This window comes from Pseudomonas sp. D4002, from assembly GCF_013385665.1.
GTDB lineage: Bacteria > Pseudomonadota > Gammaproteobacteria > Pseudomonadales > Pseudomonadaceae > Aquipseudomonas.
On record NZ_JACAPN010000024.1, the window covers coordinates 98,960 to 321,166 of the forward strand.

The following is a 222,207-nucleotide window of genomic DNA, read 5'->3' on the forward strand; positions in this document are numbered from 1 at the left end:
AACGATATTGGCTTCTGGGTGGGTGTCGGTCTGCTGACGTGCTCGCCGATCCTGCTGCTGGGCCGTTCCGGTGCGCCGACTGCCGAGTCTTTCAGCGTGACCTTTGGCGACCTGCTGCGCTTCTGCCAGGGCTTGCCGGCGATTGCCTGGGCGGTGGCGTTGTTCGCCGCATTCGAGGCGATGATTCTTACGTTGTTGCCGGTGTATTGCCTGCAACAGGGTTTCACCGCCGAGATTGCTCTGGCGATGGTCAGCACGGTGGTGGTCGGTGATGCGTTGCTGCAACTGCCGATTGGCGCGCTGGCGGACTACCTGCCTCGGCGCACGCTGTTTCTCGGCTGCGCGCTGATGCTGCTGGTGACGAGCCTGGCGATTCCGCTGTTGCTCGATACGCTGATGATCTGGCCGGTGTGGGTGCTGTTCGGGGCCAGCGCCGGCGGGTTATTCACCCTGTCGCTGATCCTGATTGGCGAGCGCTACCGCGACGACGCACTGGTGCGCGCCAATGCGCATATCGCGCAGCTGTGGGGCATTGGCTGCCTGATCGGCCCGCTGGTGGCCGGTGCCGGCAGCCAGTGGATCAGCGGGCATGCGTTGCCGTTGTTGATGGCGGCGGGGGCGTTGGGGTTGGTGATCCTGTTGCTGCGCCAAGGTGCGTTCGGCGCCGCACAAACCGCCTGAACTTGAAATGCGATCACCTGTGGGAGCCGGGCTTGCCCGCGATGGCGGAGTGTCAGCACCGGATACGTAAACTGACACTCCGCCATCGCAGGCAAGCCAGCTCCCACAGGTCCCGTCGCTGTTCTTAAAGCATGCGTTCCAGCCCGACGGATGTGGCAAACCAGGCATTGAACCGGCGCCACCAACTGCCGGGTTCTCGGGTCAGGGTGTGCAGTTGGCCGTTGTCTTCGGTCACCCATACCACCTGGCCATCCTGCAGCTTCGCCTGGTAGCTCAACGGGGGCGCCATGCCCTCCAGTGCCAGGTTGCGCACGTGTTCCGCCAGTTCGGGACTGTCCACCAGCACCCCGACTTCGGTGTTCCACAGCACCGAGCGCGGGTCGAAGTTGAATGAGCCGATGAAGGATTTCTCCCGATCAAAGATGATCGCCTTGCTGTGCAGGCTGGAATCCGAACCGTGGAATGTACCTTTGCGGAACAGATGAGGGCCGCTGCCGCCACCGTCTCCGGGCTGGCGACGCAACTCGTATAGCTTCACCCCGTGTTCCAGCAGCGCCTTGCGATAGGGCGCATAACCGCCGTGCACGGCCGGTACGTCGGTGGCTTCCAGGGAATTGGTCAGCAGGCTTACCGATACGCCGGCGTCCGCGCGACCGGTCAGGTACACCAGGCCAGGCTGGCCTGGAACGAAGTAAGCCGAAATCATCATCAGCTCATGGCTGACACCTTCCAGCTCGGGCGCCAGTTGGGTGGTCAGCAGCAGCCGTGGATCCGGATCGGCCTTGGCCAGCACCTTGCTCGGCGCATCCCACAGTGCCTGGTTCCAGGCCCAGATCAGCTCACGGCGCCAGATGTCCATGCGCGGCTGGGTCTTGTAGGTGCGCAGGCGGTTGTACAGGGCATGGTTTTGTTGGCGAGACTCGGCAAGGGAATCTTCCAGGCGTGCGCGGGCACTGGCCAGGTCGCCTTTGGAAGCGCTGCTGACGAAGTCACCAATGGGTTTGCTCAGGGCACTGTTCCAGTACTGATCGAAACTGTGGCCCAGTTGCTCGGCCACCGGGCCCACGCTGAGCATGTCGATATCGGTGAAGTTGAGGTTGGGCTCGGCGTCGAAATACTCATCCCCCAGGTTGCGCCCGCCAACGATGGCCACGCTGTTGTCTGCCAGCCACAGCTTGTTGTGCATGCGCCGGTGTTGCAGCGACAGGTCGAACAGCCGCGCCATGGCCCGCGTCACGCCGGTGCTGCGGCCCAGGTGCAGCGGGTTGAACAGGCGAATCTGGATCTGCGGGTGGGCGGCGAGGGTGGCGATGATCTGGTCCAGGCCGTCGCTGGTGGTGTCGTCCAGCAGGATGCGCACGCGCACGCCACGGTCGGCGGCCTTGAGCAGTTCATCCACGAGCATGCGGGTGCTGATGCCGTCGTGGACGATGTAGTACTGCAAGTCGAGGCTGGTCTGGGCGTTGCGGATCAGTTCGGCGCGGGCCATGAAGGCTTCGCTGCTGTTGGGCAGCAGGCGGAACCCGGAGCGGCCTTTGTAGGGTGCGGCCTGGGCCTGGATCGAGCGGCCGAAGGAAGATTCGCTGGCCGGCAGCGCCTCGCTGGGTGTGCGTGGCGCGTCGATGGTGGCGCAGCCGCCCAGGGCCAGGATGCCCAGCAGGAAAAATGGTAATAGCCGGTGGGTCATCAATGACATGGGTTCCGAATCAGGGCGATTGTCGGCATATGACGGCTATTTCCCGTAAAAGGTCAGTCCATCGCTTCGGCCAGCAACCGGATGGCGGTCGCGCCGACCTTGCGTACAGCCTCTTCAATCTGCGGCGTTGGTTTGGCAGCGTAGTTCATGCGCAGGCAGTTCCTGTACTTGCCGGAGGCGGAAAAGATACTTCCCACTGCAATCTGTACACCTTCATCCACCAGCAGCCGGTTGAGTTTCAGGGTATCGAAGCCTTCCGGCAGTTCCACCCACAGCATGAAACTGCCCTGGGGGCGGCTGGCGCGGGTGCCCGCCGGGAAATAGCGGCTGACCCAATCGAGCATCAGGTCGCGATTGCGCTGGTATTGCGTGCGCATCCGCCGCAAATGTGGCTCGAAATGTCCACCTTTCAGAAACTCGGCAATTGCGATCTGCGGCTGGGTCGCGGTGGAGCCGGTGCTGATGTATTTCATGTGCAGCACACGCTCCAGATAGCGACCGGGTGCGACCCAGCCAATCCGCAGGCCGGGTGCGAGGGTCTTCGAGAAAGAGCTGCACAGTACGACGCGGCCATCTTCGTCGAAGGACTTGATGGTGCGTGGCCGCGGGTAGCTGTAGGCCAGTTCGCCATACACGTCGTCTTCGATGATCGCCACGTCAAAGCGCTGGGCCAGGGTCAGCAGTGCGCGTTTGCGCGACTCCGGCATGATGTAGCCCAGTGGGTTGTTGCAGTTGGGGGTCAACTGTATGACTTTGATCGGCCATTGTTCCAGTGCCAGTTCCAGCGCTTCCAGGCTGATACCGGTGAGTGGGTCGGTGGGGATTTCCAGGGCTTTCATGCCCAGGCCCTTCAGTGTTTGCATGGCGCCGTGGAAGCTTGGCGAGTCGACGGCAACGATGTCGCCGGGCTCGCAAATGGCGTGGATGCTGGCAGACAGGGCCTCGTGGCAGCCGGTGGTGATCACCAGGTCCTGGGGCGTCAGTTGGCAGCCTGAATCGAGCATCAGGCGGGCAATCTGTTCACGCAGGTCCAGGTTGCCGTGGATAGTGTCGTAATACAGCCCCGGCATGTCCTGGCGCCGACTGATCCGAGCGAGGCTGCGTAGCAGGGGTTTCATGGTCGGCGACAATACATCCGGCATTCCCCGGCCCAACTGTATGGCATCTTTGCGTGGCACCGCGCGGATCAGCTCCAGCACCTGGTCCCACTGGGAAATTTCCACCGGGCGCTGGGCCGGGCGCCCTACGGCGGGCAATGCCGGCAAGTCGCGGCCCACCGGTACGAAGTAGCCGGATTTGGGTTTGGGCATCGCCAGGCCGTTGTCTTCCAGTACGCGGTAGGCCTGCTGCACGGTGCTCAGGCTGACCCCATGCTCCACACTCAAGGCCCGAACTGACGGCAATCTGTCGCCCGGGCGATAGAAGCCCTGCTCGATGCGCGTGCCCAACAGTTCGGCGAGGTTGACGTATAGCGTCATGACGGTGCTTCCCGGTTACCAGTACAGATAGGCTGAAAATACAGGATTCAGCGGCCGATAGGCAGTATCTGTATGGATTTAATACAGGGTGGTTGAATCTGTCATGGTTTTACGCGCCGGCTCATCCTACGTACTCATGGCAACACGTTAATGAGGGGCAGGAAAATGAGCGGTATGAGCGATGTGCGGTTGGCGTTACACAGTCAGGAACTGGAAGCCGGGCAGGAGCGGCGCATGGCGGCGCGTACCAAGGCCCCCACACTCAGTTCATGGGCGTTGTTCTGGCACCGCATGCATACGCGCAAAACCTTGCTGGAGCTGACCCCCGAGCAACTGCGAGACGTGGGCTTGAGTGCCGAGCAGGCGCGCCAGGAAGGCTTGAAGCCCTTCTGGCGCGGCTGATTCAGACCAGTTCTTTCAATCGGTGCCAGAGCATTCCCAGCGCCAGCAGCGGCGAGCGCAAATGCTTGCCGCCCGGGAAAGTGATGTGCGGCACCTTGGCAAACAGATCAAAGCGCCCGCTTTGCTGGCCGCTGATGGCTTCGCCCAACAGCTTGCCTGCCAGGTGGGTGGCATTGAGGCCGTGGCCGGCATAGGCCTGGGCGAAATACACATTGGGCTGGTCGGCCAGCCGGCCAATCTGCGGCAGGCGGTTGGCGCCAATGCCGATCATGCCGCCCCACTGGTAGTCGATTTTCACGTTGGCCAGTTGTGGGAACACTTGCAGCATTTTCGGACGCATATAGGCACCGATGTCCTTCGGATCCCGTCCGGAGTAATGGCAGGCACCGCCGAACAGCAAGCGTCGGTCGGCTGACAGCCGGAAGTAATCCACCGTCACCCGCTGGTCACACACCGCCATGTTTTGCGGCAGCAACTCGGCTGCCTGGGCTTCGCTCAAGGGCTCGGTGGCGATGATGTAGCTGCCGGCGGGCAGCACCTTGCCGCTCAGATGCGGGTTGAGGCCGTTCAAATAAGCATTGCAGCCCAGCACCAGGGTCTTGGCGCGCACATTGCCCTGGGCGGTGTGAACGTTGACCTCCGGGCCGTAATCGATCCGCACCGCCTCGGAATGCTCGAACAACTGGACGCCCAACTGCTGTGCAGCGGCTGCCTCGCCGAGAGCCAGGTTCAGCGGGTGCAGGTGGCCGGAGCCCATGTCGATCATGCCGCCAACATAGCGGTTGGAACCGATCACGCTGCGCATTTCGCCCGCTTGCAGCAGGCGCACTTCGTGGCGATAACCGAGGCTTCGCAGCTCTTCGGCGTCGGCGGCCAGGTGCTCCAGGTCGCGGGGTTTGTTGGCCAGGTCGCAGTAGCCCCAGATCAGGTCGCAGGCGATCTGCGAACGTTCGACCCGCTGCCGTACGATTTCCACGGCTTCCAGGCCCATCAGTTTCATCTGGCGCACGCCCTCGGTGCCGATGACGTTGGTGAACTGATCCAGGCCATGACCGACGCCACGAATCAGTTGCCCGCCATTGCGCCCGCTGGCGCCCCAGGCAATCTTGCGGGCTTCCAGCAGGACCACGCTGAAACCCCGTTCGGCCAGTTCCAGAGCGGTGTTGAGCCCCGAAAAGCCGCCGCCGACCACGCACACATCGGCCACGATTTCACCTGTCAGCACCGGATAATCAGGCTGCGGGAAACTGCTGGCGGCGTAGTAGGAATTGGCGTGCCGGGCGCTGGCGGTCATGGGGAGCATCCCTGTTTGGAAAATTTGACACAGGATACAGCGGTCGGGCGAAGCTGTCTCACCGGGGGCTTTTAGGGCAGAATCCACGCCTATTCGCCGTTCGGTCCCTGTGTCGATGAGTTGCAACAGTCAGAAAGTCAACGCGCTGCGCCGGCAGATTCCCTCGTTCGAGTGTGTCCCGGGTTGCCACGACTGCTGTGGGCCGGTGACCACGTCCCCCGAGGAAATGTCGCGCCTGCCGCGCAAGACCGCTGCCGAGCAGGAAGCGGCGATGGACGAACTCAACTGCGTGCACCTTGGCCCCAATGGCTGCACCGTGTACGACGAGCGCCCGCTGATTTGCCGCTTGTTCGGCACCACGCCGACCTTGCCATGCCCCAACGACCGCCGCCCGGTGGAGTTGATCCACCCACGGGTGGAAAAGCAGATTCATGCGTACATGGCGTCGACGCGTCAGGTATTGGTCTAGCGGATGTCCCCGCTCCCACATTGGCCTGTGGTGCTGTCTTAATCCGGGATCGGCAGGTTCAGGCTCTCTTTCACCTCTTCCATCACGATATAGCTCTTGGACTCCCGTACGTGGGGCAGCTTGAGCAGGATATCGCCGAGCAACTTGCGGTACGACGCCATCTCCGAAATGCGCGCCTTCACCAGATAGTCGAAATCCCCCGACACCAGGTGGCACTCCAGCACGTGGGGCAGTTTCAGCACGGCGCGTCGGAATTCTTCAAAGGTGTCGCCGGACTTGTAGTCGAGGCTGATCTCGACAAACACCAGCAGGCTGCCCTTCAAATGCTGCGGGTTGAGCCGGGCGTTGTAGCCCATGATGATCCCTTCGCGCTCCAGGCGCCGGACCCGCTCGGTGCAGGGCGTGGTCGATAGCCCGACCTTTTCCCCCAGCTCCGTAAACGAAATTCGCCCGTCGGCCTGCAGGATGCGCAGGATGTTGCGGTCGATCTTGTCCAGCTCCCGCTTGGTCTGAGTGTTGGTCCGCATAGGGGATGCTCCTCCGTGAAAAGGGTTTTTGCCGAGAATTGTCGCCAAATATAGGCAGTTATATAGTGAAATGCACTGGTGATTGCTTTTTATACTGCCCACATCTTTGTGCTGAACAACAAACGTCAGCGGTCAAGCCGTGATGAGGGAATAAAAATGCGCGTTCTGGTCTTGGGTAGCGGTGTCATTGGCGTGGCCAGTGCCTACTATTTGGCACGAGCTGGTTTTGAAGTGGTCGTGGTCGACCGTCAGCCGGCTGTGGCCATGGAGACCAGTTTCGCCAACGCCGGGCAGATCTCGCCAGGCTACGCCTCGCCATGGGCTGCGCCGGGTGTGCCGCTCAAGGCCATCAAGTGGCTGCTGGAGCGCCACGCGCCCCTGGCGATCAAGGCCACCGCCGATATCGACCAGTACCTGTGGATGGCGCAGATGCTGCGCAACTGCACCGCCAGCCGTTATGCGGTGAACAAGGAGCGTATGGTGCGCCTGTCCGAATACAGCCGCGATTGCATCGACGAGCTGCGTGCCGAGACCGGCATCGCCTACGAAGGGCGCACTTTGGGGACTACCCAACTGTTCCGTACGCAGGCTCAGCTGGACGGTGCTGCCAAGGACATCGCGGTATTGAAAGAGTCCGGTGTGCCTTACGAGCTGCTGGACCGCGCCGGGATTGCCCGCGTCGAGCCGGCCCTGGCGAGCGTCACCGATATTCTTGCCGGTGCCCTGCGCCTGCCGAACGACCAAACCGGCGACTGTCAGATGTTTACCACCCGCCTTGCCGACATGTGCAAGCAACTGGGTGTCGAATTCCGCTTCGAGCAAGATATCCAGCGCCTGGACTACGCCGGTGACCGGATCAACGGCGTGTGGATCGACGGCAAGCTGGAAACTGCCGACCGCTACGTGCTGGCCCTCGGCAGCTACTCGCCGAAATTGCTCAAGCCGCTGGGAATCAAGGCGCCGGTGTACCCGCTCAAGGGTTACTCGATGACCGTGCCGATCACCAACCCGGCGATGGCCCCGACCTCGACCATTCTCGATGAGACCTACAAGGTCGCGATCACCCGTTTCGACAACCGTATTCGCGTCGGTGGCATGGCTGAGATAGCCGGTTTTGACCTGTCGCTGAACCCGCGTCGGCGGGAAACCCTGGAGATGATCGTCAACGACCTTTATCCTCAGGGCGGTGATTTGAGCCAGGCCAGTTTCTGGACCGGCCTGCGCCCGACCACGCCAGACGGCACGCCGATTGTCGGTGCTACCCCGTTCAAAAACCTGTTCCTGAACACCGGCCACGGCACCCTCGGTTGGACCATGGCCTGTGGCTCTGGTCGTTTGCTGGCCGATTTGATGGCGAAGAAAACCCCGCAGATCAGTGCCGAAGGCCTCGATATTTCCCGTTATGGCAACCACCAGGAGTCCGCAAAACATGTCAATCCAGCGCCAGCTCACCAATGAGCGCATGAGCCAGATCGTTGTTCACAGCGGTACCGTGTATCTGGCAGGGCAGGTCGGCGACGACATGAGTGCCGGGATTGAACAGCAGACCCGCGAAACACTCGTCAATATCGAGCGTTTGCTGGACCTGGCCGGTACCGACAAGACCAAGCTGCTGTCGGTGACCATCTACCTGAAAGACATCGACGCCGATTTCGCCGGGATGAACGCGGTATGGGACAAGTGGCTGCCAAAAGGCGTCGCGCCGGCCCGTGCCACGGTTGAAGCGAAACTCTGCGAACCGGAAATCCTGGTGGAGCTGTCGGTTGTGGCCGCTCTGCCGTAAGCAAAAAATCCTCTCCCGGTGCCTGCGTTGTCAGCGGGTACCGGTTTTTTCTTCCCACCGCCGCCTAGAAGCCTGCCGCCATGCGTCCTGCCCGTGCCCTGATCGACCTCCAAGCCCTGCGCCATAACTACCAACTGGCCCGTGAAGTCACGGGTGGGGCCAAGGCCCTCGCCGTGATCAAGGCGGATGCCTACGGCCACGGTGCCGTGCGTGTTGCCCAGGCGCTGGAAGCCGAGGCGGACGGGTTTGCCGTGGCCTGCATCGAGGAAGCGCTGGAGCTGCGGGCCGCCGGGATTCGCGGGCCGGTGCTGTTGCTCGAAGGTTTTTTCGAAGCCGACGAGCTGCCGCTGATCATCGAGCATGATTTCTGGTGCGTGGTGCATTCGCTGTGGCAGCTGGACGCGATTGAACAGGCGCAACTCAGCAAGCCGCTGACCGTCTGGCTCAAGCTTGATTCGGGCATGCACCGCGTTGGCTTGCACCCCAAGGATTATCACGACGCTTACCAGCGCCTGCTGGCCAGCGGCAAAGTCGCGAAGATCGTGCTGATGAGCCACTTCGCCCGCGCCGATGAGCTGGACAGCACCAGCAGCGAAGAGCAAGTAGCGGTGTTTGAAGCGGCGCGCCAGGGCTTGTCGGCCCAGGTCAGCCTGCGCAACTCGCCGTCGGTGCTGGGCTGGCCGAACGTTTCCAGTGACTGGGTACGCCCGGGCATCATGCTCTACGGCGCCACGCCGTTTGGCGAAGGCCAGGCCATCGCCGCGCGTTTGCAGCCGGTGATGACCCTCGAATCGAAAGTCATCTGCGTACGTGAACTGCCGGCCGGCGAACCTGTGGGCTACGGCGCCAGGTTCATTACCCCGAAACCGATGCGCATCGGGGTAGTTGCCATGGGCTACGCCGACGGCTACCCGCGCCACGCACCCACCGGCACCCCGGTGCTGGTGGCCGGCCAGCGCAGCCAGTTGCTGGGCCGTGTGTCGATGGACATGCTGTGTGTCGACCTGACCGACGTGCCCCAGGCCGGGCTCGGTTCCACCGTCGAATTGTGGGGCAAAAACATCCTCGCCAGTGACGTTGCCACCGCCGCCGACACCATTCCGTACCAGATCTTCTGCAACCTGCGCCGAGTGCCACGGCTCTATTCCGGCGCTTGAGCGGCACCCACGAATGGCAGATCCCGGGATTTAGGCCAAAGTGTTGTAAATACTGAACGCTGTCGCCATGATAACGCTCAATTACAACAACGCCTGAATCCTAGGAGGCTCCTGCATTGGACGTCGGCGAACGACTGCAATCCATCCGTAAACTGAAAGGTCTTTCCCAGCGTGAGCTAGCCAAGCGCGCGGGCGTCACCAACAGCACCATTTCGATGATCGAAAAAAACAGTGTCAGCCCCTCCATCAGCTCCTTGCGCAAGGTGCTGGGCGGCATTCCCATGTCGATGGTGGAGTTCTTTTCCGAGGAGATCCTCCAGGAAAAACCGACCCAGATCGTCTATAAAGCCAATGAGCTGATCGATATCTCCGACGGCGCCGTCACCATGAAACTGGTGGGCCGCGCGCATCCGAGCCGGGCGATTGCGTTCCTCAACGAGATCTACCCGCCAGGTGCTGATACCGGCGAAGAGATGCTCACCCACGAGGGCGAGGAAACCGGGATCCTGGTGGAAGGTCGCCTGGAGCTGGTGGTCGGCCTTGAAACTTTTGTGCTCGAAGCCGGCGATAGCTACTACTTTGAAAGCACCAAGCCGCACCGTTTTCGCAATCCGTTCGAAGTGCCGGCGCGACTAATCAGCGCAGCCACACCCGCGAACTTTTAAGAAAAGAGGCGTCCTGCCTATGTCGCAGAGACGCCCGTAGCAGCATTCTGCCTTGCTGAATCTCCCCTTGGTTAATAGGGTTGTTTCGGCGGGGCGGGCTAACCGTTATACTTTCGCCGCCTGCGAAACCGTGGCCGCAGGCGTGAATAGCCACCATTGAGGGTGAACGCGTGAACCTAATTATGAAAATGCTGGCTGCACCAGCAACCGTACTGGCCCTATGGGCTGTCAGCGCTCAAGCTGCGACCAATGATGAAATTGCCAAGCGCCTGGAGCCTGTAGGCCAGGTGTGCGTCCAGGGGCAAGAGTGCAAGGGGATGGAAGTGGCAGTGGCTGCGGGCGGCGGCGGCGGTGCGAAATCGCCGGATGACGTAATCGCCAAGCACTGCAACGCTTGCCACGGTACCGGCCTGTTGGGCGCACCGAAAATCGGTGACACCGCCGCCTGGAAAGACCGCGCGGACCATCAGGGTGGCCTCGATGGCCTGCTGGCCAAGGCCATTACCGGTCTGAACGCCATGCCGCCAAAAGGCACCTGCGCCGATTGCTCGGATGCCGAGCTTAAAGGCGCGATCGAGAAGATGTCGGGGCTGAAATAAACCGATCTTCGCCAAAAGAGCCGCTGACCAGCGGCTTTTTTGTGCCCGCGATTTGCCTTTTGAGGCTGTTCTTTGCAGCAAAGACCCGGCAAGCTCGGTCCAACCCCAATTCATGGAATGTTCGGGAGAAGTCGGATGGTGCAGTTGTGTTCAATCGAGCAAGCAGTCGACGACGTACTGGCACGGCTGCCGGCGCATATTCACATGGGCATGCCCCTGGGCCTGGGCAAACCCAACCTGTTCGTCAACGCGCTGTACCGGCGTATCGCCAAGTTGCCGGACCGGGCGCTGACCATCTACACAGCCCTGGCCCTGGGTCGCCCTACCTTGGGCGATGGTTTGCAGAAGCGCTTTCTCGAGCCCTTTATCGAACGGGTCTTCGGTGACTATCCCGAGCTGGACTTCCTCGCCGCACTGCGCAAGGACAGCCTGCCGTCGAACATTCACGTGCAGCAGTTCTTCATGCAGCCCGGCAGTTTGCTTCACAGCCTTTCGGCGCAGCAGGATTACGTCAGCAGCAACTACAGCCACGCTGCCCGTGATATCAATGCCGCCGGCCTGAACCTCGTCGCGCAATTGGTGGCCAGCAGCGCCGAACATCCGGATCGCCTGAGCCTGAGCTGCAACCCCGACATCACCCTCGACCTGTTGCCGATGATCGCCAAGCGCCGCGAGGCCGGTGAAACCATCCTGGTGGTGGGCCAGGTTCACAGTGATTTGCCCTACATGCCCGGTGACGCCGAGCTGGGCATGGATGAGTTCGACTTCCTGATCGACGAGAAGGACAGCACCACGCTGTTCTCCACCCCGAACATGCCGGTGGGTTTCCAGGATCACTTTATCGGTTTGCACGCCAGCACCCTGGTGCGCGACGGCGGCACCCTGCAGATCGGCATCGGCTCCATGGGCGATGCACTGACTGCGGCCTTGCTGGCGCGCCAGGCCGATAACGAGGCGTATCGCCTGTTGCTTACCGACCTGGATGTGTACCAATGGGCACCGCTGATCAGCCACGAAGGCGGCGTCGCGCCTTTCGCCCGTGGGCTGTACGGTTGCAGCGAAATGTTCGTCAACGGCCTGCTGGTGCTGGCCGATGCCGGGATTGTGCGGCGCAAGGTATACCCGGACGTCGCGACCCAGGAGCGGGCCAACGCCGGCACCCTGGACGAAGCGGCACAGACCGACGGCATCTCGGTGCATGGCGGCTTCTTCCTCGGGCCTCGTAGCTTTTACGAGCGTTTGCGGGACTTGCCGCAGAGCAAGCGCCTGGAATTCAACATGACCCGCATCAGCTACATCAACGAGCTGTACGGCCAGGAAGAACTCAAGCGTTTGCAGCGCCTGGATGCGCGCTTCATCAACAGCGCGTTTACCGTGACCCTGTTGGGCGCGGGCGTGGCCGACCAGTTGGAAGACGGCCGCGTGCTCAGCGGTGTTGGCGGGCAATACAACTTTGTCGCCCAGGGCCATGCGCTGGAAGGCGCGCGCTCGATCCTGATCCTGCGCAGCTGGCGCGAATCGGGCGGCGAGGTCAGTTCCAATATCGTCTGGGAATACGGGCACTGCACGATTCCCCGGCACCTGCGAGACATCGTCATCACCGAATACGGCATCGCGGATTTACGCGGGCAGACTGATGCCAGGGTGATCGAGGCGCTGCTGAATATCACCGACTCACGGTTCCAGGAAGATTTGATCGAGCAGGCGCAAAAGGCCGGGAAGTTGCCGAAGGATTTCCAGCTGGATCCGCGGTTTGCCGACAACACGCCGGAGCGTCTGCAGGGGATTCAGGCGCGGCATCCACGGCTGTTCCCGGAGTATCCGCTGGGCAGTGACTTCACGGATGAAGAGCGGGATTTGTTGCGTGCGTTGAACTGGCTCAAGAGCAAATTCAAGCTGACGGAGATTCTGGAGCTGGGCAAGGCAGCGCTGGATGCACCGGAGCCGGAAGCGTTTCCCGAGCATTTGGTACGGATGCGACTGGATAAGCCGGAGGGGTTGAAGGAGGACTTGTATCAGCGCCTGTTGCTAGCGGGCCTACAAGCTACCGCGCACTAACAAACACAGGAGATCAAATGTGGGAGCGGGCTTGCTCGCGAAAGCGGTGGATCAGTCGACCTATCCGGTGACTGACACACCGCTTTCGCGAGCAAGCCCGCTCCCACATGTTTAACCGTGCCCGCACCGATTACTCGATAAAGGTCACAACCCCACCCGCCAACGACTGCACCCGCGCCAGCGACTCAACCCGGTAACCCTGGGCATCCAGCTCCGCACGGCCACCCTGGAACGACTTCTCGATCACAATCCCCAAACCTGCAACGGTCGCGCCGGCCTGTTTGATGATCGAGATCAGCGCCTGGGACGCCTTACCGTTGGCCAGGAAGTCGTCAATGATCAGCACGCGGTCGCTGCTGGTCAGGTGGCGCGGGGAAATCGCCACGGTGCTTTCGGTTTTCTTGGTGAAGGAATACACCGTCGCCGACAGCAGGTTTTCGGTCAGGGTCAGGGACTGTTGCTTGCGCGCGAAAATCACCGGTACGCCGAGGTTCAGGCCGGTCATGATCGCCGGTGCAATGCCCGAGGCTTCGATGGTGACGATCTTGGTGATCCCCGAATCCTTGAACAACGCAGCAAACTCGTCACCGATCAGTTTCATCAGCGCCGGGTCGATCTGGTGGTTCAGAAAGGCGTCGACCTTGAGTACCTGATCGGAAAGCACGATGCCTTCTTCGCGAATTTTCTTGTGCAGTGCTTCCACGAAAGCTTCCTCTGTTGGCGCAACACGCGCCGAAAGTAGATTAAAAAGTAGTCGATTCTAGCGCTTTAACATCGCGCGTATATCCGCCAGGGCGGTGTTGCCGCGAACGGCTTTGACTTCGGTCGGTGTGTCGTCGTTGCCTTCCCAGGCCAGGTCGTCCGGCGGCAGTTCGTCGAGGAACCGGCTGGGGGCACAATCGATGATCTCGCCGTACTGCTTGCGCTTGGCGGCAAAGGTGAAGGCCAATGTCTGACGCGCGCGGGTAATGCCCACGTAGGCCAGGCGCCGTTCTTCCTCGATGGTGTCGGCTTCGATGCTGGAGCGGTGCGGGAGGATTTCCTCTTCCATGCCCATGATGAACACGTAGGGGAATTCCAGGCCCTTGGACGCATGCAAGGTCATCATCTGCACGCCTTCGGCGCCGTCTTCCTCTTCCTGCTGGCGTTCAAGCATGTCCCGCAGCACAAGCTTGCCGATGGCGTCCTCGACGGTCATCTCGCCTTCTTCGTCCTTCTCCAGGGTGTTTTTCAACGCCTCGATCAGGAACCACACGTTGCCCATGCGGTAATCGGCAGCCTTGTCGCTGGAGCTGTTGGTGCGCAGCCAGTTCTCGTAGTCGATGTCCATGACCATGCTGCGCAGGGCGCTGATCGGGTCTTCGCCGGCGCACTGCTCGCGCACCTTGTCCATGAAGCGCTTGAAGCGCGCCAGGCGGTCGGTGAAACGAGTGTCGAGGTGCTCGCCCAGGCCGATTTCGTCGGTGGCGGCGTACATCGAGATCTTGCGTTCGGTGGCGTAGTTGCCGAGCTTTTCCAGGGTAGTCGAACCGATTTCCCGGCGTGGGACGTTGATCACCCGCAGGAAGGCGTTGTCGTCGTCCGGGTTCACGATCAGCCGGAAGTAGGCCATCAGGTCTTTCACTTCCTGGCGTCCGAAAAAGCTGTTGCCGCCCGACAGGCGATAAGGAATCTGGTGGTGCTGCAGCTTCAGCTCGATCAGCTTGGCCTGGTAGTTGCCGCGGTACAGGATCGCGAAATCGCTGTAGGGCCGGTCGGTGCGCAGGTGCAGCGTGAGCAGTTCGACGGCCACGCGCTCGGCTTCGGCGTCTTCGTTGCGGCAGCGGATCACGCGGATCTCGTCGCCGTGGCCCATCTCGCTCCACAGTTGCTTTTCAAACTCGTGGGGGTTGTTGGAGATCAGCACGTTGGCGCAACGCAGGATGCGGCTGGTGGAGCGGTAGTTCTGCTCCAGCATCACCACTTTCAGGGACGGGTAGTCGTCCTTGAGCAGCATCAGGTTTTCCGGGCGGGCGCCGCGCCAGGCGTAGATCGACTGGTCGTCATCGCCCACCACGGTGAACTGGTTGCGCTTGCCGATCAGCAGCTTCACCAGCAGGTATTGGCTGGCGTTGGTGTCCTGGTATTCGTCCACCAGCAGGTAGCGGACTTTGTTCTGCCACTTTTCGAGGATGTCGGCATGTTCCTGGAACAGCTTCACCGGCAGCAGGATCAGGTCGTCGAAGTCCACCGCGTTGAACGCCTTGAGCGTGCGCTGGTAGTGGGTGTAGACAATGGCGGCAGTCTGCTCCTTGGGGTTGCGCGCAGCTTCCAGGGCTTCGGCGGGCAGGATCAGGTCGTTTTTCCACGAGCCGATCATGTTCTTGATCTCGTCGACGCCGTCGTCGCCCGCGTATTCCTTCTGCATGATGTCGGTCATCAGCGCCTTGACGTCTGTCTCGTCAAAGATCGAGAAGCCCGGCTTGTAGCCCAACCGCACGTGTTCCTTGCGGATGATGTTCAGCCCCAGGTTGTGGAAGGTACACACGGTGAGGCCACGGCCTTCGCCACCCTTGAGCAGGGTGCCGACGCGCTCTTTCATTTCCCGCGCCGCCTTGTTGGTAAAGGTCATGGCGACGATGTACTGGGCACGGATGCCACAGCTCTGGATCAGGTGCGCGATCTTGCGGGTGATCACGCTGGTCTTGCCGGAACCGGCACCGGCGAGCACCAATAGAGGGCCGCCGACGTAGTTCACGGCTTCTTGCTGCCGGGGATTGAGTCGGGACATACGAAATTCAGGAGGTCATTGATCAAAAGGGCGGGCATTTTAACAGGCTGGCAAGATTCTGCTGCCTCTGAACGACAGTGTGACGTACCACTCGATCTAAATTTGCCGGTTTTGTTACTTTGCCGCAGGATGTGCAGGGTATTTAGGACTATTGTTCGGTCTAGAGCTGCACAGTGCGCATTTGATAACCCATATCATTGGTCATTATCGGGGCGCACGTCATAATGCCCGCCGCCAACGAAATTTTGCAGAGTCTAGGGAGCTAGCTTGTCTACGCCTGTCGAACCCTTGCGTTTGCTGCTACTGGCCGATGAGCCAGCGTGGGCAGCGTTATTGCGCGAGTGCCTGGCGCCGATGGGCGACGGAGCTGTGCTGATCAGCGCGCCAAACTGGGAGTCTGTGAGCAACCTGTTCGACGACGATCACAGCGCGGTGCTGTTGACCACGGCCAACCTTCAGCCCGGCCCCGGTCGCTGCAGCTTGCCAACGGTATTGCTGTTGGAAGAGGAACCCCTGGTTTCGCCCCTCGGCGTCAGCGACTGGCTGATCCTGAATGCATTGGATGTCGATACATTGCGCCGTTGCCTGCGGCATGTGCGCGAGCGCGGTGTGCTGGAAAACACCCTGCAACGCCTGGCCGAACAGGACCCGCTGACCGGTATCGCCAACCGCCAGGGCTTCCAGACCCTGCTGACCGCCCGCCTGGCGGAAAACGAAGGCCGTGGCGTTGCCCTCGGCCACCTCGACCTGGACAACTTCCGTCACGCCAACGACGCCCTCGGCCACCAGGCCGGCGACCGGCTGATCCTGCAAGTGGTCTCGCGGCTCAAGAGCCAGCTGGAGGCCGGCGATCAACTGGCGCGCCTGGGCAGCGACGAATTTGCCCTGCTGATCGACACCCGCCGTGCGCCCCAGCGCGCCGAATGGATGGCCGAGCGCATCGTCGAAGCCATGGCCGAACCCTATTGGGTCGATGGCGAAAGCCTGCTGATCGGTTGCAGCCTCGGCGTGGCCCATGCCCGCGCCAAGGCTGGCGCCGACCCGTTGATGTGGCACGCTCACATCGCCATGCAGCAAGCCAAAAGCACCCAGGGCTGCACCTTTCATATCTTCAACGAACGCATCAACCGCAATGCCCGCAGCCTCGCCGACCTTGAGAGCGAACTGCGCCGGGCGTTGCGCCGTGACGAACTGGAACTGCATTACCAGCCCCGCCTGGACCTCGACGATGGGCATATCGTCGGCCTGGAAGCACTGGTGCGCTGGCGCCACGGTGAGCGCGGCCTGTTGCCGCCGAGCGAGTTCGTGCCGCTGGCCGAGCAGAGCGGCTTGATCGTGCCGCTGGGCTACTGGGTGATTTCCCGGGCCCTGCGCGACATGCAGGACCTGCGCGAACGCGGGATTGCGCCGTTGCACATGGCGGTCAACCTGTCGTTCCGCCAGTTTCAGGACAGCCAACTGCTCAGCACCCTCAGCCGGCTGATTGCCGAGCGCGGCGTGGAAGCCCAGTGGCTGGAATTTGAGCTGACGGAAACCGCCGTGATGCGCCGCAGCGACCTGGTCAAGCAGACCATGGATGCGCTGGGCCGCCTGGGTGTGCGCTTTTCCCTGGATGACTTTGGCACCGGCTTTTCGTCGTTCGTGCACCTCAACAGCCTGCCGATTGCCTTGCTGAAGATCGACAAGAGCTTTGTCGGCGGCATGGAAGAGCGCGAAGAGAATCGCAAGCTGGTGCACGCCATGATCAACCTGGCTCATAACCTGAACCTGGAAGTGGTCGCCGAGGGCGTGGAAACCGCCGAGCAACTGGCGTTGCTGCGGTTGTTCGGCTGCGATCAGGCCCAGGGTTACCTGATCAGCAAGCCGTTGCCGTTGGCGGAACTGGTGGACTACCTGACGTTTGGTGACAGCCAGGAACTGGTGGGCGGCGTGATCTGATGTTGTGAACCCGATCAAAAATGTGGGAGCGGGCTTGCTCGCGAATGCGGTATTTCAGCCAACCAATTCATGGCTGACCCACCGCATTCGCGAGCAAGCCCGCTCCCACATTTGACCGAGTACAGCCGTTACTCCGGCTGCGCGGCTTGAAATCCTTGGTGGGTTTCAGGCTCCTGGCGAATCATCCGCTTCATCTTCCGTTCAAACGCCCAGGTCAGGCTGACTGCCGCGCACGCCAGGCCCAGGGCCAGGCCCCACCAAACGCCCGTCGGCCCCCAGCCGAGATTGAACGCCATCAACCATGCGGCCGGTGCGCCGATCAGCCAGTAGCAGCCCAGCCCGACCAGGAAGGTGGTCTTGGCATCCTTGAGTCCGCGAATGCAGCCCATGGCGATGGTCTGCACGCCGTCGAACAGCTCAAACCATGCGGCCACCGCCAGCAGGCTGACGGCGAGGTTGATCACGTCGCGAAACGCCGGGTCATGCTGGTCGAGGAACAGGCTGATCAGTTGGTGCGAGAACAACCACAGCACCGCTGCAAAGCCCAGCATCACCACTGCGCCAAAGCCTATGCCAACTCGCCCGGCCAGCCGCGCTTCCAGCAACTGCCCAGCACCATAATGCTGGCCGATACGCATGGTGATCGCGTACGACATGCCCGCCGGCACCATGAACGCCACCGACACGATCTGCAGGGCGATCTGGTGCGCAGCCAATTGCGTACTGCCCATGGTGCCCATGCACAGCGCGGCGAACGCAAACAGCCCGACTTCCACCGCATAGGTGCCACCAATCGGCAGGCCCAGGCGCCACAGTTCCCGCAGGTAATGCAGGTTGGGCCGCAGCAGACCCTTGCGCAGCGGATACGCGTCGTAGGCACGGTTGTATTTGATGTACCAGATCAGCGCCAGGGCCATGCAGTTGGCAACGATGGCGGTGACCAGGCCAATGCCCACCAGCCCGAGTTTCGGCAGGCCGAACATGCCTTCGATCAACGCGTGGTTGAGCAGGTAGTTGATCACCGTGCCGCCCAGGCTGATCACCATCACCGGCGTGGCCTTGCCGATAGCGCTGGTGAAGCCGCGTAGCGCCATGAACGTCAGGTAGCCGGGCAGGGCGAACGGCAGGATGGTCAGGAACTGGCCGGCGGACGCGACGTTGGTTTCGGTCTGGCCGAACATCAGCAGCACTGGCTTGAGGTTCCACAGCAGCAAACCAGCCACCAGCGCCATCAACCAGGCCAGCCACAGCCCGGCCTGGGTCAGGCGGGTGGCGCCTTCGATGTCGCCGGCGCCCTGGCGGATCGCGACCAGCGTGCCCACGGCAGCGATCACGCCGATGCAGAAAATCGACACGAACGAATAGCTCGCCGCCCCCAGGCCGCCGCCGGCCAGGGCCTCGGGGCTCAGGCGGGCCATCATCAGGGTGTCGGTCAGCACCATCAGCATGTGGGCCAACTGTGAGGCAATCAGCGGCCCTGACAGCCGCAGAATGGCCCAGAGTTCGGTACGTGCCGGATGCTGCATGATCATCACGCTCAAAAAGTCAGGGAAGGGTGGAAGGGTTGATTCTCGGCGCTCACAGCGCATTGCACAAAGGGATAAATCCGATGGTTCGCATGATTAAAACTCATGCCTGAATGATTCTGGTAGGGTTTCGATATTGCGCCGTCGGAGTTTTCGCCATGTCTCGTCGTCTTCCTCCTCTTTACGCCTTGCGCGCGTTTGAAGCTGCGTCCCGCTACAACTCGTTCACCCGGGCGGCGGAAGAGTTGTCGATCACCCAAAGTGCGGTGAGCCGGCACATTCGTACCCTGGAAGAGCATTTCGCCTGCCGCCTGTTCCAGCGCAGCGGCCGCACCTTGCAACTCACCGAGGCAGCGCGCCTGTTGCTGCCGGGCGTGCGTGAAGGCTTTGCGGCCCTGGAGCGCGCCTGCCATACCTTGAATGCCGAGGACGACATCCTGCGCATGAAGGCGCCGTCCACCCTGACCATGCGCTGGCTGCTGGCGCGGCTCAGTCGCTTCCGGCACCTGCAGCCGGGCAATGAAGTGCAACTGACCAGCGCCTGGATGAGCGTTGATGAGGTGGATTTCAACCAGGAACCATTCGATTGCGCGGTGTTGTTGAGCAACGGGCATTTCCCGCCGGACTGGGAAGCCAGCTACCTGTTTCCGGAGTTGCTGATTCCGGTGGGCGCGCCGAACCTGTTGAGCGACGGACCCTGGGACGTTGCACGCCTGGCCTCTGCCGAACTGCTGCACCCGACGCCGGACCGGCGTGACTGGCGCAACTGGCTGGAGCGCATGGGGCTGTCATCCCAGGTTTCGCTCAAGGGCGGGCAGGTGTTCGACACCTTGGAGTTGGGCATGATCGCCGCTGCCCGAGGGTACGGCGTGTCCATGGGCGACTTGCTGATGGTGGCCGAAGACGTGGCCCAGGGCCGCCTGAGCCTGCCATGGCCCACCGCTGTGGCCAGTGGGGAAAATTACTATCTGGTGTGGCCGAAGACCCGGCCGGGTGGCGAGCGTTTGCGACGGCTGGGTGACTTTCTCCAGGGCGAAGTGCAGGCCATGGAATTGCCCCAGGTCGAGCGCCTCGACTGAGTGGATTGCGCACCGGCCAGCAATCGTTTGCGCGATACCCCTGTGATTCGCTCAAGTATTGAGCCTGCCCGCCGAAGTAGGGTTGTTGGAACTACCGTTCTGCAACGTTTCCCCTATTAGAATTTTGCCGAGCAGCGCTATGAGATCAGGATGATCCTGGCCTCGGCCAGGAGCCTTCATGTCTCAACCTCGCGCCCGGATTGCCTCTCAACTGGGGCTTGCCCTCGCCGTGATACTGGCTGTCGTCATCAGCGGCAGCACGGTATTCGCGTTGCGTTCGCTGGATTCCGCCAACCTCGACACCCGCGAGGAGCACCTGGCCAGCGAGGCCCGCTTGCTGGCCGACCAACTCAATACCTTCCACAGCACCTTGCGCGAAAGTACCCAGCGTTTGAGCGGGCTGTTTGAAAAGCGCTTCAGCGCCGGCTTGAGTACGCGCCCTGAGCAACCGGTGACGGTGGCGGGCGTGCAGACGCCGGGCCTGTACCTGGGCGAGGAAGTGCTCAACAACAACTTCGGTGAAGTCGATGAGTTCAAGCAGATGTCCGGCGGCGTGGCGACCTTGTTCGTACGCAGCGGCGAGGACTTTATCCGCGTCAGCACCTCCCTGACCAAGCAGGATGGCAGCCGCGCCATCGGTACGGCGCTGGATCACCAGCATCCGGCCTATCAACGCTTGCTGGGCGGGCAGGGCTACGTTGGCCGTGCGGTATTGTTCGATCGCTCCTACATGACCCAGTACAGCCCGGTGCGGGACGCCAGCGGCAAAGTGATTGCGGTGCTGTTTGTCGGCTTCGACTACACCGATGCGCAGAACGCCCAGTTCGACAACCTCAAGCGTTTCCGCATCGGCCAGACCGGTTCCCTGGCGCTGCTGGACGAACAGAAGCACTGGCTGGTACCGCCCGCTGGCGTGCAGGCGCTGGATCAGTCGATTCCGGTGATGCTCGACCTGGCCGCCAAACCTGGAAAAGGCCGTTTCTGGAGCGACAAGAACGAAGACTTCTACAGCGTTGCCGTGCCGTTTGAAGGCGGCCCGTGGTCGGTGGTGGCGAGCATGCCGAAAGCCGAAATTCGCGCGGTGACCTGGTCGGTGGGGATTCGCCTGGCGATCGGCAGCTTGCTCGCGATGCTGCTGGCGGTGGGCGCGGCGGTCTGGTTGCTGCGCAGCAAGTTGCAGCCATTGGGCGACCTGGTGCGTCAGGCCGAAGCCCTGGGCGCCGGTGATTTGAGCGCACGGCTGAACGTTTCCAGCCATGATGAAATCGGCCAACTAGCCCGCAGTTTCAACCAGATGGGCGAAGCGCTGTCGACCATGGTGTCGCATATCCGCAAGGCGGCTGAAGACGTGAACAGCCGCGCCCAGGCACTGTCGGGGTTGTCCGGCGGTGCGTACGAAGGCATGGAGCAACAGTCCGGCGAGATCACCAGCATGGCCGGCGCGGTGGAAGAGTTCAGCGCCACCTCGCTGAATATTGCCGACAACATGGGCAACACCGAACGCCTGGCCCAGGACAACGCCCAGCAAACCAAGATTGGCCGCACCTCGATGCAGGAAGCGTCGTCGTCCCTGGAACACATCGCCACCGCGCTGAACAGCACGGCCACGGTGATCAATACCTTGGGCCAGCGCTCCCAGGAAATCGGCGGGATCGTCGGGGTGATCACCGCCATTGCCGAGCAGACCAACCTGTTGGCGCTCAACGCCGCCATCGAAGCCGCGCGGGCCGGTGAGCAAGGGCGTGGGTTTGCGGTGGTGGCGGATGAAGTGCGCAACCTCGCGTCGCGTACTCGTCAGGCCACGGATGAAATTTCCGGGATGATCCAGAGTATCCAGCAGGAAACCGGCAACGCCATCAGCACCATGGAGCAAGGCAACGTGCTGATGCAGGAAGGCCTGGCTCGCAACGCTGACGTCGCCTCTGCGCTGGCGCGGATCGACGAGCAAAGCCGCTCGGCGGGCCAGCAGTTTGCGGCCATTACCACGGCGACCCAGGAGCAGAGCAGCACGGCGACCCTGCTGAGCAGCAACTTGCAGAGCATCGCCCTGGCCAACAGCGAGCAGCGTGAAGTGGTGTCCAACCTTGCGATCACCGCCAAGGAACTGGAGACCCTGGCGGCGGGCTTGCGGCATGAGGTTGACCGGTTTCGTTGATTGACTGTTCGGGCCTCATCGCGGGCAAGCCCGCTCCCACAGTTGACCGTGTTGTTCTGGAGTACGCGGTCCACTGTGGGAGCCGGGCTTGCCCGCGATGACGGCCGACCCGACGCGTCAAACGTCGGATCGGTCGCCCAGCCCCGGGTCCACACGCTTGCCAATGTCCTTGAGTCGCGCCAGTTGGTCGACCATCCCTGGCGCTTCATCCAGGCTGCTGACAAAGGTCCACAGGTAAGTCATCACCGCATACACGTGGCCGGCCTTGACCGCTGGCGACAGCGCCAGCTGGCTGATGGCAACCACAAACAGCAGTGCCGCCAGCGTACCGATAAACAGGAACGCTGCGGCCTCGCGGTCCGACAGCCAGATGCGCAGGCGTGACAGCACCTGGTAGTGGCGCTGCAAGGTCTGTGCGCCGACCTTTTCCACCAGGCCGATTTCCTTTTCCAGGCGGTCATTCAAGCGCTCATGCAGTTCCTGATTGCGCCGGGCGAAACGTGGCAACAAAGTTGTGCACAGCACCAGCGCGGTCAGGCACGCCAGGCCTATCCACGGCTCGATCACCAACAGCATCACTGCCGCACCGACGATGGAAACCAGCGCCGTCGCGATGATCGGCACGTGTTTTTCGAAGAAGTCGACAAAGTCCCGCGCCAGCACCACCCGCGCTGCCGCCCGGGAAGTGCTGTGGTTTTGCAGACGCTGGTTGAGAATCACCGGCACCGCAAGGTCCGCGTAGATACGGGTGAAGGTGCGTGTATCCAGCGCCCGTCGCGCCGCCCCGACCACCCAGAACGCCAGCACCACGGCGGCGTAGAACAGCGCGCTGCCGGCATCGCCGCGGATGATCGAGTCCACCGCGAACCCCGCAAACAGTGGGTAGGCCAGCAGCAATGCGTTCTCCAGGGCCACCAGCGACAAGGTGCAGAACAACTTGCCGGGATAGGCCTTGGCGATCGCCTTAAGGGTTTGGCTGGCGGATTGTTGCCCGATCTTTTTGCTTTCTTCGATCAGGATCTGGGGTGTTACGGATGACATGGGGTGCACCGAGAGTGAGATAAACGCTATTATTGAGCGACTGCTCAAGTATCCTTGAGCGACCGCTCAAAAAGCAAGCGCCGTCGATCTGCCGGTGCCTGAAGGAAAAGCCTCATGTCGCGTATCGACCGTAAAGACCAGATCATCGCCGCCGCCCTGGAGCTGTTTCGCAGCAAAGGGTTTGCCGATGTTTCCACCCGCGACCTGGCGGAGCATGCCGGGCTGTCCCGCAGCCACGTCTATCACTACTTCAGCGACTGGAAAGAGCTGCGCCGCGAAGCGTTCGTGCGGTTCGCCAACGAGCAACTGGACGAGGTGAGGGCGCCGCTGGTGGATCTGCCACCATTGGAAGCCCTCGAAGGTTTCCTGCGTGACTGCCTGCCCTCCACGGCAGACGCCGGTTGGGCGCTATGGCTGGATGCCTGGGACGAAGCCATGCATGACGAGCCATTGGCCCAGGCCTACCTGGTGATCAACGCCCAATGGCAAGCCATGCTCGCCGAGATCATCGAGCAAGGTGTGGCGGCCAAAGTGTTCCGCTGTGAGTCGCCCAAGCGCGCTGCGCGACAACTCTTTGCCGTAGCGATGGGCTATGCCGATGACTTGTTGCTCAAACCCTCCGTTGAGTCAGCTGAAGCGGTGATGGATGAGGTGATGGAAGTGGCGGGGCTGCTTCTGGCGTTGCCTAGGACGCGCTAGCAGGGCGGTACTGCAAGGCCTCCGCCAGATGATGGCGTGCGATGGCTTCCACTTGTTCCAGGTCGGCCAGGGTGCGGGCGACCTTGAGCAGGCGATGGGCCGCCCGCAACGACAGCGTCAGCCGTTCGCAGGCGCTTTCCAGCCAGCCTTCATCAGCCTTTTCCAGTTTGCAGTGCTGGCGTAGCCCCGGCAGGTCGAGAAACGCATTGGCGCAGCCCTGGCGCCGTTGTTGGCGGTCCCGGGCATCGGCGACGAGGACGGAGGCGCTGGCGGTATCATCACCGGACTGTATGCCCGGGTTCAGCGCGGTGCTTTCCCGGGCGACGGTCACGTGCAGGTCAATCCGGTCCAGCAGCGGCCCCGAGAGTTTGTTGCGATAGCGCTGAATCTGCTCCGGCGTGCAGCGACAGCGCCCACTGGGCTCGCCCACATAGCCGCAAGGGCAGGGGTTCATTGCCGCCACCAACTGAAAGCGCGCCGGGAAACGCACCCGGTCGCGAGCGCGGGAAATCACGATATGCCCGGACTCCAGCGGCTCACGTAGCACCTCCAGGACCTTGCGATCAAACTCCGGCAACTCGTCGAGAAACAACACACCGTGATGGGCCAGGGTTATTTCCCCCGGCTGCGGTTTCGAGCCGCCGCCCACCAGCGCCGGGCCGGATGCCGAATGATGCGGCTGGCGAAATGGCCGGTGTGGCCAATGGCTCAGCGGCGCCAGGCTGACCACCGATTGAATCGCCGCCACCTCCAGCGCTTCCTGTTCACTCAAGGGCGGCAACAACCCTGGTAGACGGCTGGCGAGCAAGGTCTTGCCGGTGCCCGGTGGCCCGCTGAGCAACAGGTTGTGGGCGCCCGCCGCAGCGATCAACAGCGCACGCTTGGCTGCCAGTTGGCCCTGCACTTCACTCAGGTCCGGGTAGGGTTTGTTCAAGTACATCAGGCCACTGGAAACGAAGGGCTCGATCGGCACGTGACCGTTCAGGTGCGCCACCACTTGCAGCAGATGATCCACGGCAATCACCTTCAACCCCGAAGCCAGGCAGGCTTCCTCGGCATTGGCCCGCGGCACGATCAAGGTGCGCCCGACCTTGCGCGCCGCCAGGGCTGCCGGCAACACACCTTTCACCGGCCGCACCTCACCGGACAGCGCCAACTCGCCCAGGCATTCCACGTTATCGAGGGTCAGCGCGGGTACCTGCACGCTGGCGGCGAGAATCCCCAGGGCAATCGCCAAATCAAAACGCCCGCCGTCCTTGGGGAGGTCGGCGGGCGCGAGGTTGAGGGTGATGCGACGGGACGGGTATTGCAGCGCAGAATTGAGAATGGCGCTGCGCACGCGGTCTTTGCTTTCCTTGACGGCGGTTTCCGGCAGGCCCACCAGCGTCAGCGACGGCAAGCCGTTGGCCATGTGCACCTCGACAGTGACGGCGGGCGCTTCGACGCCTATCTGGGCGCGGCTGTGGACGATGGCGAGGGACATGCTGGTTCCTTGAAATGAGTGGCCGCTTCCTGCGGTTTTTCAAGGGTAGTTGAGTGATGGCGACGCGCGGCGGCGAGGTTTTACAGAACGTATCGCGCTAGCGGTCCGACGGCGGCACACACAGAAACTCTTTCGCCAGCGTCAACCACGCCTGCGCCGCAAACGACAACTTGCACTGCCGACGCCACGCCAGCATCAGCCTCCAGTTCAGGGCCGGCGACTGTATTTCCGCGATGCTGAACTGGCTCGCATCAAGGGTTTCGCAGAATGCCCGGGGCAGCAGGGTGATGCCCACGCCCAGTCGTACCAGGGAGGCGATAAAGTCCCATTGGCTGCTGCGGCCACTGATCCGCGGCTCAAAACCGGCTTGTGCACAGGCATCAAGTACGAATTGGTTCAGGGTGAAGGTGTCATCGTAAAAGATGAATTCGCAGGCTTGCAGTTCGCTCAACTCCACCGAGCTGCGGCCTTGCCAGGGCGAGTCATGGGGCGCGAGCAGGCACAGTGGCGATTCGAACAAGGGCATGGATTCGAATTCGGACCAGATATCCGCCACGCGCGGCGAGTCAAGGATGGTGCCGAACTCCAGCGTGCCCTGGCGCAGATCCTGGATGGTGATATTGCCGCCGCTTTCGAACAGTTTCAGTTCGATCTTCGGGTAACGGGCGTGATACTCCGCAAAAATCGGCGCCAGTGCGAGGTGGGTAGAGGGCGAAAGCCCCATGCGCAGGGCGCCGCGCCCGACATGCTGCAAGTCTTGCAGCTCTACCGTCATTTCATCGTGCAGCGCGATCATTTCCTTGGCGCGCTTGAGCACAATTTCCCCGGCGTCCGTCAGGGTGAAGCGTTTTCCCATGCGGTCGAGCAGCTTCAGGCCAAGGCTCGACTCCAATTGCTGCACCATCTTGCTGACTGTTGGCTGGGTCAGGTGCAGCTTCACAGCGGCTTTGGTAAAGCTCTGCTGGTCGACGACTTCTACGAAATAACGGAGCGCCCGAATGTCCATCTTGCATTCCAATTTTGCATGGTTTTCATAATATTAATTCATTATATCTTTAAAAAATGGCTGGATAAGATTTGTTACATCTGTTCCCAGCCAGCGCTTCCATGACGCCTTAAGGGCCTTGCCAGACGCTTCCATGGCCAGATTTCTCGCAGTGTATGAATCAAAGGCAACGCTATTTCTGGAGAGCAACTGTGCTTAACAAAACGCGTCATTCTTTTTCCGGTTCTGATGAGATGTCTCAGGGAGCGCGCTTCGTTAAGGAGTTGCTGGCGCAGGCGCAGATCGAGGTCAACGGGCCATCGGCTGCCGATATGCAACTGCACCACAGTGCCACATTTGATCTCGCCCTGGCCAAGGGCAATCTGGGCCTTGGCGAGGACTACATGGATGGCGGCTGGGACGCCGAGGCACTGGATGAGTTTTTTTACCGCCTCATGCGCTCCGGCGTGATCGACCAGGCCAACCCGGCCACCTTGTTGTTTCACGCGTTCAGCTCCCGCTGGCTGAACCTGCAAAACAAGAAACGCGCCTGGCAAGTCGGCGAAGCACATTACGACCTCGGCAATGACTTCTACGCACGCATGCTCGACTCGCGCATGACCTACACCTGTGGCTACTGGAAAGATGCCACCACCCTGGAGCAGGCGCAGTTCGCCAAGCTGGACCTGATCTGTAAAAAACTGGGGCTCAAGCCGGGCATGCGCGTGCTGGATATCGGCTGTGGCTGGGGCAGTTTCATGAGCCATGCGGCCGAGCACTATGGGGTCGAGTGTGTCGGCGTGACCATCTCCAAGGAGCAGGCGGAGTGGGGGCGGGCCAAGTATTCACATCTGCCGATCGAGTTTCGTCTGCAGGACTATCGGGATATCGACGAGCAGTTCGACCATATCGCCAGTGTCGGCATGTTCGAGCATGTGGGGCGCAAGAACCATCGGGCGTATATGGAGGTCGCCAACCGCTGCCTGAAAGACGATGGGTTGTTCCTGCTACACACTATCGGCAAGAACCAACGCAACAGCACGCCGGATCCGTGGATCGACAAATACATCTTTCCCAACGGTGATTTGCCCTCGATCGGGCAGATCGGCGACGCCATGGACGGGTTATTTGTTGCCGAGGATTTGCACAACTTTGGCGCCGACTACGACAAGACGCTGATGGCCTGGTGCGAAAACTTCGAACTGGCGTGGCCGGATTTCGCAGACACCTTCGGCCAGCGCTTCTACCGGATGTGGCGCTACTACCTGCTGTCGTGTGCAGGGGCGTTTCGCGCGCGGGATATCCAGCTGTGGCAGTGGGTATTGTCGAAGAAGGGGGTTGTCGGCGGGTATCAGCGGGTGAGCTGAGGGTTGCAACGGTTTAACGGGGACAGGCGAAACCTGCCCCGGTTGGGCCGGCTTATTCGGCGGCAGGCGTCAATCGCGCTTCCAGCTCCGCCACCTTGGCCTCAAGGCTTTCCAACCGCGCCCGAGTGCGCGCCAACACCACCATCTGGCTATCAAACTCTTCCCGGCTTACCAGGTCCAGCTTGCTGAAACCGCTTTGCAGCAGCGCCTTGAACTGGCTTTCAATTTCATTGCGTGGCAGCGGCGTGTCGCTGCTGAACAGGCGGGAGGCGTGGCCGCTCAGGGCGTCGAGGAGGTCTTTGGGCGCGAGCATGGGAAATAGTCCGGAAAATCTGTTGGCCGGCAGTGTATCACGCAGCGTCTATAGTCTTTTCCAGCCCCTGCGGCGCACGCTTTTCGCGCATGAGGACGGGCGGTCGCGCACCGTTTTCGTGCGTATCTTCGCTGTCGTGGCGCCCGGTAGGTGGGCACAGGCGAACAAAGGACTGATTTCAGTGATTTTTACGGAGCTGGCAAGCTTTCTGCTTAGACGATCATGACCCATGCACTGATGCAGTCGCTGTGACGATGCAGTGCGCCGACGGACCAGCGGTACATGTTTCGTCACCAGTGGTTAGCGAGCGTCGCAATGGCAAATGCCAGGGCGACGAAGCGTTACAAAGCCAGGCACTGCGCTTAGACTTGAGACGGGTTTGTTTTCCTGGGGCAAGTCCACCAATTCGGGAGAGAGTTTTCATGAAGCTAGTCACTGCCATCATCAAGCCGTTCAAGTTGGACGATGTACGCGAGTCACTGTCCGAGATCGGCGTGCAGGGCATTACCGTTACTGAGGTCAAAGGCTTCGGTCGGCAGAAGGGTCACACCGAGCTGTATCGCGGCGCGGAATACGTGGTCGATTTCCTGCCAAAGGTGAAGATTGATGTCGCCATTGACGACAAGGATCTTGACCGGGTTATCGAGGCGATAACCAAGGCCGCCAACACCGGCAAGATCGGTGACGGCAAGATCTTCGTGGTCAATCTGGAACAGGCTATTCGCATCCGTACCGGCGAAACCGATACCGACGCAATCTAAGCCGCCAAACCCCAACGCCCCAGGAGAAAACAATATGACTCTGCGTAAATTCGCAGGGCTAGGAGCCCTGTTGTCCCTCGTAATGCCGGCCCTGGCCATGGCGGCGGACCCAGTACCTGCTCCAGTCCTCAATTCCGGCGACACCGCGTGGATGCTCACGTCCACCGCGCTGGTGCTGTTCATGACCATTCCAGGCCTCGCGCTGTTCTACGGCGGCATGGTTCGCTCCAAAAACATTCTTTCCGTGATGATGCAGTGCTTTGCCATCACCGGCCTGATCACCATCCTGTGGTTCGTGTACGGCTACAGCATGGCGTTCGACACCACCGGTATGGAAGCAGGCGTCGTCAACCTCAACTCGTTTGTGGGAGGCTTGTCCAAACTGTTCCTCTCGGGTGTGACCCCGGCCAGCATCACCGGCCCGGCGGCGTTGTTCCCTGAGGCCGTGTTCGTGACCTTCCAGATGACCTTCGCGATCATCACCCCGGCGCTGATCGTCGGTGCATTCGCCGAGCGGATGAAGTTCTCCGCGATGCTGATCTTCATGGGCGTCTGGTTCACCCTGGTCTACGCACCGATTGCCCACATGGTGTGGGGCGGTCCGGGTTCGTTGCTGGGCGACTGGGGCGTGCTGGACTTCGCAGGCGGCACCGTGGTGCACATCAACGCCGGTGTGGCCGGCCTGGTAGCGTGCCTGGTACTCGGCAAGCGTAAAGGCTTCCCAACCACCCCAATGGCCCCGCACAACCTCGGTTACACCCTGGTGGGCGCGGCGATGCTGTGGGTCGGCTGGTTCGGCTTCAACGCGGGCTCCGCTGCTGCGGCCAACGGCACTGCCGGCATGGCGATGCTGGTGACCCAGATCGCTACCGCTGCTGCGGCCCTGGGCTGGATGTTCGCCGAGTGGGTCACCCACGGTAAGCCAAGCGCACTGGGCATCGCCTCGGGTGTGGTTGCGGGCCTGGTGGCAATCACCCCAGCCGCTGGCACCGTGGGCCCGATGGGCGCCCTGGTGATCGGCCTGGCTGCCGGTGTGGTGTGCTTCTTCTGCGCCACTACCCTGAAACGCAAACTGGGCTACGACGACTCCCTGGACGCCTTCGGCGTGCACGGTATCGGCGGTATCCTCGGCGCGATCCTGACCGGCGTGTTCGCCGCACCGTCGATGGGTGGCTTCAACGCCGCTACTACCGACATTGCCGCACAGGTCTGGGTTCAGGCCAAAGGCGTCGGCTTCACCGTCATCTACACCGCTATCGTGACGTACATCATCCTCAAGGTGCTGGACGTGGTGATGGGCCTGCGGGTGACCGAAGAAGAAGAGGCGGTTGGCCTCGATCTGGCGCAACACAACGAGCGCGGCTACAACTTGTAAGTACGCGAAAAAAAGATGCCCGGCTTGCCGGGCATTTTTTTGCCTTGGGTTTGTCTGTGGCTAAAGGTGTATGGGTTTTTTTGCGACTTTGTGATGGGATCCGCACTGCACTTTTCAGTGTGCGAATGTCTTACAGGCATGTAGGCGTATTCGGCACTTTGTTTTTTCCCTGAGCGCGCTAGAATGCGCGCCGATAGGCGGAGAACTGTATGTGGCAACAGACCCTGATAACCCTGCGGGCCAAGCCCCGGGGCTTTCATCTGGTGACGGACGAGTTGCTCGCCGGCCTGCCTGAATTGAAGGCCTGTCGGGTGGGACTGTTGCATTTGTGGCTGCAGCACACCTCGGCCTCGTTGACGGTCAACGAGAATGCCGACCCGGCGGTTCGCCGTGACTTCGAGCGTTTTTTCAATGCGCTGGTGCCGCAAGGCACGGCGGGATATGAACACAACGACGAGGGTCCGGATGATCTGCCGGCGCACTTCAAGGCCAGTCTGCTGGGCTGTCAGCTGAGTTTGCCGGTAAGGGCCGGCCGCTTGGCGATGGGGACCTGGCAAGGTGTTTATCTGGGCGAGCACCGTGATCATGGCGGTGCTCGTAAAGTCCTCGCCACCTTGCACGGTGATGGGGCATAAGCCACTGGTTAACCGGTGGATGTTGATTTTTTTCCGGCGGCCGTCGACAGGCGGCGAAGCTGGGCTATAACTAATCTGCTTTTCGCAAGTCATGAGGTAGAACATGAGCGACGATGATCTGGAAAACGACGACCTCGAAGTAGGCGACGACGACGAAACCGAAGAAGGTCTTGAGGCGGCTGCCGAAGACGTGGCTGACGACGACGGTGGCGACGATGCACCGGTCCCGGCAGCCAAGGGCAAGGCCAAGGCTGCAGTGTCGGTTGACGAGTTGCCGAGCGTAGAAGCCAAGAACAAAGAGCGCGATGCGCTGGCCCGGGCGATGGAAGAATTCCTCGCCAAAGGCGGCAAAGTGCAGGAAGTCGAGGCTAACGTGGTGGCAGATCCACCGAAGAAGCCGGATAACAAGTACGGCAGCCGGCCTATCTAAGGCCTGCTGTTTGCTTGCTGAAAAAGCCCGCCGTCGCTGCGGGCTTTTTCATGGGCGAAACAAAATGGTCAGGGCCAACACCCATCCAAGGATGAAGAGCGTGTGTGGCGAGGGAGCTTGCTCCCGTTGGGGCGCGAAGCGGCCCCTGGTTGGGTCGACGCGGTCTTTCAGAAAGGCCGTCGTGGCTGGTTCAGGGGCCGCTTCGCAGCCCAGCGGGAGCAAGCTCCCTCGCCACAAAAGCCCTTCATCATCAGGTTATGCGTTCCAGCGGGCTAGCACGTCGGGTAGCTCGGTCAGGCTGCGAATCTCGGCATCCGGCAATTTCTCGGCCTCCCAGGCCTTGCCTGCCGGGTTGAACCACACCGCCCGCAGCCCCGCCTGCTGCGCACCGGCAATGTCATCCCCTGGATGGTCACCCACATGCACTGCCGCGCCCGGCGCTACGCCACCGCGCTGCAAGGCTTCCTGAAACAACCGCGCATCCGGCTTGGCAATACCAATGTCTTCAGCCCGGAGTGCAAAGTGGAAGTAGTCCGCCAACCCCACACGTTGCACATCGGCATTACCGTTGGTAATCACCCCCAGCAGATAGTCGCGGCGCAGTGCTTGCAGCATCGGTTCCGCTTCGGGGAATACGGTGAGTTGATGCCGGGCATGGATGAACGCTTCAAAGCACACATCCGCCATCTGCGCCGCTTCCGGCAGCGTGTACCCGGCTTCCTCGAAGGCGTATTGCAGCACCTTGTGACGCAACACGCTGATGCGATATTTCAGCTCGGGATGACGCTCCAGCACCTGCTGGCGCAGGCTGGCAAACTTCTCCAGGGGCAAGTCGCCCACCTTGGTGGCGTGGGTCGCCAGCCACTCGCGCATCGATGCCTCGGCGCTGATGATGACCGGCACGTTATCCCAGAGCGTATCGTCCAGGTCGAAGGTGATCAGCTTGATGCTCATGAGTCACTGCCCTTAATGCGTTTGGCCCGCGGATGGGCGCTGTCGTACACCGTTGCCAGGTGCTGGAAGTCCAGGTGGGTGTAGATCTGGGTGGTCTTGATGTCGGAGTGGCCCAGCAGTTCCTGCACCGCACGCAGGTCCTGGGAGGACTCCAGCAAGTGGCTGGCAAAGGAGTGCCGGAGCATGTGCGGGTGCAGGTTCTGCCCCAGCTCGCGCTCGCCGGCGGCCTTGACCCGCACTTGTATGGCCCGGGGCCCGAGGCGCCGGCCTTGCTGGCTGATAAACACCGCGTCGTCCGCCGGGTTGGCCAGGGCGCGCAGCGGCAGCCATAGCAGCAAGGCTTCGCGGGCCTTCTTGCCCACCGGTAATACGCGGGTCTTGCTGCCTTTACCGAGCACCTGCACCAGGCCATCCGCCAGGTCCAGTTGATCGAGGTTAAGCCCGGTCAGCTCCGACAGGCGCAGGCCCGAGGAGTAGAAGAGTTCGAGGATTGCCTGGTCGCGATGGGCCAGGAAGTCGTCCTCCACGGCGCCATCGAGCAATTGCAGGGCGCGATCCGTGTCGAGGGTCTTGGGCAGGCGGCGTTCGCCCTTGGGCGGCGCCAGGCCGTTGGCCGGGTCGTGGTCGCACAGGCCTTCGCGGTTCAGGTACTGATAGAGGCCGCGTACCGCCGATAGCAGGCGCGCCAGGCTGCGGGAGGATTGGCCTTGCTGGTGCAGGCGGGCGATCAGGCTGCGCAGACCCTGGATGTCCAGGGCCTTCCAGCTGCCGATGTGTTGTTTCTCGCAGAACGCCAGGACCTTGTTCAAGTCCCGCCGGTAGGCTTCCAGGGTATGCGGCGACACCTGGCGCTCGCTGCGCAGGTGAGCGCAGTAGGCGTCCAGTTGTCGTTCCATGGCTAGCGCACCGCGCGCAATGCGCTGGTGAAGCGTGGCAGGACGCGGCCCAGCACTTCGGCGATGTAGCTCAGGAACAGCGTGCCCACCGAGCTTTTGTAATGCTGCGGATCACGGCTGGCGATGGCCAGCACGCCATGCAAACCTTGATGACTGAGGGCAACCACGGCGGTGGAGCCGATCTGCTGGCGCTGCTCGGCGCCAAACAGGAAGTCCAGCTCATGCTCGCGCAAGGTGCCGCTGATGGTCTTGCCTTCGGACAGCAGGCCGCCAATCGCGGTCTGGGCATCGCTGCCGCTGACCCAGCGACCCACCGGCATCGGGTTGTCGCTGAACAGGATCAGGCTGACAAAGGGCACCTGGAAATCCTGGCGCAGGCTGTCTTCGACGGCGATCACCGCTTCTTCCAGGCTGGCGGCGTCCATCAGGGTCAGGACCAGGCGGCGAGTCTTGTCGAACAGGCGGTCGTTGTCGCGGGCCACATCCATCAGCTGCGAGAGCCGATGGCGCATTTCGATATTGCGCTCGCGCAGGATCTTCATCTGCCGCTCCACCAGCGACACGGTATCGCCGCGCTGGTGGGGAATACGCAGGGCCGGCAGCAGTTCTTCGTGTTCAACGAAGAAGTCCGGGTTAGCCTCCAGATACGCCGCAACGGCTGCGGCCTCCAGACTTTCGCTTGGGGATGCTTGCGCGGGTACTTGAGGCTTATCAGTCATTAGATTTGCTCACTCATAGACGGACCTGTCCTTCGTAGACGCGGGTGGCCGGGCCGGTCATTTTCACCGGTTGGCCGGGGCCTGCCCATTCGATGGACAGGCGTCCACCAGGCAGGTCGATCAGCAGCGGCGAATCCATCCACCCCTGGCTGATCGCGGCTACGGCAGCGGCGCAGGCGCCGGTACCGCAAGCCTGGGTTTCGCCGGCCCCGCGTTCCCACACGCGCAACTGCGCACGGGAACGGTCGATGACCTGCAGGAAGCCCACATTGACCCGCGCGGGAAAGCGCGGATGGTTTTCGATCTTCGGCCCCAGTTCATGCACCGGCGCGTTGTTGATGTCATCCACCCGCAGCACGGCATGGGGGTTGCCCATGGACACGGCGGCCAGGTTGACGGTCTTGCCGTCCACGTCCACCGGGTAGCTCAGGGCTTGCTCGGTGGCCTGGAACGGAATGTCCGCAGGCACCAGCCGTGGCGCGCCCATGTTGACGCCGATCTGGCCGTCGCTGCGAATATCCAGCTCGATGATGCCGCTTTTGGTCTCGACGCGAATCTGCCGCTTGGCGGTCAGGCGCTTGTCCAGGACAAAACGGGCGAAACAGCGGGCACCATTGCCGCACTGTTCCACTTCGGAGCCATCGGAGTTGAAGATCCGGTAACGGAAATCCACTTCCGGGTTACTCGGCGCTTCCACCAGCAACAATTGGTCGAAGCCGACACCGGTGTGCCGGTCGCCCCACAGCTTGGCGTGCTTGGGCAGGATGTGCGCGTGCTGGCTGACCAGGTCGAGGACCATGAAGTCATTGCCCAGCCCGTGCATCTTGGTAAAACGCAGCAACATGACCTTACTCCGGCAGCAGGCTTTCGCCAGCAAACAACTCGGCTACCGTCTCGCGGCGACGCACTTCAAACGCTTGATCACCGTCCACCAGCACCTCGGCGGTACGCCCGCGGGTGTTGTAGTTGGAGCTCATGACAAACCCATAGGCACCGGCCGAATGCACGGCCAGCAGGTCGCCTTCTTCCAGGGCCAGCTGACGTTCCTTGGCCAGGAAGTCGCCGGTCTCGCAGATCGGGCCGACGATATCGTAGCTGCGGCCTTCGCCTGCGCGTGGCTTGACGGCCGTCACATTCATCCAGGCCTGGTACAGCGCCGGACGGATCAGGTCGTTCATCGCCGCGTCGACGATGGCGAAATCCTTGTGCTCGGTGTGCTTGAGGTACTCGACCTGGGTCAGCAGCAGGCCGGCGTTGGCGACGATGTAGCGGCCCGGCTCGAACATCAGCGTCAGGTCGCGGCCTTCGAGGCGCTCGCGCACGGCCTTGATGTAGTCGGACACCAGCGGCGGCTCTTCGTCGCGATAACGCACACCCACACCGCCACCGAGGTCGATGTGGTGCAGGTAGATGCCGCACTCGCCGAGGCGGTCGACCAGCGCCAGCAGGCGGTCGAGGGCGTCGAGGAACGGTGGCAGGCTGGTCAGTTGCGAGCCGATATGGCAGTCGACACCCAAGACTTCCAGGTTCGGCAACTGCGCGGCGCGGATGTACACGTCCTCGGCGTCGGCAATGGCGATGCCGAACTTGTTCTCTTTGAGACCGGTGGAAATGTACGGGTGAGTGCCGGCGTCGACGTCCGGGTTGACCCGCAGGGAGATCGGCGCGCGAACGCCCATCTCGGCGGCCACCACTTGCAGGCGCTCCAGCTCGTCGGTGGATTCGACGTTGAAGCAGTGCACGCCAACTTCCAGGGCGCGGCGCATGTCTTCGCGGCTCTTGCCGACACCGGAGAACACAATTTTGTCAGCCTTGCCGCCGGCGGCCAGTACACGCTCAAGCTCGCCCCGGGACACGATGTCGAAACCGGCGCCCAGGCGCGCCAGGACATTGAGTACACCCAGGTTGGAGTTGGCTTTTACGGCGAAGCACACCAGGCTCGGCGTGCCTTCCAGCGCATCGGCAAAGGAGCGGTATTGCGCTTCGATGTGGGCACGGGAGTACACGTAGGTCGGGGTACCAAAGCGCTCGGCGATGGCGGACAGCGCGACACCTTCCGCGAACAGCTCGCCGTCCCGGTAGTTAAAAGCGTCCATGATGTTCCCTTAGTAGGTGTCGTGCTTGTGCGCTTTGGTTTGCGACGATTGCGCCTGTTCATTCGGGTCTTTGCTGTCATCGGGCAGATACAGCGGGCCTTTTTGACCACAGGCACTAACGAGGCAAGCGACCGCGACGAGCGCAGCAAGGGAAGAGATCAGGCGCTTCATGGCGAAATCCTTGAATATGCATTAATTGCGCCCGAGTATACCGACCACCCGCCGGATTGCCTATGCGCCGAAATACCCGTCCGGCGGGGCTTTGCCGAGTTTGTCGCGATTGTGCTTACACCAATCAGGGATAATTCACGCAGCTGCGGGTAATGAAATCGGTATCCTTTGCAATCATGATGGCGCGTCCGTATTGTGCGGCGCTTGAGCGAGACCAGACACTTTTCGAGGTTCCCACAATGAGTTTGACCGAAGCCCGTTTTCACGACCTGGTGGATGCGACCCAGCAAGCGCTGGAGGATATTTTCGACGACAGCGGCCTGGATGTGGACCTGGAGAACTCGGCCGGTGTGCTCACCGTCAAGTTTGAAAATGGCACCCAATTGATTTTCAGCCGCCAGGAGCCCCTGCGTCAGCTATGGCTGGCGGCGCGCTCCGGTGGTTTTCACTTCGATTACGATGAAGAAGAAAAACGCTGGACCCACGACACCACCGATGAGCTGCTGAGCGAAATGCTCGCGCGCCTCACCCAGGAACAAGCCGGCGTCGAGCTGGACTTCGACGAGATCTGATCGTGACGCAGCCCGTTCCCGTACGCCCGCCCAAGCCGCTGTTCAGCAATGTCAGCCCGGCGGTGCCGTCACCTTGTATCAGTTTATGTCGGCTGGATGAGCACAAAGTCTGCCTCGGTTGCTTCCGTCATGTGGAAGACATCCGCGAATGGCGCTCTGCCGACGATGCGCGACGCCGCGTGATCGTCGCCCAGGCCGAGCAGCGCAGGGCCTGCGCCTGAGGCCGTCTTGTTTATTTATTGTGCTGTGGTAGTGTCCGGATACACCTCAACTCATCGAGGTCCGTGAGAACCCCGCCTTTTCCTGGCGGGGTTTTGCTTTTTTGTGCAGAAAAAAGGAGTCTGCCTGAATCATGACCGCACCTTCCATCATCCTCACCCGTCTTGACGTGCAGCGTCTTGAGCAACTGATCGACCGTGTCGGCGAGGCGTCGCCGGGCGTTGAAGCCCTGCAACACGAACTCGACCGCGCCGAAGAAGTGGTTGGCCACGATGAAGTGCCTGCATCTGTCGTGACCATGAACTCCAGCGTGCATTGCCGTGAACAAGGCAGTGGCAAGGACTATCACCTGACCCTGGTCTACCCCAAGGACGCGAACGCCGACGAAGGCAAAATCTCGATCCTGGCGCCGGTGGGCAGTGCATTGCTGGGCCTGCAAGTCGGCCAGCACATCGACTGGCCAGCACCGGGTGGCAAGACCCTCAAGCTTGAATTGCTCGGCGTCGAAGGCCAGCCGAAAGACGGTGGCGCCTTTCCTCTCTAAACCTGGTTCAGCGCTTCATTGAGCGCCAGTTCCAGATCAGCCTTGTAGCGCAGGTACAGATTGCTCGGGCTTTGAACATCACCGAGCAGGCCGGACAGGTCCAGATCGGTGATGTAGCAGCGGTAACGCTCGGCTTCCCGGCGTTGCCCGACGATTTGCTGGGCGACCACCGCAAACAGTTGGTCGCCAAATTCCAGCTCGGAAAACTCCCGTTGATTGCAGTACAAGGTGATCCCCACCTGGCCCGGTGCTGCCTTGCCGATAATCGCCTGCACGTCGTAGAACGGCTTGTTGGCCGGGGTTTGCGGCGCTGGGCGCGGTTCGGCCCGCCGTGCACGGCCGCTGCCTGACGGCAACAGCTGGTAATACAGGATTTGCACCGCGCCGAAGGGCTGTTGCGGGTCCAGCGGCAGCAGCGCGTCGCGGCGATAAATGATCGACTGCAGGAAGCGTTGCAATGGCACCAACAGGCTTTGCTCGTCGTGGAACGGCAGGCGCTGCTGCCAGAGCGCGTTGAACTCATCCAGCACGTACAGCTCGGCAACCCCGTCGTTGATCCGGTAGAACACCTGCACACAGTCGGGCAGGCCCATGGGCAGCAGCAGCGCCAGGTCGTGGTCTTCCAGGGCCATGGTGTCCAGGTGCAGCGGGCTGTAGCTGGCCAGTTCCTCACTGAGGTAGGCGATCAGCGCGTCCTGGGTCGCCAGTGACACATGGTTGGCCTGGCCGGGTGTCAGCTCCATCACGTGGTAGTGCTGTTGCACCTGCACCAGGTAGCGATGGTTTTCCTGGCCCAGCAGCAGGTTTTGCGCAGTGTCGAAGATTTCTTCCACGCGCTGGGCAATGAACTGCGCGCGGTTGTGGCAGAAACAGCGCACCCGCAAGCGCGGCAAGTGATTGGGCGGTAGCTGATTGAGGTAGTCGCGCAGGCAATCGAGCAGCGCGTGGGGGCCGTCATAGCGGCTGACCATCACCTCGTTCCAACTGTTGAGCGTGACCTGGTCCAGGGTCAGCACCAGGTTTTCCCGTACGCCCGCGTAACTCAGGGAGTCGGTGCGCTCGGTGGTCATCAGGATGTTCAAGTCCCGGTGATGCTTGAGCGGGTCGACGCCGACGTTGATCAGCAGCAGCACTTCCTCGGGCACTGCCGAGCGCAGCAGGCGGTCTTCATCGACGCTGGCCAGGGGCAGGACGACAGTTTGTTGCAGGCTGCCCAGCAGGTTGAACAGCTCGAATTCGGTCATGTCACTGCTGCCGGGATGCAGCGCCAGGCGGGTACTGCTGTCGATCACGCCGTTGCGGTGGCACCAGGTGAGCATTTCCAGCAAATCGCGGCTGCGCTTGATCGGCGCGAAGTGCTCCCATTCCAGGGCGGTCAGGCTGCCGTTGTACAAGCCCCAATGATGCTGGCCGGGCTCTTTGCGGTTGGGCGACTGCACCAGGGTCAGGGTGTCTTCGGCAAGGTCGGGCGCAATGCCGGGGTTGATGAACTCGACCTTGCCGGCCTTGCGCTCGAAGGCGGCGTACAGGCGCCGGCCCAGCACATTGAGGTCGCGCTTGTTGATCAGGCTGACGGTCTGTTCGGTGCGGGCAAACTGGGTCAGGAAGCGATAGCTGTAGTTCAGCTCGTTGACCAGCGCCCGGCGCTCGGAGGCCACCTGGCGGACTTTCCATTGGCTGCGGCTGTCCAGCAGGGCCAGTTGGCGCTGGTCCCAACCCCATTCGCTGGCCAGGCGCTCCAGCAGCAAACGCTGCCACCCGGTGCGCTGGCCCGCGCTGAGCTTGCGGTTGACCTTCAGGTACAGGCTGCGCCGCACCAGTTCCAGGCGTTCCGGCTCATTACGGGCCTTGAGGTACTCCTCGATCCGGCGGTAGACGACGATGTACGGGTCCAGTTCGTCCAGGTCCAGCTGATTGGCAAACACAGCGCGCTTGAAGCGCAGGCTCAGGCACTGCACCTTCGGGTGCTCGCTGGCGTAGACCTCGGTCAGCAGGAGTTTCAGTACTGATTTGTAGGGCGATTCGATGCCCTTGAACAACTGCCACAAGCCGGCACCGATAAATTCACCCGGCGGGATGTGCGCCAGGTGGCCCAGGTCGAGGGTTTCATCGGCGCGAATAAAGCGTTTGGAAATCAGCGCGTGGGTGAAGTCGGCATAGCGGGTTTCTTCGTACACCGGCACCAGCCACCAGATCGGCGTGCGCCCGGCCAGCCAGATGGCGGTGCGGTAGAACTCGTCCAGCAGCAGGTAATGCTGGCTGGTGCCGCAGTCTTCTGAACTCAGTTGGCTGTCGCGCTCGCCCTGGATAAACCGCGTCGGCTCGATCAGGAAGAAGTGCGCCTCGGCGCCCATGCTCAGGGCCCAGGTTTCGAGCAGTTGGCATTTCTTGCGCAACTCGGCCAGCTCGTTCTCGCTGAGATCGGCCGCATGGCAGACCCACACGTCCATATCACTTTGATCGGCCTGGGCCAGGGTGCCCAGGCTGCCCATCAGGAACAGGCCATGAATCGGCCGCGGTGGGTTGCCGTGGCGGGGCTTGTAGGAAAACGTGCGGGTCAGGCGCTGGGCCTCGGCCAAGGCTTGCGCGTCGGGTTCAAAATTCGACAGGCCGGCCGGCGTGCTGCCCGACACATAGCCCGGCAACAGCGGGTGATTCACGTGGAAAAACAGCGGCAGCAGGGTCAATACGCTTTGCTGGCGTGGTGTCAGTCCTTCGACGGCCCGGGCCATGCGGCCTTCGTTCAGGGCCAGAAACCGCGCGCGTAACTGGGCCAGCACCTTGCGGTCGATGCCTTCGTCCAGGTCGGGGCGGATTTCGTGGGTGCGGGTCATGTCGAACTCGGTGGCTCGCAGGGCCCGACGTGGGCGGCCGTGTGGGAGTTTACAGCCAGTAGCGTAGGAGATTTAGAGGGAATTTGTTTTTGACGCCGGAATTTTATCCCGGGCGCGGGAATGCCCGCGGAATCCGTGAAGAGAGGATCCCGTGGGCGATACGAGGTGTCAGGCGGCTTCTTTGGCGGTCGTCAGAATAGTCAGCAGGCTTTGTGCGTGTTCGGCAGCGTCCCGGCCGAGGCTGGTGAGGTAACCACCGTCTGGCTGGTCGATCAGGTCTTTATCAAACAGGCGCCGGGCGGCGGCAATGGCAGTGGGAGCGGCAGTCTGATGAACTTTCAGACCTTCCTGGGAGCTGCCCAGGTTGAAGAGTGCAAGGATTTCCAGTTCGGCAACCAACTCAGGGGTATACGACATAAGGACTCCAGACTTTCTAGGAATTTTTAGACGTTAGCAGCCATAAGGTGAACGCACTTGGGCGAGCTGTCCAGTCGGAACTCATGCGGTGTTGATGTGGGGCAGGATTGTGGCCAGCAAGAGTTTGCTGGCCAGCGCGGTGTGAGGCTTATTGCTTCTCGGGCGGCAGCTCCGGCAGCGCACGCAACGCAGTTTCATACCATTCGGTATTGAAGGCGCGATCTTCTTCGAGCAGCGCGTCAATTTCGATGGCGAGGACGTGGGCCATCATTTGCAGGATGTCTTCGCGCTCGTAGCCCACCAGGGTCAGCTTGTTGAACGTGGCCTTGGCGGCGGGCGGGTTGTCGCTTTCGATCTGGTTTTCGATCGCTTCAATCAAGGTGGTCTCGGCGAACTCTTCTTCGTCGTTGTCGATATCGGTTGGCTCGCTCATGGCAGGCTCCTGGAGGAAAGGGCGCCAGTCTACCCCCATTCACTCGGCTGATGCTGCTGGCCAGGCGCGGCCTCCCGATCTATAACCACTGCTGCCAACCCCGTACACGGCCTGGAGGCTTTGTGATGCTCAAGCTTTATGGATTTTCGGTCAGCAACTACTACAACATGGTCAAACTGGCGCTGCTGGAGAAAGGGCTGCCCTTCGAAGAGGTGCCGTTCTACGCAGGCCAGACCCCTGAAGCCTTGGCCGTGAGCCCCCGGGGCAAGGTGCCGGTGCTGGGTGTCGAGCAAGGGTTTATCAACGAAACCAGCGTGATCCTCGAATACCTCGAACAGACCCAGGGCGGGCGATCGCTGCTGCCCAGCGAGCCGTTCCAGCGCGCCCAGGTGCTGGCGTTGTGCAGGGAAATCGAGCTGTACATCGAGTTGCCGGCCCGGGCGTGTTTTGCCGAGGCGTTTTTCGGAATGCCGGTGCCGGAGGCGATCAAGGAAAAGTCCAGGGCGGAGTTATTGCTGGGGATCGCATCGCTGGGGCGGCACGGGAAGTTTGCGCCGTATGTGGCGGGGGACAGTTTCACGATTGCGGATTTGTATTTTGTGTACAGCGTGGACCTGGCCTGTGCCGTGGCCGGGAAGCTGTTCGGGCTGGATCTGTTGGCTGAGTTGCCGAAGGCCAAGGCGTTGCTGGAGCGCTTGCAGGCGCTGCCGAATGCCCAGCGGGTGGCGGCGGACAAGGAAGCGGCGATGCCGGCGTTTATGGCGATGATTGCTGCCAAGAAATAGATCTTGGGTGTTTGTGATGAGGCTTTCGCGAGCAAGCCCGCTCCCACATTTGACCGAGTTCCACCTTTGGAATGCAGTCGAATGTGGGAGCGGGCTTGCTCGCGAAGCTTTTAGCGGCTGGCGAGCAATGCCTGGCCGCGAACCACGGCAGCCTTCACCTGCGCCGGCGCAGTCCCGCCGATATGGTTACGGGCATTCACCGAGCCTTCCAGGGTCAGCACCGCAAACACGTCCTGCTCGATCTGGTCGCTGAACTGGCGCAGTTCTTCCAGGCTCATTTCCGCCAGGTCCTTGCCGGTGTCCACGCCGTACTTCACGGCATGCCCGACGATCTCGTGGCAGTCGCGGAACGGCAGGCCACGGCGTACCAGGTAGTCCGCCAGGTCGGTGGCGGTGGAGAAACCGCGCAGGGCCGCTTCACGCATGATGGCGTGCTTGGGCTTGATCGCCGGGATCATGTCGGCAAAGGCACGCAACGAGTCGCGCAGGGTATCGGCGGCGTCGAACAGCGGTTCCTTGTCTTCCTGGTTGTCCTTGTTGTAGGCCAGCGGCTGGCCTTTCATCAGGGTCAACAGGCCCATCAGCGCACCGAATACACGGCCGCTCTTGCCGCGTACCAGCTCCGGCACGTCGGGGTTTTTCTTTTGCGGCATGATCGAGCTGCCGGTGCAGAAGCGGTCCGGCAGGTCAATGAACTGGAATTGCGCGCTGGTCCACAGCACCAGCTCTTCGGAGAAGCGCGACAAGTGCATCATCGCAATGCTGGCCGCGGCGCAGAATTCGATGGCGAAGTCACGGTCCGACACGCCGTCCAGGGAGTTGCCGCCCACAGCGTCGAAACCCAGCAGCTGCGCGGTGTATTCGCGGTCGATCGGGTAGGTGGTGCCAGCCAGTGCAGCGCTGCCCAGAGGCATGCGGTTGGCGCGCTTGCGGCAGTCCACCAGGCGCTCGTAGTCGCGGCTGAGCATTTCGAACCAGGCCAGCAGGTGGTGGCCGAAGGTCACAGGCTGTGCGGTCTGCAGGTGGGTGAAGCCGGGCATGATGGTGCCGGACTCACGCTCTGCCTGCTCCAGCAGGCCTTTTTGCAGGCGGGTGATTTCTGCCAGGATCAGGTCGATCTCGTCCCGCAGCCACAGGCGGATATCGGTAGCCACCTGGTCGTTACGGCTGCGACCGGTGTGCAGTTTCTTGCCGGTCACACCGATGCGGTCGGTGAGGCGGGCCTCGATGTTCATGTGCACGTCTTCCAGGTCGACGCGCCAGTCGAAGGTGCCGGCTTCGATCTCGCCACGGATGGTGGTCAGGCCGTCGATGATGCTGTCGCGCTCGGCGTCGGTCAGCACGCCGACCTTGGCCAGCATCGTGGCGTGGGCGATCGAGCCCATGATGTCGTGGCGGTAGAGGCGCTGGTCGAAAGTGACGGAGGCGGTGAAGCGCGCGACGAAGGCGTCGACGGGTTCACTGAAGCGGCCGCCCCAGGACTGGTTGGTCTTGTCGGTGCTCATGGATTCGCTCGTGATCTGCTGGAAAGAGGGCATGAAAGTGTGGCGCCGATAATAACAGGGTTGCCCCCGGAGGCGACGATGCCGGGGCGGGGCATTTTTATTTGTTTCCAAGATGGCTAAGTGCCTTGCCCCCGGACTCGCGCAGGACGAGACTGGAGCCAGGACCGATCGGGGGGGAAACTTGCGGTCCTTGGTCAAACAAAGCGTGTTTATTGAAACGATATTTGACGATTGAGCAATATCGTCTTCGCCAGCGTCTACAGTTGCACTGATAGAGCTTCGCGCTGACGGAAGGTGCACTGCACCAATGCCGGGCGATGAGGTCGAACTCCAGGCTATCCATTAGAGAGGGGGTGTTCGTATTGTGTATCAGCAAACCCTACGACGATGCCCGAAGGCAGCAGGCTTTGGGCGCGATTGAACAGGTCCGGGTAAATATTGGTGCCACTCTCGGGGCACTTTTTGCCGCTCGCGCTAGTCTTAGCGTGGATCGCCGTGACGGAAGTCACCGCACCTGTCTACGCTATCCTTGTGCGAGACTCACGCAGGAATCCAGCGCAATATGAATGTCCTGATCGTTGATGACGAACCCCAAGCCCGCGAGCGACTGAGCCGTTTGGTCAGTGAACTCGAGGGTTACAATGTCCTTGAGCCGAGCGCCACCAGTGGCGAGGAAGCCTTGGCCCTTATTGACAGCCTCAAGCCGGACGTCGTGTTGCTCGACATCCGCATGCCGGGCCTTGATGGCTTGCAGGTGGCTGCCCGCCTGAGCGAGCGAGAATCGCCGCCTTCGGTGGTGCTGTGCGCCTCCCAGGATGAGTTCTCTTCCGAGGCCCTGGATGCCAGCGGCGCCAGTTTCCTGGTCAAGCCGATCAATGCCGATGCGTTGCTTCGCGCCTTGAAAAAGGCCGAGCGTCCCAATCGTGTCCAACTGGCAGCCTTGACCCAGCCCGCAGCCCAGGGCGGCAATGGGCCACGCAGCCATATCAGCGCCCGTACCCGCAAGGGCATCGAGTTGATTCCCCTGGACCAGGTGGTCTACTTCATCGCCGATCACAAGTACGTGACCTTGCGTCACGAGGCTGGTGAAGTGCTGCTCGATGAGCCACTCAAGGCGCTGGAAGACGAATTTGGCGACCGCTTTGTGCGCATCCACCGCAATGCGCTGGTGGCACGGGAGCGCATCGAGCGCCTGCAGCGCACGCCGCTTGGGCATTTTCAGCTGTTCCTGAAGGGCCTCAACGGTGACGCGTTGATCGTCAGCCGGCGCCATGTCGCCGGCGTGCGCAAGATGATGCAGCAGCTTTAGCCCGAGGGCTGACGCGAGCTTCACCGCCCATATCCCGGTGCGACGCGGCCAGGGAGGCCCCGCACTTGCTGATTCAAATCAAAGCGCATTTGCCTGAGCTGTTATTATCTGCCGTATCTATTCAGTACGGATTGATCCATGTCCTCTCGCGAAATCCGCATCGCCACCCGTAAAAGCGCCCTGGCCTTATGGCAGGCCGAATACGTCAAAGCACGCCTTGAGCAGGCTCATCCTGGCCTGAAGGTGTCCCTGGTGCCCATGGTCAGTCGCGGCGACAAGCTGCTTGATTCGCCATTGTCGAAAATCGGCGGCAAGGGCCTGTTCGTCAAGGAACTGGAAACCGCTCTGCTGGAGAACGAAGCCGACATCGCCGTGCATTCTATGAAAGATGTGCCCATGGACTTCCCCGAAGGCCTGGGCCTTTTTTGCATCTGCGAGCGCGAAGACCCCCGCGATGCCTTCGTTTCCAATACCTACGCCTCCCTGGATGAGCTGCCGCTGGGCAGCGTCGTCGGCACCTCCAGCCTGCGTCGCCAGGCGCAGTTGCTGACCCGCCGCCCGGACCTGCAAATCCGCTTCCTGCGGGGCAACGTCAATACTCGCCTGGCCAAGCTCGACGCCGGTGAATATGACGCGATCATTCTCGCGGCAGCCGGCTTGATCCGCTTGGGCTTTGAAGACCGCATCACCTCGGCCATCAGCGTCGAAGACAGCTTGCCGGCCGGCGGGCAGGGCGCTGTGGGCATTGAATGCCGCACCGCCGACAGCGAAATTCATGCGCTGCTCAAGCCGCTGGATCACCAGGACACCGAAATTCGCGTCACCGCCGAACGTGCCCTGAACAAGCACCTCAATGGTGGCTGCCAGGTACCGATCGCTTGTTACGCCGTGCTTGAGGGCGAGAACCTCTGGCTGCGTGGCCTGGTGGGCGACCCGAGTGGTGGGTTGTTGCTCACCGCAGAGATTCGCGGGCCGCAAAGCGAGGCCACCAGCCTGGGTATCAAGGTCGCCGAGGAACTGCTGGAAAAAGGCGCCGGTGCCATTCTGCAAGCGGTGTACGGCGAGGCCGGGCCGCAGTGATGCAATGGCGTGTGCTGCTGACGCGGCCTGCCGAGGAGTCGGCGGCCCTGGCGGCGACGTTATCCGAAGAAGGTGTTTTCAGCAGCAGCCTGCCGTTGCTGGAGGTTGAAGCGCTGCCTGTCACGCCTGAACAACAGACTGTTTTTCGCGAGCTGGACCGCTATTGCGCGGTGATCGTGGTGAGCAAGCCGGCCGCGCGCCTGGGCTTGCAGTTGTTGGCTCAACACTGGCCGCAACCGCCGGCGTTACCGTGGTTCAGTGTCGGCGCTGCTACGGCGCAGGTGTTGGCCGAGCATGGCCTTGATGTCAGTTATCCCCACGACGGCGACGACAGTGAAGCCTTGCTTGAACTGGTCGCCTTGCGCGAGGCTATCTCGAAGCCCGGCGCCCGGGTGCTGATCCTGCGGGGCGAGGGCGGGCGAGAGCTGCTGGCTGAGCGTTTACGCGAGCAAGGTGCTAGTGTCGACTATCTGGAGTTGTATCGCCGTTTCCTGCCGGACTACGACCGTGCAACGCTGACCCAGCGCATAAACGTGGAACGCTTGAACGGCGTGGTGGTCAGCAGTGGGCAGGGTTTTTTACACCTGCAAGCGCTGGCCGGTACAGATTGGCCCCAGGTGGCACAGCTGCCGTTGTTCGTGCCCAGCCCGCGAGTCGCCGAGATGGCGCGTGCCGCTGGCGCGAAAGAAGTTGTGGATTGTCGTGGCGCCAGTGCCGCGGCTTTGTTAGTGGCGTTACGGAGTGTTTCCGTTCCCACTCTCTAATACGCAAAGGATGGATACGTGAGCGAAACAGCCTTGCCTAAAGATGAAGCTCAGCCCGCGCTTGATGCGCCTGTTGAGACACCGGTCACCACCGCCCCGCGCCGTGGCAACGGCCTGGCCATCGTGGCCTTGTTGCTCGGCGCCGCCGGCGTTGCCGCCGGTGGCTGGGGGATCTGGCAGGTCCGCGCACTGCAGGCGAGCAGCCAGCAACAGCTGGGCCAAGTGCAAACCCTGGACGACCAATCCCAGAGCCTCAAGCAGAGCCAGCAGCAGCTGTCGGCCCGTCTGGGGCAACTGCCCGGCGCCGATGAGCTGGAAGAGCGTCGCCGGCTGGTGGCGCAATTGCAGGGTGATCAACAACGCCTGAGCCAGCGCCTGGAAACCGTGCTGGGGGCCAGCCGCCAGGACTGGCGCCTGGCCGAGGCCGAGCACTTGATCCGCCTGGCCAGCCTGCGTCTTTCCGCCTTGCAGGACATCAACAGTGCCCAGGCACTGGTCCAGGGCGCTGACGAAATCCTCCGCGAACAAAGTGACCCTGGCTCCTACGCCGCCCGTGAGCAGTTGGCCAAGAGCCTCGCCGCGTTGCGCAATATCGAACAGCCCGACCGTACCGGGCTGTACCTGCAACTGGCGGCATTGCGCGATCAGGTCGTGCAGTTGGCGGCCATCGCGCCGGAATACCAACTCCCTGAAGCGGCCAATGATGGGCGTCCGACCACCGACACGGACAGCCGTTGGAGTCAGTGGTGGGCGCAGATCTCGCGGTATTTCCGCATCGACTTCAATCCTGATGACAACATTCGCCCGCTCCTGGCAGGGCAAGGCCTGAACCAGGTGCGCCTGGCCCTGAGCCTTGCACTTGAGCAGGCGCAATGGGCGGCGCTCAACGGCGAGCCGGCGGTGTACAGCCGATCCCTGGGCGAGGCTCGCAGCGTGTTGCAGGACAACTTCAATCAAGACAACCCGCAAAGCAAAGCCATGCTGGCCCGTATTGCCGAGCTTGAGCCCAAGGCCGTCTCGGTGGTCACGCCGGACCTGGCCGCGAGCCTGGCTGCCGTGCAGGCTTACCTTGACCGTCGCCACCTGTCTGCCGAGGAAGCCAAGGCTTCCGCTGGCAAGCCGGCGACCCAGGAGTAAAGCCGATGAAGCGCTTCTATGTGATCCTGGTGCTGGCGATTGCGATCGCCCTGGCACTGGCCGTGGGCATTTCGAAACATACCGGCTACGTGCTGATTACTTATCCCCATGTGCTGCATTACGAGTCCGGGCTGTGGTCGACGCTGGTGGCGTTGTTTGCCATCGGCCTGGTGATCTATTTGGCCAGGGTGCTGCTGGGCCTGGTGCTGACCTCGGGTGGCGTGGTCAATCCGTGGTCGCGGCGCAACCGCAGCCGTCGGGTCCAGGTTGCCATCGAGCAGGGCCAGATGGACCTCGCCGAAGGGCGCTGGGCCAGTGCCGAGCGTCACTTGCACCGTGCGGCCGAAGCCGAACGCCAGCCATTGCTCTACTACCTCGGCGCCGCCCGTGCGGCCAACGAACAGGGCCGTTATGAGGAAGCGGATGGCCTGCTGGAACGCGCGCTTGAGCGCCAGCCCCAGGCCGAACTGGCGGTAGCCTTGAGTCATGCGCAGTTGCAGATGGACCGCGGTGACACCGATGGCGCCCTGGTCACCCTGCAGGCCATGCATGAGCGTCATCCGCATAACGTCCAGGTATTGCGCCAACTGCAGCGGCTGTATCAACAGCGTGGCGATTGGTCTTCGGTAATCCGGCTGTTGCCGGAGTTGCGCAAGGACAAGGTGTTGCCGCCTGCCGAGTTGGCCGACCTGGAGCGACGCGCCTGGGGCGAGAACCTGACCCTGGCTGCCCAGCGCGAAGAGCAGGGCGAGGCCGGGCAGCAATCCCTGGAGCTGGCCTGGCAACAACTGACTTCGGCCCAGCGCCAGGAGCCGCAACTGGTGCTGGCGTACGCCGAACAATTGCGCCAGTTGGGCGCGGACGCCAAGGCCGAAGAAGTGCTGCGCGGTGCCCTCAAGCGCGAGTACGACAGTCATCTGATCCGGCTCTACGGGCTGCTGCGTGGCAGCGATCCGGCGAAGCAGTTGAAGTTCGCCGAAGGCTGGCTCAAGGACCATCCAGGCGATGCCAGCCTGCTGCTGACCCTGGGGCGCCTGTGCCTGCAAAACAGCTTGTGGGGCAAGGCGCGGGACTACCTTGAAAGCAGCCTGCAGGTGCAGCGCAACCCTGAGGCCTGCGCCGAGCTGGCACGCCTGCTGGCGCAGTTGGGCGACACCGAGCGCAGCAACCAGTTGTTCCAGGAAGGCCTGGGCTTGCTGGACAAGCGTTTGCTGGCGTCACCGTTGCCGGTGCCGGCACGGGTTTGAAGTAGGAAACAGAGTAAGGGTTGCCTCAGAATTGTCTGGTGGCCAACCCTTCAATAACGCCCAATAGCTGTAGTCAATACGGCTTGTAGTAAACTCCTACGTAGACGCGCGTTTAATCGCTCGCCTTCTGACGGGATATCCCTACGCTCTCGCGGAATCGTCTGCTCTGGCGCGTATTGAAAGGGGTAAGGTCTTTCCTCTACCGTAACTACCTATCTCTTGCGTTGCGGATAAACAATGTCTTTGGCCCCCTCACGCTCCCTGTTCCTCCTGGCGTTCCTGGCTGGTGCGCTGACGCTGGGCGCGTCCTTTTACCTGGAATACGCCGCGCTTTTGCGGCCTTGTTTCCTGTGCCAGGTGCAACGAATTCTTGTGGCTGCCTTCACGCTGATCAATCTCGTGGCGGCGATTCATGGGCCGAAGCGGTCCGGGATCTACCTGTATTGGGCGGCGAGCATGGGGTGTGCAGTGCTGGGCGCCATTACCGCCGTACGCCAGGTGCTGCTGCAAAATACGCCGCCGGAACAGTTGCCTGCCTGTTGGCCCGGCCTTCAATCCATGATCGAGAACCTGTCGCTGAGAGAGACGTTGGCCTTGATCTTCAAGGGCACCGTCGACTGCGTGGAAATCAACTGGACGCTGTTCGACTTGAGTATTCCCGAGTGGAGCCTGCTGTTCTTCGTGGCGATGCTGATCCTTGGCATCGCGCAGTTCTCGCGGTTGCTGCTGAGCCAGCGTTTTGGCCTTGCACGGCACTGACAGGTAACCGCAGGTTGTAGGAAGGGATTAAACACTTGTATGAACTTTCTCTCCTGCGTACCTTGATGACATAGTCGTGCGGGCATAATCTGGCCCGCACGCGTTATTGAAACAGACTGTTCGATGCACCTTTGCCCGGTTGCCGCTTTAACCTTGAAGTGTTGCGCGGGCAGCGTGCGGCGCCCCTATAGGGAAGAGAGATCATCATGCTGGAACGTTGTCAGAATGCTCAGGAACGCTGGGGTGGGGTGCACAAACTGATCGATGGTTGGTTGAAAGCGCGTCACGAACTGGTTCGGGCCTTTGATGCTCTCGGTGCCAAGCCCGAAGCGCTCAGCGAGAACCGCAAGCCGTTGCAGGAATTCTGCGGCGTATTGGTGGACTACGTATCGGCGGGGCACTTCGGTATCTACGAGCAGTTGACCAGAGAGGCCGAGGCTTTCGACGATCAACGTGGCCTCGATTTGGCGGAGACGATTTACCCGCGCATCGATGTCATCACCGAGAAGCTGCTGGCGTTCAACGACCTGTGTGATGCCGGCCAGTGCGTTGCAGAAAAATTCAAAGAGCTGGGTGGTTTGCTTCACGAGCGTTTCGAGCTGGAAGATTGCCTGATCGAAGTGCTGCACAACGCTCACAAGGAAGAGTTGACGGCTAAGGCCTGACTCCCCCCGACACAAGAAAACGGTGCGCATTGCGCACCGTTTTTCGTTTGGGCTCAGGCGCCCGCCTTGAGCAATTCGATCTCGAATACCAGCGGCGTATAAGGCGGGATCAGTTCGCCTGCGCCATCAGCGCCATAGGCTTGGTCGGATGGAATCACCAGGCGCCACTTCGCGCCCACCGGCATCTGTTGCAACGCACTGCGCCAGCCACTGATCACACTGTCCAGGCGAAACCACTGAGGTTGTGTGCTCTTGTCGAAGACGGTCCCGTCGGGTAACCGCCCAACATAATTCACTTGCACGCGATCATCGGCCGCCGGTTTCTTCCCGCTGCCAGGGGTCAGTTCGGTCAGCAGGATGCCGTCTGCCAATTCACGCACACCACTTTTGGATTTTTCACTGGCTAAAAATTGTTGCTCGGCAGCGAGTGCCTTTTCACTTTGTGGTGCTCGATTGTCCGGCGCGTTTTGTGCTTCGTGCTGGGCAAGGATCTGTTCGATGCGTGTGTCGTCCAGGGCCAGTGGCTTACCTTGATAGGCCTGTTTGAGTCCGTCGATCAGCGCCTCTACCTGCAACCCAGGCATCTCCTGGCGCAGGCGCTCACCCAGGCTCGCGCCCAGGCTGTAGGCCAGGTCGTGGTCATCTTTGGAGGGGGATTTCTCGCTTGCGTTGGCCACGCAAAGCACCACGCTCAACACTAAAAAAAGGTAACGCGACATGGGCGTTCTCCAACCGAAAGTGCGATGGATTATGCCAGTGTGAATGCTTAAAAAGTGGCGTGGATTTTCGTTATATCAATAAGAATTTTCGTGCGGTGCAACGCAAGCCAATCGATACTGTCAACATGCCCTAGCGGCGGTAAGAGCAGAGGGCTAGTATGAGCCGCACCCACGTCAGCCAGGAGGTAAACCATGTCGGCCAAACAGAAGCCTGTAAATACCCCGTTGCATTTGCTCCAACAACTTTCGGGCAGCCTGCTCGAACATTTGGAAAGCGCCTGTTCACAAGCCTTGGCTGATGCTGAGAAGTTGCTCGCCAAGCTTGAAAAACAACGCGGCAAAGCTCAGGAAAAACTGCACAAATCCCGCACCAAACTGCAAGGCGCAGCGACCGCTGGCAAAGCCAAGGCACAAGCCAAGGCCAAGGACGCCGTCAAAGAACTTGAGGACTTGCTCGACGCCCTCAAGGATCGTCAATCCGAAACCCGCACCTACATTTCCCAACTCAAGCGTGATGCTTCCGAGAGCCTGAAATTGGCCCAGGGTGTTGGTCGTGTGAAGGAAGCTGTAGGCAAAGTGCTGAGCACCCGTGCTCCGGCTAAAGCTGTTGCAGCCAGCGCGGCGAAAAAACCAGCCAGCAAGGCCGTCGCTGCCAAGGCACCTGCAAAAGCTGCGGCCAAGCCTGCAGCAAAAGCACCGGCTAAATCGGCTGCCAAACCGGCGGCTAAAACTGCTGCTGCAAAACCAGCTGCCAAGCCAGCCGCTAAAACTGCTGCTGCGAAACCAGCCGCGAAGCCAGCTGCTAAAACTGCTGCTGCGAAACCAGCTACCAAGCCAGCCGCTAAACCTGCTGCTGCGAAACCAGCCGCGAAGCCAGCTGCTAAAACCGCTGCTGCGAAACCAGCTGCGAAGCCAGCCGCTAAACCTGCTGCTGCAAAACCTGCCGCGAAGCCAGCTGCTAAAACTGCTGCTGCAAAACCAGCTGCGAAGCCAGCCACTAAACCAGCTGCTGCAAAACCAGCTGCCAAGCCGGCCGCTAAACCTGCTGCTGCGAAACCAGCTGCCAAGCCGGCCGCTAAACCTGCTGCAGCAAAACCAGCTGCCAAGCCGGCCGCCAAACCTGCTGCTGCCAAACCAGCTGCCAAACCAGCCGCCGCCAAGCCAGCACCAGCCAAACCAGCTACTCCAGCTGCGAAGCCTGCGACCCCGGCTGCACCTGCTGCCAGCACCACAGCGCCAACCGCTCCGGCCAGCAGCACGCCTGCACCGGCAGCGCCAAGCGTCACCCCAACCAGCGCTTCCTAAGTGCCGGTAACCGCGGCGCGCAGCTGATGCAGCGCGTCGTGGTCAAGGTTGGCGGCTTCGGCCGCCAGTCCTTCAACCCATGCTTGATGATTCACCTCGGCCATCGGCCAACGCTGCGCCACACCTTCCAGGCGTGATAGCAGCAGCCTTTCTGCATCCAATTCCAAAGCCTTGACCCGCTCCCGTAACGCTCCCAGCTCAGCATCCTGCTGCGCCATGGCCCGCCATTGCGTGCGTACTTGCCGCAACGGCTCGACCACCTCCGCCTGCCACGGCCCGGCGATCTGCCGCAGTGCCTGCAAGCGCGACGTTTCCGGCGCCACACCCCGCTGCTCCAGCCACAACCCGCACAACACCAGGCACACATCAGCCCCTTGCGCCTGCAAGCGCAGGCACGCGTCCTCGACGCCCGAGCGGGCGTAGGTCGAGAGGGCAAAGCTCCACAGGTCAGCGCACATATTCACACCCAAGCCAGCGGCCAACGAAGCTGGTAGACTCCGCCGCCATTATGATCCGACTTCAAAGCCTAACATTACAGCGTGGCCCGCAACGTCTTCTCGAAGACGCCGAGCTGACCCTGCACGCCGGTCACAAAGCCGGCCTGATCGGTGCCAACGGCGCCGGCAAATCCACGTTGTTCGCCTTGCTGCTGGGTGAGCTGACTCCCGACTCCGGGGATTGTCTGCTGCCGGCCGACTGGCGCATCGCCCATATGCGCCAGGAGATCGACACCCTCGACCGCATTGCGATCGACTACGTGCTCGATGGCGACCTGCGCCTGCGCCAGGTGCAACACGACCTCGCCGAGGCCGAGAAAGCCCAGGACGGCGCCGCACAGGCCCGCCTGCACTCGGAACTGGACAGCGCCGACGGCTACACCGCCGACGCGCGTGCGCGCAAGATGCTTGCCGGCCTTGGCTTTACCAACGAACAGATGGACCGCCCGGTCGCCGACTTTTCCGGTGGCTGGCGCATGCGCCTGAACCTGGCCCAGGCGCTGATGTGCCCCTCGGACCTGTTGCTGCTCGATGAACCGACCAACCACCTGGACCTCGATGCGATCCTGTGGCTGGAAGACTTCCTGAAAAGCTACCCGGGCACCTTGCTGCTGATTTCCCACGACCGGGATTTCCTCGACGCCGTGGTGGACAACATTGCCCACGTCGACCAGAAGAAAATCACCCTGTACCGCGGCGGCTACAGCGCCTTCGAACGCGCCCGTGCCGAACGCCTGGCCCAGCAACAGCAGGCCTACGAGAAGCAGCAGGCGCAGCGCGCACACATGGAAAGCTACATCGCCCGGTTCAAGGCCCAGGCCACCAAGGCCCGTCAGGCCCAGAGCCGGATCAAGGCCCTGGAGCGCATGGAAGAACTGTCGGCGGCCCACGTCGATTCACCGTTCGACTTTGTGTTCCGCGAGTCGGTGAAAATCTCCAGCCCGTTGCTGGACCTTTCCGATGCCCGCCTGGGCTATGGCGACAAGACCATCCTCGAGAAGGTCAAGTTGCAGCTCACCCCTGGCGCGCGGATCGGCCTGCTCGGCCCCAACGGCGCGGGCAAGTCGACCTTGATCAAAAACCTCTCGGGCGAATTGCAGCCCCTGGCCGGCCGCCTGGTGCGCGGTGAGAACCTGGTGGTGGGCTACTTCGCCCAGCACCAGCTGGATTCCCTCGACGCCAAGGCCAGCCCGCTGCTGCACCTGCAGCGCCTGGCGCCGACCGAACGCGAACAGACCCTGCGGGACTTCCTCGGTGGTTTCGACTTCCGTGGTGCGCGCATCGACGAGCCGGTGCTGAATTTCTCCGGTGGCGAAAAGGCCCGCCTGGCCCTGGCCCTGATCGCCTGGGACCGGCCAAACCTGTTGCTGCTCGACGAACCGACCAACCACCTCGACCTGGAAATGCGCCTGGCGTTGACCATGGCCCTGCAGGAATTCAGCGGCGCGGTACTGGTGGTGTCTCACGATCGCCACCTGCTCAAGAGCACCACGGATAACTTCCTGCTGGTGGCTGACGGCAAGGTCGAGGAATTCGACGGCGACCTGGAAGACTATGCCCGTTGGCTGTCGGACTACCGCCTGCGCAACGCGCCGGTCAGCAACACGCCGGTCAACCCGGACAAGACCGACAAGAAGGCCCAGCGCCAGGCCGCGGCTGCATTGCGTCAGCAACTGGCCCCGCACAAGCGTGAAGCGGACAAGCTGGAAGCCGAATTGGGCAAGATCCACGAGAAGCTGGCGAAGATTGAAACCAGCCTGGGTGACAGCGCCGTCTACGAGCCGGCCCGCAAGGATGAATTGCGCGACCTGCTGGCCGAACAGGCCAAGCTCAAGGTACGTGAAGCGCAGTTGGAGGAGACCTGGATGGAAGCCCTCGAACTGCTGGAATCCTTGCAAGCGGAGCTGGAGGCGCTGTCCTGATGGAAGCGCTGCAACTGCCGCTGCCGGCCCAATGGATCGCGCCGATCTGGGTGGCCGTACAGATTCTGCTGATCCTGCTGGCCGGCTATCTCGCCCAGCGTTTCGTCGCCAAATGCCTGAACCGCCTGGGGGAACGTTATCCGTTCCCGCCGCAGTTGCTGATGCCGCTGCGCGGCGGCCTGCGCTGGCTGATCATGGGCAGCGCGCTGATCTTCGTGCTGGAGCGCCTGGGCGTCTCTGCCACGGTGTTGTGGACGGCGTTGTCGGGTTTTGTGGCGGTGGCCGCGGTGGCGTTCTTCGCCATGTGGTCGGTGTTGTCCAACCTGCTGTGCGCCATCCTGATCTTCACCGTCGGGCCGTTCCGCCTGGGCGATGTGGTCGAGTTGGTGGACACCGTCGACAAGCCCGGCGTCAAAGGCCGGGTGGTGGCGATCAACCTGCTCTACACCACGCTGATCGAAGTGGAAGAGGCCGGAACCGGCAGTGTCATGGTGCAAGTGCCCAACAGCCTGTTCTTCCAGCGCTCGGTGCGCCGTTGGCGCGGCAGCGACGTGCTGCCTTAACCTGTGGCGAGGGAGCTTGCTCCCGCTGGGCTGCGTAGCAGCCCCAAAAAAAGCCGGGAGCGCTACGCACTCCAGCGGGAGCAAGCTCCCTCGCCACAGCAAGCCCCCTCGCCACAAAGGCGCACCCCAAAATTTTTCTAGCCATTTCTCAGCCGGCAGCGTTAGTTTAGAAACATTCAGCAAACTAAGCTCTGAGGTGTGTAATGGCGCTCGACACATGGCTGGCCTTTTTCCTGGCCAGTTGGATCATCAGTCTTTCCCCTGGCGCCGGTGCCATTGCGTCGATGTCCAGCGGCCTGCAATACGGTTTCCTGCGCGGTTACTGGAACGCCCTGGGCCTGCAATTGGGCCTGGCGATGCAGATTGCCGTGGTCGCCGGTGGCCTGGGGGCGATTCTTGCCGCATCCTCCACCGCGTTTTATGCGATCAAATGGTTTGGCGTAGCGTACCTGGTGTACCTGGCCATCAAGCAATGGCGCGCGCTGCCAACCGACCTGAGCGATGACGCGGCGATTCGCCCGATCGGCAAGCCGATGGCGATGATGTTCCGCGGGTTCCTGGTCAACGCCAGCAACCCCAAGGCCCTGGTGTTCATGCTGGCGGTGCTGCCGCAGTTCGTGAACCCGCAGGCGCCGCTGCTGAACCAATACCTGATACTGGGCGCGACCATGATCTGCGTGGACATGATCGTGATGGCCGGCTACACCGGGCTGGCGTCGAAAGTGTTGCGCTTGCTGCGCACACCGAAGCAGCAGAAACGCATGAACCGTACGTTTGCCGGGTTGTTTGTTGGTGCGGCGGGCTTTCTCGCAAGTCTGCATCGCGCAACGGCGTAACTGACGAAACCGGATCAAAAATGTGGGAGCGGGCTTGCTCGCGAATGCGCAGTGTCAGTCACCAGATGTATTGACTGATCCACCGCATTCGCGAGCAAGCCCGCTCCCACATTGGTTTTATGTCGGTAGCGGGATTTTCGTTCAGCGCAGGATCTTCGGCGCTTCATCCCGTGGCAGGTTATTGCGCAATGCAGGCTGTCCAGGTGCTTCCTGATAACCACCGCCGAGTTGTTCGGCCAACTGCCGCGCCACATCCTCGCCCAACGCCTTCGACACTTCCCGCACCACGCGAGGCCGGTTCAGGCTCACGCGCACGTCACGGTTGTTCACCAGCTTGGTGTCCTGGCCTTCGCCCATGGCGGTAAACGCCGAGGTGATCTCAAAGGTGCGGGTGTTGATCAGGCTGAAATCCGCCACCAGCGTCAGGCCCAGCACCGCCGAGTAGCTGTTGGTGTGGTCCAGCGCGTTGATGTCCTGGGTGAAGTCGATGTCCGACAAGGTGCCGAACAGCACGTAGTCCGCACCCTTGAAGTTACCGGCCTTGATCCGCTTGATCACGTCATACACATCGCCCTTGGCGTCCGCGGTGTAAGGCGTGCCCTGCACCAGCTGGAACTGCCGCGACTTGAGGATTTCCCCCTTGATGTCGCCGCTGAACTTGCGCAGCTCGGTCTGCTCGATGTAGCTGGTACGGCTTTCATACTCGCTGTAGCTCGAGCCGCCGCTGGCGTTGTAGGCGCTGGCCTGGAAATTGTTGCTGGCCGCGACCTGGTGGATGTACTCCTCCACGCGAGCCTCGTAGGCCAGGTCGGTTACCGCGATCTTCGGTGCGGCCGAGGCGCCAAAGGCGCACAGCAGGCCGATCATGCCGATCCATGCACGCATTGCTTAGCGCTCCGTGGTCTTGCGGATTTCTTTTTCGTCCATCCATTCGGCCAGGCCGCTTTCGACGTCGACCAGTTGCAGGCTGAACTTGTAGAACACGTCCTTGTAGTCCGAGCTGCGCTTGACGATGGAGCTGATGGAGCCTTCCAGGCGGTACTTGGCGGCGACCATGTTGCCGGTCTTGCTGACGGTCGACTTCTTGTACAAGCCGCTCTGGTTCTGCAGCTTCAGCTGGTCGACCTGGCTTTGCATGTCAGTGTTGTCGCTGGCGAAGCGGGCGGTGCCGGTCTTCATCAGCTGGGTCTTGATCGACGTGGTGATCTCGCGGGTATCGATGTACTCGCTGGTCTTGTTCTTCACGTCATACACCTGCACCACCGGGCGGCCTTGCAGGATGCCGGACTGGGCCAGGGAGCGGGTCATGCTTTCGGCGATCATCTGCAGGTCGGTGGAGCCGAACTCGTTGGTCACCAGTTCCACGGCCTTGCTGTCGCCGTAGCTGATGTTTTTACCGCCCAGGACTGGCGAGGTGTTGGCGCAGCCGCTGGCCAGGACGGCCACCACGGCGAGGAACGAGAAGCGTGCAAACATGGGGATGTCTCTCTGAAACTGAATGAGTGGGTGGATCAAGGCGTCTTCACTTCAAGGCGGAAGTCGGCAGCCTGGGGCAGGTTGGCGATGGCCGGCAGGAAGGTCGCCTGGTTTGCGTAGAGGTTCAGCACCTTCCAGGTCTCTTCATCACCCACCGGGAAACCGTCGGCACCCAGCCAGGCGAAGCGGTAATACATCATCTGGTTGCTGCTGGTGATGTTGCTCAACTGCACCTTGGCGGTCAGGAAGCCGTTTTCCCGGGCGACCCGGATGGCGCCGACGGCGATGCCCTTGAACTTGCCCATCACCACGATCTTGCTCGCGGCGCTTCCGGGTTCCGGCGGTGGCGGGGTGGCGCAACCGGCCAGCAGGACCAGCGCCAGGGCGCCGAGGATGAAATGACGCATAGCGTGCTCCTTAAGGTTGTTTGAGAGTGGCGACGGCCTGGGGCGGATTGTTCTGCACCACGTGGGCTGCAAGACCGCCGGCGAAGACCTGGTTGCCGACCACGCGCAGGGTGATCACCTGGTAGCGCTGATCGGCCTTGACCGTCACCAGCGTGCCGCCCAGGGCGTTGGGCAGGCTGACCTGGTGCTCGCCATGCTTGAGGCGCAGGCGTGTCACCTGGGTCATGTCCGGCAGGGTGCGCCAGGTGCGGGTGTCGGCGCCTTCGGTGACGGCCGAGGCAATACCGAGTACCAGGCCCGCCATCGGGTTGGTCTTGTTCAGGTTGTTCTGGGTGATGCCGCGAGTGACGGCGCGCACGGTGGTGCGCAGGATGATCCCCGGCATGTCATCCCGCAGGGCGCGGCGGGACATGGCGGTGGTGCTGTTGAGGGCAGTGAGGTTCTGTTGCCGGCCGTCGACACCGATCTGGGCGAAGGGCGCGGTCGAGGTGTCGGGCTTGATCACCGGGAACGACAGTGGCGTGATCACCAGGTGGCCGTCGATGGGGATCGGCAACGGCAGGCGAATCGAGTCGCGGGCCGTCGCCAGGCCGCTTTGCACCACGATCAGCACGTCAGTCTCGTCCGCACCGACCTTGGATTTGTCCAGGTCGAGCAGGGCCTGTTCCAGCAGCGGTGTGTTGGGGCGCAGTTCGGCGGCCTTGCGATAACCCGGTGCGGCCAGGTCTTTTTCGCCCAGGGCTTCGTAGACGAAGCCGGCCAGGTAGTGGCTGAAAGCGCTCTGGTAGCTGTTCTTCAGGCCTACCACTTCCGGGGCGTTGAGGCTTTCCACCGGGTAGCCGCGCAGGTCCTTGAACTGGGTCGCGATGCCCTGGCGCTCGGCCTCGTTTTCGCTCTTGAGGTATTCCTTGTCCCGCAGGTCCGCAATCACCGCTTCGCGTTCGTGGGTCTTCTTGATCTCGGTGCGGGCACCGTCGAAGTCATTCAGCGCCAGCAGGTTGAGGGCCATCTGGGTGGTCAGCATGACCTTTTCGTAGTCGTAGCCTTCGTAACGGCGGACCTTGTCATTGACCAGGAAGGCGCCGAACTGCGCGAGGTACTTGTCGGTGTCGAACTTGACCGACTCTTCCCACTTGTAGACTTGCAGGTCGGCGCTGCGCCAGGCGACCTGGCTGCCGGTCAGGTCGCCCTTGGCGCGCAGCAACTCACCCTTTTCGAAGTAGTAGAGAAGGTCCTTGTCGTCGCCGGTGTTGTTCTTCTCAAGCAGCGTCAGCGCGGCGTCGACGTTGCCGGTGGCCAACTGCTGATTGGTGGCTTGCAGCTCGGTGTCGTAGCTGCGAAACATCGAACAACCGGACAGCAAGGTCACTGCCGCGAGCGCGAGCGAGGTAAAGGCGCGAGATGCCATCGAAGAGCTTCTTCCCTGAACGTAATCGGCCGAATGTGCTGGTCGGGCCGAATCACCAATGGCAGGAAGGCGTTGCATCCTGCCAATTCCTCATAAAAAGAGGAGCGAAAATGCCATTTCGCAATAACGAAGGCGCGGCATTATAAGCCCGATTACTGGCAAAACAATGGCCTTTTGGATCCATTTTCCGGTAACGAGGCCATCATCCGCCTCTTGGTAAACCCAGGCCCACATCACTTACAACTTGAGTCAAACCCCGTAAGGTTTGACAATGTGTTACTTCGTATTTCCATTTGAGATCCATTCATGATTGCCCCCTTCCGTTTTCTTGCCTGGCTGGTGCTGCCGGCGTTGATGTCGTGCAGTTTCAACCTGCTGGCTGCAACTGCCGAGAGCGCGCCCCAAGCCCTGCATTTACTGGATTACATCGGTGCGGACTACCCGCCGACGGTGGAGGCGGGCAAGGTTATCGATGATTCCGAATACCGTGAACAGGTAGAGTTTCTCGGGGTGTTGCAGGGGCTGGTGGCCGATCTACCGGAAAAGCCCGAGCGCGCCGAACTGATCAAAGGCGTGGATGAACTGTTGGCCGCCGTAACGGCCCATCAGGACGGCGCGGTGGTTGCGCACCAGGCCCGGCAATTGGGCGCCAAGTTGGCAGTGGCCTATGAAGTCAGCCAGGCCCCGGCCATTACCCCCGATCCGACGCGCGGTGCGCCGCTGTACGCGCAGAACTGCTCGGTGTGCCACGGCGCCACAGGCGCCGGCGATGGCCCCGCAAGCGTGGGCATGACGCCGCCGCCCGCCAACCTGCGGGACGCTGCACGCCTCGATCGCTTGAGCCTCTACGCGATCTACAACACCCTGGGTCTGGGCGTGGAAGGCACCGACATGCCGTCGTTTGCCGATCAACTGGACGACCGCCAGCGCTGGGACCTGGCGACCTATATCGCCGGCTTCACCGCCGACCCGGCTGCCGCGAACAGTGAAAAGTCCTTCAACCTCGCCGACCTCGCGCGCCAGACCCCCAACGAAGTGCTGGCTGCCGAAGGTCCCGGCGCAGTTGCCACCTTCCGCGCCCAGCGCGCCCAACCGCCGCAGGTCAAGCGTGGCCCGGCGCAGTTGCTTGATTACACCGCGGCCACCCTCGACAAAAGCCTCGCCGCGTTCCGCAATGGCGAGCACGAGCAGGCCTACGACCTGTCGGTAGCGGCTTACCTGGAAGGTTTCGAGCTGGTTGAAAGCTCCCTCGATAACGTTGATGCCAACGTGCGCAAGGACACCGAAAAGGCCCTGATGGCCTACCGGCAGTCATTGCAGGACGGCTTGCCGATCGAGCAAGTGCAGCAGCGCCTGGATGTGGCCAAGGGCAAGCTCACCGAGTCCGCCGGCCTGCTGGGCAGCGATGGCTTGAGCTGGTCCCTGAGCTACATCTCCGGTTTGCTGATCCTGCTGCGCGAAGGCCTGGAAGCGATCCTGGTGCTGGCGGCGATTCTCGCGTTCCTGCGTAACACCGGCCAGCAATCGGCGGTGCGCAGCGTCAACGTCGGCTGGGGCCTGGCGCTGTTGGCCGGCTTGGCGACGTGGGCGTTGGCGGCTTATGTGATCGACGTCAGCGGCGCCCAGCGCGAGTTGCTGGAAGGCTGCACGGCGCTGTTTGCCAGCGTGATGGTGCTGTGGCTCGGGGTGTGGATGCACGACCGCCGTCACGCGGCCGCCTGGCAGGACTACATCAAGAGCAGCCTGGTAGGCGGTGGCGGGCGCTTCGGTTTTGCGATGCTGGCGTTCTTCTCGGTGTACCGCGAGCTGTTCGAAGTGATCCTGTTCTACGAAACCCTGTGGTTGCAGGCCGGCCCTGCCGGGCACAACGCGGTATTGGCCGGTGGCGCCACGGCGCTGGTGCTGTTGGTGGGCCTGGCCTGGGTGATTCTGCGGGGCTCGGCGAAACTGCCGCTGGCGCTGTTCTTCGGCATAAACGCGGCGTTGCTGTGCGCGCTGTCGGTGGTATTCGCCGGGCATGGCGTCAAGGCGTTGCAGGAAGCCGGGATCTTCGGCACCCGGCCGGTCGCGTTCTTTGACTTCGACTGGCTGGGCATTCACGCCGATGCCTATTCCCTGAGCGCCCAGGCTGTGGCGATCCTGGCGATTGTGGTGCTGTACGGTCGCAGCCGGCTCGCTGAAAAGCGCCGGGTGGTGGCTTAACCATGCGCGTGTGGATCGATGCAGACGCCTGCCCCCGGGCGGCCAAGGATCAGGTGGTGAAGTTCGCCCTCAAGCGCCAGTTCGAAGTGGTGCTGGTGGCCGGGCAGAGCCAGATCAAGCCGAGCTTCTCGTGCGTGAAGTTGATCGTGGTGCCCAGCGGCCCGGACGCGGCCGATGACTACCTGGTGGAGCACGCCGTGCCCGGTGACCTGGTGATCTGCAGCGATGTGCCGTTGGCCGACCGCTTGGTGAAGAATGGCGTGGCTGCGCTCGACCCACGAGGCAAGGAGTTCAGCCCGCAGAACATGAGCGAGCGGCTGGCGGTGCGTAACCTGTTCACCGATTTGCGGGAGCAGGGGCAGATGGGCGGTGGCCCGCCGCCCCATGGGGACAAGGACAAGCAGGCGTTTGCCAATTCGCTGGATCGGATTCTGACCCGGCTGATGAAGGCCTAATCGTTCTCGTGGGTGAGTTCCAGCACCCGGTCCACCAGCTTGTTGATGCCTGACGCCACTTCGCTGATGCGTTTGCCCAGCATGTAGGCCGGGGTACTCACCAGCTTGCGCGCCTTGTCTTCGACGATGTCGTCGACCGCGCATTCCTGGTGGGTGGCGCCCATCTTGTCCATGGCGGCTGCGGTGTCGGCGTCATTGCCGATGGTGCAGGTCACGCCTGGGCCATAGATCTTCGCTGCCAGCGCCGGCGAGATGCAGATCAGCCCGACGGGCTTGCCCGCTTCGGCAAACGCCTCGGCCAGCTCCAGCACCTGCGGGTTGACGCTGCACCCGGCGCCTTCCACGGCAAAGTTCGACAGGTTCTTCGCCGCGCCAAACCCCCCGGGCACGATCAGTGCGTCGAAATCCTCGGCGTTGGCCTCACGAATGTCCTTCACCTCGCCACGGGCAATGCGCGCCGACTCCACCAGCACATTGCGCGACTCGGGCATCTCCTCGCCCGTCAGGTGGTTGATCACATGCAACTGGGCAATGTTCGGCGCAAAACACTGCACCTCGGCGCCGCGCTGGTCCAGGCGCAGCAGGGTGATCACGCTTTCATGAACCTCGGCACCGTCGTACACGCCACAGCCGGAAAGGATCACTGCAATCTTTTTGCTCATGGGCATTTCTCCTGATTCATGGCGTTAAATGTCTACTCATTTGTCACTCATTGCCAATGGGATATCCAGCCGCTACACCTACTCTAGATGTAACAATAATTGACCGGACTTGCCCATGGACTTCGTCCCTTACGCGGTACCGTTTTTCATTGCCTTGATCGTGGTCGAGCTGCTGGCCGACTACCGGCGCGGCCAACGCAACTACCGGGTGGCCGACGCCATCAACAGCCTCAGCACCGGCGTGCTGTCCACCACCACGGGGCTGCTGACCAAAGGGGTGGGCATCCTCACCTATGCCTTCGCCCTCAAGCACCTGGCGATCATCGAGCTGTCGGCCCAGAGCGTCTGGACCTGGGTGTTCGCCTTTGTGTTCTATGACTTCTGCTACTACTGGCTGCATCGCATGGGCCATGAGCGCAACATCCTCTGGGCCGCGCATTCCGTGCACCACCAGAGCGAGGACTACAACCTCAGCACCGCCTTGCGCCAGACCAGCACCGGCTTCCTGCTGAGCTGGATCTTTTACCTGCCGCTGGCCGTGCTCGGCGTGCCGCTGGTGGTGTTTATCAGCGTGGCGTCCCTCAACCTGTTGTATCAATTCTGGGTGCATACGCGGCATGTGCCGAAGCTCGGCTGGTACGAGTGGTTCTTCGTCACGCCATCCAATCATCGGGCCCACCATGCACAGAACGCTCTCTACATGGATCGCAACTACGGCGGGGTGTTCATTATTTGGGACCGCCTGTTTGGCTCCTTCCAGGAAGAAGACGATAACGAGCCGGTAATCTTTGGCGTGACCACGCCCTTGGCCAGTTGGAACCCGCTGTGGGCCAACCTGCAGTTTTATGCGCAGCTGTGGAGTGATGCACGGCGCACCGAAAGTGGGTGGGACAAGCTGCGGATCTGGTTCATGCGCACCGGTTGGCGCCCGGCGGATGTGGCGGCAAAGTACCCGATGGCCAAGCCGGACTTGAGCCAGTTCCGCAAGTTCGAGGTGCCGCTGGATGGGCGCCAACAGATTTACATCGCGCTGCAGTTTGCCGCGTACGTGGGTTTTGGCAGCTACCTGATGAATTTCGGCGAGGGCTTGCCGACCGCTGCCCTGGTGTTGGGCTGGAGCGCGATGGCATTGGGGTTGTTCACCCTGGGGGTGGCGCTGGAGAATCGCCCGTGGGCGTTGAAGGCTGAGCTGGTGCGCCTGGCACTGAATGTGCCGCTGGTTTGGCTGGCGCCGCTGGTGGGGCTGTGGCCGGCCAGCTCGTTGGGCTGGCTGGGCCTGGTCAGTTACAGCTTGCTCAGCGGCATCGGCCTCTACTGTTGCAGAGACCGGCTTACTCGACTGGCGTCGTAGGCTTTTCGGCTTTTTCAGGTTCGCCGGCCGCCAGGCGAACCTTCTCGGCGGCACAGGCTTCGCGGGTCAGGCGGGCGTTCTTGACGCGCCGGCGAATCCACAAGCCCAGGCCCAGCACCAGCAGTGCGCCCAGCACCCACAGCTCGTATTTCTTGACGCTGCCCAGCATGCCTTCCAGTACCGCGCCGAAATGGTAAGCCGCAGCGCCCAGCGCAGCGGCCCACACGGCGGCGCCAATCCCGTTGAGCAACAGGTAGCGGCCCGGCGGGTAGCCCGACAAACCAATGGCCACCGGCATCACCGTGCGCAAACCGTAGACAAACCGGAAGCTCAGCACCCAGATGTCCGGGTGCTTGCGAATATGCTCCAGGGCCTTGTCGCCCAGCAGTTGCCAGCGCGGCTTGCGCGCCAACAGTTTGCGGCCGTGCTTGCGTCCCAGGAAGTACCACAACTGGTCGCCGGCGTAGCTGCCGAAAAAGGCAACGACCACCACCAGGTTGATATCCATGTATCCACGGAACGCCAGGAAGCCTGCGAGAACCAGGATGGTTTCGCCTTCGAAGAAGGTGCCTAGGAACAGCGCAAAGTAGCCGAAGTCATGCAGAAATTGTTGAAGCATGGTCTGGGTGCTGGCGAAATGAACGCGCAGCCTACGCCTTCGTGAACATTCATGAAAGTATCGAGATGTGTCACGAAGTGAACAATTCCTACATAAACGACGAATGCGACTACAGGTCGCACGCCGGTTGCCTTACGGCGCATGAGCTAACCACAACTGTAATTCCTTCGTCATAATGGCCGCTTATAACTGTCACGCTCGCCCGTCAAGCCGGGCTCAGGAGTCTGCCGTGAGCTTTACCCCCGCCAACCGCCTGTTTCCCGCCACTCGTCTGCGTCGCAACCGTCGTGATGATTTTTCCCGGCGCCTGGTGCGTGAAAACGTGCTGACGGTGAATGATCTGATCCTGCCGGTGTTTGTGCTGGACGGTGAAAATCGTCGGGAAGCGGTGGCGTCGATGCCGGGCGTGGAGCGCTTGACCATTGATTTGCTGCTCGAAGAGGCCGCGAGCTGGGTTGAACTGGGGATTCCGGCGCTGGCGCTGTTCCCGGTCACGCCGTCTGAACTCAAGTCCCTGGACGCCGCCGAAGCCTGGAACCCGGACGGTATTGCCCAGCGCGCCACCCGCGCCTTGCGTGAGCGCTTTCCGGAACTGGGAGTGATCACCGACGTGGCGCTGGACCCGTTCACCACCCACGGGCAGGATGGCATTCTCGACGAAGAAGGCTATGTTCAGAACGACATCACTGTTGATGCGCTGGTAAAACAGGCCTTGTCCCACGCCGCAGCGGGCGCCCAGGTGGTGGCCCCCTCGGACATGATGGACGGTCGCATCCAGGCGATTCGCGAAGCCCTGGAGCTGGCCGGCCACGTCAACGTGCGCATCATGGCCTACTCGGCCAAGTACGCCAGCGCCTATTACGGCCCGTTCCGCGATGCGGTGGGTTCGGCGCTGAACCTGGGCAAGGCCAACAAGGCCTCGTACCAGATGGACCCGGCCAACAGCCACGAAGCCCTGCACGAAGTGGCCGCGGACCTGGCCGAAGGCGCCGACATGGTGATGGTCAAGCCCGGGATGCCGTACCTCGACATCCTTTATCGGGTCAAAGAGGAATTCAAGGTGCCGACCTTTGTCTATCAGGTCAGCGGTGAATACGCCATGCACATGGCCGCGATCCAGAATGGTTGGTTGAGTGAAGGGGTGATCCTTGAATCCCTGACTGCCTTTAAACGCGCGGGTGCCGATGGCATCCTGACTTACTTCGCCGCCCGCGCTGCCCAATTGCTTAGAGAGCAACACTAGCCCTCACAGGAACACTCGATGAATACCGAAGGACTCACAGAAGTTGCCGTAAAAGACGCTCACCCGGTGGTCGAACAAGCTACCGAGACCCCGCCGGAGCTGGAGCCGGCCCCGCCTGCCGTGGTGGCCGAAGCGCCCGCTGCCGCGCCGGTACCGGTGGTTGCGGTTACCAACCTGGATGACAGCAGCCTGTACATCCATCGCGAGCTGTCACAACTGCAATTCAACATCCGCGTGCTGGAACAGGCACTGGATGAGTCCTACCCATTGCTGGAGCGGTTGAAATTCCTGCTGATCTTCTCCAGCAACCTGGACGAGTTCTTCGAGATCCGTGTCGCCGGCCTGAAGAAGCAGATCACGTTCGCCCGTGAACAAGCCGGTGCCGACGGCCTGCAACCGCATCAGGCCCTGGCCCGCATCAGCGAGCTGGTACACGGCCACGTGGACCGCCAATACGCGATCCTCAATGACATCCTGCTGCCGGAACTGGAAAAGCATCACGTGCGCTTCATCCGGCGCCGGCACTGGACCACCAAGATCAAAACCTGGGTGCGCCGCTACTTCCGCGACGAAATCTCGCCGATCATCACCCCCATCGGCCTCGACCCGACGCACCCGTTCCCGTTGCTGGTGAACAAGAGCCTGAACTTCATCGTCGAGCTGGAAGGTATCGACGCCTTCGGTCGCGATTCCGGCCTTGCGATCATCCCGGCGCCGCGCTTGCTGCCACGGATCATCAAGGTACCGGAAGAGGTGGGGGGCGCTGGCGATAACTATGTATTCCTTTCGTCGATGATCCACGCCCACGCCGATGACCTGTTCCAGGGCATGAAGGTCAAGGGCTGCTACCAGTTCCGCCTGACCCGTAACGCCGACTTGGCGCTGGACTCCGAAGACGTCGAAGACTTGGCCCGCGCCCTGCGCGGCGAGCTGTTCTCCCGTCGCTACGGTGATGCGGTGCGCCTGGAAGTGGCGGACACCTGTCCGAAACACCTGTCAGACTACCTGCTCAAGCAGTTCAACCTGAGCGAGACCGAGCTGTACCAGGTCAATGGCCCGGTGAACCTGACGCGCCTGTTCAGCATTACTGGTCTGGACAGCCACCCGGAGCTGCAATACACGCCGTTCACCCCGCAGATCCCGAAACTGCTGCAAAACAGCGAGAACATCTTCAGTGTGGTGAGCAAGCAGGACATTCTGCTGCTGCACCCGTTCGAGTCCTTCACCCCGGTGGTCGACCTGCTGCGCCAGGCCGCCAAGGACCCGCACGTGCTGGCTGTGCGCCAAACCCTGTACCGCTCCGGCGCCAACTCCGAAATCGTCGATGCGCTGGTAGACGCCGCGCGTAACGGCAAGGAAGTGACGGCGGTGATCGAACTGCGGGCGCGGTTCGACGAAGAGTCCAACCTGCAACTGGCCAGCCGTCTGCAAGCCGCCGGTGCGGTGGTGATCTACGGCGTGGTCGGCTTCAAGACCCACGCCAAGATGATGCTGATCCTGCGCCGCGAAGCCGGTGAGATCGTGCGCTACGCCCACTTGGGCACCGGCAACTACCACGCCGGCAACGCCAAGCTCTACACCGACTACAGCCTCCTGACCTCCGACGACGCCTTGTGTGAAGACGTCGGCAAGCTGTTCAGCCAGTTGATCGGCATGGGCAAGACCTTGCGCATGAAGAAACTGCTGCACGCGCCGTTCACCCTGAAGAAGGGCATGCTCGACATGATTGCCCGCGAGACCCAGTTCGCCCTCGAAGGCAAGCCGGCGCACATCATCGCCAAGTTCAACTCGCTGACCGATCCGAAGATCATCCGTGCGCTGTACAAGGCCAGCCAGTCGGGTGTGCGTATCGATTTGGTGGTGCGTGGCATGTGCTGCCTGCGGCCGGGCATCGCCGGGGTATCCCATAACATCCACGTGCGTTCGATCATCGGGCGCTTCCTGGAGCACACGCGGGTGTTCTACTTCCTCAATGGCGGCGAGGAGCAGATGTTCCTCTCCAGTGCCGACTGGATGGAGCGCAACCTCGACAAACGCGTGGAGACCTGCTTCCCGGTGGAAGGCAAGAAACTGATCATGCGGGTCAAGAAGGAGCTGGAAAGTTATCTCACCGATAACACCCACAGCTGGAGCCTGCAGTCGGACGGGCGCTACGTGCGCAACACCCCGACCGGCAACCAGAACCCGCGCAGCGCCCAGGCGACGTTGCTGGAGAAGCTGGGCAGCCCGATTCTGACGGTGAACTAAAAACCGACGCGGTCAAAAATGTGGGAGCGGGCTTGCTCGCGAAAGCGGTGGATCAGTCGATGAATCTGTTGACTGACACTCCGCCTTCGCGAGCAAGCCCGCTCCCACATTTGTTTTGTGGCGTTGGATTGTTCCCACGCTCTGCGTGGGAATACATCCTGTGACGCTCCGCGTCACTCACTCATATCAGCGCACGTTCAGCGTGAACCCAACCCGCGTCAGCCACTCGGCTTCCTGGGCGAAATCCGCCTGGGTCAGCTGGTTTTCATCCAGCCAGTTCTTCGGGAATACCACGTCCAGGCTGTCGGCATTGGCCCGCAGGACCACTTGCGGCATTTCCTGGGTACCACGGATGTGGTGGAACAGGATCGCAAACCGCAGCAGCGCGCACAGGCGAATCAGCTTGATGCCCTCGGCACCGAACTCGGCAAACTTGTCCCGGGGGATGTTGCGGCGGTGGCCGCGTACCAGCAGCGCGAGCATCTGCTGGTCTTCACGGGAGAAACCCGCCAGGTCCGAGTGCTCGATCAGGTAGGCGCCGTGCTTGTGGTAATGGTAGTGGGCGATGTCCAGCCCCACTTCATGGACCTTGGCCGCCCAGCCCAGCAGTTCACGCCACACGCCGTCTTCCAGGTCCCAGTCCGCTGCGACCTGGTCGAAAGCATGCAGCGCCTTGCGTTCAACCCGCGCCGCCTGTTCCAGGTCGACGTGGTAACGCTCCATCAACGAGCTGAGGGTGCGCTCACGGACGTCTTCATGATGATGACGGCCCAGCAGGTCGTAGAGCACCCCTTCACGCAGGGCGCCATCGCAGTGGTCCATGCGTTGCAGTTCGAGGGCGTCGAAAATCGCTTCGAGAATCGCCAGGCCCGCCGGGAAAATGGTGCGGCGATCAGGCTTGATGCCTTCGAAGTCGATCTTCTCGGCATCCCCCAGCTTGAACAGCTTGCGCTTGAGCCAGGCCAGGCCTTCGGCGTTGACCTCGCCAGTGCCATGGCCGCCGGCCTTGAGGGCCAGGCCGATGGCGCGGATGGTGCCGGACGAACCGATGGCCTCATCCCAGGTCAGGCGGTGCAGGGCGTGCTCGATGCTCATGATCTCCAGCCGCGCCGCCGTATAAGCCTGGGCGTAGCGGGCCGGGGTGATCTTGCCGTCCTTGAAATAGCGCTGGGTGTAGCTGACGCAGCCCATTTGCAGGCTTTCGCGCAGCAGCGGCTCGAAGCGCTGGCCAATAATGAATTCGGTACTGCCACCGCCGATGTCGGCCACCAGGCGCTTGCCCGGAGTGTCGGCCAGGGTGTGGGACACGCCGAGGTAGATCAGGCGTGCTTCCTCGCGGCCGGAGATGACCTCTACCGGGTGCCCGAGGATCTCCTCGGCGCGACGGATGAACTCGCCCCGGTTGCGGGCTTCCCGCAGGGCGTTGGTGCCGACGATCCGCACGGCGCCCGGGGGCATGCCGTTGATCAGTTGGGCAAAGCGCTTCAGGCAATCGAGCCCGCGCTGCATGGATTCTTCATTGAGCTGACGCTCGTCGTCGATCCCGGCAGCCAGCTGCACTTTCTCGCCGAGCCGCTCAAGGATGCGGATTTCGCCGTTCTGGGCCTTGGCCACGACCATGTGAAAGCTGTTGGAGCCCAGGTCGATGGCGGCGATCAGGGACAGATTCTTGGCTTGGGATTGCGGCATGGTTAAGGGGTCTCGGTCGATAACCTCGCCATCGTGCCACGATCAACCGCTGACGCCAACGCGTAGTGCTTCCGGAATTCGCTCATCGGTGTCTTGGAGAAAAATCTGCAGGATATGTAGGGCGATTCTTGATGCGCCTGGCGATTGTTCCGTAGGGCAAGTGGAGTAACGGAAATCTCCAGCTTTAATAGGCTTCCTGAATATGCCTACATGGCTGGGTTATTTGTTCCAGTCGATAATTAAGTCAGGACTACTGCAAGGATGATCTAAGGGGACATTGTTTTTTTACCGCTCTGACACTAGTTCAGGCGTCGTCTCATTCTTTCTTCGGGTGTTTACGAGAGAGACTGTCACTCGGCAATTAAGCCGTGGTGTTAACTATTTGTAGTTTGCCTATCAAGGTTGATAGCAGTTGGGCATGGAATAGCCCGGCGAACCACATGCACCTGAGAACTTCAGTGACAGGATGAACATGAACAGAACATTTGGTTTGGCAATAGTGGTCGTTGGCCTGGCGGTAAGCATGGGTACTCAAGCAAATACAAGTGGTGCCGGGAACCTGAGAGTCACCGGAACCATTAAACCAGTTGCATGCACGGTAAACCTCGGCGCCACAGGCGGCACCGTTGATTACGGTACGATCAATGCGTCGAGCATTCCGCTGACCTCTTTCTATCCTCTGCCGGAAAAGTCGCTGCCGTTAAACGTCAACTGTGGTGCGGCGGCTGCCCAGATGGCACTGTCCGTTACTGACTCACAAACAAACAGTGTCGTAAGGGGGATCCTGGGAACCGGCTTCACCGACAACCACAACTTTGGTCTTGGCGCGGTCGGAACCAGGAATACCGGTGGCTATTCGATCAGGCTCGCCACCTTGACCACTGTCGGCGCTACGCTGTACCCGCTTAGAAGGACAAGCTCCGGCGGTGCCTGGAGCACCAGTGACGGCAAGGTCGAAAAATCTCCTTACCAGCACTCCTGGAGCCGTAATAACAACACAACTCCAGCCGCGGTCTCTTCCGTTACCGGCACTCTCGTAGTCAAGGCTGTGATCAATCGCGGCGATGCACTGGATCTCAGCAGGGATATTCAATTGAATGGAGCTGCTACTTTGGTAGTAACTCGAATCTAACTCTATAAACATGGCCAGCATTTAGCAGGCGGTCGCGCACCGTGGCTTCGTGCTGGCTCTTTATATGCGTATAGGTACTTCGTGATTGTCAACGGTGCGTTATCTGGTTGCGGGTAGAGTTCGATGAGTCGTCTTTTAAATGCAGTTAATGCTCTGTTCTGGTGTGCGAATCTTTATTTTTTAGTTTCTGGCAGTGTAAGAGCGGATGGGATGGAGCCGGAAACATCCGTTGTTATTCTTTATGAAGAGAACGGTGAAGCGACGATCAACGTAAAAAATACGGACGCTGGCCCTGCTTTACTTCACACAGTCATTCAAAACGTCCCGGAAGATCCGGAGACACTCTTGATCGTTACGCCTCCTATCGCCCGTGTCGAACCGGGCGAAACACAACTTGTGCGGTTTATCAGTACCTTGAAGCAGCCGCTCAAGACTCAGCGATTGAAGCGCGTCACCTTTGAAGGTATTCCGCAGGCGCGCGCCGAAGGGCGCTCGACTATTGGAGTGACCATTCGACAGGACTTACCGCTGATCCTGCATCCCCAGGGCTTGCCGCGGCATCAGGAGCCATGGAAGTTGCTGAAGTGGAAGCTGCGGGGAAATCGGCTGACGGTTCATAACGACAGTGCCTACGTGGTCCGGATGGGGCTGGAGGTACACCTGCTGCCGTCGAGGCACCCGGCGATATTGCCGCGCACCTATATCCTGCCTGGCGAAGTGTTATCGACCCGCATCGAAGAGGCGGTGGCCCAGGTCAGCGGTGTCGAGATTCAACCCGCGACGGTCTACGGGTATTCGGCAACCGCCTACGAAGCCTCCGTTGTTGTCGAGGCGGGTTGAGCGGTCTATGAGAAATGCTACCCATGCAAACGATTGGAGCCTCTCTGTACGACCCATTCGAACCTCGGTTTCCCGGACTTGTATCGGCCTGGCAACGCTGTGGAGCCTTCCCGCCTACGCGCTGGAGCTTGGATCGGGTTTTGATCTGGCGGTCTTGTCGGCGAACGGGATCGACCCGAAGGTTGCCCATTATTTTCGCAGTGCTGCGCGATTCCGCGAGGGCGTGCACGTGGTGGGGCTGCAGGTCAACGGCACCTCATTGGGCCTGGTGGAGGCGCGCTTCGACTACCAGGGGCAGTTGTGTTTTACCCCGGTCCTGCTGGACAAGGCCGGGTTGCGGTTGCCAGCCGCGATTATTCGGCCGGGCATTGCGCCCGATCAGGCGTGTCATGACTTTCTCGGTGCTTACCCCGCGACCATCGTCAAGTTGCGCCCCGGCAGCGATGAGGTATCGCTGGTGGTGCCTACTCAGTCAATGCGCGAGGCCGAATGGGATGTCGGCAGTTTCTCCCAGGGCGGCACGGCAGCCTTGTTCAATTACGATGTTCAGGGGTTCGAAGAGCGCTTCAACAGCGGCTCTTCCCGCTCGGTTTCGGCCTACACCGAGGCGGGATTCAATATCGGCAACTGGATCGTCCGAAGCCGCCAATTCTTTGTCTCCGATAACGGCAAGCGCAGCAGCGAGCATGTGAATGCCTACGCCCAGCGCGATTTCGCGCCCCTGAAGTCGACCTTCCAGGTCGGGCAGATTTCCAGCAACAACCCGGTGTTCGGTGGGTTACAGCTGTCGGGTTTCCAGCTCTCGCCGGATGGCCAATCGCGCAGTCCGGGTGGCAGCAGCGTGGTGGTCGAAGGTTTGGCCCAGAGCCCATCCCGGGTCGAGGTGCGCCAGGCCGGGGTGTTGATCCATACCACACTGGTACCGGAAGGCCCGTTCACGTTGACCGGATTACCCATACTCAATGGCACCAGCGATCTTGAGGTCAGTGTCATTGGCACTCGCGGTGGCAGGCATGGGTTCACCGTCCCTGCCGCGTCCTTTGCGGGGGCGGTACCGATAGAGCCCGGTTATTACTTCTCCCTGGGCAAGGTGCGTGGGGAAAATCCGGGTGCCGGGGAGCCTCCGGTCGTGGCGATGGGCAGTGGGACCTGGGGATTGGGGCGCAACTCGTCACTGGGATTCGGCCTGTTGAGTACCGACGAATACCAGGCGGCGGGTGGCGTGTGGAGCAGTGTTTTTTTCCAGCACCTTTCGGTTGGCGTGCGCCAGAACCTGTCTCGCGATGGCCGGGACGAAGTTACCGGGGCTCGCAGCTCAGTCACCGTGGGAAGTCCGCTGTTCGCCGGCATTGAAATGACGTCGAGTGCCACTACCCAGACGCGGGATTATCGCGAAGTACTGGAAGTGGGGCAGTCGACGCGGCGTGACCAGCGGGATGCCCGCTTCAAGGACCAATACACGGTAGGTTTGAGTTGGGTCGACCCGTCCCTGGGAGGCTTTTCCGTCAGTTATTCCCGCAGCTCGCAATTTGATGATCGCTCCGCCGAACACGTATTCGCCTCATGGAACCAGCAGTTCAATGGCACCCAGGTGGCTTTGATTGCGGATTCCCGGGTGGGCGGCTCTCGACCGCGCAAGGTCAAGAACACCGTTCGAGAAGAGCGCAGCGATGTGTCGGATAAGGGGCTTTCGCTTCGGTTGCAGGTCACCGTGCCGTTCGGTGGGGATCGCCGCGTCACCTCGTATGCCAGTCGGCGGGGCGACAGGTTCGATCTTGGGACCGCCTTCAGCGATCGGGTCAACGACTATGTGAACTATGAAGTGGGGGTTACGCGTGAGCAGGCGAGCCGTACACAGGCTGTTCACGCCCGCGTGAATGCCATGCCGCGTTACACCCAGATAGGGTTGGGTGTGCGACATGATTCATTGAGCACCGGGTATACCGGCCAATTGCAGGGCGGCGTGGTGGCCCACGACAGAGGCATGACGTTCTCGCCCTATGCCGTCCAGGACACCTTTGGAATTGTCTCGGTGGGTAATGTCGGGGCAGCCAAGGTTTCGACGCCGCAGGGGCCGGTCTGGACTGACTACCGCGGGCAGGCGGTGATCGCCAGCCTGCCTGCCTACCGCAGCAGCAATGTCGAGGTGCAAACCCAATCCCTGCCCAAGCGCATCGATCTGAAAAACGGCACCAAGGTCCTTGCGGCCGGACGCGGTTCTTTCAACACGATCGATTTCGAAGTAGTGAAAGTGCGCCGTGTATTGCTTGAGGTCCGTGACGCGCGGGGCCAACCCTTGCCCCAGGGAGCCTCGGTTCTCGACAGCAACAATGCTTTCCTGACCAGCGTCGTGGGCGAGGGCATGGTCTTCCTTAACAGCCTGGATGAGTCGCGAGCGCTGAACATCTCCTTGCCAGATTCAAGCACCTGCTTGTTGCAACTGAACCTTGAGCCAGAATCCAATGACGACAAATTCTATGAAACAGGTTCGGCGGTCTGCCGTACCCTCTGAGCCGGTGGGGCCTTTTGACGGTGTACGCCTGCGTCATGGGCTTATCCTTTACCTGCTGCTGTTTGTCGTGGTGTTGGCCAATGAGGCGCGGGCAGATAACTGCCAGGTGTCCTTGAGCCAGCCCCGGGTTGATTACGGTCTGGTTCGCCAAGCCGAGCGGGGCCACCCACAGATCGCGCTGGGCAAGCGCACGCTTCGCCTGAGCATGGCCTGTGAGGTGCCGGTATCCATGGCGCTGCGCTTTACGGGCGTACCCGCAGGCCTGGAGGGCTTTCGGTTTGGGCGCCAGGGGCATTTCACCCTGAGCCTGCAGTCCGCTCAAGTCGATGGAAAATCCGTTGAGCTGGTAATGCCGCACCTGTCTGAAGAGCCGGCGACCGGACGATTGCTGCCGGGCCATAGGCTTGTTGCACACGTAGCGGGTATGCCGGTGCATGGGCGCCGCTTCACCGCCCTGGTCAACGTCGAGACCTTCCTGCCTGCGGCTTTGCTGGCCGTCAGGGATGAAACGACATTTGAGGGGCAGGGCGGTTTTGAGTGGGCGCCCGGGGCCTGATGCCTCAGTCCGTGCGCTCCACCGAACCGATGAAGTTGGCCAGCTCGGCGGTCTGCGGATTGGCAAACAGGATTTTCGGGTCGCCCACTTCATGCACCTTGCCCTGGTGCATGAACACCAGCTTGTCACCCACTTCCCGGGCAAAACGCATCTCATGGGTGACCATGATCAGTGTCATGCCATCCTTGGCCAGTTGGCGCACTACGCTGAGCACTTCGTTGACCAGCTCCGGGTCCAGGGCCGAGGTGATTTCATCGCACAGCAGCACTTTGGGCGACATCGCCAGAGCCCGGGCGATTGCTACCCGCTGCTGCTGGCCGCCGGACAAACGATCGGGGAACGCGTCGAACTTCTCCCCCAGCCCAACGCGCTCGAGCATTTGTCGCGCCAATTGTGCGGCCTTGGCTTTCGGCACTTTCTGCACCACTTGCGGCGCAAGCATGACGTTTTCGCCCACCGTCAGGTGTGGGAACAGGTTGAACTGCTGGAACACCATGCCGACTTTCTGCCGCAGGGTGCGCAGGTCGGCGCGGGCGGCGTCGAGGTATTCTCCGTCGACTTCAATCACGCCGTCGTTGATCGACTCCAGGCCATTGAGGGTGCGCAGCAGGGTGGATTTGCCCGAGCCGCTGCGACCGATGATCGCCACCACCTGGCCTTCTTCGACACTCAGGTCAATGCCCTTGAGTACGTGGTGATCGCCGTAATATTTATGCAGGGCGGAAATTCTAAGCAGAGGCATGCAGTCTCCTTTCCAGGTAGCGCGCACTGAGGGACAAGGGGTAGCAGAGCAGGAAGTAACCCAGCGCCACCAGGCCATAGACCATGAAGGGTTCGAAAGTAGCGTTGGCGAGCATGCCGCCGGTCTTGGTCAGCTCGGTGAAGCCGATGATCGAGGTCACGGCGGTGCCCTTGACCACTTGCACCGAGAAACCCACGGTTGGCGCCACGGCAATGCGCAGGGCCTGGGGCAGGATCACATAGCGCAATTGCTCCAGCGGGTTCAGGGCCAGGCTCGCGGACGCCTCCCATTGGCCGTGGGCGATGGAGTCGACGCAGCCACGCCAGATTTCGGCCAGGTAGGCGCTGGTGAACAGGGTCAAGGCAATCGCCGCCGCCAGCCAGGGCGAAATGTCCACGCCGAGCAAGGCGATGCCGAAGAACACCAGGAACAGTTGCATCAACAGCGGCGTGCCCTGGAACAGCTCGATATAGGTGCGGGCGACATTGCGCGGGAACGCCTTGGTGCTGATGCGCATAGTCATCACCAGCAAGCCGATCACGCCGCCGCCGATGAACGCCACCAGCGACAGCAGCAAGGTCCACTGCAAACCGGTGAGCAGGTTGCGCACGATGTCCCAGAACGAAAAATCACTCATCGGGCGTTCCTCATGACATAGCGCCGGCCGATCCAGTTCAGCAATTGGCGGATCATCAACGCCATGCACAGGTAGACCAGGGTTGTCAGCGCATAGGTTTCAAAGGCGCGGAAGTTGCGCGACTGGATAAAATTGGCGGCAAAGCTCAGTTCCTCGGTGGCGATCTGCGAGCAGACCGCCGAGCCGAGCATCACGATGATGATCTGGCTGCTCAGGGCCGGCCAGACCTTGCCCAGCGCGGGCAGCAACACCACATGGCGGAACGCCTCGAAACGTGTCATCGCCAGCGCGGCCGCCGCTTCCAGTTGCCCGCGGGGGATCGCCTGGATCCCGGCGCGGATGATCTCGGTGGAGTACGCCCCCAGGTTGATCACCATCGCCAGCACTGCCGCCTGCCATTCGGTGATTTTCAGGCCGAGGGACGGCAGGCCGAAGAAGATGAAAAACAACTGCACCAGGAACGGCGTGTTGCGGATCAACTCGACGTACACGCCGAAGATCCAACTGAACGGCTGGATCTTCCACGCCCGCACCACGGCGCCGACGATTCCCAGCGCCACGCCCAGTACTGCACCGATGGCGGTCAGTTCAAGTGTGAACAGCGCGCCGCGCAGCAACAGATCGGTATTGGCCAGGACCGGCACAAAGTCGAATTGATAGGCCATAGGCTAATCCTCGTTACCGCGCTCAGAGATCAGCCGGCAGCGGCTCTTTGAGCCACTGCAATGCATTCTTTTCCAGGCTGCCGTCGGCCTTGGCCGCGACCAGGATCTGGTTCACCTTGTCCAGCAGCGCCGGCTCGTTCTTGTTCACGCCCACGTACACCGGCGAGTCCTTGAGCTTCACCTTCAGTGCCGGCACGCGCTTGGGGTTGCGTTCGCTGATGGCCACCATCACCACGTTGCCGCTGGCGATCAGGTCCACCTGGCCGGCGAGGTAGGCGGCGATGGTCGAGTTGTTGTCTTCAAAGCGCTTGATCGTCGCCTCTTTAGGCGCCACGGCGGTCAGCTCGATGTCTTCGATGGCGCCACGGGTCACGCTGATGGTTTTGCCCTTGAGGTCGTCAACGGTGCTGATCGGCGCATCGGGAGGGCCGAATACGGCGAGGTAGAAGGGCGCGTAGGCCTTGGAGAAGTCGATGACCTTCTCGCGCTCGGCGTTCTTGCCCAGGCTGGAAATCACCAGGTCGACCTTGCCGGTGGTGAGGAACGGGATGCGGTTGGTGCTGTTGACCGGGGTCAGTTCAAGCTTGACCTTGAGCTGGTCGGCCAAAAGCTTTGCGGTGTCGATGTCCAGGCCGCGGGGCTTCATGTCCGGGCCGACCGACCCGAACGGCGGGAAATCCTGGGGCACGGCCACCTTGAGGGTGCCACGGGCGACGATATCGTCCAGACCGTTGGCCTGGGCGGGCGCCTGGCTCAGCATCAGGCTGGCAAACAGGGCAGTGAGCAGGGCGCTGCAACGCTTGGTCATGGCGACTCTCCGAAAAGGACGAAAGGATTTTCCGGTTTTTGCCAGTGCACAGCCCATGCCAGCACCGCCGTATTTCGCGCCAGAGCCGGTGGCTGTTGAGTCTTGGCGGTCTTACTGGTCTGAACAGTTACTGGGTTTTCTGCACCCTTTTCGAGCGCCGTCAAAACCGCGCGAGCCCCTTTGGGGCGTGGCTTGCCGGGCGCTGCGAATAGCTTTACAACTAGCCGCTCAGTTGACTGGAAACCTGAGTTTCTTATGAATTCCATCGCCCAAGCCGTACCGGAAGTGGCGCTACAGGCCATCCGCAAATTGATCGCTGACGAGGGCTTCGGGCCGGGTGATGCGTTGCCCTCCCAGCGCGACCTGGCGCTGCAATTGGGCGTGAGCCGGGCCTCTTTGCGTGAAGCCTTGTCGTCACTCAGTGCCTTGGGCGTGGTAAGTGTGCAGCCGGGCAAAGGCGTGTTCGTGCAAGCAGTCGAAGAGCTGCCGGGGTTGGCCTGGCCGTTTACGGCGCAGGCGACGCCGCTGGATATCTTTCAACTGCGCTACGCCCTGGAAGGTTTTGCGGCGGGGCTGGCGGCGGTGACGCTGACCACCGGGGAGTTGGACATCCTGGAAGATAACGTCGAGGCGATGCGCAAGGAGCTGAAGGCCGGTGATTTCGAGGCAGCCGCCCGGCTGGACTTCGAATTCCACCGGCGCATCCTGCTGGCCAGCGGCAATCAGGCGATGGTGAGCATCCTCAGCGCCAGTGCCGAGGTGTTCCTGGAGAGCCAGAAACTACCGTTCATCCGGCCGGAGCGGGCCATGGAGACCTGGCAGGAGCACCGCAAGGTCCTCCGTGCCCTGGCCCGACGCGCCAGCGGGGCGGCGCAGAAAAGCATGCAGGAACATGTGCGTAACGCGGCGTTGCGTACAGGGATTGCCTTCATCACTCCCGTAACCCCATGAGTTGGGCTATACCCAAACTCATGCGCCATCATAGGAAGAGTCAATCAGCTGCAGCTTCCTGAACGCGGGAAGGGCGGCTATGATGGGCAACGTTTTTTTTGCTTACAACCCGGAGACATCCATGAGCAACGATCTTATCAAGCACGTCACCGACGCGACCTTCGAGGCCGAAGTACTGAAGGCCCAGGGCCCGGTGCTGGTTGACTACTGGGCTGAGTGGTGCGGTCCTTGCAAAATGATCGCTCCGGTCCTGGACGACATTGCCACCACTTACGAAGGCAAGTTGACCATTGCCAAGCTGAACATCGACGACAACCAGGAAACTCCGGCCAAGCACGGCGTGCGTGGTATCCCGACCCTGATGCTGTTCAAGAACGGCAACGTCGAGGCCACCAAGGTCGGCGCGCTGTCGAAGTCCCAGCTGCAGGCTTTCCTCGACGCCAATATCTAAGCGTCCTCAAAAAGCCCCGCAATTTGCGGGGCTTTTTCGTGAAACAGGGCTAGACGCTCTGAAACTCAGGTGGTACATTCGGCCCCGCACTGGTTTCTCCACTGCCCCCTGCAAGCCGTCGCCGACGCTCTCCTTTTCGATTAGTACGCGATCCTGTCGCCTTCTCTGCGGCGCGGCCTCATTAAGCCAAAAGCTTAATTTCCCCCCCTCCATAAATGATTACGTCATTCCTATATGAATCTGACTGAACTCAAGCAAAAGCCGATTACCGAACTGCTCGAATTGGCCGAACAGATGGGCATAGAAAATATGGCCCGTTCGCGCAAGCAGGACGTGATTTTCTCCCTGCTGAAAAAGCACGCGAAAAGCGGCGAGGAAATCTCCGGTGATGGCGTGCTGGAGATTCTCCAGGACGGCTTCGGCTTCCTCCGCTCTGCAGACGCTTCCTATCTCGCCGGCCCAGACGATATCTACGTCTCGCCGAGCCAGATCCGTCGCTTCAACTTGCGCACCGGTGACACCATCGTTGGCAAGATCCGCCCTCCAAAGGAAGGCGAGCGTTATTTCGCCCTGCTCAAGGTCGACACGATCAACTACGATCGTCCCGAGAACGCGAAAAACAAGATTCTCTTCGAGAACCTGACGCCGCTGTTCCCGACCGTGCGCATGAAGATGGAAGCCGGCAACGGTTCCACCGAAGACTTGACCGGTCGTGTCATCGACCTGTGTGCCCCGATCGGCAAAGGCCAGCGCGGCCTGATCGTGGCCCCGCCGAAAGCCGGCAAGACCATCATGCTGCAGAACATCGCAGCGAACATCGCCCGTAATAACCCTGAAGTTCACCTGATCGTGTTGCTGATCGATGAGCGTCCGGAAGAAGTAACCGAAATGCAGCGCACCGTGCGCGGCGAAGTGGTTGCCTCGACGTTCGATGAGCCGCCAACCCGCCACGTGCAGGTTGCCGAAATGGTGATCGAGAAGGCCAAGCGCCTGGTCGAACACAAGAAAGACGTGGTGATCCTGCTCGACTCCATCACCCGTCTGGCCCGTGCCTACAACACCGTGATCCCAAGCTCCGGCAAGGTGCTCACCGGTGGTGTCGATGCCCACGCCCTGGAGAAACCGAAACGTTTCTTCGGCGCTGCGCGGAACATCGAAGAAGGCGGCTCGCTGACCATCATCGCCACCGCACTGGTTGAAACCGGTTCGAAGATGGATGAAGTGATCTACGAAGAGTTTAAAGGTACCGGCAACATGGAACTGCCTTTGGACCGTCGTATCGCCGAGAAGCGGGTGTTCCCGGCCATCAACATCAACCGTTCCGGCACGCGCCGCGAAGAGTTGCTGACCGCCGATGACGAACTGCAGCGCATGTGGATCCTGCGCAAGCTGCTGCACCCGATGGACGAAGTTGCGGCCATCGAGTTCCTGATCGACAAGCTGAAAACCACCAAGACCAACGACGAGTTCTTCCTGTCGATGAAGCGCAAGTAACACGACGCTTCGGTCAAAAAGGATGGCGCCCCATGGGGCGCCATTTTTTTTGTTTCTGGAAAAGGAGGTTTGGCTTTAGTGTGTGTCTGTTTAGAAACAAACTCGCGTGTGTGACTACACTCGCTGTCCATCCGATCAGGCAAATTACAAGATTTTATGACCATTCTCGCTTATCGCAGGGACATTGACGGCCTGCGTGCCATAGCTGTGCTCGCTGTTGTGCTGTTTCATTTTGGTGTACCGGGCTTTACCGGCGGCTTTGTCGGCGTCGACGTGTTTTTCGTGATCTCCGGCTACTTGATCACCTCGATCATCTGGCGCGAGCGTGAGGCCGGCCGTTTCAGTTTTGTCAGCTTCTGGGCCAGGCGAGCGCGGCGTATCCTGCCGGCACTGTTCGTGATGATGCTCGGCGCGCTGGTGGTGGGCTGGTTCCTGCTGGCGCCCAAGGATTACAGCGAGTTGGGGCGCTCGATACATAACCAGGTGGTGTTTATCTCCAACCTGTTTTTCATGCGTCAGGACGGTTACTTTGATGTGGCCTCCGATATCAAACCGTTGCTGCATACCTGGTCATTGTCGGTTGAAGAACAGTTCTACATCCTCTTCCCACTGCTGCTGACACTGCTGTCGAGCCGGCTCAAATATTGGCGCACGGCGCTGTTCGTATTGTTGCTGGTGTCATTCGGCATGAGTACGTGGGCGGTGGCCCACGCCCCGGAACGAGCCTTTTTCCTGCTGCAGATGCGTGCCTGGGAGCTGTTGGCGGGCGCAATGCTGGCGGTAATGCCGGTACGCGAGTACCGCGCCAGCCCGGCGTTGGCGCAGGCCGTCAGCCTTGCCGGCCTCGGCCTGATCCTGCTGGCGGTCTTCGCGTATGACCCGAGCACGCCGTTTCCCGGCGCCGCAGCGCTGTTGCCGGTGGTGGGCGTGGTCTGCCTGATTTGGGCCAACGGCCAGCAAACTACCCTGACGAGCAAGCTGCTGGGTAGCCGCTTGCTGGTGGGGATTGGCCTGATCTCCTACTCCTGGTACCTGTGGCACTGGCCGGTGTACGTGTTTGGCAAGTACGCCAGTGTCGACGGGCTGGGCCCGTGGGAGCTTGGTGCACTGTTTGTGTTGAGCCTGGTGTTGGGTTATGCGTCCTGGCGGTTTGTCGAGGCGCCGTTCCGTGAACGTCGGCTGTTGGCAGGGCGCAAGCAAATCCTGGTGGCGGCGGGTATCGCGCTGCTTGGGGTGGGACTGCTCGGCAAAGGCCTGGTCTTGACGAAGGGGTTGCCTTGGCGCCTGTCGCCCGAGGCGCTGCAATTTGCCCAGGCGCGCGAGTGGAGCCCGGACCTCATGGCCTGCCTGGTGGATGGTGGGAAAAATCGCCACCATGGATTTTGTCATTTCGGGCCTCAGTCCACGCCGACGCGCGCGCTGGTCTGGGGCGATAGCCATGCCACGGCGCTGGTTCCGGCGTTGCGAGACGGCGCCAGCAAGTACGGTGTCAGCGTCACGCAGGCAGGTTATGCCGGTTGCCTGCCGTTTAATCGCAAGGAAAGCGTTCCGGGCTGCTTGACCTTTAACCAGCAGGTCACGCAACTGCTCGGCAAGGAAACCTTTAGCGACGTGGTGCTGGTGGCGCGCTGGAGCCTGTATGTCTATGGGCAGCGCGATGGTGATACCGAGGCTTCGTTGCTGGACCCGGCGACCGGAACCTATGACCGCGCCTTCGCCGAGCGGCGCTTCGCTGAAAGTCTGGGCGCCCTTGTGCAGCAATTGCGCGCCAGCGGTCATCGGGTGTGGCTGGTCAAGGAAGTCCCCCTGCAGGAATTCAGTCCGCCTTACCGCTTGAGTCGCCTGGCGATGCTCGGCCGGCCCACCGACAAAGAAGGCATGCCCCTGGATGAGCACCTCCAGCGCCAGGCCTATATCAGCAGCGTATTCGAGCGCATGGCGGCGGCTGATCCCGGGGTAAAGGTAATGGATCCGGCGCCCAAGTTATGCAGTGCGAATGACTGGTGCCGGGTGGAACTGGACGGTCAGTCGCTGTACACCGACGACAATCACCTCTCGGCGGTTGGTTCGCGGTATGTCGAGGCGTTTCTTGAACCCTTGTTCAAAGCCTTGCGCGATGAAACCCAGGCATCGGCTCTTTGAGTCTGTGTCGTCGGCAATGCTGCTCAATAAGCTGCCAGCGACCGTAAGAGCAGGTAGGATGTACGCCTATTTTACGGGTGGCATGGTTAATGAAATTCAAGGATCTTCGGGATTTCGTGCAGCAACTTGAGCAGCGCGGAGAGTTGAAACGTATCCAGGTGCCGATTTCCCCGGTCCTGGAGATGACTGAGATTTGCGACCGCACCTTGCGCAACAAGGGCCCGGCGCTGCTGTTCGAAAACCCGGTGGGCTTTGATATCCCGGTGCTCGGCAACCTGTTCGGCACTCCCGACCGCGTGGCGTTTGGCATGGGCGCCGAGTCGGTCAGCGAACTGCGCGAGATCGGCAAGCTGCTGGCCTTCCTCAAGGAACCCGAGCCACCCAAGGGGCTCAAGGACGCCTGGTCGAAGCTGCCCATCTTCCGCAAGATCATCGCCATGGCCCCCAAGGTCGTGAAAGACGCGGTTTGCCAGGAAGTGGTGATCGAAGGCGAGGATGTCGACCTCGGCATGCTCCCCGTGCAGACCTGCTGGCCTGGCGACGTCGGCCCGCTGATCACCTGGGGCCTGACCGTCACCAAGGGCCCGAACAAGGACCGCCAGAACCTCGGCATCTACCGTCAGCAAGTGATCGGCCGCAACAAGGTCATCATGCGCTGGCTGAGCCACCGTGGCGGCGCCCTGGATTTCCGTGAGTGGTGCGAAAAGCACCCCGGCCAGCCATTCCCTGTTTCCGTGGCCCTGGGCGCCGACCCGGCGACCATCCTCGGCGCCGTCACGCCGGTGCCCGACAGCCTGTCCGAGTACGCTTTCGCGGGCCTGTTGCGCGGCAATCGCACTGAGCTGGTGAAATGCCGCGGTAACGACCTGCAAGTGCCGGCCACCGCCGAAATCATCCTCGAAGGCGTGATTCACCCGGGCGAGATGGCCGATGAAGGCCCCTACGGCGACCACACCGGCTACTACAACGAAGTCGACAGCTTCCCGGTGTTCACCGTCGAGCGCATCACCCACCGGATCAAGCCGATCTACCACAGCACCTACACCGGCCGCCCGCCTGATGAGCCGGCGATCCTCGGCGTGGCGTTGAACGAAGTGTTTGTGCCGATCCTGCAAAAGCAGTTTCCGGAAATCACTGACTTCTACCTGCCGCCCGAAGGCTGCTCGTATCGCATGGCCATCGTGACGATGAAGAAGTCGTACCCCGGCCACGCCAAGCGGGTAATGCTGGGTGTGTGGTCGTTTTTGCGACAGTTCATGTACACCAAGTTCGTTATTGTCACCGACGACGACATCAACGCCCGGGACTGGAACGACGTGATCTGGGCCATCACCACGCGCATGGACCCCAAGCGCGACACGGTGATGATCGACAACACGCCGATCGACTACCTCGACTTTGCTTCCCCGGTATCGGGCCTCGGCTCGAAAATGGGCCTGGACGCCACCCATAAATGGCCGGGTGAAACCACCCGCGAATGGGGCCGCGTGATCGTCAAGGACGAAGCGGTCACTGCCCGTGTCGATGCGCTCTGGAAAGAATTAGGAATAGATTGATGCGTGTAACCCTGCAGCCTTCCGGTGCGGTACTTGAACTTACGCCTGGCGAGCGGATCCTCGAGGGCGCGCGCCGCCTGGGCTACGATTGCCCCCAGGCCTGCCGCAATGGCGTGTGCCACGTGTGCGCGGCGCTGCTGGTGGAAGGCCGGGTGCAGCAAGCCGGTGAGGTGCGTGACCATGGCGAGTTCTATACCTGCATTGCCGAACCGCTGGAAGATTGCATTGTGTTGTGGGATGGCGTGCTGGCGCCGGGAGAGTTGCCGGTGCGCAAACTGTCTTGCCAACTGAGTGAATGCGTCGAGGTGGGCGGTGACGTATGGCGCGTGCGCCTGCGGGCTCCGGCCGGCAAGGCGGTGCGCTACCACGCCGGGCAATACCTGATGATCGAGCGGGAAAACGGCGAGAAGTCGGCATTCTCCCTGGCCTCGGCGCCCCACGCCGGGCGCGAGCTGGAATTGCACGTGCTGGCCCGGGAAGACAGCGCCCGCAGCCTGCTGGAGCAGTTGCAGCGCAACCAGATGGCCCGCATCGAAATGCCGTTTGGCGACACCCACCTGGCGGAACTGCCCGACGGGCCGCTGGTGCTGATCGCCGCCGGCACCGGCATGGCCCAGATGCATAGCCTGATCGAACACTGTCGCGCCAGTGGCTTCAAGCACCCGGTGCATCTGTATTGGGGGGTACGTCGACCGGAAGACTTCTACGACATCGAGCACTGGGACCAGTGGCTGCAACTGCCCAACCTGTTCCTGCACAAAGTGGTCAGCGACCTGTGTGGCTGGGAAGGGCGCTGCGGGCTGTTGCATGAAGCGGTGTGCGAAGACATCAGCGACCTCAAGGCCGTGCATGTCTACGCCAGTGGTTCACCGGCGATGATCTACGGCACCCTGGATGCGCTGGTCGAGGCCGGCATGGATGCACACCAGATGCGTGCTGACGTATTTGCCTACGCACCTCGCCCGTAACATGTGGCGAGGGAGCTTGCTCCCGCTGGGCTGCGCAGCAGCCCCGAAACAGTCGCTGGGTTCTATCTTTAAGATCGCATGAACTTCAGGGCCGCTTCGCGACCCAGCGGGAGCAAGCTCCCTCGCCACAGAAGCCCTTCAGTGGCTTGATCAGAAACGAACGCCCGTGGTCACCATCGCCGCATTGAACCCGAGCAACACCAGCTCGGCGGCGACCGGCCCGTAGTGGGTGCCCACCGAGGGGATGATCACCGGCGCCACCCCCAGTCCATTCAGGGGAATCTTGTCGCGGTACTTGCCGCGATAGCCCTGGATCACACCCCCTGTCAGCTTCAAGTACACCGGGTAATCGGGCATGTCGTAGCGTTTGCCGGCATAGGCGTAGTACGAACGCTGGCTGAACGAGTTGCGAAACGTCGCCCCGCCATACACCAGGCCTGACGCTTCATTGCGCTCCAGGCCGATCAGGTCCTGGTTGTTGTTGTGGTCCTTGTCCGGCGCAAAATGCCGGGTGTAGACGCTCGTCTGGGCATACCAGAAGCCTTTTTCGTCCTGGGTCGGCACTTCCGCCGCCAGGGCGGTGGTGGCCTGTGCCAGGAACAACAGGCTGGGCAGTCGGTATTTCATGGAGTGACCTCGGTAGTCGATTCGGTTGGCGGCCAGGTGGGTCGTGACAGGCGCCTATTTTGAAGGCTCAGCGTGCCCCCAGGCTGAACCTGCGCTGAAACTACAGGGATTGAGGCAGCCAATCCTGATGAGCGGAGCGGCCTGGGCTTATGCATTCGCTTATTCTTTAAAGGTATTTAATTTGTTACATAAATATCATTAAGCTATATGCCAACGGACTACCGACTTTCTGCCAATAACCAATAAATGACCGCCACCGTCCGCCACACGGATCGATCGTACGAGCTCAGAGCATTGACGTTCTGGCTTTTGATTCCAAGGGGAGCGGTATGGGGAGCAACAAGCAGCACCTGCTGTACACGGCGATTTTGTCGGCTAATTTGCTGACCGCTGTGGGATTCAGTCCAGTGGCATCCGCCGAAACGGCCACTGCCGATGTACCCAAACTCGATACAGTCATTGTCACCGGCACCCGCGCCCAAGAGCGCACCGCCAGTGCCTCGTTGTCACCTATCGATGTGATTTCCGGCGACACCTTGCGCAGCACCGGCTCTGATGAGTTGGGCGCGGTGTTGGCCCGATTGATTCCTTCCATCAACTTTCCACGCCCGAGCCTGGTAGACGGTGCCGAACTGGTGCGCCCGGCGCAGCTGCGTGGCCTGTCACCGGACCAGGTGTTGGTGCTGGTCAACGGCAAGCGCCGCCACACCAGTGCCTTCGTCAATCTCGGCGGTGCGGTTGGGCGTGGCTCGGCGCCGGCGGATTTGAATGCGATCCCGTTGTCGGCGGTCGACCATATCGAGGTGCTGCGTGACGGCGCATCGGCCCGCTACGGCTCCGATGCGATTGCCGGGGTGATCAACGTGATCCTCAAGCATGACGACCACGGCGGCTCGATCACCAGCAAGTTTGGTGAGTACAAGAAGGGCGACGGTATCCAGCGCAACCTCAGCGGCAACACCGGTGTGGCGCTGGGCGATAACGGGTTTATCAACATCTCTGCCGAAGGCGCCGACAACGATTACACCAACCGCGCCGGCAAGGACCTGCGTCCGGGCAGCGTTGGTTCGACGACCTACGGCCAGCGGGTGTTCCGCCAGGGCGAGCCGGCCACTGACCAGGGCAAGCTGTTTCTCAACTCGGAATATTCCTTCAGCGATGCGGCCGAGTTCTATGCGTTTGGCGGCTACAGCAAGACCCGCGGCGAAACGGCGGCGTTCTACCGGGCCAGCAACGCGAGCAACAACATTCCTGCACTCAACCCCAATGGTTACCTGCCGTTGATTCGCGGTGACGTGGAAGACACGTCCCTGGCGGTCGGCCTGCGCGGCTTGTTGGCCTATGACTGGCACTACGATGTGTCGGTCAACTACGGCAAGAACCAGTACCAGATCGGTACCGAAACCATCAACACCTCGCTGGGCCTGGCCACGCCGCGCAAGTTCGACAACGGCACGTTGGTCAATGACCAGAAGCAACTCAGCCTGGACCTGTCGCGGGAATTCAGCCTGGGCTGGTTGCCGTATCCAGTGTCGGTGGCGTTTGGCGGCGAATACCTGGACCAGGGTTACCAGATCAAGGCGGGCGACCCGGCGTCCTACTACCAGACCGGCAGCTCGGGCCTGGGCGGCTTCCGTGATTCCGACGCCGGCACCAGCACGCGCCACAACTGGGCGCAGTACCTGGACCTGGAAACCAACTTCACCGAAAAACTCAGTGCCTCCGCCGCCGTGCGTCACGAGGACTACAGTGATTTTGGCTCCAACGTCAGCGGCTCGCTCTCGGCGCGCTACGACTTCACCCCGCAAGTGGCCTTGCGCGGCAGTGTTTCCAACGGTTTCCGTGCGCCGTCCCTGGCACAGCAAAACTTCGCCTACACCTCGTCGCAACTGATCGGCAACACCATCCAGGAAGCCGGCACCTTCCCGGCCAACAGCCAGGTGGCGCGCCTGCTCGGCGCTGAAGACCTGAAAGCCGAGAAGTCCCGCAACTACAGTCTCGGCCTGGTGCTGGAGCCGACCGACAACCTGACCGTGACCGCCGATGTCTACCGTATCGACATCAGCGACCGCATCAGCCTGTCCTCCAACCTGGACCTGAGCAAGAACCCGGCTGCGCTCGCGTATCTGCAGGCCAATGGCGTCGGCAACATCAACTACACCGCGGTGCGCTACTTCACCAACGCCACCGACACCACCACCAATGGCGTCGACCTGGTGGCCAACTATCGCTACCAACTGGACAACGGTGTGCGCTGGAACAGCACCGTGGGCTACAACTACAACCACACCAAGGTCACCGACGTAAAAGCCAACCCGTCCGTACTGGATAGCCTGGGCGCGAGCCTGGTTCGGGTGGATCGTCGCGAGCGCATCGGCCTGCTGGGCGATACCACGCCACAGCACAAGCTGAGCCTGGGCAACGACCTGAGTTTCGGCAACTGGGCGCTGCACAGTAATTTGGTGCGCTATGGTTCATTCACCAGCTACCAGGCCGACCCGACCAACGACCAGCGCTTCAAGGCCGCCTGGCTGTTGGATCTGTCAGCCGACTACAAGCTGAAAAACTGGACCTTCACCGTTGGCGGCGACAACGTCACCGACAAATACCCGGAAAAACTCAATGCCTACGCCAGCAGTGGTGGCAATCTGGCCTATAGCACTTTTTCGCCGTACGGTTACAGCGGCGCGTTCTATTACGGTAAAGTTGCTTACAACTGGTAACAGCTTCTCGTAACAACAAAGGAGACCTAAGCGATCTGCCATGACCGCCATTGAATCTGATCTTTTGCAATTGGCTTACCCTCCGCGGCTCGATCTGGGGCCGCAACTCACTCACGAACAGTTGATGAGCTCGATGCAAGCCACCATGGCGCTGCACAAGGGTGGGCCGGTCTGGCTATTCGCTTACGGTTCGCTGATCTGGCGGCCTGAATGTTCGTCGACACAGCGGATGCGGGCGCGGGTCCACGGTTATCACCGGGGCTTGTACCTGTGGTCTCATGAGCACCGGGGCACGCCGGAAATACCGGGGTTGGTGTTTGGCCTGGATCGCGGCGGCTCGTGCAGCGGGTTTGCCTACCGCTTGCCGGAAGATCAACTGGAGGCCTCGCTGTATGCCCTGTGGCAGCGCGAGATGCCGTATCCCTCGTACCGGCCGCACTGGCTCAGCTGTCGTCTGGAAGATGGCAGCCAGGTGCAGGCATTGGGATTTGTCCTGGAGCGGCACCTGCCCAGTTATGCCGGCAATTTGCCCGACATCGTGCTGAATCACGTGTTGCAAAGCGCTTGCGGGCGTTACGGCACTACGCGCGATTATGTCGAGCAGACCGTCAACGCCCTGCGTAGCCACGCCATGCCAGACAAGAATCTGGAGGCGCGGCTCAAGCGGTGTTCCAAAGGCTGTTCCGACGATTAACGTGCGGCACTGACGCTATTGGTATGCCACAAGGTGGGGATCAGGAACGCGATGGCCAGCAGGCACGCGCCGATCAGCAATACGAAACCACCGTCCCAGCCGAAATGGTCGACGGTGTAGCCCATGGCCGCACTCGCTGCCACTGAACCACCCAGGTAACCGAACAAGCCCGTAAAGCCCGCTGCGGTACCGGCGGCTTTTTTCGGTGCCAGTTCCAGCGCCTGCAGGCCGATCAGCATCACCGGGCCGTAGATCAGGAAGCCGATGGAGAACAGCGCGATCATGTCGATCATCGGGTTGCCCGGCGGGTTGAGCCAGTAAACCAGGGTCGCCACGGTGACCAGGCCCATGAACACAATGCCGGTCAGGCCACGGTTGCCACGGAAGATCTTGTCCGACATCCAGCCGCACAGCAGCGTGCCCGGAATGCCCGCCCACTCGTAGAAGAAGTACGCCCACGAGGTTTTATCCACGTCGAAGTGCTTGGCTTCCTTGAGGTACGTCGGTGCCCAGTCCAGCACGCCGTAGCGCAGCAGGTAGACGAAGACGTTGGCGAAGGCGATGTACCAGAGCATTTTGTTGCGCAGCACGTACTTGACGAAGATTTCCTTGGCGCTGAATTCGTCCTCGTGGCTGGCGTCGTAGCCTTCCGGGTAATCGTTCTTGTATTGCTCGATGGGCGGCAGGCCCACCGATTGCGGGGTGTCGCGCATGGTGATGAAGGCAAACGCCGCCACCAGCAGGGCCACGGTAGCCGGGACGTAGAACGCCGCGTGCCAGTCGTTGAACCAGGCCATGCCCAGCAGGAACAGCGGGCCGATCAAGCCGCCGCCGACGTTATGCGCCACGTTCCATACGGAAACCACACCGCCGCGTTCCTTCTGCGACCACCAGTGCACCATGGTCCGCCCACTTGGCGGCCAGCCCATGCCCTGGGCCCAACCGTTGATGAACAGCAGAATGAACATCATGGTCACGCTGGAGGTAGCCCAAGGTGCGAAACCGAAAATGAACATCACCCCGGCGGACACCAACAGGCCGAAGGGCAGGAAGTAGCGCGGGTTGGAGCGATCGGACACCAGGCCCATGAGGAACTTGGACAGGCCATAGGCAATTGCGATCGCCGACATTGCCAGGCCCAGCTGGCCACGGGTGTAACCCTCGTCGATCAGGTACGGCATGGCCAGGGAGAAGTTCTTGCGCAGCAGGTAGTACCCGGCGTAACCGAAGAAAATACCGGCGAAGATCTGCCAGCGCAGGCGTCGGTACGTGCTGTCTATTTTTTCTTCAGGCAGGGGCGCCTGATGTGCGGCAGGACGGAAGAAAGCAAACATTCAAGAGCTCCAGATTTCTTGTTTTGACTGCGGATGCGAATGTTACAGTTTCGTTACCGAAAATAGCACCGCCTCTTATCTGCGGGCATAGGAATTGAGTGCAATTGCATGTTCTTTTACGAACATGTCGCTTAGAGGCAAGTGAGGGACGTTTTCAGGAGGGGATGCCAAGAAGCTGTGGTGAGGGAGCAAGCTCCCTTACCACAGGCAGTGATTCGGTTCAGTTGCCGTTGGCGGCTGCGATATCACCTGGAAGCAGGTGTTCCTGGATCTTCTGGCTGCGGGACTCCACCAGTTGACCCTGGTCGTCGAAGCGCAACACGATCAGCCAGTCATACACATTTTCCGGCCATTTCTTCATCCCGGTCAGCGCCGCGCCGTCACCGCCGAAGGACTCGATCAACTTGTCGATATGCCCGTGATGCCAGGCGATCAACACGGTCTGCGCCTGGTTGGACTTGCGCAGGGACTTCACCAGCTTGCCGACTTGATCGTCTGAGTAGGGGGTTTCAAGCGGGAGCTGCAGGCGCTGGGCCAGGGGTGTCAGGGTCAGGCGCGGGCGAGAGCTTTCCTTGCTGTCGCTGGTAGCGATCAGCCGCTGGGGCACCACGGAGATGCCGTTCAACAGCAGCGGGTCGAAATAGCTGGCGTAGGCCGCCGCCCGCTGTTCGCCCTTGGGGCTCAGCAACGGACCTTCATCGGGTTTTTCCGCATGGCGCACGATCAGCACCGTCACGTTGTTCAGCCCGCGTACATCCTTGCCCTCTTTATGGGCAAAGGCGTGAGCCGACACCATCATCAACAACCCCAGAAACAGCGCGCGCAGCGGTGTGACCATTATTCATTCCTGCCAGTGAGTGAGTGCCTCGGCCGATCATGGGCCCAGGCACTCCGCGGACAAAATGAAACAATAGTCAGCGTAGCTGCACCACGACCTTGCCCACAGCCTTGCGCTGGCCGAGGTCGTTGATCGCCTGCGCCGCCTGCTCCAGCGGGTACACCTGGGACACCAGCGGCTTCAACTTGCCCTCGGCGAACCAGCCGAACAGTTGCTGGAAGTTGGCGGCATTGTCCTGCGGCTGGCGCTGGGCGAACGACCCCCAGAACACCCCGACCACCGCCGCGCCCTTGAGCAGCGCCAGGTTCACCGGCAGCTCGGGAATGCGCCCGCTGGCAAAGCCCACCACCAGCAGCCGGCCATTCCAGGCGATGCCGCGAATGGCCTGGTCAAACAGGTCGCCGCCCACCGGATCGTAGATCACGTCCACGCCGTTGCCGCCGGTAAGGCGTTTGATCTCGTCCTTGAGGCTGGCTTCGCTGTAGTTGATCAACTCATCGGCACCGGCAGCCTTGGCCACCGCCAGCTTGTCGGCGCTGCTGGCCGCGGCGATCACCCGGGCGCCCATGGCCTTGCCGATTTCCACCGCAGCCAGGCCGACGCCGCCGGAGGCACCGAGCACCAGCAGGGTTTCCCCGGGTTGCAGGTTGGCCCGTTGCTTCAGGGCGTGCATCGACGTGCCGTAGGTCATGCTGAAGGCGGCGGCGGTGTTGAAGTCCATGCTCGGCGGGATCGGCAGCACGTTGTAGCCCGGCACCGCGACCTGCTCGGCGAAGCTGCCCCAGCCGGTCAGGGCCATCACCCGGTCACCGACCTTCAGGTGGCTGACGTTCTCACCGACTTGGCTGATCACGCCTGCCGCTTCACCGCCCGGCGAAAACGGGAAGGGCGGCTTGAACTGGTACTTGCCCTCGATGATCAGGGTGTCCGGGAAATTGACCCCGGCCGCATGCACGTCCAACAGGATTTCGTTCTTCTTGATCGCCGGGCTTTCGACGTCTTCCAGCACCAGGGTTTCGGCGGGGCCGAAGGCTTTGCACAGCACAGCTTTCATCGGACTATTCCTTTTGGCGTGTTGGCCGATAAGTGTAGGTGGGCAGGGCGACGGGTCAACGAGCATGCCCCGGCCTGATAAGTCGCCATAAGCTTGTGCTCAGGGCTGCTAGCGTTATGCTACTGGGCAACCGAATTGAGGAATGAACTGTGAAAGCGTGGATCCTGTTGATGCTGGCCCTGACACTGCCGACGGCAGCCCTGGCCGAAGAAGCCAAAGAAGGCGAAGCGCCGAAGGTCAGCTATATCAGCCTGAGCCCGCCGTTTGTCGGTAACTACGGCCTGGATGGCACCGCGAAGCTGCGGGTGTTCAAGGCGGATATCGCCCTGCGGGTCACCGGTCCCGAGGCAGCCGCTGCCGTGAAAGCCAACGACGCGCTGATTCGCAACCAGTTGGTGGCGCTGTTTACCCAGCAGACCAACGACACCATGAGCAGCGTTGATGGGAAGGAAAAACTGCGCCAGGAAGCCCTGAAGCAGACCCAGCAAGTGATGAACGACGAAACCGGCAAGCCGCAGGTTGAGGATCTGTTGTTCAACAACCTGATCATCCAGTAAGCCGGTCGCTTCGCGCCCTTCGCGAGCAAGCCCGCTCCTACACTTGACCGAGTTCTAACATGAGAATGCGGTTGAATGTGGGAGCGGGCTTGCTCGCGAAGAGGTCCTGACAGGCACCTCAGGAAGCCAGGCTCTTCCTGAACCGCGCCAACGCCACCGCAAAGAACAGCAACCCAATCCCCGCCAGCGCCAGCAAGTCCGGCCACACCACATTCACACCCGCATCCCGGAACAGAATCGCCGCACTCAGGCTCACAAAGTGCGTCGACGGCGAGCCCTGCATCACCCATTGCAACCACTGCGGCATGCTGTCCAGCGGCGTGCTGCCGCCGGACAACAGCAGCATCGGGATAATCACCGGGATCGCCAGCAGGCCAAACTGCGGCGTCGAGCGGGCGAGGGTGGCGAGGAAGATGCCGAGGGCAGTACTGGCAAACAGGTACAGCGCCGTCACCAGCAAAAACAAAGTCAGCGACCCGGCCAGCGGCACGCCGAGCAAGCCTTTCACCACCACTTCCAGTGACAGCCAGGTGCACAGCACCACCACCAGCATGTTGCTCCAGATTTTCGCCAGCATGATTTCCAGCGCAGTCAGCGGCAGCACCAGCAAATGGTCGAGGGTGCCGTGTTCGCGCTCACGCAGCAGCGCGGTGCCGGTCAGCACGATGGCGAGGATGGTGATGTTGTTGACGATCTGGATCACCGCCAGAAACCAGCCGCCTTCCAGGTTGGTATTGAACAGCGCCCGGGTGGTCAGCAGCGCCGGCGCCTTTTGGGCGGCATCGGCCTGGTTGCCATAGGTCAGCAATTCCCGCTGGAAAATCCGTCCGATATACCCGGCACCCATGAATGCCTGGCTCATGGCCGTGGCATCGACGTTGACCTGCACCCCCGGCTGGCGCCCGGCCAACAGGTCGGCCTGGAAATTCGCCGGCACGTTGATCACGAAGGTGTACTGGCCGCTGTCCATCACCTTGTCCAGTTGGTCGTACGGCAACGGCACCGCCGCCTGGAATTCCGGCGGTTGCAGCGCTTCGGCCAGTTGCCGGGAAAGCGCGCTGTGGTCTTCATCCACAAAGGCCACGCTGGCGTTGTGCACGCCGATCACCGAGCCGGCGGCGGGCATATAGATGGCGACGGTAAAGGCGTAGAACAGGAACAGCAGCAACACGCTGTCGTGGCGCAGGCTGGTCAGTTCCTTGATGCCGAGGCGCAGGATATGGGCGAACTTGTGCATCTCAGGCCTCCTGCTTCTTGAGCATGATCAGGCTCAGCCCGGTGAACCCCAGGAAAAACCCGAACAGCGCCAGGCACTGTGGCCATAGCTGACGCAGGTCCAGGGCCTTGGTAAAGGTGCCCACCGCAATGTCGAGGAAGTAGCCCGCCGGGAACAACATGCCCATCAACGCGGCGGCGCCTTCCAGGGACGAGCGCGGCACGATCAGCCCGGAGAACTGGATGGTCGGCAGGCTGGTGATGATCATGGTGCCGAGGATCGCTGCGATCTGGGTGCGGGTGAACGCGGAAATCAGCAGGCCCATGCTGGTGGTGGCCAGCACATACAGCAGGCCGCCGAAAGCCAGGGTCACGCCGCTGCCCTTGAACGGCACGCCGAACAGCCAGCGGTTCATCGCCACCAGCAGGCCCAGGTTGATCAGGCTCACGGCCAGGTACGGCGCCTGCTTGCCCAACAGGAATTCCAGGCGGGTCAGGGGTGTGGCGTAGAAGTTGGTGATGGAGCCCAGTTCCTTCTCGCGCACGATCCCCAGGGCCGTGAGCATCGCCGGGATAAACGCGAGGATCAGCGCCATCACGCCGGGACCGATAGCGTTCACGCTGACCACGTCCTGGTTGTAGCGAAAGCGGGTTTCCAGTTTGGCGGCCGCTTGCTGATTCAGTGGTGTGCTGTTCAGTTCGGCCAGTTGTTGGAGGTTGGCCTGGTGCACGGCCTCGACATAATTGCGGCTGGTTTCCGCACGGAACGGCATGCCGCCATCGAGCCAGGCGGCCACGGCGGGTTGGCGGCCGGCGTAGAGATCGCGGCCGAATCCTGGCGGAATCTCCAGCGCCAGTTTGATCTCCGAGCGCTGCAGGCGTTTGTGCAGTTCGTTGGAGTCAGTGATCGGCGACTGTTCGGCGAAATAGCGCGAACTGCGAAAGGCTTCCAAGTAGGCCCGGCTTTGCGGCGTCTGATCCTGGTCGTAGACGGCGAAGGCGAGTTTCTCCACGTCCAGGGAAATGCCGTAGCCGAAGATCACCATCATGAAAATCGCCCCCAACAGGGCGAAGGCCATGCGCACTTTGTCCCGCAGCAGTTCCTTGCCTTCGCGGCTGGCGACGGCCAACAGGCGGGCGACGCTGAACCCGCGTTTGCTGACGGGTGGGGCCATGGGTTCGCTGACGGTTTCGGAGGGCGCGGTGGTCGCTTCGGGCGCGCCTTGGGCCTGTTCCAGGCAGGTGACGAACGCCGCTTCCAGGGTTTCGCCGTGGAACTGCTGTTGCAGCGCGTCCGGCGTGTCGCAGGCCAGCACCTTGCCCGCGTGCATCAGCGAGATGCGGTCGCAGCGCTGGGCTTCGTTCATGAAGTGGGTGGACAGGAAGATCGTCACGCCCTGTTCCCGGGACAGTTCGATCAGCAGCCGCCAGAAGTCATCCCGCGCGGCCGGGTCGACGCCCGAGGTCGGCTCATCGAGGATCAGCACTTCCGGGCGGTGCAGCACCGCCACCGCCAGGGACAAGCGCTGGCGCAGGCCCAGCGGCAACTCGCCGGACGGCTGCTCGGCAACGTCGCCCAGGTCAAAACGCTTGATCAACTCGTCGATGCGCTGGCCGCTCTCGGCCTTGGGCAGGTCGAACAACTGCGCATGCAGCACCAGGTTCTGGCGCACGCTGAGTTCGCCGTACAGCGAGAAGCTTTGCGACATGAAACCCACGCGCTTGCGGGTGGCCAGGTCCTTGGCGTTGACCGGGTTGCCCAGCAGCGTGGCGGTGCCCTCGGTGGCGGGCATCAACCCGGTGAGGACTTTCATGGTGGTGGTCTTGCCGCAGCCGTTGGAGCCGAGGAAACCAAAGATCTCGCCCCGGCCAATCGCGAAGCTGACCTTGTTGACTGCCGTGAAGTCGCCGAAGCGCAGGGTCAGGTCGTGGGCTTCGATGGCGATGTCGGTGTTGTCGCTTTGCCGTGGCGGAATCACCAGGGGGTCGTTGTTATGGGCGCTGTCGCCCTGGAAATGGGTGAAGGCTTCATCCAGTTTGCCGCTGGGCGTCGCGGCGGCCAGTTCGCTGCTCAGGCCGTCGGCGATCAGCTTGCCGCGGTCGAGCATCAGGCAATGCTCGAACTGCTGGGCTTCTTCCATGTAGGCGGTGGCCACCAGCAGTGTGAGCTGCGGGCGTTCGCTGCGTACGGTTTCCACCAGTTCCCAGAAGCGCCGACGGGACAATGGGTCGACCCCGGTGGTGGGTTCGTCGAGGATCAACAGGTCCGGGTCGTGGATCAGCGCACAGCACAGGCCGAGCTTCTGCTTCATGCCGCCGGAGAGCTTGCCGGCGGGGCGCTCGGCGAAGCGTGCGAGGTCGGTGGCCAGCAGCAGGTTGTGCATGCGCTGGTCGCAATCGGCTTTTGACAGGCCGAACAGCGTGGCAAAGAACCGGATGTTTTCGCTGATGGACAGCTCGGGGTACAGGTTGCCGCCCAGGCCCTGGGGCATAAAGGCGATGCGCGGGTACAGGCTGTTGCGGTGGCGGCGGTCTTCGATGGAGCCGCCGAGTACTTGCAGTTCGCCTTGTTGAATCTTTTTGACCCCGGCGATCAAGCCCAGCAGGCTCGACTTGCCGGCGCCGTCCGGGCCGATCAGGCCGCAGCGTGTGCCGGCAGGCAGGCTGAAGGCGATGTCGATCAGCGCCTGTTGCTTGCCGTAGCGATGGTTGATCCCCGTGGCGTGCAGCGCCAGGCCGCTCATTGCAGGTTGGCCGGCCAGTCCAGGTCAGCGGTGCTCACATAGCCGGCGCCGGGCATGCCCGGTTTGGCTTGGGGCACGGCGCTTGGTTGGGTCAGGCGCAGCTTGACCCGGAACACCAGCTTCTGGCGTTCATCGCGGGTTTCCACTTCCTTGGGGGTGAACTGCGATTTGGCGGCGACGAAGCTGATTTTCGCCGGCAGCGGTTGCTTCGGCAGGGCGTCGAGGACGATCCGCGCCTCACTGCCGACGGTCAGGGCGCCGGTTACCGAAGCGGGCAGATACAGGTTCATGTATTGGTCGTTGGGGTCGATCAGCAGCAACACGCGGCCACCCGCGCCGAGCACTTCGCCGGGTTCGGCCAGGCGCAGCTGGATGATGCCGTCGATAGGCGCCCGCAGGCTGCTGTCTTCGATTTCACTGGTGAGCTGGGCGACCTGAGCCTGGGCGGCGCCGATGGCGGCCTTTACCGAATTGACCTGGGCCTGGGCGGCGACCACGGCAGCGTTGCCGGTGTTTTGCCGGGCCTGCTGCTGGTCGATCAGCTGGCCGCTGGCGAAGCCGCGCTTGTACAGCTCCTGGGTGCGCTTGAGTTCCTGGCTGGCCAGCAGTTGTTCGCTCCGGCGCAGTTGCACATTGGCTTCGGCAGCAGCGAAATTCTCCCTGGCCCGCAGCACTTCGGCTTCGGCCTGGGCGCGTTGGGCTTCCAGGGTGCGGGTGTCCATGCGCGCCAGCAGTTGGCCCTTGAGCACCTTGTCGCCTTCGTCCACCCGCACTTCGGCGAGGCGCCCGGGGATCTTGGCGGCGATCTGCACTTCAGTCGATTCCAGCCGGCCATTGCCCATGCTCAAGCCTTCGGGCAGGCGGTCCTGGGTGGATTGCCAATAGCCGAAGCCGCCGGCGGCCAGCAGCAAGACAATCAATGGAATGGCGAAAAGATGGGAGGTACGGTGGTTCGTCGACATGGGTGCATCCTGCGGCGTTAGCGTCCTAGTTTGACCGATCCTGCCCGGAGGCCCTTGATGCGGGTCAAATGAAGCGCCAGCCTAACCCGGTTGGCGCGCAGATGCATGCGCCATGGGCGTGACCGCAGGGTTCTGCTGTTTCAGCGCAGGCCGAGTACGGCGGCCCATTGCTCGGCGGTGACCGGCATCACCGAAAGGCGGCTGCCTTTTTGCACCAGGGGCAACTCGGCGAGGGCGGTTTGCTGTTTCAGATAGCCCAGCCCCAGGACCTTCGCAAAGGTCTCGACGTGGGCAACATTGATCGCGCTCCACGGGTTTTTTTCAGGGCTGGCCTTGGCGTCGAAATAATGACTGTCGGGCTCCAGCGCGGTCGGGTCCGGGTAGGCTGCCTCGACGATTTTACCGATGCCGGCAATCCCCGGTTCCGGGCAGCTGGAGTGGTAGAAGAAGAACTGGTCACCCACCGCCATCGCCCGCAGGAAGTTCCGCGCCTGGTAGTTGCGCACCCCGTCCCACCGGGCCTCGCCGAGCTTTTCCAGGCCCTTGATGGACAGTTCATCAGGCTCGGATTTCATCAGCCAGTAGGCCATGTTTTCGCTCCTCAAAAGTCGATTGGGAAAGTTGTCCTGCAATTTTATGACAAACCGACAGTCGGTTGGCGTCAAGGTTTGCGTGTTGGTTCACGTTAACGCAGAATGCCGGGGTTTTGAGCTTGACGCAGCTGGCACGGACTACTAATGGAACGTTGCTGTCATCGTGTGCAAGATGCCTGAAGGGGGGCAATCGATGAAACGCAAACCGGATTTACTATGGATTTTGGTTATTTTGTTCGGCCTGGGCGTTGTGACCACCGGCTATGCGCAGAGCTTGTGGTCGAACAAGACTGACGCACCGATTGAACTCGCACAGCAACAGCCGCAACCGTTCAAACGCTGACCCGTCTTCAAGGCGCTGCTGATTCCAGTAGCGTCTCTGCTATATACCAATCCTTATCGGTGACTGTGCCCTCAAGCGGTACATCCCAGCTTGCCTGTGCCAATCGTTCGACCTTCTGGCATTCATGGGCCAGGCCCAACAGCGTCGGCTTGCGCCAGGATTTCCGGCGGGCCATGTAGGCCAGGCTGCGGTCATAAAACCCGCCGCCCATGCCCAACCGTCCGCCCACATCATCAAAGCCAACCAGTGGCAGCAGCACCAGGTCCAGCGCCCAGACCTTGCGTTGCCGGCTGGCATTTACCTGGGGCTCGAGGATGCGAAAACGGTTGGGCCTCAGCTTTTCGCCGGGGCGCACTCGCTGGAACACCATCTTGGTTCGCGGCCATGCACTGAGCACCGGCAGGTACGTCGCCTTGCCCTGGCGCTGTGCAGCGCGCAGCAGCAGGCGCGGGTCGATTTCACCGTCCGTCGGTAGATATAAGGATAGGTGTTTGGCCCGGCGAAACAGCGGGTGCTGTGCCAGTTGCCGATACAGGCCCAGGGCGGCCTGGCGTTGCTCGCTTGGCGTCAGGGCGCGGCGGGCTTTGCGCAGCATGCGTCGAAGTTGCGGGCGTGAAAGCGGCGCAGGTTCGGTCATGGTTTTCGGCTCATAAAACAATGCCAGTCCTGGGACTGGCATTGGATTTGGGAATCAGGCTCCCCGACAGAACCGCTGTCGACTTAGCCCTTGAACCCGAAAGTTCAAGGTGGAAGAAACAGTAGGCTTTAAGGCTTTCCGTCTAGCGGACATGCACACCAGCCCAACGTGTAACTTCCAGGGTAGTGCGAATCGGCTCAGGGACATCGCCGACTGGCAAGCACGCCAGGGAGTGGGGCGAGTATACCCGAAACCGACGCCGCAATCAGCCCTTGGGTGGCTCTGGATCGGTAGAAAGTACCAGATCGACCCGCTCCAGCAGGTCGCGCACCTGCTCGCGCGTCGAGCCGCTGGCCTGCACGTCAGGCCGTTCCTGCTTATGCAGCAGATCGTGGGTAATGTTCAGGGCGGCCATCACGGCGATGCGATCGGCGCCGATGACTTTGCCGCTGCTGCGGATTTCGCGCATCTTGCCGTCCAGGTAGCGGGCAGCGCTCACCAGGTTGCTGCGTTCTTCCTGGGGGCAGATGATCGAATATTCTTTGTCGAGAATCTGCACGGTGACGCTATTGCTTGAACTCATGAGTCTTGCTCCAGGGCCTTCAGGCGCGAAATCATCGATTCGACCTTACGCCGGGCGATTTCGTTTTTTTCAATGAGGTGAGCGCGTTCCTCGCGCCAGGTCTTTTCCTGAGCTAATAGGAGTCCGTTTTGGCTCTTAAGTTGCTCGACCCGGTTAATTAGCAGCTCGAGTCTGGCCATCAGCGCTTGCAGGTCGGTGTCTTCCATTGGGTTCCACTGGATTTTGTCTGATGAATGGCAACTGCTGGATAAACGATCTGACGCCCTCGATAGTCTTGGTACGTCTGCCGATGCTAGGATACAGCGCTTCATTCTAGACATTGCGCCGTCTGGCGCCTAGCTCACCATGCCCATTCAGAACTCCCCGTACGATGCTTTTTCCAAACTGCTGAGTTCCAGCGGTCATCCTTGCTCGCCTGCCGAACTGCACGGCGTGCTGCTGGGCCGCAGTTGCACCGGTGTCGGCTTTGATGCCGACAACTGGCTGGCCGACGTCGCCGAGCTGCTGGAAACCGAGCCTACCGAAAACGTGCGCAATGCGCTCATCGGCCTGCAAGAGATGGTTAAAGGCGAGCTGACCGGTGATGACGTCACCGTCGTCCTGCTGCTGCCTACCGATGACGCGCCGCTCACCGAGCGCGCCGCCGCGTTGGGTCAATGGTGCCAAGGCTTCCTCCACGGTTTCGGCGTGAACGCCGGCGGCCTCGACCTGAGCACCGATGCCCAGGAAGTGCTGCAGGACCTGGCCGCCATCTCCCAGGTGCAAGACGCCCTGGAAGAGTCCGAAGACGGCGAAAGCGACTACATGGAAGTCATGGAATACCTGCGCGTCGCGCCGCTGCTGCTGTTCACCGAGACCCGTAAATCGGCTGAGCCCGCTGCACCCAAGCCGTCGCTGCACTAAGAAAGGAAGCCCATCTGCCCATGATCCATATCCCCAAAGCGGAATACACCCGGCGCCGCAAGGCGCTCATGGCGCAGATGGAACCCAACAGCATCGCCATCCTGCCGGCGGCCGCGGTAGCCATCCGCAACCGTGACGTCGAGCACGTCTACCGCCAGGACAGCGACTTCCAGTACCTGAGCGGCTTCCCCGAACCGGAAGCGGTGATTGTGCTGATGCCCGGCCGCCAGCACGGCGAGTACGTGCTGTTCTGCCGCGAACGCAACGCCGAGCGCGAACTGTGGGACGGCCTGCGGGCCGGCACCGAAGGCGCGATTCGCGAGTTCGGCGCCGACGATGCGTTCCCGATTACCGATATCGACGACATCCTGCCCGGCCTGATCGAAGGCCGTGACCGGGTGTATTCGGCCATGGGCAGCAATGCCGAATTCGACCGGCACCTGATGGAGTGGATCAACGTGATCCGCTCCAAAGCGCACCTCGGCGCCCAGCCACCGAACGAATTTGTTGCCCTGGATCATCTGCTTCACGACATGCGCCTGTATAAATCGGCGGCAGAAGTGAAGGTGATGCGCGAGGCGGCACGGATTTCCTGCGCGGCCCATGTACGGGCGATGCAGGCCAGCCGCGCCGGGTTGCATGAGTTCAGCCTGGAAGCGGAGCTCGACTACGAGTTTCGCAAGGGCGGGGCGAAGATGCCGGCCTATGGTTCCATCGTCGCCTCGGGGCGCAACAGCTGCATCCTGCATTACCAGCAGAATGACGCGCTGCTCAAGGATGGTGACCTGGTGCTGATCGACGCCGGTTGCGAGATCGACTGCTACGCCAGCGACATCACCCGCACCTGGCCGGTGAGCGGCAAGTTTTCCGCCGAGCAGAAGGCGATTTATGAAATCGTGCTGGCTTCCCAGGAGGCCGCCTTTGCTGAAATCGCCCCGAACAAGCATTGGAACCAGGCCCACGAGGCGACGGTGCAAGTGATCACTGCCGGGCTGGTGAAGCTGGGATTGTTGCAGGGTGATGTCGACGAACTGATCGCCAGTGAAGCCTATAAAGCCTTCTACATGCACCGCGCCGGCCACTGGCTGGGGATGGATGTGCACGATGTCGGCGAATACAAGGTCGGCGGCGAGTGGCGGGTGCTGGAAGTCGGCATGGCACTGACCGTGGAGCCGGGGATTTACATCTCGCCGGACAACCAGAACGTGGCGAAGAAATGGCGTGGCATTGGCGTACGCATCGAGGACGACGTGGTGGTGACCAAGCAAGGCTGTGAAATTCTGACCGGTGGCGTGCCCAAGTCCGTCGCCGAGATCGAAGCATTGATGGCGAGCGCCCGATGAGCCGGGTCAACCTGGCGATTATCGGCGGCGGCCTGGTGGGTGCCAGCCTCGCATTGGCCTTGCAGGCCGGAGCCAAGGCCCGGGGCTGGAAGATCGTGCTGATCGAGCCGTTTGCCCCCGGCGACAGCTACCAGCCGAGCTATGACGCGCGTTCTTCAGCGCTGTCCTTTGGCGCGCGGCAGATCTATCAACGGTTGGGCGTGTGGCAGGAAATCTCTCGCCGCGCCGAGCCGATCAAACAGATTCATGTGTCGGACCGTGGCCGCTTCTCTACCGCGCGCCTATCCGCCATGGAAGAGGGTGTGCCGGCGCTTGGCTATGTGGTGGAAAACGCCTGGCTGGGCCAATGCCTGTGGCAAGGGCTGGACAAGGACGTGGTCAGTTGGCGTTGCCCGGCGGAAGTTACGCGCATGGAGCCGCTTGCCGATGGCTATCGCCTGACCCTCAATGACGAAACCGTGCTGGAGTGCGACCTCGCGGTGCTGGCCGATGGCGGTCGCTCAGGTTTGCGCGAGCAACTGGGCATCGGCGTTAAAAAGCGGCCGTACAACCAGAGCGCGCTGATCGCCAACATCACCCCAAGCGAGGCCCACAACGGCGAGGCGTTCGAGCGGTTCACCGACGAAGGCCCGATGGCCTTGCTGCCGTTGCCGGACAACCGTTGCGCGCTGGTCTGGACCCGCATCGGCATGGACGCCAAGCGCCTGGCCGAGCTGGACGAACGCAGCTTCCTGAGTGAACTGCAGGGCGTGTTCGGCTACCGCCTGGGCACCCTCAAGCAAGTCGGTGCGCGCCACCTGTACCCGCTGACGCTCGTGGAAGCGGAAGAACAAGTGCGCTCTCATCTGGCCGTACTTGGCAATGCCGCCCACAGCCTGCACCCGATTGCCGGTCAGGGCTTCAACCTGTCCCTGCGGGATGCCTACGCGTTGGCCGAGGCGCTGCTGGCCGGGCCGGCGATTCCGGGCGACCTGGCGACACTGCAGGCGTACCGCGAGCGTCAGCGCATGGACCAGAAACTCACCGTCGGCTTCTCCGATCAGGTCACCCGCCTGTTTGGCAGTGCGCAACCGTTGGTCGCGCTGGGCCGCAACATGGGCTTGCTGGGCCTCGACTTGCTGCCGCCGGCCAAGCGCTGGTTCGCGCGCCAGGCCATGGGCCTGGGTACCCGTCCCGATGCGTGAGTGGCTGACCCGACGCCTGGGCAAGGCGCGGCTGTTGCGCTGGATCATGACCCTGTACCCGCCGTACCTCGGGGCCGGAGTTCGGGTGTTGCACATCGGCAGCGATTTCCGCGAGGTCAAGGTGCGCATGGGCCTGGGCTGGTACAACCGCAACTACGTCGGCACGCAGTTTGGCGGCAGCCTGTATTCGATGGTCGACCCGTTCTACATGCTGATGCTGATGGAGAACCTGGGCCGCGACTACATTGTCTGGGACAAGGCTGCCGCTATCGACTTTATCTCGCCGGGCAAAGGCCCGGTGTTCGCCGAATTTTCCATCGACCAAGCGTTGCTGGACGAGATTCGCCAGCACACCGCCAGCGGCGACAAGTATTTACCGCAGCTCAAGGTACAGATTCATGACGGCTCCGGCACCCTGGTGGCGCGGGTCGACAAAACCCTTTACGTGCGGCGCAAGCTGCAATCGAGACAGGCTTAAAGCATGGACATGCGCGCAGATGTGCTGATTGTCGGGGCCGGAATGGTCGGAAGCGCCCTGGCGCTGGCGTTGCAGGGCAGTGGCCTGCAGGTGCTGCTGCTCGACGGCAGCCCGCTGAGCGTCAAGCCGTTCGACCCTCATGCTGCGTTCGAACCGCGGGTGAGCGCCTTGTCGGCCGCCAGCCAGCGCATCCTCGAGCGCCTTGGCGTGTGGGACGGGATTGTCGAACGACGTGCCAGCCCGTACGGCGAGATGCAGGTGTGGGACGGCAGCGGCACCGGGCAGATCCACTTCTCGGCGGCCAGCGTGCATGCCGAGGTGCTGGGGCATATCGTCGAAAACCGTGTGGTCCAGGACGCCTTGCTCGACCGCCTGCACGACTGCGACCTCGGCCTGCTGGCCAATGCTCGCCTGGAACAGATGCGCCGCTCCGGCGATGACTGGCTGCTGACCCTCGCCGATGGCCGCACCTTGCGCGCGCCACTGGTGGTCGCGGCGGACGGCGCCAACTCGGCAGTACGTCGCCTGACCGGCACCGCTACCCGTGAGTGGGATTATTTGCACAACGCCATCGTCACCAGTGTGCGCAGCAGCCAGGTGCATCAAAAGACGGCCTGGCAGCGTTTTACCGACAATGGCCCGCTGGCGTTCCTGCCGCTGGTGCGGGACGGGCAGGAAGACTGGTGTTCGATTGTCTGGTCGACCACCCCGAGTGAGTCCGAGCGCTTGATGGCGCTGGACGATGAAAGCTTCTGCCGTGAACTGGAAAATGCCTTCGAAGGCCGCCTGGGCAGCGTGATAAGCGCCGATCCACGGCTGTGCGTGCCGTTGCGTCAGCGCCACGCCAAACGTTACGTGGCCGAAGGCCTGGCATTGATTGGCGACGCGGCCCACGTCATTCATCCGCTGGCGGGGCAGGGTGTGAACCTGGGCTTCCTCGATGCGGCCGTGCTGGCCGAGGTCCTGCTGGCGGCCAACGAGCGCGGCGAGCGCCTGGCGGATGTGAAGGTGCTCAGCCGTTACGAGCGTCGGCGCATGCCGCACAACCTGGCGCTGATGGCGGCGATGGAAGGCTTTGAGCGGTTGTTCCAGGCCGATCAACTGCCGTTGCGCTGGCTGCGTAATGCAGGGCTGAAGGTGGTTGAGCAGATGCCGGAGGCCAAGGCGTTGTTTGTGCGTCAGGCATTGGGTTTGACCGGGGATTTGCCGGAGCTGGCCAAGGCCTGAGGGTGCTGTGCAACATCTGGTAACGGCTCCGTTGAGCGTTACCAAATGTGAGTCCTTATCATTTGCGCTCTTTTTGCAAATGAGAGACCGCACCCATGTTGGCACCCAAGCGCCTCCTGACTGCCCTGGCACTCACTCTTATCGGCAGCACCACCGTGCAGGCGGCCGATGAGGTCGTGGTCTACTCCTCGCGCATCGACGAACTGATCAAGCCGGTGTTCGACGCCTACACCAGGAAGACCGGCGTGCAGGTGAAGTTCATCACCGACAAGGAAGCGCCGCTGATGCAGCGCATCAAGGCCGAAGGTGAAAACGCCACCGCCGACCTGCTGCTCACCGTCGACGCCGGCAACCTCTGGCAGGCCGAGCAGATGGGCATCCTGCAGCCGTTCACCTCTGCGGTGATCGACAAGAATATTCCCCTTCAATACCGTTCTTCGGCCCATGCCTGGACCGGCCTGAGCCTGCGAGCGCGGACCATCGCCTACTCCACCGATCGCGTGAAACCGGGCGACCTGACCACCTACGAAGCCCTGGCCGACAAACAGTGGGAAGGCCGCCTGTGCCTGCGCACCGCGAAGAAGGTCTACAACCAGTCGCTGACCGCCACCCTGATCGAAACCCACGGCGCGGCCAAGACCGAGGAAATCGTCAAGGGCTGGGTCAACAACCTGTCCACCGACGTGTTCTCCGATGACATTGCCGTGCTGGAAGCGATCAACGCCGGGCAGTGTGACGTGGGCATCGTGAACACCTACTACTACGGCCGCCTGCACAAGCAGAAGCCGGACCTGGCGGTGAAGTTGTTCTGGCCGAACCAGGGCGACCGCGGGGTGCACGTCAACCTGTCGGGCATCGGCCTGACCAAGCATGCGCCGCACCCGGAAGCAGCCAAGGCGCTGGTGGAGTGGATGACCACGCCGGAAGCGCAGAAGATCTTTGCGGATGTGAACCAGGAATTCCCGGCCAACCCGGCGGTGCCGCCGTCGGCTGAAGTCGCGACCTGGGGCAAGTTTGTAGCTGACACATTGCCGGTGGAAGTGGCGGGCAAGCGTCAGGCTGAGGCTATTCGCTTGATGGATCGCGCGGGCTGGAACTAGATACAATTTGCAAGGCGCCGCCGATCTAAATGTGGGGGCGGGCTTGTGTGGGAGCGGGCTTGCTCGCGAAGAGGGTGTATCAGTCACATATGCGTTGACTGACACGCCGCTTTCGCGAGCAAGCCCGCTCCCACACAAGCCCGCTCCCACATTGGTTAGCGCTGGCTTCAAGCTATTCATTCTCTGAGAATTAACCTTTGGCCCATCCCGCCCAACGCCGCTGGTACCTGCCGGTCTTCACCGTCGCCGCCCTGGTGCTGCTGCCGTTGAGCGTGCTGTTGCTGTCGTGGCAGACCATCGACCATCAAATCTGGTCCCACCTGTGGGAAACCCAGATGCCACGTCTGCTGGGCAACACCTTGACCCTGGTGCTGGGCGTCGGTGTGGGCGTTACGCTGCTGGGCGTCAGCCTGGCCTGGCTGACCAGCCTCTGCGAATTCCCCGGCCGGCGCTGGCTGGACTGGGCGTTGATGCTGCCCTTCGCGATTCCCGCCTATGTGCTCGCCTTCGTCTTCGTCGGCCTGCTGGATTTCTCCGGCCCGGTGCAAACCCTGCTGCGCGAATGGTTTGGTACAGGCCTGCGCCTGCCGCGTGTGCGCTCGACCAGCGGTGTGATCATCGTGCTGGTGCTGGTGTTCTACCCCTACGTTTATCTGCTGGCGCGCACCGCGTTTCTCGCCCAGGGCAAAGGCCTGATGGAAGCGGCGCGTGTCTTGGGGCAGTCGCCGTGGCAAGCGTTCTGGCGGGTGGCCCTGCCCATGGCGCGTCCCGCCATCGGTGCGGGCGTGGCCCTCGCGTTGATGGAAACCCTGGCGGATTTCGGTGCCGTCTCGGTGTTCAACTTCGACACCTTTACCACCGCCATCTACAAGACCTGGTACGGCTTTTTCAGCCTCTCCAGTGCCGCGCAACTGGCCAGCCTGTTGCTGTTGGTGGTGATGCTGGTGCTGTACGGCGAACGCCGTGCCCGGGGCGCCAGCCGGCCGAGCAACGAGCGACCTCGCGGCAAGGCGCTTTACCATCTGCGCGGGTTCAAGGCGGCGTTGGCCAGCGGTTGGTGCGGATTGGTGTTCGCCTGCGCGTTCGTGATCCCGATGCTGCAACTGGTGGCCTGGTTCTGGCAGCGTGGCCGTTTCGACCTGGACGAGCGCTACGCCGGTTTGATCGTCCATACCCTGTACCTGGGCGGTATGGCTGCCCTGATCACCGTCAGCGTGGCCCTGGTGCTGGCGTTCGCCCATCGCCTGGCGCCCACCCGGGCCATCCGCTCCGGCATCAGCCTGGCCAACGTAGGCTACGCGCTGCCCGGCTCGGTACTGGCGGTGTCGATCATGCTGGCGTTCAGCTACCTGGATCGTGAACTGGTGATCCCGGTCTCCGGCTGGCTGGGGGGCGCCGGCAAACCGCTGTTACTGGGCAGTTTGTCGGCCTTGCTGCTGGCGTATCTGGTGCGCTTCATTGCGGTGGCCTACGGGCCGCTGGAAAACAGCCTGGCGCGAATCCGTCCGTCCTTGCCGGAAGCCGCCCGCAGTCTTGGGGTCAGCGGGCCGCGACTGTTTTGCAAAGTGTATCTGCCACTTTTGCTGCCGGGCACCCTGAGCGCGGCGCTGCTGGTGTTTGTCGATGTGCTCAAGGAAATGCCGGCGACCCTGCTGATGCGCCCGTTCGGCTGGGACACGCTGGCGGTGCGGATTTTCGAGATGACCAGCGAAGGGGAGTGGGCGCGGGCTTCGCTGCCGGCCCTGACCCTGGTATTGGTGGGGCTGTTACCGGTCATCGGGTTGATCCGACGTTCGGCGCGACGAATCGGTTAGGTGCCAGTCCTACGGCTTGAGGCTACAATGCGCGGCATTCGGTGCGGTCGATCTTTCAGATCGGGTTGCTGAACGCGGCTACAGGCCTTGTATTTCAAGGCGTGCGGCCCGAACGGCGACCGTCCGCACCTTCGCCACGCCCGGAAGGAGAAACCCATGGGACAGCGCACGCCTCTGTATGACCTGCATCTCGCCCTTGGCGCGAAAATGGTCGATTTTGGCGGTTGGGATATGCCTTTGCACTACGGCTCGCAGGTTGAGGAGCACCATCAGGTGCGACGCGACTGCGGGGTGTTCGATGTATCCCATATGACCGTGATCGATATCACAGGCCCCCAGGCCAAGGAATGGCTCCAGCATTTGCTGGCCAATGATGTTGACCGATTGCACGGCTGCGGCCGCGCGTTATACAGCGCCATGCTCAACGAGCAGGGCGGTGTGGTGGACGACATGATCGTCTACCGTACCGAGGGCGGTTACCGGCTGGTGGTCAACGCTGCCACCCGTGACCAGGACATGGCCTGGATGCAGGCTCGGCTCGGCAGCTATCAGGCCCAGCTCCGCGAGCGGCCCGAATTGGCCATGCTCGCCATTCAAGGCCCCCATGCCCGGCAAAAGATCGCTGAACTGGTGACCCAGTCCCGCGCCACCCTGATCCATCAGCTCAAGCCCTTTGAAGGCCTGGCTGACGGCGACTGGTTTATCGCGCGCACCGGTTACACCGGCGAAGACGGTCTTGAAATTGTCCTGCCGGCCGATCAGGCCCCGGCGTTCTTCAACGACCTGGTAGGCGCAGGCATTTCGCCTATCGGCCTCGGCGCCCGCGACACGCTGCGCCTTGAGGCCGGCATGAACCTCTACGGTCAGGATATTCATCAGGACGTTTCGCCCCTGGCAGCCAACATGGCCTGGAGCATCGCCTGGGAGCCGGCCGAGCGGGATTTCATCGGCCGCGCCGCCCTGGAAGCCGAAAAGGCTGCGGGTGTGAAGTCCAAGCTGGTCGGCCTGGTGCTGGAAGAGCGCGGGGTTTTACGCGCTCACCAGGTGGTTCGTATCGCCAATGTTGGCGAAGGAGAGATCACCAGTGGTAGTTTCTCTCCTACGCTAAGCAAATCCATTGCCCTGGCGCGTGTGCCGTCGGCGACTGCTGACCGGGCCGAGGTGGAAATCCGCGGCAAGTGGTACCCGGTTCGGGTGGTCAAACCGACGTTCGTGCGCCATGGCAAAACATTGATCTAACTTTTCCGGCGGGCCAATGGCCGCTGACATTTTTCCTTGAGGACACAGACTATGAGCGATATCCCTGCCGACCTGCGTTTTGCCGAAAGTCACGAATGGGCCCGTCTGGAAGCTGACGGCACCGTGACCGTCGGGATCTCGGACCATGCCCAGGAAGCATTGGGGGATGTAGTGTTCGTTGAGTTGACCGAAGTCGGCAACGTGTTCAAGGCGGCTGACCAGGCCGGCGTGGTTGAATCGGTGAAGGCCGCTTCGGATATCTACTCGCCAATTGCTGGCGAAGTGATCGCGGTGAACGACGCCTTGAGCGGTGAGCCAGAGCTGTTGAACTCCGACCCTTACAGCGCCTGGATCTTCAAGCTCAAGCCAAGCAACCCGGATGAACTGAAAAAATTGCTGGACGCTGCCGGCTACAAGGCTGCCATCGGCGAGTGATCCCGCTGCGGGAGCCGGCAACCGGCTCCCGCAAAGGTTTTGTCAGCGCTTCAACACCGCTTTTACCGCCGCTACCGAACGCTCTACGTCCGCTTTCGTCATCGCCGTGAACATCGGCAACGACACAATCAAACGCCCCACTTTTTCCGCTACCGGGAACATGCCTTCCTTGAATCCCTGTGCCTTGTACAAGCTCAGCAGGTGGATCGGTGGGTAGTGATAGCCAATGCCGACGCCATGGGCCTGCATCTGCTCCATGAACGTGGCGCGTGCGGGCAGGCCGTCCTGACGCTCCGGCAGTACCAGCTGGAACAGGTGCCAGTTGCTGTTTTCGAAGTCTGCCGGTGGCAATTGCGCACCGTACTGCGCTTCAAAATCACTGCCGAAGCATTCGAAATAGTGCCGTGCCAGTTCCTGGCGGTGGGCAGTGATCTTCTCGATATGGGCAAACTGGCCCAGGCCGATGGCTGCTGCGATGTCGGTCATGTTGAACTTGCCGCCCAACACATCCACGTCCAGGCCATCGAAGCCGGTGCGGGTCACGCCCTGCAGGCGATATTTTTCCGCCAGGCGCGCTTCTTCAGCGTTGTTCAATACCAGGCAGCCGCCTTCGGACGAGGTGATGTTCTTGTTCGCCTGGAAGCTGAACGATACGAAATCGCCGGTAGCGCCAATGCGTTGGCCATCCCAGCTGGAACCCAGGGCCTGGGCTGCATCTTCGACGATGCGCAGGTTGTACTTGTTGGCCAGCGCGTAGAGCAATGGCATGTCCAACGGCAGGCCCGCCAGGTATACCGGGATGATTGCCTTGGTCCGCGGTGTGATCGCGGCTTCCACCTTGGCCAGGTCGATATTGCGGGTCACCGGGTCGATGTCGGCGAACACCGGCGTGGCACCGACTTCCAGAATCACGTTGGCCGTGGCTACCCACGAAATCGGGGTGGTGATGACTTCGTCACCAGGCCCGATACCGGCGATGCGCAAGGCAATCTCCATGGTGCAGGTGCCCGAGTTGAAGGTACGCACCGGGCGCCCCCCAAAATATTCCGACAACTGCGCCTCGAACGCCTGCACTTTCGGCCCGCTGGTGATCCAGCCGGAGCGCAGTACGTCGCCTACCGCCGAGATGGTGGCTTCATCAATGGTGGGCTTGGAGAACGGCAGAAAGGGCAGTTGGCTCATGACGTTGAAGGCATCCGTTTCAGAAGGCGATGAGAAAAAAGCATATCAATGCCGGGCATGGTTGCACGGCTCGACTGAATATAGCCTGTCGTCTGTGAATGAATCGTCCCGCCTGAAACAAAAAATGCCGCCTCGGGAGCGGCATTTCAGCATCGGTGTCAGAAGGCAACGCGTGCCTCAAGAAACACGTTCTGCTCTTTGAGCTTGCCTTTGAGCTGTTCGTCCCGGGCGTTTATCCGATTGGCGAACGTGTTGTAGCCGGTCTCGATCCCGCCCATGTCCACGTAACGCCAGCCGGTACCCAGGGTCAGGGTTTCGCTGACCTTGGCATCCAGCCCCAGGCCAACGCTGTAGGCGAAGTTGTATTGGCGATTGCTGGCGAAACGGCGGGTGTCGTTGGTCTGGTAACCCTCGGCGTCAACCTGGGCCACGCCGACTCCCGCCATACCGTAGAACGACAGCCATTCATTGATCGGGATGTTTTTATAACCGTTGAGCATCAGGCGCTGGCTGTCGGTGCGCAGGCTGTTGACGTTGGCATTGAACGGTGCCCAATGGGATTTGAAGGTCGAGTGGCTGGGCATCGTGTATTCCCCCTCCAGGCGCCAGCCATCGGCAAAGGCATAGCCCACGGCGAATGAGCCGGTGAACGTCTTGCTGCTGTCGGGGGCTTCTACCCGGTGGGTTACGCGTGGGCTGGTCAGCAGTGAGCTTGAGAGATTCTGCCGGGCGCTGTTGAGCTTTGCCGACCCGTACCAGCTTTCTGCCTGGGCATAAGGCGTGGCAACCGCGGCGAGCAGCAGGGCGTAGGAGAGTTTTTGCATGGTCATCGATTCACTCAGTCTGAAGGGAATCGATAGCTTGTTGCCGGGCGCGCCTGCAACTCGACAGGACTTTTCCTGTTCAGATGCGGAATCGCCAGCGTCTGGCGTAGGAAATCAGGGCAAAAAAATGCCGCTCTCGAGGAACGGCATTTTTTATGCGGCGGTATTACTCGGAAGCAATGGCGTTTTTTGCCAGGATTGCGTTCGCCAGGTCCATATCCGTGGCCTTGAGGCCAGGGTTATCGGCGCGGACTTTCTGCATCGCAGCTTCCAGGTATGGGCCACGGATGTTGCCGTCACTGGCGACGAAGCTACCGGCGTCGTCCTGGGCGGCGACTACCATTTTGTGGTCCTTGAAGGTCAGGTACGTCGAGCCGGTCGTGGCACCCGATGAGATGACATTACGCCAGAAGCTGTCGGCCATGGCTGAACCGACAGGAAGGGAAAGCACAGCGAGGGTTGCGACAGCATATTTTAGACGCATGATGGGTGACTCCGACTGGGTTATCTGAACAGTTTGATTGTAGATAGCCCAGCCGAGTTCCATGGATGACTAAACAGTTTCAACCTGCAAAATCACGCCTTCCTGACCAATGACACGTACGTGTGCCCCAGCCGGCGCGTCCGGCCCGGATGCCATCCACACACCGTCACCCACCTTGATCTTGCCACGGCCCTCGACGATGGCCTGATGCACCACAAAGGTGCGACCAATCAACTCGGAGCCGCGCATGTTCAGCCCCGGCTGGTCGCTGACCTTGGCGCTGCTGCGCTGGCGTCGCCACCAGTACACCGCCGTGAGGATCGACAACACGGCGAACAGCAGCAGTTGCCACTCCAGCCCCAGGCTCGGCACCAGGAACTTGATCACGCCCACGGCTGCCGCGGCGATGCCCATCCACAGCAGATAACCACCGGCACCGAACACTTCAAGGATCAACAGCACCGTGCCCAGTGCCAGCCAGTCCCAAAACGACAGGTGCTGCAGGAATTCCCACATGGTGCGTGCCTCAGGCTTTCTTGTTGTCGAAGGTTGCCTTGACGATTTCGCCGATGCCGCCGACTGCGCCAATCACCTGGCTGGCTTCCAGCGGCATCAGGATCACCTTGCTGTTGTTGGCCGAGGCCAGCTTGCCCAGTGCGTCGATGTATTTCTGGGCGACGAAGTAGTTGATGGCCTGCACGTTACCGGTGGCGATGGCTTCCGATACCACTTGAGTGGCGCGGGCTTCGGCCTCGGCCTGACGTTCGCGGGCTTCGGATTCCAGGAAGGCGGCCTGACGACCACCTTCGGCCTCCAGGATCTGCGCCTGCTTCTTGCCTTCGGCGGTCAGGATCGCGGAGGCTCGCAGGCCTTCGGCCTCGAGGATCTGCGCACGCTTGATCCGCTCGGCCTTCATCTGGCCGGACATGGCGGCCATCAGGTCGGCAGGCGGGCTGATGTCCTTGATCTCGATCCGGGTGATCTTGATGCCCCACGGTGCGGTGGCTTCGTCGACGGTGCGCAGCAGTTTTTCGTTGATGCCGTCACGCTGGCTGAGCATCGCATCCAGCTCCATGGAGCCGAGCACGGTACGGATGTTGGTTTGCAACAGGTTGCGGATGGCGTGTTCGAGGTTGTTCACCTCGTAGGCAGCCTGGGCGGTATTGACCACCTGGAAGAAGCACACGGCGTCGATCTGCACCGTGGCGTTGTCAGCAGTGATGACTTCCTGGGGTGGGATATCCAGCACGCTTTCCATCACGTTGATCTTGCGACCGATGCGGTCCATGACCGGAATGATGATGTTCAGGCCGGGCTTGAGGGTGTTGGTGTAGCGGCCGAAGCGCTCGACTGTCCACTGGTAACCCTGCGGGACCACCTTGAAACCCATGAAGAGGATGGCGACGGCCAAGCCTACAAAAAGAAGCAGTACGGTTCCGATCTGCATAACGATTCCTTGTCTGGTGACGGTGAAGCGAGGTTTTTCCGATTGTAACGGTGTTGTCACGGATAAGGACGGATTACCGCGCCATCGATCAAAGGATTTGTTTCTGAATCCCCAGGCGTCACTCGCAGTACCTCTTCAAGTGTTGTCAGTCCTGCCATTACCTTGCGCATACCGGCGGACCGCAAGCTGCACATTCCCTGGTCAAGGGCCGCCAGACGCAGGGCCTGGAGGTCGGTGCCCGGGCTGACCAGGGCCTTGAGGCGATCGTTCATCAGCATGATCTCGTAGACCCCGGCTCGACCCCGATAGCCACTTTCCCGGCACTCGCCGCAACCCACTGCCTGATGGACCTGCCCGGCTTGCCGCTTGCAGTGCGGGCACAACAGCCTGACCAGGCGCTGGGCCATCACCCCCAGCAGCGTGGCATTGATCAGGTAATGGGGAATGCCCAGTTCCAGCAAGCGGCTGATGGCGCCGGGCGCATCGTTGGTGTGCAACGTCGACAGCACCAGATGCCCGGTCAGGGCGGCCTGGATCGCCATTTCTGCGGTTTCCAGGTCGCGAATCTCGCCGATCATGATGATGTCCGGGTCCTGGCGCATCAGGGCGCGGATGCCGCTGGCGAAGGTCAGGTCGATGTTGTGCTGCACCTGCATCTGGTTAAAGGCCGGCTCCACCATCTCGATCGGGTCTTCGACGGTGCACAGGTTGACCTCGCGAGTGGCCAATTGCTTGAGCGTGGTGTACAGCGTGCTGGTCTTGCCGGAACCGGTAGGGCCGGTGACCAGGATGATGCCGTTGGCCTGGCCGGTCATGGATTGCCAGCGTTGCAGGTCGTCGCTGGAAAGTCCCAGTTGCTGGAAATCCTTGTGCAGCACCTGCGGGTCAAAAATTCGCATCACCAGCTTTTCGCCGAAGGCTATGGGCAAGGTCGACAGGCGCAGCTCCACTTCCCCGCCCGTGGGGCTTTTGGTCTTCACCCGGCCGTCCTGGGGTTTGCGTTTTTCCGCCACGTTCATCCGGCCCAGGCTTTTCAGGCGGCTGACCACCGCCATCGTCACCTGGGATGGGAATTGATAGACGTCATGCAGCAGCCCGTCGATGCGAAAACGCACGCGCCCCTGATCGCGTCCGGGTTCGATATGGATATCACTGGCCCGCTGGCCAAAGGCGTACTGCAACAGCCAGTCGACGATGTTGACGATGTGCGCGTCGTTGGCGTCGGGCTCCTGGTCGCTGGCGCCGAGATTGAGCAGTTGTTCGATATTCGGCGCGCCGGAGGTTTTTTGATCAATGGCGCCGCTGACCGATTTCGCCAGTCGGTAAAACTCCACGGTGCAGCGCTGGATCTCCTGGGGATTGGCCAGCACCCGCTTGATGGAGCGCTTCAACACCTGAGCCAGGCCGGCTTCCCAACTGCACACGTAAGGCTGGGCACTGGCGACGGTAACGCTGTGGGCGTCGACCGCAACGGCCAGGATCTTGTGGCGCTGGGCAAAGGCATAGGACATCAGCGGCACCACCGCCGCGACGTCGATTTTCAACGGGTCGATACGCAGGTAGGGCTGGCCGCAGTGGCGGGCGAGCCATTCGGTCAGCATTTCCAGAGACGGCCCCTGGCTGGCAATGCATTCCAGGGGATGCAGCCCACTGTTCGCCGGTAGAGCCAGGTCGGCGGGCACCAGGCCCTGGTCGATCAGGGCAGGCAACAACTGATGGATTTCCAGCCAGCGATCCTGCGGATTTGGCGCAACGGACATGGTGACGTTCCTGGGCAACGATTAGGCGTAGTCCTCAGGCTAGTCACGCTTTGCGCTTCGGCCTCCGGGGTTTATTGCAGGCTTTTACTGAGCGGCCGCCTGAACCGCCAGAGGCCGCGCAGCATCTGCCGGGCGCAGCTCCAGCGAGCACACACTGATCAGGTTACGAAGTTTTTCGCCGATCACCTGGGCCCGGTGCCAGCTCAGGCCATCCATCACGATATCGATCGCCAGCAGGTCGTCTTCACGCTGCACGCTCACCTGACGTGGCACCAGGAACTGCAGGGCAAAATAGTTGAGCACCCGGCACAACACGTCGGGTTCAGCCTCGGCGAGGATTTGATAGTGCGCCTGGCAGTGGGCATTGCTGACGGCCCAGGCGTCAACGCGTTGGGCGGGGTGGGAGGCTTCGACGACGTGCATGATGATTCTCCGGATTCGACTGGAGAAATTTTTGCATTCGTCGCGGGAGATTTCTTATCTAAAACAGCCTGTATTGGCTTATAAGAGAATCATGTAATTCTTTAAATCATGATTAATGGGTATTTTTATGCACACTGAATTGGACGTGTACGACCGGCGCATTCTCGCGCTGTTGCAGGAAGACGCTTCGCTCTCCAGCGCGCAGATCGCCGAACAGGTCGGCCTGTCGCAGTCGCCGTGCTGGCGCCGGATTCAGCGGCTGAAAGAGGAGGGTGTGATTCGCGGCCAGGTCACCCTGCTGGATCGCAAGAAAATCGGCCTTAATACGCAGATTTTTGCCGAGGTGAAACTCAACGCCCACGGCCGTTCCAACTTCACTGAGTTCACCGAGGCGATTCGCGGTTTTCCGCAAGTGCTGGAATGTTATGTGCTGATGGGCGCGGTGGACTTTTTACTGCGGATCGTCACGTCGGACATCGAGGCGTATGAGCGGTTTTTCTTTGAGAAGCTGTCGATGGTGCCGGGGATTCAGGAGGTCAACTCGATAGTGGCCTTGTCGGAGATCAAGTCCACCACGAGTTTGCCGGTGTTGCGCTGATAGTTGTCTTTGCCTGATTTTAGTGAAGAGGGAGCAAGCTCCCTCGCCACAAGGTTTTACAGGCGCAGCAGGGTTTTCCAGGCGCGATTCTGATACACCGCAATCGCCTGATGCATCCGCGCATCCAGCGACTCATCGGTGATCGGCTGGTTGGCCAGGTGCGCCAGCTTGTTCAGCTCGCCATACAAACGGTCCAGCTCGGCGATATCCAGCACCTGGCGTGCATGGTGCAGCCAGGCCAGGATGCGTTCGATACGCGGCAGTTGCTCGGCCAGGTCTTCCGGCTGTTGCTGGTAGCGCGGCAGTTGCAGGGCAACGGCGTCATCGGCCAGCAGGCGCGGCAGCCAGTTGGCCAGCTGTGCAGCGCCCTGGCGATTGCCACGCACGTTGCGATCCGCGGCCCAGGTGCGGGCCAGCAGCCAGCGGGAAGTGGTCAGGGAGAACAAACCCCAGCGCACGTCTTCCAGCTCTTCGGCGAACTGCTCCGGCGCGGCCTTGCGGATGTCTTCATCGTCGTCACCGGCCTGGACCAGCGGACGCCAGTCTTCCAGCAAGGCGTCCAGGGCGGCGCGCAATTCGCTGGTGGACTGACGCGGTGCGGCCTGGCCGAGGCTGCCGAGCAGGGCCCGCAGTTCGCCGAGGTTTTCCACCCAGTCCTGCAGCAGACGCCAGTGGCCGTTGAAGCGGTATTGCTCGGCCAGGCGCTGGCTGCTGCCCAACAGATGCCACATGACGGCAGCAAATGCGTCGTCCAGCGGCATTTCGGCGTGCAGCACCGGTGCCGGCAGGCTCAGGGAGTAGCTGTTGGCGTCGAACAGGCGATAGCCACGCTCGGCCTTGCTGATATCGCACGGCATCAGCGCCAGGGTCGCGGCCAGTTCAGCGGCCAGCTCCAGCAGGGCGGCCGGGTCGCCTTCGCGCAGTTCCAGTTCCAGCTCGCAGATTTCTTCTTTCTGCTTGCCGGCAACCACGTGGCCCAGGTCCAGGGCGGCTTCGATCACCACCTTGGCCTTGCCGCGGCCCCAGGCGATTTCAGCGCGTTCGCGGACGAAATCGGTGGTGAAGATCGGCTTGAGGGTCTTTTTGTCCAGCTCGGCCAGTTGCTCGGGCCAGCATTCGCCGTCGAGTTTCTTCACGTCGAGCTTGGCTTTGGCCAGGTCCCAGTTGTACTCATTGCGTTCCGACAAGCCGGCGACGCTCTGGCCACGGGTCTTGAGGGTCTGGATCACTTCGTCGCCGTCTTTGCGCAGGCGCAGGGCCACTTTGGCCTGGGCCAGGTCGCGTTCCGGGGTGTCGAAGTACTGGTTCATCAGCTCACGGCGTTCCCAGCCACTTTTGTTGCGTTTTTTCAGTAACGGGTGCTCACGCAGCGCGGCGAGGGTTTCGCGGCTGACACGGAGCTTGATTTCGGTTTCTTTCTGCATGGCCGGAAAATCCAGGATCGGGAGCGCAGCCGGGGAAAAGAGTGGCTGCCAAGGTCGTGCAGTGTACAGGACTGAGCCCTGCAACGTGCCGCAACGGTTTATTGTGTCACTCAGATAGCTCTATGATGGGGTTCGTCCGGGAAGTTGAGAGACAGCGCATGCCTTTACCGTCCATGAAAGAACAGTTCGCCGCGCTGATTGCCGCGCCTTCGGTCAGTTGTACCCAGGCCTCTCTCGACCAATCCAACCGCCCGGTCATCGATTTGCTCGCCACCTGGCTGGCAGACCTGGGCTTTGCCTGCGACATCCAGCAGGTCAGCCCAGGCAAATTCAACCTGTTGGCCAGTTTCGGCACCGGCCCTGGCGGCCTGGTGCTGGCGGGCCACAGTGACACCGTGCCGTACGACGGCGCCCTATGGCAGACCGATCCGCTCAAGCTGACGGAAGTCGACGGCCGCTGGGTAGGACTGGGCAGCTGTGACATGAAGGGCTTTTTCGCCCTGGTGATCGAAGCCGTCCAGCCGTTGCTCGACCAGCCTTTCAAACAGCCGCTGCTGATTCTTGCTACCTGCGATGAAGAAAGCTCCATGGCCGGTGCTCGTGCACTGGCCGAGGCGGGTCGTCCCTTGGGCCGTGCGGCGGTGATCGGTGAACCCACCGGCCTCAAGCCCATCCGCCTGCACAAGGGCGTAATGATGGAGCGCATCGATATTCTCGGGCGCAGCGGCCATTCGTCGGACCCAAGCCTGGGCCACAGCGCCCTCGAAGCCATGCATGACGCCATTGGCGAACTGCGTGGCCTGCGCCTGGCCTGGCAGCGCGAATACCGCAATCCGCAGTTCAGCGTGCCACAGCCGACCATGAACTTCGGCTGCATCCATGGTGGCGACAACCCCAACCGCATCTGCGGCCAATGCTCCCTGGAATTCGACCTGCGGCCCCTGCCGGGCATGGATCCCCAGGTGCTGCGCGCTGCCATCCGGCAGAAGCTCGAACCCTTGGCCGAGCGCCATCAGGTGAAGATCGACTATGCGCCGCTGTTCCCCGAAGTGCCGCCCTTCGAGCAGGCCGAGGATGCAGAGTTGGTGCGGGTAGCTGAACGACTTACCGGTCATCGCGCCGAAGCAGTGGCGTTCGGCACCGAAGCGCCTTATCTTCAGCGCCTTGGTTGCGAGACCCTGGTGCTTGGCCCTGGCGATATCGCCTGCGCCCACCAGCCAGGCGAGTACCTTGAAATGTCACGCTTGACGCCTACAGTGCGTCTATTGCGTGAACTGATTCAACATTACTGCCTGACACCTGCATAAATTAACCCCTGCCCATCCGTACATAGAAGGAGAGCGAGCGTGTCGCCAAGCCTGTTCCGACGATAACCAACAGCCCGCTGTGCGTTTTTGCGATTCATCCATTTTTGGCTGCTTTTTATTACAGGCCCAGGTTTTTATGCCCGAATACGTCAATTGGCTTCGTCACGCTTCGCCTTACATCAATGCCCACCGGGATTGCACTTTTGTCGTCATGCTGCCGGGCGATGGTGTAGAGCACCCGAACTTCGGCAATATCGTCCACGACCTGGTGCTGCTCCACAGCCTGGGCGTGCGACTGGTGCTGGTCCACGGTTCGCGCCCGCAAATTGAAACCCGCCTCGCCGCCCGCGGCCTGACCCCGGCTTACCACGAAGGCTTGCGCATCACCGATGCCGCAACCCTGGAGTGCGTGATCGATGCGGTCGGCCATCTGCGCATTGCTATCGAAGCGCGTTTGTCGATGGACATGGCCTCTTCGCCGATGCAGGGCTCGCGCCTGCGGGTGGCCAGCGGCAACCTGGTGACGGCGCGCCCGATCGGTGTGCTTGAAGGCGTCGACTATCACCACACCGGCGAAGTGCGCCGGGTCGACCGCAAGGGCATCAACCGCCTGCTGGACGAGCGCTCCATCGTGCTGCTGTCGCCGCTGGGCTACTCGCCTACCGGCGAAATCTTCAACCTCGCCTGTGAAGACGTCGCCACCCGCGCGGCCATCGACCTGGGCGCGGACAAGTTGCTGCTGTTCGGTGCCGATCTCGGCCTGATCGACGAGCACGGCCGCCTGGTGCGTGAATTGCGGCCGCAACAGGTGCCCGCGCACCTGCAACGCCTGGGCAACAACTACCAGGCCGAATTGCTGGACGCGGCCGCCGAGGCTTGCCGGGGCGGCGTAGGCCGCAGCCACATTGTCAGTTATGCCGAAGACGGCGCCTTGCTGACCGAGCTGTTCACCCGGGATGGCGGCGGTACGCTGGTGGCCCAGGAGCAGTTTGAACTGGTGCGCGAAGCGGCGATTGAAGACGTCGGCGGGTTGCTGGACCTGATCAGCCCGCTGGAAGAGCAGGGGATTCTGGTGCGTCGTTCCCGGGAAGTGCTGGAGCGGGAAATCGAGCAGTTCAGCGTGGTGGAACGTGAAGGCATGATCATCGCCTGTGCGGCGCTGTATCAGATCGCCGACTCCGACGCAGGCGAGCTGGCGTGCCTGGCCGTGAACCCGGAATACCGCCATGGCGGTCGCGGTGACGAACTGCTGGAGCGCATCGAGACCCGTGCCCGGGCCCAGGGTTTGAAGACACTGTTCGTGCTGACGACCCGTACCGCCCACTGGTTCCGCGAGCGTGGTTTTGTGCCGAGCACGGTGGATCGCCTGCCGTCGGCGCGGGCGTCGTTATACAACTATCAGCGTAATTCGAAGATTTTCGAAAAGGCGTTGTAAGCCTGAAGGGGCGAGGGGGCAATCCTCTCGCCTGTCACTTTGGCGAGTCATGCTCCTCGGCGGATGCATCGGCCCTGAACACAGGGTTTGCCAATTTATACATATAACTGACATCAAAGTGACATTATCACCGGGTACGGTGAGGTGGATTGCTGGGACGGCAGAAAAGTTTCATCGATACAAAAACTGTAACAAATTGACGGAATGATGTGCGTTTGGCCATGATGGCGTCGCGTTTTTGATCGTGAGTGACGTATGACCCCGTTTGGTCAACACAAAACGATCTAAAAAAGCGCAAAGACATACTCTTTCGGAAAACGCTTATGGAGCGGCATCGCCTGTCGGCTTGACCGTCCCATGGAAAGCGTTATTCCTGAATGGTATGAAAAAGGACGAAACAATTCTTTTTGGGTGTATGAAAAACTCATTACCCTGCAAGGACCAAATTAACTGCGGTTAGACGAAAGTAGTAGACACACAAGGTTACGATTGACTTGTCAGTCACTATCCGGTGCTAATCGCGCATCTGTGGATCGAGGGCGTCAGACCCGAGACCTAAGAAATACAAAAATTAGAAATGAGAGGAGCGGTACATGAAGAAGTCAACATTGGCGTTGGCCGTAGCTTTGGGGGCAATCGCCCAACAAGCAGGCGCCGCTGGTTTTATCGATGACAGCAAGATCACGCTGGGCGTACGTAACTTTTACATCAACACCGACAACCGCGATCTGAAGCCATCGGCTACCTCGAACACCCGCAGCAAAAACGCTGAATGGGGTCAGGGTTTCGACCTGCGTTTCATCTCGGGTTTTACCCAAGGTACTGTGGGCTTCGGTCTTGACGCCATCGGCCTGTACGGCGTGCGTCTGGATTCCAGCCGCGCTGATCACGGCAACTACACTGGTACTGCTTCCGGCGGCACCGTGTTCCCAAGTGATGGCAACAAGGCCGTTCACGATTTCGCCAGCCTGGGCGTGACCGGTAAGGTCAAGATCTCCCAAACCGTGCTGAAGATCGGTACCTTGCAGCCGAACAACCCGGTGATCAAGACCAACGACGGTCGTCTGTTGCCACAAACCTTCCAGGGCGGCGAGATCTCTTCGAACGAGTTCAAGGACCTGACCCTGACTGCTGGTCAGATCGAGCACTCCAAAGGCCGTAACTCCAGCAACAATGAAGGTCTGTCCCTGGCCGGTGCCAACGGCAGCTCGAACTACGACGCTGGTAACTTCGTCAACAAGTTCTACTACGCCGGTGCTGACTACAAAATCAACAAAGACCTGACCGCTTCGTACTACTTCGGCGAGCTGAAGGATTTCTACTCTCAGAACTTCCTGGGCCTGGTCCACAACTGGGCGATCGGTCCTGGCGTCCTGAAAAGTGACCTGCGCTACTACCGCAGCCGTGACAACGGTGCCAACGGTGATACTGCCGGTTACTACACCTCCGGCTACTACTCGGATCATCCGACCAACGCCACCAAGGTCAAAGGTAAGGTCGACAACGACCTGTACAGCTACCTGGCGCTGTACTCGGTTGCCGGTCACACCTTCGGTGCTGGCTACCAGTACACCAAGGGCGACAGCGACTTCCCTTGGCTGAACCAAGGTGACGGCTCGTCTAACAGCACCATCACCGACATGCAAATCCAGAAGTTTGCCCGTGCTGGCGAACGTACCTGGCAAGCTCGCTACGCCTATGACTTCGCCAAGATCGGCGTACCTGGCCTGACTGCCGGTGTGGTTTACCTCAAAGGTAGCAACATCGACACCACCGTCGGCGAGCGTAACGAGTGGGAACGCGACCTGACCCTGGCTTACGTTGTTCCAGAAGGTCCGCTGAAAAACCTGGGCGTTGCCTGGAAAAACGCGATGTGGCGTACCGACCTGGCGAACACCCGTTCCCAGGACGAAAACCGCGTAATCCTCAGCTACACCTACGCGTTCAAGTAAGAGCGTAAAACCTTGCCCGGCGCAATGCCGGGCAGGGTGCTTTACTTTTCAAGCCGGGCTCAACCCCCGCAAGCCCGTCCTGAACCCCTCTTTGTACAGCGTCTCAAGGCCTTCTCGAACCTTGAAGCGGATGTTGATCCACGCCCGTTGCCAAGTCCAATGAACAGATTTTTAATATTCCTTTATCGTCTAGATAAATCGATATTTATTCTTTTTAAATAATCCGCGACACAGGCACAGTGGGCTCCATAAGCACTCATCAGGAGCCACACCATGAGCCTCAGACTGGGCGACATCGCCCCCGACTTTGAACAGGATTCCAGCGCCGGCAAGATTCGCTTCCACGAGTGGCTGGGCGATAGCTGGGGCGTGCTGTTTTCCCACCCGGCGGACTTTACCCCGGTGTGCACCACCGAGCTGGGTTTCACCGCCAAGCTCAAGGATGAATTCGCCAAGCGGGGCGTCAAGGCCATTGCGCTGTCGGTGGACCCGGTGGACTCCCACCACAAGTGGATCGAAGACATCAACGAAACCCAGAACACCATCGTCAACTTCCCGATCCTGGCCGACGCTGACCGCAAGGTCTCCGACCTGTACGACCTGATCCACCCGAATGCCAGTGACACCCTTACCGTGCGTTCGCTGTTCGTGATTGATCCGAACAAAAAGATTCGCCTGACCATCACCTACCCGGCCAGCACCGGTCGCAACTTCCACGAAATCCTGCGGGTAATCGACTCGCTGCAACTGACCGACAACCACAAAGTCGCGACCCCGGCCAACTGGCAGGACGGTGACGAAGTGGTGATAGTCCCGTCGCTCAAGGACGAGGAAGAGATCAAGAAACGCTTTCCGAAGGGTTACCGGGCGGTGAAGCCGTACCTGCGGCTCACCCCTCAACCGAATCGCTGACACACAACCACATGTGGGAGCGGGCTTGCTCGCGAATGCGCACTGTCAGTTGATGCATCTTTGAATGACACACCGCTTTCGCGAGCAAGCCCGCTCCCACACTTGCGCGCATTTCAAGTCTCACATAGCAGGGGTTTTAAGGCCGTTTCGACGGCCTTTTTTTATGCCTGCGATTTAGTCGGCAGCATATGCATTTAAAGAATAAACAAATGAAAAAATAAGATTTATAGATATATAAATTGGCTGATATGGTCTGTCCCATCTTGGCGCCATCGCCACATAGCGAACCGCCGACACTTTCCAAAGGAATTTCCTACATGCTGGTCGTAACACTTGGTGGTAGCCCCAGCCAACGTTCCCGGTCCGGGGTCTTGCTGGATCACACCCGCAACTGGTTGCAGCAACAAGGCGTGGAAGTGGTGAGTTATCAGATACGGGACTTCCCGGCCGAAGACTTGCTGCACGCGCGGTTCGATAGCCCGAAAATCATCGACCTGTTGCAGCAAGTGGCGAACGCCGATGGCCTGGTGATCGCCACGCCGGTGTACAAGGCTTCGTTTTCCGGCGCGCTGAAAACCATCCTCGACTTGCTGCCTGAACGCGCCCTGGCCCACAAAATAGTGTTGCCGATGGCCACCGGCGGCAGCATCGCCCACATGCTCGCGGTGGACTACGCGCTGAAGCCGGTGCTGTCGGCATTGAAAGCCCAGGAATTGCTCCACGGGATTTTCGCCGAAGACAGCCAGATCGCCTACGGCGAAGGCAGCGCCCAGGCGCAACTGGTGCCGGTGCTGGAACAACGCTTGAGCGAGGCCCTGGAGACGTTCTACAGCGCCATGGCCCGCCGCCCGAAACCCCTTGACCCCAATGTGTTGAATGAACGTTTGTTGAGTGCTCGCTGGAGCATTTAAGCCTTACCCAGCTTTACCTGAATTCGACAAGTACTACTCACCTTACTCAGCCGCCAACGGCCAAGCAGGTGCAGCCAACCCCCTAATCGTATATTTGGAGAGAGCGCCATGCGCACTGTCATCTTGCGTCGTGGTCTGGTCGCACTGTTTGCTGCGGCTGTGTCCTTCGGCGCCATTGTTCAAGCCCAGGCCGCCGAAACCTTGCGGATCGGCTATCAGAAATACGGCACCCTGGTGCTGCTCAAGGCCAAGGGCTCGCTGGAAAAGCGCCTGGCCGAGCAGGGCGTGCAAGTGCAGTGGACCGAGTTTCCCGGCGGCCCGCAGCTGCTGGAAGGATTGAACGTAGGCTCCATCGACTTCGGCGTGACGGGTGAAACCCCGCCAGTGTTCGCCCAGGCTGCCGGTGCCGATCTGCTCTACGTCGCCTATGAACCGCCGGCGCCTACCAGCGAAGCGATCCTGGTACCGAAAGACTCGCCAATCAAATCGGTGCAAGACCTCAAGGGCAAGAAAGTCGTCCTCAATAAAGGCTCCAACGTGCACTACCTGCTGGTACGTGCCCTGGAAGATGCCGGCCTGAAATACACCGACGTGCAGACCGTGTTCCTGCCGCCCGCCGATGCCCGCGCCGCGTTCGAGCGTGGCAGCGTCGATGCCTGGGTGATCTGGGACCCGTACCAGGCAGCCGCCGAGAAGCAACTGCAAGCCCGCACCCTGCGTGACGGCACCGGCATTGCCGACAACCATCAGTTCTACCTGGCCACCAAGCCGTACGCCGAAAAACACCCTGAAGTGATCAAGACGCTGGTGGAAGAAGTCCGCGCCGTGGGCGAATGGTCCAAGGCCAACCCGGAACAAGTCACCGAACAAGTTGCTCCGCTGCTGGGCCTGCCGGCTGACATCACCCTGACCTCGGTAAAACGCCAGGGCTACGGTGCGCAGTTCCTGACGCCTGAAGTGATCGCGGCGCAGCAGAAAATCGCCGACAGCTTCTACCAACTCAAATTGATCCCCAAACCCTTGAGCATCAAGGACGTGATCTGGACACCACCTGCCGCCGTTGCCAAAGCGCCGTAATCCGACTTCTTCAGGAGACAACTCCATGAGCCTCAATATTTTCTGGTTTCTGCCTACCCACGGCGACGGCCATTACCTTGGCACCGCCGAAGGCGCTCGCGCCGTAGACCACGGTTATCTGCAGCAAGTGGCCCAGGCGGCCGACCGCCTTGGCTTCGGCGGGGTACTGATCCCCACCGGCCGCTCCTGCGAGGATTCGTGGCTGGTGGCGGCGTCGCTGATCCCGGTGACCCAACGCTTGAAATTCCTTGTCGCGCTGCGCCCCGGGATCATTTCCCCGACGGTGGCTGCGCGTCAGGCCGCGACCCTGGATCGTCTGTCCGGCGGCCGCGCGTTGTTCAACCTGGTGACCGGTGGAGACCCGGATGAATTGGCCGGCGACGGTTTGTTCCTGAGCCATGAAGAGCGTTACCAGGCGTCGGTGGAGTTCACCCGCATCTGGCGCCGCGTACTGGAAGGCGAGACCGTCGATTACGACGGCCAGCACATCAGCGTCAAAGGCGCCAAGTTGCTCTATCCGCCGATCCAGCAACCGCGCCCGCCGCTGTATTTCGGTGGCTCCTCCGAAGCGGCCCAGGACCTGGCAGCCGAACAAGTGGAAATGGTCCTGACCTGGGGCGAGCCTCCGGCTGCGGTGGCGGAAAAGATTGCACAGGTTCGCGCCAAGGCCGCCAAGCTCGGGCGTACCCTGCGCTTCGGCATTCGCCTGCATGTGATCGTGCGTGAAACCAACGCCGAAGCCTGGCAGGCCGCCGACAAACTGATCTCCCATGTGGACGATGAAACCATCGCCCGCGCCCAGGCGTCGTTGTCGCGCTTTGATTCCGTAGGCCAGCAACGCATGGCCGCCTTGCACGGCGGCAGCCGCGACAACCTGGAAGTCAGCCCCAACCTGTGGGCGGGCGTAGGCCTGGTACGCGGTGGCGCCGGCACGGCACTGGTGGGCGATGGCCCGACCGTGGCCGCGCGGGTGAAGGAATACGCGGACCTCGGTATCGACACCTTTATCTTCTCCGGGTACCCACACCTGGAAGAGTCGTATCGCGTAGCGGAGTTGCTGTTCCCGCATCTGGACATCGAGCGTCCCGAGTTGCCGAAAGGCGCCGGCTACGTCAGCCCGTTCGGCGAAATGGTCGCCAACGACATTCTTCCCAAAGCTGCGTCCCAGAGCTGAGGCGCCGCCATGAACCTTGAAAAGTTAAGTCATCGATTGGCGCCCTGGGCGCTGCCGATCCTGTTGCTGGCGGTATGGCAGCTGTCCGTCTCGGCCGGCTGGTTGTCGACGCGCATTCTGCCGGCACCCAGCGCGGTGATCGAAGCGGGTGTCAGCCTGGTGCGTAGCGGCGAAATCTGGACCCACCTGGCCATCAGCGGCTGGCGTGCGGGCCTGGGCTTTGTGATCGGCGGCAGCATCGGCCTGACCCTGGGGTTTATCACCGGCCTGTCGACCTGGGGTGAACGCCTGCTGGACAGCTCGGTGCAGATGATCCGCAACGTGCCGCACCTGGCGCTGATCCCGCTGGTGATCCTGTGGTTCGGCATCGACGAGACGGCGAAGATATTCCTGGTCGCCCTCGGCACGCTGTTCCCGATCTATCTCAATACTTACCACGGCATCCGCAACGTCGACCCGGCGCTGGTGGAAATGGCCCGCAGTTATGGCCTGTCCGGTTTCAGCCTGTTTCGCCAAGTGATTTTGCCGGGCGCCTTGCCTTCGATTCTGGTGGGCGTGCGCTTCGCGCTGGGCTTTATGTGGCTGACGTTGATCGTCGCGGAAACCATCTCCGCCAGTTCCGGTATCGGCTACCTGGCGATGAACGCCCGGGAATTCCTGCAGACCGATGTGGTGGTTCTGGCGATCGTGCTTTACGCGGTCCTCGGCAAGCTGGCAGACCTGGCGGCGCGGGGCCTGGAGCGAGTCTGGCTGCGCTGGCACCCGGCTTATCAAGTGAATAAAGGAGGTGCGGCATGACCGCTCAACAACCTCCACGCCTGCTGCGGGGCATTCCCCTGGCAGTGCGCAAGTTGCGCAAGGCTTTCGGTTCGCGGGAAGTGCTGAAGGAAATCGACCTGCATATTCCTGCCGGTCAATTCGTGGCGGTCGTGGGCCGCAGTGGCTGCGGCAAAAGTACCTTGCTGCGCCTGCTGGCCGGGCTGGACAAAGCCAGCGGCGGCGAACTGCTCGCCGGCTCCGCGCCGCTGAGCGAAGCGATTGAAGACACGCGGTTGATGTTCCAGGAAGCGCGCCTGCTGCCGTGGAAAAAGATCATCGACAACGTGGGCCTTGGCCTCAAGGGCAACTGGCGCCCGCAGGCACTGGAAGCGCTGGAAGCGGTCGGCCTGGCCGAGCGCGCCAATGAGTGGCCGGCGGCGTTGTCCGGTGGCCAGAAGCAGCGCGTGGCCCTGGCCCGCGCCCTGATCCACCAACCGCGCCTGTTGCTGCTGGACGAACCGCTGGGAGCGCTGGATGCCCTGACCCGGATCGAGATGCAGCAACTGATCGAGAACCTCTGGCAGAAGCACGGCTTCACCGTGTTGCTGGTGACCCACGACGTCAGCGAAGCCGTGGCCATTGCCGATCGGGTGATTTTGATCGAAGACGGCGAAATCGGCCTCGACCTGCACGTGGAACTCCCACGTCCGCGGGTGCGTGGCTCCCACCGCCTGGCGGCGCTGGAAACCGAAGTGCTTAACCGTGTGTTGTCGCTGCCCGGCACCCCGCCGGAACCCGAACCTGTTTCACCGCTGCCTACGCAATTGCGTTGGGCTCAATAACTCACTTGTCTTACACAGGAAGAACGACCATGACTATCAAAGCCATCAACGTGCGTAACCAGTTCAAAGGCACCATCAAGGAAATCGTCGAAGGCGACGTGCTGTCGGAAATCGACGTACAGACCGCGTCCGGTATCGTCACTTCCGTGATCACCACCCGCTCGGTGAAAGAGCTGGAACTGGTGATCGGCAGTGAAGTGATTGCCTTCGTGAAATCCACCGAGGTGTCGATCGCCAAGTTGTGATCAATGGTTCGCACAAACCCCGAAGGTGAAAGCCTGTCGGGGTTTTTGTCGTTCTCAAGATTGCTTTCGCGAGCAAGCCCGCTCCCACATTTGACCGAGTTCTACCTTTGGAATACGGTCGAATGTGGGAGCGGGCTTGCTCGCGAAGAGGCCCGGACAGGCAACAAAAAATCAGAGCGCAGCCACCCGCTTGGGCAAGAACGCCGGCAGATAAAGCCCCACATACGCATCAAACACCCGCATGCCTTCCTCGGCCATGCGCGGGGTGATTTGCCCATGCTGATGCACCGAGCGCGCGTAGACGCGGTCGCTCAGTTCCAGGGCCAGGGCAAACACGTCGACATCGGCGGGCAGGCTCGGCACCTCGAAGTGCCGGTTGAACACCTCAAACATCAGGTTTCCCAGCTCCAGGTCGTGCTGGCGGTCGGCCTGTGTCACTTCGGTCAACCCGTGCTGGGCCAGGATCAATTGGCGGGCGGCGGCGTCGTTGCTGTAGATGCTGAGCATGCGCTGCTCCACCACGCAGGACAGGTCGCGCCAGTGCTTGAGTGAATCATGATCGATGGGCGCCTGAATGGCCGCGCGAAAGGCCGCATGAACGTCAGCGGTCAGCGCCTCCAGCAACGCCGGCACGCTGGCGAAGAAGTGATACACCGATGACGGTGGAATCTGCGCCCGCTCGGCCACGCTGTAGATCGACAGGCTGGCCACGCCTTCGGCGGCCAGCAAGGTGCGGGCGGCATCGAGGATCGCGTCGATCCGGGCCTGGCTGCGGGCGCGGGGTTTGCGAGGAGTGGCAGGGCGATTCATTGAAGTCTCCTACAGGGCAGCGGGCATTGTACGCAGAGCCACTGGATGATCCATACCCTGTGGCGAGGGAGCTTGCTCCCGCTGGACTGCGCAGCAGGCCCAAGACCTGCACCTCGGTTCCGCCTGAAAGAACCCGGTGTTCTTATTGGGGCCGCTTCGCAGCCCGGCGGGAGCAAGCTCCCTCGCCACAACAGCCATAAAAAAACGCCGTAGGCCAAAGGCCTGCGGCGTTCTTTTTAGCCCGGCAACCGCTTACACGGTATGCAGGTACCAGTTGTACTCAAGGTCGGAGATGGAGTGTTCGAACTCCTCCAGCTCACTTTCCTTACAGGCGACGAAGATATCGATGTATTTAGGATCGATGTACTTGGCCATCACCTCGCTGTCGTCCAACTCGCGCAGGGCATCACGCAGGTTGTTCGGCAGGCTCTGTTCGTTCTGCTCGTAGCTGTTGCCTTCCACCGGTGCGCCAGGCTCGATCTTGTTGGTCAGGCCGTGATGCACGCCCGCCAATACCGAAGCCATCAGCAGGTAAGGGTTGGCATCAGCCCCGGCCACACGGTGTTCGATACGTACGGCGTCGGACGAGCCGGTCGGTACGCGAATCGCCACGGTGCGGTTATCCAGGCCCCAGCACGGCGAGTTCGGCACGTAGAACTGTGCGCCGAAACGACGGTAGGAGTTGACGTTAGGGCACAGGAACGCCATTTGGGCGGGTAGGGTCTCCAGCACACCGCCGATCGCGTGACGCAATGCGGCGTTCTGCTCGGGATCCTCGCTGGCAAAGATGTTCTTGCCGTCCTTGTCCAGGATCGAAATGTGCACGTGTAGGCCGTTGCCTGCCTGGCCCGGGTAAGGCTTGGCCATGAAGGTGGTGTCCATCTCATGGTCGTAGGCGATGTTCTTGATCAAGCGCTTGAGCAGTACCGCGTAGTCGCAGGCCTTTATAGGGTCGGCAACGTGGTGCAGGTTCACTTCGAACTGCGCCGGGGCACTTTCCTTGACGATGGCGTCGGCAGGGATGCCTTGCTCTTTTGCACCTTCCAGAATGTCCTGGAGGCAGTCGACATATTCGTCGAGGTCGTCGATCAGGTAGACCTGTGTCGAGTGCGGGCGTTTGCCGGAGATCGGCGAGCGGGGCGGTTGTGGCCGGCCATTCACGTTCTCCTGGTCAATCAGGTAGAACTCCAGCTCGAATGCGGCGCAGATGGTCAGACCGAGGTCGTCAAATTTGCTTACAACTTGGCGGAGTACTTCGCGAGGATCGGCGAAGAAAGGTTCACCTTCGAGTTCGTGCATGGTCATCAGCAGTTGCGCGGTTGGGCGCTTTTGCCAGGGTTCATTGCACAGGGTGTCGGGGATTGGATAACAGATTCGGTCAGCATCACCGATGTCCAGACCCAGGCCGGTGCTTTCCACCGTTGAGCCGTTGATATCCAGGGCAAATAGAGAGGCAGGCAGGTTAATGCCCTTCTCGTAAACCTTGTGGAGGCTGGTGCGTTCGATGCGCTTGCCGCGCACCACACCATTCATATCCGCAATTAGAAGGTCTACGTACAGAACCTCAGGATGATCCTTAAGGAACGCGTTCGCTTCGTTAAGCTGAACGGCACGCGGGGGTACCGACATGATGCAACACCTTTGTTGTTAAAAATATCAATCATTGATCTCTTCGGGTTTCAGTCAACCCGAACGGCATGCCGAAGTCAAGCGAGGCCTTTTTTGCCCTAAAAAAGCGCCGTGAGGGCTTTTTTGGGGCTTTTTGGGGCAATTTTTTGGGATTGGGGCTCTTGGAATCAGCACGTTTGAGCGGGCCGTGTTGTATTTTTTACGGGGGTGTTGTGTAAAAAAATGAACAAGGCTAAGCTCGATTCAAACCCATAACAGCAATAATACCGGGGTGCTTCATGTCTCGCCTGCCGTTAATCGGCGTCACCGCCTGCTCCAAACAGGTCGGTCTGCATGCTTATCACATCAGTGGCGACAAATACGTCCGTGCAGTGGCCACCGCTGCCAAGGGCTTGCCGTTGATTATTCCGTCCCTGGCGGATCTGCTCGACCCGGCCAATATTCTTGACGGCCTGGACGGCATTCTATTTACCGGCTCACCTTCCAATATCGAACCCTTTCACTACGACGGTCCGGCCAGCGCGCCCGGGACTGCTCATGATTCTGCACGGGACCAAACCACCCTGCCGCTGCTGCGTGCAGCCATAGCGGCCGGCGTTCCGGTGCTGGGGATTTGCCGTGGCTTCCAGGAAATGAACGTGGCGTTTGGCGGCAGCCTGCACCAGAAGGTTCATGAAGTGCCGGGCATGATGGATCACCGCGAAGACGACACCCAGCCGCTGGACATCCAGTACGGCCCGGCACATCCGGTAACCATCTCCCCGAATGGGGTATTGGCAAGCCTGGGCTTGCCGTCGACGATCCAGGTCAACTCGATTCATTCACAGGGCATTGATCGCCTGGCGGCCGGTTTCCAGGTCGAGGCCACCGCGCCGGATGGCCTGATCGAAGGCTTTTCAGTGCCCGCGGGCAAGGCTTTTGCTTTAGGAGTGCAATGGCACCCCGAATGGCAGGTAAGCTCTAACCCGCACTACCTCGCAATCTTCCAGGCATTTGGCAATGCCTGTCGAAAGCGGGTGATGCAACGCGACGCGGATGCTGCGTCAACTTACGCCTGACCTTTAATGGATGTCAGGAAACACAGCCCAGAGGCATTTATGAGTAACAACCTCGACCAGCTCACCGATTGGTTGAAAGACCACAAGATCACAGAAGTCGAATGCATGATTGGCGACCTCACCGGCATCACCCGGGGCAAGATCTCGCCGACCAACAAGTTCATCGCCGAAAAAGGCATGCGCCTGCCCGAAAGCGTTCTGTTACAGACCGTGACCGGCGACTATGTCGAAGACGACATCTATTACGAATTGCTCGACCCGGCCGACATCGACATGATCTGCCGCCCGGACGAGAACGCGGTGTACCTCGTGCCCTGGGCCATAGAGCCTACGGCCCAGGTGATCCACGACACCTACGACAAGCAAGGCAACCCGATCGAGCTGTCGCCGCGCAACGTGCTCAAGAAAGTCCTCAAGCTCTACGCCGATAAAGGCTGGCAGCCCATCGTGGCGCCGGAGATGGAGTTCTACCTGACCAAGCGCTGCGAAGACCCGGACTTCCCGCTGCAACCGCCGATTGGCCGCTCCGGTCGCCCGGAGACTGGCCGCCAGTCCTTCTCTATAGAAGCGGCCAACGAATTCGACCCGTTGTTCGAAGACGTCTACGACTGGTGCGAATTGCAGGAACTGGACCTCGACACGTTGATCCACGAAGACGGCACGGCGCAGATGGAAATCAACTTCCGTCACGGCGACGCACTGTCCCTGGCCGACCAGATCCTGGTGTTCAAGCGCACCATGCGCGAAGCGGCGCTCAAGCACGACGTGGCGGCCACCTTCATGGCCAAACCCATGACCGGCGAGCCCGGCAGCGCGATGCACCTGCACCAGAGCATCATCGATATCGCCACCGGCAAGAACGTGTTCTCCAATGAAGACGGGACCAAGAGCGAGCTGTTCCTGCACCACATCGGCGGCCTGCAGAAATTCATCCCCGAGCTGTTGCCGCTGTTCGCCCCTAACGTCAACTCGTTCCGCCGCTTCCTGCCCGACACCTCGGCGCCGGTCAACGTGGAGTGGGGCGAAGAGAACCGCACCGTTGGCCTGCGGGTTCCGGACGCCGGCCCACAAAACCGTCGGGTGGAAAACCGCCTGCCGGGTGCCGACGCCAACCCGTACCTGGCGATTGCCGCCAGCCTGCTGTGTGGCTACATCGGCATGGTCGAAGGCATCAGCCCAAGCGCGCCGGTGGTGGGTCGTGGTTACGAGCGCCGCAACCTGCGCCTGCCGCTGACCATCGAAGACGCCCTGGAACGCATGGAAAACAGCAAGACCATCGAGAAATACCTGGGTCAAAAATTCATCACAGGCTACGTCGCGGTCAAGCGGGCCGAGCATGAAAACTTCAAGCGCGTGATCAGTTCGTGGGAGCGGGAATTCCTGCTCTTCGCCGTCTGATGCGCCGGGCGCGCCCTTCAAACGGCGCGTCCTCACCTGAAACATCTAGGAGATTGGTATGTCCAGCAACAACCCGCAAACCCGTGAATGGCAAGCCTTGAGCAGCGATCACCACCTGGCGCCGTTCAGCGACTTCAAGCAATTGAAAGAGAAAGGCCCACGGATCATCACCAAAGCCCACGGCGTTTACCTGTGGGACAGCGAAGGCAACAAGATTCTCGACGGCATGGCCGGCCTGTGGTGCGTGGCGATCGGTTACGGTCGCGATGAACTGGCTGATGCGGCCGCCAAGCAGATGAAAGAACTGCCTTACTACAACCTGTTCTTCCAGACCGCCCACCCGCCGGTGCTGGAACTGGCCAAAGCCATCTCCGATATCGCCCCGCAAGGCATGAACCACGTGTTCTTCACCGGCTCCGGCTCCGAAGGCAACGACACCATGCTGCGTATGGTCCGCCACTACTGGGCGATCAAAGGCCAGCCGAACAAGAAAACCATCATCAGCCGCAAGAATGGCTACCACGGTTCAACCGTGGCCGGCGCCAGCCTGGGCGGCATGACTTATATGCATGAACAAGGCGACTTGCCGATCCCGGGCATCGTCCACATCGCCCAGCCTTACTGGTTCGGCGAAGGCGGCGACATGAGCCCGGAAGAATTCGGCGTGTGGGCGGCCAACCAGCTGGAAGAGAAGATCCTGGAACTGGGCGTGGACAACGTCGGTGCCTTTATAGCCGAGCCGATCCAGGGTGCCGGTGGCGTGATCGTGCCGCCAGACAGCTACTGGCCGCGCATCAAGGAAATCCTCGCCAAGTACGACATTCTGTTCGTGGCTGACGAAGTGATCTGTGGGTTTGGCCGCACCGGTGAGTGGTTCGGTAGCGATTTCTACGGCCTCAAGCCCGACATGATGACCATCGCCAAGGGCCTGACCTCCGGCTACATCCCGATGGGCGGCCTGATCGTGCGCGACGAAGTGGTCGCCGTGCTGAACGAAGGCGGTGATTTCAACCACGGCTTCACCTATTCCGGTCACCCGGTGGCGGCAGCGGTAGCCCTGGAAAACATCCGCATCATGCGCGATGAACAAATTGTTAAGCACGTGCACGACGAAACGGCACCCTATTTGCAAAAGCGTTTGAGGGAACTGGCTGATCACCCGCTGGTGGGTGAAGTTCGCGGTGTGGGCATGCTCGGTGCCATCGAACTGGTTCAGGACAAGGCAACGCGCAAGCGTTATGAAGGCCGTGGTGTTGGCATGATCTGCCGCACGTTCTGCTTCGAGAATGGCCTGATCATGCGCGCCGTCGGCGACACCATGATCATTTCGCCACCGTTGGTGATCAGCAAGGCCGAGATAGACGAGTTGGTGACCAAGGCGCGGCACTGCCTGGACCTGACTTTGGCGGCATTGCAGGGCTAAATGCTAGGCTCAGAACGCAGCGCCTGTCGGGCGCTGCTTCTGGGGTGTTAGAAAAGCGGGGCATTGGTTGAAAGCCGGCCCCTGAACTTGCCAGACTGTCGCCCTGTTTTGTCGCCCTTAGACGGGCTGCGAAACACGTTGTAATTAAAGAACGAACGTGGCCCAAAAAAGAAAAAATTGGAGCATGACCGAATGAAGGCATTAGGTTTGAAGAACGCTGGCAAGACCCTCCTGGCCTTGTCCCTGATGGGGGCCATGGCAGGCGCGGCGCACGCCGACGATAAAGTGCTGCACGTTTATAACTGGTCCGACTACATCGCACCGGACACCATCGCGAACTTTGAAAAAGAGTCCGGGATCAAGGTGGTCTATGACGTGTTCGACTCCAACGAAACCCTGGAAGCCAAGTTGTTGGCAGGCAAGTCCGGCTACGACATTGTCGTGCCGTCGAACAACTTCCTCGCCAAGCAGATCAAGGCCGGTGTTTACCAGGAACTGGACAAGTCCAAGCTGTCGAACTACGACAACTTGAACAAGTCCCTGCTTAAAGCCGTGTCCATCAGCGACCCGGACAACAAGCACGCCTTCCCGTACATGTGGGGCTCGATCGGCATCGGCTACAACCCGGAGAAGGTCAAGGCCGCACTGGGCATCGACAAGATCGACTCGTGGGACACCATCCTCAAGCCGGAAAACCTCGCCAAGCTCAAAGGCTGCGGTGTGAGCTTCCTCGATTCGCCAACCGAAATGCTGCCAGTGGCACTGCATTACCTGGGCCTGCCGACCGACACCCAGAAGAAGGAAGACCTCAAGCAAGCCGAGGCCCTGTTCCTCAAGCTGCGTCCTTCGATCGGCTACTTCCACTCGTCCAAGTACATTTCCGACCTGGCCAACGGCAACATCTGCGTAGCCGTGGGTTATTCGGGTGACGTGCAACAGGCCAAGTCCCGCGCGGCTGAAGCCGGTGGCAAGGTCAAGGTTGCCTATGACATTCCGAAAGAAGGTGCCGGCAGCTTCTATGACATGGTCGCCATCCCTAAAGATGCCGAGAACGTCGACGCTGCCTACAAGTTCATGAACTACCTGCTGAAGCCGGAAGTCATGGCGGGCATTACCAACAGCGTACGTTTCCCGAACGGTAACGAGAAAGCTACCGCGTTGGTCGACAAAGACATCACCAGCGACCCAGGCATTTATCCGCCAGCGGACGTGCAAGCCAAGCTGTATGCCATTGCTGACTTGCCGGCTGCTACTCAGCGGGAAATGACCCGCAGCTGGACCAAAATCAAATCGGGCAAGTAAAGCCGCTTTGATACCTGTTTTGCTAACTGCCGCGATGCGCGCGGTGGTTAGCGAAACAATTAAATGACAGAAAGTTTTGCCGGATCGGTTTATCGAGGGTAAGTTGCGCGCCGGTTTTGTTGCCGGGCAACAACTTCGGGCCCAACTATTTAAGAGGACCTCCACTTGCCAATTTCTTTATTTCGCAAAGCCTTGCTGGTGGGTGCAGGTATCACGCTGGCTGTCAGCGTGCAGGCCGCGCCGACTGTGCATATTTATAACTGGTCGGACTACATTGGCCCGGACACCCTGGCCAACTTTGAAAAGGCCACCGGCATCAAGCCGGTCTACGACGTGTTTGACTCCAACGAAACCCTGGAAGGCAAGTTGCTCGCCGGGCGTACCGGGTATGACGTGGTCGTGCCGTCGAACCACTTCCTCGGCAAGCAGATCAAGGCCGGCGCGTTCCAGAAGCTCGACAAGTCGCAACTGACCCACTACGCCAACCTCGACCCGGCGCTGCTCAAGCGCCTGGAAAAGAACGACCCGGGCAACCAGTACGCCGTGCCGTATCTGTGGGGCACCAACGGCATTGGCTACAACGTCGACAAGGTCAAGGAAGTGCTGGGCGTCGACAAGATCGACTCCTGGGCCGTGCTGTTCGAGCCGGAAAACATGAAGAAGCTGGCCACGTGCGGTGTGTCGTTCATGGACTCGGCGGATGAAATGCTGCCGGCGGTGCTCAACTACATGGGCCTCAACCCCAACAGCACCAACCCTGAAGACTACAAGAAGGCTGAAGAGAAACTCCTGAAAGTGCGTCCCTACGTGACCTACTTCCATTCTTCCAAATACATCTCGGACCTGGCCAACGGCAACATCTGCGTGGCGGCCGGTTTCTCCGGTGATGTGTTCCAGGCCAAGGCTCGTGCAGCCGAGGCGGGCAAGGGCGTGAACATCGCCTATGTGATTCCGAAAGAAGGCGGCAACCTGTGGTTCGACGTGCTGGCCATCCCCAAGGATGCCACCAACGTCAAAGAGGCCCTCGCCTTCATCAACTATTTGCTGAAACCTGAAGTGATCGCTCAGGTCAGTGATTACGTCGGTTACGCCAACCCTAACCCAGGGGCGGACAAACTGATGGAGCAATCGATACGCACCGACGAAGCGGTTTACCCACCGCAGGCGGTTCTCGACCGGACTTTTGTCAACTTCGAGCTACCCCCGAAAGTGCAACGTTTGATGACCCGTAGCTGGACCAAGGTCAAGACGGGCAAGTAAGGCTTAACGCTCAAACTATCCAAGGCTGGCCCGTATTGGGCGAGCTGCACTCTTTTTATTCTGGGAGTTTCGTAAATGGCAGTTGCCTCCGGCGCCTATAAGAAAGCCCTCGAGGGCGACCAGACACCGAAAAAGGTGCTGGTCAAAATCGACCGGGTCACGAAGAAGTTCGACGAGACGATTGCGGTGGACGATGTGTCCCTGGAAATCAAGAAAGGCGAAATCTTCGCCTTGCTCGGCGGATCGGGTTCGGGCAAATCCACCTTGCTGCGCATGCTCGCAGGCTTCGAGCGCCCAACGGAAGGACGCATTTACCTCGACGGTGTGGACATCACCGACATGCCGCCGTACGAGCGGCCGATCAACATGATGTTCCAGTCCTACGCCTTGTTCCCCCACATGACCGTGGCCCAGAACATCGCGTTTGGCCTGCAGCAGGACAAGATCCCCAAGGCCGAGGTCGACGCCCGTGTGGCCGAGATGCTCAAGCTGGTGCAGATGAGCCAGTACGCCAAGCGCAAGCCGCACCAGCTGTCCGGCGGCCAGCGTCAGCGGGTGGCGCTGGCGCGTTCCCTGGCCAAGCGTCCGAAACTGCTGCTGCTCGATGAGCCGATGGGCGCACTCGACAAGAAGCTGCGTTCGCAGATGCAACTGGAACTGGTGGAGATCATCGAGCGCGTGGGCGTGACCTGCGTGATGGTGACCCACGACCAGGAAGAGGCCATGACCATGGCCGAGCGCATCGCGATCATGCACCTGGGCTGGATCGCCCAGATCGGCAGCCCGATCGACATCTATGAAACGCCGACCAGCCGCCTGGTGTGCGAGTTCATCGGCAACGTCAACATCTTCGACACCCAGGTGGTGGACGACGCCGAAGGCCACGCGGTACTCAAGTGCCCGGACCTGGACCGCGATATCTACGTCGGCTACGGCATCGCCACTTCGGTGGAAGACAAGTCGGTGACCTACGCCATCCGCCCTGAAAAGCTGCTGGTGACCACCGAAATGCCGACCTGCGAGCACAACTGGTCCAGCGGCAAGGTGCACGACATCGCCTACCTCGGCGGCCATTCGGTGTTCTACGTCGAATTGCCGAGCGGCAAGCTGGTGCAATCCTTCGTGGCCAATGCCGAACGCCGTGGCCAGCGCCCTACCTGGGGCGACCAGGTGTACGTGTGGTGGGAAGACGACAGCGGCGTGGTACTTCGCTCATGAACATGAAGAAGTTCAAACGCCAGCTGCAACGAATAACCCCCGGTGGCCGGCATGTGGTCATCGGGATCCCTTTCCTCTGGTTGTTCCTGTTCTTCATGCTGCCGTTCTTCATCGTCTTGAAGATCAGCTTTGCCGAAGCCGACGTGGCGATCCCGCCTTACACCGAGATCTACACCTTCGTTGAACAGAAACTGCAGTTGGTGCTGAACCTGGCCAACTACGGGATGCTGGGCGATGACGAGTTGTACATCGCGGCGTACCTGGGCTCGCTGAAGATGGCGTTTTTCAGCACCATCCTCTGCCTGCTGATCGGCTACCCGATGGCCTACGCCATTGCCAGCGCACGCAAGGAAATCCAGACCGTGCTGGTGCTGCTGATCATGATGCCGACCTGGACTGCGATCCTGATCCGGGTCTATGCGTGGATGGGCATCCTCAGCAACAACGGTTTGCTCAACGGCTTCCTGATGTCCATCGGGTTGATCAACGAACCGCTGCAGATCCTCAACACCAACATTGCGGTGTATATCGGCGTGGTCTATTCGTACCTGCCGTTCATGATCCTGCCGCTGTACGCCAACCTGGTGAAGCACGACCAGAGCCTGCTGGAAGCCGCGTCGGACCTGGGTTCGAGTACCTTCAACAGCTTCTGGAAAATCACCGTGCCGCTGTCCAAGAACGGCATCATCGCCGGCTGCATGCTGGTGTTTATCCCGGTGGTGGGCGAGTTCGTGATCCCGGAACTGCTGGGCGGTCCGGAAACCCTGATGATCGGTAAAGTGTTGTGGCAAGAATTCTTCAACAACCGTGACTGGCCGGTGGCGTCTGCCCTGGCGGTGGTGATGCTGGCGATCCTGATCGTGCCGATCATCCTGTTCAACCGCAGCCAAGCCAAAGAGATGGAGGGCAAGATATGAAGCGCGTCAGTTTCTCAAGCTTCATGCTGGTGGCGGGGTTGCTGTTCATCTACCTGCCGATGCTGATCCTGGTGATCTACTCGTTCAACGAATCCAAACTGGTGACGGTGTGGGGCGGTTGGTCGATCAAGTGGTACGTCGGCCTGTTGGACAACACCCAGTTGATGGGCTCGGTCGGTCGCTCCCTGGAAATCGCCTGCTACACCGCGATTGCGGCGGTGGCACTCGGTACATTGGCGGCGTTCGTGCTGACGCGCATCAGCCAGTTCAAGGGCCGCACGCTGTTCGGCGGCCTGGTGACGGCGCCGCTGGTGATGCCGGAAGTGATCACCGGTCTGTCGCTGTTGCTGCTGTTCGTGGCCATGGCGCAGATGATCGGCTGGCCGCAGGAACGTGGCCTGGTGACCATCTGGATCGCCCACACCACGTTCTGTTCGGCGTATGTGGCGGTGGTGGTGTCGGCGCGCTTGCGTGAGCTGGACCTGTCGATTGAAGAGGCAGCCATGGACCTGGGTGCGCGGCCGTGGAAGGTGTTCTTCCTGATCACCATTCCGATGATCGCGCCGTCGCTGGCGGCGGGCGGCATGATGTCGTTCGCGCTGTCGCTGGATGACCTGGTGTTGGCCAGCTTCGTGTCGGGGCCGGGTTCGACCACGTTGCCGATGGAAGTGTTCTCGGCGGTTCGCCTGGGGGTTAAACCCGAGATCAACGCCGTGGCCAGCCTGATTCTGTTGGCGGTGTCGATCGTGACGTTCCTGGTGTGGTTCTTCAGCCGTCGTGCGGAAGAGCACCGCAAGAAAGCGATCCAGCAGGCGATTGAGGAAGCGGCTGCGGATGGTTGGGAGAAGCCGGCGGATTCGCGTCGGGCTCCAGCACCGGTCTAATCAGGTAGCCCTGAAGAAACCGGATCAAAAATGTGGGAGCGGGCTTGCTCGCGAAAGCGCAGTGTCAGTCACCGGATGTATTGACTGATCCACTGCCTTCGCGAGCAAGCCCGCTCCCACATTTTGATTGCATTCCAATTCGGGTTAAGCAGTCCAAGGCGACTTGCGAATCACCTCGACGAAATTCATCGGCTTGAACCCCGGCTCCTGATCCACCAGCACATCGGTCTTCACGTTGCCAAACGTGGTCTGCGGGCGATGGCGCAGGCCGTCGGCAAACGCGCAGATGATGCACTCCTTGAACCCTTCACCCCGTGGATGCGCATGCACCACCGCTTCGCGCTGCACGCTGGTAAACGCCGCGTACTCCATTCCCAGTACGTCCATTTCCACGCCCGCCGTCACCAGCGCCACGGTTGGACGCAAGTGCTTGGGCACCCCCGGTGTGGTGTGCAGGGCGATGGACAACCACACCTGTTCGATGTCGTCATCGCTCAACCCGTAAGGCTTGAGAAAGTCCGCCGCCGCGTTGGCGCCGTCCACTTCAAAGCGTTCGTCGTCACTGCGGTGACCTTCCACCAGGCCCAGGTCGTGGAACATCGCGCCGACGTACAGCAGCTCCGGGTTATAGGCCAATTGCTGGCGCTCGCCGCTCAATGCGCCGAACAGGAACACCCGGCGGGAGTGGTGGTAGAGCAGGTCGGATTCGATGTCGCGGATGTATTCGGTGGTGGCCTTGGCCAGGGCGCTGTCCGGGATCTTGATGCCGGCGATGGTGGTGCTCATGGTCGTTCTCCTCAAGAAAGCGCCGGGGTTGGCGCCGATGAGTCCAGTCTGGTCGCGCGACCGCGAAGGGGCCATCGCGGCGAGGATGCGATCCCGGCCAATGTGCCGCGATATCGCGCCAAGGCTATGCGCGATCAAATGTAGGAGCTGGCTTGCCTGCGATAGCATCACCTCGGTATACCTGCTACACCGAGGTGTCTGCATCGCCGGCAAGCCAGCTCCTACAAGGGTTGTGTTTATTCAGTTAGAAAAAGGTGTTCCTGCTCATGGGCAAAACCGTCGCCATCCTGATCTTCCCCGGCGTCCAGTCACTGGACGTGACCGGGCCCCTGGATGTGTTCTGCGAGGCCAACCGTTTTCTGCCGCCCGAGGCGCATTACCAGCTGGAGGTGATTGGCCTGGGGCACGGCAACATGGCCTGTTCTAACGGCTTGTCGTTGCAGGCACACCGGCATTTCAGCGAGGCCCTCGAGCCTTACGACTTGCTGTTGATGGCCGGCGGGCCGCAGCTGCCCTTCGAGGATTTTGGCCCGGTGTTCAATCAATGGCTGCGGGACGCAAGCGCGCGGGCGAAGCGCTTCGGCTCCATCTGCAACGGTGCCTTCATGCTCGCCCGCGCCGGGTTGCTGGACGGGCGCACCGTCACCACCCACTGGGGCGACGCTGCCGATCTGGCCAGCTTGTGCCCATCGGCCCAGGTCGAAGCCGACCGCCTCTATGTGCAGGACGGCAACCTCTACACCTCGGCCGGGGTGACGGCGGGCATCGACCTGTCGCTGTACCTGCTGGCCCAGGACCACGGCCCGGAAGTCGCCCTCAGCGTGGCCAAGCGCCTGGTGGTGTTCACCCAGCGTTCCGGCGGGCAGTCGCAGTTCAGCCCGTTCCTGACACCCCACGCGCAAGCCACCTCGGCGGTGGCGCTGGTGCAGCTGTATGTATTGGCCAACCTGACGGGCGACCTGACCATCGCCGACCTGGCCAAAGCCGCCAACATGAGCGCGCGCAACTTCTCGCGGGTATTTGCCCGGGAAGCGCAGATCACTCCGGCGGAGTTCGTCGAGCGGGCGCGGGTGGATGCGGCGCGGGTGATGCTCGAAAGCACCCACGCACCGCTCAAGACCGTGGCGTATCAATGCGGCTTTCGCGATGCCCAGCACATGCGCAGTGTGTTCAATCGCCGGCTGGGCGTGACGCCGCAACAATTCCGGCTTAATTTTGCGGCGCCGGTTTGAGCGTGTCATAGGCTTCCAGGGCGCGCAGCGAGTAGATATACGCCGCGCCGGCATTCAGCGAGATCGCGGTGGCCAGGGTCGCGGCCACTTCTTCGCGGGTGGCGCCGGCCTTGATCGCCGCGTCGGCATGCACGCCGATGCAGCCGTCACAGCGGGTGGTGATGGCCACGGCGATGGAAATCAGCTCGCGGGTCTTGGCATCCAGGACGTCATTTTCCTCGGCTGCTTCCCCCAGCGCCATGTAGGCTTTGACCATCTTCGGGTTGCTCTTGCCCAGCGCGCCAAAGGCTTTCTTCACGGTAGGCAGCAAGTCGGACCAGTTATTGAACATCGTGTTAACTCCTGAACGGGTTGGGTGTGAAGCCAGTGTGCGCGGTTCAGGTTTGGCGCTTTTGTTCGATCCACTCACCTTTTTGACCGATGCTCGCAAATGAACTCCATCGACACCCTCATCGCGTTGGCCAACCTGCGGGGCAGCCTGGACTTGCGTTGCCAGTTCCAGGGCGCCTGGGCCATGGACCACGAGCCCGAGCCGCTGGGCGTGGCGCCGTATCACATTGTGCTGACGGGCACGTGCCGCGCCGAATTGTCCGGCGGGCAGCAGGTGACGTTGGAGGAGGGCGACATCCTGTTGATGCCCGGTGGCGCGACGCACTTGGTGCGCAGCCAGGGCGCGCGGGTAAAGCCGGTGGCGCAGACCGTGATCGAAGGCGGCTTGCTGCCGATCCATCGCCTGGGCGGTGAGCAACCGGACGTGGACATGCTCTGCGGCAGCTTTCGCTACAACCGCCAGTCGTTGCTGTTCAGTGCGTTGCCGGACTACCTGGTGGTGTCCAGCCGGCAGTGGCAGGCCGATGGGCAGTTGGCGGCATTGATCGCACTGCTGCGCAGCGAGGCGGACGGGCAGCGGCTGGGGGCGCGGTTTTTCATTGATGCGCTGTCGTCGGCGTTGTTCACCCTGATCCTGCGGGCATGGCTGACGCAGCAAGCGCCGGTGGCGGGCACCTTTGCCTTGTTGACCGACAAACGCCTGGGCAAGGCCTGGCAGGCGATGCTGGCGGATCCCGGGCATGAGTGGACCATCGACAGCCTGGCCAGCGCCGCGTCGATGTCCCGGGCGACCTTCATGCGTGGGTTTGTCAAAGTGGCAGGCGTGTCGCCGTGGGTGTTGCTGACGCAGTTGCGCATGGAGCTGGCGTTCAACCTGCTGCATCAGTCGCGGCTGAGCCTGACGGATATTGCCGCTCAGGCGGGGTATCAATCCCAGGCGGCGTTCAGCAAGAAATTCAAGGAAACCTACGGTGAGGCGCCGGGGCGGCTGCGTACCCGCTAGAAGCAACAACGCAGATCAAAATGTGGGAGCGGGCTTGCTCGCGAATGCGGAGTGTCAGTCACCAGATGTATTGACTGATCCACCGCATTCGCGAGCAAGCCCGCTCCCACATTGATTTTTTGTTTCTTCAGTTATTGCGGTGTCCGGGCCGGCAATAGCTTGAGCGTACTGCGGGTATTCGCCGTCACTTCCTCATCATTGAAATGCGCCTGCTCATACCCGCCTTCGATGTACATCTCCGCCTGATCGGAATAGTGCTTGTCGAACGGCACACCACTCTGCCCGACCGGGTTGATGGTCAGCCCATGTGCGGCATCGGCGAAATCAATCAGGCGTCGGGTCGACGGCCCGTACGTCACCGGCCACGGCGCCGGGCCGATCTGTGCGGATTGGTTGTTGGGTACTTCATGGGTGCCGGGAGCGGCAAACGGGCCTACGTTGACGATCTTGTCCAACGGCTTCTGCGAGCCCAGTGGATGGCCGTGGGTCAGGGTGTGGGCCTTGCCCCATTGCCACTGCGATGGGTCGTCACCAAAGGTCGCCTTGAGGTGTTGCAGGCTGTTGTCCCAGGCAAGCTTGACGGTCTCGGCGCGGTGGCCATCCCACCACGGCGAATCCGCTGAAGCGGCCAGGCGCGGCAAGGCTGCGTCCACTACCCGAGTGGTGAGCAAGGTCTTGAACATCCCATCGCCCAGTTTCGGGTGGAACGCCGCGTCAGTGAGGTTGAACAGGAACTGGTTGAACAGCGTGGCACTGGTGGAGTCCAGCGGGTAATCGCCTTTCCAGGCTGCCAGTTGCTCCACCAGCTTCAACTGCGCCGGGTCCTTGACCACGTCACGCAGCACCGGCAGCAGCGGTGCCAGCAGCCGTGGCCCGTAGGCGGTGGTGGTGCCGAGCTGCAAGGCCTGGCTGTTGTCCACGTCCCATTTCACGCTGTTGTCGCTCAGTTGCGCGTTCAACTGCTGGCCACGGTCTGCCAGGTTGTAATACCCGGGGATCGGCATGCCGATGGGTGACGCGGGCTGGGCATTGGCGGACACCACATAACCGCGGGCCGGGTTTTCTTCCTGGGGGTTGGCGCTGAATGGGTAGAAACCGAGCTTGTCCGCCTGGGCGGTACTGCCGTCGAGGATAAAGCCCGGGTTGACCCCGGCCGGGCGGATCGGCAATTGCGCCGCCGCCCACCAGCCGATATCGCCCTTGGCATTGGCCCATACGATGTTCAAGCCAGGCGCCTGGACCTTGGCCGCCGCCGCACGCGCTTTGGCGAGGGTATCGGCACGGTTGAGCTGATAGAAACCGTCGAGGATCGGGTTTTCGGTATCCAGGAATGCCCACCACATGGCAATCGGCGTCTTGCCGGCATTCTCGCCGAGCACGTCGTTGATGATCGGACCGTGGGGCGAGGTGCGCAGGGTCAGGGTTACCGGGTCCTGGCCCTTGACCGCGATCTGTTGCTCGCTGCTGGTCATGTCCACCCACTTGTCGTGGTACCAGACCTGGTTGGGGTTGTCCGGGTTGACCTTCTCGGCGATCAGGTCGAGGTCATCGTTCTGGAACATGGTCAGGCTCCAGCCGAAATCCTTGTTGTGGCCCAGGAACGCCACCGGCACCAGCGCGTTGTGATAGCCGTAAAGCTCGAAGCCCGGCGCCGACAGCTGCGCCTCGTACCACACCGACGGCACCGAGAAACGGATATGCGGGTCACCCGCCAGCAACGGTTTGCCGCTCTTGGTGCGGCTGCCGCTGATGGCCCAGGCGTTGCTGCCTTCGAACTGCGGCAGGCCGTTGTCGGCCATGGCCTGTTCGCTCAACTGGGCAATGGCGCCGAGGTCTTTCCAGTCTCCGGCCGCCAGGTTCAGCGCGCCCTTGGGCTGCCAGTCGAGGTCGAAGACCTTCAGGTAGTCGTTGCCCAACTGATCGCGTACGTAGGTCAGCAAGGGTTCGGTGCGAAAGGCTGCGGCAAAGCTGTAGGCCAGGTAGCCGGCGACGCTGATGGTGTCTTCGGCGGTGAACGGGCGCTTGGGGATGCCCAGTACGTCGAACTCCATGGGTTTGGCGTGGCTGTCCTGATACTGGTTGACCCCGTCCAGGTAGGCTTGCAGGGCCTTCCAGGACGCAGACTCATGGTCCATGTGCTCGACGTAGCTCAAGGCGCGCTCGCGAATGCGCAGGCTGCGAAATAGCTTGTCGGTCTCCAGCAGCTTGGGCCCCAGCACCTCGGCCAGCTCGCCACGGGACAGGCGCCGCATGATTTCCATCTGGAACAGCCGGTCCTGGGCATGTACGTAGCCGAGGGCACGGTACAGGTCGGTCTCGTTCTCGGCGCGGATATGCGGCACGCCTCGGTCGTCGTAGCGCACGGTGACCGAACCTTGCAGATGGGCCAGCTCCACCGTGCCCTGGCGAGTCGGCTGCTTGCTGTACACGTACCAGCCGGCGCCAACCATAAGGGCTACGAGCAGGATGGCCAGCGCGGTCAGGATGCGTTTCATGGGTTGTCCCTTATTAGTCGGTCACCGTGAAGATTCGGGCAGTTTAGTGGGTTTGGCGAGCGCTGCGGAAAATGCTCTCGGGTTCGTGCTCCCTGAACCTGAGCTGCATGAAGTGGGGGTTCTGAAGTGGGCCGCGGGTGGGCGGAGTATTATGTTTACTCTGTTACATGAAACCAGCGGCGCGATGATTCACCCCGTCATCCGGGCGCGCCTTTGCTATCACTTTCGGAATGCAATTTATGACAGATCCCAGCCGTGCACAGGTGCCTTATGCCTGCTGCATGGAAACGCCATCGCTGATCAGCAATTTTTTGCGATACCCGCCGGCGGGCTTCACTGCCCAGCTGTCAGCACAGGGACTGCCGTACTTTTTTACCCGGTTCGACCTGCAGACCACCGCCGACGATGAGCTGCGTAGCCGCCTGCGCAGTTGGCCCGGGTACCGTTTGTGGCAGTCATGGCTGCATATCGACACCTGTTTTATCGGCACCACGGTCAGCGAATATTCCCCGTTCCCGCTGAACGTACCGCCACAGGACATGGCGCAATGGCTGCAACAGGAGTGTGCACCGCAACGCAAGCTCACCATCGTCAAGGATGTGCCGCTGGATTCTCCGCTGCTCAGCGTTGAGGACAATCGCTACGCACACGCGTTGATCGAGGCCTGCACCCAGCGCGGATTCATCAATGTAGAGGGCCAGGCGCTGGCCTATGTACCGATCGACTTCAGCTCGACGGATGAGTATCTGTCGCGGTTGTCCCACAGCCGTCGCCGCAATATCCGCCGCAAGCTACGCAGCCGTGATGAGCTGCGCATCGAGATCCTGGACACCGGCGATGCCCGCTTCAGCGATGAGCAATGGCAGCAGGAACTGTATCGGCTGTACAAGGCGGTGTACGCACAGAGCGAAATCCACTTCGACTTGCTCACGCCCGAATTCTTCATCCAGTTGCTCACCGATGCCGACAGCGGCGGGCATGTGTTCTGCTACTGGGACGAGGACGAACTGGTTGGCTATAACCTGTGCTACCAGCAAGACGGCAAGTTGCTCGACAAGTACATCGGCCTGAACTACCCGCTGGCGCTGGAGCACAACCTGTACTTCGTCAGCTGGTTTGTGAACCTGGAGTTCGCCCTGGAAAAGGGCCTGCAGTTTTATGTCGCGGGGTGGACCGACCCACAGGTCAAGTCCAGCCTCGGCGCCAAGTTCACGTTTACCCGCCATCTGGTGTGGGTGAGGAACCCGCTGCTGCGCAAAGTGATGAACCGTTTCCGGCACCATTTTGAAAGCGATACCCAGTGGCAGCAGGAGCAAACCGCATGAGCCAGGCCCGTCCCGCATTGATCCTCGATTTTGACGGGGCCGTGAATAACATTCCCGGCGCCCTTACCCTGCCGTTGCAAGCCTGGCAGGAGAAGATCCGTTTCGGCTGCCGCTGGGCGCAGTTCAAGGAGCTGGAGAGCGCCCTGCACGCGCAGATGCCCAGCGATTACGGCTGTGTGTTTACCGGCAGCGGTGATTATCACCACCTCAGCCAGCTGTTGTTGAACCGTCTTCCCACCCAGCAAAAGATCCAGCTGATCATTTGCGATAACCACCCGGACAACATGCGTTATCCGTTTGGTATCCATTGTGGGTCCTGGGTCTACTGGGCCAGCCGCCTGCCGCAGGTCGAGCACGTTCACGTGCTGGGCATTGGCTCGCCGGACATTTCCCTCAAGCACGCCTGGGAGAATCACTGGTCGCCGCTGGTGAAACGCAAGCTGACCTACTGGAACACCAACGTCGATACCCGCTGGTTGAACTGGATCGGCGCAGGCCGCAGCAATCGTGCATTCACCAGCGCGGACGAGTTGATGAGCGCGTTCCTGGCGCAGCTCGACCCTTCGCTGCCGGTGTATCTCTCCATCGACAAAGACGTGCTGAGCCCGCAGGTGGTGAATACCAACTGGGACCAGGGCGAGTTTCTGGAGAAGCATTTGAATGCGCTGATCGACGCCTGCCACGGCAGCATTATTGGTGCGGACATTACCGGCGACGTGTCCGCCTACCACTACCAGAGCAAGTTCAAGCGCTGGCTGAGTGCGTCGGATGGCCAGGAAGAGTTGCCGGAAAACCAGGTGGTGATCTGGCAACAGCAGCAGAATGAGCTGAATGCGCGCTTGTTGACCCGTATCGATCAAAGTTGGGCCTAGCGTTTAAGAATCCGCCGCAGATGATCCAGCACTTGCTCGAACAGCTCGTCCGTCAGCCAGTGGCTATTGCTGATCGACAGTGTCTGGGCGGCGAAGCTTTGCGCGCGGGGGATATCGGCGCCTTGCTGTAACAGCGGGGTGAGTGCCGGGTAGCCCGGCAATACGTGGATGAACAGGCGGGTCACGCCCAGGCCTGCCGTCCACAGCTGCGCCATCGCGGTATCGCGGGTTTGTGCGCTGGGCATCACCACCATCAGGAACGGCCAGGTGCCTTGCTGGCCCGGGCTGTCGGTCAACACCGACACGCCGGGCAAGCTGCTCAGCTGCGCCACGCGACGCAAGGCCCGCAGGCGGCCTTGCTGCAAATGCTCGGGCAAGCGTGCCAGGGCTGCGGCGCCGACCTTCTGGCGATAGCCGCCGAGGCGGTGCAACGGAATATCGTTGACGGAAAAATCATCGCCCACCGCCGCCACTTCATCGCCCCGCGCCAGCGCCGCCCGCAGCGGTTTGCCGTACACGTACTTCAGCCCGCGGGGCTGATACGCCGCGGCATAGCCCCACAGCTCGGCGCTGCGTTGCACTTCCCAGCGCAGGCTGAAGGGCAAGTCCTGCCGGCATTGCTGGTGCAACGCCTGATGCAGCGCCGGATCCCGGCTGAACAACACACCGCCTTCAGCCGTCGTCAGGCCTTTGCCCAGCGCCATGCTGAAAAAGCCGATGTCGCCTTTCAGTCCGACGCTTTTTCCATCATCCAGTGCGCCCATGGCTTGGGCGGCGTCTTCGATCACCGCAATGCCGAGTGGCTCGGCAATGCGCTTGGCAGCCTCCACATCCGCCACACGCCCGGCCAGGTGAGTGACGACGATCGCCAAGGTGTTTTGGTTGCACAGCTGCGCCAGCTGGTGTTCGTCCAGGTCGATTCTGCCGGGCTGCAGATCGCACGCCACCACGCGCAAAGGCGGGCAGTGATGGGCCGCCAGGGCCACCAGCGGGCAGGTATAGGCCGGCACGATAAGCTCGGTGCGCCCCGGCGTGCGCTGCTGCAACACCCGCAGCGCCATGATCAGCGCGGCGGTGCCGGAGCAGGGCAGGGCCGGCAACGGGATGTCGAGCTGTCGGGCCAGGTCGCGGGCCAGGTCGCCCGAGCGGTTGAACAAGTCCTGCCAGCGCAGGGGAAGCCCCGCCGTTGGCGGAATCTCCCGCTGGCTGACAACGGGCGTCATGACGCCAGCGTCTGCGAGGGTTCGGCCTCGACGGTCTTGCTTTCTTTGTCTTCGCTGCGCGCCAGGCACAGTATGCCCGCGATAATCAGCGCGCCACCGACGATTTTGGGCAGGGTAAGGGTGTCGTTGAACAGCCAGACGGAGATCAGCGTCACGCTGATCAGCTCCAGGTGTGACGCCGCAAACGCCGGGCCCACCGGGGCGTATTTCAACAGCGTCATCCAGGTGAAAAACGCGCCGATGTAGCCCACGAATGCGCCGTAGATCCATGGCGCACCGAACACGCGGATCAACCAGGCGGCGTCCATCGTCAGCGGTTCGGCATGAATCGAGGCGAACTTGAAACTGACCTGCGCCAAGGTATCGAAAATGATCAGCGACAGAAAACCCAGGATATAAAACCGTTTCATTACTCGAACCCCACGACGGTCACGCCACAGGCGATCAGCATGATGCCGATCAACCGCCATTTGCTCAGGCTTTCCTTGAACAGGAAACGCCCGGCAATCATGATCACGACAATATTGATGGAGCCCAGCATCACCCCGACCGACAACGGCACCAGTGTCAGGAAGGCCAGCCACAGCACGAATTCGAACACATAGCAGATGATGCCCAGCCAGATCCACGGACGCTTGAGCATATGGCGCCAGTGGGCCATGCCGTCATGCTCGGCGCTGGCTGAGGCTGCGGCTTTGAACGCCAACTGGCCGGACGTATCAACGATGACGTTGAGTATCCAGAGGATGATGGTTAATTGGCTCATGTGTTCCCGTGTCGTCTGCTTGTACGGCTCGTTGCTTACGATACAGGAGCGTGCCGATACAGTTGTTCGAGTTTGTCGAACGAACAGCGTCTGTTCAGCTTGCCGAGTCAGGGTGGAGACGTTTCCCCGTTCCACTCGCAATAACAGCCGACCGCCAGGGTGTGGGTCGCATTGACCTCGCGTCCGCCTTCGAGGGCTTGCAGGATCGGCTCGATAAAGCTGTTGCTGGAGTTACACGTCAACCCTTCGCTGTAGGGCCCGAAATACGCCAGCTTGCCGCTGCGGTCCCAGATGCCCACGGCAGGGCTGGCCGGCAGATGCTGGGCACCGGGCACGGCCTTGAGGGCCTTCATCGAGCCCAGGGTGGCGGGCAACTGCCCGTGGCTGCCGGCTTTCTGCAGGGAATAGAACTCCACGCCCTGGGGGGCGTACTGCTCGATCAACTCGCCAAGGTGCTGCTGGTTGCCGACATTGCACGGGCAGGCGGGGTCCCAGAAGTGCACCAGGCGGATCGGGCCCGGGCCGGCAAGCTCGGCCGGCAGGCTCAGGCTGTCACCGGAAAACACCGCCGTATGCTCACTGAATGCCCGCAGGTAGCGTCCCTGGAACCAGTCATACGCCGCCCACAACACGCCGGCGCAAATGATCACGATCAGGCTGGCGAAGAGGGTGGTGCGGTAGGGCTGTCGCATTTGGATCAATCCTCGGAGGACGCGTAGCTTGCCATGCTTGCCCTGACAGATGAATATCGCGGCTCGATATTCATCTGTTCAATGCGTTGAAGCCACATTCTGGAAGTTCTTATGCCCGTTACGTTTGACCCTGATCATCTACGCGAAAGCTTGCGCCCACTGGTGGACGCGCAGCCGCTTTCAGCCGAGGCCCGGGTCTACCAGCGCTTCTACGGCCTGGACCTCGCTGCCCGCAAGGTGCCCGCGACAAGCCGCCTGGGGCGGTTTGCGGTGGATGGGTTCGACGTGGTCTGCCAGGTGTGGTGGCCACCGGTGCCGGTGGCGACGATGTTCCTGTTCCATGGCTTCTACGACCATATGGGCCTGTACCGGCATGCCGTGGAGTGGGCGCTGGACCAGGGTTTTGTGGTGATCGCCTGCGACTTGCCGGGCCACGGCCTGTCCAGCGGCGAGCGGGCCAGCATTGATGACTTTGCGGTGTACCAGGACGTGGTGCAGGCGTTGTTTGAACAGGCCAAGGCGCTGCAATTGCCGCAGCCGTGGCACTTGTTCGGGCAAAGCACCGGCGGCGCGATTGTGGTGGATCACCTGCTTAGCCATGGCGTCGACAGCCCGGCCCAGGGCAAGACGTTCCTGTTGTCACCGCTGGTGCGGCCCCGCGCCTGGGGTTGGTCGCAGCTCAGCTATTACCTGCTCCGGCCGTTCGTCAAAGGCATTGCCCGGCGCTTCAGCGATAACACCAACGACCCGCAGTTCAAGCCGTTCCTGGAGGCCGACCCATTGCAGCCACGGCAGTTGCCGACTGCCTGGGTGGGCGCCCTGGCGCGCTGGATCAAACGTGTTGAAGCGGCGCCACGCAGCACGCGGCGGCCGTTGATCGTGCAGGGTGAGGAAGACATGACGGTGGACTGGCAGCACAACCTGAAGGTGCTGCGCAGCAAGTTCGACCAACCGGAGGTGTTGATGCTGCCGCGCGGCAGGCATCACTTGGCGAATGAGATTCCGGAGATTCGGCAGCAATACTTCGGGTTTCTCACCGACCACCTGAAATAACGCAATCCAAATGTGGGAGCGGGCTTGCTCGCGAAGGCGGTCGATCAGTTAGCATAACCAGTGACTGGCACACCGTCTTCGCGAGCAAGCCCGCTCCCACAGGGTTACTGCGCCAGGCTCGAGGTGCTTTGGCCGACCGCCAGCCCGGCGCGAATCGCCGCCAGTGCCGCCTTGTAGTACGCCTTGCCCTCCGGCGACTCCGCGAACGTCGCGAACTCTTCCAGCTCCGGGTCGGACAAATCCCGGTAGACGTACAACAGCGTGTTGTTCAGATCATTGCCGATCTGCTGCATCAGGCGCTCACGCTGGCCGTTCAACATGCCTTGCGCCTGGCCTCCGCCCAACAGCCCGGGGATCATCTGGCTCAAGCTGTCGGCCGCCACGCCGGCAATCGCCAGGCTGACTTCAGCCCCGGCTTCCCGCGCAGGCAAGGCCTGGGCCAGGTGGCCGATGATCAGGCTGCGGGTGGCATCGGCTTCCATGTGCGGCAAGCCCTGGGCGTTCTTCGCCAGCTGATCGCGGCGGGTGGCCAGCAACTCGGCGGCGACAATCTTGCGGCCCAGCGGCGACTGGAAGAAGGCCAGTGCCGGCTTAGGGTCCGCCAAATTCTTGCGCAGTTGCGCTTCGGCGCGCTGGTCTACCGACTGGGGCGCGAAGCGTTTATTGCTGTTGTCCACCAGCGCCTGATACACCGCCGGCGGCAGGCTGTTGCGGTAGCGTTGCTGGGCGGCACTGAGGGCGTCATTAAAATGCGCGCGCTGGTCTGCCCAGCCGGCGACCTTGTACAACTGGTCATGGCTGTCTGCCCAGGCGGGCAAAACGCAGAACATCAGCAAGGAAAAAAACAAACGACGCATATGGACTCCTGTCAGTCGGCCACTATTGTCCGTGTCGGGCGTAGGATTTGTCGAGAAATCCTATCGGTCACCTGACTAAAGTGTATTCAGACGCTCGGCGGCTCTGTCGGATTCACAGGCGTATGGATACTATGCGCGCCATGCCCATACCCTCCGATCACCCGCTGCTGTTACGCATTGTCGATGACCTGGCCGCACAAGGCTGGTCGCAGCAGAATATCTTCCTGCCCGAGGCTCTGACCCTCGAACTGGCGGCTGAGTGCCAAAAACGCGCCGCCGAAGGTGAATTGGCGCCCGCGGCGGTCGGACGGGGGCCTTCCCAGGAGATTCGCGAGGGCATCCGGGGTGACCATATCCAGTGGCTGGAGCCGGGCGAGGTGGTGGCCTGCGATAACTACCTGGAGCTGATGGACAGCCTGCGGGTGGCGATGAACCGTGGCCTGTTCCTGGGCCTGGAAGACTTCGAAAGCCACTTCGCGATGTACCCGCCGGGGGCGTTTTACCTCAAGCATGTGGACCGTTTTCGCGATGACGACCGGCGCATGGTGTCGGCGGTGATCTACTTGAACAACGCCTGGCTGCCGGAACATGGCGGCCAGTTGCGCATGTACCTCAAGGGCGACGTCGAATACGATGTGGTGCCCACCGGCGGTTGCCTGGTGGTATTCCTGTCGGGGGAAATCCCCCATGAAGTCATGCCCGCCACCCGCGAACGCCTGTCCCTCACCGGCTGGTTTCGCCGGCGGGGCAACGAGCCGTTTTGATGATGCAAAAGATTCTGGTCAGCCGCTGCCTGCTGGGGCACCGGGTACGCTACGACGGAGGGGCCAGCGGGCCTTTCGACCAACTGGCCGCGTGGCAGGCCGAAGGCCGGGTGGTTGCCGTGTGCCCGGAAGTGGCGGGTGGCTTGCCGACGCCACGGCCGTCTGCCGAAATCCCGGGCGGGCAGGGGATTGACGTGTGGGAAGGCCGCGCCCAGGTGCTGACGGCCCAGGGGGAAGACTTCAGCGAAGCCTTCCTCGATGGCGCCCGCCAGGCATTGGCGCTGGTACAGCGTCACAATATCCGCGTCGCCGTACTCAAGGCCAACAGCCCGTCGTGCGGCAATCTGCTGACCTATGACGGTACCTTCACCGGCGTAAAGGTCACCGGCGAAGGCGTGACGGCGGCGTTGCTCAAGCGCCATGGGGTACTGGTGTTCAGTGAGCTGGAGTTGCCTGAAGCGGCAGTGGCCCTGGCAAAATGCTCAAGCCCGACATAGATCAACATGTGGGGCGGGCTTGCTCGCGAAAGCGCAGTGTCAGTCACCCGATGCTCAAGCCGAGCCACCGCATTCGCGAGCAAGCCCGCTCCCACATTGACCGAGTCGTTTATTCGGCCTTTTTCACCGGCTTGCTCGCATCCATCCCGAACCACTTCTCCGACAGCGCCGCCAGCCGGCCATCGGCCTTCACTCGTTGCAGGGCCTTGTCCAGGCTGGCCTTGAACGCCGGGTTACCCTTCTGGAACGGAATCGCCAGGCTTAGCGTCGGGCCGACGTCTGCGCCTTCCTTCACCGGCAGCTGGCTGTCGCGAATCGCGTAGGGAATCAGCAGCCGATCACTGATGGCGGCATCGATCTGTTGATCGGCAACGTCCTTGATCGGCTGCCTGGCATCGGCATAGCTGCGCAAATCAACGCCCTCGGCGGTGCGCGCCTGCTCCACAAACTGGCTGCCCTGGGCCACGCCCAACGCCTTGCCCTTGAGCGCCGCAAAGCTGCCCAACGGGCGCTGTTCCTGCTTGCGCACGATCAGCTGTGCGCTGGAGTAGCTGTAGGGCTCGCTGAAGTCGAAACGATCCGCCAGTTCAGGAGTCATAGCGATATGGTTGATGGCCACGTCGTACTTGGCGCTTTCCACGCCGGGCAGCAACTCGGCGGCATCGACAGTGATAAAGGAGGGGCGTACGTCCATTTCCTTGGCCAGCAACTCACCCAGCTCCACTTCAAAACCGGTGAGTTTGTCGCCTTCCTTGAAGTTGAAGGGCGGGGTGTTGGCTTCCATTGCGATGCGCAGTTCCCCGCGGTCAAATACATCGTCGATCAGTTCGGCATGGGCCAAGGGACTTGCAAGGGGAAGTAAAAGTAACAGGCCAGGCAGGAAACGCATGGTCGCTCCTAAAGAATTCGAATGAGCGAAGCGTTGTTCAGGCTCGCTTTGCTATGGTGTTGAATGCCTTGGACAGCAATTTGTCGCGAAGTTGTCATAACCCTACAGATTTCCCGGAAAAACTGGAGAAGTGAATGAAAGCCTTTTTGACCCGTGCAACCCTGGCCAGCCTATTGCTGGGCGCTTCGATGCTGGCGACCGCTGCTGATGGCATCCCGCGCAGCGCTCCACCAGAAGGTGCCAAAGTGTTCATCGTGTCGCCCAAAGATGGCGCCACCGTCGATAAAACCTTCACCGTGAAATTCGGCATGGAAGGACTGAAACTGGCCCCGGCCACCAGCCAGGACCCGGGCACCGGCCACCACCACCTGCTGATCGACCAGAAAGAATTGCCGGATGCCAGCGTGCCGATCCCGGCCACCGATACCGTGATCCACTACGGCAAGGCACAGACCGAAACCGAGCTGACCCTCACCCCAGGCAAGCACACGCTGCAACTGGTAGCCGGCGACAAACTGCACATGCAGTTCAACCCGACTGTAGCCTCGAAAGTCATCACGGTTAACGTCAAGTAAGATTTGTTCAGACAAAAAAAGGGAGACCCGAGGGTCTCCCTTTTTTATGCGCGTTTAGCGATTAGAACAACACGCGGCTACGGATAGTGCCGTTGATGTGCTGCAGCTTCTCTTGCGCCAGGTCCGAATACTCGGCGTCTACGTCGATAACCACGTAGCCGACTTTCTCGTTGGTCTGCAGGAACTGACCGGAAATGTTGATGCCGTTTTCCGCGAAGACCTTGTTGATCTCCATCATCACGCCAGGGATGTTCTGGTGGATGTGCAGCAGACGGTGCTTGCCAGGGTGAGCCGGCAGAGCCACTTCCGGGAAGTTGACCGAGGACACCGACGTACCGTTGTCGCTGTACTTGACCAGTTTCTCCGACACTTCCAGGCCGATGTTGGCTTGGGCTTCAGCGGTGGAGCCGCCGATGTGCGGGGTCAGGATCACGTTGTCCAGGCCACGCAGCGGGCTTTCGAAGATGTCGTCGTTAGAGCGCGGCTCTACCGGGAACACGTCGATGGCGGCGCCGATCAGGTGCTTGTCCTTGATCGCGTCGGCCAGGGCGTCCAGCTCGACCACGGTGCCGCGTGCAGCGTTGATCAGGATCCCGCCCTTCTTGATGGCGCGGATTTCCTTCTCGCCGATCATCCACTGGGTCTCAGCGGTTTCCGGTACGTGCAGGGTCACGATGTCGGACATGCCCAGCAGCTCGGTCAGGCTCGACACCTGGGTGGCGTTACCCAATGGCAGCTTGGTCAGGGTGTCGTAGAAGAACACCTGCATGCCCAGGCCTTCGGCCAGTACCGACAACTGCGTGCCGATCGAGCCGTAACCGACGATACCCAGCTTCTTGCCGCGGATTTCGAAGGAGTTGGCTGCGCTCTTGATCCAGCCGCCACGGTGGCAGGAAGCGTTCTTCTCGGGAATACCGCGCAGCAACAGGATCGCCTCGGCCAATACCAGCTCAGCAACGGAGCGGGTGTTGGAGTACGGTGCGTTGAACACCGCGATGCCGCGCTCGCGCGCTGCGTTGAGGTCGACCTGGTTGGTGCCGATGCAGAAACAGCCGACAGCTACCAACTTCTTGGCGTGATCGAAGATCTCTTCGGTCAGCTGAGTGCGGGAGCGAATGCCGATAAAGTGCGCGTCGGCGATCTTTTCCTTGAGCTGGGCTTCCGGCAGAGAACTGGTGATGTACTCAATGCTGGTGTACCCGGCGGCCTTCAAGACTTCGACGGCCGATGGGTGGACGCCTTCCAGAAGAAGGAACTTGATCTTGCTCTTATCGAGAGAAGTCTTGCTCATCTGCGTAAACCTGTATCCCGGAGAAAAATGGCAGGGAATCGGATCACGTAAGCTGACCCGGACGGCAGGAAAGCCGTCACCGCAGAACGCCCTTGGGCACTATCCTGCGGGGGCGGTATGCTAGCATACGTGCCCCGCTAAACACCCATTCCTGCGACGTGAAGCGTTCTCAGGATGACCATGAATTGTTCGAGAGTTCTGTCGATGACCCATCCTGCCCTGATTGATGAGCTGAAGACCCTGGTTGAGCCTGGCAAGGTCCTGACCGATGCTGACTCCCTTGAGGCTTATGGCAAGGACTGGACCAAGCATTTCGCGCCGGCCCCGGTGGCCATCGTCTTCCCGAAGACCACCGAGCAGGTGCAGGCCATCGTCCGTTGGGCCAATGAGCACAAGGTCGCGCTGGTGCCGTCCGGTGGCCGTACCGGCCTGTCGGCCGCTGCCGTCGCTGCGAATGGCGAAGTGGTTGTGTCGTTCGACTATATGAACCAGATCCTCGACGTGAACCTCACCGACCGCACCGCCGTGTGCCAGCCGGGCGTGGTCACCAAGCAATTGCAGAACGTCGCCGAAGAAAAAGGCCTGTACTACCCGGTGGATTTCGCCTCGTCGGGTTCCAGCCAGATTGGCGGCAATATCGGCACCAATGCCGGCGGGATCAAGGTCATTCGCTACGGCATGACCCGTAACTGGGTGGCCGGTATGAAAGTCGTCACCGGCAAGGGCGACCTGCTGGAGTTGAACAAAGACCTGATCAAGAACGCCACCGGCTACGACATGCGCCAGCTGTTCATCGGCGCTGAAGGCACCCTGGGCTTTGTGGTCGAAGCGACCATGCGCCTGGACCGGGCGCCGAAAAACCTCACCGCGATGGTGCTCGGCACCACCGATTTCGACTCGATCATGCCGGTGTTGCACGCCTTCCAGAGCAAGCTGGACCTGACCGCCTTCGAATTCTTTTCCGACAAGGCCCTGGCCAAAGTCCTCGGTCGTGGCGACGTGCCGGCGCCGTTCGAATCCGACTGCCCGTTCTACGCGCTGCTGGAATTTGAAGCGACCACCGAAGAAGTGGCCAACGATGCCCTGGCCACGTTCGAACACTGCGTCGAGCAGGGCTGGGTGCTGGACGGCGTGATGAGCCAGAGCGAAACCCAACTGCACAACCTGTGGAAGCTGCGCGAGTACATCTCCGAGACCATCTCCCACTGGACGCCGTACAAGAACGACATTTCGGTGACTGTGTCGAAAGTGCCAGCCTTCCTGAAGGAAATCGACGCGATTGTCGGCGAACACTACCCGGACTTCGAAATCGTCTGGTTCGGCCACATCGGCGACGGCAACCTGCACCTGAACATTCTCAAGCCGGAAAACCTGAGCAAGGACGAGTTCTTCGCCAAGTGCGCCACCGTCAACAAGTGGGTGTTCGAGACCGTGCAGAAGTACAACGGCTCGATCTCCGCCGAACACGGCGTGGGCATGACCAAGCGCGATTACCTGACCTACAGCCGTTCGCCGGTTGAAATTGAATACATGAAGGCAGTGAAAGCGGTGTTCGACCCGAACGGGATCATGAACCCGGGCAAGATTTTCGCTGTTTAACAGTCCCTGAAGGAGTCGGTCCATGAGCTACCAGCACAAGTATGTCGACGGCACCAATATTCACTTTCCCCTGGGGAAGGTGGTGTGCATCGGGCGTAACTACGCCGAACACGCCAAGGAACTGGATAACCCGGTACCGACCGAGCCGCTGCTGTTTATCAAGCCCGGCAGTTGCGTAGTGGCACTGGAAGGCGGTTTTGCCATCCCTACCGAGCGCGGTTCGGTGCATTACGAAGCGGAAATCGCGGTGTTGATCGGCAAGCCGTTGTCGGCCAAACCGAGCCGCGAGGAAGTGCTGGACGCCATCTCCGGCTTCGCCCCGGCCCTGGACCTGACCCTGCGGGACAAACAGGCCGAGCTGAAAGCCAAGGGCTTGCCGTGGGAAATCGCCAAGTCTTTTGATGGCGCGGCAGTGATTGCCCCGTTCGTGGTCGGCAGCACTTTCCCGGATGTGACGGATATCGGCATCCGCCTGACCATCAACGGCGAAGTGCGCCAGGACGGCAACAGCGCGATCATGCTCAACCCGATCATCCCGATGATCCAGTACATGGCCGGCTGCTTCTCGTTGCAGGCCGGGGATGTGATCCTCACCGGTACGCCGGCAGGCGTGGGCCCGCTGAATGTGGGTGATGAACTGGTGCTGGAATTGCCGGGTGTGAGCCGCTTCGAAAGCAGCGTTCGCTGAATACCTGGCGAAACGCGGTCAAAAATGTGGGAGCGGGCTTGCTCGCGAAAGCGGTGTATCAGTGACAGATTCAGTGACTGATACTCCGCATTCGCGAGCAAGCCCGCTCCCACATTTGATCTGTGTACTGTCACACAATCGGGTTTTTGCATTTTTTTCACACCCCATCCGGATAATCCTCAGCTTCCTGCGCGCGGACCTTTTGATCCTGTGCTATCCCCTAAAGCTGACTTTCTGGAAAGCGTAATGGCCGTGCCTCTCCCATCCGTAAAACCCACGTTTCGTTCACGCCTTGCCATGCGCTGGTATTCCTGGCTGTTCCTCGCCGGCGCGATCATTTACGGCGTGGCCTGGGCGATGCACTGGGACGACCGTGGCGTGCTGTGGGTGGCGGAGGGCTTCGAAACCCCGGCCGAGCGCCTGGAAAGCGTCTGGCTCCCGGACTACCACGCGGTGATCGACGCCAAGCTGCTGCCCAGCATGGAGAAGGACGAAGCCTCGGACCTCACCTACAACCCGCTGACCAAGACCCTGTTCTCGGTGATGGGCAAGAACCCGTTCCTGGTTGAACTGACCCTGCAAGGCGACGTGCTGCGCAAGATGCCGCTCAACGGCTGGAACAACCCGGAAGGCGTGACCATGATGGAAAACGGCCTGATGGCCGTGGTCGATGAGCGCCAGCACAGCCTGACCATCGTCAAGGTCGACCCGCAGACCCAGCAGTTGAACAAAGCCGACTTCCCGTCCTATGACCTGGGCCCGTCCAAGGACCAGAACAAAGCCTTTGAGGCGGTCACCTGGGACAAGCGCAACCAACAGCTGATCCTCGGCGAAGAACGCCCACCGGCCCTGTTCACCTGGAAAAGCGACGGCAGCCAGACCCTCTCCGGCGCCAAGCAAAAGCTCGCCAGCACTGAACTGGACATGCGCAACCTGTCGGCGCTGACCGTCGACCCGCGTACCGGCCACCTGCTGGCGCTGTCGGCGGACTCCCATCTGTTGCTGGAACTGGACGAGAAGGGCGAGCAGGTCAGCTTCATGACCTTGCTGGGTGGCTTCAATGGCTTGAAAAAGACCATCCCGCGTGCCGAAGGCGTGACCATGGACGAGAACGGCACGCTGTATATGGTCAGCGAGCCGAACCTGTTCTATCGCTTCGAGAAGCAGGCGCAGTAGTTCGATTACGTCAGATTTTTCTCTATCTGCGGCATATGCCAGACACCCGGGGCGTTTAAGTTTAAATTCAGGCGACCGTGATATTCATTCGCCAGTTTTTACTCTGAGCCCCGCCCGATGCGTCGACTTGCCCGCCCCAAACCTGCTTTTTTTATCCTGATCCTGATCGCCCTGGTGGCGTGCGGTGTGGTTGCCCAGCAATTGCGCCTGTTCGAGCGTGCCTGGTTCAACTGGCAATCCTGGCGCAATCCCGCCGGGGAGCACTCCATTGGCCTTGGGGATTACCGGGTGGCCCTGGAGGCGCAGGTGATCGACGGCCTCAACGATGATGTCTCGGCACTGACCTTTGATCCGGTGCGCAACAGCCTGTTTACCGTGACCAACAAGAACGCTGAGCTGGTCGAACTGTCCCTGGACGGCAAAATCCTGCGGCGCATTGCGCTGGTGGGGTTTGGCGATGCCGAGGCCGTGGAGTACATCAGCGACAACACCTACGTGATCAGCGACGAACGCCAGCAGCGGCTGATCAAGGTCCACGTGGATGACGACACCCAATTCCTCGATGCCGCCGACGCCGAGCAAATGACCCTCGGCGTGCACCTGGGCGGCAACAAGGGCTTCGAAGGCCTGGCCTATGACTCGGTGGGCAAGCGCCTGTTTGTGGCCAAGGAACGCGACCCGATGCTGATCTACGAGGTCCACGGCTTTCCGCATTTCAAACCGGAAAAAACCTACTCGGTGCACGTGATCAACAACCCCAAGCGCGATGCCGGGTTGTTTGTGCGCGACCTGTCGAGCCTGCAATACGACGAGCGTAGCGGTCATCTGCTGGCGCTGTCGGATGAGTCATTTTTGGTGCTGGAACTGGATATCGACGGTCGCCCCCTGAGCAGCCTGTCGCTGCTCAAGGGGCGCCATGGCCTGAAGCAGCGCGTGCCTCAGGCCGAGGGGATCGCCATGGACAACCACGGCACGTTGTACATGGTCAGTGAGCCCAATCTTTTCTATGTATTCAAAAAAACCAAGTCTTGAGTCATGTGCAGAACAAATGTGGGAGCGGGCTTGCTCGCGAATGCGGTGTATCAGGCGCCATATTCAGTGACTGACACTGCGCATTCGCGAGCAAGCCCGCTCCCACACGGGTTTTGCATTACGCCTTAAGCGTTTTTACGCCTTCCGGGGTGCCCAGCAGCAGTACGTCAGCCGGACGGGCCGCAAACAAACCGTTGGTGACGACGCCGACGATCGCGTTGATCTGGCGCTCCAGTTCCACAGGGTTGGTGATCTGCATGTTGAACACGTCGATGATGATGTTGCCGTTGTCGGTCAGCACACCTTCGCGGTACACCGGGTCGCCGCCCAGTTTCACCAGTTCGCGGGCCACGTGGCTGCGGGCCATCGGGATCACTTCCACCGGCAGCGGGAACGCGCCGAGTACCGGCACCAGTTTGCTGGCGTCGGCGATGCAGATGAAGGTCTTGGCCACGGCCGCGACGATCTTCTCGCGGGTCAGGGCTGCGCCGCCGCCCTTGATCAGGTTCAGGTGTGCGTCGCTTTCATCGGCGCCGTCGACGTAGAACTCCAGGTCGCTGACGGTGTTCAGCTCGTACACCGGAATACCGTGGCCCTTGAGCCGCGCAGCGGTGGCTTCGGAGCTGGCAACCGCGCCGTCGAACGCGCCCTTGTGCAGGGCCAGCGCATCGATAAAGCAATTGGCGGTGGAACCGGTGCCGACACCGACGATGCTTTTATCGTCGAGTTTAGGAAGGATTAAATCGACGGCGGCCTGGGCCACTGCCTGTTTGAGTTGATCCTGGGTCATGCGGGCTCCGGAACGGGCGGGGAGTAAAGAGGGGCGCGAGTATAACCCAACAAAACCTCGGTTTTCGTGTGGTCGCCCGGCCAAACGCTGGGTTAGACTCCTTGGCCCTGCCCAACCCGCCCAGTGATGCTTTCCGATGCTTGAACAGTACGTCAAAAAGATCCTCACCTCGCGCGTTTACGACGTTGCCGTAGAAACCCCGCTGCAGACCGCCCGCCAGCTCTCCGAGCGGCTGGGCAACAAGGTCTGGCTCAAGCGCGAAGACTTGCAGCCGGTGTTCTCGTTCAAGATTCGCGGTGCCTACAACAAGCTGACCCAACTGAGCGCCGAAGAACGTGCGCGCGGCGTGGTCACCGCCTCGGCGGGCAACCATGCCCAGGGCCTGGCCCTGGCGGCCAAGGTGCTGGGGGTCAAGGCCACCATCGTGATGCCCAAGACCACCCCCGAGATCAAGGTCGAAGGCGTGCGTTCCCGTGGCGGCAAAGTGGTGCTGCACGGGGATTCTTTCCCGGAAGCCCTGGCGTATTCGCTGAAGCTGGTCGACGAAAAAGGCTACGTCTACATTCACCCCTACGATGATCCGCACACCATTGCCGGGCAGGGCACCGTGGCGATGGAGATCCTGCGCCAGCACCCGGGGCCGTTGGACGCGATTTTCGTCCCGGTGGGCGGCGGCGGCCTGATTGCCGGTATCGCGGCCTACGTGAAATACCTGCGGCCCGAAATCAAGATCATCGGCGTCGAGCCGGACGACTCCAACTGCCTGCAAGCCGCCATGGCGGCGGGCGAGCGCGTGGTACTGCCGACCGTGGGCATCTTCGCCGACGGCGTGGCGGTGGCGCAGATCGGCCAGCACACCTTCGACATCTGCAAGGATTACGTGGATGAAGTGATTACCGTCAGCACCGATGAAATCTGCGCGGCGATCAAGGACATCTACGACGACACCCGCTCCATCACAGAACCTGCTGGCGCCCTGGGCGTGGCGGGTATCAAGAAATACGTCGAGACCCGTGGCATCACCGGGCAAACCCTGGTGGCCATCGATTCCGGGGCCAACGTCAACTTCGACCGCCTGCGCCATGTGGCCGAGCGCGCCGAGCTGGGGGAAGGCCGCGAAGCCATCATCGCCGTGACCATCCCCGAGAAACCGGGCAGCTTCAAGGCCTTCTGCGAGGCCGTGGGCAAGCGCCAGATCACCGAATTCAACTACCGCTACCACTCCGGGCGCGAGGCGCACATTTTTGTCGGCGTGCAGACCCACCCGGAAAACGACCCGCGCAGCGCGCTGATCGCCAGCCTCACCAGCCAGGGTTTCCCGGTGCTGGACCTGACGGAAAACGAACTGGCCAAGCTGCACATCCGCCATATGGTCGGCGGCCATGCGGCGCATGTCAGCGACGAGGTGGTGTTCCGCTTCGAATTCCCGGAACGTCCGGGGGCACTGTTCAACTTCCTTAACAAATTGGGCGGGCGCTGGAACATCTCGATGTTCCACTATCGCAACCACGGCGCCGCCGATGGGCGCGTGGTGGCGGGCCTGCAAGTACCGGCGGACGAGCGTCACCTGGTGCCGGCGGCGCTGGAGGCCATTGGCTACCCGTACTGGGATGAAAGTGATAACCCGGCCTACCAGCTGTTCCTCGGTTGAGCGACTACGCTGACTGGGCGGCCTTCAAGGAATCGAGAACATGGAAACGCTGACCACCCTTAAAGTTATCCACATCGCGGCCACGGTGTTGCTGCTGCTCAGCGGCCTCGCCCTGGCAGTGCTGGCCTGGCGCAAACGCAGCGCGGGGCCGGCCTATACCGTGCAGCGGCCGTGGGTGTTTGTGTGGTTGTTGATGGGCATTTGCGTGGTGAGCATGCCGTTCACCGGCTGGTGGCTGGCGCACCTGATCGGCTGGCCGCTGGGGCAAACCTGGATCCTGGGTTCCAGCGTGATCTACACCGTGGCGGCGCTGAGCTGGTTCTGGCTGGTGGTGCGGCTTAATCGGCTGCGGCTGGGCGGGGCGGGGAGTTTGAACTTCACCGTGGCGCTGGCGGTGGTGAGCCTGGTGGGGTTTGTGGCGATTGCCGGGTTGATGGGGGCCAAGCCGGTTTAAGGCTTGAGACCGAGTTGCCTCCATTCGCGAGCAAGCCCGCTCCCACATTTGACTGCATTCCAAAGGTGGAACTCGAGCAAATGTGGGAGCGGGCTTGCTCGCGAAAGCTTTATCAGCCGCGCAGGCTAATCACCGGCCAACCACGCTTCTCAGCCTCAGCCCGCAGATTCGGATCCGGATCCACTGCCACTGCATGCGTCACCTGCTCCAGCAGCGGCAGGTCATTCATCGAATCGCTATAGAAGTAACTGTCGTCCAGGCTAAACCCGGTCTCTTCCAGCCAGCGATTCAAGCGCGTCACCTTGCCCTCGCGAAAGCACGGGATATCCGTACTGCGCCCGGTGTAACGGCCATCCTGCATCTCGCATTCCGTCGCAATCAGGGTTTCAACCCCCAGTCGCTCGGCAATCGGCGCGGTCACAAAACGGTTGGTCGCGGTGATGATCACCAGCTTGTCGCCCGCCGCCCGGTGCTTGGCCAGCAACTCAACTGCCTTGGGCAGCACGATCGGCTCGATGCAGTCGCGCATGTAGTCGCGATGCCATTCATCCAGCTGGGCCATCTCGGTGCGGCCGAGGATTTCCAGGCAGAAATTCAGGTACTCGGCGTTATCCAGCTTGCCGGCCAGGTAGTCCTGGTAGAACTCGTCGTTGCGGGCCTTGTAGGCCACGGCGTCGAGAATCCCGCGTTCACAGAGGTAATCGCCCCAGGCGTGATCGCTGTCACCCCCCAAAAGCGTGTTGTCCAAGTCGAATAAAGCCAGGCGCATTGCAGTTACTCGCTGAAAAGTCTGTAAAAAGGCGTCCAGAATACGGTCTTTTCACAAGAGTGCACATAAGGTAAGCAGCCTCGTTGCCGCTGTATCAATCTTTGTGGAACAATGCGGTGACATGCGTTTGCGAGGTTGTTGCCGTGATCGACCCCGATGGTTTCCGTCCTAATGTCGGGATTATTCTTACGAATGATGCCGGACAGGTGCTATGGGCTCGCCGTATCAACCAAGATGCCTGGCAGTTTCCTCAAGGCGGAATCAACCCCGACGAAACCCCTGAAGACGCCTTGTACCGTGAGTTGAACGAAGAAGTAGGCCTTGAACGTGAAGATGTGCAAATTCTGGCCTGCACCCGAGGCTGGTTGCGCTATCGTTTGCCGCAACGTCTGGTGCGTACCCACAGCCAACCGCTGTGCATCGGCCAGAAACAGAAATGGTTTCTCCTGCGCCTGATCTCCAACGAGCAGCGGGTGCGGATGGATTTGACCGGTAAACCGGAGTTCGATGGCTGGCGCTGGGTCAGTTATTGGTATCCGTTGGGCCAGGTGGTGACATTCAAGCGCGAGGTTTATCGTCGCGCTCTTAAAGAGCTTGCCCCGCGCCTTTTAGCGCGCGACTGACGACGGAGTTCGACCCCGAGCCATGCTCAATACGCTGCGCAAGATCGTCCAGGAAGTTAACTCCGCCAAGGATCTCAAGGCGGCGTTGGGGATTATTGTGTTGCGCGTCAAGGAAGCCATGGGCAGCCAGGTCTGCTCGGTTTACCTGCTGGACCCCGAGACCAACCGTTTTGTCCTGATGGCCACCGAGGGCTTGAACAAGCGCTCCATCGGCAAGGTCAGCATGGCGCCCAATGAAGGTCTGGTGGGCCTGGTGGGGACGCGTGAAGAACCCCTGAACCTCGAAAACGCGGCCGATCACCCGCGTTATCGCTACTTTGCCGAAACCGGTGAAGAGCGCTACGCCTCGTTCCTCGGTGCGCCGATCATTCACCACCGCCGCGTTGTCGGCGTGTTGGTCATCCAGCAGAAAGAACGCCGCCAGTTCGACGAAGGTGAAGAAGCCTTCCTTGTGACCATGAGCGCGCAGCTCGCCGGGGTTATCGCCCACGCCGAGGCCACCGGTTCGATTCGCGGCCTGGGACGCCAGGGCAAGGGCATCCAGGAAGCCAAGTTCGTCGGCGTGCCGGGTTCGCCGGGTGCTGCTGTCGGTACCGCCGTGGTCATGCTGCCGCCCGCCGACCTGGACGTGGTGCCGGACAAGACCGTCACCGACATCGACGCTGAAATCATCCTGTTCAAGACCGCCCTCGAAGGCGTGCGCAATGACATGCGCACCCTCTCGACCAAGCTGGCCACCCAGCTGCGGCCTGAAGAGCGGGCGTTGTTCGACGTGTACCTGATGATGCTCGACGACGCGTCCCTGGGCAGCGAAGTCAAGGATGTGATCAAGACCGGCCAGTGGGCCCAGGGCGCGCTGCGCCAGGTGGTCACGGATCACGTCAACCGTTTCGAATTGATGGACGACGCCTACCTGCGCGAGCGCGCCTCGGACGTGAAGGACCTCGGTCGCCGTCTGCTGGCCTACCTGCAGGAAGAGCGCTCGACCACGTTGGTGTACCCCGACAACACCATCCTGATCAGTGAAGAACTGACCGCCACCATGCTCGGCGAAGTGCCGGAAGGCAAACTGGTGGGCCTGGTCTCGGTACTGGGTTCGGGCAACTCCCACGTCGCGATCCTGGCTCGGGCCATGGGCATTCCGACGGTGATGGGCCTGGTGGACCTGCCGTATTCCAAGGTCGACGGCATCGAAATGATCGTCGACGGCTACCACGGCGAGGTCTATACCAACCCCAGCGAAGTGCTGCGCAAGCAATACGCCGAAGTGGTGGAAGAAGAACGCCAGCTGTCCCAGGGCCTCGACGCCCTGCGGGAACTGCCGTGCGTGACCCTCGACGGCCACCGCGTACCGCTGCTGGTCAACACCGGCCTGCTGGCGGACGTGGCACGTGCACAACAGCGCGGCGCCGAAGGGGTGGGCCTGTACCGCACCGAAGTGCCGTTCATGATCAACCAGCGTTTTCCGAGTGAGAAGGAGCAGCTGGCGATTTATCGCGAGCAATTGTCCGCCTTCCATCCGTTACCGGTGACCATGCGCAGCCTGGACATTGGCGGCGACAAGTCACTGTCGTATTTCCCCATCAAGGAAGACAACCCCTTCCTTGGCTGGCGCGGTATTCGCGTTACCCTCGACCATCCTGAAATCTTCCTCGTCCAGACCCGCGCGATGCTCAAGGCCAGCGAAGGCCTGAACAACCTGCGCATCCTGCTCCCGATGATCTCCGGCACCCACGAGCTGGAAGAAGCCCTGCACCTGATCCACCGGGCCTGGGGCGAAGTGCGCGACGAAGGCGCCGACGTGCCGATGCCGCCGATTGGCGTGATGATCGAGATTCCGGCGGCGGTGTACCAGGCCAAGGAGCTGGCGCGGCAGGTGGACTTCCTGTCGGTGGGCTCCAACGACCTGACCCAGTACCTGCTGGCCGTGGACCGCAACAACCCGCGGGTGGCCGACCTCTACGACTACCTGCACCCGGCGGTGCTGCAAGCCTTGCAGAACGTGGTGCGCGATGCCCATGCCGAAGGCAAGCAGGTGAGTATCTGCGGCGAGATGGCCGGTGACCCGGCGGCGGCCGTACTGTTGATGGCGATGGGCTTTGACAGCCTGTCGATGAACGCCACCAACTTGCCGAAGGTGAAATGGATGCTGCGCCAGATCAACCTGAGCCGGGCGAAGGAGCTGCTGGCGGAGTTGATGACTATCGACAACCCGCAAGTTATCCACAGCTCGCTGCAATTGGCGCTGAAGAACCTTGGGTTGGCGCGGATGATCAACCCGGCGTCTGCAAAGAGCCTCTAACCGGATTTCAGAGCCTGTCCCCAATCGAAATGTGGGAGCGGGCTTGCTCGCGAAAGCGGTGCATCAGTCAGCTTATGTATTGGCTGACACGCCGCCTTCGCGAGCAAGCCCGCTCCCACATTTGGTTTGCGTGAGGTTCAGATTTTGAGTTCAACTTCACCCAACTGTCCGCCATACGGCCCAAAACTGCGCTCCACGATATGCCGCGTCCCGTCGGCATTCACAATCAACGCCGTACTCGCCCGCGTCCCGTAACTGGGGCTGGCAATAAACACACTCGACAGCAAACTCTCCGTCGCCAACCCCACGCCGGTGTCCGGCAAGTCAGCAAACGGCGCGGTCTGCGGGTCGCTCAAAATCCCCAGCAAGGCTTCAGGCTGCGGATCGTCCAGCACTTCTGTCAGCGCCGCCTTGGCCTTCAACAACTTCGGCCACGGCGTATCCAGCCCTGCATTGGATAACCCATAAACCCCCGCCACCAATGGTGTCGGCGCAGATTCCTTGGCGTTGTAATGCCAAAGCTCGTCCCGCGTCCCGACCAGCAGGTTAAACCCCGCATATTCAATCGATCTGCCATTAACGTCGGCCAAATAGTCGTCAATCGACAGCGAACCGCTGAGAAAGCGCGCCACCAACTCACCCCGCGACTTGCGCGCCGGCGGCTGGTGCGGGTCACGGATATTGGTCAGCGCCGCAAAGCGCCCGTCTGCGCCAACTCCCAGCCAGGTCCCGCCCGCTTCCTGGTCCCTGCCCGCGTAAACATGGGGCGCATCCAGCCACTGGGCCAACGGCAAACTGGGCCGGGCATAAAATTCATCACGGTTGGCCGCGACGATCAGCGGCTGGGCGTGGCCCGGCCGCCAGGCGAAAACAATCAGGCACATAAGGCGATCCCTTTGTGTTTTGCCCACTCTACCCATAGAACCCTGTGCTTTGCATCCGTTAACATGCCGGTCTGTTTTCGGGGGCTCCCATGGAATTTCTGCTGTATTTGCTGCTGGGATCCTGCGCGGGCATGCTCGCCGGGCTGTTCGGCGTGGGCGGCGGCATCATTATTGTGCCGGTGCTGGTGTTCAGCTTCACCTTGCAGGGCTTCGATCCCGCGGTGCTGACCCACCTCGCTGTCGGCACGTCCCTGGCGTCTATTATCTTCACGTCGGTGAATGCGGTGCGTGAGCATCATCGGCGCGGCGCCGTGCGCTGGCCGATCTTCGTATGGATGGCCGTGGGTATCCTGCTGGGCGCGGGCGTTGGCGCGCTGACCGCCGAGGCGATCTCCGGGCCGCATCTACAGAAGATCATCGGTGTGTTCGCCCTGGTGATCGCCGTGCAGATGACTCTGGAGCTCAAGCCCAAGGCCAGCCGCCAGGTGCCGGGCAAGCTTGGCCTGACCCTGGCGGGTGGCGTGATCGGCTGGTCGTCGGCGATTTTCGGCACCGGCGGCGGTTCGTTGACCGTGCCGTTCCTGACCTGGCGCAGCGTGCCGATGCAGCAGGCAGTGGCCACTTCGTCGGCCTGCGGCTTGCCGATCGCCCTGGCCAGTGCGTTAAGTTTCATGATTCTGGGCTGGCATGATCCGCTGCTGCCCGATCATAGTCTCGGCTTTGTGTACTTGCCGGCGCTGCTGGGCATCGCCCTGACCAGCATGGTGGCGGCCCGTTTCGGCGCGCGCCTGGCGCACCGGTTGTCGCCGCGCTTGCTCAAGCGGCTGTTCGCCGGGCTGCTGTTTTGCGTAGGGCTGAATTTTTTGCTGTAACGCAGGCTTAATCGCGCGCCGGCATGGTCCGATGCGCCATGACTATTGATTTAACGAGGAGTCGCAATGCTGCCTTACCCGCAGATCAACCCGGTGGCCGTGGCCATCGGTCCGCTGCAAATCCACTGGTACGGGTTGATGTACCTGATCGGCATCGGCGGTGCCTGGCTGCTGGCTTCCCGGCGCCTGAACCGTTTCGACCCGACCTGGACCAAGGAGAAGCTCTCCGACATGGTGTTCTGGATGTCGATAGGGGTCATCGTCGGCGGACGCCTGGGTTATGTGCTGTTCTACGACCTGCCAGCCTACATCGCCAACCCGACGCTGATCTTCGAGGTGTGGAAGGGCGGCATGGCGTTCCACGGCGGGTTTGTGGGGGTGATGATCGCCGCCTGGTGGTTTGGCCGGCGTAACGGCAAGTCGTTCTTCCAGTTGATGGACTTCGTCGCGCCGTTCGTGCCGATTGGCCTGGGTGCCGGGCGCATCGGTAACTTCATCAACGCCGAACTGTGGGGCAAGCCGACTGACGTGCCGTGGGCCATGGTGTTCCCGCCGTTCAGCGACCCGGCGCAATTGCCGCGCCACCCCTCGCAGCTGTACCAGTTCGCCCTGGAAGGCGTGGCGCTGTTCCTGATCCTCTACATCTTCTCGCGCAAGCCACGCCCGACCATGGCCGTTTCGGGGATGTTCGCGTTGTTCTACGGGATCTTCCGCTTTATCGTCGAGTTCGTACGGGTGCCGGATGCGCAGCTGGGCTACCTGGCGTGGGGCTGGGTGACCATGGGTCAGATTCTCAGCCTGCCGATGATCATCGCCGGCCTGGGCCTGCTGTGGTGGGCTTACAATCGCCCGCAAGGCATCAAGAACACCGCGCTTTAAATTCGAACGCCGGGGCCCGAGGGTCCCGGCTTCAACGATACAGGTATACACATGAAGCAATATCTCGAACTACTGAACGATGTCGTGACCAATGGCCTGACCAAGGGCGACCGCACCGGCACCGGCACCAAGGCCGTGTTTGCCCGTCAGTTTCGGCATAGCTTGGCCGACGGCTTCCCGCTGCTGACCACCAAGAAGCTTCACTTCAAAAGCATCGCCAATGAATTGATCTGGATGTTGAGTGGCAACACCAACATCAAGTGGCTGAACGAAAATGGCGTGCGTATCTGGGACGAATGGGCCACCGAAGACGGCGACCTGGGCCCGGTGTACGGCGAGCAGTGGACCGCCTGGCCCACCAAGGACGGCGGCAAGATCAACCAGATCGACTACATGGTCGAGACGCTGAAGACCAACCCCAACAGCCGCCGCATCCTGTTTCACGGCTGGAACGTCGAGTACCTGCCGGACGAGACCAAAAGCCCGCAGCAGAACGCCCGGGACGGCAAGCAAGCGCTGCCACCTTGCCACCTGCTGTACCAGGCTTTTGTGCATGACGGTCATCTGTCGATGCAGTTGTACATCCGCAGCTCAGATGTATTCCTCGGCCTGCCGTACAACACCGCTGCCCTGGCGTTGCTCACCCATATGCTGGCCCAGCAGTGCGACCTGATCCCTCACGAGATCATCGTCACCACGGGCGACACCCACGCCTACAGCAACCACATGGAACAGATCCAGACCCAGCTGGCGCGCACGCCGAAGAAGCTGCCGGAACTGGTGATCAAGCGCAAACCCGCGTCGATCTACGATTACAAATTCGAAGATTTTGAAATCGTGGGCTATGACGCTGATCCGAGCATCAAGGCCGATGTAGCGATCTAAAAGCGATCTCGGTCCAAATGTGGGAGCGGGCTTGCTCGCGAATACGGTGTATCAGAAACACATTCAGTGGCTGACACTCCGCTTTCGCGAGCAAGCCCGCTCCCACATTTTTTTGTGTACACATTCAATGCCCGTGGCTTCTGCCCACATGTGAGGGCTCAGCCTCGCTGGCCGCGACACTCCCGCTGACTTCCAGCCGCTGCAAAATCCCGCACTGATCCAGATCCGGCCCGCCGCCGCAGCGCTGGCGCAGGTCGAGCAACTGTTCCTGCAACGCCAGCAGCCCGTCGATCCGCGCCTTCACGTGGTGGATGTGCTCGTCAATCAATGCATTCACGCTTTCGCACTGATCCTGAGGACTGTCCCGCAGGCCCAGCAGGCTGCGAATTTCCTCAAGGGTCATGTCCAGGCTGCGGCAGTTGCGGATAAATACCAGCCGTTCAGTGTGCGCCTGGGTGTACAGCCGGTAATTACCGTCACTGCGCGCAGGCGGCGGCAGCAGGCCTTCTTTCTCGTAATAACGGATGGTTTCCACCTGGCAATCCGTCAATTTTGCCAATTCGCCGATCTTCATCGCAGCAATCTCCTAAAGGATGCTTGACCCTATAGTGGCTACAGGGTCTTTACTTGGCAACAGGCACCTTTACGGACGCGACAGAATGAGCGATTCCCTCCACACCCCGCACAAGCACGACCATGATCATGACCACGCGCACGATCACGGCCCCAAGCTCAAACCTGTGCAGAAGCACGACCATGGCAGCCATGGCGACTCCTGCTGTTCCAGCAAGGCGGCGCCGGCGCTGGTGAAGCTGACCGAAGCCCCGACAGCGGGCTCGCGGCTGAGCACCTTCCGCATCGAAGCCATGGACTGCCCCACCGAGCAGACGCTGATCCAGAACAAACTGGGCAAGCTTGCGGGTGTGCAGCAGCTGGAATTCAACCTGATCAACCGCATTCTCGGCGTCACTCACGACCTGCCGACGACCGCGCCGATCATCGACGCCATCAAGTCCCTGGGCATGCAGGCGGACCCCATCGAAGAAGGCGTCGCCCCGGCTGAGCCGCCGGCGAAGAAGCACTGGTGGCCGCTGGCCGTGTCCGGCGTGGGCGCGCTGGGTGCTGAAGTGCTGCACTTCACCAACGCAGCCCCGACGTGGGTGATTGCCCTGGTCGCGCTGATCTCGATCTTCAGTGGCGGCCTCACCACCTACAAAAAGGGCTGGATCGCCCTGAAAAACCTCAACCTGAACATCAACGCCCTGATGAGCATCGCCGTCACCGGCGCGATCCTGATCGGCCAGTGGCCGGAAGCGGCGATGGTGATGTTCCTGTTCACCGTGGCCGAGTTGATCGAGGCCAAGTCCCTGGACCGCGCACGTAACGCCATCAGCGGCTTGATGCAGATGACGCCGGAGCAGGCCACGGTCCGTCAGGCCGATGGCAGTTGGGTTGAACAGGAGGTTAAAGTCATCGAACTGGGCGCCATCGTGCGGGTTCGTCCCGGCGAGCGCATTGGCCTGGATGGTGAAGTCACCTCCGGCCAGTCCACCATCGACCAGGCGCCGATTACCGGTGAAAGCCTGCCGATCGAAAAGACCGTGGGCGACAAAGTCTTCGCCGGCACCATCAACCAGGCCGGCTCCCTGGAATACAAAGTCACTGCAGCCGCCAACAACTCCACCCTGGCGCGGATCATCCACGCCGTGGAACAGGCCCAGGGCGCCCGCGCGCCAACCCAGCGTTTTGTCGACACCTTCGCCAAGGTCTACACCCCGGCGGTGTTCATCTTTGCCCTGGGTGTGGCGTTGATTCCGCCGCTGTTCATGGGCGGTGTGTGGTTTGAATGGGTCTACCGCGCACTGGTATTGCTGGTGGTCGCGTGCCCATGTGCACTGGTGATTTCCACCCCGGTGACCATCGTCAGCGGCCTGGCGGCCGCGGCGCGCAAAGGCATCCTGATCAAGGGCGGTGTGTACCTGGAGGGTGGCTACAAACTCGACTACCTGGCCCTCGACAAGACGGGCACCATCACCCACGGCAAGCCGGTGCAAACCGATTACCTGGCGCTGTTCCCGAACATGGAAGACAGCGCACCGGCTTTGGCTGCAAGCCTGGCCGGGCGCTCCGATCACCCGGTGTCCCTGGCCATCGCGAACGCGGCTGTGGACAAAAACCTCACCGTGCACACTGTGGATAACTTCGAGGCCCTGACCGGTCGCGGTGTGAAGGGTGAAATCAATGGCGAGGTCTACTACCTGGGCAACCACCGTCTGGTGGAAGAGCTGAACCTGTGCTCGCCGGCCCTGGAGAAGAAGCTCTTCGCCCTGGAAAAACAAGGCAAGTCCGTGGTCCTGCTGCTGGACAAGTCCGGCCCGCTGGCGCTGTTCGCCGTGGCCGACACCGTGAAGGACACCAGCCGCGAAGCCATCCAGCAGTTGCATGACCTGGGCATCAAGACCCTGATGCTAACCGGCGACAACACCCACACGGCCAAGGCGATCGCCGATCAGGTGGGCATCGACCAGGCCCAGGGCGACCTGTTGCCCACCGACAAACTGCAAGCCATCGAAGCGCTCTACGCCAAGGGCCACCGGGTCGGCATGGTCGGCGACGGCATCAACGACGCCCCGGCGCTGGCCCGTTCCGAGATCGGGTTTGCCATGGCTGCTGCGGGTACCGATACCGCCATCGAGACCGCCGACGTGGCCCTGATGGACGACGACCTGCGCAAGATTCCAGCATTCATTCGGCTGTCGCGGCAAACGTCGAGTATCCTCAAGCAGAACATCGCCCTGGCCCTGGTGATCAAGGCGATCTTCCTCGCGGTGACCTTCCTTGGGATGGCCACCATGTGGATGGCGGTGTTCGCCGACATGGGCGTGAGCCTGCTGGTGGTATTCAATGGTCTGCGCCTGCTGCGCAAATAGTCGATGAGAGGGTGGTGTGCTGAGTGCCGAGCTGAAGGCGTTTTACATGGTCGCCCGCCTGGGCAGCATTACCCAGGCGGCGAAAAAGCTCGGGCTCAGCCAGCCCACGGTGACCACCCAGATTCGTCACCTGGAAAGCCAGTACTCGGTGGAATTGTTCTACCGTGGCGGGCGCCGCCTGACCGTCAGCGACGAAGGCGCGCGGCTGTTGCCGATGGTCAAGGCGCTGTTGCAGCAGGAAGCGGACATCGAGTTTTTCCTGCGCAACAGTGGCCAGGTACAAGGGGCCTTGAGGATTGCCGCGACGGCACCTTATTACATCCTCGACCTGGTCAAGACCTTCCGCGAGCGGCTGCCGCAGGTCGAGGTTTCGGTGGAGATCGGCAACTCCCAGCAGGTGCTGGAAGCGCTGGATGACTACCGCGTCGACGTCGCTGCCTCGTCCCAATTGCTTGAAGACCCGCGCCTGATCCGGCGGGTACTGGGCATGGACCCGCTGGTGCTGGCGGTGCATCGCAATCATCCGCTGGCGGTACTTGAACATGTACCGCTGACCGCGCTGGCCGGGCATACCTTGCTGATGCGCGAGCCGGGGTCGACCACCCGTCGATTGACCGAAGAGATGTTGCAGGGCGCCGGCGTGAGTTACGGGCCGTTGCTGGAGATCGGCAGCCGGGAATCGATCCGTGAGGCAGTGCTGCGCAATATCGGCATCAGCATCATTGCTCGCCAGGAAGTGCCCCACGACCCGCAATTGCGCGTGCTGACCATCGAAAATGCGCCGCAGATTCCCGAGTATTTGTACTGCCTCAAAGAGCGAAAGGGCGCCCGGTTGCCGGCGGCGTTCCTGGGGTTGGCGCAGGAAATGTCGCCGCTCTGATCGTTCCCACGCTCTGCGTGGGAATGCTGGCCTGGACGCTCCGCGTCCGCTCTTAAGGTCGTGACGCGGAGCGTCACAGGATGTATTCCCACGCAGAGCGTAGGAACAATCTGTTGGCACAACCCAAATCCACCAATACCACTATCGCCACGTTTTGCCTTTCTGCCACAAGAGGGACGCATTGCCTGCCTAGGATGACCTTCATCAGTTTGATGAGGTGCCTCCATGAACACAGCCATGACTAATCCCGGCGCGCCAATGAAGGTGCGCGGTGTACAGAAACGCTTCGGCGCCTTCACCGCGCTGGATAACGTGTCCCTGGACGTCGCCGCTGGCGAACTGGTGTGCCTGCTGGGCCCGTCGGGCTGCGGCAAGACCACCTTGCTACGCTGCATCGCCGGCCTGGAGCGCCAGGACAGCGGCGAGTTGTACCTCGGCGACCGCGATGTTTCCCTACTGGCACCCCAGGCTCGGGACTACGGCATTCTGTTCCAGTCCTACGCGCTGTTTCCCAATCTCACCGTGGAAGCGAACATCGGCTACGGCCTCACCGGCAGTGGCCGTGATGAAGTGCGCAAGCGTGTCGGGCAGATGCTCGAACTGGTGGGTTTGGTGGGCAGCGAAAAGAAATACCCCGGCCAACTTTCCGGCGGCCAACAACAGCGTGTGGCACTGGCTCGCGCCCTGGCGCCGGCGCCGTCCTTGCTGCTGCTGGACGAACCCATGTCGGCCCTCGACGCCCGGGTGCGCGAGCATCTGTGCACCGAGCTGCGCCAATTGCAGCGCCGCTTGGGCATCACCACCCTGATGGTCACCCACAACCAGGACGAGGCCATGCTGATGGCCGACCGCATTGCCGTGATGAACAACGGCAAGGTCGAGCAGTACGCCACGCCCCAGGAAATCTACGACCGCCCGGCCACACCGTTCGTGGCCGAGTTTGTCGGCCAGGGCAACTGGCTGCCGTTCAGTCGCAACAGCGCCAGCCACGCTCAGGTTGGCGGCATGAACATGCGCCTGGCGGACAACGCAGGCGTCGCGAAATCGGGCCGTCTGTTCTGCCGCCCGGAAGCCATCAGCGTCAACCCGCCGGTGCATGAAGAAAACCTGTTCCCGGCCAAGGTCCGCGAGATCACTTTCCTCGGCAACCGCTGCCGCATGAGCTTCGAGCTGGACCAACTGCCCGGCCATCCGCTGCTGGCCGAACTGGCCCCGGAAGCCATGCCGCGCCTTGGCGCCCAGGACATCTGGGTCGCGCTGCCCCCGCGCAGCCTGCAGGTGTTTGCCTGAGATGGCCCGCGATATGACTCTGCCGATACCCGATAACGTGGCTCGTCAGGTTTCCCGTGCCGAAGTCGGCGACCGTATTTTTGTGGTCGGCGGCAAGCTGTTATGGCTGTGCCTGCTGGGCGTTGCGGTACTGCTGCCGCTGCTGGCGATCTTCTGGCGCGGCTTCAGCAGTGAAGCCGGGCAGGGCGGTGGCCTGGTGGCGGCGCGGGAGTTGGTCACCAGCGATAACTTCCACTGGTTGCTGGGTAACAGCCTGAAGGTTTCCGGCAGCGTGGCGGCCATCGTCGTACCGTTGGCCTACCTGTTTGCCTACGCCCTGCAACGTACGTTGATTCCGGGCAAGGCGATCTGGCGTGGCATGTCGCTGCTGCCGTTGATGGCGCCGTCGATGCTGCCCGGGATTGCGCTGGTCTACCTGTTCGGTAACCAGGGCATGCTGCGCGGGCTGCTGTCGGACAACATCTATGGCTTCTGGGGCATCGTCCTCGGCGAAGTGATCTACACCTTTCCCCATGCCTTGATGATCCTGTTGTCGGCGCTTTCCCTGGCGGATGCACGTTTGTTTGACGCCGCATCGAGCATGGGCGCGAGTCCCGCCCGGGCGTTTCGCAGCATCACCTGGCCGGCGACGCGCCAGGCCGTGTTTGCCGCGTTTTGCCTGGTGTTCACCCTGACCATCACTGACTTTGGCGTGCCCGTGGTAGTCGGTGGCGACTATCAAGTACTGGCCCTGGAAGCCTACAAAGCCGTGGTCGGGCAGCAACAATTCGGCCGCGGTGCCTTGATCGGCATGGTCCTGCTGCTGCCGGCACTGTTCAGCTTCGGCGTCGACGCCTGGCTACGCCGTCGCCATGGCGACTCCATGAGCGGCCGCGCCCAAGTGTTCCAGCCGGCGCCGTCGAAACTGCGGGATGGCTGCTACCTGGCCATCGTCCTGCTGATCTGCGCGATCCTGTTGCTGGTGTTCGGCATGGCGGTCTACTCGTCGCTGGTGAAGTTCTGGCCCTACAACCTGTCGCTGTCCCTGGCCCACTACCAGTTCGAGGACACGGCCGGCGGCGGTTGGCTGGCCTACCGCAACAGCATCACCATGGCCTTGTGCACCGCGTTGATCGGCAGCGTGCTGATCTTCACCGGCGCCTACCTGATGGAAAAGACCAAGGGTCAGAAGGGCCTGAACCTGGCGCTGCGCATGCTCAGCTTCGTGCCGATGGCGGTACCGGGGTTGGTGCTGGGCCTGGGCTATGTGTTCTTTTTCAACCTCAACGGCAACCCGCTGCATGTGCTCTACGGCACCATGACGCTGCTGGTGGTGTGCACCATTGCTCACTATTTGACCACCGCACAAATGACCGCCACCACGGCCCTGCGTCAGTTGGACGCCGAGTTCGAAGCCGCCGCATTGTCCCTGAAGGCGCCGCTGTACCGGCATTACCTGCGGGTCACCGTGCCGATCTGCCTGCCGGCGCTGCTGGACATCGTGCGCTACCTGTTCGTCTCGGCGATGACCACCGTCTCCGCCGCGATCTTCCTCTACAGCCCCGACACCATCCTCGCGGCAGTCGCCGTGCTGAACATGGACGACGCCGGCAACGTCGGCGGCGCGGCGGCCATGTCGACCCTGATTCTGTTCACCTCGGCGGGCGTGTCCTTGCTGCTGGCGTGGGCCTCACGCGGCTTGTTGCGCCGCTCCCAGGCCTGGCGCCAAACCGCGCCCGGCCAATAATTCACCCATAAAGGAACTGCACCATGTTCAAGCCCCTGGCGTTAGCCGCTGCTGTGCTCACTGCGTTCAGCCTGAATGCCTTTGCCGCCAAGACCGAGTTGACCGTGTACACGGCCCTCGAAGCCGAGCAATTGAAGACCTACAAACAGGCCTTTGAAAAGGTTAACCCGGACATCGAGATCAAATGGGTGCGCGATTCCACCGGCATCATCACCGCCAAGCTGCTTGCCGAAAAAGCCCGCCCGCAGGCTGATGTGGTCTGGGGCCTGGCAGCTTCCAGCCTGGCGATTCTCGATCAGCAGGGCATGCTGCAAAACTACGCACCGGCAGATTTGAGCAAGATCGGTGCGAACTACCGCGACGCCGCCAATCCTCCGGCCTGGGTCGGCATGGACGTATGGGCTGCGACCATCTGCTTCAACACTGTCGAAGCCGAAAAGCAGGGCCTGAGCAAGCCGGTGAGCTGGCAGGACCTGACCAAGCCTGAGTACAAGGGCAAGATCGTGATGCCCAACCCGGCCTCGTCCGGCACCGGTTTCCTGGATGTGAGCGCCTGGTTGCAGACCTTCGGCGAGAAGCAGGGCTGGCAGTACATGGACGACCTGCACCAGAACATCGGCCAGTACGTTCACTCCGGTTCCAAACCCTGCAAGCTGGCGGCCTCGGGTGAATTCCCGATCGGCATTTCCTTCGAATACCCGGCCGTTCAGCTGAAGCGCCAGGGCGCACCGCTGGACATCATCCTGCCGAAAGAAGGCCTGGGCTGGGATATCGAAGCCACTGCCGTGATCAAGGGCACTGCCCACGCAGACGCGGCACAGAAACTCGCCGACTTCTCCGCCAGCCCCGCGGCGATGGAGCTGTACAAGGAAAACTTCGCGGTACTGGCCCAGCCGGGCATCGCCAAGCCGCAGACCGAATTGCCGGCTGACTACGAGCAGCGGTTGATCAAGAATGACTTTGCCTGGGCGTCGAAAAACCGCGACAGCATCCTGACCGAATGGCGCAAGCGCTATGACGGCAAGTCGGAAAAACAATAACCACCGATCGTTCCCACGCTCTGCGTGGGAACGCGGCTCTGGACGCTCTGCGTCCGCTATTGTAGTCGTGACGCGGAGCGTCACAGGATGCATTCCCACGCGGAGCGTGGGAACGAGAGGTCTTCATGACACAACTGCTGATCATCGGCGCCGGCATCCTCGGCCTGTCCCACGCTTATGCGGCCGCCAAACGCGGCCTCAAGGTCAAGGTCTTCGAGCGCAGCGCCACACCGCTGGGTGCTTCCGTGCGCAACTTCGGCCAGGCACTGGTCACCGGCCAGCCGCCCGGGCCGATGCTCGACCTGGCGCGGGAAAGCCGCGAAATCTGGGGCAAGTGGGCGCAACTCGCCGGCATCCAGCTCAAGCGCAACGGCTCCTATCTGTTCGCCCGCACCGAAGCCGAAGAGCACTTGCTTGAAGCCTTCTGCGCCGGTCGCGCGCAAGAACACGGTTATCGCGTCAAGTTGCTGCAAGGCGCCGCCCTGCACGAGCTGTACGGTGGCCAGTTCGCCCATCACCGCGCTGCGCTTCACGGCCTGGATGATCAACAACTGTATTCCCGCGAAGCCATCCCGGCGCTGATCAACTACCTGAGCCGCGAACTGAGCGTGGAGTTTCATTTCTCTACCCTGGTCCGCGACATCGAGCCCGGCCAGGTGCACACCACTGCCGGCTCCTTTCGCGGCGAGCAGATCATTGTCTGCTCCGGTCACGACTACCAGACGCTGCTGGCCGAGCAGATTGCCGAACTCAACCCGCAAATCTGCCGCCTGCAAATGCTGCGCGCCCGGCCAGTGGTGGAGTTGAACCTGCAACACGCGCTGCTGACCGGCCTCAGCTGCGTGCACTACGGCGCCTTCGCCGATTTGCCGGAAGCCGCGCCGGTACAGGCCGAAATTCTGCGGGATGTACCGCACCTGCATGAAAACGGTATTCACCTGCTGATCAGCCCGACACCCTATGGCGAACTGATCATCGGGGATTCCCACCATTACGGCAGCGATCCTTCACCGTTCAACGCCGAACAGGTGGACAACTGGATGATCGAACTGGCCGAACATACCCTGGGCTGCAAGATCCAGGTCGTGGAGCGCTGGCAGGGTGTCTATGGTTCCCGTGGCCCAGGGCCGTTTTCGTTCCTGCGGGCGGCGCCGGGGGTGAGTGCGGCGTTGATGCACACCGGCGTGGGCATGAGCGTTGGGCCGGCGATGGCGGAGCGCAATATCACAGAGTTGTGGGGGAGCGCGTGATGAACGCAGAGCAGGCAATCGCCGAGGTCTTCGGCCTTTACGAACAGCACGGCACGGCTGACTACATCGGCGAACCGGTCTCGCAGATCGAGCACATGTCCCAGGCTGCGCAGTTGGCCATGGCTGAGGGCTTCGATGATGAAGTGGTGCTGGCAGCGTTCTTCCACGATATCGGGCATATCTGCGGCCAAGGTGGCGAGAACATGGGCGGTTATGGTGTGGTCAGCCATGAACGGCTGGGCGCCGATTATCTGCGCCGCGCAGGCTTCAGCGAGCGGATGGCAAAACTGGTGGAATACCACGTGCAGGCCAAGCGTTACCTGACCTTCAGCCAGCCGGACTACTATGCGCGGTTGAGCGAGGCCAGCCGCCGCACCCTGGGTTACCAGGGCGGCGTGATGACCGCCGAGGAAGCCCGGGCGTTTGAGCAGGACCCGTTGTGCGCCGTCAGCCTGCGCATGCGTCACTGGGATGAACAAGCCAAGGAAATGCACGTGCCGGTGCTGGACCTTGAAGTGTTGAAATCCAAGGCCCGGCAGTTGTTGGCGGCTTAGGTCTCGTCCAGGCGCTGGGCCAGGGCTTCGACCTGTTCCTGGCGTTCGGCCTGGCTCAATTTGGGGTGCGGGTTGAGGGACGACCATTGCGGATGGGCGCGGGCCTTGTTCAGGGCTTCCGGCAATTTGCCTTCGCGCCAGGTCTTGTCCTGGGGTGTGTCGACCTTGATGCTGTGGATCGCCGCATGGCCCCGCAGGTTCAGGGCCTTGAGCAGTTGCCGCTGGCGCAGGGCCAACAGGCGCAGCACGCTGTCGTCGACGGTCAGCTCGCGCTGGCCCTTGATCTTGCCCAGCAGGCGGCTGCCATAACTGCGGGCAGTTTGCAGCGCGCCTCCCGCGATGGCACCGGCGAGTGCGGCGGCGCCGAGGGTCAGGCCGCCTACGAGTAGATCCACACCTGCGCCGGCCGCCGCGCCGGCTGCGATTCCGCCACCGACCCGCACGCCCAGTTGCTTGAGGGTCTCGGGGTTGAACAGGTCATCGCCCCAGCGCCCGTCCAGCAGCGGTAGATCGCTGGCGGCGGCGTCCTGCGGGCGGAAGCCGAACAACTTGAGCAAGGCCTCCACGCAACGCTGTTCGCGCTGGCGCACGGCTTTGCGCAGTTCGCTGATGGCTTGCTGTTCTACCTCGGCTTCGCTGACCACGCTGCGGCGGCAGGCGGCGCAGTCGATCAGCAGTTCGGCGATCAGCCGCGCCGCACTTTGCTGGCGAGCCTGGCGCTGGGCTTCCTGATCAAGGATCAGCCGTTCCAGTTGCCCACGGGAGTTTTCCAGCAGCAGGGCGAGGCTTTCATAGAGCCGGCGCTCGCCGTCTTCCGGCGGCGCGACGCTGTCGAAACGCACCAGCGCGTGCAGGCCGAGGCGGGCGAGGGCTTCGCGCCAGTCCGGCTCGCGGTGGTCGGCGCTGCTGACAAAATTGAGCACCGGCAGCAACGGTTTGCCGCAACTGGCGAGCACTTGCAGCTCATCGCGGTACTTGGCCAGCACCGGCTCCCGGGCGTCTATCACATACAGCCCGGCGTCGGAGGCGAGCAGTTGGCGCAGCACCTTGGCTTCCTGTTCGAAGCGTTGCCGGGCCTCGCTGCCTTCCAGAAAACGCGCCAGCCGTGCCGGGCCGTCGAGGCGTTCGCCGGGGCGGTCCAGGCGTTCGAGGTAATCGAGCAGGGCGATGGCATCTTCCAGGCCCGGCGTGTCGTACAGCTCCAGCAAGGCTTCGCCGTCCACCGACAAGCGCGCACCTTCGACATGCCGGGTGGTGCTGGGACGATGGGAGACTTCACCAAAGCCGACGTCTCGCGTGAGCGTGCGCAGCAACGAGGTCTTGCCGACGTTGGTGTGGCCGACCACCGCAAGTTTCAGGGGCTTAGTCATGACCGGTCTCCAGCCAGGTGAGCGGCGCGCAATCGGCGAACGGTATCTCCAGTTGTTGCAAGGCCGTGTGCCAATCACCCAGGCGCTCAGCATCCAGGGCTTGGCCGGCGGGCGCTTGCAGCAGCCAGACCCGAGTGGCGGTGGCGCTGCGGGCCAGTTCGGCAATCAGCGCAAGGCTGCCGCGATCCGGCGAGCGGCGTGGGTCGCAGGCGATGGCCAGGCGCGCGGGCGGGAAGCGGGTGAGTTGCTCCAGCAGCTTGTTGCGGGATTCACGGCTGTCGAGGATGCCGGCGTCCTTGACACTGGCCGGGAGCTTCGGCGGCCATGGGCGCTGGTCGTCCAGCTCGATGGCCACCAGCAGGGCGCCGTTGCTTTCCAGTTCACTGACGCCGCCGGTCACGTGGTGCAATTGTTCGGGCGCCGCATCATTGACCCCAAGCCGTTCGCTGCTGGGCATCAGCCGTTCACGCAGTTGGCTGTAGCCGGGCAGGTTAAGGTCGAGGCTCAAGGCGGCGCGCCCACGTTTCCAGCGCCACAGGCACAGCAACGCAAGGATCAGCCGCGGCAGGATGCCGTACACCAGCAGCACGCCCACCAGCCAGGCGGCCCAGGCCTGGCGGGCGCTTTCGATATTCAGGGCGGCATCGCCGCTGGCGCGGATCATCTCGACAGTGGGCACATTGAAGCCGAGCAAGGCGGGCAGGGCGCCGAGGGTTTGGGTCACGGCGACAAAGGTGTCCGCCCGCAGGATGGTGGTTTCCCACACAAAACCGTAGCGCCGGGTGGCCAACAGCGTCAGCAGGATCACCAGGGCGCTGAGCAGGGCCAGCAGCCACAGGCTGTTGACCAGCACACCGACGGCCCAGCGATTGAGCTTGCGCCGTTGCAGCAACAGCAGCAGGGCGGGCGCCAGTTGCGCGGCCTTGGCGTCGCGGGCGAGTTTTTCGCTGAGCCATAACCACAGGCGGCCAAGACTGGCGCCGTGTTCACCGGCAAACAGCAGGCCCAGGGCCCAGCTCAACAACAGGATCAGGTTCAAACCCAGCAGGCTGCCTAGGGCCCAGAACACATTGACCGGCGCCAACCCGTTGCCCAGCGCGGCAAACGCCAGGCCGGCGCCGCTGATAATGGCGACTACCGCCAGCAGGATCAGCGCCAGGCGCGCGCCTTGCAGCCAGCGGGTCAGGGCGGCGGTCAGGCCATCGCGTTCGGCCAGCCACAGCGCACGGTTTTGAATGCGCGTGGGCAAATCGCCGCCGGCGCTGCGGGCCAGGCGATTGGCTTCCTGGTCTTCCAGGGCGCCCGCGTGTTCCTCGCGCAGGCGCACGGTCTCGGTCAGCCAGAGTGTTTGCAGGGGGGTCAGAGCTGTCACGCGCCGTCCTGTTGAGCCAGTGAGTCTGGAGCATAACCGCTGGAACGCCGGTTGGGGTATGCCGCGCGCGGCTCTGGTATTCTCGTCGCCATGAAAAAAACTCTCCCTTTAAGCCTGATCGCAGCCCTCGGTGAAAACCGTGTGATCGGCGTCGACAACAGCATGCCCTGGCATTTGCCGGGGGATTTCAAATATTTCAAGGCCACCACCCTGGGCAAGCCGATCATCATGGGGCGCAAGACCTGGGATTCCCTGGGGCGACCGTTGCCGGGCCGGTTGAACATTGTGGTCAGCCGTCAGACCGACTTGGCGCTGGAAGGTGCGGAAGTTTTTCCGTCACTGGACGCGGCCGTGGAGCGGGCTGAGGAATGGGCCAAGGCGCAGGGCGTGGATGAGCTGATGCTGATCGGCGGCGCGCAGTTGTATGCCCAGGGGCTGGAGCAGGCGGATCGCCTGTATTTGACGCGGGTAGCATTGAGCCCAAAAGGCGATGCGTGGTTTCCCGAGTTTGATTTGAACCAGTGGAAGCTGGTGTCGAATGTCGAGAATGCGGCAGAGGGTGATAAGCCGGCTTACAACTTCGAAGTCTGGGAAAAAGCCTAAGAGCATCGCAGGCAAGCCAGCTCCCACAGTTGACCGAGTATTACTGAAAAAACCGGTTCAATGTGGGAGCTGGCTTGCCTGCGATAGCGGTCTGTCAGGCCTGCGCCAATTCCGCATGCTCATCGGCATTGAGCAGTTCTTTATCCGTCTGCTGCATGATCTGGCTGGTAATCGCCCCGGCCGTCATCGAACCGTTCACGTTCAACGCGGTACGGCCCATGTCGATCAGCGGCTCAACCGAAATCAGCAGCGCCACCAGTGACACCGGCAAGCCCATCGCCGGCAGCACGATCAGCGCGGCAAACGTCGCACCGCCGCCCACGCCCGCCACACCGGCCGAACTCAAGGTCACAATCGCCACCAGGGTCGCGATCCACAGCGGGTCCAGCGGGTTGATACCCACGGTCGGCGCAACCATCACCGCCAGCATCGCTGGGTAAAGACCCGCGCAACCGTTCTGGCCAATCGTTGCGCCAAACGAGGCGGCAAAGCCGGCGATGGACTGCGGAATCCCCAGGCGACGGGTCTGCGCTTCAATGCTCAGCGGGATGCTGGCGGCGCTGGAGCGGCTGGTGAAGGCAAACGTCAGCACCGGCCAGACCTTGCGGAAGAACCGCAGTGGGTTGATCCCGGCCAGCGACAGCAGCAGGCCGTGCACCACAAACATCAGGCCCAGGGCCAGGTACGACACCACCACAAAACTGCCGAGCTTGATGATGTCTTGCAGGTTGGAGCTGGCGACCACTTTGGTCATCAGCGCCAATACGCCGTACGGGGTCAGTTTCATCACCAGGCGCACCAGGCGCATCACCCAGGCTTGCAGGGTGTCGATGGCGTTGAGGACTTTCTGGCCTTTTTCCACGTCATCCTTGAGCAGTTGCAGCGCGGCAACCCCGAGGAATGCAGCGAAGATCACCACACTGATGATCGACGTCGGCTTGGCCCGGGCCAGGTCGGCGAACGGGTTCTGCGGGATGAACGACAGCAGCAGTTGCGGGATATTCAGGTCGGCGACCTTGCCCGCGTAATCACTCTGGATCACTTGCAGGCGCGCCATTTCCTGGGTGCCGGCCACCAGGCCTTCGGCGGTGAGGCCGAACAGGTTGGTCAGGCCGATACCGATCAGCGCCGCGATTGCCGTGGTGAACAGCAGCGTGCCGATGGTCAGGAAGCTGATCTTGCCCAGGGACGAGGCGTTATGCAGACGGGCCACGGCGCTGAGGATCGAGGCAAACACCAGCGGGATCACGATCATTTGCAGCAACTGCACGTAACCGTTGCCGACCAGGTCGAACCAGCCGATCGAGGCCTTGAGCACCGGGTTGCCGGCACCGTAGATCGCGTGCAGCACCACACCGAAGATCACGCCGAGTACCAACGCAAACAACACCTTCTTGGCGAGGCTCCAGTTGGTTCGGCGGGTTTGTGCCAGGCCCAGCAGCAAGGCCACGAACACCAGTAAGTTGAGAATCAGGGGCAGATTCATTGAAGCTCCGTTGAGAAGGCAGCCAATCGCAGGAGCCTGCGATTGCGAACCGGCAAGCCTAACAGCTTGAAATATATTGATTTAATAACGTTATCGCATGGTGACTGTCGTTTTTGGAATAAGCGGATGACGCGCAGGCGTATGGCATTGGCGCGATCACGACGAAAGCGGTCGCGCTCGGGCGATAACTGTCATACAGATTTGTTAGCGTCGATGTCTTTCACTCAGGGAGAAAACGCACATGAAGCTAGCGCCGAAACTGTTTGCCGCCGCGCTGTGCCTGGGCCTTGCGAGCCAGGCCTTTGCCGCCACCGAGTTGAAACACTGGCCGGCGGCTGCCGCCAAGCAACTGGACACGATGATTGCTGCCAATGCCAACAAGGGCAACTTCGCGGTGTTCGACATGGACAACACCAGTTACCGCTACGACCTTGAAGAGTCATTGCTGCCGTACCTGGAAAACAAGGGCCTGATTACCCGCGACACCATGGACCCTTCCCTGAAGCTGATCCCGTTCAAAGACACCGCTGACCACAAGGAAAGCCTCTTCAGCTACTACTACCGCCTCTGCGAAGTCGACGACATGGTCTGCTACCCGTGGGTCGCGCAGATTTTCTCCGGCTTCACCCTCAAGGAACTCAAGGGCTACGTCGACGAGATGATGGCGTCGGGCAAGCCGGTGCCGGTCACCTATTACGAAGGTGACGTGGTCAAGAACATGGAAGTGCAGCCGCCGAAGGTCTTCACCGGCCAGGCTGAGCTGTTCAACAAGCTGATGGAAAACGGCATCGAGGTCTACGTGATGACCGCCGCGTCCGAGGAACTGGTGCGCATGGTCGCGGCTGATCCGAAGTACGGCTACAACGTCAAACCCGAGAACGTCATCGGCGTGACCACCTTGCTCAAGGACCGCAAGACCGGCGAGCTGACCACCGCCCGCAAGCAGATTGCCGCCGGCAAGTATGACGAGAAGGCCAACCTCGGCCTGGAGCTGACCCCGTACCTGTGGACCCCGGCCACCTGGATGGCCGGCAAGCACGCAGCGATCCTGACCTATATCGACGAGTGGAAAAAACCGGTGATCGTCGGTGGCGACACGCCAACCAGTGACGGCTACATGCTGTTCCATGATGTGGACGTGGCCAAGGGCGGCATCCACCTGTGGATCAACCGTAAAGACAAATACATGACCCAGCTCAACGGCATGATGGCCAAGCACGCTGCGGCCCAGGCCAAGGAAGGGTTGCCGGTGACGGCGGATAAAAACTGGGTGATCGTCAAGCCGGACGAGATTCAGTAAGTACGGCTGGACTCGGTCAAAAATGTGGGAGCGGGCTTGCTCGCGAAGGCGGTGGATCAGCCAGCTTATTCAGTAACTGGCACACCGCAATTCGCGAGCAAGCCCGCTCCCACAGTTGATCTTCTTTGTTTGGGGAATTATCTCCAGACAAAAAAATGCCCCGCACATGGCGGGGCATTTTTATGGGCGAGGTTTACAGACCGTCAAGCATCGCCTTGTTACGCACAGCACCCTTGTCGGCACTGGTGGCCAGCAGGGCGTAAGCCTTCAAGGCGGTGGTGACTTTGCGCGGACGCTTCTCCACCGGCTTCCAGCCTTTCTTGTCCTGCTCGACCCGGCGTGCCGCCAGTTCTTCATCGCTGATCAACAGGTTGATCGAGCGGTTCGGAATGTCGATCAGCACCTTGTCGCCATCCTGCACCAGGCCGATGGCGCCGCCCGCAGCAGCTTCCGGCGAAGCGTGGCCGATGGACAGGCCCGAGGTCCCGCCGGAGAAACGGCCGTCGGTGAGCAAGGCGCAGGCTTTGCCCAGGCCTTTGGATTTCAGGTACGACGTCGGGTAGAGCATCTCTTGCATGCCCGGGCCGCCTTTCGGGCCTTCGTAACGGATGATGACGATGTCGCCTTCCTTCACTTCGTCAGCGAGGATGCCGCGTACCGAGCTGTCCTGGCTTTCGTAGATCTTGGCGCGGCCTTCGAACACGTGGATCGATTCGTCGACACCGGCGGTTTTCACGACGCAGCCATCGAGGGCGATGTTGCCGTACAGCACGGCCAGGCCGCCTTCTTTCGAATAGGCGTGCTCAACACTGCGGATGCAGCCGTTTTCACGGTCGTCGTCGAGGGTTTCCCAACGGGTCGACTGGCTGAACGCGGTCTGCGTCGGGATGCCGGCCGGGCCGGCCTTGAAGAAGTGATGCACGGCTTCGTCAGTGGTCTGGGTGATGTCCCACTTGGCGATGCCTTCGGCGATGGATTTGCTGTGCACGGTCGGCAGGTCGGTGTGCAACAGGCCGCCACGGGCCAGGGAGCCGAGGATCGAGAAGATCCCGCCGGCGCGGTGCACGTCTTCCATGTGGTACTTCTGGATGTTCGGCGCGACTTTGCACAGTTGCGGCACGTGGCGCGACAGGCGGTCGATGTCCCGCAGGTCGAAGTCGATCTCGGCTTCCTGGGCGGCGGCCAGCAAGTGCAGGATGGTGTTGGTGGAACCGCCCATGGCGATGTCCAGGGTCATGGCGTTTTCGAACGCCTTGAAATTGGCGATGTTGCGCGGCAACACCGACTCATCGTTCTCGGTGTAGTAGCGCTTGCACAGCTCGACGATGGTGCGGCCGGCCTGCAGGAACAGTTGCTCGCGGTCGCTGTGGGTGGCCAGTGTCGAGCCGTTGCCCGGCAAGGCCAGGCCCAGGGCTTCCACCAGGCAGTTCATCGAGTTGGCGGTGAACATGCCGGAGCACGAACCGCAGGTAGGGCAGGCGCTGCGCTCGTATTCCGCAACCTTCTCGTCAGAAGCGCTGGAATCGGCGGCGATGACCATGGCGTCCACCAGGTCGAGGCCGTGGGAGGCGAGCTTGGTCTTGCCGGCTTCCATCGGGCCGCCGGAGACGAAGATCACCGGGATGTTCAGGCGCAGGGCGGCCATCAGCATGCCGGGGGTGATCTTGTCGCAGTTGGAGATGCACACGATGGCGTCGGCGCAGTGGGCGTTGACCATGTACTCCACGGAGTCGGCGATGATCTCGCGGCTCGGCAGGGAATACAGCATGCCGTCATGGCCCATGGCGATGCCGTCATCCACGGCGATGGTGTTGAATTCTTTCGCTACACCGCCGGCGCGTTCGATCTCGCGGGCGACCAGTTGGCCCAGGTCCTTGAGGTGGACGTGGCCGGGTACGAACTGGGTGAACGAGTTGGCAATCGCGATGATCGGCTTCTTGAAGTCGTCATCTTTCATCCCCGTGGCGCGCCACAGTGCGCGGGCGCCGGCCATGTTGCGGCCGTGGGTGGATGTTTTCGAGCGGTAATCAGGCATTGGAGCACTCCGGGCGGCTAATCAAGTACTAAAGGGGAGTGAGCTTCTAATTGACGACTGGAACACCCGAAAAATGGCCGTGTGTCCGGAAGTTGCCACTCGCGTCGCGGGATCGCCGCTTGCTTGGGCCTCGAGCTCATAAACCCGCCGGGGGATGACTGGCGATGAATAGGTCCGATTCTACACCGCTGGCGGCCGGAGGGAATGGCCGTCTACCTGTAGGAGCGAGCTTGCTCGCGAAAAACGTCAACGGTAACGCAGCGCTATCAGGTGGTCCGTGTCGTCTGTTGGTTTTTCGCGAGCAAGCTCGCTCCTACAGGGTTGCGTATTTCACAGCCACATGGCGTCCCAGAGCGGATAGTCGCCGATACGCTCAACCAGCCCTGCTCTTAATGGATTGGCGACGATGTATCGAGCTGTTGCTTTCAGGTCATCTTCCCGGCGTAGCGCCCGATCAAAGTAGCCCTTTTGCCAAAGTGTCCCGTGGCAACTCCTCGCTTTGTTAATGGCGTGGGCACTTCGCGACTTGGTAATCCGCATCAGTCTCGGCAAATCGCCGTTGTGCAATTCCACCAGCCAATGGAAATGGTCCGGCATCACGACCCAGGCCAGTGAGGTCGCCTCGCCGTCGTCCTGAGCCTTTCTGAATTCGCGAACAAGCAGGCGACCAATGCGCCAGTCCTGGAAGGCCAGCTGTCGTTGATGGGTGACGGCGGTGAGCAGGTAAATGCGGCCGGATTCCGAATAGCGGCCTTTACGCAGCCGATGGGCGTTTTGCTGGGTGGACATTCCTTCGTCCTCTTCGTGTGGGTAGAAGAGAGACGGTAGGAGGCAACAGTGTCTATTGGCGTTTAAACACTGGTTCTGAATATGTCATGCCTTCTGTAGGAGCGAGCTTGCTCGCGAAGAACGTCAACGATAACGCAGCGCTATCAGGTGGCCCGTGTCGCCTATATGTTTTTCGCGAGCAAGCTCGCTCCTACAGTGGGAGTGGGAGAGCGTTAGCGTCCGACTCTGATGTTCGTCACTACGCCCCAAACGCTGAGCACGATGAAGCTGATGGCGATGGTCATCAGCAAGTTGTCTCCGGCTTGGGCGAGCGCGGCGCTGCTGACGGCGGCGGTGATGAACATGATGCTGTTGCCGGCCGACGCGGCGGTGCCGGCGCTGCTGGAGAACAGCAACATGGCCGCGGAAATCGCGGCGGGGCGAACCAGGGTCACGGCCAGGGCGCTGATCAGCATCGGGATCAGCAGGGTGATGGTGGTCATGGCCTCATAGCTGATCACCAGCGTCAGCAATACGCCTGCGATCCCCAGCAGGCCCAGCCCGAGGTTGATTTGTCGCGTGAGGGAGATATGTTTCTGCAGTGCAGTTGCTGCAACGCCGCCCAGCAGGTAGGCAACGCCATACACCATCAGCACTACCGCGTACTGGTATTCGGACAGCTTCAACTCATCCATGAAAATCAGCGGTGTCACGCTGATCAAGGCGAAGTAACACGCGAATACCAACGCGGCGATCCACCAGTAACGGATGAAGTCCCGGTTGCTTGCGATGGATTTCAGCGTGGCGATGATCGAAACAGGGGCTCTTTCAGGGCTGGCCGCCTTGGACGGCAATATCAGCCAGGCATGGATAAACATGCCTAGCGCCATCACCGCAAATCCATAAAAGCTGCCCTGCCAATCAAATGTGGTTTGCAGCCAGGAGCCGAGCAGCGGCGACAGCGCAACGAACGATCCGCTCAGGGTCATGTAGTAGATGCGGATGCGGGCGCGATCCTGCTCTTCGAAAAGGTCTTCAACCAGCGCATGGCCGAGCACAAAAAAGCCACAGCCGATGGCCTGGACGGCGCGAAACAGCAGGAAACTCGGGTAATTCGCCGCCAGTGCGCAGCCGATCGAGCCTAGGGTGGAAACCACGATGCACCCCAGCAGCACTTCCTTGCGCCCGAATTTATCTGAAAGCGGGCCGGCGATCAGTTGGGAAATCGCAAAAACCAGAGTGAACAGGCTGATGGATAAGGCGACCTCAGCAGTTGAGGTATCGAACTTCGCGGCCAGGGCTGGAAAGGAGGGCAGCAGGATATTGATCGGGAAGAAGCTGATCAGCGAGATGCAGGTGATGAGGATGAAGCGCGAGCGTTGTTGGCGTTTTACGTCGCCATGGGGTGGCGAATAAGAGGACTCAGACATTGTTTTTATTTTCCGGAGTAAAACCAGAAACCGATGCTAGTCTGCGAAACGGGGAATTCAATCAAAAGTGTTGTGGGAGGCCAAGCCCATGATGGTGTGTGTTGCCGCTGTAGGAGCGAGCTTGCTCGCGAAGAACGTCAACGATAACGCAGCGCTATCAGGTAGCCCGTGTTGTCTATTCGTCTTTCGCGAGCAAGCTCGCTCCTACAGTTGATCCGGTTCCAATTGGGCGTTAGCTGTTCGGCAACAACCGGCAAGTAATGCTCTTGATATACCGGGTCTCGGCAATCGCCGGGTGCACCGGGTGGTCCGGGCCCTGGCCGCCGCGTTCCAGCATCTGGATATTGCGATCCAGGTGACGGGCGCTGGTCAGCAGGATGTTTTGCAGGTCGTCTTCCGGCAAGTGCATCGAGCACGAAGCGCTGACCAGGATGCCGTCCTTGCTGAGCAGGCGCATGGCTTGCTCGTTCAGGCGGCGGTAGGCGCCTTCGCCGTTCTTCATGTCTTTCTTGCGCTTGATGAAGGCAGGCGGGTCGGCCACGATCACGTCGAAACGCTCTTCGCTGGCTTTCAGCTCTTTGAGGGCTTCGAACACGTCGCCTTCGATGCAGGTCATTTTCTCGGCAACGCCGTTCAGTGCCGCGTTGCGCTCCACGCCGTCGAGGGCGAAGGCGGAGGCGTCGACGCAGAACACTTCACTGGCACCGAAGGCGGCCGCTTGCACGCCCCAGCCGCCGATGTAGCTGTACAGGTCGAGTACGCGTTTGCCTTTGGCATACGGAGCCAGGCGGGCGCGGTTCATGCGGTGGTCGTAGAACCAGCCGGTCTTCTGGCCCTGGATCACCGGCGCTTCGAACTTCACGCCGTTTTCTTCCAGCGCCACCCACTCCGGCACCAGGCCGAACACGGTTTCGACGTAGCGGTTGAGGCCTTCGGCATCACGCGCGGCGGAGTCGTTCTTGAACAGGATGCCGCTTGGCTTGAGCACTTGGGTCAGTGCGGCGATCACGTCCTCCTTGTGGGCTTCCATGGTCGCCGAAGCGATCTGCACCACCAGGATGTCGCCGAAACGGTCGACCACCAGGCCTGGCAACAAGTCGGAATCGCCGTACACCAGGCGGTAGAACGGCTTGTCGAACAGGCGGTCACGCAGGGACAGGGCGACGTTGATGCGGTGCACCAGCAGCGACTTGTCCAGCGGCAACTTGATGTCGCGGGACAGCAGGCGGGCGCAGATCAGGTTGTTCGGGCTCATGGCCACGATGCCGAGGGTCTTGCCGCCGGCTGCTTCCAGGATCGCCTGGTCGCCTGCCTGGAAGCCGTGAAGAGGTGTGGCGGCCACATCGATTTCGTTGCTGTAGACCCACAGGTGGCCGTTGCGCAAACGACGATCGGCGTTGGCTTTGAGACGCAGGCTTGGCAGGGACATGACGTCGCTCCGGAAAAAAGAGCGGGAGTATACCGTGTTGTGCAGTACTTGGCGGTGCCGCCGGACATGTGGGTTGTGATGTCCCTGTGGGAGCTGGCTTGCCTGCGATAGCATCACCTCGGTTATCTGAAAGACCGAGCCGTCTGCATCGCAGGCAAGCCCGCTCCCACATTCGGTCCGGTTTCAGTTCGGGTTTTTGAGGTGTCAGCCTGGTTGCCATAAAGGTTAGAATCGCCGCCTAGTCCAGAGTGTGCCCCCTATGTCCCAAGAGCTATCCGCCGAACAGATCCAACAGAGCCTCCAAGGCATCAGTGTGCCGCCTCAACCGCAAATCATGGTGGATTTGCAGATGGAGCAGTACATGCCCGATCCGGACCTGGAAGTGATCGCCCGGTTGATCGCCCAGGACCCGGGCCTCTCCGGCTCGCTGCTGAAGATCGTCAATTCGCCGTATTACGGTCTGAGCAACAAGATCGTCTCGATACAGCGCGCGGTGAACCTGCTGGGCAGCCGCTCCATCGTCAACCTGATCAACGCGCAGTCGATCAAGGGCGAGATGAGCGACGACACGATCGTCACCCTCAACCGTTTCTGGGACACCGCCCAGGACGTGGCCATGACCTGCCTGGCCCTGGCCAAGCGCACCGGCAGCCAGGCGGTTGATGAAGCCTACGCATTGGGGCTGTTCCACGATTGTGGCGTGCCGTTGATGCTCAAGCGTTTCCCGAACTACATGAGTGTGCTGGAAGAGGCCTATGCCAACGCCGGCCCGGATTGCCGTGTGGTCGACACCGAGAACCAGGCGTTCAACACCAACCATGCCGTGGTGGGTTACTACACCGCCAAATCCTGGCGCCTGCCGGAACATGTGACCGATGCCATCGCCAATCACCACAATGCCCTGGCGATTTTCAGCGACGAGTCCAACCACAAGCCGCAGCTGAAAAACCTGCTGGCGATCCTGAAGATGGCCGAGCACATTTGTGCGTCGTACCGCGTGCTGGGCAACCAGGTGGATGACCATGAGTGGAACGCCATCGGCCCGCTGGTGCTGGACCATATCGGCCTGTCGGACTACGACTTCGAGAGTTTGAAGTTGTCGATCCGCGAGCTGGGCGCGCACTAACCCTTTTTCCAAGAGGTACACATGCCCGAGTTACCGGAAGTCGAAACCACCCGGCGCGGAATTGCGCCGCACCTGGAAGGCCAGCGGGTCAGCCGTGTGGTGGTGCGTGAGCGGCGCCTGCGCTGGCCGATCCCGGAAGACCTGGATGTGCGGCTGTCCGGGCAACGCATCGTGCTGGTGGAGCGGCGGGCCAAGTATTTGTTGATCAATGCCGAGGTCGGCACGCTGATCAGCCACTTGGGCATGTCGGGCAACCTGCGCCTGGTGGAAGCCGGCAGCCCGGCGGCCAAGCATGAGCATGTGGATATAGAACTTGAGTCGGGCCTGGCCCTGCGCTACACCGACCCGCGACGCTTTGGCGCGATGCTCTGGAGCCTCGACCCGCTGAACCACGAGCTGCTGATCCGCCTGGGGCCGGAGCCGTTGACCGACCTGTTCGACGGCGAGCGGCTATTCCAGCTGTCCCGTGGACGCTCGATGGCGGTGAAGCCGTTCATCATGGATAACGCAGTGGTGGTGGGCGTAGGCAATATCTATGCGACGGAAGCGCTGTTTGCCGCCGGGATTGATCCGCGTCGGGAAGCCAAGGGCATTTCCCGTGGGCGTTACCTGAAGCTGGCGATCGAGATCAAGCGCATCCTGGCGGCGGCCATCGAGCGCGGCGGCACCACGTTGCGGGACTTTATCGGCGGCGACGGGCAGCCGGGGTATTTCCAGCAGGAATTGTTCGTCTATGGCCGTGGTGGCGAGGCGTGCAAGGTCTGTGGGACTGAGTTGCGCAACGTGATGCTGGGGCAGCGGGCGAGTGTGTTTTGCCCGAAGTGTCAGAGCTGACAATTTGTGGTGCTGCTGATGGCCTATTCGCGAGCAAGCCCGCTCCCACATTCGACTGCATTCCAAAGGTGGAACTCGGTCGAATGTGGGAGCGGGCTTGCTTGCGAAGGGGCCTAACGAATCGCCAAGGGACTTAGGCCTTGCCGGTAATCAACCGGTACTTCTCCATCAGTTGCTCTTCCGTTTCCGGATGAGCCTCGTCCAGCGGAATGCAATCCACCGGGCAAACCTGCTGGCACTGGGGTTCGTCGTAGTGGCCGACACACTGGGTGCACAGGTTGGGGTCGATCACATAGATCTCTTCACCCTGGGAAATGGCAGCGTTCGGGCACTCGGGTTCGCAGACGTCGCAGTTGATGCAATCGTCGGTGATGATCAGGGACATGGAAACTCCTGCCAGGGCTGTCAGCCAAGGCATCTGAAAACTAATGCGCGCAATTGTGCCGCATTGGCGCCCCTGTGGCGAGGGGGCTTGTCTGTGGTGAGGGGGCTTGTCCCCCGTTGGGGCGCGAAGCGGCCCCGAATCAGGCGAACGGGTTTTACCTGAAACTACGCGGCGTCTTTATTGGGGCTGCTTCGCAGCCCAACGGGGGACAAGCCCCCTCGCCACAGACAAGGCCCTCGCCACAATAAGCCCAAAGACCAGAATTACTTCTTGAAGCGCAACGTCAGCGCATCCGCCACAGCCGGGTGCACGAACTTGGTGATATCCCCGCCCAACGCCGCGATTTCCCGGACCAACGTCGAGGAAATGAACGAATAACGTTCCGAAGGCGTAAGAAACAGGCTTTCCACGTCCGGCGCCAGTTGGCGGTTCATGTTGGCCAGCTGGAATTCGTATTCGAAGTCCGACACCGCCCGCAGGCCGCGCAGGAACACATTGGCGTTCTGTTCCTTGGCGAAGTGCGCCAGCAGCGTCGAGAAGCCGACCACTTCAACGTTGGGCAGATGCTTGGTGACCTCACGGGCCAGCTCCACGCGCTGTTCCAGGGGAAACAGCGGGTTTTTCTTGGGGCTGGCAGCGACCGCGATAATCACATGGTCGAACAAGCGCGAGGCGCGTTCGACCAGATCGCCATGGCCCTTGGTGATTGGGTCGAAGGTACCTGGGTACAACACTCGGTTCATCGCGTCGTCCTGGCGGAGTCCGTTGGGGAACCGGATGGTATCGCAGCCATCCCGGTCGGCCAAGTCAACTTATTCAGAAGAAAGCACTATAGACACCGCGAATACCCGGTTTTTTCAGGCCGTTTTCAGACGTTCGGCCAATGCCGTCGCCAGTTGCGCCGTCAATCCATACACCGATAACTGCGGGTTAGCGCCAATACTGGTGGGGAATAGCGAGCCATCGTGGATCGACAAGTTGCGCAGTTGATGATGGCGCCCAAGGCTGTCGGCCACGGCGTTTTTCGGTTCTTCCCCCATCGCGCAACCGCCCATTACATGAGCGCTGCCGAGCCGGGTTCGGTGCAATTCGAGGTTCAACCCGTCGATCATGCTGCGGGCTTCAGCCAAGGTGTTCACGTAGCGCGCATCGCCGTGCAGCGGCATCACCGACTTGGCGCCGCCGGCAAACTGAATCTCCGCCATGCTGTGGAATGCCCGGCGCAGGCCGTCCCAGGCGTAGGGCGAAACCTGATAATCGAGCACCGGTGTGCCATCGCCGCGTAATTCGACTGTGCCACCCGGGCTGTCGGGGTGGAAGCCGTCCCGCAGCAGCGCAAGCATGGCGTGGGTTTTCGGCAGTTGACCCATGTCCAGCGCGTTCTGCGTGCCGTAGCCGCCGAGCAAGGTGCTGGCCAGGCCCGGATGCAGTGGCGGTACTTCGAGCTTGTAGGACATTTTGCCGGTAGTGCCGTCCTGCCATTGGAAGTGATCGGAATAAATCGACTGCGGCGCGCCGTAGAACGGGTTGATCACCTTGTCGAACAACCCGGCGGAAAAATTCACCAGGTGTAAAAAGGTTCGCTTGCCCAGGCGCGAGTGGGGATCGGGTGCGTCCGAGCGCAGCAGCAGCGCCGGGCTGTTGATGCCGCCGCCGGCCAATACGTAATGCTTGGCTTTGACTGTGATCTTGCGGCCTGTGGGTGCCACGCAATACTGATCCATGGCCACACATTCGAGGCTGGTGATGGTGTCGCCGCTGAACTTCAGGCTTTCGGCGCGGGCCAGGTACAGCAGCTCGCCGCCTTTCTCCAGGGTGGACGGAATGGTGGTCACCAGCATTGATTGCTTGGCGTTGACCGGGCAACCCATGCCGCAATACCCCAGGTTGAAACAGCCGCGCACATTGCGCGGGATCACGTGCCAGCTGTAGCCAAGCTTTTCGCAGCCCTTGCGGATCACGTCATTGTTGGCATTCGGTGGCATGGCCCAAGGCGCGATGCCCAGGCGTTGTTCCATTTTTTCGAACCAGGGCGCCATCTCGGCGCTGCTGTGGCCCTTGACCGCGTATTCGCTGGCCCAGTGGGCGAGGGTCGGGTGCGGGGTGCGGAAGCTGGAGGTCCAGTTGATCAGCGTGGTGCCGCCGACCGCTCGGCCCTGCAGGATGGTGATGGCGCCGTCCTTGCTCATGCGCCCGATGCCTTCCTGGTACAGGGTGGCGTAGGCCTCGTCCTCCAGCAGCTTGAAGTCGTTGCTGGTTTTCAGCGGGCCTTCTTCGATCAGCAGCACCTTGTAGCCGGCGGCGCTGAGGATTTCGGCGGTGGTGCCGCCGCCGGCGCCGCTGCCGATGATCGCGACGTCGGCTTCCAGGGTCAGGTCCTGGTCGAGGGCGGCGCCATTGTGGGTCTTCCAGCCGCGGGCCATGCCATCGCGGAACAGATCAGGTACGGGCATCAGGGTCGTCTCTTGTTTTTATCGGGATGCAGATCAGATTTTCGGTGGGCCGGGGTAGCCGCAATGCGCCCAGGACTCGGGGCGGAAATACCAGGCCATGATCACCAGCTTGAGCAACGAGCCCTGGCCCATGCGCAGCAGGTTCAGGTAGCTGTTTTCCCAACGGTGCAGGAAGTTGCGGATCTGTTCGCCGCTGGCGTTTTCCCAGCTGCCCCACACCCCGGTCAGGGGCCCACGGGTGATGGCCATGCCCAAGACGTCGAACAGTTGCTGGGTCAGCTTGAACATCTCGGGCGACAGGTGTTGCAGGCTGAAGTCGAGCTTTTTCAGGGTGTCGTCGATGCCGGCCACCACTATCTCGGCGCTGGCCACGCCCTCCAGCAGCACCGGAATCACTGCCCGCAAAAACGGCAGGTCACTGCTGCGCAACATCGCAAAGCCGCTGGCCGGGGTGCTGCTGGAGCAGCCGCTGAGGCTGGCGCCCAGCCCGGCGGTGGCCAGGAAGGCGCTGGCGCACAGGCCGAGTTTCAAGACGCCGCGCCGTGACAGCGCGGGTGATTCAGTCAGGCTAGGGTTCATTCTTATTGTTATCCCGGTGATGGGTTTGTTAGCGGACGAACAGCTTCTGGATCAACTTCTGGATGGATTTGCCATAGGGCGGGTAAATCAGCTTGGCCGCGTTCAGGCGTTGCTTGATCAGCACGCCCTTGGCCTTGCTGAACGTCAGGAAACCTTCATGGCCGTGGTAATGGCCCATGCCCGACGGGCCGATGCCGCCGAAGGGCATGTCGTCCTGGGCTACGTGCAGCAACGTGTCGTTCAGGCACACGCCGCCGGAATGGGTTTCGTGCAGTACGCGGTTCTGTTCCGCCTTGTTGTAGCCGAAGTAATACAGCGCCAGTGGGCGAGGGCGCTGATTGATGTAGGCAAAGGCCTGGTCGAGGCCGCGATACGGCACGATCGGCAGCACCGGGCCGAAGATTTCGTCCTGCATCACGGTCATCTCGTCGCTGACATTCAGCAGCAGGCTGTGGGCCATGCGGCGGTCCTGGCCCTGGTCGTACAGCGGGACCAGGGTGGCACCCTTGTCGGTGGCGTCTTTCACGTAGCCGTTGAGCCGGGCCAACTGTCGTTCGTTGATGATGGCGGTGTAGTCCGGGTTGTCGGCCAGGGTCGGATAGAACCCGCGGACCGCCTTGCTGTAGGCCTCGACGAAGCCGTCTACACGGTCTTCCGGCACCAGCACGTAGTCCGGCGCCACGCAGGTTTGCCCGGCATTCAGCGCCTTGCCGAAGGCGATGCGTTCGGCGGCGTCCTTGAGCGGCACGTCGGCGGAAACAATCGCCGGTGATTTGCCGCCCAGTTCCAGGGTGACTGGCGTCAGGTGTTCGGCCGCCGCGCGCATCACGTGCTTGCCGATGCTGGTGGCGCCGGTGAACAGCAGGTGGTCGAAGCGCAGCTTGGAAAACGCCATGCCCACTTCAGCCTCGCCGAGCACCACGCACACCAGGTCCTCGGGGAAGATCTTCGCCAGCAGCGCCTTGAGCAACTGGCCGGTGGCGGGGGTGGATTCGCTGAGCTTGAGCATCACCCGGTTGCCGGCCGCCAATGCACCCACCAACGGGCCGATGGCCAGGTACAACGGGTAGTTCCAGGGCACGATCACCCCGACCACACCCAGGGGTTGATAGATGACCTTGGCGGACGCGGGCTGGAAGGCAATGCCTACAGCGCGGCGGGAAGGTTTCATCCAGCCCTTGAGGTGTTTGCTGGCGTAGTGAATGCCATGCAGGCTGGGCATCAGTTCGGCGAACAGGGTTTCGTCGGCGCTGCGGTGGCTGAAATCACTGCTGATGGCGTTGATCAGCGCCTGGCGCTCGTCACTCAACAGCTCGCGCAAGGCCTTGAGCCATTGCTGGCGCTGGGCGGCCGGCGGCATCGGGTTGGCGGCGTAGGCTTGGCGCTGGGCGTCGAACAGTTCCTGGAGCTGGTCCAGCGCCTGGGAATCTTGCAGGTAGGCAACGTTGGCAGACATGGCGAAGTTCCCGATTGTTATTGGAATGCTTCAGTTTTTAGAGTCATTGCTCTAAATTGTCAAATAACATTGCACAACGTGCCGATTTATCCGGACAAGGATAGTCCGTAAGATGCCGCCATCACGGGTCTAGAAGTTGATTTCCCATGGCACCACGAGTAAAGACCAGCGAGCGCATTGTGCAAACCAGCCTGGAGCTGTTTAACCAGCAGGGCGAGCGCAGTGTCAGCACCAACCATATCGCTGCCCATATGGAAATTTCCCCGGGCAACCTGTACTACCACTTCCCCAACAAGCAGGCGATTATCGCAGTGCTGTTTCGTGAGTACGAAGCGTTGGTGGACAGCTTCCTGCGCCCGCCCCAGGGCCGTGCGGTGACCGTGGAAGATAAGCGCTTCTACCTGCAGGCGGTGCTGGCCGGCATGTGGCGCTACCGCTTCCTGCACCGTGACCTCGAACACCTGCTGGAAAGCGACCCGGAGCTGGCCACCGGCTACCGGCGGTTCTCCCAGCGTTGCCTGATCCAGGGCGCAGCCATCTACCAGGGTTTTGTCGATGCCGGCATCCTGAACATGGACCCGGTACAAACCGAAGCCCTGACCCTCAACGCCTGGATCATCCTCACCTCGTGGGTGCGCTTCCTGTGCACCACCAATGAAAAGTCCACGCACCTGAGCGCCGAGGCGATCAAGCGCGGGGTGTACCAGGTGCTGGTGCTGGAAGCCGGGTTTATCACCCCCAAGGCCAAGGACGCGGTGGATGCACTGTTCAAAGAGTTTTACGTGCCGTTGAATCAGGCGCTGGAAGAAGTGAAGTAGGATGTTTCCCGAACGCTAACCTAGCCACAGGAGTCAGTCATGCCGCTTGCCCAACTGATCAGCCCCCAGCAACTGGCCGAGCGCCAGAAGTCCGGCGGGCTGGTGATCCTCGATTGCCGCTTTGCCCTGGAAGACCCGGACTACGGCCTGTGCAGCTACGCCGAAGGGCATATCGAAGGGGCGCAGTATGCCGATCTGGAGCGCCACCTCAGCGGGCCGATAATCAAGGGCGTGACCGGTCGCCATCCGTTGCCGGCGCCGGATGCGTTTATCCGGCAACTGCGGGCATGGGGCGTTAACGCCGATAGCGATATCGTTTTGTATGACGACGGCCCGGGTGCCTATGCCGCCCGTGCCTGGTGGCTGCTGGCCTGGCTGGGCAAGCGCGACGGCGTGTTCATCCTCGATGGCGGCCTGAAAGCCTGGCACGCGGCGGGCTTCCCGTTGAGCCTGGATGCGCCGGTGATCGAGCCCGGCACCTTCAGCGGCACGCCGGACAACCACCTGCAATTGGACGCCGAACACCTGCAGAAACGCCTTGGCCAGCCCGGCCTGACCCTGATCGACGCCCGCGCCCAGCCGCGTTTTCGTGGTGAAGTGGAGCCGATCGACCCGGTTGCCGGGCATATCCCCGGCGCGCAATGTGCCGCATTCAATGAAAACCTGGGCAGCGACGGCCGTTTCCTGCCGGCGGACCAGCTCAAGCAACGCTTCGCCGCCAAGCTGCAAGACCGCTCGCCGGATGACCTGGTGGCCTACTGCGGCTCGGGCGTGACTGCCTGCCACAACCTGTTTGCGCTGTGCCTGGCGGGTTACCCGTTGGGCAAGTTGTACGCGGGGTCGTGGAGCGAGTGGATCACTGATCCAAAGCGGGAAGTTGCAACAGGCGACTGAGGTCTGCCTGACCCGGTCTGATCCAAAGTGTGGGAGCCCCCACATTTTTATCGGCGTTGTGTCAGTAGCCACTCCGGGATTCGCCGTTCCAGGTAGTAAGTTGGCTGCTTCAATGAGCCGTCCACAAACCCGACATGCCCGCCCTTGGCCAGCAGTTCGAACTCGGTGCAATCCGACAGTTCGCTGGCCTCGGGCAGGCTGTGGGCGAACACGAACGGGTCGTCCGCGGCCTGGATGATCAGGGTTGGTGTGCGAATGCCCCCGAGGTAGTAGCGGCTGGAGGCGCGGCGGTAGTAGTCCTCGGCACTGAGGAACCCGTGCAGCGGCGCGGTGACGCGGCCGTCAAAGTCCCAGAACGTGCGCATCTTCTCCAGCGAGCCCAGGTCGGCGAGGGTTTTCAGGCCTGCCTCGCGGCCATCCTTGAGAAACCGGCTTTGTTTGACGCGGATATAGGCCAGCATTTCGCGCATGAAATGCTTCTGATAAACCCGAGAAAAGCCCAGGCCAATGCGATCGGCGCACTGATCCAGGCGAAACGGTACCGACACGGCTGCCGCACCTTGCAGCCCGCAGGCTTCGCCGGTTTCGCCCAAGTACTTGAGCAGCACATTGCCGCCCAGTGAATACCCCACCGCATACAGCGGCGCCAACGGGCGCTTGGCCCGCAGGTGAGCGATGGTTTCGGCCAGGTCTTCACTGGCGCCGGAATGGTAGCTGCGGGCAAGCAGGTTGGGTTCGCCGGAGCAGCCACGCCAGTTCAGCGCGACGCTGGCCCAGCCTTGGGTTGCGAGGGCTTTTTGCAGGCCGGCTACATAGGGCGAGTTGGACGAACCGGTCAGCCCGTGCAGTACCAGCACCAGCGGGGTGGTTGCGTCATGGGGCCCATGCCAGTCGAGGTCGAGAAAATCGCCGTCTGCCAGCCACAGCCGTTCGCGCTGGCGTTCGATGTGCGTGGTTTTGCGCCACAGCGGTCCCCACAACGTTTGCAGGTGCGGGTTGCCGAGGCCGAAGGCGGGGGAGAAGCGGTCGAGGGGCGGAGTCATGAAATTCTCGGTGCCGAATGGGCTTGCTCCAATCATTGTAGGAGCGAGCTTGCTCGCGAAAAACTCAAGATCACCGCGTTCCCCTGGTTTCCCGCGTCATCGTTAACGATCTTCGCGAGCAAGCTCGCTCCTACACGGTGCGTTGCCACAACGCGTAATACACCCGCCCGGATTTCTGCTCGCGGTGCAGGCGCCACGTGCCCGGCAGGCCGAGTGTGGACGGTGCCGTCTCGCTTTCAGTGTAGATCCAGGCATCCGGCGCCAACCACTGACGCTCTTCCAGCAGCGCACATACAGTCGGCAGCAGATTCTGGTTGAACGGCGGATCAAGAAACACCACGTCAAACTCACGGGCTTCCTGGGTTTCCAGGTAGCGCAACGCGTCAGCCGTCTGCACTTGCCCTGTGGTGCAACGCAGCGTGCCCAGGTGTTCCTTGAGGCTGGCGACCGCCACATTGCTGGCATCCAGCGCCTGGCCCAGCGCCGCGCCACGGGACAGCGACTCCAGGAACAACGCGCCGCTACCCGCGAACGGGTCCAGCACCTTGGCCCCGGCGATATACGGCGCGAGCCAGTTGAACAGGGTTTCACGCACGCGGTCTGGCGTCGGGCGCAGGCCCACGACATCAGGGAAGCTCAGCTTACGGCTGCCCCACTCTCCGCCGATGATGCGCAGTTGGCCCACACCGTTGTGAACGTTGTGGACAGGTTTTTTGGGACGGGATGGACGGGCCATTAATGCTCCGGAACCCCGAGCGGTTGCTCGGCGGGTTTATCAGTGGGGGGCGGTAGTGGCTTTTGCGCAATCGTCGGGCCGGCGGTCACGATGACCATCTTGTCGGCACTCAAATGTTTGTTCAAAGCAGCTTTGACCTGGTCAACGGTCAGCGCCTGGGATTGTTTCATGAAATCTTCCAGGTAGCTCAGCGGCAGGTTGTAGAAACCCATGGCGCCCAGTTGCCCGACGATATCGGCGTTGCTCGCGGTGGACAGCGGGAAGCTGCCGGCCAGTTCGCGCTTGGCGTCATCGAGTTCTTTCTGTGTCGGGCCGGTCTTGAGGTAGTCGGCGAGTACGTCCTGCACCAATCGCAGCGTGCCGGCGCTCATTTCGGCGCGGGTTTGCAGGTTGATCATGAACGGGCCGCGTACCTGCATCGGCGAGAAGCCGGAGTATACGCCGTAGGTCAGGCCGCGTTTCTCGCGCACTTCGCTCATCAAACGGGTGCCGAAGCCACCGCCGCCGAGAATCTGGTTACCCAGTGACAGCGCGGCGTAATCCGGGTCGGCACGGTCGATACCCAGTTGCGCCAGCAGCAGGGTTGTCTGCTTGGACGGGAACTCGATGTGGGTGGTGCCAGCCTTGGGCTCGACCGGTTGGGCGATTTTCGCCAGCGCCGGGCCTTTTGGCAGGGACGCGGAAACCTTGGCGGTCATGGCTTCGGCTTCGGCGCGGGTCAGATCGCCGACTACGGAAATCACTGCGTTGCCGGCGGCGTAGGCCTTGGCGTGGAAGTCCTTCAATTGCGCAAGAGTCACCTTCGGCACGCTCTCGGCGTTGCCTTCGCTCGGGTGCGCGTAAGGGTGGTCGCCATAGAGCTGCTTGAACAGCTCGATGCTCGCCAGTTTGCCGGGGTTCTGTTTCTGGTATTCAAAGCCGGCCAGCAGCTGGTTCTTGATCCGCGCCAGGGAGTCTGCCGGGAAGGTCGGCTTGCCGATCACGTCGTCAAACAGTGACAGGGCGGCGTCACGCTTGTCGCTGGCGCTCAGGCTGCGCAGGGAAACCAGCGCCATGTCGCGGTAGGCGCCATTGCTGAAATCAGCACCCAGGCCGTCGAAACCGGCGGCAATCTGGCTGACGTCCTTGCCCGGCACGCCTTCGTTGAGCATTGCGTTGGTCAACAGCGCCAGGCCTGGTGTTGCGCCGTCCTGGCTGCTGCCGGCGGCGAACAGGATGCGCATGTCGAACATCGGCAGTTCATGGGCTTCGACGAACAGCACCTTGGCGCCTTCGGCGGTGGTCCAGGTTTGCACGTCGAGCTTGCGGTTGGTCGGCGCCTTGTCGTCCAGCTCGGCCAGGGATTGCAGCTTGTTGGCGGACTTGGCCTGCTCCAGCGCCTGACTGGCGACGGATTCGCTGGGGCGCAGCAAGTACACCGCGCAGGCCGCAGCCAAAGTCACCACGATCAGGCCGGGCAGCACCAGGCGGTTGTTTTTACGTTCACTCATGAGCGGTCTCCTCAGGCAAGACATGGGCGACGCTGAGACGTTCGCGGGTGAAATAGGTGCGTGCAGCTTTCTGGATATCTTCGGCGGTGACGCTTTGCAGCTCGGCCAGCTCGGTGTCCATGAGTTTCCAGGACAGGCCCACCGTCTCCAGGGAGCCGATGGCAGTGGCCTGGCTGGTAATCGAGTCGCGCTGGTAAACCACGCCGGCGATGACCTGGGCGCGGATACGCTCCAGTTCTTCAGCGCTCGGTGGCTTGGCCTTCAGCTCATCCAACAGGCGCCAAAGGCCGGCTTCAGCCTGGGCCACGGTCTTTTTCTTTTGCAGGTTCGGTGTGGCAGTCAGGGTGAACAGGCTGTCACCGCGGGTGTAGGCGTCGTAGCTCGACGAGCCGCCGGACACCAGCTCTTCGCCGCGCTCCAGTTGTGTCGAGATGCGCGCGCTATAGCCGCCGTCCAACAGGGCCGAGATCAGGCGCAGGGCGTTGACCGAGCGTTTGTCTTCAGCGGTGGCCAGGCTCGGCACGTTGAAACCAAGGATCACGCTCGGCAGTTTGGTCTGTACATGCATAGTCAGCAGGCGTTCACCGGGCTCGGCCAGCTCCAGCGGGATTTTCGCCGGGGGGACGTCGCGTTTGGGGATCGGGCCGAAATAGCGCTGGGCCAGGGTTTTGACTTCATCCGGGGTTACGTCGCCCACCACTACCAGGGTGGCGTTGTTCGGCACGTACCAGGATTGGTACCAGTGGCGCAGCTCTTCAACCTTCATGCGGTCCAGGTCGGCCATCCAGCCGATGGTCGGCGTGTGGTAGCCGCTGGCCGGGTAGGCCATGGCCTTGAAGCGCTCATAGGCCTTGGACATCGGGTTGTCGTCGGTGCGCATCCGGCGCTCTTCCTTGATCACCTCGATCTCGCGGCTGAACTCGTCGGCCGGCAAGCGCAGGCTGGCCATGCGGTCGGCTTCCAGCTCGAAGGCGACGCCCAGGCGGTCACGGGCCAGCACTTGGTAGTAGGCGGTGTAGTCGTCGCTGGTGAAGGCGTTTTCTTCCGCGCCCAGGTCACGCAGGATCAACGAAGCCTCGCCGGGGCCGACCTTGGCGCTGCCCTTGAACATCATGTGTTCCAGGGCGTGGGACAAACCGGTCTGGCCCGGGGTTTCGTAGCTGGAGCCCACCTTGTACCAGACCTGGGAAACCACCACCGGGGCGCGATGGTCTTCGCGCACGACGACCTTGAGGCCGTTGTCCAGGGTGAATTCGTGGGTGGGTTGTGGGTCGGCAGCCAAAGCTGAAAGGGGCAGACAAACTGTGCTGAGCAGCAGGCCTGCGGCGCGGCGGGCTAGAGCATTCATTCGTTTTTAAACCTGTTGGGCTGCCCGCTTGGTCTTAGCGTCGGCGGGCGAGGAGGTGCTAGGATACTGGTCCGACCTAGGGACGGCCACTATGGCTGTCTTGTTAAGGCTCTATTTAGGCCTTACAAAATGTTGCGCATGAACGAGCTGGCTAAAAAACAGTCTGTTACGCATCGAATTTTATTTACCGGCACGCCCCCTGGCGCGTCGCTACCTTGAGATAGCCGTCTCCATGTTTGGTTCCAACGACGACAAGAAGACCCCAGCTGCGGCTGGCGAGAAAAAAGGCCTGTTCGGATGGCTGCGCAAAAAGCCGCAGGAAACCGTCGTCGAACAGCCGCAGGTTCAAGCTGAACCGATCCCCGAATCCATAGTAGAAGCCGAACCGGTTGCCGAAACACCGGCCCCGGTGGTGTTGCCGATGGCCGAGCCGGTGTTGCAGCCGGTGGTTGAGCCAGAACCTGCGCCAGAGCCAGAGCCAGAGCCAGAGCACAAGCCATGGCTGGTGTTGCCGGTGGCAGAAGAGCCTGTAGCACTGGTTGAAGACGAGCTGGCCGAGCATGTGGCGCCGCCGATTCCGGCCCTCGTGGAGCCTGCGCCCGTTGTGGTCCAAGCGCCGCCAGTGGTTGAGGTGCCTGCACCGATGGTTGCCGAACCTGTTCCGGTCGCCGTCGCCGCGCCAGCAGTCATCGAAGAGCCTGCTGTTCCTGCCGAAACCGGCAAGACCGGTTTCTTTGCCCGCCTCAAGCAAGGCCTGAGCAAGACCAGCGCCAGCATCGGCGAAGGCATGGCCAGCCTGTTCCTCGGCAAAAAGACCATCGATGACGAGCTGCTGGAGGACATCGAAACCCGCCTGCTGACCGCCGACGTGGGCGTCGAAGCCACCGCCGTGATCATCCAGAGCCTGACCCAGAAGGTCGCGCGCAAGCAGCTGACCGACGCCGATGCGCTCTACAAGTCGCTGCAGGCCGAGCTGGCCAACATGCTCAAGCCGGTGGAAGCGCCGCTGATCATCGATACGCAGAAAAAGCCGTTTGTGATCCTGGTGGTTGGCGTCAACGGCGCCGGCAAGACCACCACCATCGGCAAGCTGGCGAAGAAGCTGCAACTGGAAGGCAAGAAAGTCATGCTCGCCGCCGGTGACACCTTCCGTGCCGCCGCCGTGGAGCAATTGCAGGTCTGGGGCGAGCGCAACAAGATCCCGGTCATCGCCCAGCACACCGGCGCCGATTCGGCCTCGGTGATCTTCGATGCGGTGCAGGCCGCCAAGGCGCGCAACATCGATGTGCTGATCGCCGATACCGCCGGTCGCCTGCACACCAAAGACAACCTGATGGAAGAGCTGAAGAAAGTTCGCCGCGTCATCGGCAAGCTCGATGCCGACGCGCCCCACGAGGTGTTGCTGGTGCTGGACGCCGGTACCGGCCAGAACGCCATCAGCCAGGCCAAACAATTCCACCAGACGGTCCAACTGACCGGCCTGGCATTGACTAAGCTCGACGGCACGGCCAAGGGCGGTGTGATCTTCGCCCTGGCCAAGCAGTTCGGGTTGCCGATTCGTTACATCGGCGTCGGTGAAGGCATCGACGACCTGCGCACTTTTGAAGCCGAACCCTTTGTACAGGCACTGTTTGCCGAGCGGGAGCGTTCATGATTCGTTTCGAACAGGTCGGTAAACGCTACGCCAACGGGCATGTCGGCTTGCATGAGCTGAGTTTCCGGGTGCGTCGCGGCGAATTCTTGTTTGTGACCGGCCATTCGGGTGCCGGTAAAAGTACCTTGTTGCGCCTGTTGCTGGCCATGGAGCGCCCAACCACCGGCAAACTGCTGCTGGCGGGCCAGGACCTGGCAACCATCAGCAACGCACAGATTCCATTCCTGCGTCGCCAGATCGGCGTGGTGTTCCAGAACCACCAGTTGCTGTTCGATCGCACGGTGTTCAACAACATCGCCTTGCCGTTGCAGATTCTCGGTCTGTCCAAGGCCGAAATCGTCAAGCGCGTGGATTCGGCCCTGGAGCGCGTGGCGCTGTCGGACAAGACCGACCTGTACCCAGGCGACCTGTCCACCGGCCAGCAACAGCGCGTCGGCATCGCCCGCGCCATCGTCCATCGCCCGGCCTTGCTGCTGGCGGACGAACCCACCGGTAACCTCGACCCGCGCCTGGCCGCAGAAATCATGGGCGTGTTCGAAGACATCAACCGCCTGGGCACCAGCGTGCTGATCGCCAGTCACGACCTGGCGCTGATCGCCCGCATGCGCCACCGCATGCTGACCCTGCAACGCGGCCGCCTGATCGGTGACGGGGAGGCTGGGGTATGAGTGCAACACGCAGCCCGAAGGTTTCCGAGCGCGTCGCGCCAAAGGCGGCCGACCCGCAGCCACAGAAGAAAAAACGCGACGAAGACGATGGCCCGGATTTCGGCACCCTGGTGCATGCCTGGATCGAAAGCCACCGTGCCAGCCTGGTAGACAGCCTGCGCCGCCTCGGCAAGCAGCCGATCGGCAGCTTTTTTACCTGCCTGGTCATGGCCGTGGCCTTGAGCCTGCCCATGGGCTTGTCATTGCTGCTGAACAATGTCGAGCGCCTTGGCGGTTCGTGGCAGCGGGCGGCGCAGATTTCCCTGTACCTGAACCTGGATGCCAGCGCCCAGGACGGTGAGTCCCTGCGCGACCAGATCAGGGGCATTCCGGGTGTGGCCGAGGCTGAGTACATCAGCCGCGATCAAGCCCTGGAAGAGTTCCAGCAACAGTCCGGCCTGGGCGAGGCGCTCAAGGAGTTGCCGCAAAACCCGCTGCCGGGCGTGGTGCTGGTCACCCCGAACGAGGTCGACAAGACCACCCTGGAAGCCCTGCGACAAAAACTCGCAGAGCTGCCGAAGGTCCAACAGGCACAACTTGATCTAGTCTGGGTAGAGCGGTTGGCCGCGATTCTCAAGCTGGGCGACCGGTTTGTGTTCGGCCTGACGGTGTTGCTGGTGTCTGCATTACTTTTGGTGATAGGCAATACCATTCGTCTTCATATTGAAAACCGCCGCACCGAGATAGAAGTGATTAAACTCGTCGGCGGCACGGACAGCTATGTGCGTCGGCCTTTTCTGTACATGGGCGCGCTGTATGGCTTCGGTGCGGGAATTTTGTCCTGGGGCGTACTGGCTTTTGGCCTGAACTGGCTGAACGACGCGGTGGTGGGGCTTGCCGGTTTGTACGGCAGCGATTTTGCCCTGGCCGGCGTGCCGGCAGCCGATGGTCTGTCATTGTTGCTTGGGGCAGTGCTCTTGGGGTATATCGGTGCTTGGATTGCGGTCGCACGGCATTTACGTGAGCTGGCACCGAAGTAGTTAATGTCAGGGTAATGTGGTTTCGTTTGTATTGACCGTATCAGTGGTTTAGGGAACTTGTCCTACGGTTCCCGGTCAATTTTCGCAGTGCTGAACTGCACGAGTTATGTGAGTCGGAGGTTTTTTCGTATGACCACTTCTTTGCAACCTGCTTATGCTCTGGTCCCGGGTGCGAACCTGGAGGCCTATGTGCACACGGTCAACAGCATTCCATTGCTGACGCCCGAGCAGGAGCGTGAACTGGCCGAGAGTCTCTACTATGAGCAGGATTTGGGGGCGGCTCGGCAGATGGTGCTCGCCCACCTGCGTTTTGTCGTACATATCGCCCGTAGCTATAGCGGCTACGGCCTGGCCCAGGCTGACCTGATTCAGGAAGGCAACGTTGGCCTGATGAAAGCCGTGAAGCGCTTCAACCCGGAAATGGGTGTGCGCCTGGTGTCGTTTGCTGTGCACTGGATCAAGGCGGAAATTCACGAATTCATCCTGCGCAACTGGCGCATCGTGAAAGTCGCGACCACCAAGGCCCAGCGCAAACTGTTCTTCAACCTGCGCAGCCAGAAGAAACGCCTGGCGTGGCTGAACAACGAAGAAGTGCATCGCGTGGCCGAAAGCCTTGGCGTAGAGCCACGTGAAGTGCGCGAGATGGAAAGTCGCCTGACCGGCCATGACATGGCCTTCGACCCGGCCGCCGAAGCGGACGACGACAGCGCCTTCCAATCGCCGGCCAACTACCTGGAAGACCACCGGTACGACCCGGCGCGTCAGCTGGAAGATGCCGACTGGAGCGACAACTCCAATCACAACCTGCACGAAGCGCTGGAAGTGCTGGACGACCGCAGCCGTGACATTCTCTACCAGCGCTGGTTGGCAGAAGAAAAAGCCACGCTGCACGACCTGGCGCAGAAGTACAACGTGTCGGCCGAGCGGATTCGTCAGCTCGAGAAGAGTGCGATGAACAAGCTGAAACTGTCGATCGCCGCCTGACACAGGTAGCTAGGACAACGCGATCGAAATGTGGGAGCGGGCTTGCTCGCGAAAGCGGTGGATCAGTCACCTAAGGTATTGACTGGCACACCGCTTTCGCGAGCAAGCCCGCTCCCACTTTTGTTTTGTGGGGTGTCAGTCAGCCCAAGGCGCCTTGCGCGAGTTGTTCAGCTCATTCAAATAGCTGTCGCCACCCAACTGACTCATCTGCTGCCGAATCCACGCCGCCCGTCGCGCGACATACGACGTTGGATGGCTGGCACTCCACACCCGCGGGTTAGGCAACACCGCCGCCAGGTAGCTGGCCTGCTGGCGGGTCAGCGCCTTGGCGCTCACGCCAAAGTGATGCCGCGCCGCCGCTTCGGCGCCGAACACGCCTTCATCCCACTCCACGCTGTTCAGGTACACCTCAAGAATTCGCTGCTTGGGCCAGAGAATCTCGATCAGCCCGGTAAACCAGGCTTCCAGGCCCTTGCGGAAATAGCTGCGGCCGGTCCATAAAAACAGATTCTTCGACACCTGCTGGCTCAAGGTGCTGGCGCCACGAATCGAACCGCCGCGCTCGTTATGCTGCAATGCCGCCTGGATCGCGCCGAAATCAAAACCCCAATGTTGCGGGAAGCGCTGGTCTTCGCCGGCCATCACCGCCACTTTAAGTTCGTCGGAGATCTGATCCCACGGCACCCACGTGCGCTGTACGTCAATCGGCTCGCCGTCGACCCAGGACTCGACCTTGCGCTCAACCATCAGCGCAGTGCCCGGTGGTGGCACGAAACGGAACAGCAGCACCAGCAGCACGCTGCCGATGGCAAACCACTTGAGGGCTTTGAGAAAACGCTTGAAGAGGAGACGCAGCATAGAGATGGCTTGGCCGAACCCGTTGAGCGGGCCATTATACAGACCCTGCCCCCTGAGTCTGACTGGAGTTCCTCATGTTGCGTGGCTTTCTGATGCTGGCTGCCTTTTTCGGTTTCACCGGCGTCGCCCTGGGCGCGTTTGCCGCCCACGGCCTGAAAAACCGCCTGAGCGCCGAGTACCTGGCGATTTTCCACACCGGCGTGACCTACCAGTTGGTGCACACCCTGGCGCTGTTCGGCGTGGCACTGTTGGCGGCGCACATTCCGGGCAGGCTGGTGACGTGGGCGGGGGTGTCCTTTGCCGTGGGCATCCTGCTGTTCTCCGGCAGCCTGTATGTGCTGACCATGACCGGCATCAGCAAGCTCGGCATCATCACCCCGTTTGGTGGCCTGGCGTTCCTGCTGGGCTGGTTCTTCCTCGGTTTGGCGGCGTGGCGTCTACAGGCTGCCTGACCAAGGGGCTTGGGCCAGCAACGCCAATCACGCTAGAATGCTGGCCCCTAAAAACGATGGCGGCCCGTGGCATGCGCATTCAGTTGAACGGCGAACCCTTTGAACTGCCCGACGGTGAAACCGTTGCGGCCCTGCTGACCCGTCTGGACTTGACCGGACGCCGCGTCGCAGTGGAGCTCAACCAGGATATCGTCCCGCGTAGCCAGCACGTCGAGACCGCGCTCACCGAGGGTGACCAGGTCGAAGTGGTCCACGCCATCGGCGGCGGCTAGCCGTCCGGCGCTCCAGGGCGCCAACCCGCATTCTGCAGAACCTCACCCCAACTCGAGGATTTCCCATGAGCATCGTTCGTAGCGACAAGCCTTTCGTCTTGGCCGGTCGTACCTTCCAGTCGCGTCTGCTGGTCGGCACCGGCAAGTACCGCGACATGGAAGAAACCCGCCTGGCCATCGAAGCCTCGGGTGCCGAGATCGTTACTTTCGCCGTGCGCCGCACCAACCTCGGCCAGATCGAGGGCGAGCCGAACCTGCTCGAAGTGCTGTCGCCGGATCGCTACACCTTCCTGCCGAACACCGCCGGTTGCTACGACGCCATCGAAGCCGTGCGCACCTGCCGCCTGGCCCGTGAGCTGCTCGACGGCCACAACCTGGTGAAGCTGGAAGTGCTGGCCGACCAGAAAACCCTGTTCCCCAACGTGATCGAAACCCTCAAGGCCGCCGAGACCCTGGTCAAGGAAGGCTTCGACGTGATGGTCTACACCAGCGACGACCCGATCATCGCCCGCCAACTGGCCGAAATCGGCTGCATCGCGGTGATGCCGCTGGCCGGTCTGATCGGTTCCGGCCTGGGTATCTGCAATCCGTACAACCTGCAGATCATCCTTGAAGAAGCCAAGATCCCGGTGCTGGTGGATGCGGGCGTGGGCACTGCCTCCGACGCCACCATCGCCATGGAACTGGGTTGCGATGCGGTGCTGATGAACTCGGCCATCGCCCATGCCCAGCAGCCGATCATGATGGCCGAAGCCATGCAACACGCAATCGTCGCCGGCCGCCTGGCGTACCTCGCCGGGCGCATGCCGAAAAAACTTTACGCCAGCGCCTCCTCGCCGCTGGATGGTCTGATCAAGTAAGAGCCATTGATGACTGAATCAAACGAAACGCCGAACACCCTGGAAGAAGGCGACGAGTCCAAGCACCGCCGCATCAAGAGTTTTGTGATGCGCGCCGGTCGCATGACCGAGGGCCAGCAAAAGGGCCTGGAGCAGGGCACGCCGCTGTTCGTCCTGCCGCTGGCAGACGCGCCGGTGGATTACGACCAGGTGTTTGGCCGCTCGGCACCACGCTCCCTGGAGATTGGCTTCGGCATGGGCCATTCCCTGCTGGAAATGGCCGCGGCTTCGCCGGAGCAGGATTTTATCGGGGTTGAAGTACACCGTCCGGGTGTTGGCGCGCTGCTGAACGGCGTGCTGACTCAGGGCCTGACCAACCTGCGGGTCTACGACTGCGACGCGATCGAAGTGCTCAACCGCTGCATCGCCGACAACAGCCTCGACCGCCTGATGCTGTTCTTCCCGGACCCATGGCACAAGAGCCGCCACCACAAGCGCCGCATCGTCCAGGCTTCCTTCGCGGAACTGGTGCGCAGCAAGCTGAAAGTGGGCGGCATCCTGCACATGGCCACCGACTGGGAACCGTATGCCGAGTACATGCTGGAAGTAATGAACGTCGCCCCTGGCTACCGCAACCTGGCGGAAGACGGCAAATGCGTCCCGCGCCCGGCCGAGCGGCCGATCACCAAGTTCGAACGTCGCGGCGAGCGACTCGGGCATGGGGTTTGGGATTTGAAGTTCGAGAAAGTGGACTGATAAGTCCCAGGCTTGAAATGCAGTAAAAAATGTGGGAGCGGGCTTGCTCGCGAATGCGGTAGATCAGTCGACATTTACGCTGACTGACACACCGCATTCGCGAGCAAGCCCGCTCCCACATTTGTTTTGTGCCGCGCTTAAGGTCAGCGGCGATCCGCCACCACCCCAATCAACACCAGCACCACCAACAACACCGGCGCCAGGCTGTAGTTGTTGAACTGGCTCAACCCGCGAACAATCCACGGCGTGGCATAGATCAGTGCTGCACCGCTGCCGATCATGCACACCAGCGCCATCAGCGGCACGCGCAGCGCACCCGCGATGCTGCCCAGCCGTGCTTCGACCCAGCCCTTGATGTCGGCGCCAAACAGCACCAGCAGGCAGCCTACCAACGCCAGGGAGATTTCCGACAGGTTGCTACGGCTCCAGCGGGATACGGTGGCGAGCAGGTCGAGTACCAGATCCATTTGATTTCCTTAAGAGCAATCAGCTCAAAAACTTCTGCAGCAGGTCATTGAGAAAGAGTTGCCCGCGGTCGGTGGCCGCCAGGCGTGACGGTTCGACCTGCATCAGGCCACTTTGTTCTGCCTCGCGGCGAGCTTCATCGAGGCTGGCCAGGTCGAGGCCGGTACGCTCGGCGTAAAGCCTGGCTTCGACGCCGTCAGTGAGGCGCAGGGCGTTCATCAGGAACTCGAACGGTAACTCTTCGTTGGTCAGTTCTTTCGCGCCGGCCTGGTAGTTTTTCGCCGGGTTGAGGTAGTCCTTCGGCGCCCGGGTTTTCCAGGTGCGCACGATGCGCCCATCCGGATGGCTGAGCTTGCCGTGGGCACCGGCGCCGATGCCGATAAAATCGCCAAAGCTCCAGTAGTTCAGGTTATGCCGCGCCGGCCGGCCCGGTTGGGCGTAGGCCGAGACTTCGTACTGGGCGTAACCGTGTTCGGCGAGCAGCGCCTGGCCGGCTTCCTGGATGTCCCACAGGGTGTCGTCTTCCGGCAGCACGGGCGGCTGGTTCCAGAACACGGTGTTGGGTTCCAGGGTCAGTTGATACCAGGACAGATGCGTGGGCTTGAGGGCAATGGCCTGGCGCAGGTCGCCCAGGGCGTCCTCCAGGGACTGATCGGGCAAACCGTGCATCAAGTCCAGGTTGAAGTTGTCGAACCCGGCCTGGCGCGCCATGCCGGCGGCACGCACGGCTTCGTCACCGTTGTGGATGCGGCCCAGGGCTTCGAGTTTTTCCTGCTGGAAACTCTGGATGCCAATCGACAGCCGATTGATCCCCAGCTTGCGGTACGCCACGAACTTCTCTTGCTCGAAGGTACCGGGGTTGGCTTCCAGGGTGATCTCGATATCGCCGGCAAACGGGATGCGCGCTTCCACGCCCTTGAGCAACCGGCCCAGGGCAGCGGCGCTGAACAGGCTTGGGGTGCCGCCGCCGAAAAAGATCGAACTCAGCTCACGGCCGTACACTGCATGCAGGTCCTGATCGAGGTCGGCCAGCAACGCGTCGACGTACTCTTCCTCCGGCAGCACCTTGCTGGCGGTGTGGGAGTTGAAGTCGCAATAGGGGCATTTGCGCACGCACCACGGGATGTGGATATACAGCGCCAGGGGCGGCAGGTGAGGCAGGGCCGCCCGAGGTGTTTGCGCGCCACCGAGAATCAGTGGCTGCGCGGAGGTGTTCTGAGTCATTTCATGCCCAGGCGCTGGCGCAGCAAATCCATTGCGCGGGCGCGGTGGCTGATCTGGTTCTTGTCGGCCGGGCTCAATTCGGCGCTGGAGACATTGCGCTCCGGCACCCAGAACAACGGGTCATAACCGAAACCGTGCTCGCCGCTGGCCGCATGCAGGATGCGCCCGTGCCACAAGCCTTCGCAGAGGATCGGCAATGGATCATCGGCGTGACGCACCAGGGCCAGCACGCAGACGAACTGCGCGCCGCGCATCGCGTCGGGCACGTCCTTGAGGGCGTCCAGCAGCTTGGCGTTGTTGGCCGCATCGCCTTTACCGTCGGCGTAACGTGCCGAGTAGATGCCAGGCGCGCCGCCCAGGAAGTCCACGGCCAGGCCAGAATCGTCAGCCAGTGCCGGCAGGCCGGAAATACGCGCGGCGTTGCGGGCCTTGAGGATGGCGTTCTCGACAAACGACAGGCCGGTCTCTTCCGGCTCTACCTGGCTGAACTCGCCAATCGAGCGCAGTTGCACCGAGTCGCCGAGCATGGCCTGGAGTTCTTTGAGCTTGCCGGCGTTATGGCTGGCCAGTACGAGTTGAGTAAGGTTCATCATTGCGCCGGAAACAGTTCCTGGTTGAAACTGAAACCGTGGGCTTTGCCACCGGTTTCAACGTTGATGGTGAAAATCTTGGTTTCCTGCTGCGGCACCGGGTACTGGGCGACGTAAAGCGTAGAACCTTTCTGGGTGATTTTCTTGAACGTCAGCATCTCGCTCTTGCCGCCCAGATCCTTGATTGTGCCGGTAACGGTGGCGTCTATCGATTCGACGCCCTTGTTTACGAACACATTGATCATGCCCAGCTCTTTGCTGCGTACGATCCCGGCTTCCTGAGCCATTTCCGGCGTCAGGAAGCTGGTGGTCAGGGTGTTGTAGTGCACCGTGATATCGCCGAATTCTTTCTGACGATTACCATCGATAACATCCGCCGCCATAGCGCTGACGCTCAGGCACGCGGTGAGTAGAAAAACAGCCAGGCGACTCATGATCGTCCTCCTTGAAAATGGTTAGACGGCAATCTGGTGGTCCGTCAGGCCCGGGCTGCTGACCCGGTAGATCCCGATCTCACCCAGCAGGTTGGGCCATAGCTTACTCGCCCAGCCGTGACGATGCTGTTGATCGACGGCAAGGCGGTTGATGACTTTGGCTTCGCGCTCGCCGCACAGCGCTTCGAAGTCTTCAAAGGTGCAGAAGTGGATGTTGGGCGTGTTGTACCAGGTGTACGGCAGGAAGTCCGACACCGGCATGCGGCCCTTGGTGGCCAGGTACCAGCGGCAGCGCCAGTGGCCGAAATTGGGGAAAGTAATGATGCACTGGCGGCCGACGCGCAACATTTCGTCGAGGATCCGGTCCGGGTAGTGCACGGCTTGCAGGGCCTGGGTCATGACCACGATGTCGAAGCTGTTGCTGGCAAAGTTGCCGAGGCCCTTGTCCAGGTCCTGCTCGATCACGTTGATGCCCTTGGCCACGCACTGGGCGATGTTGTCCGGATCGTTTTCCAGGCCATAGCCGGTGACTTGCTTGTTGTCGCGCAGCCAGCTCAGCAGTTCGCCATCGCCGCAACCCAAGTCGAGCACGCGGCTGCCGGCGGGGATCCAGTCTTGGATGATTTCCAGGTCGGCTCTCATGGCGTTCTCACAGTGCTATTCGGTTCATGTAATTGCTAAAGGCCTGCAAGTAACGCGGGATCGGGATCAGGAAGGCGTCGTGGCCTTGCGGTGCGTCGATCTCCAGGTAGCAGACGTCTTTCTTGGCGGCCATCAGCGCATCCACCAATTCCCGCGAGCGGGCCGGGGAGAAGCGCCAGTCGGTGGTGAACGACATCACGCAGAACTTGGCGGTGGCCGCCTCGAAGGTGCGCGCCAGGTCATCGTCGAAATTCGCCGCCGGGTCGAAGTAGTCCAGGGCCTTGGTCATCAGCAGGTAGGTGTTGGCGTCGAAACGCCCGGAAAACTCCTCGCCCTGATAACGCAGGTAGCTCTCGACCTGGAATTCGACGCTGTGGAAGTCGTAGTTGAGCTTCTCGCTCTTGAGGCCACGGCCGAATTTCTCGCCCATGGAGTCATCCGACAGGTAGGTGATGTGCCCGACCATGCGCGCGAGCATCAGCCCGCGCTTGGGGATCACGCCCGCTTCCTGGAACGAACCGCCGTGGAACTCGGGGTCGGTCAGGATCGCCTGGCGCGCCACTTCGTTGAAGGCGATGTTCTGCGCCGACAGCTTGGGGGCCGAGGCGATGGCCAGGCAATGGCGCACGCGGTCCGGGTAGGTGATGGTCCATTGCAGGGCCTGCATGCCGCCCAGGCTGCCGCCGATCACGGCGGCCCATTGGGCGATGCCCAGTACGTCGGCCAGGCGCGCCTGGCTGTGCACCCAGTCTTCCACGGTCAGCACCGGGAAATCGGCGCCAAACGGCTTGCCGGTTTCCGGGTTGAGGCTGCTGGGGCCGGTGGAGCCGTTGCAGCCGCCGAGGTTGTTCAGGCTGACCACGAAGAACTTGTTGGTGTCGATGGGCTTGCCGGGGCCGATGCAGCTGTCCCACCAGCCGGGCTTGCGCTCGTCCATGCTGTGGAAACCCGCAGCGTGGTGGTGGCCGGACAGGGCGTGGCAGATCAGCACGGCGTTGCTGGCCGTAGCGTTCAGTTGGCCGTAGGTTTCATAGATCAGGTCGTAGGCGGGCAGCGAACGGCCGCAGGCCAGGGCCAGCGGTTCGCTGAAATGCGCCACTTGGGGCACGACCAGTCCAACAGAATCGGGGGGGAAGGCAGTTGGCATCGACCCTGCTCTCGTTTAAATGAGGCGTAAGTCTAAAGACCGCTGCACCCAGCGGCAAGCAAAGGCCTGCGGCTGGTGTTTTTAAGGCTTTTTGTGGCGAGGGAGCTTGCTCCCGCTGGAGCGCGAAGCGGTCCCGGTCCGGTTGCCGCGATTTCGCAGATGCAACGCGGTCGGCCGTTTTGGGGCTGCTGCGCAGCCCAGCGGGAGCAAGCTCCCTCGCCACATTGTTGTCAGATCAGACCGAACAGTTCTTTGGGCATGAATGCGTAGAACGCCAAGCGTGGAATCACCCAGCTTTGCAGCAGCTGGATCGCGATAAACGCGAAGATCGGCGAGATGTCCAGGCCACCCAGGTTAGGTACCAGGCGACGGAACGGTGCCAGCACCGGCTCAGTGATCTGTGCCACCAGTTCGGCACCCGGGCTGCGGCTGCCCGGAGCGACCCAGGACAGGATCACGCTGATGATCATCGACCAGAAAATGATCTTCAGGAACAGCGAGAAGATCCCGATCAAGGCCCACGGCAGCAACAGCAGCGTGGTGGCCTGATAGCCATTGAGCAGCAGGATGACCGCGAACAGCAGGATCTGCAGCAGCAGCGCCAATACCAGCGACGACATGTCCAGGCCGAACAGGCTCGGGATCACCCGGCGCAGAGGCTTGAGCAGCGGCTGCGTGGCCTTTACCACGAACTGGCACAGCGGGTTGTAGAAGTTCGCCCGCACCAGTTGCAGGATAAAACGCATCAGCACGATCAGCAGGTACAGGCTGCCCAGGGTCTGGATGATGAAAATGGCAGCGTCATTGATTCCGAGCATGTTTGATTCCTATGTGGGGGACGACTATTTGCCCAGCTGCTCGGCCATTTCGGCCGAACGATGTGCTGCGGCACCCAGTGCTTTTTCCACCAGGGCTTCAAAGCCCCCGGCCTGGAACGATTCGATTGCCGCCTGGGTCGTGCCGCCGGGCGAGGTCACGCGACGGCGCAACTCGGCCGCGTCGACATCGCTGGTCACGGCCATCTGCGCGGCGCCCAGTGCGGTCTGCTCGGCCAGTTGCTCGGCGACTTCCTGCGGCAGGCCGAGTTTCACGCCAGCGGCGGTCATGGCCTCGATCAGCAGGAAGAAATACGCCGGGCCACTGCCGGAGACGGCGGTGACGGCGTCCAGTTGCTGCTCTTGTTCCAGCCACACGGCGAGACCTACGGCGGACAGCAGCTCTTGTGCCTGGTCGCGCTGTTGGGCAGTGACTTCGGATGTGGCGTACAAGCCGCTCACGCCCTTGCGCAGCAGCGCCGGGGTGTTGGGCATGCAACGCACAATCGGCTGAGCGCCGAGCCAGTTGTTCATGCTGGCACAGGTGATGCCGGCGGCGATGGACACCACCAGTTGATGGGGCTTGAGGCTAGGCCGCAGGCTTTCGCACACGGCTTTCATGGCCTGCGGCTTGACCGCCAGTACCACCACGTCAACGCCTTCGATCGCTTGTGCGTTGTCGGCGAAGGTTTCGATGCCGTGCTCGGCGCTGACGCGGGCGCGGGTGTCGGCGCCCGGGTCGCTGGCGCGAATCTGTTGTGCTTCCAGGCCCTTGGCCCGCAGGCCGCCGATCAGGCTGGCCGCCATGTTGCCGGCGCCGATAAAGGCAATACGCGTGTTGCTCATGACAGGTCCTTACTCAGATGGAAGTCAGCCATTTCACGGCTGGCCATAGTCGCGGGCACCAAACAGGGCGGTACCGATCCGCACCCAGGTGGCCCCTTGGGCGATGGCCGACTCAAGGTCATGGCTCATGCCCATGGAAAGTGTGTCGAGCCCCAGGTCGAGGCTCGCTTGCAGGTCGCGCACGGTGGCGAAGGCTGCGTCTTGCTCTGCACGGTCGTCGGTCGGCTCGGGAATCGCCATCAGGCCGCGCAGCTTCAGGCGCGGCAGGGCGCTGATGGCTTCGGCCAGGGCGGGCAGGTCGGCGGGTGTACAGCCGGACTTGCTGGCTTCGCCACTGACGTTGACCTGGATGCAGATATTCAGCGGCGGCAGGTCAGCCGGGCGTTGTTCGGACAGGCGTTGTGCGATTTTCAGGCGGTCCACGGAATGCACCCAGGCGAAGTTCTCGGCGATCGCACGAGTCTTGTTCGATTGAATGGGGCCGATGAAGTGCCAACTCAAGGGCAGGTCGGTTAATTCGGCCTGTTTGCCCAGGGCTTCCTGCAGATAGTTCTCGCCAAAGTCACGCATCCCGGCGGCATAGGCTTCGCGCACGGCCTGTGCGGGTTTGGTCTTGCTCACGGCCAGCAGGTGCACGCTGCCTGCGTCGCGCTGCGCGGCCTCGGCGGCTGCCCGGATCCGCTCGGAAACCAGGCCGATGTTGTCTGCTATGGTCGACATTCAAGTTGCGCCCGTGGATATGGAGTCCGCGGCATTCTACTGGAAATGGAAAGCCCTATGGATATCACTGAACTGCTGGCCGCCGGCGTACGCCTGCGGGCCTCCGACCTGCATCTGTCGGCGGGGTTGGCGCCGATGCTGCGAGTGGATGGCGAGATCTGGCCACTCGATTGGCCTGTACTTGCGCCGGTGCAAGTGGCGGCGTTGCTCAGCCCTTTGCTGAACAATCACCAGCAAAAGGATTTCGAAACATCTCTTGAAACGGATTTTGCCTTCGAGTTGCCCGAGGTGGCGCGGTTTCGGGTGAATGTGTTCCAGCAGCACCGGGGCATGGGCGCGGTGTTTCGTACCATCCCCTCAACGGTGCAGAGCCTGGAACACCTGGGGTTGGGCGAGGTGTTCCGGCGCATCGCAGACTTGCCCCGGGGGCTGGTGCTGGTCACCGGGCCGACCGGTTCCGGCAAGTCCACCACCCTGGCAGCGATGATCGACTACCTCAACACCCATCGTCGCCAGCACATCCTCACCCTTGAAGACCCGATCGAGTTTATCCACCAACCGAAAAATGCCCTGATCAACCAGCGACAGGTGCATCGCGATACCCACAGTTTCTCGGCGGCCCTGCGTTCGGCATTGCGGGAGGACCCGGATGTGATCCTGGTGGGCGAATTGCGAGACCTGGAAACCATTCGGCTCGCGCTGACGGCGGCGGAAACCGGGCACCTGGTGTTTGGCACGTTGCACACCACGTCGGCGGCTAAAACCGTGGACCGGGTGGTGGATGTGTTTCCGGCGGGGGAAAAGACCATGGTCCGCTCGATGCTCTCGGAGTCATTGCAGGCGGTGGTGTCCCAGGTGCTGGTGAAGAAGGTCGGCGGCGGGCGGGTGGCGGCTCACGAAATCATGCTCGGCACACCGGCGATTCGTAATTTGATCCGCGAGGACAAGGTGGCGCAGATGTATTCGGCGATCCAGACGGGTGGGGCGCTGGGGATGACGACGCTGGACATGAGTTTGAAGGCGTTGGTCAGCCAGGGGCTGATCAGCCGGGAACATGCCCGGGAGAAGGCGAGGGTGCCTGGGGATATTTAAGGTCGCGTGGGCGATGAAAAACTAATGTGGGAGCGGGCTTGC

At 61.5% G+C, this 222,207-nt stretch carries 216 protein-coding genes and 1 other RNA gene (1 of these 217 running past the window's edge); 121 read left to right on the top strand and 96 right to left on the bottom strand.

The features are described 5' to 3' along the window. A protein-coding gene (locus HX824_RS17655; RefSeq protein ID WP_177009057.1) for an MFS transporter crosses the window boundary here: on the top strand, positions 1–681 show its 3' portion. 462 nt of this gene lie to the left of the window's left edge; 681 of the gene's 1,143 nt are visible here — the last part of the coding sequence; its start codon lies off the left edge, out of view; its stop codon occupies positions 679–681. A 124-nt stretch (positions 682–805) separates the two neighbouring features. On the opposite strand, the gene HX824_RS17660 is transcribed toward HX824_RS17655, so the two are convergent. Continuing rightward, on the bottom strand, positions 806–2,368 hold the full coding sequence (locus tag HX824_RS17660) for a phospholipase D family protein (protein WP_177054936.1): 1,563 nt from the start codon (positions 2,366–2,368) through the stop codon (positions 806–808). Between the two features lie 62 nt (positions 2,369–2,430). Continuing rightward, positions 2,431–3,855 carry a PLP-dependent aminotransferase family protein gene (locus HX824_RS17665; protein WP_008439421.1) on the bottom strand — a complete coding sequence of 475 codons (1,425 nt, stop codon included), beginning with the start codon at positions 3,853–3,855 and terminating at the stop codon, positions 2,431–2,433. Between the two features lie 165 nt (positions 3,856–4,020). Here HX824_RS17665 and HX824_RS17670 point away from each other — a divergent pair, with 165 nt between their 5' ends. Then, the gene (locus tag HX824_RS17670; protein ID WP_177054884.1) at positions 4,021–4,257 is read left to right on the top strand and encodes a DUF1127 domain-containing protein; all 237 of its coding nucleotides are present in this window, start codon (positions 4,021–4,023) and stop codon (positions 4,255–4,257) included. A 1-nt stretch (position 4,258) separates the two neighbouring features. Here HX824_RS17670 and HX824_RS17675 read toward each other — a convergent pair whose 3' ends face one another. Further along, positions 4,259–5,551, bottom strand: coding sequence for an FAD-binding oxidoreductase (locus tag HX824_RS17675; RefSeq protein WP_177054885.1), 1,293 nt, complete (start codon positions 5,549–5,551; stop codon positions 4,259–4,261). Between the two features lie 115 nt (positions 5,552–5,666). Here HX824_RS17675 and HX824_RS17680 point away from each other — a divergent pair, with 115 nt between their 5' ends. Further along, positions 5,667–6,020, top strand: a complete 354-nt coding sequence (locus tag HX824_RS17680; RefSeq protein ID WP_003208747.1) for a YkgJ family cysteine cluster protein — start codon at positions 5,667–5,669, stop codon at positions 6,018–6,020. 38 nt (positions 6,021–6,058) lie between these two features. Here HX824_RS17680 and HX824_RS17685 read toward each other — a convergent pair whose 3' ends face one another. Continuing rightward, positions 6,059–6,547: an Lrp/AsnC ligand binding domain-containing protein gene (locus HX824_RS17685; RefSeq protein WP_003206849.1), complete on the bottom strand. Its 489-nt coding sequence runs from the start codon at positions 6,545–6,547 to the stop codon at positions 6,059–6,061. A gap of 156 nt (positions 6,548–6,703) precedes the next feature. On the opposite strand from HX824_RS17685, the gene dadA reads away from it, so the two are divergent. From dadA to HX824_RS17715, 6 genes are all read left to right on the top strand, one after another. Beyond that, a complete protein-coding gene (gene dadA, locus HX824_RS17690; protein ID WP_003208750.1) occupies positions 6,704–8,005 on the top strand; it encodes a D-amino acid dehydrogenase in 1,302 nt (433 codons plus the stop codon). Then, the gene (locus tag HX824_RS17695; protein ID WP_003208752.1) at positions 7,977–8,330 is read left to right on the top strand and encodes a RidA family protein; all 354 of its coding nucleotides are present in this window, start codon (positions 7,977–7,979) and stop codon (positions 8,328–8,330) included. The genes dadA and HX824_RS17695 overlap by 29 nt, the downstream gene beginning before the upstream one ends. 80 nt (positions 8,331–8,410) lie before the next feature. After that, a complete protein-coding gene (gene alr / locus HX824_RS17700) occupies positions 8,411–9,487 on the top strand; it encodes an alanine racemase (protein ID WP_003208753.1) in 1,077 nt (358 codons plus the stop codon). 116 nt (positions 9,488–9,603) lie between these two features. Beyond that, positions 9,604–10,152, top strand: a complete 549-nt coding sequence (locus HX824_RS17705; protein ID WP_003208755.1) for a cupin domain-containing protein — start codon at positions 9,604–9,606, stop codon at positions 10,150–10,152. Positions 10,153–10,334: 182 nt separating this feature from the next. Next, complete coding sequence (locus HX824_RS17710) at positions 10,335–10,751, top strand: cytochrome c5 family protein (protein ID WP_003208757.1); 417 nt, start codon at positions 10,335–10,337, stop codon at positions 10,749–10,751. Between the two features lie 135 nt (positions 10,752–10,886). Beyond that, positions 10,887–12,809, top strand: coding sequence for an acetyl-CoA hydrolase/transferase C-terminal domain-containing protein (locus HX824_RS17715; RefSeq protein ID WP_003208758.1), 1,923 nt, complete (start codon positions 10,887–10,889; stop codon positions 12,807–12,809). A 130-nt stretch (positions 12,810–12,939) separates the two neighbouring features. Here HX824_RS17715 and HX824_RS17720 read toward each other — a convergent pair whose 3' ends face one another. Both HX824_RS17720 and rep read right to left on the bottom strand, forming a co-directional pair. After that, positions 12,940–13,512: a xanthine phosphoribosyltransferase gene (locus tag HX824_RS17720; RefSeq protein WP_008439415.1), complete on the bottom strand. Its 573-nt coding sequence runs from the start codon at positions 13,510–13,512 to the stop codon at positions 12,940–12,942. A gap of 57 nt (positions 13,513–13,569) precedes the next feature. After that, positions 13,570–15,579: a DNA helicase Rep gene (gene rep / locus HX824_RS17725; RefSeq protein WP_008439414.1), complete on the bottom strand. Its 2,010-nt coding sequence runs from the start codon at positions 15,577–15,579 to the stop codon at positions 13,570–13,572. 267 nt (positions 15,580–15,846) lie between these two features. Between rep and HX824_RS17730 the strand changes: the two genes are divergently transcribed. After that, a complete protein-coding gene (locus tag HX824_RS17730) occupies positions 15,847–17,517 on the top strand; it encodes a bifunctional diguanylate cyclase/phosphodiesterase (protein ID WP_008439412.1) in 1,671 nt (556 codons plus the stop codon). A 128-nt stretch (positions 17,518–17,645) separates the two neighbouring features. On the opposite strand, the gene HX824_RS17735 is transcribed toward HX824_RS17730, so the two are convergent. After that, positions 17,646–19,049 (bottom strand): NorM family multidrug efflux MATE transporter, encoded by a 1,404-nt coding sequence (locus HX824_RS17735; RefSeq protein ID WP_008439410.1) that lies wholly within the window; start codon positions 19,047–19,049, stop codon positions 17,646–17,648. 152 nt (positions 19,050–19,201) lie between these two features. Here HX824_RS17735 and HX824_RS17740 point away from each other — a divergent pair, with 152 nt between their 5' ends. Together HX824_RS17740 and HX824_RS17745 are read left to right on the top strand one after the other, a co-directional pair. Next, a complete protein-coding gene (locus HX824_RS17740) occupies positions 19,202–20,122 on the top strand; it encodes a LysR substrate-binding domain-containing protein (RefSeq protein WP_003208769.1) in 921 nt (306 codons plus the stop codon). A gap of 178 nt (positions 20,123–20,300) precedes the next feature. Further along, positions 20,301–22,277 carry a methyl-accepting chemotaxis protein gene (locus HX824_RS17745; protein ID WP_177054886.1) on the top strand — a complete coding sequence of 659 codons (1,977 nt, stop codon included), beginning with the start codon at positions 20,301–20,303 and terminating at the stop codon, positions 22,275–22,277. Positions 22,278–22,394: 117 nt separating this feature from the next. On the opposite strand, the gene HX824_RS17750 is transcribed toward HX824_RS17745, so the two are convergent. Next, entirely contained in the window at positions 22,395–23,318 is a 924-nt protein-coding gene (locus tag HX824_RS17750; RefSeq protein ID WP_008439408.1) for an ABC transporter six-transmembrane domain-containing protein, read from the bottom strand. Between the two features lie 114 nt (positions 23,319–23,432). Between HX824_RS17750 and HX824_RS17755 the strand changes: the two genes are divergently transcribed. Continuing rightward, positions 23,433–24,017, top strand: coding sequence for a TetR/AcrR family transcriptional regulator (locus tag HX824_RS17755; protein ID WP_003208775.1), 585 nt, complete (start codon positions 23,433–23,435; stop codon positions 24,015–24,017). Here HX824_RS17755 and HX824_RS17760 read toward each other — a convergent pair. Together HX824_RS17760 and HX824_RS17765 are read right to left on the bottom strand one after the other, a co-directional pair. Then, entirely contained in the window at positions 24,004–25,500 is a 1,497-nt protein-coding gene (locus HX824_RS17760) for a YifB family Mg chelatase-like AAA ATPase (RefSeq protein ID WP_003208777.1), read from the bottom strand. The genes HX824_RS17755 and HX824_RS17760 overlap by 14 nt on opposite strands. 97 nt (positions 25,501–25,597) lie before the next feature. Beyond that, positions 25,598–26,506 (bottom strand): LysR family transcriptional regulator, encoded by a 909-nt coding sequence (locus HX824_RS17765; protein ID WP_003208779.1) that lies wholly within the window; start codon positions 26,504–26,506, stop codon positions 25,598–25,600. 263 nt (positions 26,507–26,769) lie between these two features. Between HX824_RS17765 and cfa the strand changes: the two genes are divergently transcribed. Beyond that, on the top strand, positions 26,770–27,852 hold the full coding sequence (gene cfa / locus HX824_RS17770) for a cyclopropane fatty acyl phospholipid synthase (protein ID WP_008439353.1): 1,083 nt from the start codon (positions 26,770–26,772) through the stop codon (positions 27,850–27,852). 52 nt (positions 27,853–27,904) lie between these two features. Here cfa and HX824_RS17775 read toward each other — a convergent pair whose 3' ends face one another. Then, positions 27,905–28,114 carry an accessory factor UbiK family protein gene (locus tag HX824_RS17775; protein WP_371103568.1) on the bottom strand — a complete coding sequence of 70 codons (210 nt, stop codon included), beginning with the start codon at positions 28,112–28,114 and terminating at the stop codon, positions 27,905–27,907. Positions 28,115–28,587: 473 nt separating this feature from the next. On the opposite strand from HX824_RS17775, the gene glnK reads away from it, so the two are divergent. From glnK to sutA, 4 genes are all read left to right on the top strand, one after another. After that, positions 28,588–28,926, top strand: coding sequence for a P-II family nitrogen regulator (gene glnK / locus HX824_RS17780; protein ID WP_002555808.1), 339 nt, complete (start codon positions 28,588–28,590; stop codon positions 28,924–28,926). Positions 28,927–28,960: 34 nt separating this feature from the next. Beyond that, positions 28,961–30,301, top strand: a complete 1,341-nt coding sequence (locus HX824_RS17785) for an ammonium transporter (RefSeq protein WP_008439352.1) — start codon at positions 28,961–28,963, stop codon at positions 30,299–30,301. Between the two features lie 209 nt (positions 30,302–30,510). Beyond that, positions 30,511–30,936, top strand: a complete 426-nt coding sequence (locus HX824_RS17790; protein ID WP_003208787.1) for a secondary thiamine-phosphate synthase enzyme YjbQ — start codon at positions 30,511–30,513, stop codon at positions 30,934–30,936. A 103-nt stretch (positions 30,937–31,039) separates the two neighbouring features. Next, positions 31,040–31,366 carry a transcriptional regulator SutA gene (gene sutA, locus HX824_RS17795; RefSeq protein ID WP_003208791.1) on the top strand — a complete coding sequence of 109 codons (327 nt, stop codon included), beginning with the start codon at positions 31,040–31,042 and terminating at the stop codon, positions 31,364–31,366. A 255-nt stretch (positions 31,367–31,621) separates the two neighbouring features. Here sutA and HX824_RS17800 read toward each other — a convergent pair whose 3' ends face one another. The 6 genes from HX824_RS17800 to HX824_RS17825 are packed head-to-tail and all read right to left on the bottom strand — an operon-like array spanning position 31,622 to position 36,202. Further along, entirely contained in the window at positions 31,622–32,320 is a 699-nt protein-coding gene (locus tag HX824_RS17800; RefSeq protein WP_003208792.1) for an HAD family hydrolase, read from the bottom strand. Continuing rightward, positions 32,317–33,216: a tyrosine recombinase XerC gene (gene xerC / locus HX824_RS17805; protein ID WP_003208794.1), complete on the bottom strand. Its 900-nt coding sequence runs from the start codon at positions 33,214–33,216 to the stop codon at positions 32,317–32,319. The genes HX824_RS17800 and xerC overlap by 4 nt, the downstream gene beginning before the upstream one ends. Before the next feature lie 2 nt (positions 33,217–33,218). Further along, complete coding sequence (locus HX824_RS17810; RefSeq protein WP_003208796.1) at positions 33,219–33,935, bottom strand: DUF484 family protein; 717 nt, start codon at positions 33,933–33,935, stop codon at positions 33,219–33,221. A 13-nt stretch (positions 33,936–33,948) separates the two neighbouring features. Further along, positions 33,949–34,779 carry a diaminopimelate epimerase gene (gene dapF, locus HX824_RS17815; RefSeq protein ID WP_008439347.1) on the bottom strand — a complete coding sequence of 277 codons (831 nt, stop codon included), beginning with the start codon at positions 34,777–34,779 and terminating at the stop codon, positions 33,949–33,951. Positions 34,780–34,783: 4 nt separating this feature from the next. Further along, entirely contained in the window at positions 34,784–36,031 is a 1,248-nt protein-coding gene (gene lysA / locus HX824_RS17820; RefSeq protein ID WP_008439346.1) for a diaminopimelate decarboxylase, read from the bottom strand. 9 nt (positions 36,032–36,040) lie between these two features. Further along, a complete protein-coding gene (locus HX824_RS17825; RefSeq protein WP_003208801.1) occupies positions 36,041–36,202 on the bottom strand; it encodes a lipoprotein in 162 nt (53 codons plus the stop codon). A gap of 239 nt (positions 36,203–36,441) precedes the next feature. Between HX824_RS17825 and cyaY the strand changes: the two genes are divergently transcribed. The 3 genes from cyaY (at position 36,442) to rnk (ending at position 37,537) form a co-directional block, all read left to right on the top strand. Next, positions 36,442–36,774 carry an iron donor protein CyaY gene (gene cyaY / locus HX824_RS17830; protein WP_003208803.1) on the top strand — a complete coding sequence of 111 codons (333 nt, stop codon included), beginning with the start codon at positions 36,442–36,444 and terminating at the stop codon, positions 36,772–36,774. Positions 36,775–36,776: 2 nt separating this feature from the next. Beyond that, positions 36,777–36,995, top strand: a complete 219-nt coding sequence (locus HX824_RS17835) for a DUF1289 domain-containing protein (RefSeq protein WP_177054887.1) — start codon at positions 36,777–36,779, stop codon at positions 36,993–36,995. A 131-nt stretch (positions 36,996–37,126) separates the two neighbouring features. Then, positions 37,127–37,537 carry a nucleoside diphosphate kinase regulator gene (gene rnk / locus HX824_RS17840; RefSeq protein WP_003208808.1) on the top strand — a complete coding sequence of 137 codons (411 nt, stop codon included), beginning with the start codon at positions 37,127–37,129 and terminating at the stop codon, positions 37,535–37,537. Here the strand turns inward: rnk and HX824_RS17845 are convergent. The 3 genes from HX824_RS17845 to HX824_RS17855 all read right to left on the bottom strand — a co-directional run bounded on the left by HX824_RS17845 (position 37,534) and on the right by HX824_RS17855 (position 41,221). After that, positions 37,534–40,371 (bottom strand): class I adenylate cyclase, encoded by a 2,838-nt coding sequence (locus HX824_RS17845; protein ID WP_008439344.1) that lies wholly within the window; start codon positions 40,369–40,371, stop codon positions 37,534–37,536. The genes rnk and HX824_RS17845 overlap by 4 nt on opposite strands. A gap of 168 nt (positions 40,372–40,539) precedes the next feature. After that, positions 40,540–40,788: a TIGR02647 family protein gene (locus HX824_RS17850; RefSeq protein ID WP_003208812.1), complete on the bottom strand. Its 249-nt coding sequence runs from the start codon at positions 40,786–40,788 to the stop codon at positions 40,540–40,542. Between the two features lie 148 nt (positions 40,789–40,936). After that, complete coding sequence (locus HX824_RS17855; RefSeq protein WP_003208814.1) at positions 40,937–41,221, bottom strand: hypothetical protein; 285 nt, start codon at positions 41,219–41,221, stop codon at positions 40,937–40,939. Positions 41,222–41,346: 125 nt separating this feature from the next. Between HX824_RS17855 and HX824_RS17860 the strand changes: the two genes are divergently transcribed. Beyond that, complete coding sequence (locus HX824_RS17860) at positions 41,347–42,006, top strand: glutathione S-transferase family protein (RefSeq protein ID WP_003208816.1); 660 nt, start codon at positions 41,347–41,349, stop codon at positions 42,004–42,006. Positions 42,007–42,116: 110 nt separating this feature from the next. Here the strand turns inward: HX824_RS17860 and argH are convergent, their stop codons facing one another. Continuing rightward, the gene (gene argH / locus HX824_RS17865) at positions 42,117–43,511 is read right to left on the bottom strand and encodes an argininosuccinate lyase (RefSeq protein ID WP_003208818.1); all 1,395 of its coding nucleotides are present in this window, start codon (positions 43,509–43,511) and stop codon (positions 42,117–42,119) included. A 562-nt stretch (positions 43,512–44,073) separates the two neighbouring features. Between argH and HX824_RS17870 the strand changes: the two genes are divergently transcribed. The 7 genes from HX824_RS17870 to HX824_RS17900 all read left to right on the top strand — a co-directional run bounded on the left by HX824_RS17870 (position 44,074) and on the right by HX824_RS17900 (position 50,472). Then, the gene (locus HX824_RS17870; RefSeq protein WP_003208820.1) at positions 44,074–44,820 is read left to right on the top strand and encodes a LytTR family DNA-binding domain-containing protein; all 747 of its coding nucleotides are present in this window, start codon (positions 44,074–44,076) and stop codon (positions 44,818–44,820) included. 138 nt (positions 44,821–44,958) lie between these two features. After that, entirely contained in the window at positions 44,959–45,900 is a 942-nt protein-coding gene (hemC, locus tag HX824_RS17875; RefSeq protein ID WP_008439333.1) for a hydroxymethylbilane synthase, read from the top strand. Then, positions 45,897–46,664 (top strand): uroporphyrinogen-III synthase, encoded by a 768-nt coding sequence (locus HX824_RS17880; RefSeq protein ID WP_177041092.1) that lies wholly within the window; start codon positions 45,897–45,899, stop codon positions 46,662–46,664. The genes hemC and HX824_RS17880 overlap by 4 nt, the downstream gene beginning before the upstream one ends. Before the next feature lie 18 nt (positions 46,665–46,682). After that, positions 46,683–47,801 carry a uroporphyrinogen-III C-methyltransferase gene (locus HX824_RS17885; protein ID WP_003208826.1) on the top strand — a complete coding sequence of 373 codons (1,119 nt, stop codon included), beginning with the start codon at positions 46,683–46,685 and terminating at the stop codon, positions 47,799–47,801. Positions 47,802–47,806: 5 nt separating this feature from the next. Next, positions 47,807–49,048, top strand: coding sequence for a heme biosynthesis protein HemY (locus HX824_RS17890; protein ID WP_003208828.1), 1,242 nt, complete (start codon positions 47,807–47,809; stop codon positions 49,046–49,048). Positions 49,049–49,285: 237 nt separating this feature from the next. Then, positions 49,286–49,807, top strand: coding sequence for a disulfide bond formation protein B (locus HX824_RS17895; protein ID WP_003208831.1), 522 nt, complete (start codon positions 49,286–49,288; stop codon positions 49,805–49,807). Between the two features lie 206 nt (positions 49,808–50,013). Then, a complete protein-coding gene (locus tag HX824_RS17900) occupies positions 50,014–50,472 on the top strand; it encodes an Rsd/AlgQ family anti-sigma factor (RefSeq protein ID WP_003208832.1) in 459 nt (152 codons plus the stop codon). 53 nt (positions 50,473–50,525) lie between these two features. Here the strand turns inward: HX824_RS17900 and HX824_RS17905 are convergent, their stop codons facing one another. Then, positions 50,526–51,191 carry an FKBP-type peptidyl-prolyl cis-trans isomerase gene (locus HX824_RS17905; RefSeq protein ID WP_008439319.1) on the bottom strand — a complete coding sequence of 222 codons (666 nt, stop codon included), beginning with the start codon at positions 51,189–51,191 and terminating at the stop codon, positions 50,526–50,528. A gap of 192 nt (positions 51,192–51,383) precedes the next feature. On the opposite strand from HX824_RS17905, the gene HX824_RS17910 reads away from it, so the two are divergent. Next, complete coding sequence (locus tag HX824_RS17910; RefSeq protein WP_177054888.1) at positions 51,384–52,496, top strand: AlgP family protein; 1,113 nt, start codon at positions 51,384–51,386, stop codon at positions 52,494–52,496. Here the strand turns inward: HX824_RS17910 and HX824_RS17915 are convergent. After that, on the bottom strand, positions 52,493–52,954 hold the full coding sequence (locus HX824_RS17915) for a TIGR02444 family protein (protein WP_087694898.1): 462 nt from the start codon (positions 52,952–52,954) through the stop codon (positions 52,493–52,495). The two genes, HX824_RS17910 and HX824_RS17915, sit on opposite strands and share 4 nt — an antisense overlap. A 50-nt stretch (positions 52,955–53,004) precedes the next feature. Between HX824_RS17915 and HX824_RS17920 the strand changes: the two genes are divergently transcribed. The 3 genes from HX824_RS17920 (at position 53,005) to HX824_RS17930 (ending at position 56,314) form a co-directional block, all read left to right on the top strand. Then, positions 53,005–54,915 (top strand): ATP-binding cassette domain-containing protein, encoded by a 1,911-nt coding sequence (locus tag HX824_RS17920; protein ID WP_003208841.1) that lies wholly within the window; start codon positions 53,005–53,007, stop codon positions 54,913–54,915. Next, complete coding sequence (locus HX824_RS17925; protein ID WP_008439307.1) at positions 54,915–55,478, top strand: mechanosensitive ion channel family protein; 564 nt, start codon at positions 54,915–54,917, stop codon at positions 55,476–55,478. The genes HX824_RS17920 and HX824_RS17925 overlap by 1 nt, the downstream gene beginning before the upstream one ends. Before the next feature lie 203 nt (positions 55,479–55,681). Then, complete coding sequence (locus HX824_RS17930; protein WP_003208844.1) at positions 55,682–56,314, top strand: LysE family transporter; 633 nt, start codon at positions 55,682–55,684, stop codon at positions 56,312–56,314. A gap of 141 nt (positions 56,315–56,455) precedes the next feature. Here HX824_RS17930 and HX824_RS17935 read toward each other — a convergent pair whose 3' ends face one another. The 4 genes from HX824_RS17935 to HX824_RS17950 are packed head-to-tail and all read right to left on the bottom strand — an operon-like array spanning position 56,456 to position 59,605. Continuing rightward, positions 56,456–57,199, bottom strand: a complete 744-nt coding sequence (locus HX824_RS17935) for a hypothetical protein (RefSeq protein WP_008439305.1) — start codon at positions 57,197–57,199, stop codon at positions 56,456–56,458. A gap of 3 nt (positions 57,200–57,202) precedes the next feature. Next, complete coding sequence (lpoB, locus tag HX824_RS17940) at positions 57,203–57,790, bottom strand: penicillin-binding protein activator LpoB (protein WP_003214026.1); 588 nt, start codon at positions 57,788–57,790, stop codon at positions 57,203–57,205. A 35-nt stretch (positions 57,791–57,825) separates the two neighbouring features. Next, positions 57,826–58,197: a YcfL family protein gene (locus tag HX824_RS17945; RefSeq protein WP_008439304.1), complete on the bottom strand. Its 372-nt coding sequence runs from the start codon at positions 58,195–58,197 to the stop codon at positions 57,826–57,828. A 10-nt stretch (positions 58,198–58,207) separates the two neighbouring features. Then, positions 58,208–59,605 (bottom strand): COG3014 family protein, encoded by a 1,398-nt coding sequence (locus HX824_RS17950; protein ID WP_177054889.1) that lies wholly within the window; start codon positions 59,603–59,605, stop codon positions 58,208–58,210. Positions 59,606–59,911: 306 nt separating this feature from the next. On the opposite strand from HX824_RS17950, the gene HX824_RS17955 reads away from it, so the two are divergent. After that, positions 59,912–61,807, top strand: coding sequence for a cytochrome c/FTR1 family iron permease (locus HX824_RS17955; protein WP_177054890.1), 1,896 nt, complete (start codon positions 59,912–59,914; stop codon positions 61,805–61,807). Between the two features lie 2 nt (positions 61,808–61,809). Then, on the top strand, positions 61,810–62,262 hold the full coding sequence (locus tag HX824_RS17960; RefSeq protein WP_003214020.1) for a YaiI/YqxD family protein: 453 nt from the start codon (positions 61,810–61,812) through the stop codon (positions 62,260–62,262). On the opposite strand, the gene elbB is transcribed toward HX824_RS17960, so the two are convergent. Continuing rightward, the gene (gene elbB, locus HX824_RS17965) at positions 62,259–62,924 is read right to left on the bottom strand and encodes an isoprenoid biosynthesis glyoxalase ElbB (protein WP_003214018.1); all 666 of its coding nucleotides are present in this window, start codon (positions 62,922–62,924) and stop codon (positions 62,259–62,261) included. The genes HX824_RS17960 and elbB overlap by 4 nt on opposite strands. 115 nt (positions 62,925–63,039) lie before the next feature. On the opposite strand from elbB, the gene HX824_RS17970 reads away from it, so the two are divergent. Beyond that, a complete protein-coding gene (locus HX824_RS17970; RefSeq protein ID WP_010167970.1) occupies positions 63,040–64,275 on the top strand; it encodes a sterol desaturase family protein in 1,236 nt (411 codons plus the stop codon). On the opposite strand, the gene HX824_RS17975 is transcribed toward HX824_RS17970, so the two are convergent. Beyond that, positions 64,256–64,894 carry a DedA family protein gene (locus HX824_RS17975; protein WP_003214015.1) on the bottom strand — a complete coding sequence of 213 codons (639 nt, stop codon included), beginning with the start codon at positions 64,892–64,894 and terminating at the stop codon, positions 64,256–64,258. The genes HX824_RS17970 and HX824_RS17975 overlap by 20 nt on opposite strands. A gap of 229 nt (positions 64,895–65,123) precedes the next feature. Between HX824_RS17975 and hemB the strand changes: the two genes are divergently transcribed. Beyond that, complete coding sequence (hemB, locus tag HX824_RS17980) at positions 65,124–66,137, top strand: porphobilinogen synthase (RefSeq protein ID WP_177054891.1); 1,014 nt, start codon at positions 65,124–65,126, stop codon at positions 66,135–66,137. An 18-nt stretch (positions 66,138–66,155) separates the two neighbouring features. After that, positions 66,156–68,384, top strand: a complete 2,229-nt coding sequence (gene ppk1 / locus HX824_RS17985) for a polyphosphate kinase 1 (protein ID WP_003214009.1) — start codon at positions 66,156–66,158, stop codon at positions 68,382–68,384. 186 nt (positions 68,385–68,570) lie between these two features. Here ppk1 and ppx read toward each other — a convergent pair whose 3' ends face one another. Further along, positions 68,571–70,073, bottom strand: a complete 1,503-nt coding sequence (ppx, locus tag HX824_RS17990) for an exopolyphosphatase (RefSeq protein ID WP_003214007.1) — start codon at positions 70,071–70,073, stop codon at positions 68,571–68,573. A gap of 472 nt (positions 70,074–70,545) precedes the next feature. On the opposite strand from ppx, the gene HX824_RS17995 reads away from it, so the two are divergent. From HX824_RS17995 to HX824_RS18010, 4 genes are all read left to right on the top strand, one after another. Beyond that, positions 70,546–71,205 carry a DUF1120 domain-containing protein gene (locus tag HX824_RS17995; protein ID WP_177054892.1) on the top strand — a complete coding sequence of 220 codons (660 nt, stop codon included), beginning with the start codon at positions 70,546–70,548 and terminating at the stop codon, positions 71,203–71,205. 123 nt (positions 71,206–71,328) lie between these two features. Continuing rightward, on the top strand, positions 71,329–72,045 hold the full coding sequence (locus HX824_RS18000) for a fimbria/pilus chaperone family protein (protein WP_218173584.1): 717 nt from the start codon (positions 71,329–71,331) through the stop codon (positions 72,043–72,045). Between the two features lie 7 nt (positions 72,046–72,052). Further along, positions 72,053–74,557 carry a fimbria/pilus outer membrane usher protein gene (locus HX824_RS18005; protein WP_256347031.1) on the top strand — a complete coding sequence of 835 codons (2,505 nt, stop codon included), beginning with the start codon at positions 72,053–72,055 and terminating at the stop codon, positions 74,555–74,557. Beyond that, positions 74,523–75,113 (top strand): hypothetical protein, encoded by a 591-nt coding sequence (locus HX824_RS18010; protein WP_177020280.1) that lies wholly within the window; start codon positions 74,523–74,525, stop codon positions 75,111–75,113. Before HX824_RS18005 ends, HX824_RS18010 begins: the two co-directional genes overlap by 35 nt. A 4-nt stretch (positions 75,114–75,117) precedes the next feature. Here HX824_RS18010 and HX824_RS18015 read toward each other — a convergent pair whose 3' ends face one another. The 4 genes from HX824_RS18015 to HX824_RS18030 are packed head-to-tail and all read right to left on the bottom strand — an operon-like array spanning position 75,118 to position 77,965. Further along, positions 75,118–75,855, bottom strand: a complete 738-nt coding sequence (locus HX824_RS18015) for an amino acid ABC transporter ATP-binding protein (protein WP_003213999.1) — start codon at positions 75,853–75,855, stop codon at positions 75,118–75,120. Beyond that, positions 75,842–76,492 carry an amino acid ABC transporter permease gene (locus HX824_RS18020; RefSeq protein WP_003213996.1) on the bottom strand — a complete coding sequence of 217 codons (651 nt, stop codon included), beginning with the start codon at positions 76,490–76,492 and terminating at the stop codon, positions 75,842–75,844. Before HX824_RS18020 ends, HX824_RS18015 begins: the two co-directional genes overlap by 14 nt. Next, positions 76,489–77,157, bottom strand: a complete 669-nt coding sequence (locus HX824_RS18025) for an amino acid ABC transporter permease (RefSeq protein WP_003213995.1) — start codon at positions 77,155–77,157, stop codon at positions 76,489–76,491. The genes HX824_RS18020 and HX824_RS18025 overlap by 4 nt, the downstream gene beginning before the upstream one ends. 22 nt (positions 77,158–77,179) lie before the next feature. Next, positions 77,180–77,965 carry a transporter substrate-binding domain-containing protein gene (locus HX824_RS18030; RefSeq protein ID WP_003213993.1) on the bottom strand — a complete coding sequence of 262 codons (786 nt, stop codon included), beginning with the start codon at positions 77,963–77,965 and terminating at the stop codon, positions 77,180–77,182. A 255-nt stretch (positions 77,966–78,220) separates the two neighbouring features. On the opposite strand from HX824_RS18030, the gene HX824_RS18035 reads away from it, so the two are divergent. The 6 genes from HX824_RS18035 (at position 78,221) to HX824_RS18060 (ending at position 85,527) form a co-directional block, all read left to right on the top strand. Further along, positions 78,221–78,916 (top strand): FadR/GntR family transcriptional regulator, encoded by a 696-nt coding sequence (locus HX824_RS18035; protein WP_008438871.1) that lies wholly within the window; start codon positions 78,221–78,223, stop codon positions 78,914–78,916. Positions 78,917–79,037: 121 nt separating this feature from the next. Next, a complete protein-coding gene (trxA, locus tag HX824_RS18040) occupies positions 79,038–79,367 on the top strand; it encodes a thioredoxin TrxA (RefSeq protein ID WP_003213989.1) in 330 nt (109 codons plus the stop codon). A gap of 234 nt (positions 79,368–79,601) precedes the next feature. Continuing rightward, positions 79,602–80,861 carry a transcription termination factor Rho gene (gene rho, locus HX824_RS18045; RefSeq protein ID WP_008438874.1) on the top strand — a complete coding sequence of 420 codons (1,260 nt, stop codon included), beginning with the start codon at positions 79,602–79,604 and terminating at the stop codon, positions 80,859–80,861. Positions 80,862–81,017: 156 nt separating this feature from the next. Continuing rightward, positions 81,018–83,003, top strand: coding sequence for an acyltransferase family protein (locus HX824_RS18050; protein ID WP_177054894.1), 1,986 nt, complete (start codon positions 81,018–81,020; stop codon positions 83,001–83,003). 89 nt (positions 83,004–83,092) lie between these two features. Next, on the top strand, positions 83,093–84,559 hold the full coding sequence (gene ubiD / locus HX824_RS18055; protein WP_008438879.1) for a 4-hydroxy-3-polyprenylbenzoate decarboxylase: 1,467 nt from the start codon (positions 83,093–83,095) through the stop codon (positions 84,557–84,559). Then, a complete protein-coding gene (locus HX824_RS18060; RefSeq protein WP_003213981.1) occupies positions 84,559–85,527 on the top strand; it encodes a CDP-6-deoxy-delta-3,4-glucoseen reductase in 969 nt (322 codons plus the stop codon). The genes ubiD and HX824_RS18060 overlap by 1 nt, the downstream gene beginning before the upstream one ends. 150 nt (positions 85,528–85,677) lie before the next feature. Here the strand turns inward: HX824_RS18060 and HX824_RS18065 are convergent, their stop codons facing one another. Then, on the bottom strand, positions 85,678–86,154 hold the full coding sequence (locus tag HX824_RS18065) for a hypothetical protein (protein WP_003213979.1): 477 nt from the start codon (positions 86,152–86,154) through the stop codon (positions 85,678–85,680). 329 nt (positions 86,155–86,483) lie between these two features. On the opposite strand from HX824_RS18065, the gene HX824_RS18070 reads away from it, so the two are divergent. Further along, positions 86,484–88,877, top strand: coding sequence for a TonB-dependent siderophore receptor (locus HX824_RS18070; protein ID WP_177054895.1), 2,394 nt, complete (start codon positions 86,484–86,486; stop codon positions 88,875–88,877). A gap of 40 nt (positions 88,878–88,917) precedes the next feature. Next, positions 88,918–89,571 carry a gamma-glutamylcyclotransferase gene (locus HX824_RS18075; protein ID WP_003213974.1) on the top strand — a complete coding sequence of 218 codons (654 nt, stop codon included), beginning with the start codon at positions 88,918–88,920 and terminating at the stop codon, positions 89,569–89,571. Here HX824_RS18075 and glpT read toward each other — a convergent pair. The 3 genes from glpT to HX824_RS18090 form a co-directional block, all read right to left on the bottom strand. Beyond that, entirely contained in the window at positions 89,568–90,905 is a 1,338-nt protein-coding gene (glpT, locus tag HX824_RS18080; protein ID WP_003213972.1) for a glycerol-3-phosphate transporter, read from the bottom strand. The two genes, HX824_RS18075 and glpT, sit on opposite strands and share 4 nt — an antisense overlap. Positions 90,906–91,125: 220 nt before the next feature. Next, positions 91,126–91,743, bottom strand: a complete 618-nt coding sequence (locus tag HX824_RS18085; RefSeq protein ID WP_177054896.1) for a flagellar basal body-associated protein FliL — start codon at positions 91,741–91,743, stop codon at positions 91,126–91,128. Between the two features lie 76 nt (positions 91,744–91,819). Continuing rightward, positions 91,820–92,797, bottom strand: coding sequence for an NADPH:quinone oxidoreductase family protein (locus tag HX824_RS18090; RefSeq protein WP_177054897.1), 978 nt, complete (start codon positions 92,795–92,797; stop codon positions 91,820–91,822). Positions 92,798–92,946: 149 nt separating this feature from the next. Between HX824_RS18090 and HX824_RS18095 the strand changes: the two genes are divergently transcribed. Continuing rightward, entirely contained in the window at positions 92,947–93,354 is a 408-nt protein-coding gene (locus tag HX824_RS18095) for a flagellar basal body-associated protein FliL (RefSeq protein ID WP_003213967.1), read from the top strand. Positions 93,355–93,472: 118 nt separating this feature from the next. Here HX824_RS18095 and HX824_RS18100 read toward each other — a convergent pair whose 3' ends face one another. The 4 genes from HX824_RS18100 to HX824_RS18115 all read right to left on the bottom strand — a co-directional run bounded on the left by HX824_RS18100 (position 93,473) and on the right by HX824_RS18115 (position 98,865). Continuing rightward, complete coding sequence (locus HX824_RS18100; protein WP_003213965.1) at positions 93,473–94,591, bottom strand: ABC transporter permease; 1,119 nt, start codon at positions 94,589–94,591, stop codon at positions 93,473–93,475. 1 nt (position 94,592) lies between these two features. Then, positions 94,593–97,313 carry a ribosome-associated ATPase/putative transporter RbbA gene (gene rbbA / locus HX824_RS18105; RefSeq protein WP_177054898.1) on the bottom strand — a complete coding sequence of 907 codons (2,721 nt, stop codon included), beginning with the start codon at positions 97,311–97,313 and terminating at the stop codon, positions 94,593–94,595. Continuing rightward, positions 97,310–98,275 carry an HlyD family secretion protein gene (locus HX824_RS18110; RefSeq protein WP_177054899.1) on the bottom strand — a complete coding sequence of 322 codons (966 nt, stop codon included), beginning with the start codon at positions 98,273–98,275 and terminating at the stop codon, positions 97,310–97,312. Before HX824_RS18110 ends, rbbA begins: the two co-directional genes overlap by 4 nt. A 140-nt stretch (positions 98,276–98,415) precedes the next feature. Then, on the bottom strand, positions 98,416–98,865 hold the full coding sequence (locus HX824_RS18115) for an EVE domain-containing protein (RefSeq protein WP_003213961.1): 450 nt from the start codon (positions 98,863–98,865) through the stop codon (positions 98,416–98,418). A gap of 196 nt (positions 98,866–99,061) precedes the next feature. Here HX824_RS18115 and HX824_RS18120 point away from each other — a divergent pair, with 196 nt between their 5' ends. Next, complete coding sequence (locus tag HX824_RS18120) at positions 99,062–99,211, top strand: hypothetical protein (RefSeq protein ID WP_003213959.1); 150 nt, start codon at positions 99,062–99,064, stop codon at positions 99,209–99,211. 7 nt (positions 99,212–99,218) lie between these two features. Here HX824_RS18120 and HX824_RS18125 read toward each other — a convergent pair whose 3' ends face one another. The 4 genes from HX824_RS18125 to HX824_RS18140 all read right to left on the bottom strand — a co-directional run bounded on the left by HX824_RS18125 (position 99,219) and on the right by HX824_RS18140 (position 100,637). After that, the gene (locus HX824_RS18125) at positions 99,219–99,848 is read right to left on the bottom strand and encodes a 5-formyltetrahydrofolate cyclo-ligase (RefSeq protein ID WP_177054900.1); all 630 of its coding nucleotides are present in this window, start codon (positions 99,846–99,848) and stop codon (positions 99,219–99,221) included. Between the two features lie 56 nt (positions 99,849–99,904). After that, positions 99,905–100,083, bottom strand: a non-coding RNA gene (gene ssrS / locus HX824_RS18130) — 6S RNA. 30 nt (positions 100,084–100,113) lie between these two features. Continuing rightward, positions 100,114–100,431, bottom strand: coding sequence for a cell division protein ZapA (locus HX824_RS18135; RefSeq protein ID WP_003213956.1), 318 nt, complete (start codon positions 100,429–100,431; stop codon positions 100,114–100,116). Then, positions 100,428–100,637 (bottom strand): TIGR02449 family protein, encoded by a 210-nt coding sequence (locus HX824_RS18140; RefSeq protein WP_003213954.1) that lies wholly within the window; start codon positions 100,635–100,637, stop codon positions 100,428–100,430. Before HX824_RS18140 ends, HX824_RS18135 begins: the two co-directional genes overlap by 4 nt. A gap of 139 nt (positions 100,638–100,776) precedes the next feature. Between HX824_RS18140 and HX824_RS18145 the strand changes: the two genes are divergently transcribed. The 9 genes from HX824_RS18145 to gcvH all read left to right on the top strand — a co-directional run bounded on the left by HX824_RS18145 (position 100,777) and on the right by gcvH (position 110,154). Then, positions 100,777–101,334 carry a YecA family protein gene (locus HX824_RS18145; RefSeq protein ID WP_003213952.1) on the top strand — a complete coding sequence of 186 codons (558 nt, stop codon included), beginning with the start codon at positions 100,777–100,779 and terminating at the stop codon, positions 101,332–101,334. A 20-nt stretch (positions 101,335–101,354) separates the two neighbouring features. Then, positions 101,355–102,677, top strand: coding sequence for a Xaa-Pro aminopeptidase (pepP, locus tag HX824_RS18150; protein ID WP_177054901.1), 1,323 nt, complete (start codon positions 101,355–101,357; stop codon positions 102,675–102,677). Further along, positions 102,674–103,861, top strand: coding sequence for a 2-octaprenyl-6-methoxyphenyl hydroxylase (gene ubiH / locus HX824_RS18155; RefSeq protein WP_003213948.1), 1,188 nt, complete (start codon positions 102,674–102,676; stop codon positions 103,859–103,861). The genes pepP and ubiH overlap by 4 nt, the downstream gene beginning before the upstream one ends. Then, the gene (locus tag HX824_RS18160; RefSeq protein ID WP_003213946.1) at positions 103,854–104,339 is read left to right on the top strand and encodes a DUF4442 domain-containing protein; all 486 of its coding nucleotides are present in this window, start codon (positions 103,854–103,856) and stop codon (positions 104,337–104,339) included. Before ubiH ends, HX824_RS18160 begins: the two co-directional genes overlap by 8 nt. 9 nt (positions 104,340–104,348) lie before the next feature. Next, positions 104,349–105,566, top strand: a complete 1,218-nt coding sequence (locus HX824_RS18165) for a 2-octaprenyl-3-methyl-6-methoxy-1,4-benzoquinol hydroxylase (RefSeq protein WP_162835188.1) — start codon at positions 104,349–104,351, stop codon at positions 105,564–105,566. 95 nt (positions 105,567–105,661) lie between these two features. Next, complete coding sequence (locus HX824_RS18170) at positions 105,662–106,666, top strand: extracellular solute-binding protein (protein WP_003213942.1); 1,005 nt, start codon at positions 105,662–105,664, stop codon at positions 106,664–106,666. Between the two features lie 197 nt (positions 106,667–106,863). Next, positions 106,864–108,480, top strand: coding sequence for an iron ABC transporter permease (locus tag HX824_RS18175; protein ID WP_003213940.1), 1,617 nt, complete (start codon positions 106,864–106,866; stop codon positions 108,478–108,480). A gap of 156 nt (positions 108,481–108,636) precedes the next feature. Beyond that, complete coding sequence (gcvT, locus tag HX824_RS18180) at positions 108,637–109,719, top strand: glycine cleavage system aminomethyltransferase GcvT (RefSeq protein WP_003213938.1); 1,083 nt, start codon at positions 108,637–108,639, stop codon at positions 109,717–109,719. A 51-nt stretch (positions 109,720–109,770) separates the two neighbouring features. Further along, positions 109,771–110,154 carry a glycine cleavage system protein GcvH gene (gene gcvH, locus HX824_RS18185; protein ID WP_177054902.1) on the top strand — a complete coding sequence of 128 codons (384 nt, stop codon included), beginning with the start codon at positions 109,771–109,773 and terminating at the stop codon, positions 110,152–110,154. 42 nt (positions 110,155–110,196) lie between these two features. On the opposite strand, the gene HX824_RS18190 is transcribed toward gcvH, so the two are convergent. The 7 genes from HX824_RS18190 to HX824_RS18220 form a co-directional block, all read right to left on the bottom strand. Next, a complete protein-coding gene (locus HX824_RS18190; RefSeq protein ID WP_087693281.1) occupies positions 110,197–111,336 on the bottom strand; it encodes a DegT/DnrJ/EryC1/StrS aminotransferase family protein in 1,140 nt (379 codons plus the stop codon). A gap of 158 nt (positions 111,337–111,494) precedes the next feature. Continuing rightward, positions 111,495–112,166, bottom strand: a complete 672-nt coding sequence (locus tag HX824_RS18195) for an outer membrane protein (RefSeq protein ID WP_008438895.1) — start codon at positions 112,164–112,166, stop codon at positions 111,495–111,497. A 160-nt stretch (positions 112,167–112,326) separates the two neighbouring features. After that, entirely contained in the window at positions 112,327–112,644 is a 318-nt protein-coding gene (locus HX824_RS18200; protein WP_008438896.1) for a DUF2388 domain-containing protein, read from the bottom strand. A gap of 69 nt (positions 112,645–112,713) precedes the next feature. Then, positions 112,714–113,160 carry an NfeD family protein gene (locus HX824_RS18205; RefSeq protein WP_008438897.1) on the bottom strand — a complete coding sequence of 149 codons (447 nt, stop codon included), beginning with the start codon at positions 113,158–113,160 and terminating at the stop codon, positions 112,714–112,716. Positions 113,161–113,170: 10 nt separating this feature from the next. Next, positions 113,171–114,091, bottom strand: coding sequence for an SPFH domain-containing protein (locus tag HX824_RS18210; RefSeq protein ID WP_003213925.1), 921 nt, complete (start codon positions 114,089–114,091; stop codon positions 113,171–113,173). A gap of 56 nt (positions 114,092–114,147) precedes the next feature. Further along, positions 114,148–115,851: a GspE/PulE family protein gene (locus HX824_RS18215; RefSeq protein WP_177035320.1), complete on the bottom strand. Its 1,704-nt coding sequence runs from the start codon at positions 115,849–115,851 to the stop codon at positions 114,148–114,150. A gap of 84 nt (positions 115,852–115,935) precedes the next feature. Then, positions 115,936–116,274: a hypothetical protein gene (locus HX824_RS18220; RefSeq protein WP_102604088.1), complete on the bottom strand. Its 339-nt coding sequence runs from the start codon at positions 116,272–116,274 to the stop codon at positions 115,936–115,938. A 127-nt stretch (positions 116,275–116,401) separates the two neighbouring features. Here HX824_RS18220 and HX824_RS18225 point away from each other — a divergent pair, with 127 nt between their 5' ends. Then, the gene (locus HX824_RS18225) at positions 116,402–116,872 is read left to right on the top strand and encodes an Lrp/AsnC family transcriptional regulator (protein ID WP_177054903.1); all 471 of its coding nucleotides are present in this window, start codon (positions 116,402–116,404) and stop codon (positions 116,870–116,872) included. A 56-nt stretch (positions 116,873–116,928) separates the two neighbouring features. Here HX824_RS18225 and HX824_RS18230 read toward each other — a convergent pair whose 3' ends face one another. Beyond that, positions 116,929–118,296 (bottom strand): inorganic triphosphatase, encoded by a 1,368-nt coding sequence (locus tag HX824_RS18230; protein WP_003213918.1) that lies wholly within the window; start codon positions 118,294–118,296, stop codon positions 116,929–116,931. Positions 118,297–118,454: 158 nt separating this feature from the next. Between HX824_RS18230 and argE the strand changes: the two genes are divergently transcribed. The 10 genes from argE to HX824_RS18280 all read left to right on the top strand — a co-directional run bounded on the left by argE (position 118,455) and on the right by HX824_RS18280 (position 128,910). Next, complete coding sequence (gene argE / locus HX824_RS18235; RefSeq protein WP_003213916.1) at positions 118,455–119,603, top strand: acetylornithine deacetylase; 1,149 nt, start codon at positions 118,455–118,457, stop codon at positions 119,601–119,603. A 136-nt stretch (positions 119,604–119,739) separates the two neighbouring features. Next, entirely contained in the window at positions 119,740–121,038 is a 1,299-nt protein-coding gene (argA, locus tag HX824_RS18240; RefSeq protein WP_003213914.1) for an amino-acid N-acetyltransferase, read from the top strand. A gap of 593 nt (positions 121,039–121,631) precedes the next feature. Further along, the gene (locus HX824_RS18245; RefSeq protein ID WP_003213912.1) at positions 121,632–122,990 is read left to right on the top strand and encodes an OprD family porin; all 1,359 of its coding nucleotides are present in this window, start codon (positions 121,632–121,634) and stop codon (positions 122,988–122,990) included. 273 nt (positions 122,991–123,263) lie between these two features. Then, positions 123,264–123,902: a peroxiredoxin gene (locus HX824_RS18250; protein ID WP_003213910.1), complete on the top strand. Its 639-nt coding sequence runs from the start codon at positions 123,264–123,266 to the stop codon at positions 123,900–123,902. A gap of 317 nt (positions 123,903–124,219) precedes the next feature. After that, positions 124,220–124,813 carry an NADPH-dependent FMN reductase gene (gene ssuE / locus HX824_RS18255; RefSeq protein ID WP_003213909.1) on the top strand — a complete coding sequence of 198 codons (594 nt, stop codon included), beginning with the start codon at positions 124,220–124,222 and terminating at the stop codon, positions 124,811–124,813. 108 nt (positions 124,814–124,921) lie between these two features. Continuing rightward, positions 124,922–125,890 (top strand): sulfonate ABC transporter substrate-binding protein, encoded by a 969-nt coding sequence (locus HX824_RS18260; RefSeq protein ID WP_003213907.1) that lies wholly within the window; start codon positions 124,922–124,924, stop codon positions 125,888–125,890. A gap of 25 nt (positions 125,891–125,915) precedes the next feature. Continuing rightward, entirely contained in the window at positions 125,916–127,064 is a 1,149-nt protein-coding gene (gene ssuD, locus HX824_RS18265) for an FMNH2-dependent alkanesulfonate monooxygenase (RefSeq protein WP_003213905.1), read from the top strand. A gap of 9 nt (positions 127,065–127,073) precedes the next feature. After that, on the top strand, positions 127,074–127,862 hold the full coding sequence (gene ssuC, locus HX824_RS18270) for an aliphatic sulfonate ABC transporter permease SsuC (protein ID WP_008438905.1): 789 nt from the start codon (positions 127,074–127,076) through the stop codon (positions 127,860–127,862). After that, complete coding sequence (ssuB, locus tag HX824_RS18275; RefSeq protein WP_003213901.1) at positions 127,859–128,665, top strand: aliphatic sulfonates ABC transporter ATP-binding protein; 807 nt, start codon at positions 127,859–127,861, stop codon at positions 128,663–128,665. Before ssuC ends, ssuB begins: the two co-directional genes overlap by 4 nt. Positions 128,666–128,694: 29 nt before the next feature. After that, entirely contained in the window at positions 128,695–128,910 is a 216-nt protein-coding gene (locus HX824_RS18280; RefSeq protein WP_003213899.1) for a molybdopterin-binding protein, read from the top strand. 171 nt (positions 128,911–129,081) lie between these two features. Here HX824_RS18280 and HX824_RS18285 read toward each other — a convergent pair whose 3' ends face one another. Continuing rightward, positions 129,082–129,720, bottom strand: coding sequence for a TetR/AcrR family transcriptional regulator (locus HX824_RS18285; protein ID WP_003213896.1), 639 nt, complete (start codon positions 129,718–129,720; stop codon positions 129,082–129,084). A 252-nt stretch (positions 129,721–129,972) separates the two neighbouring features. After that, positions 129,973–131,349, bottom strand: a complete 1,377-nt coding sequence (locus HX824_RS18290) for a glutamine synthetase family protein (RefSeq protein WP_003213894.1) — start codon at positions 131,347–131,349, stop codon at positions 129,973–129,975. 278 nt (positions 131,350–131,627) lie between these two features. Between HX824_RS18290 and HX824_RS18295 the strand changes: the two genes are divergently transcribed. From HX824_RS18295 to HX824_RS18330, 8 genes are all read left to right on the top strand, one after another. After that, on the top strand, positions 131,628–132,407 hold the full coding sequence (locus HX824_RS18295) for a gamma-glutamyl-gamma-aminobutyrate hydrolase family protein (protein ID WP_003213893.1): 780 nt from the start codon (positions 131,628–131,630) through the stop codon (positions 132,405–132,407). A gap of 39 nt (positions 132,408–132,446) precedes the next feature. Then, complete coding sequence (locus HX824_RS18300) at positions 132,447–133,805, top strand: glutamine synthetase family protein (RefSeq protein ID WP_177054904.1); 1,359 nt, start codon at positions 132,447–132,449, stop codon at positions 133,803–133,805. 58 nt (positions 133,806–133,863) lie between these two features. Further along, the gene (locus HX824_RS18305; protein WP_003213889.1) at positions 133,864–135,228 is read left to right on the top strand and encodes an aspartate aminotransferase family protein; all 1,365 of its coding nucleotides are present in this window, start codon (positions 133,864–133,866) and stop codon (positions 135,226–135,228) included. A gap of 207 nt (positions 135,229–135,435) precedes the next feature. Then, positions 135,436–136,530 carry a polyamine ABC transporter substrate-binding protein gene (locus HX824_RS18310; protein WP_003213887.1) on the top strand — a complete coding sequence of 365 codons (1,095 nt, stop codon included), beginning with the start codon at positions 135,436–135,438 and terminating at the stop codon, positions 136,528–136,530. 165 nt (positions 136,531–136,695) lie between these two features. Then, positions 136,696–137,790, top strand: coding sequence for a polyamine ABC transporter substrate-binding protein (locus HX824_RS18315; RefSeq protein WP_102370128.1), 1,095 nt, complete (start codon positions 136,696–136,698; stop codon positions 137,788–137,790). A gap of 75 nt (positions 137,791–137,865) precedes the next feature. Continuing rightward, positions 137,866–139,008 (top strand): ABC transporter ATP-binding protein, encoded by a 1,143-nt coding sequence (locus HX824_RS18320; RefSeq protein ID WP_003195240.1) that lies wholly within the window; start codon positions 137,866–137,868, stop codon positions 139,006–139,008. Continuing rightward, positions 139,005–139,925, top strand: coding sequence for an ABC transporter permease subunit (locus HX824_RS18325; protein WP_003213882.1), 921 nt, complete (start codon positions 139,005–139,007; stop codon positions 139,923–139,925). Before HX824_RS18320 ends, HX824_RS18325 begins: the two co-directional genes overlap by 4 nt. Further along, positions 139,922–140,809, top strand: coding sequence for an ABC transporter permease subunit (locus HX824_RS18330; RefSeq protein WP_008438909.1), 888 nt, complete (start codon positions 139,922–139,924; stop codon positions 140,807–140,809). Before HX824_RS18325 ends, HX824_RS18330 begins: the two co-directional genes overlap by 4 nt. A 144-nt stretch (positions 140,810–140,953) precedes the next feature. Here the strand turns inward: HX824_RS18330 and HX824_RS18335 are convergent, their stop codons facing one another. Continuing rightward, positions 140,954–141,595, bottom strand: a complete 642-nt coding sequence (locus HX824_RS18335; protein WP_003213877.1) for an HD domain-containing protein — start codon at positions 141,593–141,595, stop codon at positions 140,954–140,956. Positions 141,596–141,861: 266 nt separating this feature from the next. Between HX824_RS18335 and HX824_RS18340 the strand changes: the two genes are divergently transcribed. Further along, positions 141,862–142,827, top strand: coding sequence for a GlxA family transcriptional regulator (locus HX824_RS18340; RefSeq protein ID WP_177009079.1), 966 nt, complete (start codon positions 141,862–141,864; stop codon positions 142,825–142,827). Here HX824_RS18340 and HX824_RS18345 read toward each other — a convergent pair. Beyond that, on the bottom strand, positions 142,805–143,158 hold the full coding sequence (locus HX824_RS18345; protein WP_008438910.1) for a carboxymuconolactone decarboxylase family protein: 354 nt from the start codon (positions 143,156–143,158) through the stop codon (positions 142,805–142,807). The genes HX824_RS18340 and HX824_RS18345 overlap by 23 nt on opposite strands. Positions 143,159–143,257: 99 nt before the next feature. On the opposite strand from HX824_RS18345, the gene HX824_RS18350 reads away from it, so the two are divergent. Further along, the gene (locus HX824_RS18350) at positions 143,258–144,160 is read left to right on the top strand and encodes an AraC family transcriptional regulator (protein ID WP_177054905.1); all 903 of its coding nucleotides are present in this window, start codon (positions 143,258–143,260) and stop codon (positions 144,158–144,160) included. Positions 144,161–144,291: 131 nt separating this feature from the next. On the opposite strand, the gene HX824_RS18355 is transcribed toward HX824_RS18350, so the two are convergent. Continuing rightward, complete coding sequence (locus HX824_RS18355) at positions 144,292–146,655, bottom strand: penicillin acylase family protein (RefSeq protein ID WP_177054906.1); 2,364 nt, start codon at positions 146,653–146,655, stop codon at positions 144,292–144,294. A gap of 239 nt (positions 146,656–146,894) precedes the next feature. Here HX824_RS18355 and HX824_RS18360 point away from each other — a divergent pair, with 239 nt between their 5' ends. Continuing rightward, complete coding sequence (locus tag HX824_RS18360) at positions 146,895–147,980, top strand: GNAT family N-acetyltransferase (RefSeq protein WP_177041145.1); 1,086 nt, start codon at positions 146,895–146,897, stop codon at positions 147,978–147,980. Further along, positions 147,977–148,852: a hypothetical protein gene (locus tag HX824_RS18365; RefSeq protein ID WP_003213870.1), complete on the top strand. Its 876-nt coding sequence runs from the start codon at positions 147,977–147,979 to the stop codon at positions 148,850–148,852. The genes HX824_RS18360 and HX824_RS18365 overlap by 4 nt, the downstream gene beginning before the upstream one ends. On the opposite strand, the gene HX824_RS18370 is transcribed toward HX824_RS18365, so the two are convergent. The 4 genes from HX824_RS18370 to HX824_RS18385 form a co-directional block, all read right to left on the bottom strand. Beyond that, the gene (locus HX824_RS18370; protein WP_177054907.1) at positions 148,849–150,075 is read right to left on the bottom strand and encodes a DegT/DnrJ/EryC1/StrS family aminotransferase; all 1,227 of its coding nucleotides are present in this window, start codon (positions 150,073–150,075) and stop codon (positions 148,849–148,851) included. The genes HX824_RS18365 and HX824_RS18370 overlap by 4 nt on opposite strands. Further along, positions 150,072–150,485 carry a multidrug efflux SMR transporter gene (locus HX824_RS18375; RefSeq protein ID WP_008438917.1) on the bottom strand — a complete coding sequence of 138 codons (414 nt, stop codon included), beginning with the start codon at positions 150,483–150,485 and terminating at the stop codon, positions 150,072–150,074. The genes HX824_RS18370 and HX824_RS18375 overlap by 4 nt, the downstream gene beginning before the upstream one ends. Continuing rightward, complete coding sequence (locus HX824_RS18380; protein WP_003213864.1) at positions 150,485–150,841, bottom strand: EamA family transporter; 357 nt, start codon at positions 150,839–150,841, stop codon at positions 150,485–150,487. Before HX824_RS18380 ends, HX824_RS18375 begins: the two co-directional genes overlap by 1 nt. A 107-nt stretch (positions 150,842–150,948) precedes the next feature. Then, a complete protein-coding gene (locus HX824_RS18385) occupies positions 150,949–151,533 on the bottom strand; it encodes a DUF6436 domain-containing protein (protein WP_003213861.1) in 585 nt (194 codons plus the stop codon). A 111-nt stretch (positions 151,534–151,644) separates the two neighbouring features. On the opposite strand from HX824_RS18385, the gene HX824_RS18390 reads away from it, so the two are divergent. Then, positions 151,645–152,586, top strand: a complete 942-nt coding sequence (locus HX824_RS18390; RefSeq protein ID WP_177054908.1) for an alpha/beta hydrolase — start codon at positions 151,645–151,647, stop codon at positions 152,584–152,586. A 104-nt stretch (positions 152,587–152,690) separates the two neighbouring features. Here HX824_RS18390 and HX824_RS18395 read toward each other — a convergent pair whose 3' ends face one another. Further along, a complete protein-coding gene (locus HX824_RS18395; RefSeq protein WP_008438922.1) occupies positions 152,691–153,443 on the bottom strand; it encodes a DUF2059 domain-containing protein in 753 nt (250 codons plus the stop codon). Between the two features lie 131 nt (positions 153,444–153,574). Here HX824_RS18395 and HX824_RS18400 point away from each other — a divergent pair, with 131 nt between their 5' ends. Together HX824_RS18400 and HX824_RS18405 are read left to right on the top strand one after the other, a co-directional pair. Further along, positions 153,575–154,207: a 2OG-Fe(II) oxygenase gene (locus tag HX824_RS18400; RefSeq protein WP_003213854.1), complete on the top strand. Its 633-nt coding sequence runs from the start codon at positions 153,575–153,577 to the stop codon at positions 154,205–154,207. A gap of 2 nt (positions 154,208–154,209) precedes the next feature. Beyond that, positions 154,210–154,704, top strand: coding sequence for a DUF523 domain-containing protein (locus tag HX824_RS18405; protein WP_043226180.1), 495 nt, complete (start codon positions 154,210–154,212; stop codon positions 154,702–154,704). A 109-nt stretch (positions 154,705–154,813) separates the two neighbouring features. Here the strand turns inward: HX824_RS18405 and HX824_RS18410 are convergent, their stop codons facing one another. Then, positions 154,814–155,593 (bottom strand): transporter substrate-binding domain-containing protein, encoded by a 780-nt coding sequence (locus tag HX824_RS18410; protein WP_003213851.1) that lies wholly within the window; start codon positions 155,591–155,593, stop codon positions 154,814–154,816. 134 nt (positions 155,594–155,727) lie between these two features. Here HX824_RS18410 and HX824_RS18415 point away from each other — a divergent pair, with 134 nt between their 5' ends. Continuing rightward, positions 155,728–156,168, top strand: a complete 441-nt coding sequence (locus HX824_RS18415; RefSeq protein ID WP_003213848.1) for a DUF4399 domain-containing protein — start codon at positions 155,728–155,730, stop codon at positions 156,166–156,168. Positions 156,169–156,229: 61 nt separating this feature from the next. Here the strand turns inward: HX824_RS18415 and serA are convergent, their stop codons facing one another. Beyond that, positions 156,230–157,459: a phosphoglycerate dehydrogenase gene (gene serA / locus HX824_RS18420; RefSeq protein WP_003213846.1), complete on the bottom strand. Its 1,230-nt coding sequence runs from the start codon at positions 157,457–157,459 to the stop codon at positions 156,230–156,232. A gap of 204 nt (positions 157,460–157,663) precedes the next feature. Here serA and HX824_RS18425 point away from each other — a divergent pair, with 204 nt between their 5' ends. From HX824_RS18425 to HX824_RS18440, 4 genes are all read left to right on the top strand, one after another. Further along, positions 157,664–159,058 (top strand): FAD-binding oxidoreductase, encoded by a 1,395-nt coding sequence (locus tag HX824_RS18425; protein ID WP_003213844.1) that lies wholly within the window; start codon positions 157,664–157,666, stop codon positions 159,056–159,058. Between the two features lie 22 nt (positions 159,059–159,080). Continuing rightward, complete coding sequence (locus tag HX824_RS18430; RefSeq protein WP_003213842.1) at positions 159,081–159,746, top strand: fumarylacetoacetate hydrolase family protein; 666 nt, start codon at positions 159,081–159,083, stop codon at positions 159,744–159,746. Between the two features lie 246 nt (positions 159,747–159,992). Further along, a complete protein-coding gene (locus HX824_RS18435) occupies positions 159,993–160,922 on the top strand; it encodes an SdiA-regulated domain-containing protein (RefSeq protein ID WP_177054909.1) in 930 nt (309 codons plus the stop codon). Positions 160,923–161,039: 117 nt separating this feature from the next. Beyond that, on the top strand, positions 161,040–161,954 hold the full coding sequence (locus tag HX824_RS18440) for an SdiA-regulated domain-containing protein (protein WP_177054910.1): 915 nt from the start codon (positions 161,040–161,042) through the stop codon (positions 161,952–161,954). A 118-nt stretch (positions 161,955–162,072) separates the two neighbouring features. Here the strand turns inward: HX824_RS18440 and rpiA are convergent, their stop codons facing one another. Next, the gene (gene rpiA / locus HX824_RS18445; protein WP_008438935.1) at positions 162,073–162,744 is read right to left on the bottom strand and encodes a ribose-5-phosphate isomerase RpiA; all 672 of its coding nucleotides are present in this window, start codon (positions 162,742–162,744) and stop codon (positions 162,073–162,075) included. 136 nt (positions 162,745–162,880) lie between these two features. Between rpiA and ilvA the strand changes: the two genes are divergently transcribed. Then, complete coding sequence (gene ilvA, locus HX824_RS18450; protein WP_003213834.1) at positions 162,881–164,395, top strand: threonine ammonia-lyase, biosynthetic; 1,515 nt, start codon at positions 162,881–162,883, stop codon at positions 164,393–164,395. Between the two features lie 40 nt (positions 164,396–164,435). Next, entirely contained in the window at positions 164,436–164,849 is a 414-nt protein-coding gene (locus tag HX824_RS18455) for a DUF2269 family protein (protein ID WP_102370118.1), read from the top strand. Between the two features lie 112 nt (positions 164,850–164,961). On the opposite strand, the gene HX824_RS18460 is transcribed toward HX824_RS18455, so the two are convergent. Next, on the bottom strand, positions 164,962–165,618 hold the full coding sequence (locus tag HX824_RS18460) for an HAD family phosphatase (protein ID WP_177054911.1): 657 nt from the start codon (positions 165,616–165,618) through the stop codon (positions 164,962–164,964). Between the two features lie 143 nt (positions 165,619–165,761). Here HX824_RS18460 and HX824_RS18465 point away from each other — a divergent pair, with 143 nt between their 5' ends. Both HX824_RS18465 and ptsP read left to right on the top strand, forming a co-directional pair. Next, a complete protein-coding gene (locus HX824_RS18465; protein ID WP_003176750.1) occupies positions 165,762–166,241 on the top strand; it encodes an RNA pyrophosphohydrolase in 480 nt (159 codons plus the stop codon). 22 nt (positions 166,242–166,263) lie between these two features. Continuing rightward, positions 166,264–168,543, top strand: coding sequence for a phosphoenolpyruvate--protein phosphotransferase (gene ptsP, locus HX824_RS18470; RefSeq protein WP_003213828.1), 2,280 nt, complete (start codon positions 166,264–166,266; stop codon positions 168,541–168,543). A 137-nt stretch (positions 168,544–168,680) separates the two neighbouring features. Here the strand turns inward: ptsP and HX824_RS18475 are convergent, their stop codons facing one another. Then, complete coding sequence (locus tag HX824_RS18475; RefSeq protein ID WP_003213826.1) at positions 168,681–169,427, bottom strand: NRDE family protein; 747 nt, start codon at positions 169,425–169,427, stop codon at positions 168,681–168,683. 89 nt (positions 169,428–169,516) lie between these two features. Between HX824_RS18475 and HX824_RS18480 the strand changes: the two genes are divergently transcribed. The 3 genes from HX824_RS18480 (at position 169,517) to HX824_RS18490 (ending at position 172,063) form a co-directional block, all read left to right on the top strand. Then, the gene (locus HX824_RS18480) at positions 169,517–170,299 is read left to right on the top strand and encodes a sulfite exporter TauE/SafE family protein (protein ID WP_003213825.1); all 783 of its coding nucleotides are present in this window, start codon (positions 169,517–169,519) and stop codon (positions 170,297–170,299) included. Positions 170,300–170,365: 66 nt separating this feature from the next. After that, positions 170,366–171,178, top strand: a complete 813-nt coding sequence (gene lgt / locus HX824_RS18485) for a prolipoprotein diacylglyceryl transferase (RefSeq protein ID WP_177054912.1) — start codon at positions 170,366–170,368, stop codon at positions 171,176–171,178. A 51-nt stretch (positions 171,179–171,229) separates the two neighbouring features. After that, the gene (locus HX824_RS18490; protein ID WP_003213821.1) at positions 171,230–172,063 is read left to right on the top strand and encodes a thymidylate synthase; all 834 of its coding nucleotides are present in this window, start codon (positions 171,230–171,232) and stop codon (positions 172,061–172,063) included. Positions 172,064–172,187: 124 nt separating this feature from the next. Here the strand turns inward: HX824_RS18490 and cadR are convergent, their stop codons facing one another. Then, positions 172,188–172,637, bottom strand: coding sequence for a Cd(II)/Pb(II)-responsive transcriptional regulator (cadR, locus tag HX824_RS18495; protein WP_017476559.1), 450 nt, complete (start codon positions 172,635–172,637; stop codon positions 172,188–172,190). An 85-nt stretch (positions 172,638–172,722) separates the two neighbouring features. On the opposite strand from cadR, the gene HX824_RS18500 reads away from it, so the two are divergent. From HX824_RS18500 to HX824_RS18530, 7 genes are all read left to right on the top strand, one after another. Continuing rightward, positions 172,723–174,993: a heavy metal translocating P-type ATPase gene (locus HX824_RS18500; protein ID WP_102370115.1), complete on the top strand. Its 2,271-nt coding sequence runs from the start codon at positions 172,723–172,725 to the stop codon at positions 174,991–174,993. A gap of 16 nt (positions 174,994–175,009) precedes the next feature. Continuing rightward, entirely contained in the window at positions 175,010–175,873 is an 864-nt protein-coding gene (locus HX824_RS18505) for a LysR family transcriptional regulator (protein WP_008438952.1), read from the top strand. 225 nt (positions 175,874–176,098) lie between these two features. After that, a complete protein-coding gene (locus HX824_RS18510; protein WP_023659299.1) occupies positions 176,099–177,163 on the top strand; it encodes a putative 2-aminoethylphosphonate ABC transporter ATP-binding protein in 1,065 nt (354 codons plus the stop codon). Between the two features lies 1 nt (position 177,164). Further along, the gene (locus HX824_RS18515; RefSeq protein ID WP_063026460.1) at positions 177,165–178,889 is read left to right on the top strand and encodes a putative 2-aminoethylphosphonate ABC transporter permease subunit; all 1,725 of its coding nucleotides are present in this window, start codon (positions 177,165–177,167) and stop codon (positions 178,887–178,889) included. 23 nt (positions 178,890–178,912) lie between these two features. Further along, complete coding sequence (locus HX824_RS18520) at positions 178,913–179,929, top strand: putative 2-aminoethylphosphonate ABC transporter substrate-binding protein (RefSeq protein ID WP_003213811.1); 1,017 nt, start codon at positions 178,913–178,915, stop codon at positions 179,927–179,929. A 125-nt stretch (positions 179,930–180,054) separates the two neighbouring features. Further along, positions 180,055–181,179: a TIGR03364 family FAD-dependent oxidoreductase gene (locus tag HX824_RS18525; protein ID WP_177054913.1), complete on the top strand. Its 1,125-nt coding sequence runs from the start codon at positions 180,055–180,057 to the stop codon at positions 181,177–181,179. Beyond that, the gene (locus HX824_RS18530) at positions 181,179–181,733 is read left to right on the top strand and encodes a phosphonate degradation HD-domain oxygenase (RefSeq protein ID WP_177020254.1); all 555 of its coding nucleotides are present in this window, start codon (positions 181,179–181,181) and stop codon (positions 181,731–181,733) included. The genes HX824_RS18525 and HX824_RS18530 overlap by 1 nt, the downstream gene beginning before the upstream one ends. On the opposite strand, the gene HX824_RS18535 is transcribed toward HX824_RS18530, so the two are convergent. Together HX824_RS18535 and HX824_RS18540 are read right to left on the bottom strand one after the other, a co-directional pair. Continuing rightward, entirely contained in the window at positions 181,730–183,103 is a 1,374-nt protein-coding gene (locus HX824_RS18535; RefSeq protein ID WP_102604114.1) for a DUF3482 domain-containing protein, read from the bottom strand. The two genes, HX824_RS18530 and HX824_RS18535, sit on opposite strands and share 4 nt — an antisense overlap. Beyond that, the gene (locus tag HX824_RS18540; protein WP_177054914.1) at positions 183,096–184,475 is read right to left on the bottom strand and encodes a DUF2868 domain-containing protein; all 1,380 of its coding nucleotides are present in this window, start codon (positions 184,473–184,475) and stop codon (positions 183,096–183,098) included. Before HX824_RS18540 ends, HX824_RS18535 begins: the two co-directional genes overlap by 8 nt. Before the next feature lie 90 nt (positions 184,476–184,565). Between HX824_RS18540 and HX824_RS18545 the strand changes: the two genes are divergently transcribed. Further along, complete coding sequence (locus HX824_RS18545) at positions 184,566–185,078, top strand: dihydrofolate reductase (RefSeq protein ID WP_177054915.1); 513 nt, start codon at positions 184,566–184,568, stop codon at positions 185,076–185,078. Positions 185,079–185,172: 94 nt separating this feature from the next. Here HX824_RS18545 and HX824_RS18550 read toward each other — a convergent pair whose 3' ends face one another. Continuing rightward, positions 185,173–186,564, bottom strand: coding sequence for an L-cystine transporter (locus HX824_RS18550; RefSeq protein WP_003213804.1), 1,392 nt, complete (start codon positions 186,562–186,564; stop codon positions 185,173–185,175). A gap of 241 nt (positions 186,565–186,805) precedes the next feature. On the opposite strand from HX824_RS18550, the gene HX824_RS18555 reads away from it, so the two are divergent. Beyond that, entirely contained in the window at positions 186,806–187,864 is a 1,059-nt protein-coding gene (locus tag HX824_RS18555; protein WP_256344485.1) for a haloacid dehalogenase-like hydrolase, read from the top strand. Between the two features lie 193 nt (positions 187,865–188,057). Here HX824_RS18555 and ilvD read toward each other — a convergent pair whose 3' ends face one another. From ilvD to HX824_RS18575, 4 genes are all read right to left on the bottom strand, one after another. Beyond that, positions 188,058–189,899: a dihydroxy-acid dehydratase gene (gene ilvD, locus HX824_RS18560; protein ID WP_003213802.1), complete on the bottom strand. Its 1,842-nt coding sequence runs from the start codon at positions 189,897–189,899 to the stop codon at positions 188,058–188,060. Positions 189,900–190,229: 330 nt separating this feature from the next. Then, positions 190,230–190,688, bottom strand: a complete 459-nt coding sequence (locus tag HX824_RS18565) for a transposase (protein ID WP_177054916.1) — start codon at positions 190,686–190,688, stop codon at positions 190,230–190,232. 212 nt (positions 190,689–190,900) lie between these two features. After that, the gene (locus HX824_RS18570; protein ID WP_003213800.1) at positions 190,901–192,097 is read right to left on the bottom strand and encodes an MFS transporter; all 1,197 of its coding nucleotides are present in this window, start codon (positions 192,095–192,097) and stop codon (positions 190,901–190,903) included. A 232-nt stretch (positions 192,098–192,329) separates the two neighbouring features. Beyond that, positions 192,330–193,526 (bottom strand): class I SAM-dependent rRNA methyltransferase, encoded by a 1,197-nt coding sequence (locus HX824_RS18575; protein WP_003213799.1) that lies wholly within the window; start codon positions 193,524–193,526, stop codon positions 192,330–192,332. 313 nt (positions 193,527–193,839) lie between these two features. Between HX824_RS18575 and HX824_RS18580 the strand changes: the two genes are divergently transcribed. Together HX824_RS18580 and mutM are read left to right on the top strand one after the other, a co-directional pair. Further along, on the top strand, positions 193,840–194,652 hold the full coding sequence (locus HX824_RS18580) for an HDOD domain-containing protein (protein ID WP_177054937.1): 813 nt from the start codon (positions 193,840–193,842) through the stop codon (positions 194,650–194,652). A gap of 21 nt (positions 194,653–194,673) precedes the next feature. Then, positions 194,674–195,486 carry a bifunctional DNA-formamidopyrimidine glycosylase/DNA-(apurinic or apyrimidinic site) lyase gene (mutM, locus tag HX824_RS18585; protein ID WP_008438968.1) on the top strand — a complete coding sequence of 271 codons (813 nt, stop codon included), beginning with the start codon at positions 194,674–194,676 and terminating at the stop codon, positions 195,484–195,486. A gap of 133 nt (positions 195,487–195,619) precedes the next feature. On the opposite strand, the gene HX824_RS18590 is transcribed toward mutM, so the two are convergent. The 5 genes from HX824_RS18590 to HX824_RS18610 form a co-directional block, all read right to left on the bottom strand. Then, the gene (locus HX824_RS18590) at positions 195,620–195,871 is read right to left on the bottom strand and encodes a YfhL family 4Fe-4S dicluster ferredoxin (protein WP_003213796.1); all 252 of its coding nucleotides are present in this window, start codon (positions 195,869–195,871) and stop codon (positions 195,620–195,622) included. A 263-nt stretch (positions 195,872–196,134) separates the two neighbouring features. Next, entirely contained in the window at positions 196,135–196,614 is a 480-nt protein-coding gene (gene coaD / locus HX824_RS18595; RefSeq protein WP_003176711.1) for a pantetheine-phosphate adenylyltransferase, read from the bottom strand. Between the two features lie 114 nt (positions 196,615–196,728). After that, a complete protein-coding gene (locus tag HX824_RS18600; RefSeq protein ID WP_177054917.1) occupies positions 196,729–198,324 on the bottom strand; it encodes a GMC family oxidoreductase in 1,596 nt (531 codons plus the stop codon). A 33-nt stretch (positions 198,325–198,357) separates the two neighbouring features. Further along, positions 198,358–198,903: a twin-arginine translocation pathway signal protein gene (locus HX824_RS18605; protein ID WP_102370105.1), complete on the bottom strand. Its 546-nt coding sequence runs from the start codon at positions 198,901–198,903 to the stop codon at positions 198,358–198,360. A 28-nt stretch (positions 198,904–198,931) separates the two neighbouring features. Further along, positions 198,932–200,359, bottom strand: coding sequence for a coniferyl aldehyde dehydrogenase (locus tag HX824_RS18610; protein ID WP_003213793.1), 1,428 nt, complete (start codon positions 200,357–200,359; stop codon positions 198,932–198,934). Between the two features lie 146 nt (positions 200,360–200,505). On the opposite strand from HX824_RS18610, the gene HX824_RS18615 reads away from it, so the two are divergent. Together HX824_RS18615 and HX824_RS18620 are read left to right on the top strand one after the other, a co-directional pair. Beyond that, on the top strand, positions 200,506–201,177 hold the full coding sequence (locus HX824_RS18615; RefSeq protein WP_003213791.1) for a TetR/AcrR family transcriptional regulator: 672 nt from the start codon (positions 200,506–200,508) through the stop codon (positions 201,175–201,177). 39 nt (positions 201,178–201,216) lie between these two features. Further along, on the top strand, positions 201,217–202,071 hold the full coding sequence (locus tag HX824_RS18620; RefSeq protein ID WP_087693253.1) for a sulfurtransferase: 855 nt from the start codon (positions 201,217–201,219) through the stop codon (positions 202,069–202,071). Between the two features lie 47 nt (positions 202,072–202,118). Here the strand turns inward: HX824_RS18620 and HX824_RS18625 are convergent, their stop codons facing one another. The 4 genes from HX824_RS18625 to HX824_RS18640 all read right to left on the bottom strand — a co-directional run bounded on the left by HX824_RS18625 (position 202,119) and on the right by HX824_RS18640 (position 206,688). Then, positions 202,119–203,114, bottom strand: coding sequence for a hydrolase (locus HX824_RS18625; RefSeq protein ID WP_087693252.1), 996 nt, complete (start codon positions 203,112–203,114; stop codon positions 202,119–202,121). Positions 203,115–203,244: 130 nt separating this feature from the next. Beyond that, positions 203,245–203,850, bottom strand: a complete 606-nt coding sequence (gene rsmD / locus HX824_RS18630; protein WP_003213788.1) for a 16S rRNA (guanine(966)-N(2))-methyltransferase RsmD — start codon at positions 203,848–203,850, stop codon at positions 203,245–203,247. Further along, on the bottom strand, positions 203,850–205,340 hold the full coding sequence (locus HX824_RS18635) for a pitrilysin family protein (protein WP_003213787.1): 1,491 nt from the start codon (positions 205,338–205,340) through the stop codon (positions 203,850–203,852). The genes rsmD and HX824_RS18635 overlap by 1 nt, the downstream gene beginning before the upstream one ends. Continuing rightward, entirely contained in the window at positions 205,333–206,688 is a 1,356-nt protein-coding gene (locus HX824_RS18640; protein ID WP_003213786.1) for a pitrilysin family protein, read from the bottom strand. The genes HX824_RS18635 and HX824_RS18640 overlap by 8 nt, the downstream gene beginning before the upstream one ends. A 232-nt stretch (positions 206,689–206,920) precedes the next feature. Between HX824_RS18640 and ftsY the strand changes: the two genes are divergently transcribed. The 4 genes from ftsY to rpoH all read left to right on the top strand — a co-directional run bounded on the left by ftsY (position 206,921) and on the right by rpoH (position 211,013). Further along, complete coding sequence (gene ftsY, locus HX824_RS18645) at positions 206,921–208,342, top strand: signal recognition particle-docking protein FtsY (RefSeq protein WP_177020247.1); 1,422 nt, start codon at positions 206,921–206,923, stop codon at positions 208,340–208,342. After that, complete coding sequence (gene ftsE, locus HX824_RS18650) at positions 208,339–209,010, top strand: cell division ATP-binding protein FtsE (RefSeq protein WP_003213784.1); 672 nt, start codon at positions 208,339–208,341, stop codon at positions 209,008–209,010. The genes ftsY and ftsE overlap by 4 nt, the downstream gene beginning before the upstream one ends. Then, positions 209,007–210,029 (top strand): permease-like cell division protein FtsX, encoded by a 1,023-nt coding sequence (ftsX, locus tag HX824_RS18655; RefSeq protein WP_177054918.1) that lies wholly within the window; start codon positions 209,007–209,009, stop codon positions 210,027–210,029. The genes ftsE and ftsX overlap by 4 nt, the downstream gene beginning before the upstream one ends. A 129-nt stretch (positions 210,030–210,158) precedes the next feature. Next, entirely contained in the window at positions 210,159–211,013 is an 855-nt protein-coding gene (rpoH, locus tag HX824_RS18660; protein ID WP_003176698.1) for an RNA polymerase sigma factor RpoH, read from the top strand. Positions 211,014–211,148: 135 nt separating this feature from the next. Here rpoH and mtgA read toward each other — a convergent pair whose 3' ends face one another. Next, a complete protein-coding gene (gene mtgA / locus HX824_RS18665; RefSeq protein WP_087693250.1) occupies positions 211,149–211,871 on the bottom strand; it encodes a monofunctional biosynthetic peptidoglycan transglycosylase in 723 nt (240 codons plus the stop codon). A 74-nt stretch (positions 211,872–211,945) separates the two neighbouring features. Here mtgA and HX824_RS18670 point away from each other — a divergent pair, with 74 nt between their 5' ends. From HX824_RS18670 to trmB, 4 genes are all read left to right on the top strand, one after another. Continuing rightward, entirely contained in the window at positions 211,946–212,323 is a 378-nt protein-coding gene (locus HX824_RS18670; RefSeq protein WP_003213781.1) for a DUF423 domain-containing protein, read from the top strand. A gap of 71 nt (positions 212,324–212,394) precedes the next feature. Continuing rightward, positions 212,395–212,595, top strand: coding sequence for a sulfur carrier protein ThiS (gene thiS, locus HX824_RS18675; RefSeq protein ID WP_008434168.1), 201 nt, complete (start codon positions 212,395–212,397; stop codon positions 212,593–212,595). A 65-nt stretch (positions 212,596–212,660) separates the two neighbouring features. Continuing rightward, positions 212,661–213,455 carry a thiazole synthase gene (locus HX824_RS18680; RefSeq protein ID WP_093204048.1) on the top strand — a complete coding sequence of 265 codons (795 nt, stop codon included), beginning with the start codon at positions 212,661–212,663 and terminating at the stop codon, positions 213,453–213,455. Between the two features lie 9 nt (positions 213,456–213,464). After that, positions 213,465–214,190 carry a tRNA (guanosine(46)-N7)-methyltransferase TrmB gene (trmB, locus tag HX824_RS18685; protein ID WP_003213778.1) on the top strand — a complete coding sequence of 242 codons (726 nt, stop codon included), beginning with the start codon at positions 213,465–213,467 and terminating at the stop codon, positions 214,188–214,190. 143 nt (positions 214,191–214,333) lie between these two features. Here trmB and HX824_RS18690 read toward each other — a convergent pair whose 3' ends face one another. From HX824_RS18690 to HX824_RS18730, 9 genes are all read right to left on the bottom strand, one after another. Next, positions 214,334–214,657 carry a DUF3392 domain-containing protein gene (locus HX824_RS18690; protein WP_003213776.1) on the bottom strand — a complete coding sequence of 108 codons (324 nt, stop codon included), beginning with the start codon at positions 214,655–214,657 and terminating at the stop codon, positions 214,334–214,336. Between the two features lie 19 nt (positions 214,658–214,676). Next, on the bottom strand, positions 214,677–215,879 hold the full coding sequence (gene hemW / locus HX824_RS18695; RefSeq protein ID WP_134327468.1) for a radical SAM family heme chaperone HemW: 1,203 nt from the start codon (positions 215,877–215,879) through the stop codon (positions 214,677–214,679). Then, entirely contained in the window at positions 215,876–216,472 is a 597-nt protein-coding gene (rdgB, locus tag HX824_RS18700; RefSeq protein ID WP_177022331.1) for an RdgB/HAM1 family non-canonical purine NTP pyrophosphatase, read from the bottom strand. Before rdgB ends, hemW begins: the two co-directional genes overlap by 4 nt. Next, complete coding sequence (locus HX824_RS18705; RefSeq protein ID WP_003213770.1) at positions 216,469–216,903, bottom strand: DUF4426 domain-containing protein; 435 nt, start codon at positions 216,901–216,903, stop codon at positions 216,469–216,471. The genes rdgB and HX824_RS18705 overlap by 4 nt, the downstream gene beginning before the upstream one ends. A 21-nt stretch (positions 216,904–216,924) precedes the next feature. Next, a complete protein-coding gene (gene metW, locus HX824_RS18710; RefSeq protein ID WP_003213768.1) occupies positions 216,925–217,545 on the bottom strand; it encodes a methionine biosynthesis protein MetW in 621 nt (206 codons plus the stop codon). A gap of 7 nt (positions 217,546–217,552) precedes the next feature. After that, the gene (locus tag HX824_RS18715; protein WP_008434158.1) at positions 217,553–218,692 is read right to left on the bottom strand and encodes a homoserine O-acetyltransferase; all 1,140 of its coding nucleotides are present in this window, start codon (positions 218,690–218,692) and stop codon (positions 217,553–217,555) included. A 230-nt stretch (positions 218,693–218,922) separates the two neighbouring features. Then, positions 218,923–219,510: a YggT family protein gene (locus tag HX824_RS18720; protein WP_003213764.1), complete on the bottom strand. Its 588-nt coding sequence runs from the start codon at positions 219,508–219,510 to the stop codon at positions 218,923–218,925. A gap of 24 nt (positions 219,511–219,534) precedes the next feature. Continuing rightward, on the bottom strand, positions 219,535–220,353 hold the full coding sequence (proC, locus tag HX824_RS18725; protein WP_177054919.1) for a pyrroline-5-carboxylate reductase: 819 nt from the start codon (positions 220,351–220,353) through the stop codon (positions 219,535–219,537). A gap of 33 nt (positions 220,354–220,386) precedes the next feature. Beyond that, on the bottom strand, positions 220,387–221,073 hold the full coding sequence (locus HX824_RS18730; RefSeq protein ID WP_008434154.1) for a YggS family pyridoxal phosphate-dependent enzyme: 687 nt from the start codon (positions 221,071–221,073) through the stop codon (positions 220,387–220,389). 57 nt (positions 221,074–221,130) lie between these two features. On the opposite strand from HX824_RS18730, the gene HX824_RS18735 reads away from it, so the two are divergent. Then, the gene (locus HX824_RS18735) at positions 221,131–222,165 is read left to right on the top strand and encodes a type IV pilus twitching motility protein PilT (protein ID WP_177050264.1); all 1,035 of its coding nucleotides are present in this window, start codon (positions 221,131–221,133) and stop codon (positions 222,163–222,165) included. Positions 222,166–222,207: the final 42 nt, after the last annotated feature.

Excerpts from the sequence above, each read along its gene's own strand:
- HX824_RS17660 (WP_177054936.1), bottom strand. The coding sequence starts at position 2,368 with ATGACCCACCGGCTATTACCATTTTTCCTGCTGGGCATCCTGGCCCTG.
- HX824_RS17665 (WP_008439421.1), bottom strand. The coding sequence starts at position 3,855 with ATGACGCTATACGTCAACCTCGCCGAACTGTTGGGCACGCGCATCGAG.
- HX824_RS17670 (WP_177054884.1), top strand. The coding sequence starts at position 4,021 with ATGAGCGGTATGAGCGATGTGCGGTTGGCGTTACACAGTCAGGAACTG.
- HX824_RS17675 (WP_177054885.1), bottom strand. The coding sequence starts at position 5,551 with ATGACCGCCAGCGCCCGGCACGCCAATTCCTACTACGCCGCCAGCAGT.
- HX824_RS17680 (WP_003208747.1), top strand. The coding sequence starts at position 5,667 with ATGAGTTGCAACAGTCAGAAAGTCAACGCGCTGCGCCGGCAGATTCCC.
- HX824_RS17685 (WP_003206849.1), bottom strand. The coding sequence starts at position 6,547 with ATGCGGACCAACACTCAGACCAAGCGGGAGCTGGACAAGATCGACCGC.
- dadA (WP_003208750.1), top strand. The coding sequence starts at position 6,704 with ATGCGCGTTCTGGTCTTGGGTAGCGGTGTCATTGGCGTGGCCAGTGCC.
- HX824_RS17695 (WP_003208752.1), top strand. The coding sequence starts at position 7,977 with ATGTCAATCCAGCGCCAGCTCACCAATGAGCGCATGAGCCAGATCGTT.
- alr (WP_003208753.1), top strand. The coding sequence starts at position 8,411 with ATGCGTCCTGCCCGTGCCCTGATCGACCTCCAAGCCCTGCGCCATAAC.
- HX824_RS17710 (WP_003208757.1), top strand. The coding sequence starts at position 10,335 with ATGAAAATGCTGGCTGCACCAGCAACCGTACTGGCCCTATGGGCTGTC.
- HX824_RS17715 (WP_003208758.1), top strand. The coding sequence starts at position 10,887 with ATGGTGCAGTTGTGTTCAATCGAGCAAGCAGTCGACGACGTACTGGCA.
- rep (WP_008439414.1), bottom strand. The coding sequence starts at position 15,579 with ATGTCCCGACTCAATCCCCGGCAGCAAGAAGCCGTGAACTACGTCGGC.
- HX824_RS17735 (WP_008439410.1), bottom strand. The coding sequence starts at position 19,049 with ATGATCATGCAGCATCCGGCACGTACCGAACTCTGGGCCATTCTGCGG.
- HX824_RS17740 (WP_003208769.1), top strand. The coding sequence starts at position 19,202 with ATGTCTCGTCGTCTTCCTCCTCTTTACGCCTTGCGCGCGTTTGAAGCT.
- HX824_RS17745 (WP_177054886.1), top strand. The coding sequence starts at position 20,301 with ATGTCTCAACCTCGCGCCCGGATTGCCTCTCAACTGGGGCTTGCCCTC.
- HX824_RS17750 (WP_008439408.1), bottom strand. The coding sequence starts at position 23,318 with ATGTCATCCGTAACACCCCAGATCCTGATCGAAGAAAGCAAAAAGATC.
- HX824_RS17755 (WP_003208775.1), top strand. The coding sequence starts at position 23,433 with ATGTCGCGTATCGACCGTAAAGACCAGATCATCGCCGCCGCCCTGGAG.
- HX824_RS17760 (WP_003208777.1), bottom strand. The coding sequence starts at position 25,500 with ATGTCCCTCGCCATCGTCCACAGCCGCGCCCAGATAGGCGTCGAAGCG.
- HX824_RS17765 (WP_003208779.1), bottom strand. The coding sequence starts at position 26,506 with ATGGACATTCGGGCGCTCCGTTATTTCGTAGAAGTCGTCGACCAGCAG.
- glnK (WP_002555808.1), top strand. The coding sequence starts at position 28,588 with ATGAAGCTAGTCACTGCCATCATCAAGCCGTTCAAGTTGGACGATGTA.
- HX824_RS17785 (WP_008439352.1), top strand. The coding sequence starts at position 28,961 with ATGACTCTGCGTAAATTCGCAGGGCTAGGAGCCCTGTTGTCCCTCGTA.
- HX824_RS17790 (WP_003208787.1), top strand. The coding sequence starts at position 30,511 with ATGTGGCAACAGACCCTGATAACCCTGCGGGCCAAGCCCCGGGGCTTT.
- sutA (WP_003208791.1), top strand. The coding sequence starts at position 31,040 with ATGAGCGACGATGATCTGGAAAACGACGACCTCGAAGTAGGCGACGAC.
- HX824_RS17800 (WP_003208792.1), bottom strand. The coding sequence starts at position 32,320 with ATGAGCATCAAGCTGATCACCTTCGACCTGGACGATACGCTCTGGGAT.
- xerC (WP_003208794.1), bottom strand. The coding sequence starts at position 33,216 with ATGGAACGACAACTGGACGCCTACTGCGCTCACCTGCGCAGCGAGCGC.
- HX824_RS17810 (WP_003208796.1), bottom strand. The coding sequence starts at position 33,935 with ATGACTGATAAGCCTCAAGTACCCGCGCAAGCATCCCCAAGCGAAAGT.
- dapF (WP_008439347.1), bottom strand. The coding sequence starts at position 34,779 with ATGTTGCTGCGTTTTACCAAGATGCACGGGCTGGGCAATGACTTCATG.
- lysA (WP_008439346.1), bottom strand. The coding sequence starts at position 36,031 with ATGGACGCTTTTAACTACCGGGACGGCGAGCTGTTCGCGGAAGGTGTC.
- HX824_RS17825 (WP_003208801.1), bottom strand. The coding sequence starts at position 36,202 with ATGAAGCGCCTGATCTCTTCCCTTGCTGCGCTCGTCGCGGTCGCTTGC.
- cyaY (WP_003208803.1), top strand. The coding sequence starts at position 36,442 with ATGAGTTTGACCGAAGCCCGTTTTCACGACCTGGTGGATGCGACCCAG.
- rnk (WP_003208808.1), top strand. The coding sequence starts at position 37,127 with ATGACCGCACCTTCCATCATCCTCACCCGTCTTGACGTGCAGCGTCTT.
- HX824_RS17845 (WP_008439344.1), bottom strand. The coding sequence starts at position 40,371 with ATGACCCGCACCCACGAAATCCGCCCCGACCTGGACGAAGGCATCGAC.
- HX824_RS17850 (WP_003208812.1), bottom strand. The coding sequence starts at position 40,788 with ATGTCGTATACCCCTGAGTTGGTTGCCGAACTGGAAATCCTTGCACTC.
- HX824_RS17855 (WP_003208814.1), bottom strand. The coding sequence starts at position 41,221 with ATGAGCGAGCCAACCGATATCGACAACGACGAAGAAGAGTTCGCCGAG.
- HX824_RS17860 (WP_003208816.1), top strand. The coding sequence starts at position 41,347 with ATGCTCAAGCTTTATGGATTTTCGGTCAGCAACTACTACAACATGGTC.
- argH (WP_003208818.1), bottom strand. The coding sequence starts at position 43,511 with ATGAGCACCGACAAGACCAACCAGTCCTGGGGCGGCCGCTTCAGTGAA.
- HX824_RS17870 (WP_003208820.1), top strand. The coding sequence starts at position 44,074 with ATGAATGTCCTGATCGTTGATGACGAACCCCAAGCCCGCGAGCGACTG.
- hemC (WP_008439333.1), top strand. The coding sequence starts at position 44,959 with ATGTCCTCTCGCGAAATCCGCATCGCCACCCGTAAAAGCGCCCTGGCC.
- HX824_RS17890 (WP_003208828.1), top strand. The coding sequence starts at position 47,807 with ATGAAGCGCTTCTATGTGATCCTGGTGCTGGCGATTGCGATCGCCCTG.
- HX824_RS17895 (WP_003208831.1), top strand. The coding sequence starts at position 49,286 with ATGTCTTTGGCCCCCTCACGCTCCCTGTTCCTCCTGGCGTTCCTGGCT.
- HX824_RS17900 (WP_003208832.1), top strand. The coding sequence starts at position 50,014 with ATGCTGGAACGTTGTCAGAATGCTCAGGAACGCTGGGGTGGGGTGCAC.
- HX824_RS17905 (WP_008439319.1), bottom strand. The coding sequence starts at position 51,191 with ATGTCGCGTTACCTTTTTTTAGTGTTGAGCGTGGTGCTTTGCGTGGCC.
- HX824_RS17910 (WP_177054888.1), top strand. The coding sequence starts at position 51,384 with ATGTCGGCCAAACAGAAGCCTGTAAATACCCCGTTGCATTTGCTCCAA.
- HX824_RS17915 (WP_087694898.1), bottom strand. The coding sequence starts at position 52,954 with ATGTGCGCTGACCTGTGGAGCTTTGCCCTCTCGACCTACGCCCGCTCG.
- HX824_RS17920 (WP_003208841.1), top strand. The coding sequence starts at position 53,005 with ATGATCCGACTTCAAAGCCTAACATTACAGCGTGGCCCGCAACGTCTT.
- HX824_RS17925 (WP_008439307.1), top strand. The coding sequence starts at position 54,915 with ATGGAAGCGCTGCAACTGCCGCTGCCGGCCCAATGGATCGCGCCGATC.
- HX824_RS17930 (WP_003208844.1), top strand. The coding sequence starts at position 55,682 with ATGGCGCTCGACACATGGCTGGCCTTTTTCCTGGCCAGTTGGATCATC.
- HX824_RS17935 (WP_008439305.1), bottom strand. The coding sequence starts at position 57,199 with ATGCGTGCATGGATCGGCATGATCGGCCTGCTGTGCGCCTTTGGCGCC.
- lpoB (WP_003214026.1), bottom strand. The coding sequence starts at position 57,790 with ATGTTTGCACGCTTCTCGTTCCTCGCCGTGGTGGCCGTCCTGGCCAGC.
- HX824_RS17945 (WP_008439304.1), bottom strand. The coding sequence starts at position 58,197 with ATGCGTCATTTCATCCTCGGCGCCCTGGCGCTGGTCCTGCTGGCCGGT.
- HX824_RS17950 (WP_177054889.1), bottom strand. The coding sequence starts at position 59,605 with ATGGCATCTCGCGCCTTTACCTCGCTCGCGCTCGCGGCAGTGACCTTG.
- HX824_RS17955 (WP_177054890.1), top strand. The coding sequence starts at position 59,912 with ATGATTGCCCCCTTCCGTTTTCTTGCCTGGCTGGTGCTGCCGGCGTTG.
- HX824_RS17960 (WP_003214020.1), top strand. The coding sequence starts at position 61,810 with ATGCGCGTGTGGATCGATGCAGACGCCTGCCCCCGGGCGGCCAAGGAT.
- elbB (WP_003214018.1), bottom strand. The coding sequence starts at position 62,924 with ATGAGCAAAAAGATTGCAGTGATCCTTTCCGGCTGTGGCGTGTACGAC.
- HX824_RS17970 (WP_010167970.1), top strand. The coding sequence starts at position 63,040 with ATGGACTTCGTCCCTTACGCGGTACCGTTTTTCATTGCCTTGATCGTG.
- HX824_RS17975 (WP_003214015.1), bottom strand. The coding sequence starts at position 64,894 with ATGCTTCAACAATTTCTGCATGACTTCGGCTACTTTGCGCTGTTCCTA.
- ppk1 (WP_003214009.1), top strand. The coding sequence starts at position 66,156 with ATGAATACCGAAGGACTCACAGAAGTTGCCGTAAAAGACGCTCACCCG.
- ppx (WP_003214007.1), bottom strand. The coding sequence starts at position 70,073 with ATGCCGCAATCCCAAGCCAAGAATCTGTCCCTGATCGCCGCCATCGAC.
- HX824_RS17995 (WP_177054892.1), top strand. The coding sequence starts at position 70,546 with ATGAACAGAACATTTGGTTTGGCAATAGTGGTCGTTGGCCTGGCGGTA.
- HX824_RS18000 (WP_218173584.1), top strand. The coding sequence starts at position 71,329 with ATGAGTCGTCTTTTAAATGCAGTTAATGCTCTGTTCTGGTGTGCGAAT.
- HX824_RS18005 (WP_256347031.1), top strand. The coding sequence starts at position 72,053 with ATGAGAAATGCTACCCATGCAAACGATTGGAGCCTCTCTGTACGACCC.
- HX824_RS18010 (WP_177020280.1), top strand. The coding sequence starts at position 74,523 with ATGAAACAGGTTCGGCGGTCTGCCGTACCCTCTGAGCCGGTGGGGCCT.
- HX824_RS18015 (WP_003213999.1), bottom strand. The coding sequence starts at position 75,855 with ATGCCTCTGCTTAGAATTTCCGCCCTGCATAAATATTACGGCGATCAC.
- HX824_RS18020 (WP_003213996.1), bottom strand. The coding sequence starts at position 76,492 with ATGAGTGATTTTTCGTTCTGGGACATCGTGCGCAACCTGCTCACCGGT.
- HX824_RS18025 (WP_003213995.1), bottom strand. The coding sequence starts at position 77,157 with ATGGCCTATCAATTCGACTTTGTGCCGGTCCTGGCCAATACCGATCTG.
- HX824_RS18030 (WP_003213993.1), bottom strand. The coding sequence starts at position 77,965 with ATGACCAAGCGTTGCAGCGCCCTGCTCACTGCCCTGTTTGCCAGCCTG.
- HX824_RS18035 (WP_008438871.1), top strand. The coding sequence starts at position 78,221 with ATGAATTCCATCGCCCAAGCCGTACCGGAAGTGGCGCTACAGGCCATC.
- trxA (WP_003213989.1), top strand. The coding sequence starts at position 79,038 with ATGAGCAACGATCTTATCAAGCACGTCACCGACGCGACCTTCGAGGCC.
- rho (WP_008438874.1), top strand. The coding sequence starts at position 79,602 with ATGAATCTGACTGAACTCAAGCAAAAGCCGATTACCGAACTGCTCGAA.
- HX824_RS18050 (WP_177054894.1), top strand. The coding sequence starts at position 81,018 with ATGACCATTCTCGCTTATCGCAGGGACATTGACGGCCTGCGTGCCATA.
- ubiD (WP_008438879.1), top strand. The coding sequence starts at position 83,093 with ATGAAATTCAAGGATCTTCGGGATTTCGTGCAGCAACTTGAGCAGCGC.
- HX824_RS18060 (WP_003213981.1), top strand. The coding sequence starts at position 84,559 with ATGCGTGTAACCCTGCAGCCTTCCGGTGCGGTACTTGAACTTACGCCT.
- HX824_RS18065 (WP_003213979.1), bottom strand. The coding sequence starts at position 86,154 with ATGAAATACCGACTGCCCAGCCTGTTGTTCCTGGCACAGGCCACCACC.
- HX824_RS18070 (WP_177054895.1), top strand. The coding sequence starts at position 86,484 with ATGGGGAGCAACAAGCAGCACCTGCTGTACACGGCGATTTTGTCGGCT.
- HX824_RS18075 (WP_003213974.1), top strand. The coding sequence starts at position 88,918 with ATGACCGCCATTGAATCTGATCTTTTGCAATTGGCTTACCCTCCGCGG.
- glpT (WP_003213972.1), bottom strand. The coding sequence starts at position 90,905 with ATGTTTGCTTTCTTCCGTCCTGCCGCACATCAGGCGCCCCTGCCTGAA.
- HX824_RS18085 (WP_177054896.1), bottom strand. The coding sequence starts at position 91,743 with ATGGTCACACCGCTGCGCGCGCTGTTTCTGGGGTTGTTGATGATGGTG.
- HX824_RS18090 (WP_177054897.1), bottom strand. The coding sequence starts at position 92,797 with ATGAAAGCTGTGCTGTGCAAAGCCTTCGGCCCCGCCGAAACCCTGGTG.
- HX824_RS18100 (WP_003213965.1), bottom strand. The coding sequence starts at position 94,591 with ATGCACAAGTTCGCCCATATCCTGCGCCTCGGCATCAAGGAACTGACC.
- rbbA (WP_177054898.1), bottom strand. The coding sequence starts at position 97,313 with ATGAGCGGCCTGGCGCTGCACGCCACGGGGATCAACCATCGCTACGGC.
- HX824_RS18110 (WP_177054899.1), bottom strand. The coding sequence starts at position 98,275 with ATGTCGACGAACCACCGTACCTCCCATCTTTTCGCCATTCCATTGATT.
- HX824_RS18115 (WP_003213961.1), bottom strand. The coding sequence starts at position 98,865 with ATGGCCTACTGGCTGATGAAATCCGAGCCTGATGAACTGTCCATCAAG.
- HX824_RS18120 (WP_003213959.1), top strand. The coding sequence starts at position 99,062 with ATGAAACGCAAACCGGATTTACTATGGATTTTGGTTATTTTGTTCGGC.
- HX824_RS18125 (WP_177054900.1), bottom strand. The coding sequence starts at position 99,848 with ATGACCGAACCTGCGCCGCTTTCACGCCCGCAACTTCGACGCATGCTG.
- HX824_RS18135 (WP_003213956.1), bottom strand. The coding sequence starts at position 100,431 with ATGAGTTCAAGCAATAGCGTCACCGTGCAGATTCTCGACAAAGAATAT.
- HX824_RS18140 (WP_003213954.1), bottom strand. The coding sequence starts at position 100,637 with ATGGAAGACACCGACCTGCAAGCGCTGATGGCCAGACTCGAGCTGCTA.
- HX824_RS18145 (WP_003213952.1), top strand. The coding sequence starts at position 100,777 with ATGCCCATTCAGAACTCCCCGTACGATGCTTTTTCCAAACTGCTGAGT.
- pepP (WP_177054901.1), top strand. The coding sequence starts at position 101,355 with ATGATCCATATCCCCAAAGCGGAATACACCCGGCGCCGCAAGGCGCTC.
- ubiH (WP_003213948.1), top strand. The coding sequence starts at position 102,674 with ATGAGCCGGGTCAACCTGGCGATTATCGGCGGCGGCCTGGTGGGTGCC.
- HX824_RS18160 (WP_003213946.1), top strand. The coding sequence starts at position 103,854 with ATGCGTGAGTGGCTGACCCGACGCCTGGGCAAGGCGCGGCTGTTGCGC.
- HX824_RS18165 (WP_162835188.1), top strand. The coding sequence starts at position 104,349 with ATGCGCGCAGATGTGCTGATTGTCGGGGCCGGAATGGTCGGAAGCGCC.
- HX824_RS18170 (WP_003213942.1), top strand. The coding sequence starts at position 105,662 with ATGTTGGCACCCAAGCGCCTCCTGACTGCCCTGGCACTCACTCTTATC.
- gcvT (WP_003213938.1), top strand. The coding sequence starts at position 108,637 with ATGGGACAGCGCACGCCTCTGTATGACCTGCATCTCGCCCTTGGCGCG.
- gcvH (WP_177054902.1), top strand. The coding sequence starts at position 109,771 with ATGAGCGATATCCCTGCCGACCTGCGTTTTGCCGAAAGTCACGAATGG.
- HX824_RS18190 (WP_087693281.1), bottom strand. The coding sequence starts at position 111,336 with ATGAGCCAACTGCCCTTTCTGCCGTTCTCCAAGCCCACCATTGATGAA.
- HX824_RS18195 (WP_008438895.1), bottom strand. The coding sequence starts at position 112,166 with ATGACCATGCAAAAACTCTCCTACGCCCTGCTGCTCGCCGCGGTTGCC.
- HX824_RS18200 (WP_008438896.1), bottom strand. The coding sequence starts at position 112,644 with ATGCGTCTAAAATATGCTGTCGCAACCCTCGCTGTGCTTTCCCTTCCT.
- HX824_RS18205 (WP_008438897.1), bottom strand. The coding sequence starts at position 113,160 with ATGTGGGAATTCCTGCAGCACCTGTCGTTTTGGGACTGGCTGGCACTG.
- HX824_RS18210 (WP_003213925.1), bottom strand. The coding sequence starts at position 114,091 with ATGCAGATCGGAACCGTACTGCTTCTTTTTGTAGGCTTGGCCGTCGCC.
- HX824_RS18215 (WP_177035320.1), bottom strand. The coding sequence starts at position 115,851 with ATGTCCGTTGCGCCAAATCCGCAGGATCGCTGGCTGGAAATCCATCAG.
- HX824_RS18220 (WP_102604088.1), bottom strand. The coding sequence starts at position 116,274 with ATGCACGTCGTCGAAGCCTCCCACCCCGCCCAACGCGTTGACGCCTGG.
- HX824_RS18225 (WP_177054903.1), top strand. The coding sequence starts at position 116,402 with ATGCACACTGAATTGGACGTGTACGACCGGCGCATTCTCGCGCTGTTG.
- HX824_RS18230 (WP_003213918.1), bottom strand. The coding sequence starts at position 118,296 with ATGCAGAAAGAAACCGAAATCAAGCTCCGTGTCAGCCGCGAAACCCTC.
- argE (WP_003213916.1), top strand. The coding sequence starts at position 118,455 with ATGCCTTTACCGTCCATGAAAGAACAGTTCGCCGCGCTGATTGCCGCG.
- argA (WP_003213914.1), top strand. The coding sequence starts at position 119,740 with ATGCCCGAATACGTCAATTGGCTTCGTCACGCTTCGCCTTACATCAAT.
- HX824_RS18245 (WP_003213912.1), top strand. The coding sequence starts at position 121,632 with ATGAAGAAGTCAACATTGGCGTTGGCCGTAGCTTTGGGGGCAATCGCC.
- HX824_RS18250 (WP_003213910.1), top strand. The coding sequence starts at position 123,264 with ATGAGCCTCAGACTGGGCGACATCGCCCCCGACTTTGAACAGGATTCC.
- ssuE (WP_003213909.1), top strand. The coding sequence starts at position 124,220 with ATGCTGGTCGTAACACTTGGTGGTAGCCCCAGCCAACGTTCCCGGTCC.
- HX824_RS18260 (WP_003213907.1), top strand. The coding sequence starts at position 124,922 with ATGCGCACTGTCATCTTGCGTCGTGGTCTGGTCGCACTGTTTGCTGCG.
- ssuD (WP_003213905.1), top strand. The coding sequence starts at position 125,916 with ATGAGCCTCAATATTTTCTGGTTTCTGCCTACCCACGGCGACGGCCAT.
- ssuC (WP_008438905.1), top strand. The coding sequence starts at position 127,074 with ATGAACCTTGAAAAGTTAAGTCATCGATTGGCGCCCTGGGCGCTGCCG.
- ssuB (WP_003213901.1), top strand. The coding sequence starts at position 127,859 with ATGACCGCTCAACAACCTCCACGCCTGCTGCGGGGCATTCCCCTGGCA.
- HX824_RS18280 (WP_003213899.1), top strand. The coding sequence starts at position 128,695 with ATGACTATCAAAGCCATCAACGTGCGTAACCAGTTCAAAGGCACCATC.
- HX824_RS18285 (WP_003213896.1), bottom strand. The coding sequence starts at position 129,720 with ATGAATCGCCCTGCCACTCCTCGCAAACCCCGCGCCCGCAGCCAGGCC.
- HX824_RS18290 (WP_003213894.1), bottom strand. The coding sequence starts at position 131,349 with ATGTCGGTACCCCCGCGTGCCGTTCAGCTTAACGAAGCGAACGCGTTC.
- HX824_RS18295 (WP_003213893.1), top strand. The coding sequence starts at position 131,628 with ATGTCTCGCCTGCCGTTAATCGGCGTCACCGCCTGCTCCAAACAGGTC.
- HX824_RS18300 (WP_177054904.1), top strand. The coding sequence starts at position 132,447 with ATGAGTAACAACCTCGACCAGCTCACCGATTGGTTGAAAGACCACAAG.
- HX824_RS18305 (WP_003213889.1), top strand. The coding sequence starts at position 133,864 with ATGTCCAGCAACAACCCGCAAACCCGTGAATGGCAAGCCTTGAGCAGC.
- HX824_RS18320 (WP_003195240.1), top strand. The coding sequence starts at position 137,866 with ATGGCAGTTGCCTCCGGCGCCTATAAGAAAGCCCTCGAGGGCGACCAG.
- HX824_RS18325 (WP_003213882.1), top strand. The coding sequence starts at position 139,005 with ATGAACATGAAGAAGTTCAAACGCCAGCTGCAACGAATAACCCCCGGT.
- HX824_RS18330 (WP_008438909.1), top strand. The coding sequence starts at position 139,922 with ATGAAGCGCGTCAGTTTCTCAAGCTTCATGCTGGTGGCGGGGTTGCTG.
- HX824_RS18335 (WP_003213877.1), bottom strand. The coding sequence starts at position 141,595 with ATGAGCACCACCATCGCCGGCATCAAGATCCCGGACAGCGCCCTGGCC.
- HX824_RS18340 (WP_177009079.1), top strand. The coding sequence starts at position 141,862 with ATGGGCAAAACCGTCGCCATCCTGATCTTCCCCGGCGTCCAGTCACTG.
- HX824_RS18345 (WP_008438910.1), bottom strand. The coding sequence starts at position 143,158 with ATGTTCAATAACTGGTCCGACTTGCTGCCTACCGTGAAGAAAGCCTTT.
- HX824_RS18350 (WP_177054905.1), top strand. The coding sequence starts at position 143,258 with ATGAACTCCATCGACACCCTCATCGCGTTGGCCAACCTGCGGGGCAGC.
- HX824_RS18355 (WP_177054906.1), bottom strand. The coding sequence starts at position 146,655 with ATGAAACGCATCCTGACCGCGCTGGCCATCCTGCTCGTAGCCCTTATG.
- HX824_RS18360 (WP_177041145.1), top strand. The coding sequence starts at position 146,895 with ATGACAGATCCCAGCCGTGCACAGGTGCCTTATGCCTGCTGCATGGAA.
- HX824_RS18365 (WP_003213870.1), top strand. The coding sequence starts at position 147,977 with ATGAGCCAGGCCCGTCCCGCATTGATCCTCGATTTTGACGGGGCCGTG.
- HX824_RS18370 (WP_177054907.1), bottom strand. The coding sequence starts at position 150,075 with ATGACGCCCGTTGTCAGCCAGCGGGAGATTCCGCCAACGGCGGGGCTT.
- HX824_RS18375 (WP_008438917.1), bottom strand. The coding sequence starts at position 150,485 with ATGAAACGGTTTTATATCCTGGGTTTTCTGTCGCTGATCATTTTCGAT.
- HX824_RS18380 (WP_003213864.1), bottom strand. The coding sequence starts at position 150,841 with ATGAGCCAATTAACCATCATCCTCTGGATACTCAACGTCATCGTTGAT.
- HX824_RS18385 (WP_003213861.1), bottom strand. The coding sequence starts at position 151,533 with ATGCGACAGCCCTACCGCACCACCCTCTTCGCCAGCCTGATCGTGATC.
- HX824_RS18390 (WP_177054908.1), top strand. The coding sequence starts at position 151,645 with ATGCCCGTTACGTTTGACCCTGATCATCTACGCGAAAGCTTGCGCCCA.
- HX824_RS18395 (WP_008438922.1), bottom strand. The coding sequence starts at position 153,443 with ATGCGTCGTTTGTTTTTTTCCTTGCTGATGTTCTGCGTTTTGCCCGCC.
- HX824_RS18400 (WP_003213854.1), top strand. The coding sequence starts at position 153,575 with ATGCGCGCCATGCCCATACCCTCCGATCACCCGCTGCTGTTACGCATT.
- HX824_RS18405 (WP_043226180.1), top strand. The coding sequence starts at position 154,210 with ATGCAAAAGATTCTGGTCAGCCGCTGCCTGCTGGGGCACCGGGTACGC.
- HX824_RS18410 (WP_003213851.1), bottom strand. The coding sequence starts at position 155,593 with ATGCGTTTCCTGCCTGGCCTGTTACTTTTACTTCCCCTTGCAAGTCCC.
- HX824_RS18415 (WP_003213848.1), top strand. The coding sequence starts at position 155,728 with ATGAAAGCCTTTTTGACCCGTGCAACCCTGGCCAGCCTATTGCTGGGC.
- serA (WP_003213846.1), bottom strand. The coding sequence starts at position 157,459 with ATGAGCAAGACTTCTCTCGATAAGAGCAAGATCAAGTTCCTTCTTCTG.
- HX824_RS18425 (WP_003213844.1), top strand. The coding sequence starts at position 157,664 with ATGACCCATCCTGCCCTGATTGATGAGCTGAAGACCCTGGTTGAGCCT.
- HX824_RS18430 (WP_003213842.1), top strand. The coding sequence starts at position 159,081 with ATGAGCTACCAGCACAAGTATGTCGACGGCACCAATATTCACTTTCCC.
- HX824_RS18435 (WP_177054909.1), top strand. The coding sequence starts at position 159,993 with ATGGCCGTGCCTCTCCCATCCGTAAAACCCACGTTTCGTTCACGCCTT.
- HX824_RS18440 (WP_177054910.1), top strand. The coding sequence starts at position 161,040 with ATGCGTCGACTTGCCCGCCCCAAACCTGCTTTTTTTATCCTGATCCTG.
- rpiA (WP_008438935.1), bottom strand. The coding sequence starts at position 162,744 with ATGACCCAGGATCAACTCAAACAGGCAGTGGCCCAGGCCGCCGTCGAT.
- ilvA (WP_003213834.1), top strand. The coding sequence starts at position 162,881 with ATGCTTGAACAGTACGTCAAAAAGATCCTCACCTCGCGCGTTTACGAC.
- HX824_RS18455 (WP_102370118.1), top strand. The coding sequence starts at position 164,436 with ATGGAAACGCTGACCACCCTTAAAGTTATCCACATCGCGGCCACGGTG.
- HX824_RS18460 (WP_177054911.1), bottom strand. The coding sequence starts at position 165,618 with ATGCGCCTGGCTTTATTCGACTTGGACAACACGCTTTTGGGGGGTGAC.
- ptsP (WP_003213828.1), top strand. The coding sequence starts at position 166,264 with ATGCTCAATACGCTGCGCAAGATCGTCCAGGAAGTTAACTCCGCCAAG.
- HX824_RS18475 (WP_003213826.1), bottom strand. The coding sequence starts at position 169,427 with ATGTGCCTGATTGTTTTCGCCTGGCGGCCGGGCCACGCCCAGCCGCTG.
- HX824_RS18480 (WP_003213825.1), top strand. The coding sequence starts at position 169,517 with ATGGAATTTCTGCTGTATTTGCTGCTGGGATCCTGCGCGGGCATGCTC.
- lgt (WP_177054912.1), top strand. The coding sequence starts at position 170,366 with ATGCTGCCTTACCCGCAGATCAACCCGGTGGCCGTGGCCATCGGTCCG.
- HX824_RS18490 (WP_003213821.1), top strand. The coding sequence starts at position 171,230 with ATGAAGCAATATCTCGAACTACTGAACGATGTCGTGACCAATGGCCTG.
- cadR (WP_017476559.1), bottom strand. The coding sequence starts at position 172,637 with ATGAAGATCGGCGAATTGGCAAAATTGACGGATTGCCAGGTGGAAACC.
- HX824_RS18500 (WP_102370115.1), top strand. The coding sequence starts at position 172,723 with ATGAGCGATTCCCTCCACACCCCGCACAAGCACGACCATGATCATGAC.
- HX824_RS18510 (WP_023659299.1), top strand. The coding sequence starts at position 176,099 with ATGAACACAGCCATGACTAATCCCGGCGCGCCAATGAAGGTGCGCGGT.
- HX824_RS18515 (WP_063026460.1), top strand. The coding sequence starts at position 177,165 with ATGGCCCGCGATATGACTCTGCCGATACCCGATAACGTGGCTCGTCAG.
- HX824_RS18520 (WP_003213811.1), top strand. The coding sequence starts at position 178,913 with ATGTTCAAGCCCCTGGCGTTAGCCGCTGCTGTGCTCACTGCGTTCAGC.
- HX824_RS18525 (WP_177054913.1), top strand. The coding sequence starts at position 180,055 with ATGACACAACTGCTGATCATCGGCGCCGGCATCCTCGGCCTGTCCCAC.
- HX824_RS18530 (WP_177020254.1), top strand. The coding sequence starts at position 181,179 with ATGAACGCAGAGCAGGCAATCGCCGAGGTCTTCGGCCTTTACGAACAG.
- HX824_RS18535 (WP_102604114.1), bottom strand. The coding sequence starts at position 183,103 with ATGACTAAGCCCCTGAAACTTGCGGTGGTCGGCCACACCAACGTCGGC.
- HX824_RS18545 (WP_177054915.1), top strand. The coding sequence starts at position 184,566 with ATGAAAAAAACTCTCCCTTTAAGCCTGATCGCAGCCCTCGGTGAAAAC.
- HX824_RS18550 (WP_003213804.1), bottom strand. The coding sequence starts at position 186,564 with ATGAATCTGCCCCTGATTCTCAACTTACTGGTGTTCGTGGCCTTGCTG.
- HX824_RS18555 (WP_256344485.1), top strand. The coding sequence starts at position 186,806 with ATGAAGCTAGCGCCGAAACTGTTTGCCGCCGCGCTGTGCCTGGGCCTT.
- ilvD (WP_003213802.1), bottom strand. The coding sequence starts at position 189,899 with ATGCCTGATTACCGCTCGAAAACATCCACCCACGGCCGCAACATGGCC.
- HX824_RS18565 (WP_177054916.1), bottom strand. The coding sequence starts at position 190,688 with ATGTCCACCCAGCAAAACGCCCATCGGCTGCGTAAAGGCCGCTATTCG.
- HX824_RS18570 (WP_003213800.1), bottom strand. The coding sequence starts at position 192,097 with ATGTCTGAGTCCTCTTATTCGCCACCCCATGGCGACGTAAAACGCCAA.
- HX824_RS18575 (WP_003213799.1), bottom strand. The coding sequence starts at position 193,526 with ATGTCCCTGCCAAGCCTGCGTCTCAAAGCCAACGCCGATCGTCGTTTG.
- mutM (WP_008438968.1), top strand. The coding sequence starts at position 194,674 with ATGCCCGAGTTACCGGAAGTCGAAACCACCCGGCGCGGAATTGCGCCG.
- HX824_RS18590 (WP_003213796.1), bottom strand. The coding sequence starts at position 195,871 with ATGTCCCTGATCATCACCGACGATTGCATCAACTGCGACGTCTGCGAA.
- coaD (WP_003176711.1), bottom strand. The coding sequence starts at position 196,614 with ATGAACCGAGTGTTGTACCCAGGTACCTTCGACCCAATCACCAAGGGC.
- HX824_RS18600 (WP_177054917.1), bottom strand. The coding sequence starts at position 198,324 with ATGCCCGTACCTGATCTGTTCCGCGATGGCATGGCCCGCGGCTGGAAG.
- HX824_RS18605 (WP_102370105.1), bottom strand. The coding sequence starts at position 198,903 with ATGAACCCTAGCCTGACTGAATCACCCGCGCTGTCACGGCGCGGCGTC.
- HX824_RS18610 (WP_003213793.1), bottom strand. The coding sequence starts at position 200,359 with ATGTCTGCCAACGTTGCCTACCTGCAAGATTCCCAGGCGCTGGACCAG.
- HX824_RS18615 (WP_003213791.1), top strand. The coding sequence starts at position 200,506 with ATGGCACCACGAGTAAAGACCAGCGAGCGCATTGTGCAAACCAGCCTG.
- HX824_RS18620 (WP_087693253.1), top strand. The coding sequence starts at position 201,217 with ATGCCGCTTGCCCAACTGATCAGCCCCCAGCAACTGGCCGAGCGCCAG.
- HX824_RS18625 (WP_087693252.1), bottom strand. The coding sequence starts at position 203,114 with ATGACTCCGCCCCTCGACCGCTTCTCCCCCGCCTTCGGCCTCGGCAAC.
- rsmD (WP_003213788.1), bottom strand. The coding sequence starts at position 203,850 with ATGGCCCGTCCATCCCGTCCCAAAAAACCTGTCCACAACGTTCACAAC.
- HX824_RS18635 (WP_003213787.1), bottom strand. The coding sequence starts at position 205,340 with ATGAGTGAACGTAAAAACAACCGCCTGGTGCTGCCCGGCCTGATCGTG.
- HX824_RS18640 (WP_003213786.1), bottom strand. The coding sequence starts at position 206,688 with ATGAATGCTCTAGCCCGCCGCGCCGCAGGCCTGCTGCTCAGCACAGTT.
- ftsY (WP_177020247.1), top strand. The coding sequence starts at position 206,921 with ATGTTTGGTTCCAACGACGACAAGAAGACCCCAGCTGCGGCTGGCGAG.
- ftsE (WP_003213784.1), top strand. The coding sequence starts at position 208,339 with ATGATTCGTTTCGAACAGGTCGGTAAACGCTACGCCAACGGGCATGTC.
- ftsX (WP_177054918.1), top strand. The coding sequence starts at position 209,007 with ATGAGTGCAACACGCAGCCCGAAGGTTTCCGAGCGCGTCGCGCCAAAG.
- rpoH (WP_003176698.1), top strand. The coding sequence starts at position 210,159 with ATGACCACTTCTTTGCAACCTGCTTATGCTCTGGTCCCGGGTGCGAAC.
- mtgA (WP_087693250.1), bottom strand. The coding sequence starts at position 211,871 with ATGCTGCGTCTCCTCTTCAAGCGTTTTCTCAAAGCCCTCAAGTGGTTT.
- HX824_RS18670 (WP_003213781.1), top strand. The coding sequence starts at position 211,946 with ATGTTGCGTGGCTTTCTGATGCTGGCTGCCTTTTTCGGTTTCACCGGC.
- thiS (WP_008434168.1), top strand. The coding sequence starts at position 212,395 with ATGCGCATTCAGTTGAACGGCGAACCCTTTGAACTGCCCGACGGTGAA.
- HX824_RS18680 (WP_093204048.1), top strand. The coding sequence starts at position 212,661 with ATGAGCATCGTTCGTAGCGACAAGCCTTTCGTCTTGGCCGGTCGTACC.
- trmB (WP_003213778.1), top strand. The coding sequence starts at position 213,465 with ATGACTGAATCAAACGAAACGCCGAACACCCTGGAAGAAGGCGACGAG.
- HX824_RS18690 (WP_003213776.1), bottom strand. The coding sequence starts at position 214,657 with ATGGATCTGGTACTCGACCTGCTCGCCACCGTATCCCGCTGGAGCCGT.
- hemW (WP_134327468.1), bottom strand. The coding sequence starts at position 215,879 with ATGACTCAGAACACCTCCGCGCAGCCACTGATTCTCGGTGGCGCGCAA.
- rdgB (WP_177022331.1), bottom strand. The coding sequence starts at position 216,472 with ATGATGAACCTTACTCAACTCGTACTGGCCAGCCATAACGCCGGCAAG.
- HX824_RS18705 (WP_003213770.1), bottom strand. The coding sequence starts at position 216,903 with ATGAGTCGCCTGGCTGTTTTTCTACTCACCGCGTGCCTGAGCGTCAGC.
- metW (WP_003213768.1), bottom strand. The coding sequence starts at position 217,545 with ATGAGAGCCGACCTGGAAATCATCCAAGACTGGATCCCCGCCGGCAGC.
- HX824_RS18715 (WP_008434158.1), bottom strand. The coding sequence starts at position 218,692 with ATGCCAACTGCCTTCCCCCCCGATTCTGTTGGACTGGTCGTGCCCCAA.
- HX824_RS18720 (WP_003213764.1), bottom strand. The coding sequence starts at position 219,510 with ATGCTCGGAATCAATGACGCTGCCATTTTCATCATCCAGACCCTGGGC.
- proC (WP_177054919.1), bottom strand. The coding sequence starts at position 220,353 with ATGAGCAACACGCGTATTGCCTTTATCGGCGCCGGCAACATGGCGGCC.
- HX824_RS18730 (WP_008434154.1), bottom strand. The coding sequence starts at position 221,073 with ATGTCGACCATAGCAGACAACATCGGCCTGGTTTCCGAGCGGATCCGG.
- HX824_RS18735 (WP_177050264.1), top strand. The coding sequence starts at position 221,131 with ATGGATATCACTGAACTGCTGGCCGCCGGCGTACGCCTGCGGGCCTCC.